Origin of the sequence: Micromonospora sp. NPDC005305, from assembly GCF_040607315.1 — a bacterium.
GTDB lineage: Bacteria > Actinomycetota > Actinomycetes > Mycobacteriales > Micromonosporaceae > Micromonospora.
On sequence record NZ_JBEXGL010000006.1, the window covers coordinates 1 to 225191 of the forward strand.

The 225191-nt window shown below is 73.7% G+C and carries 215 protein-coding genes, 6 tRNA genes and 1 pseudogene (1 of these 222 running past the window's edge); 115 read left to right on the top strand and 107 right to left on the bottom strand.

The genetic code is table 11. From position 1 onward, the window contains the following. Positions 1–100: 100 nt before the first annotated feature. A complete protein-coding gene (locus ABZS80_RS12100) occupies positions 101–1573 on the bottom strand; it encodes an NAD-dependent malic enzyme (RefSeq protein ID WP_355055748.1) in 1473 nt (490 codons plus the stop codon). A gap of 139 nt (positions 1574–1712) precedes the next feature. On the opposite strand from ABZS80_RS12100, the gene hflX reads away from it, so the two are divergent. Together hflX and ABZS80_RS12110 are read left to right on the top strand one after the other, a co-directional pair. Beyond that, complete coding sequence (gene hflX / locus ABZS80_RS12105) at positions 1713–3236, top strand: GTPase HflX (protein ID WP_355055749.1); 1524 nt, start codon at positions 1713–1715, stop codon at positions 3234–3236. Positions 3237–3286: 50 nt separating this feature from the next. Beyond that, entirely contained in the window at positions 3287–4906 is a 1620-nt protein-coding gene (locus ABZS80_RS12110; protein WP_355055750.1) for a hypothetical protein, read from the top strand. A 50-nt stretch (positions 4907–4956) separates the two neighbouring features. Here ABZS80_RS12110 and lexA read toward each other — a convergent pair whose 3' ends face one another. Beyond that, positions 4957–5739 (bottom strand): transcriptional repressor LexA, encoded by a 783-nt coding sequence (gene lexA, locus ABZS80_RS12115; RefSeq protein ID WP_355055751.1) that lies wholly within the window; start codon positions 5737–5739, stop codon positions 4957–4959. A 55-nt stretch (positions 5740–5794) separates the two neighbouring features. Here lexA and ABZS80_RS12120 point away from each other — a divergent pair, with 55 nt between their 5' ends. The 5 genes from ABZS80_RS12120 (at position 5795) to ABZS80_RS12140 (ending at position 11607) form a co-directional block, all read left to right on the top strand. Continuing rightward, entirely contained in the window at positions 5795–5986 is a 192-nt protein-coding gene (locus ABZS80_RS12120) for a hypothetical protein (protein WP_355055752.1), read from the top strand. Between the two features lie 296 nt (positions 5987–6282). Then, positions 6283–6777: a transcriptional regulator NrdR gene (gene nrdR, locus ABZS80_RS12125; protein ID WP_151461356.1), complete on the top strand. Its 495-nt coding sequence runs from the start codon at positions 6283–6285 to the stop codon at positions 6775–6777. A 34-nt stretch (positions 6778–6811) separates the two neighbouring features. Then, complete coding sequence (locus ABZS80_RS12130; protein WP_355055753.1) at positions 6812–9703, top strand: vitamin B12-dependent ribonucleotide reductase; 2892 nt, start codon at positions 6812–6814, stop codon at positions 9701–9703. A 133-nt stretch (positions 9704–9836) separates the two neighbouring features. Beyond that, positions 9837–10769 carry a DUF2332 domain-containing protein gene (locus tag ABZS80_RS12135; protein WP_355055754.1) on the top strand — a complete coding sequence of 311 codons (933 nt, stop codon included), beginning with the start codon at positions 9837–9839 and terminating at the stop codon, positions 10767–10769. Between the two features lie 112 nt (positions 10770–10881). Then, positions 10882–11607 carry a nucleotidyltransferase domain-containing protein gene (locus ABZS80_RS12140; RefSeq protein ID WP_355055755.1) on the top strand — a complete coding sequence of 242 codons (726 nt, stop codon included), beginning with the start codon at positions 10882–10884 and terminating at the stop codon, positions 11605–11607. A gap of 56 nt (positions 11608–11663) precedes the next feature. Here the strand turns inward: ABZS80_RS12140 and ABZS80_RS12145 are convergent, their stop codons facing one another. From ABZS80_RS12145 to ABZS80_RS12155, 3 genes are all read right to left on the bottom strand, one after another. Beyond that, positions 11664–12857 carry a DUF6596 domain-containing protein gene (locus ABZS80_RS12145; RefSeq protein ID WP_355056026.1) on the bottom strand — a complete coding sequence of 398 codons (1194 nt, stop codon included), beginning with the start codon at positions 12855–12857 and terminating at the stop codon, positions 11664–11666. A gap of 65 nt (positions 12858–12922) precedes the next feature. After that, entirely contained in the window at positions 12923–13264 is a 342-nt protein-coding gene (locus ABZS80_RS12150) for a YciI family protein (protein ID WP_355055756.1), read from the bottom strand. 96 nt (positions 13265–13360) lie between these two features. Next, positions 13361–14617: an MFS transporter gene (locus ABZS80_RS12155; RefSeq protein ID WP_355055757.1), complete on the bottom strand. Its 1257-nt coding sequence runs from the start codon at positions 14615–14617 to the stop codon at positions 13361–13363. Positions 14618–14796: 179 nt separating this feature from the next. On the opposite strand from ABZS80_RS12155, the gene ABZS80_RS12160 reads away from it, so the two are divergent. From ABZS80_RS12160 to ABZS80_RS12175, 4 genes are all read left to right on the top strand, one after another. Then, on the top strand, positions 14797–15438 hold the full coding sequence (locus tag ABZS80_RS12160) for a methyltransferase domain-containing protein (RefSeq protein WP_355055758.1): 642 nt from the start codon (positions 14797–14799) through the stop codon (positions 15436–15438). A gap of 35 nt (positions 15439–15473) precedes the next feature. Beyond that, positions 15474–16412, top strand: coding sequence for an asparaginase (locus ABZS80_RS12165; protein ID WP_355056027.1), 939 nt, complete (start codon positions 15474–15476; stop codon positions 16410–16412). A gap of 77 nt (positions 16413–16489) precedes the next feature. Next, positions 16490–16732 carry a DUF5522 domain-containing protein gene (locus ABZS80_RS12170; protein WP_355055759.1) on the top strand — a complete coding sequence of 81 codons (243 nt, stop codon included), beginning with the start codon at positions 16490–16492 and terminating at the stop codon, positions 16730–16732. An 86-nt stretch (positions 16733–16818) separates the two neighbouring features. Continuing rightward, positions 16819–17367, top strand: coding sequence for a hypothetical protein (locus ABZS80_RS12175; protein ID WP_355055760.1), 549 nt, complete (start codon positions 16819–16821; stop codon positions 17365–17367). Between the two features lie 16 nt (positions 17368–17383). On the opposite strand, the gene ABZS80_RS12180 is transcribed toward ABZS80_RS12175, so the two are convergent. After that, positions 17384–18070: a metal-dependent transcriptional regulator gene (locus ABZS80_RS12180; RefSeq protein WP_355055761.1), complete on the bottom strand. Its 687-nt coding sequence runs from the start codon at positions 18068–18070 to the stop codon at positions 17384–17386. Positions 18071–18168: 98 nt separating this feature from the next. Here ABZS80_RS12180 and ABZS80_RS12185 point away from each other — a divergent pair, with 98 nt between their 5' ends. From ABZS80_RS12185 to ABZS80_RS12195, 3 genes are all read left to right on the top strand, one after another. Then, the gene (locus ABZS80_RS12185; RefSeq protein ID WP_355055762.1) at positions 18169–19011 is read left to right on the top strand and encodes a sulfurtransferase; all 843 of its coding nucleotides are present in this window, start codon (positions 18169–18171) and stop codon (positions 19009–19011) included. A 64-nt stretch (positions 19012–19075) separates the two neighbouring features. Beyond that, positions 19076–20257 (top strand): acetoin utilization protein AcuC, encoded by a 1182-nt coding sequence (locus tag ABZS80_RS12190; protein WP_355055763.1) that lies wholly within the window; start codon positions 19076–19078, stop codon positions 20255–20257. A gap of 3 nt (positions 20258–20260) precedes the next feature. Further along, positions 20261–22816, top strand: a complete 2556-nt coding sequence (locus tag ABZS80_RS12195; protein ID WP_355055764.1) for a GNAT family N-acetyltransferase — start codon at positions 20261–20263, stop codon at positions 22814–22816. 3 nt (positions 22817–22819) lie between these two features. Here ABZS80_RS12195 and ABZS80_RS12200 read toward each other — a convergent pair whose 3' ends face one another. After that, on the bottom strand, positions 22820–23227 hold the full coding sequence (locus ABZS80_RS12200; RefSeq protein WP_355055765.1) for a VOC family protein: 408 nt from the start codon (positions 23225–23227) through the stop codon (positions 22820–22822). 83 nt (positions 23228–23310) lie between these two features. Then, the gene (gene sigB, locus ABZS80_RS12205) at positions 23311–24297 is read right to left on the bottom strand and encodes an RNA polymerase sigma factor SigB (RefSeq protein WP_355055766.1); all 987 of its coding nucleotides are present in this window, start codon (positions 24295–24297) and stop codon (positions 23311–23313) included. 225 nt (positions 24298–24522) lie between these two features. Between sigB and ABZS80_RS12210 the strand changes: the two genes are divergently transcribed. After that, on the top strand, positions 24523–25311 hold the full coding sequence (locus ABZS80_RS12210; RefSeq protein WP_355056028.1) for a sporulation protein: 789 nt from the start codon (positions 24523–24525) through the stop codon (positions 25309–25311). A gap of 84 nt (positions 25312–25395) precedes the next feature. Here the strand turns inward: ABZS80_RS12210 and dtd are convergent, their stop codons facing one another. Beyond that, positions 25396–25818 carry a D-aminoacyl-tRNA deacylase gene (gene dtd, locus ABZS80_RS12215; protein ID WP_355055767.1) on the bottom strand — a complete coding sequence of 141 codons (423 nt, stop codon included), beginning with the start codon at positions 25816–25818 and terminating at the stop codon, positions 25396–25398. Beyond that, positions 25818–27302 carry a methyltransferase gene (locus tag ABZS80_RS12220; protein WP_355055768.1) on the bottom strand — a complete coding sequence of 495 codons (1485 nt, stop codon included), beginning with the start codon at positions 27300–27302 and terminating at the stop codon, positions 25818–25820. The genes dtd and ABZS80_RS12220 overlap by 1 nt, the downstream gene beginning before the upstream one ends. A 185-nt stretch (positions 27303–27487) precedes the next feature. On the opposite strand from ABZS80_RS12220, the gene ABZS80_RS12225 reads away from it, so the two are divergent. The 3 genes from ABZS80_RS12225 (at position 27488) to ABZS80_RS12235 (ending at position 30662) form a co-directional block, all read left to right on the top strand. Continuing rightward, on the top strand, positions 27488–28711 hold the full coding sequence (locus ABZS80_RS12225) for a S8 family peptidase (protein ID WP_355055769.1): 1224 nt from the start codon (positions 27488–27490) through the stop codon (positions 28709–28711). 104 nt (positions 28712–28815) lie between these two features. Further along, a complete protein-coding gene (locus tag ABZS80_RS12230; protein ID WP_355056029.1) occupies positions 28816–29400 on the top strand; it encodes an HhH-GPD-type base excision DNA repair protein in 585 nt (194 codons plus the stop codon). A gap of 62 nt (positions 29401–29462) precedes the next feature. Beyond that, positions 29463–30662 carry a low temperature requirement protein A gene (locus tag ABZS80_RS12235; protein WP_355055770.1) on the top strand — a complete coding sequence of 400 codons (1200 nt, stop codon included), beginning with the start codon at positions 29463–29465 and terminating at the stop codon, positions 30660–30662. 174 nt (positions 30663–30836) lie between these two features. On the opposite strand, the gene ABZS80_RS12240 is transcribed toward ABZS80_RS12235, so the two are convergent. Then, positions 30837–31148 carry a hypothetical protein gene (locus ABZS80_RS12240; protein ID WP_355055771.1) on the bottom strand — a complete coding sequence of 104 codons (312 nt, stop codon included), beginning with the start codon at positions 31146–31148 and terminating at the stop codon, positions 30837–30839. Beyond that, a complete protein-coding gene (locus tag ABZS80_RS12245) occupies positions 31138–31449 on the bottom strand; it encodes a hypothetical protein (RefSeq protein ID WP_212837393.1) in 312 nt (103 codons plus the stop codon). Before ABZS80_RS12245 ends, ABZS80_RS12240 begins: the two co-directional genes overlap by 11 nt. 106 nt (positions 31450–31555) lie before the next feature. On the opposite strand from ABZS80_RS12245, the gene ABZS80_RS12250 reads away from it, so the two are divergent. After that, positions 31556–31912, top strand: a complete 357-nt coding sequence (locus tag ABZS80_RS12250; RefSeq protein WP_355056030.1) for a DUF3099 domain-containing protein — start codon at positions 31556–31558, stop codon at positions 31910–31912. Positions 31913–31948: 36 nt separating this feature from the next. Here the strand turns inward: ABZS80_RS12250 and ABZS80_RS12255 are convergent, their stop codons facing one another. Both ABZS80_RS12255 and ABZS80_RS12260 read right to left on the bottom strand, forming a co-directional pair. After that, complete coding sequence (locus tag ABZS80_RS12255; protein ID WP_151461378.1) at positions 31949–32845, bottom strand: sugar kinase; 897 nt, start codon at positions 32843–32845, stop codon at positions 31949–31951. Continuing rightward, complete coding sequence (locus ABZS80_RS12260) at positions 32842–33771, bottom strand: pseudouridine-5'-phosphate glycosidase (RefSeq protein WP_355055772.1); 930 nt, start codon at positions 33769–33771, stop codon at positions 32842–32844. The genes ABZS80_RS12255 and ABZS80_RS12260 overlap by 4 nt, the downstream gene beginning before the upstream one ends. Before the next feature lie 88 nt (positions 33772–33859). Here ABZS80_RS12260 and ABZS80_RS12265 point away from each other — a divergent pair, with 88 nt between their 5' ends. The 3 genes from ABZS80_RS12265 (at position 33860) to ABZS80_RS12275 (ending at position 36682) form a co-directional block, all read left to right on the top strand. After that, a complete protein-coding gene (locus ABZS80_RS12265; RefSeq protein ID WP_088946800.1) occupies positions 33860–34078 on the top strand; it encodes a DUF3039 domain-containing protein in 219 nt (72 codons plus the stop codon). A gap of 40 nt (positions 34079–34118) precedes the next feature. Then, positions 34119–34769, top strand: a complete 651-nt coding sequence (locus ABZS80_RS12270) for a trimeric intracellular cation channel family protein (protein ID WP_355055773.1) — start codon at positions 34119–34121, stop codon at positions 34767–34769. Positions 34770–34948: 179 nt separating this feature from the next. Further along, positions 34949–36682, top strand: coding sequence for a DEAD/DEAH box helicase (locus ABZS80_RS12275; RefSeq protein WP_355055774.1), 1734 nt, complete (start codon positions 34949–34951; stop codon positions 36680–36682). A gap of 105 nt (positions 36683–36787) precedes the next feature. Here ABZS80_RS12275 and ABZS80_RS12280 read toward each other — a convergent pair whose 3' ends face one another. Together ABZS80_RS12280 and ABZS80_RS12285 are read right to left on the bottom strand one after the other, a co-directional pair. Then, positions 36788–37021, bottom strand: coding sequence for a hypothetical protein (locus ABZS80_RS12280; protein WP_013284786.1), 234 nt, complete (start codon positions 37019–37021; stop codon positions 36788–36790). Positions 37022–37266: 245 nt separating this feature from the next. Next, a complete protein-coding gene (locus ABZS80_RS12285) occupies positions 37267–38898 on the bottom strand; it encodes an RNA polymerase sigma factor (RefSeq protein WP_355055775.1) in 1632 nt (543 codons plus the stop codon). A gap of 286 nt (positions 38899–39184) precedes the next feature. On the opposite strand from ABZS80_RS12285, the gene ABZS80_RS12290 reads away from it, so the two are divergent. Further along, on the top strand, positions 39185–40006 hold the full coding sequence (locus ABZS80_RS12290) for an inositol monophosphatase family protein (RefSeq protein ID WP_355055776.1): 822 nt from the start codon (positions 39185–39187) through the stop codon (positions 40004–40006). Between the two features lie 85 nt (positions 40007–40091). On the opposite strand, the gene ABZS80_RS12295 is transcribed toward ABZS80_RS12290, so the two are convergent. Next, the gene (locus ABZS80_RS12295; RefSeq protein ID WP_355056031.1) at positions 40092–40604 is read right to left on the bottom strand and encodes a LytR C-terminal domain-containing protein; all 513 of its coding nucleotides are present in this window, start codon (positions 40602–40604) and stop codon (positions 40092–40094) included. Between the two features lie 436 nt (positions 40605–41040). Between ABZS80_RS12295 and ABZS80_RS12300 the strand changes: the two genes are divergently transcribed. Then, positions 41041–41337 carry a DUF4193 domain-containing protein gene (locus ABZS80_RS12300; protein ID WP_091269374.1) on the top strand — a complete coding sequence of 99 codons (297 nt, stop codon included), beginning with the start codon at positions 41041–41043 and terminating at the stop codon, positions 41335–41337. A gap of 133 nt (positions 41338–41470) precedes the next feature. Then, positions 41471–42325, top strand: coding sequence for a hypothetical protein (locus ABZS80_RS12305; RefSeq protein WP_355055777.1), 855 nt, complete (start codon positions 41471–41473; stop codon positions 42323–42325). Positions 42326–42346: 21 nt separating this feature from the next. Here the strand turns inward: ABZS80_RS12305 and ABZS80_RS12310 are convergent, their stop codons facing one another. Continuing rightward, a complete protein-coding gene (locus ABZS80_RS12310; protein WP_355055778.1) occupies positions 42347–42838 on the bottom strand; it encodes a DUF3093 domain-containing protein in 492 nt (163 codons plus the stop codon). An 86-nt stretch (positions 42839–42924) separates the two neighbouring features. Between ABZS80_RS12310 and dut the strand changes: the two genes are divergently transcribed. The 4 genes from dut to ABZS80_RS12330 all read left to right on the top strand — a co-directional run bounded on the left by dut (position 42925) and on the right by ABZS80_RS12330 (position 45370). Beyond that, positions 42925–43422: a dUTP diphosphatase gene (gene dut / locus ABZS80_RS12315; RefSeq protein WP_355055779.1), complete on the top strand. Its 498-nt coding sequence runs from the start codon at positions 42925–42927 to the stop codon at positions 43420–43422. 25 nt (positions 43423–43447) lie between these two features. Beyond that, a complete protein-coding gene (locus ABZS80_RS12320; RefSeq protein WP_355055780.1) occupies positions 43448–44080 on the top strand; it encodes a DUF3710 domain-containing protein in 633 nt (210 codons plus the stop codon). Between the two features lie 238 nt (positions 44081–44318). Further along, positions 44319–44699 (top strand): OB-fold nucleic acid binding domain-containing protein, encoded by a 381-nt coding sequence (locus ABZS80_RS12325; RefSeq protein WP_355055781.1) that lies wholly within the window; start codon positions 44319–44321, stop codon positions 44697–44699. After that, positions 44696–45370, top strand: a complete 675-nt coding sequence (locus tag ABZS80_RS12330) for a DUF3159 domain-containing protein (RefSeq protein WP_355055782.1) — start codon at positions 44696–44698, stop codon at positions 45368–45370. The genes ABZS80_RS12325 and ABZS80_RS12330 overlap by 4 nt, the downstream gene beginning before the upstream one ends. A 19-nt stretch (positions 45371–45389) precedes the next feature. On the opposite strand, the gene ABZS80_RS12335 is transcribed toward ABZS80_RS12330, so the two are convergent. After that, a complete protein-coding gene (locus ABZS80_RS12335) occupies positions 45390–46079 on the bottom strand; it encodes a TrkA family potassium uptake protein (protein WP_355055783.1) in 690 nt (229 codons plus the stop codon). Positions 46080–46081: 2 nt separating this feature from the next. Continuing rightward, the gene (locus tag ABZS80_RS12340; RefSeq protein WP_355055784.1) at positions 46082–46747 is read right to left on the bottom strand and encodes a TrkA family potassium uptake protein; all 666 of its coding nucleotides are present in this window, start codon (positions 46745–46747) and stop codon (positions 46082–46084) included. A gap of 146 nt (positions 46748–46893) precedes the next feature. Between ABZS80_RS12340 and ABZS80_RS12345 the strand changes: the two genes are divergently transcribed. The 5 genes from ABZS80_RS12345 (at position 46894) to ABZS80_RS12365 (ending at position 54129) form a co-directional block, all read left to right on the top strand. After that, positions 46894–48957 carry an APC family permease gene (locus ABZS80_RS12345; protein WP_355055785.1) on the top strand — a complete coding sequence of 688 codons (2064 nt, stop codon included), beginning with the start codon at positions 46894–46896 and terminating at the stop codon, positions 48955–48957. Beyond that, on the top strand, positions 48954–50192 hold the full coding sequence (locus tag ABZS80_RS12350) for a TRAM domain-containing protein (RefSeq protein ID WP_355055786.1): 1239 nt from the start codon (positions 48954–48956) through the stop codon (positions 50190–50192). Before ABZS80_RS12345 ends, ABZS80_RS12350 begins: the two co-directional genes overlap by 4 nt. Before the next feature lie 13 nt (positions 50193–50205). After that, on the top strand, positions 50206–51363 hold the full coding sequence (locus ABZS80_RS12355) for an anhydro-N-acetylmuramic acid kinase (protein WP_355055787.1): 1158 nt from the start codon (positions 50206–50208) through the stop codon (positions 51361–51363). A 70-nt stretch (positions 51364–51433) separates the two neighbouring features. Then, on the top strand, positions 51434–53380 hold the full coding sequence (gene dxs, locus ABZS80_RS12360; protein ID WP_355055788.1) for a 1-deoxy-D-xylulose-5-phosphate synthase: 1947 nt from the start codon (positions 51434–51436) through the stop codon (positions 53378–53380). A 203-nt stretch (positions 53381–53583) separates the two neighbouring features. After that, positions 53584–54129: a GNAT family N-acetyltransferase gene (locus ABZS80_RS12365; RefSeq protein ID WP_355055789.1), complete on the top strand. Its 546-nt coding sequence runs from the start codon at positions 53584–53586 to the stop codon at positions 54127–54129. Between the two features lie 172 nt (positions 54130–54301). Here ABZS80_RS12365 and ABZS80_RS12370 read toward each other — a convergent pair whose 3' ends face one another. Further along, positions 54302–55486: a hypothetical protein gene (locus ABZS80_RS12370; protein ID WP_355055790.1), complete on the bottom strand. Its 1185-nt coding sequence runs from the start codon at positions 55484–55486 to the stop codon at positions 54302–54304. Positions 55487–55723: 237 nt separating this feature from the next. On the opposite strand from ABZS80_RS12370, the gene ABZS80_RS12375 reads away from it, so the two are divergent. Together ABZS80_RS12375 and ABZS80_RS12380 are read left to right on the top strand one after the other, a co-directional pair. Continuing rightward, on the top strand, positions 55724–57532 hold the full coding sequence (locus ABZS80_RS12375) for a hypothetical protein (protein WP_355056032.1): 1809 nt from the start codon (positions 55724–55726) through the stop codon (positions 57530–57532). Further along, positions 57490–59289, top strand: coding sequence for a hypothetical protein (locus ABZS80_RS12380; protein WP_355055791.1), 1800 nt, complete (start codon positions 57490–57492; stop codon positions 59287–59289). Before ABZS80_RS12375 ends, ABZS80_RS12380 begins: the two co-directional genes overlap by 43 nt. A gap of 45 nt (positions 59290–59334) precedes the next feature. Here ABZS80_RS12380 and ABZS80_RS12385 read toward each other — a convergent pair whose 3' ends face one another. Then, positions 59335–61125, bottom strand: coding sequence for a hypothetical protein (locus ABZS80_RS12385; protein WP_355056033.1), 1791 nt, complete (start codon positions 61123–61125; stop codon positions 59335–59337). A gap of 140 nt (positions 61126–61265) precedes the next feature. Between ABZS80_RS12385 and ABZS80_RS12390 the strand changes: the two genes are divergently transcribed. After that, positions 61266–62549, top strand: coding sequence for a PQQ-binding-like beta-propeller repeat protein (locus tag ABZS80_RS12390; RefSeq protein ID WP_355055792.1), 1284 nt, complete (start codon positions 61266–61268; stop codon positions 62547–62549). Beyond that, positions 62534–63835 (top strand): PQQ-binding-like beta-propeller repeat protein, encoded by a 1302-nt coding sequence (locus ABZS80_RS12395; RefSeq protein WP_355055793.1) that lies wholly within the window; start codon positions 62534–62536, stop codon positions 63833–63835. The genes ABZS80_RS12390 and ABZS80_RS12395 overlap by 16 nt, the downstream gene beginning before the upstream one ends. Before the next feature lies 1 nt (position 63836). On the opposite strand, the gene ABZS80_RS12400 is transcribed toward ABZS80_RS12395, so the two are convergent. Next, a complete protein-coding gene (locus tag ABZS80_RS12400) occupies positions 63837–65084 on the bottom strand; it encodes a C39 family peptidase (RefSeq protein WP_355055794.1) in 1248 nt (415 codons plus the stop codon). Between the two features lie 159 nt (positions 65085–65243). Between ABZS80_RS12400 and ABZS80_RS12405 the strand changes: the two genes are divergently transcribed. The 4 genes from ABZS80_RS12405 to ABZS80_RS12420 all read left to right on the top strand — a co-directional run bounded on the left by ABZS80_RS12405 (position 65244) and on the right by ABZS80_RS12420 (position 70375). Next, positions 65244–65912, top strand: coding sequence for a response regulator transcription factor (locus tag ABZS80_RS12405; RefSeq protein ID WP_151465018.1), 669 nt, complete (start codon positions 65244–65246; stop codon positions 65910–65912). Then, entirely contained in the window at positions 65909–66982 is a 1074-nt protein-coding gene (locus ABZS80_RS12410; RefSeq protein WP_355055795.1) for a HAMP domain-containing sensor histidine kinase, read from the top strand. The genes ABZS80_RS12405 and ABZS80_RS12410 overlap by 4 nt, the downstream gene beginning before the upstream one ends. 293 nt (positions 66983–67275) lie before the next feature. Then, a complete protein-coding gene (locus ABZS80_RS12415) occupies positions 67276–69780 on the top strand; it encodes a malectin domain-containing carbohydrate-binding protein (RefSeq protein WP_355055796.1) in 2505 nt (834 codons plus the stop codon). 208 nt (positions 69781–69988) lie between these two features. After that, a complete protein-coding gene (locus ABZS80_RS12420; RefSeq protein ID WP_355055797.1) occupies positions 69989–70375 on the top strand; it encodes a VOC family protein in 387 nt (128 codons plus the stop codon). 64 nt (positions 70376–70439) lie between these two features. On the opposite strand, the gene ABZS80_RS12425 is transcribed toward ABZS80_RS12420, so the two are convergent. The 4 genes from ABZS80_RS12425 to ABZS80_RS12440 all read right to left on the bottom strand — a co-directional run bounded on the left by ABZS80_RS12425 (position 70440) and on the right by ABZS80_RS12440 (position 76349). Beyond that, positions 70440–71351, bottom strand: a complete 912-nt coding sequence (locus tag ABZS80_RS12425) for a hypothetical protein (protein ID WP_355055798.1) — start codon at positions 71349–71351, stop codon at positions 70440–70442. A 236-nt stretch (positions 71352–71587) separates the two neighbouring features. Then, the gene (locus tag ABZS80_RS12430) at positions 71588–73654 is read right to left on the bottom strand and encodes a 3-hydroxyacyl-CoA dehydrogenase NAD-binding domain-containing protein (RefSeq protein WP_355055799.1); all 2067 of its coding nucleotides are present in this window, start codon (positions 73652–73654) and stop codon (positions 71588–71590) included. Further along, positions 73651–74847: a thiolase family protein gene (locus ABZS80_RS12435; RefSeq protein WP_355055800.1), complete on the bottom strand. Its 1197-nt coding sequence runs from the start codon at positions 74845–74847 to the stop codon at positions 73651–73653. The genes ABZS80_RS12430 and ABZS80_RS12435 overlap by 4 nt, the downstream gene beginning before the upstream one ends. 179 nt (positions 74848–75026) lie before the next feature. Then, positions 75027–76349, bottom strand: a complete 1323-nt coding sequence (locus ABZS80_RS12440; RefSeq protein WP_355055801.1) for a ribonuclease D — start codon at positions 76347–76349, stop codon at positions 75027–75029. Positions 76350–77571: 1222 nt separating this feature from the next. Between ABZS80_RS12440 and ABZS80_RS12445 the strand changes: the two are divergent. Both ABZS80_RS12445 and ABZS80_RS12450 read left to right on the top strand, forming a co-directional pair. Next, positions 77572–78327, top strand: a pseudogene (locus ABZS80_RS12445) (trypsin-like peptidase domain-containing protein); the annotation flags it as partial. A 125-nt stretch (positions 78328–78452) separates the two neighbouring features. Then, positions 78453–79310, top strand: a complete 858-nt coding sequence (locus ABZS80_RS12450; RefSeq protein WP_355055802.1) for a hypothetical protein — start codon at positions 78453–78455, stop codon at positions 79308–79310. A gap of 124 nt (positions 79311–79434) precedes the next feature. On the opposite strand, the gene ABZS80_RS12455 is transcribed toward ABZS80_RS12450, so the two are convergent. After that, the gene (locus tag ABZS80_RS12455) at positions 79435–80007 is read right to left on the bottom strand and encodes a DUF3000 domain-containing protein (RefSeq protein ID WP_355055803.1); all 573 of its coding nucleotides are present in this window, start codon (positions 80005–80007) and stop codon (positions 79435–79437) included. A 191-nt stretch (positions 80008–80198) separates the two neighbouring features. Between ABZS80_RS12455 and hemE the strand changes: the two genes are divergently transcribed. Genes hemE through hemQ form a run of 3 tightly spaced genes read left to right on the top strand, consistent with a single transcriptional unit; the run spans position 80199 to position 83411 of the window. Continuing rightward, on the top strand, positions 80199–81290 hold the full coding sequence (hemE, locus tag ABZS80_RS12460; protein ID WP_355055804.1) for a uroporphyrinogen decarboxylase: 1092 nt from the start codon (positions 80199–80201) through the stop codon (positions 81288–81290). A 13-nt stretch (positions 81291–81303) separates the two neighbouring features. Continuing rightward, positions 81304–82713, top strand: a complete 1410-nt coding sequence (hemG, locus tag ABZS80_RS12465) for a protoporphyrinogen oxidase (RefSeq protein ID WP_355055805.1) — start codon at positions 81304–81306, stop codon at positions 82711–82713. Further along, on the top strand, positions 82710–83411 hold the full coding sequence (gene hemQ, locus ABZS80_RS12470; RefSeq protein ID WP_355055806.1) for a hydrogen peroxide-dependent heme synthase: 702 nt from the start codon (positions 82710–82712) through the stop codon (positions 83409–83411). The genes hemG and hemQ overlap by 4 nt, the downstream gene beginning before the upstream one ends. A gap of 46 nt (positions 83412–83457) precedes the next feature. Here the strand turns inward: hemQ and ABZS80_RS12475 are convergent, their stop codons facing one another. The 3 genes from ABZS80_RS12475 to ABZS80_RS12485 form a co-directional block, all read right to left on the bottom strand. After that, positions 83458–84567 carry a lytic polysaccharide monooxygenase gene (locus ABZS80_RS12475; protein WP_355055807.1) on the bottom strand — a complete coding sequence of 370 codons (1110 nt, stop codon included), beginning with the start codon at positions 84565–84567 and terminating at the stop codon, positions 83458–83460. A gap of 129 nt (positions 84568–84696) precedes the next feature. Continuing rightward, a complete protein-coding gene (locus ABZS80_RS12480) occupies positions 84697–85146 on the bottom strand; it encodes a GNAT family N-acetyltransferase (protein ID WP_151464150.1) in 450 nt (149 codons plus the stop codon). A 30-nt stretch (positions 85147–85176) separates the two neighbouring features. After that, positions 85177–85437, bottom strand: coding sequence for a Prokaryotic metallothionein (locus ABZS80_RS12485; RefSeq protein WP_091269340.1), 261 nt, complete (start codon positions 85435–85437; stop codon positions 85177–85179). A gap of 155 nt (positions 85438–85592) precedes the next feature. On the opposite strand from ABZS80_RS12485, the gene ABZS80_RS12490 reads away from it, so the two are divergent. Further along, the gene (locus ABZS80_RS12490) at positions 85593–85868 is read left to right on the top strand and encodes an isoamylase early set domain-containing protein (RefSeq protein ID WP_355055808.1); all 276 of its coding nucleotides are present in this window, start codon (positions 85593–85595) and stop codon (positions 85866–85868) included. A 21-nt stretch (positions 85869–85889) separates the two neighbouring features. Here the strand turns inward: ABZS80_RS12490 and msrB are convergent, their stop codons facing one another. Continuing rightward, positions 85890–86297: a peptide-methionine (R)-S-oxide reductase MsrB gene (gene msrB, locus ABZS80_RS12495; protein ID WP_355055809.1), complete on the bottom strand. Its 408-nt coding sequence runs from the start codon at positions 86295–86297 to the stop codon at positions 85890–85892. A gap of 47 nt (positions 86298–86344) precedes the next feature. On the opposite strand from msrB, the gene ligD reads away from it, so the two are divergent. From ligD to ABZS80_RS12520, 5 genes are all read left to right on the top strand, one after another. Next, positions 86345–87373 carry a non-homologous end-joining DNA ligase gene (gene ligD, locus ABZS80_RS12500; RefSeq protein ID WP_151464152.1) on the top strand — a complete coding sequence of 343 codons (1029 nt, stop codon included), beginning with the start codon at positions 86345–86347 and terminating at the stop codon, positions 87371–87373. 145 nt (positions 87374–87518) lie between these two features. Further along, positions 87519–90710, top strand: coding sequence for an FtsX-like permease family protein (locus ABZS80_RS12505; RefSeq protein ID WP_355055810.1), 3192 nt, complete (start codon positions 87519–87521; stop codon positions 90708–90710). Then, on the top strand, positions 90707–93439 hold the full coding sequence (locus ABZS80_RS12510) for an FtsX-like permease family protein (RefSeq protein WP_355055811.1): 2733 nt from the start codon (positions 90707–90709) through the stop codon (positions 93437–93439). Before ABZS80_RS12505 ends, ABZS80_RS12510 begins: the two co-directional genes overlap by 4 nt. 1 nt (position 93440) lies before the next feature. Next, complete coding sequence (locus tag ABZS80_RS12515; RefSeq protein WP_151464154.1) at positions 93441–94430, top strand: ABC transporter ATP-binding protein; 990 nt, start codon at positions 93441–93443, stop codon at positions 94428–94430. Beyond that, the gene (locus ABZS80_RS12520) at positions 94430–95146 is read left to right on the top strand and encodes an ABC transporter ATP-binding protein (RefSeq protein WP_355055812.1); all 717 of its coding nucleotides are present in this window, start codon (positions 94430–94432) and stop codon (positions 95144–95146) included. The genes ABZS80_RS12515 and ABZS80_RS12520 overlap by 1 nt, the downstream gene beginning before the upstream one ends. A 77-nt stretch (positions 95147–95223) precedes the next feature. Here the strand turns inward: ABZS80_RS12520 and ABZS80_RS12525 are convergent, their stop codons facing one another. The 3 genes from ABZS80_RS12525 to ABZS80_RS12535 all read right to left on the bottom strand — a co-directional run bounded on the left by ABZS80_RS12525 (position 95224) and on the right by ABZS80_RS12535 (position 96752). Next, positions 95224–95745: a hypothetical protein gene (locus ABZS80_RS12525; protein ID WP_355055813.1), complete on the bottom strand. Its 522-nt coding sequence runs from the start codon at positions 95743–95745 to the stop codon at positions 95224–95226. Between the two features lie 77 nt (positions 95746–95822). Further along, positions 95823–96281, bottom strand: coding sequence for a hypothetical protein (locus ABZS80_RS12530; RefSeq protein ID WP_355055814.1), 459 nt, complete (start codon positions 96279–96281; stop codon positions 95823–95825). A gap of 18 nt (positions 96282–96299) precedes the next feature. Beyond that, positions 96300–96752: a GNAT family N-acetyltransferase gene (locus ABZS80_RS12535; protein ID WP_151464158.1), complete on the bottom strand. Its 453-nt coding sequence runs from the start codon at positions 96750–96752 to the stop codon at positions 96300–96302. 73 nt (positions 96753–96825) lie between these two features. Here ABZS80_RS12535 and ABZS80_RS12540 point away from each other — a divergent pair, with 73 nt between their 5' ends. Beyond that, positions 96826–97317 carry a potassium channel family protein gene (locus ABZS80_RS12540; protein ID WP_355055815.1) on the top strand — a complete coding sequence of 164 codons (492 nt, stop codon included), beginning with the start codon at positions 96826–96828 and terminating at the stop codon, positions 97315–97317. A 13-nt stretch (positions 97318–97330) separates the two neighbouring features. On the opposite strand, the gene ABZS80_RS12545 is transcribed toward ABZS80_RS12540, so the two are convergent. After that, positions 97331–98479 (bottom strand): helix-turn-helix domain-containing protein, encoded by a 1149-nt coding sequence (locus ABZS80_RS12545; RefSeq protein WP_355055816.1) that lies wholly within the window; start codon positions 98477–98479, stop codon positions 97331–97333. Between the two features lie 172 nt (positions 98480–98651). On the opposite strand from ABZS80_RS12545, the gene ABZS80_RS12550 reads away from it, so the two are divergent. Continuing rightward, positions 98652–99929 (top strand): YncE family protein, encoded by a 1278-nt coding sequence (locus ABZS80_RS12550; protein WP_355055817.1) that lies wholly within the window; start codon positions 98652–98654, stop codon positions 99927–99929. A 15-nt stretch (positions 99930–99944) separates the two neighbouring features. Here ABZS80_RS12550 and ABZS80_RS12555 read toward each other — a convergent pair whose 3' ends face one another. Further along, positions 99945–101531, bottom strand: coding sequence for an alpha/beta hydrolase (locus ABZS80_RS12555; RefSeq protein ID WP_355055818.1), 1587 nt, complete (start codon positions 101529–101531; stop codon positions 99945–99947). Positions 101532–101565: 34 nt separating this feature from the next. Next, positions 101566–102678: an ATP-dependent DNA ligase gene (locus ABZS80_RS12560; RefSeq protein ID WP_355055819.1), complete on the bottom strand. Its 1113-nt coding sequence runs from the start codon at positions 102676–102678 to the stop codon at positions 101566–101568. 135 nt (positions 102679–102813) lie between these two features. Here ABZS80_RS12560 and ABZS80_RS12565 point away from each other — a divergent pair, with 135 nt between their 5' ends. Both ABZS80_RS12565 and ABZS80_RS12570 read left to right on the top strand, forming a co-directional pair. After that, complete coding sequence (locus ABZS80_RS12565) at positions 102814–103026, top strand: hypothetical protein (RefSeq protein ID WP_091311643.1); 213 nt, start codon at positions 102814–102816, stop codon at positions 103024–103026. 65 nt (positions 103027–103091) lie between these two features. Then, positions 103092–103514: an SRPBCC family protein gene (locus ABZS80_RS12570; protein WP_355055820.1), complete on the top strand. Its 423-nt coding sequence runs from the start codon at positions 103092–103094 to the stop codon at positions 103512–103514. Here the strand turns inward: ABZS80_RS12570 and ABZS80_RS12575 are convergent. After that, complete coding sequence (locus ABZS80_RS12575) at positions 103489–104001, bottom strand: GNAT family N-acetyltransferase (RefSeq protein ID WP_355055821.1); 513 nt, start codon at positions 103999–104001, stop codon at positions 103489–103491. The genes ABZS80_RS12570 and ABZS80_RS12575 overlap by 26 nt on opposite strands. 93 nt (positions 104002–104094) lie before the next feature. Here ABZS80_RS12575 and ABZS80_RS12580 point away from each other — a divergent pair, with 93 nt between their 5' ends. Continuing rightward, positions 104095–104616 carry a DUF1990 domain-containing protein gene (locus tag ABZS80_RS12580; protein ID WP_355055822.1) on the top strand — a complete coding sequence of 174 codons (522 nt, stop codon included), beginning with the start codon at positions 104095–104097 and terminating at the stop codon, positions 104614–104616. Here ABZS80_RS12580 and ABZS80_RS12585 read toward each other — a convergent pair. The 9 genes from ABZS80_RS12585 to ABZS80_RS12625 form a co-directional block, all read right to left on the bottom strand. Beyond that, positions 104610–105524, bottom strand: coding sequence for a DNA-3-methyladenine glycosylase 2 family protein (locus ABZS80_RS12585; RefSeq protein WP_355055823.1), 915 nt, complete (start codon positions 105522–105524; stop codon positions 104610–104612). The two genes, ABZS80_RS12580 and ABZS80_RS12585, sit on opposite strands and share 7 nt — an antisense overlap. Before the next feature lie 191 nt (positions 105525–105715). After that, entirely contained in the window at positions 105716–106360 is a 645-nt protein-coding gene (locus tag ABZS80_RS12590) for a hypothetical protein (protein WP_151465191.1), read from the bottom strand. A 205-nt stretch (positions 106361–106565) separates the two neighbouring features. Further along, entirely contained in the window at positions 106566–107354 is a 789-nt protein-coding gene (locus tag ABZS80_RS12595; protein ID WP_151465192.1) for a zf-HC2 domain-containing protein, read from the bottom strand. Continuing rightward, entirely contained in the window at positions 107351–108049 is a 699-nt protein-coding gene (locus tag ABZS80_RS12600; RefSeq protein ID WP_355055824.1) for a sigma-70 family RNA polymerase sigma factor, read from the bottom strand. Before ABZS80_RS12600 ends, ABZS80_RS12595 begins: the two co-directional genes overlap by 4 nt. Before the next feature lie 82 nt (positions 108050–108131). Continuing rightward, entirely contained in the window at positions 108132–108989 is an 858-nt protein-coding gene (locus ABZS80_RS12605; RefSeq protein ID WP_355055825.1) for a fused MFS/spermidine synthase, read from the bottom strand. Beyond that, positions 108989–109966 carry a hypothetical protein gene (locus ABZS80_RS12610; RefSeq protein ID WP_355055826.1) on the bottom strand — a complete coding sequence of 326 codons (978 nt, stop codon included), beginning with the start codon at positions 109964–109966 and terminating at the stop codon, positions 108989–108991. The genes ABZS80_RS12605 and ABZS80_RS12610 overlap by 1 nt, the downstream gene beginning before the upstream one ends. A 10-nt stretch (positions 109967–109976) precedes the next feature. Continuing rightward, positions 109977–112451 (bottom strand): SMC family ATPase, encoded by a 2475-nt coding sequence (locus ABZS80_RS12615; protein ID WP_355055827.1) that lies wholly within the window; start codon positions 112449–112451, stop codon positions 109977–109979. Next, positions 112451–113599, bottom strand: coding sequence for an exonuclease SbcCD subunit D (locus ABZS80_RS12620; RefSeq protein WP_355055828.1), 1149 nt, complete (start codon positions 113597–113599; stop codon positions 112451–112453). Before ABZS80_RS12620 ends, ABZS80_RS12615 begins: the two co-directional genes overlap by 1 nt. Positions 113600–113609: 10 nt before the next feature. Then, on the bottom strand, positions 113610–115358 hold the full coding sequence (locus tag ABZS80_RS12625) for an ATP-binding protein (protein WP_355055829.1): 1749 nt from the start codon (positions 115356–115358) through the stop codon (positions 113610–113612). A gap of 236 nt (positions 115359–115594) precedes the next feature. On the opposite strand from ABZS80_RS12625, the gene ABZS80_RS12630 reads away from it, so the two are divergent. Next, on the top strand, positions 115595–117229 hold the full coding sequence (locus tag ABZS80_RS12630; protein WP_355055830.1) for a hypothetical protein: 1635 nt from the start codon (positions 115595–115597) through the stop codon (positions 117227–117229). Between the two features lie 9 nt (positions 117230–117238). On the opposite strand, the gene ABZS80_RS12635 is transcribed toward ABZS80_RS12630, so the two are convergent. Both ABZS80_RS12635 and ABZS80_RS12640 read right to left on the bottom strand, forming a co-directional pair. Next, a complete protein-coding gene (locus ABZS80_RS12635) occupies positions 117239–117649 on the bottom strand; it encodes a hypothetical protein (RefSeq protein WP_355055831.1) in 411 nt (136 codons plus the stop codon). Positions 117650–117772: 123 nt separating this feature from the next. Continuing rightward, positions 117773–118606, bottom strand: a complete 834-nt coding sequence (locus tag ABZS80_RS12640) for an alpha/beta hydrolase (RefSeq protein WP_355055832.1) — start codon at positions 118604–118606, stop codon at positions 117773–117775. A 72-nt stretch (positions 118607–118678) separates the two neighbouring features. Here ABZS80_RS12640 and ABZS80_RS12645 point away from each other — a divergent pair, with 72 nt between their 5' ends. Continuing rightward, positions 118679–119710 (top strand): sigma-70 family RNA polymerase sigma factor, encoded by a 1032-nt coding sequence (locus tag ABZS80_RS12645; protein ID WP_355055833.1) that lies wholly within the window; start codon positions 118679–118681, stop codon positions 119708–119710. 97 nt (positions 119711–119807) lie between these two features. Here the strand turns inward: ABZS80_RS12645 and ABZS80_RS12650 are convergent, their stop codons facing one another. Next, positions 119808–120593 (bottom strand): pyrimidine reductase family protein, encoded by a 786-nt coding sequence (locus ABZS80_RS12650; protein WP_355055834.1) that lies wholly within the window; start codon positions 120591–120593, stop codon positions 119808–119810. A 150-nt stretch (positions 120594–120743) separates the two neighbouring features. Between ABZS80_RS12650 and ABZS80_RS12655 the strand changes: the two genes are divergently transcribed. From ABZS80_RS12655 to ABZS80_RS12680, 6 genes are all read left to right on the top strand, one after another. After that, on the top strand, positions 120744–121289 hold the full coding sequence (locus ABZS80_RS12655; RefSeq protein WP_355055835.1) for a plasmid pRiA4b ORF-3 family protein: 546 nt from the start codon (positions 120744–120746) through the stop codon (positions 121287–121289). A 258-nt stretch (positions 121290–121547) separates the two neighbouring features. After that, entirely contained in the window at positions 121548–122852 is a 1305-nt protein-coding gene (locus tag ABZS80_RS12660) for an extracellular solute-binding protein (protein ID WP_355055836.1), read from the top strand. Positions 122853–122980: 128 nt separating this feature from the next. Next, positions 122981–123964, top strand: coding sequence for a sugar ABC transporter permease (locus ABZS80_RS12665; protein ID WP_151464026.1), 984 nt, complete (start codon positions 122981–122983; stop codon positions 123962–123964). Between the two features lie 71 nt (positions 123965–124035). After that, positions 124036–124869, top strand: coding sequence for a carbohydrate ABC transporter permease (locus tag ABZS80_RS12670; RefSeq protein ID WP_355056034.1), 834 nt, complete (start codon positions 124036–124038; stop codon positions 124867–124869). Beyond that, on the top strand, positions 124866–126299 hold the full coding sequence (locus tag ABZS80_RS12675) for a GH1 family beta-glucosidase (protein ID WP_355055837.1): 1434 nt from the start codon (positions 124866–124868) through the stop codon (positions 126297–126299). The genes ABZS80_RS12670 and ABZS80_RS12675 overlap by 4 nt, the downstream gene beginning before the upstream one ends. Positions 126300–126381: 82 nt before the next feature. Continuing rightward, positions 126382–127428 carry a LacI family DNA-binding transcriptional regulator gene (locus ABZS80_RS12680; RefSeq protein ID WP_355055838.1) on the top strand — a complete coding sequence of 349 codons (1047 nt, stop codon included), beginning with the start codon at positions 126382–126384 and terminating at the stop codon, positions 127426–127428. Positions 127429–127431: 3 nt separating this feature from the next. On the opposite strand, the gene ABZS80_RS12685 is transcribed toward ABZS80_RS12680, so the two are convergent. After that, a complete protein-coding gene (locus ABZS80_RS12685; protein ID WP_355055839.1) occupies positions 127432–128643 on the bottom strand; it encodes an acyl-CoA dehydrogenase family protein in 1212 nt (403 codons plus the stop codon). Then, the gene (locus ABZS80_RS12690; protein ID WP_355055840.1) at positions 128643–129716 is read right to left on the bottom strand and encodes a phosphotransferase family protein; all 1074 of its coding nucleotides are present in this window, start codon (positions 129714–129716) and stop codon (positions 128643–128645) included. Before ABZS80_RS12690 ends, ABZS80_RS12685 begins: the two co-directional genes overlap by 1 nt. Before the next feature lie 149 nt (positions 129717–129865). Here ABZS80_RS12690 and ABZS80_RS12695 point away from each other — a divergent pair, with 149 nt between their 5' ends. Both ABZS80_RS12695 and ABZS80_RS12700 read left to right on the top strand, forming a co-directional pair. Beyond that, positions 129866–130570: an amino acid-binding protein gene (locus ABZS80_RS12695; protein WP_355055841.1), complete on the top strand. Its 705-nt coding sequence runs from the start codon at positions 129866–129868 to the stop codon at positions 130568–130570. A gap of 80 nt (positions 130571–130650) precedes the next feature. Continuing rightward, positions 130651–131736 (top strand): GNAT family N-acetyltransferase, encoded by a 1086-nt coding sequence (locus ABZS80_RS12700; protein WP_355055842.1) that lies wholly within the window; start codon positions 130651–130653, stop codon positions 131734–131736. A 183-nt stretch (positions 131737–131919) separates the two neighbouring features. On the opposite strand, the gene ABZS80_RS12705 is transcribed toward ABZS80_RS12700, so the two are convergent. The 3 genes from ABZS80_RS12705 to ABZS80_RS12715 all read right to left on the bottom strand — a co-directional run bounded on the left by ABZS80_RS12705 (position 131920) and on the right by ABZS80_RS12715 (position 135138). Continuing rightward, a complete protein-coding gene (locus tag ABZS80_RS12705; protein ID WP_355055843.1) occupies positions 131920–133485 on the bottom strand; it encodes an aldehyde dehydrogenase family protein in 1566 nt (521 codons plus the stop codon). A gap of 267 nt (positions 133486–133752) precedes the next feature. After that, a complete protein-coding gene (locus ABZS80_RS12710; protein ID WP_355055844.1) occupies positions 133753–134277 on the bottom strand; it encodes an isochorismatase family protein in 525 nt (174 codons plus the stop codon). 93 nt (positions 134278–134370) lie between these two features. Then, a complete protein-coding gene (locus tag ABZS80_RS12715) occupies positions 134371–135138 on the bottom strand; it encodes an LPXTG cell wall anchor domain-containing protein (protein ID WP_355055845.1) in 768 nt (255 codons plus the stop codon). A 98-nt stretch (positions 135139–135236) separates the two neighbouring features. Between ABZS80_RS12715 and ABZS80_RS12720 the strand changes: the two genes are divergently transcribed. Continuing rightward, positions 135237–135947 carry a cellulose binding domain-containing protein gene (locus tag ABZS80_RS12720; protein WP_355055846.1) on the top strand — a complete coding sequence of 237 codons (711 nt, stop codon included), beginning with the start codon at positions 135237–135239 and terminating at the stop codon, positions 135945–135947. Between the two features lie 84 nt (positions 135948–136031). After that, the gene (locus ABZS80_RS12725; protein WP_355055847.1) at positions 136032–136547 is read left to right on the top strand and encodes a DUF488 domain-containing protein; all 516 of its coding nucleotides are present in this window, start codon (positions 136032–136034) and stop codon (positions 136545–136547) included. Between the two features lie 34 nt (positions 136548–136581). On the opposite strand, the gene ABZS80_RS12730 is transcribed toward ABZS80_RS12725, so the two are convergent. From ABZS80_RS12730 to bioB, 3 genes are read right to left on the bottom strand one after another with little or no spacing between them, the layout of a single operon-like run. Continuing rightward, positions 136582–137088 (bottom strand): GNAT family protein, encoded by a 507-nt coding sequence (locus ABZS80_RS12730; protein WP_355055848.1) that lies wholly within the window; start codon positions 137086–137088, stop codon positions 136582–136584. A 2-nt stretch (positions 137089–137090) separates the two neighbouring features. Beyond that, positions 137091–137375, bottom strand: a complete 285-nt coding sequence (locus tag ABZS80_RS12735; protein ID WP_355056046.1) for a hypothetical protein — start codon at positions 137373–137375, stop codon at positions 137091–137093. Positions 137376–137382: 7 nt separating this feature from the next. Beyond that, positions 137383–138378 carry a biotin synthase BioB gene (gene bioB, locus ABZS80_RS12740; RefSeq protein ID WP_151462977.1) on the bottom strand — a complete coding sequence of 332 codons (996 nt, stop codon included), beginning with the start codon at positions 138376–138378 and terminating at the stop codon, positions 137383–137385. A gap of 167 nt (positions 138379–138545) precedes the next feature. On the opposite strand from bioB, the gene ABZS80_RS12745 reads away from it, so the two are divergent. The 4 genes from ABZS80_RS12745 to ABZS80_RS12760 are packed head-to-tail and all read left to right on the top strand — an operon-like array spanning position 138546 to position 142877. Beyond that, complete coding sequence (locus tag ABZS80_RS12745; RefSeq protein ID WP_355055849.1) at positions 138546–139682, top strand: 8-amino-7-oxononanoate synthase; 1137 nt, start codon at positions 138546–138548, stop codon at positions 139680–139682. 55 nt (positions 139683–139737) lie between these two features. Then, positions 139738–140472 (top strand): dethiobiotin synthase, encoded by a 735-nt coding sequence (bioD, locus tag ABZS80_RS12750; RefSeq protein ID WP_355055850.1) that lies wholly within the window; start codon positions 139738–139740, stop codon positions 140470–140472. A 54-nt stretch (positions 140473–140526) separates the two neighbouring features. Beyond that, on the top strand, positions 140527–142203 hold the full coding sequence (locus ABZS80_RS12755; protein ID WP_355055851.1) for a histidine kinase: 1677 nt from the start codon (positions 140527–140529) through the stop codon (positions 142201–142203). Further along, the gene (locus tag ABZS80_RS12760) at positions 142200–142877 is read left to right on the top strand and encodes a response regulator transcription factor (protein ID WP_355055852.1); all 678 of its coding nucleotides are present in this window, start codon (positions 142200–142202) and stop codon (positions 142875–142877) included. Before ABZS80_RS12755 ends, ABZS80_RS12760 begins: the two co-directional genes overlap by 4 nt. Before the next feature lie 15 nt (positions 142878–142892). On the opposite strand, the gene ABZS80_RS12765 is transcribed toward ABZS80_RS12760, so the two are convergent. From ABZS80_RS12765 to ABZS80_RS12780, 4 genes are all read right to left on the bottom strand, one after another. Continuing rightward, positions 142893–143714 (bottom strand): ABC transporter permease, encoded by an 822-nt coding sequence (locus ABZS80_RS12765; RefSeq protein ID WP_355055853.1) that lies wholly within the window; start codon positions 143712–143714, stop codon positions 142893–142895. After that, a complete protein-coding gene (locus ABZS80_RS12770) occupies positions 143711–144643 on the bottom strand; it encodes an ATP-binding cassette domain-containing protein (protein ID WP_355055854.1) in 933 nt (310 codons plus the stop codon). Before ABZS80_RS12770 ends, ABZS80_RS12765 begins: the two co-directional genes overlap by 4 nt. A gap of 69 nt (positions 144644–144712) precedes the next feature. After that, positions 144713–145876 (bottom strand): cytochrome P450, encoded by a 1164-nt coding sequence (locus tag ABZS80_RS12775; RefSeq protein WP_355055855.1) that lies wholly within the window; start codon positions 145874–145876, stop codon positions 144713–144715. A gap of 9 nt (positions 145877–145885) precedes the next feature. Further along, entirely contained in the window at positions 145886–146554 is a 669-nt protein-coding gene (locus tag ABZS80_RS12780; protein ID WP_151462962.1) for a 50S ribosomal protein L11 methyltransferase, read from the bottom strand. 196 nt (positions 146555–146750) lie between these two features. Here ABZS80_RS12780 and ABZS80_RS12785 point away from each other — a divergent pair, with 196 nt between their 5' ends. Next, complete coding sequence (locus ABZS80_RS12785; RefSeq protein ID WP_355055856.1) at positions 146751–147566, top strand: hypothetical protein; 816 nt, start codon at positions 146751–146753, stop codon at positions 147564–147566. An 85-nt stretch (positions 147567–147651) separates the two neighbouring features. After that, complete coding sequence (locus ABZS80_RS12790; protein WP_355055857.1) at positions 147652–148821, top strand: alkane 1-monooxygenase; 1170 nt, start codon at positions 147652–147654, stop codon at positions 148819–148821. On the opposite strand, the gene ABZS80_RS12795 is transcribed toward ABZS80_RS12790, so the two are convergent. Beyond that, positions 148809–149411 (bottom strand): TetR/AcrR family transcriptional regulator, encoded by a 603-nt coding sequence (locus tag ABZS80_RS12795; protein WP_151462959.1) that lies wholly within the window; start codon positions 149409–149411, stop codon positions 148809–148811. The genes ABZS80_RS12790 and ABZS80_RS12795 overlap by 13 nt on opposite strands. Before the next feature lie 273 nt (positions 149412–149684). Here ABZS80_RS12795 and ABZS80_RS12800 point away from each other — a divergent pair. The 3 genes from ABZS80_RS12800 (at position 149685) to ABZS80_RS12810 (ending at position 149950) form a co-directional block, all read left to right on the top strand. Then, positions 149685–149757 (top strand) — tRNA-Gly (locus ABZS80_RS12800). A 34-nt stretch (positions 149758–149791) separates the two neighbouring features. Then, positions 149792–149862 (top strand) — tRNA-Cys (locus tag ABZS80_RS12805). Positions 149863–149875: 13 nt separating this feature from the next. Beyond that, positions 149876–149950: transfer RNA gene (locus ABZS80_RS12810), tRNA-Val, on the top strand. Between the two features lie 51 nt (positions 149951–150001). Here the strand turns inward: ABZS80_RS12810 and ABZS80_RS12815 are convergent. Then, positions 150002–150973 carry a DUF5937 family protein gene (locus ABZS80_RS12815; RefSeq protein WP_355055858.1) on the bottom strand — a complete coding sequence of 324 codons (972 nt, stop codon included), beginning with the start codon at positions 150971–150973 and terminating at the stop codon, positions 150002–150004. A 70-nt stretch (positions 150974–151043) separates the two neighbouring features. On the opposite strand from ABZS80_RS12815, the gene ABZS80_RS12820 reads away from it, so the two are divergent. Further along, entirely contained in the window at positions 151044–151859 is an 816-nt protein-coding gene (locus ABZS80_RS12820) for an isocitrate lyase/phosphoenolpyruvate mutase family protein (protein WP_355055859.1), read from the top strand. A gap of 72 nt (positions 151860–151931) precedes the next feature. Here ABZS80_RS12820 and ABZS80_RS12825 read toward each other — a convergent pair whose 3' ends face one another. Beyond that, positions 151932–152171, bottom strand: a complete 240-nt coding sequence (locus tag ABZS80_RS12825; RefSeq protein WP_355055860.1) for a DUF6458 family protein — start codon at positions 152169–152171, stop codon at positions 151932–151934. 185 nt (positions 152172–152356) lie between these two features. Between ABZS80_RS12825 and ABZS80_RS12830 the strand changes: the two genes are divergently transcribed. From ABZS80_RS12830 to ABZS80_RS12840, 3 genes are all read left to right on the top strand, one after another. Beyond that, positions 152357–152429: transfer RNA gene (locus tag ABZS80_RS12830), tRNA-Gly, on the top strand. A 33-nt stretch (positions 152430–152462) separates the two neighbouring features. Continuing rightward, a tRNA-Val gene (locus ABZS80_RS12835) sits at positions 152463–152537 on the top strand. A gap of 231 nt (positions 152538–152768) precedes the next feature. Beyond that, positions 152769–154415, top strand: coding sequence for a PKD domain-containing protein (locus ABZS80_RS12840; RefSeq protein ID WP_355055861.1), 1647 nt, complete (start codon positions 152769–152771; stop codon positions 154413–154415). Between the two features lie 63 nt (positions 154416–154478). On the opposite strand, the gene ABZS80_RS12845 is transcribed toward ABZS80_RS12840, so the two are convergent. Next, positions 154479–155021, bottom strand: coding sequence for a hypothetical protein (locus ABZS80_RS12845; RefSeq protein ID WP_355055862.1), 543 nt, complete (start codon positions 155019–155021; stop codon positions 154479–154481). A gap of 846 nt (positions 155022–155867) precedes the next feature. On the opposite strand from ABZS80_RS12845, the gene ABZS80_RS12850 reads away from it, so the two are divergent. Further along, entirely contained in the window at positions 155868–156869 is a 1002-nt protein-coding gene (locus tag ABZS80_RS12850) for an NAD-dependent epimerase/dehydratase family protein (RefSeq protein WP_355055863.1), read from the top strand. 61 nt (positions 156870–156930) lie between these two features. Here the strand turns inward: ABZS80_RS12850 and ABZS80_RS12855 are convergent, their stop codons facing one another. Further along, positions 156931–157902 carry a nitroreductase gene (locus ABZS80_RS12855; RefSeq protein WP_355055864.1) on the bottom strand — a complete coding sequence of 324 codons (972 nt, stop codon included), beginning with the start codon at positions 157900–157902 and terminating at the stop codon, positions 156931–156933. A 183-nt stretch (positions 157903–158085) separates the two neighbouring features. Between ABZS80_RS12855 and ABZS80_RS12860 the strand changes: the two genes are divergently transcribed. Then, positions 158086–158724 carry a response regulator transcription factor gene (locus tag ABZS80_RS12860; protein WP_355055865.1) on the top strand — a complete coding sequence of 213 codons (639 nt, stop codon included), beginning with the start codon at positions 158086–158088 and terminating at the stop codon, positions 158722–158724. Between the two features lie 42 nt (positions 158725–158766). On the opposite strand, the gene ABZS80_RS12865 is transcribed toward ABZS80_RS12860, so the two are convergent. The 6 genes from ABZS80_RS12865 to ABZS80_RS12890 form a co-directional block, all read right to left on the bottom strand. Then, on the bottom strand, positions 158767–160440 hold the full coding sequence (locus ABZS80_RS12865; protein ID WP_355056035.1) for a GAF domain-containing sensor histidine kinase: 1674 nt from the start codon (positions 160438–160440) through the stop codon (positions 158767–158769). A gap of 89 nt (positions 160441–160529) precedes the next feature. Beyond that, positions 160530–161609 carry a nitroreductase family protein gene (locus tag ABZS80_RS12870; RefSeq protein ID WP_355055866.1) on the bottom strand — a complete coding sequence of 360 codons (1080 nt, stop codon included), beginning with the start codon at positions 161607–161609 and terminating at the stop codon, positions 160530–160532. 86 nt (positions 161610–161695) lie between these two features. Continuing rightward, positions 161696–162562, bottom strand: coding sequence for a universal stress protein (locus ABZS80_RS12875; RefSeq protein ID WP_355055867.1), 867 nt, complete (start codon positions 162560–162562; stop codon positions 161696–161698). Further along, complete coding sequence (locus tag ABZS80_RS12880) at positions 162559–164961, bottom strand: phosphoketolase family protein (protein WP_355055868.1); 2403 nt, start codon at positions 164959–164961, stop codon at positions 162559–162561. The genes ABZS80_RS12875 and ABZS80_RS12880 overlap by 4 nt, the downstream gene beginning before the upstream one ends. 128 nt (positions 164962–165089) lie before the next feature. After that, positions 165090–165923, bottom strand: a complete 834-nt coding sequence (locus ABZS80_RS12885) for a universal stress protein (RefSeq protein ID WP_355055869.1) — start codon at positions 165921–165923, stop codon at positions 165090–165092. A 95-nt stretch (positions 165924–166018) separates the two neighbouring features. Beyond that, positions 166019–166819, bottom strand: a complete 801-nt coding sequence (locus ABZS80_RS12890) for a PP2C family serine/threonine-protein phosphatase (protein WP_355055870.1) — start codon at positions 166817–166819, stop codon at positions 166019–166021. 107 nt (positions 166820–166926) lie between these two features. On the opposite strand from ABZS80_RS12890, the gene ABZS80_RS12895 reads away from it, so the two are divergent. The 6 genes from ABZS80_RS12895 (at position 166927) to ABZS80_RS12920 (ending at position 172228) form a co-directional block, all read left to right on the top strand. Next, positions 166927–167163, top strand: a complete 237-nt coding sequence (locus ABZS80_RS12895) for an HTH domain-containing protein (RefSeq protein WP_089010418.1) — start codon at positions 166927–166929, stop codon at positions 167161–167163. Continuing rightward, positions 167163–167738: a Clp protease N-terminal domain-containing protein gene (locus ABZS80_RS12900; protein WP_355056036.1), complete on the top strand. Its 576-nt coding sequence runs from the start codon at positions 167163–167165 to the stop codon at positions 167736–167738. The genes ABZS80_RS12895 and ABZS80_RS12900 overlap by 1 nt, the downstream gene beginning before the upstream one ends. Positions 167739–167841: 103 nt before the next feature. Continuing rightward, positions 167842–168849, top strand: a complete 1008-nt coding sequence (locus ABZS80_RS12905) for a diacylglycerol kinase family protein (RefSeq protein WP_355055871.1) — start codon at positions 167842–167844, stop codon at positions 168847–168849. Next, the gene (locus tag ABZS80_RS12910) at positions 168842–169843 is read left to right on the top strand and encodes a YihY/virulence factor BrkB family protein (protein ID WP_355055872.1); all 1002 of its coding nucleotides are present in this window, start codon (positions 168842–168844) and stop codon (positions 169841–169843) included. Before ABZS80_RS12905 ends, ABZS80_RS12910 begins: the two co-directional genes overlap by 8 nt. An 80-nt stretch (positions 169844–169923) precedes the next feature. Then, entirely contained in the window at positions 169924–171414 is a 1491-nt protein-coding gene (locus tag ABZS80_RS12915; protein ID WP_355055873.1) for a phosphatase PAP2 family protein, read from the top strand. A gap of 10 nt (positions 171415–171424) precedes the next feature. Further along, entirely contained in the window at positions 171425–172228 is an 804-nt protein-coding gene (locus tag ABZS80_RS12920; RefSeq protein ID WP_355055874.1) for an endonuclease/exonuclease/phosphatase family protein, read from the top strand. A gap of 10 nt (positions 172229–172238) precedes the next feature. On the opposite strand, the gene ABZS80_RS12925 is transcribed toward ABZS80_RS12920, so the two are convergent. The 3 genes from ABZS80_RS12925 to ABZS80_RS12935 form a co-directional block, all read right to left on the bottom strand. Beyond that, positions 172239–172499 (bottom strand): GAP family protein, encoded by a 261-nt coding sequence (locus ABZS80_RS12925; RefSeq protein WP_355055875.1) that lies wholly within the window; start codon positions 172497–172499, stop codon positions 172239–172241. Between the two features lie 147 nt (positions 172500–172646). Beyond that, entirely contained in the window at positions 172647–173492 is an 846-nt protein-coding gene (locus ABZS80_RS12930; RefSeq protein WP_355055876.1) for an alpha/beta hydrolase, read from the bottom strand. Further along, positions 173489–174451, bottom strand: coding sequence for a TIGR03557 family F420-dependent LLM class oxidoreductase (locus tag ABZS80_RS12935; protein WP_355055877.1), 963 nt, complete (start codon positions 174449–174451; stop codon positions 173489–173491). The genes ABZS80_RS12930 and ABZS80_RS12935 overlap by 4 nt, the downstream gene beginning before the upstream one ends. Before the next feature lie 379 nt (positions 174452–174830). On the opposite strand from ABZS80_RS12935, the gene ABZS80_RS12940 reads away from it, so the two are divergent. Both ABZS80_RS12940 and ABZS80_RS12945 read left to right on the top strand, forming a co-directional pair. After that, positions 174831–176204, top strand: a complete 1374-nt coding sequence (locus ABZS80_RS12940) for a cellulase family glycosylhydrolase (RefSeq protein ID WP_355055878.1) — start codon at positions 174831–174833, stop codon at positions 176202–176204. Positions 176205–176796: 592 nt separating this feature from the next. After that, positions 176797–177096 carry a MerR family transcriptional regulator gene (locus tag ABZS80_RS12945; protein ID WP_313722280.1) on the top strand — a complete coding sequence of 100 codons (300 nt, stop codon included), beginning with the start codon at positions 176797–176799 and terminating at the stop codon, positions 177094–177096. Between the two features lie 32 nt (positions 177097–177128). Here the strand turns inward: ABZS80_RS12945 and ABZS80_RS12950 are convergent, their stop codons facing one another. From ABZS80_RS12950 to ABZS80_RS12980, 7 genes are all read right to left on the bottom strand, one after another. Further along, positions 177129–178478 carry a sigma-70 family RNA polymerase sigma factor gene (locus ABZS80_RS12950; protein WP_355056037.1) on the bottom strand — a complete coding sequence of 450 codons (1350 nt, stop codon included), beginning with the start codon at positions 178476–178478 and terminating at the stop codon, positions 177129–177131. Positions 178479–178481: 3 nt separating this feature from the next. Beyond that, positions 178482–178874 carry a YciI family protein gene (locus tag ABZS80_RS12955; protein ID WP_355056038.1) on the bottom strand — a complete coding sequence of 131 codons (393 nt, stop codon included), beginning with the start codon at positions 178872–178874 and terminating at the stop codon, positions 178482–178484. 110 nt (positions 178875–178984) lie between these two features. After that, positions 178985–179983 carry a polysaccharide deacetylase family protein gene (locus tag ABZS80_RS12960; protein WP_355055879.1) on the bottom strand — a complete coding sequence of 333 codons (999 nt, stop codon included), beginning with the start codon at positions 179981–179983 and terminating at the stop codon, positions 178985–178987. A gap of 225 nt (positions 179984–180208) precedes the next feature. Further along, the gene (locus tag ABZS80_RS12965) at positions 180209–182404 is read right to left on the bottom strand and encodes an alpha-galactosidase (RefSeq protein WP_355055880.1); all 2196 of its coding nucleotides are present in this window, start codon (positions 182402–182404) and stop codon (positions 180209–180211) included. Further along, entirely contained in the window at positions 182401–183312 is a 912-nt protein-coding gene (locus ABZS80_RS12970) for a carbohydrate ABC transporter permease (protein WP_355055881.1), read from the bottom strand. The genes ABZS80_RS12965 and ABZS80_RS12970 overlap by 4 nt, the downstream gene beginning before the upstream one ends. After that, positions 183309–184265 (bottom strand): sugar ABC transporter permease, encoded by a 957-nt coding sequence (locus tag ABZS80_RS12975; protein ID WP_151462003.1) that lies wholly within the window; start codon positions 184263–184265, stop codon positions 183309–183311. The genes ABZS80_RS12970 and ABZS80_RS12975 overlap by 4 nt, the downstream gene beginning before the upstream one ends. A 23-nt stretch (positions 184266–184288) precedes the next feature. Further along, the gene (locus tag ABZS80_RS12980; RefSeq protein WP_355055882.1) at positions 184289–185617 is read right to left on the bottom strand and encodes an ABC transporter substrate-binding protein; all 1329 of its coding nucleotides are present in this window, start codon (positions 185615–185617) and stop codon (positions 184289–184291) included. Positions 185618–185896: 279 nt separating this feature from the next. On the opposite strand from ABZS80_RS12980, the gene ABZS80_RS12985 reads away from it, so the two are divergent. The 3 genes from ABZS80_RS12985 (at position 185897) to ABZS80_RS12995 (ending at position 189772) form a co-directional block, all read left to right on the top strand. Then, positions 185897–187906 carry a beta-galactosidase gene (locus tag ABZS80_RS12985; RefSeq protein ID WP_355055883.1) on the top strand — a complete coding sequence of 670 codons (2010 nt, stop codon included), beginning with the start codon at positions 185897–185899 and terminating at the stop codon, positions 187904–187906. Between the two features lie 37 nt (positions 187907–187943). Next, positions 187944–188720, top strand: coding sequence for a DeoR/GlpR family DNA-binding transcription regulator (locus tag ABZS80_RS12990; protein ID WP_355055884.1), 777 nt, complete (start codon positions 187944–187946; stop codon positions 188718–188720). Positions 188721–188824: 104 nt separating this feature from the next. After that, positions 188825–189772: a sporulation protein gene (locus ABZS80_RS12995; protein WP_355056039.1), complete on the top strand. Its 948-nt coding sequence runs from the start codon at positions 188825–188827 to the stop codon at positions 189770–189772. Between the two features lie 64 nt (positions 189773–189836). Here ABZS80_RS12995 and ABZS80_RS13000 read toward each other — a convergent pair whose 3' ends face one another. Further along, positions 189837–190214, bottom strand: a complete 378-nt coding sequence (locus ABZS80_RS13000; RefSeq protein WP_355055885.1) for a hypothetical protein — start codon at positions 190212–190214, stop codon at positions 189837–189839. 301 nt (positions 190215–190515) lie between these two features. Between ABZS80_RS13000 and ABZS80_RS13005 the strand changes: the two genes are divergently transcribed. Beyond that, positions 190516–190938 (top strand): hypothetical protein, encoded by a 423-nt coding sequence (locus ABZS80_RS13005; protein WP_151462011.1) that lies wholly within the window; start codon positions 190516–190518, stop codon positions 190936–190938. Between the two features lie 49 nt (positions 190939–190987). Here the strand turns inward: ABZS80_RS13005 and ABZS80_RS13010 are convergent, their stop codons facing one another. Together ABZS80_RS13010 and ABZS80_RS13015 are read right to left on the bottom strand one after the other, a co-directional pair. Continuing rightward, on the bottom strand, positions 190988–193207 hold the full coding sequence (locus tag ABZS80_RS13010; RefSeq protein ID WP_355056040.1) for an AAA family ATPase: 2220 nt from the start codon (positions 193205–193207) through the stop codon (positions 190988–190990). Positions 193208–193489: 282 nt separating this feature from the next. Beyond that, positions 193490–194632, bottom strand: a complete 1143-nt coding sequence (locus ABZS80_RS13015) for a sigma-E factor regulatory protein RseB domain-containing protein (protein WP_355055886.1) — start codon at positions 194630–194632, stop codon at positions 193490–193492. A 96-nt stretch (positions 194633–194728) separates the two neighbouring features. Between ABZS80_RS13015 and ABZS80_RS13020 the strand changes: the two genes are divergently transcribed. Together ABZS80_RS13020 and ABZS80_RS13025 are read left to right on the top strand one after the other, a co-directional pair. Further along, the gene (locus ABZS80_RS13020; protein ID WP_151462014.1) at positions 194729–195385 is read left to right on the top strand and encodes a response regulator transcription factor; all 657 of its coding nucleotides are present in this window, start codon (positions 194729–194731) and stop codon (positions 195383–195385) included. Continuing rightward, positions 195382–196830 (top strand): HAMP domain-containing sensor histidine kinase, encoded by a 1449-nt coding sequence (locus ABZS80_RS13025; protein WP_355055887.1) that lies wholly within the window; start codon positions 195382–195384, stop codon positions 196828–196830. Before ABZS80_RS13020 ends, ABZS80_RS13025 begins: the two co-directional genes overlap by 4 nt. A 12-nt stretch (positions 196831–196842) precedes the next feature. On the opposite strand, the gene ABZS80_RS13030 is transcribed toward ABZS80_RS13025, so the two are convergent. From ABZS80_RS13030 to ABZS80_RS13040, 3 genes are all read right to left on the bottom strand, one after another. After that, on the bottom strand, positions 196843–197427 hold the full coding sequence (locus tag ABZS80_RS13030) for a hypothetical protein (protein ID WP_355055888.1): 585 nt from the start codon (positions 197425–197427) through the stop codon (positions 196843–196845). Between the two features lie 67 nt (positions 197428–197494). Continuing rightward, positions 197495–199057 (bottom strand): tetratricopeptide repeat protein, encoded by a 1563-nt coding sequence (locus ABZS80_RS13035; RefSeq protein ID WP_355055889.1) that lies wholly within the window; start codon positions 199055–199057, stop codon positions 197495–197497. 48 nt (positions 199058–199105) lie between these two features. Next, complete coding sequence (locus ABZS80_RS13040; protein WP_355055890.1) at positions 199106–199576, bottom strand: MarR family transcriptional regulator; 471 nt, start codon at positions 199574–199576, stop codon at positions 199106–199108. Between the two features lie 50 nt (positions 199577–199626). On the opposite strand from ABZS80_RS13040, the gene ABZS80_RS13045 reads away from it, so the two are divergent. Together ABZS80_RS13045 and ABZS80_RS13050 are read left to right on the top strand one after the other, a co-directional pair. Beyond that, positions 199627–200148, top strand: a complete 522-nt coding sequence (locus ABZS80_RS13045; protein ID WP_355055891.1) for a VOC family protein — start codon at positions 199627–199629, stop codon at positions 200146–200148. Between the two features lie 24 nt (positions 200149–200172). Then, positions 200173–201075 (top strand): hypothetical protein, encoded by a 903-nt coding sequence (locus ABZS80_RS13050; protein WP_355055892.1) that lies wholly within the window; start codon positions 200173–200175, stop codon positions 201073–201075. Here the strand turns inward: ABZS80_RS13050 and ABZS80_RS13055 are convergent. Further along, entirely contained in the window at positions 201041–201559 is a 519-nt protein-coding gene (locus tag ABZS80_RS13055; protein ID WP_151462020.1) for a potassium channel family protein, read from the bottom strand. The two genes, ABZS80_RS13050 and ABZS80_RS13055, sit on opposite strands and share 35 nt — an antisense overlap. A 109-nt stretch (positions 201560–201668) precedes the next feature. Beyond that, positions 201669–201848: a DUF4236 domain-containing protein gene (locus ABZS80_RS13060; protein WP_151462021.1), complete on the bottom strand. Its 180-nt coding sequence runs from the start codon at positions 201846–201848 to the stop codon at positions 201669–201671. Between the two features lie 246 nt (positions 201849–202094). Here ABZS80_RS13060 and ABZS80_RS13065 point away from each other — a divergent pair, with 246 nt between their 5' ends. The 7 genes from ABZS80_RS13065 (at position 202095) to ABZS80_RS13095 (ending at position 207555) form a co-directional block, all read left to right on the top strand. Beyond that, positions 202095–202172, top strand: coding sequence for a putative leader peptide (locus ABZS80_RS13065; protein ID WP_349881247.1), 78 nt, complete (start codon positions 202095–202097; stop codon positions 202170–202172). Positions 202173–202313: 141 nt separating this feature from the next. Next, entirely contained in the window at positions 202314–203342 is a 1029-nt protein-coding gene (locus tag ABZS80_RS13070) for an ABC transporter substrate-binding protein (protein WP_355055893.1), read from the top strand. Next, positions 203339–204157 carry an ABC transporter ATP-binding protein gene (locus ABZS80_RS13075; RefSeq protein WP_355055894.1) on the top strand — a complete coding sequence of 273 codons (819 nt, stop codon included), beginning with the start codon at positions 203339–203341 and terminating at the stop codon, positions 204155–204157. Before ABZS80_RS13070 ends, ABZS80_RS13075 begins: the two co-directional genes overlap by 4 nt. Beyond that, positions 204150–205040 (top strand): ABC transporter permease, encoded by an 891-nt coding sequence (locus ABZS80_RS13080; protein WP_355055895.1) that lies wholly within the window; start codon positions 204150–204152, stop codon positions 205038–205040. Before ABZS80_RS13075 ends, ABZS80_RS13080 begins: the two co-directional genes overlap by 8 nt. Before the next feature lie 12 nt (positions 205041–205052). Then, entirely contained in the window at positions 205053–206387 is a 1335-nt protein-coding gene (locus ABZS80_RS13085; protein ID WP_355055896.1) for an LLM class flavin-dependent oxidoreductase, read from the top strand. Further along, positions 206384–206947 carry a flavin reductase family protein gene (locus ABZS80_RS13090; protein WP_355055897.1) on the top strand — a complete coding sequence of 188 codons (564 nt, stop codon included), beginning with the start codon at positions 206384–206386 and terminating at the stop codon, positions 206945–206947. Before ABZS80_RS13085 ends, ABZS80_RS13090 begins: the two co-directional genes overlap by 4 nt. Then, entirely contained in the window at positions 206944–207555 is a 612-nt protein-coding gene (locus ABZS80_RS13095) for a malonic semialdehyde reductase (RefSeq protein WP_355055898.1), read from the top strand. Before ABZS80_RS13090 ends, ABZS80_RS13095 begins: the two co-directional genes overlap by 4 nt. A gap of 4 nt (positions 207556–207559) precedes the next feature. On the opposite strand, the gene ABZS80_RS13100 is transcribed toward ABZS80_RS13095, so the two are convergent. Together ABZS80_RS13100 and ABZS80_RS13105 are read right to left on the bottom strand one after the other, a co-directional pair. Then, complete coding sequence (locus ABZS80_RS13100; RefSeq protein WP_355055899.1) at positions 207560–208015, bottom strand: Rrf2 family transcriptional regulator; 456 nt, start codon at positions 208013–208015, stop codon at positions 207560–207562. Positions 208016–208022: 7 nt separating this feature from the next. Beyond that, positions 208023–208940, bottom strand: a complete 918-nt coding sequence (locus ABZS80_RS13105) for an AraC family transcriptional regulator (RefSeq protein ID WP_355055900.1) — start codon at positions 208938–208940, stop codon at positions 208023–208025. Between the two features lie 151 nt (positions 208941–209091). On the opposite strand from ABZS80_RS13105, the gene ABZS80_RS13110 reads away from it, so the two are divergent. After that, positions 209092–209868, top strand: coding sequence for an SDR family oxidoreductase (locus ABZS80_RS13110; RefSeq protein ID WP_355055901.1), 777 nt, complete (start codon positions 209092–209094; stop codon positions 209866–209868). A 72-nt stretch (positions 209869–209940) separates the two neighbouring features. Here the strand turns inward: ABZS80_RS13110 and ABZS80_RS13115 are convergent, their stop codons facing one another. Then, on the bottom strand, positions 209941–210372 hold the full coding sequence (locus ABZS80_RS13115) for an SsgA family sporulation/cell division regulator (RefSeq protein ID WP_007457244.1): 432 nt from the start codon (positions 210370–210372) through the stop codon (positions 209941–209943). Between the two features lie 273 nt (positions 210373–210645). On the opposite strand from ABZS80_RS13115, the gene ABZS80_RS13120 reads away from it, so the two are divergent. Then, positions 210646–211179 carry a TIGR02611 family protein gene (locus ABZS80_RS13120; RefSeq protein ID WP_355055902.1) on the top strand — a complete coding sequence of 178 codons (534 nt, stop codon included), beginning with the start codon at positions 210646–210648 and terminating at the stop codon, positions 211177–211179. Positions 211180–211229: 50 nt separating this feature from the next. Then, a tRNA-Val gene (locus tag ABZS80_RS13125) sits at positions 211230–211301 on the top strand. Positions 211302–211378: 77 nt separating this feature from the next. On the opposite strand, the gene ABZS80_RS13130 is transcribed toward ABZS80_RS13125, so the two are convergent. The 4 genes from ABZS80_RS13130 to ABZS80_RS13145 all read right to left on the bottom strand — a co-directional run bounded on the left by ABZS80_RS13130 (position 211379) and on the right by ABZS80_RS13145 (position 215230). Further along, positions 211379–212599: a site-specific integrase gene (locus ABZS80_RS13130; RefSeq protein ID WP_355055903.1), complete on the bottom strand. Its 1221-nt coding sequence runs from the start codon at positions 212597–212599 to the stop codon at positions 211379–211381. Continuing rightward, positions 212599–212796, bottom strand: a complete 198-nt coding sequence (locus tag ABZS80_RS13135) for an excisionase family DNA-binding protein (protein ID WP_355055904.1) — start codon at positions 212794–212796, stop codon at positions 212599–212601. The genes ABZS80_RS13130 and ABZS80_RS13135 overlap by 1 nt, the downstream gene beginning before the upstream one ends. Further along, complete coding sequence (locus ABZS80_RS13140) at positions 212793–214364, bottom strand: replication initiator (protein WP_355055905.1); 1572 nt, start codon at positions 214362–214364, stop codon at positions 212793–212795. Before ABZS80_RS13140 ends, ABZS80_RS13135 begins: the two co-directional genes overlap by 4 nt. Before the next feature lie 602 nt (positions 214365–214966). Then, positions 214967–215230, bottom strand: a complete 264-nt coding sequence (locus ABZS80_RS13145; RefSeq protein WP_355055906.1) for a DUF2283 domain-containing protein — start codon at positions 215228–215230, stop codon at positions 214967–214969. Between the two features lie 611 nt (positions 215231–215841). On the opposite strand from ABZS80_RS13145, the gene ABZS80_RS13150 reads away from it, so the two are divergent. Continuing rightward, the gene (locus tag ABZS80_RS13150; protein WP_355055907.1) at positions 215842–216720 is read left to right on the top strand and encodes a DUF4393 domain-containing protein; all 879 of its coding nucleotides are present in this window, start codon (positions 215842–215844) and stop codon (positions 216718–216720) included. Positions 216721–216986: 266 nt separating this feature from the next. Here ABZS80_RS13150 and ABZS80_RS13155 read toward each other — a convergent pair whose 3' ends face one another. Then, positions 216987–218183 carry a hypothetical protein gene (locus ABZS80_RS13155; protein WP_355055908.1) on the bottom strand — a complete coding sequence of 399 codons (1197 nt, stop codon included), beginning with the start codon at positions 218181–218183 and terminating at the stop codon, positions 216987–216989. Further along, a complete protein-coding gene (locus ABZS80_RS13160; RefSeq protein ID WP_355055909.1) occupies positions 218180–218683 on the bottom strand; it encodes a DUF4365 domain-containing protein in 504 nt (167 codons plus the stop codon). Before ABZS80_RS13160 ends, ABZS80_RS13155 begins: the two co-directional genes overlap by 4 nt. 607 nt (positions 218684–219290) lie before the next feature. Here ABZS80_RS13160 and ABZS80_RS13165 point away from each other — a divergent pair. After that, positions 219291–219989 (top strand): hypothetical protein, encoded by a 699-nt coding sequence (locus tag ABZS80_RS13165; RefSeq protein ID WP_355055910.1) that lies wholly within the window; start codon positions 219291–219293, stop codon positions 219987–219989. A 177-nt stretch (positions 219990–220166) separates the two neighbouring features. Here the strand turns inward: ABZS80_RS13165 and ABZS80_RS13170 are convergent, their stop codons facing one another. After that, complete coding sequence (locus tag ABZS80_RS13170) at positions 220167–220391, bottom strand: winged helix-turn-helix domain-containing protein (protein WP_355055911.1); 225 nt, start codon at positions 220389–220391, stop codon at positions 220167–220169. A gap of 484 nt (positions 220392–220875) precedes the next feature. Here ABZS80_RS13170 and ABZS80_RS13175 point away from each other — a divergent pair, with 484 nt between their 5' ends. Together ABZS80_RS13175 and ABZS80_RS13180 are read left to right on the top strand one after the other, a co-directional pair. Then, positions 220876–221094 carry a flavin reductase gene (locus ABZS80_RS13175; RefSeq protein WP_355055912.1) on the top strand — a complete coding sequence of 73 codons (219 nt, stop codon included), beginning with the start codon at positions 220876–220878 and terminating at the stop codon, positions 221092–221094. Then, positions 221091–221264, top strand: a complete 174-nt coding sequence (locus tag ABZS80_RS13180; RefSeq protein ID WP_355055913.1) for a hypothetical protein — start codon at positions 221091–221093, stop codon at positions 221262–221264. Before ABZS80_RS13175 ends, ABZS80_RS13180 begins: the two co-directional genes overlap by 4 nt. A gap of 271 nt (positions 221265–221535) precedes the next feature. Here ABZS80_RS13180 and ABZS80_RS13185 read toward each other — a convergent pair whose 3' ends face one another. From ABZS80_RS13185 to ABZS80_RS13205, 5 genes are all read right to left on the bottom strand, one after another. After that, positions 221536–222591 carry a CapA family protein gene (locus ABZS80_RS13185; RefSeq protein ID WP_355055914.1) on the bottom strand — a complete coding sequence of 352 codons (1056 nt, stop codon included), beginning with the start codon at positions 222589–222591 and terminating at the stop codon, positions 221536–221538. A gap of 230 nt (positions 222592–222821) precedes the next feature. Then, the gene (locus ABZS80_RS13190; protein WP_355055915.1) at positions 222822–223439 is read right to left on the bottom strand and encodes a hypothetical protein; all 618 of its coding nucleotides are present in this window, start codon (positions 223437–223439) and stop codon (positions 222822–222824) included. Positions 223440–223959: 520 nt separating this feature from the next. Next, on the bottom strand, positions 223960–224310 hold the full coding sequence (locus ABZS80_RS13195) for a hypothetical protein (protein ID WP_355055916.1): 351 nt from the start codon (positions 224308–224310) through the stop codon (positions 223960–223962). Positions 224311–224457: 147 nt separating this feature from the next. Further along, positions 224458–224757: a hypothetical protein gene (locus ABZS80_RS13200; RefSeq protein ID WP_355055917.1), complete on the bottom strand. Its 300-nt coding sequence runs from the start codon at positions 224755–224757 to the stop codon at positions 224458–224460. A gap of 433 nt (positions 224758–225190) precedes the next feature. Continuing rightward, position 225191, bottom strand: partial view of an ABC transporter permease gene (locus tag ABZS80_RS13205; protein ID WP_355055918.1) — a 1-nt sliver only. 2729 nt of this gene lie beyond the right edge of the window; a 1-nt sliver of its 2730-nt coding sequence is all that appears in the window; the start codon falls outside the window, past its right edge — the gene reads right to left on this strand; the stop codon is cut by the window's right edge — 1 of its three bases falls inside, at position 225191.

Sequence of the window (225191 nt, forward strand, 5' to 3'; positions counted from 1 at the left end):
GTCGGCTTGATCTTCCCGGAGTTGCGTCGGGAACGGGCACGTTCCCGACGCAAACCTCTTGATCAACGCGGCAAGGGGGGCGCGGAGTGGGGCGGAGTGCTCAGGGGGTGGCGCTGGCGTTGGCGGCGATTTCCGGGAGGTCGGCCGGGCCCGGGTCGGCGGCCGGTGGGGGCGTCGCGGCCGGGTTCTGGGCGGCGGCGCGGACGGCGGCGGCGACGGCCGGGGCCACCCGCGAGTCGAAGACGCTCGGCACGATCACCGTCGGGTTGATCTTGTCCTCACCGACCACGTCGGCGATGGCCCGGGCCGCCGCGATCGCCATCTCCTCGGTGAACTCCTCGGCGTGCGCGTCGAGCATGCCGCGGAAGACGCCCGGGAAGGCGAGCACGTTGTTGATCTGGTTCGGCTGGTCGGACCGGCCGGTGGCGACCACGGCGGCGTGCTTGCGGGCCTCCCGCGGGTCCACCTCCGGGTCGGGGTTGGCCAGCGCGAAGACGATCGCGTCCTTCGCCATGGCGGCGATGTCGTCGCCGGTGAGCAGGTTCGGCGCGCTCACCCCGATGAACACGTCGGCGCCGCGGATCGCGCCGGGCAGGTCGCCGGAGTAGTTCTCCTTGTTGGTGTGCTCGGCCAGCCACTGCCACGCCGGGTTGAGGTCGGGCAGGTCGCGGTGCAGGGCGCCCTGCCGGTCGTACGCGATGATGTCGCCCACGCCCTGCCGCAGCAGCAGCTTCATGATCGCGGTGCCGGCCGCGCCGGCGCCGGAGACGACGACGCGGACGTCCGAGAGGTGCTTGCCCACCACCCGCAGCGCGTTGGTCAGCGCGGCCAGCACGCAGATCGCGGTGCCGTGCTGGTCGTCGTGGAAGACCGGGATGTCCAGCGCCTCGCGCAGCCGGGCCTCGATCTCGAAGCAGCGCGGCGCGGCGATGTCCTCCAGGTTGATGCCCCCGTAGGCCGGGGCGATCGCCTTGACGATCTGCACGATCTCGTCGGTGTCCTGGGTGTCCAGCACCACCGGCCAGGCGTCCACCCCGCCGAAGCGCTTGAACAGCGCGGCCTTGCCCTCCATCACGGGCAGCGAGGCGGCCGGCCCGAGGTTGCCGAGGCCGAGCACGGCGGAGCCGTCGCTGACCACGGCGACGGTGTTGCGCTTGATGGTGAGCCGGCGGGCGTCGGCCGGGTTCTCGGCGATCGCCATGCAGACCCGGGCCACCCCGGGGGTGTACGCGCGGGACAACTCGTCACGGGTGCGCAGCGCGACCTTCGAGTTGACCTCGATCTTGCCGCCCAGGTGCAGCAGGAACGTCCGGTCGGAGACCTTGCGGACGTCCACCCCGTCGAGCGCGGTCAGCGCGTCGACCACCTGGTCGGCGTGGTTCGAGTCGGCGGTGTCGCAGGTGAGGTCGACGACCACGTGGGCCGGGTCGGAGTCGACCACGTCCAGCGCGGTGACGATGGCGCCGGCCTCGCCCGCCGCGGTGGTCAGCCGCCCGATGGAGGAGGCGTCCGCGGGTACCGCGATCCGGATCGTGATCGAGAATCCGGCACTCGGCAGTCGGGTGTTGGCCACGAATAACTCCTCCGTCGACGCTGAGCGGCTCGCCTGGCATTTCTACTCGCCCGCCCAGGTCGACCGGCATCCGACCCCGCTACCGGTTAGTAACGCCACGGGCATATAGCGGGTGCATCCTGCGTTGGTACATGTCAGGATGCTCATGCAAACGGGAAATGCCCCGGCAAAAGACATAACGGACAGGAGTCGCGGTTTGCGAGACCAGGAGACCTTCCTCCCCTACGAGGACGACGAGCTCGACGCCACCACGACCGGCGAGTTCGAGCTGTCGGAGCGGCAGGCGCTGCGGCGGGTCCCCGGCCTCTCCACCGAGCTCAGTGACATCACCGAGGTCGAATACCGCCAGCTGCGGCTGGAGCGGGTCGTCCTGGTGGGCGTGTGGACCGAGGGGACCCAGGTCGACGCCGACAACAGCCTCACCGAGCTGGCGGCGCTGGCCGAGACGGCCGGCTCGCAGGTGCTCGAAGGGCTGATCCAGCGGCGCAACCGGCCGGACCCGGCCACCTACATCGGCCGGGGCAAGGTCGACGACCTGAGCGCCGTGGTGCTCGCCACCGGCGCCGACACGGTCATCTGCGACGGCGAGCTGTCCCCGTCGCAGCTGCGCAACCTGGAGCAGCGCACCAAGGTCAAGGTGGTCGACCGGACCGCCCTGATCCTCGACATCTTCGCCCAGCACGCCAAGAGCCGCGAGGGCAAGGCGCAGGTCGAGCTGGCCCAGCTCGAATACCTGCTGCCGCGACTGCGCGGTTGGGGCGAGACCCTCTCCCGGCAGACCGGTGGTAGCGGCCGCGGCGGTGGCGCCGGCGGCGGCGTGGGCCTGCGTGGTCCGGGTGAGACCAAGCTCGAGACCGACCGGCGCCGGATCCGGCACCGCATCGCGCGGCTGCGCCGCGAGATCAAGAGCATGACGACGGTACGCCAGACCAAGCGTGCCCGCCGCACCCGCAACGCGGTGCCCGCGGTGGCCATCGCCGGCTACACCAACGCCGGCAAGTCCAGCCTGCTCAACCGCCTCACCGGGGCGGGCGTGCTGGTGGAGAACGCGCTGTTCGCCACCCTGGACCCGACCACCCGCCGAGCCACCGCCTCCGACGGGCGGCTCTACACCCTCTCCGACACGGTCGGGTTCGTCCGGCACCTGCCGCACCAGATCGTCGAGGCGTTCCGCTCGACGCTGGAGGAGGTCGCCGACGCCGACCTGGTGGTGCACGTGGTCGACGGCACCCACCCGGACCCGGAGGAGCAGGTCCGAGCGGTCCGCGAGGTGCTCGCCGAGGTGGGCGCCGACCGGCTGCCCGAACTGCTGGTGGTCAACAAGATCGACGCCGCCGACGAGGAGACGCTGCTGCGGCTCAAGCGGCTCTGGCCCGAGGCGGTCCTCGTCTCCGCGCACAGCGGGCGCGGAATCGACGGGCTGCGCGAGGCCGTCGAGCAGCGCCTCCCGCGGCCGGCCGTCGAGGTCCGGGCGGTGCTCCCGTACGACCGGGGCGACCTGGTGGCCCGGGTGCACCGGCAGGGCGAGGTGCTGAGCACCGCGCACCTGCCCGAGGGCACGCTGCTGCACGTCCGGGTGGGCCAGGCGCTGGCCGCCGAACTCGTGCCGTACCGGGCGGGGGACCGGCTCACCAGCGAGGAACGGGTGGGCGCCGGGCGGTGAGCCGTCCGGCGTCACCCGCCCGAAACCTGGGTCGTGCGACACTTGGCGCCATGCGGCACGCTGTCTCCTCGGTCACGATCGCGCTGAGCCTCGTCGGCGCGGTCGTGGCGCCGGCCGGGCTCGCCCTGGCGGCTCCCGCTGCGGCCCCCGTGCTGGCCGCGGCTCCCAAGAAGAAGTGCACCGTCGACGACAACCGACTCCGGGAGCTGTCCGGCATCGTCGCCACCAGCACCGGCTACGTCGTGATCAACGACGGCACCGAGGACGAGAGCCGCAAACGGATCTTCTTCCTCGACACGAAGTGCGAGATCTCCAAGGACCCGGTCCGCTACACGGGCTCCGGTCCCTACGACACCGAGGACCTGGCCGTCGGGCCGGACAAGAAGACGCTCTTCGTCGCGGACACGGGCGACAACGTCGAGGCCAAGACCCGGCGGGAGCGGGTTGCGGTCTGGACCATGCCGTTGAGCGGGTCGAAGCAGCCGGTGCTGCACCGGCTGTCCTACCCCGGCAAGGAGCCGCACGACGCCGAGGCGCTGCTCGTCGGCGACGACAACCTGCCGCTGGTCATCACCAAGGACCTGTCCGGCAAGTCGGAGATCTTCACGCCGACGGCCAAGTTCAAGAGCAGCGGCGACCTCGAGGCCATCCCGATGAAGAAGGTCGGCCAGGTCACGCTCCCCGAGACCGACACCGATAACAAGCTGGGCGGCCCCGGCCGGCTGCTGGTCACCGGCGCGGCCCGCTCGCCCGACGGCGCCCGGGTGGTGCTGCGCACCTACGCCGACGCCTTCGAGTTCGACGTGACCGGCGGCGACATCGTCGGCGCGCTGACCACCGGCAAGCCCCGGGTCACCCCCCTGGCCGACCCGTTCGGCGAGGCCATCTCCTACACGCCGGACGGCAAATCCTTCCTCACCGTCTCCGACGGCGGCCTCCTGGACGCCGCGGACCCGATCGACGTCCTCAGCTACACCCCGGCCACCACCGGCGTGGAGGCACTGCCCAACGGCGGCAAGTCGGCCACGAAGCCGGCCGCCGAGAAGTCGTGGATCGAGGGCCTCAGCCTCGACGAGATCACGTACCTGATCGCGGCGGTCGGCGTGGTCGGCGCGCTGATGGTCGGCGCGGGCATCTTCGGCATCCTGCGGGCCCGGCGCAAGCCGGCGCCGCGCGCCGAGCCGACCGACGAGCGCGGCGACGAGTTCCCGGCCAACCCCGCCTATCCGCCGCCGGGCAACCGGCCCGACGCCCCGCCGCGGGGCGGGGTCTACGGCGGCGGTGGCGGTCCGGGCGGGGTCTACGGCGGCGCCCCGGCGAACGGCGGTCGCCCGGGCGGCGGGGTCTACGGCGGTGGCCGTCCGCAGGGCGGCGGTCGCGGGGGCGCGGTCTACGGTGGCGGCCCCCAGGGTGGCGGCGGCGGCCAGGGCGGTGGCCGCCCGCCGGGTGGTGGTGTCTACGGCGGCTCGCCGGGCGGCGGTGGCGGCTACGGCGGCGGCCGGCCGGGTGGCGGCGGAGGCTACGGCCCGGCCCGGGCCGAACCACCGCGCCGGGAGCCCGACCGCCGGGACCCGCGTGACGGCCGCCGCGACGGCGGCTACGGCGGCGGGGGCCAGCAGTACGGCCAGGTCTCCGGCGGCGGCCGGGACTACCGGGGCGACCGCTACTAGCGCAGGAAAAAGGGGGGTGACCGCCGGTCACCCCCCCGGTTCTCGTCGTCTCAGATGCGGCGGAGCACGGCGACCACGCGGCCCATGATGGTGGCGTCGTCGCCGGGAATCGGGTCGAAGGCCGGGCTCTGCGGCATCAGCCAGACGTGCCCGTCGCGCCGCCGGTAGGTCTTCACGGTCGCCTCGCCGTCGAGCATGGCCGCCACGATGTCGCCGACCTCGGCGGTCGGCTGCTGCCGGACCACCACCCAGTCGCCGTCGCAGATCGCCGCGTCGAGCATCGAGTCGCCCTTGACCTGCAGCATGAAGACCTCGCCCTCACCGACCAGCTCACGGGGGAGGGGGAAGATGTCCTCCACCGCCTGCTCGGCGAGGATCGGACCACCGGCGGCGATCCGGCCCAGCATCGGCACGTACGCCGGGGCGGGGCGCTGGGCGCGGGCCGCCTCGTCGTCGACGTCGGCGGGGGCCCGGACGTCCACGGCGCGGGGCCGGTTGGGGTCGCGGCGCAGGAAGCCCTTCTTCTCCAGCTCCTTGAGCTGGTAGGCGACGCTCGACGGGGACACCAGGCCGACGGCCTCGCCGATCTCGCGCACGCTCGGCGGGTAGCCGTGGCGCTCCACCCAGGTGCGGATGAACTCCAGGATGCGGCGCTGCCGGGCGGTGAGGTCGACGGTCGCCGGGTCGGGGAAGCTGCTGACCACCGGGGTGACCGCACGCACGGCGGGCTGTGCCGCCCGGCTGCGCGCGGTGCGGGGTCGACGGGTCGCCGGCGGACCCGCCCCGTCGATCGGCTGCGGGTTCTTCTGCCGGCTGGCCCGGTCCTCGGTCACGTCCGTCCTCCCTGGTCGGCGCTGGGTGCCTCGTCGGCTCGTGGTGCGTGCTCCGGTGGTGCTGTCGACCGGTCCGCGGCGATCCGCCGCGCCGGTCGTTGTTGACCGTATAGGTGAGATCGGCCATTTTCAAACATCTGTACGACCTGTTGTCGGCGTGTCGCCGCAGAATCCTGGATTTCCGAACGCCTGTTCTGATAAATGGTACGTCGATCTCGAACGAATGTTCTATCCCGGCGTCCCGTGACCCCGGCGGCCGCCGGCCGTTGGGTTCCTCGGTACGCCGGGGACGGGGTGGCACGGGTGAGTGATTCTGATGACGCGCCGGACACGCCGGCCAACTTGACCTCGCTAGTGCGACGGCATACGGTCGACCCCTAGATGTTGTGGTTACATGGGCGTAAGTCGCCTACAGGTTGGGTCCGGTTACCGACCGCACTCCCGTACGCCGACCCCGGCGGCGGCCGTCGAGAGACGGTGCCGCCGTGGTGACGCGTGCCCGGAGGCGGCCGGCGGGCCGCGGTCGATGAAGGAGGTCAGGCGATGCGGTGTCCGTACTGCCGACACGCCGACTCCCGGGTGGTCGACTCGCGGGAGGCCGACGACGGCCAGCTCATCCGGCGGCGGCGATCCTGCCCGGAGTGCGGCAAGCGGTTCACCACCGTCGAGGAGGCGGTGCTCGCGGTGGTCAAGCGCAGCGGGGTGACCGAGCCGTTCAGCCGCACCAAGATCATCGGCGGGGTGCGCAAGGCGTGCCAGGGCCGGCCGGTCGACGACGACTCCATCGCGCTGCTCGCGCAGAAGGTCGAGGAGACCGTCCGGGCCAAGGGGGCCGCCGAGATCCCCAGCCACGAGGTCGGGCTGGCCATCCTCGGGCCGCTGCGCGACCTCGACGAGGTGGCCTACCTGAGGTTCGCGAGCGTCTACCGCTCCTTCGACTCGCTCGCCGACTTCGAGCGCGAGATCGAGACGCTGCGGGCCGCCGCGCGGGCGCGGGAGGGTGCCGGGGCCGTCGAGGCCGCCGGCGCGACCAGTTGAGTTTCACGGATTTCTGACAGTTTGACGACGCGCGGTGGGTGACCGCGCTGACGAGGGGGGCGAGGGCGTGACGACCAGCAGGTCACGGAACAAGGCCGGGACAGGGCTGAAGATCGAGCGCGTCTGGACGACCGAGGGGGTGCATCCCTACGACGAGGTCACCTGGGAGCGCCGCGACGTCGTGATGACGAACTGGCGGGACGGTTCGATCAACTTCGAGCAGCGCGGGGTGGAGTTCCCCGAGTCCTGGTCGGTCAACGCGGCCAACATCGTGACCACCAAGTACTTCCGGGGCGCGGTGGGGACCCCGGAGCGGGAGTGGTCGCTCAAGCAGCTGATCGACCGGGTGGTCGGCACCTACCGCACCGCCGGTGAGGAGTACGGCTACTTCGCCACCCCGGCCGACGCCGAGGTGTTCGCGCACGAGCTGACCTGGATGCTGCTGCACCAGGTGTTCAGCTTCAACTCGCCGGTCTGGTTCAACGTCGGCACGCCGTCGCCGCAGCAGGTCAGCGCCTGCTTCATCCTGGCCGTCGACGACTCGATGGACTCGATCCTCGACTGGTACAAGGAGGAGGGGCTGATCTTCAAGGGCGGCTCCGGCTCCGGCGTCAACCTGTCCCGGATCCGCTCCTCCCGCGAACTGCTGTCCTCCGGCGGCAACGCCTCCGGCCCGGTCAGCTTCATGCGCGGCGCGGACGCCTCCGCCGGCACCATCAAGTCCGGCGGCGCCACCCGGCGGGCGGCCAAGATGGTCATCCTCGACGTGGACCACCCGGACATCCAGGAGTTCGTGGTCACCAAGGCGCGCGAGGAGGACAAGATCCGCGCGCTGCGGGACGCCGGCTTCGACATGGACCTGGGCGGCGCCGACATCGTCAGCGTGCAGTACCAGAACGCCAACAACTCGGTCCGGGTCTCCGACGAGTTCATGACCGCGGTGGAGAACGGCGGCGGCTTCGACCTGCGCGGCCGGCTCGACGGCCAGGTCATCGAGACGATCGACGCCAAGAAGCTGTTCCGCGGCATCTCCCAGGCGGCCTGGGAGTGCGCCGACCCCGGCCTGCAGTACGACGACACCATCAACGACTGGCACACCTGCCCGGAGACCGGTCGGATCACCGCGTCGAACCCCTGCTCGGAATACCTGCACCTGGACAACTCCTCGTGCAACCTGGCGTCGCTGAACCTCATGAAGTTCATGCGCGCCGACGGCGGCTTCGAGGTGGAGAAGTTCGTCAAGTCGGTCGAGTTCGTCATCACGGCGATGGACATCTCGATCTGCTTCGCCGACTTCCCGACCGAGAAGATCGGTGAGACCAGCCGCGCCTACCGGCAGCTCGGCATCGGCTACGCCAACCTCGGCGCGCTGCTGATGGCCTCCGGCCTGCCGTACGACTCGGAGCAGGGCCGGGGGGTCGCCGCGGCGATCACCTCGCTGATGACCGGCACCGCCTACCGCCGCTCCGCCGAGCTGGCCGGCGTCGTCGGCCCGTACGACGGCTACGCCCGCAACGCGGAGCCGCACAAGCGGGTCATGCGCAAGCACGCCGCCGCCAACGACGCGATCAAGCCGACCGGCACCGTGGCGACCGCCGTCCAGCGCGAGGCCACCAGGCAGTGGACGCTCGGCAACAAGATCGGCGACAAGAACGGCTGGCGCAACTCGCAGGCCAGCGTCCTCGCGCCGACCGGCACCATCGGCTTCATGATGGACTGCGACACGACCGGCGTGGAGCCGGACCTGGCGCTGGTCAAGTTCAAGAAGCTGGTCGGCGGCGGCTCGATGCAGATCGTCAACCAGACCGTGCCGCGTGCCCTGCGCAGCCTCGGCTACCCGGAGGAGCAGGTCGAGGCGATCGTCGAGCACATCGCCGACCACGGCCACGTGGTGGACGCCCCCGGCCTCAAGCCGGAGCACTACCCGGTCTTCGACTGCGCCATGGGTGAGCGGTCGATCGCCCCGATGGGCCACGTGCGGATGATGGCGGCGATCCAGCCGTTCGTCTCCGGCGCGATCTCCAAGACGGTCAACATGCCGGAGCAGGCGACCGTCGAGGACGTCGAGAAGATCTACTTCGAGGGCTGGAAGCTCGGCCTCAAGGCGCTGGCGATCTACCGGGACAACTGCAAGGTCGGCCAGCCGCTCTCGGTGGCCAAGTCGAACAAGGCCACCGCCGAGACCCAGGCCCCGGCCGCCGAGGTCGAGAAGGTCGTGGAGAAGGTCGTGGAATACCGGCCGGTGCGCAAGCGCCTGCCGAAGAAGCGCCCTTCGGAGACCATCTCGTTCTCGGTCGGCGGCGCGGAGGGCTACCTCACCGCCTCGTCGTACCCGGACGACGGCCTCGGCGAGGTCTTCCTCAAGATGTCGAAGCAGGGCTCGACCCTGGCCGGCGTGATGGACGCCTTCTCGGTGGCCATCTCCATCGGTCTCCAGTACGGCGTCCCGCTGGAGACGTTCGTCAGCAAGTTCACCAACATGCGCTTCGAGCCGGCCGGCATGACCGACGACCCGGACGTGCGCATGGCGGCCTCGGTGATGGACTACATCTTCCGTCGCCTGGCCCTGGACTTCCTGCCGTACGAGCGCCGCGCCGAGCTGGGCATCTTCACCGCCAAGGAGCGGGCCGCCCAGCTCGCGGCCGAGGCGGAGGCGGAGGCGAGCGGTGCGGACCTCACCGCGATGGCCGCCTCCGCCCCGGTCGAAGCGCCCGAGCCGAAGGCGGTCGCCCAGCCGAAGCAGGAGGTCGCGGACGTCGCGGCCGTCAAGCCGGCGCCGTCGGTGGGTTCCAGCACCGAACTGCTGGAGGCCGTGATCGGCAAGGCCGCGGACGCGCCGCTCTGCTTCACCTGCGGCACGAAGATGCGGCCGGCCGGCAGCTGCTACGTCTGCGAGGGCTGCGGCTCCACCAGCGGCTGCAGCTGACGCACGACCGCTCGCGAGCGCGGCAGGGATTTCCCTGCCGCGCTCGCGGCTTTCAGGACGCGGCCCGCTGAAGCGACGCAGCTCACGCCGTCGGCGCCACCCCGGCACGGCGTCCGGCTGGAATGCTCGCGCCATGACCACTAAGGACCGCTACACCGCCTTCGCCCGGGAGGTGCGCGGGATGTCGCCGGCGTACGAGCGGCTGTCGGAGGCGGTCGCCCGCGACGACGAGCTGCTGGCCCGGCTCGACACCCTCCCGCCGGCCAAGCGCCAGCCGAACCTGCTCTTCGCCGCCGTCCGGCTGCTCGGCGGCCCGGTCACCGATCCGGCCACCTTTCGCGGGTATGCGCTGGCGAACTGGCCGGTGATCGCGGCGGAGATGCGGGTCCGGGCCACGCAGACGAACGAGCCGGGCCGGTGTGCCGTACTCCTGCCGGTGCTGGCGTCGCTGCCCCAGCCGCTCGCCCTGCTGGAGGTCGGCGCCTCCGCGGGCCTGTGTCTCTACCCCGACCGGTACGCCTACCGCTACGGCGACCATCAGCTCGGCGACGGTGAGCCGGTCCTCGACTGCGCGATCAGCGGCACGGCGCCGCCGACCCGCCGGCCCGAGGTGGTGTGGCGAGCCGGCCTGGACCTCAACCCGCTGGACGTGACCGACCCGGCCGACGTGGCGTGGCTGGACGCGCTCATCTGGCCGGAGCACGGGCACCGCCGCGAGCGGCTGCGGGCCGCGGCGGCCGTCGCCCGGGCCGAGCCGCCGCAGCTCGTGCGGGGCGACCTGGTGGACGACCTGCCGGCGCTGGCCGCGCGGGCACCCCGGGACGCGACTCTGGTGGTCTTCCACACCTCGGTGCTGTACCAGGTGCCGCCGGCGCGGAGGGACGCGTTCGCCGAGCTGGTCCGGGAGCTGCCCGGGCACTGGATCGCCAACGAGGACCCGGACGTGCTGCGGTACCCCGCGTTGCCCGAGCCGCCGGCCGACGGGTTCCACAACGTGCTGGCCCTCGACGGGAAGCCACTGGCCTGGACCCGAGGCCACGGCCAGGCGATCACCTGGTTCGGGTAGGCCCGCACGCCGCGGACACGGCCGTCGCGGTCGCAGCGCCAGATCTTGGAGACTTATCGTTCGTCAGGAGCGGACAGTGTCCAATCTTCACCGCGCAGGCGAGACTGGGGCCATGGTGACGCTGCCGGCCGTTGAGGAGTTTGCGAGCGAGCTCGCGGCGCTCGGCTGGGTCACCGACCTGCTCGTGGCGGGATCGCTGGCGACCGGCGACCACCGCCCCGGCGTGAGCGATCTTGACCTGGTGGCCCTGACGGATGGGTCGGTCGACGCCGCGCGGGAGGCCGCGCTCGTCGCCGTGCACCGCCGCCTCGACGCGGGCAGCGCCGCCGGGCTGCACCTGGGCTGCGTCTACGTCGACAGCGCCACCATCGTCGAGGTCCACCGGAAGCATCCCACGTGGACGCACGGGCAGCTCGTCCAGCGCATCCTGTCCGGCGTCACCCGCGCCGAGCTGGTCCGTCACGGGTACGCCGTCCTCGGCCGCCCGCCCGGCGAGGTGTTCCCACCGATGAGCGACGACGACGTTCGGGCCGCCGCGCGGGCGGAACTCGCCGGCTACTGGGCCTGGGCGGCCCGGCGTCCGTGGCTGTGGCTGAATCCCGCCCTCGCCGACCTCGGCCTCACCTCGATGGCCCGCGGCCGGCACGCGCTCCACCACGGCGACCTGCTCACCAAGACCGCAGCGGTGGAGGCGGCCCACGCCCCGGCCTGGCTGATCGGTCAGTTGGCGGCTCGGCGCCGGGGCGAGCCGGTCACCTCGCCCCGGCTCCGCACGGCCCTGATCGCCTGGCGGGACGCCCGCCGCACCGTCCGCCAGGCCCACCGCGCGACGATCTGAGACGACGTTGATCATAAAGTTATTGCCCCGACACGCCGAAGCGGCGGGCGATAACTTCATGATCGACCGGGCGGGGTGACCTCCGTGAGGCGGGCGGTGAGGAAGGCGTGTTCTGCCTCGTTGTCGACCAGGTCCAGCGCCGCCCGGTAGGCGTCCGCCGCTTCCGCGCGGCGATCCAGGCGGCGGAGCAGGTCGGCGCGGATCGCTGGCAGGTAGTGGTAACCGGCCAGGTGCGGATCGGCGGCCAGGGCGTCGACCTCGGCGAGGGCCGCGGCCGGTCCGTCGACCATGGACACCGCGACCGCCCGGTTCAGCGCCACCACCGGCGACGACCAGCGCTTGAGCAGCTCGTCGTAGAGGCGGACGACCTGGGGCCAGTCGGTGGCGGCATAGCTGGGGGCGACGGCGTGCAGCGAGGCGATGGCGGCCTGGAGGGCGTACCGGCCGACCCGGCCCGTGCGGAACGCGCCCAGGACCAGGTGGTTGCCCTCGGCGATGGCCGCCCGGTCCCAGCGGGACCGGTCCTGCTCCTCCAGCACCAGCAGCCGCCCGGAATCGTCGGTGCGGGTGGCCCGGCGGGCGTCGGTGAGCAGCAGCAGGGCGAGCAGGCCGCGGACCTCCGGTTCGTCGGGCATCAGGGCCAGCAGCATCCGGGTCAGGTGCACCGCCCGGTCGACCAGGTCGGCGCGGACCAGGTCGCCGCCGGTCGGCGCGGTGTGCCCGGCGGTGAAGAGCAGATGGATCACGGTGAGCACCGCGTCGAGCCGTTCGGGCAGCTCGGCGGCCTCCGGCACCCGGTAGGGGATCCGGGCGGCGGCGATCTTCTTCTTGGCCCGGGTCACCCGGGCCGCCATGGTCGTCTCGGTGACCAGGAACGCGCGGGCGATGTCGCCGGTGGCCACCCCGCAGACCAGGCGCAGGGTCAGCGCCACCTGGGCCTCCCGGGCCAGCGCCGGGTGGCAGCAGGTGAAGACCAGCCGCAGCCGGTCGTCGGGGACCGGGTCCCCACCGGCCTCCTCCACCATCTCGGCCTCCGCCGGCTCGACGAGCAGGGGCATCTTCGACCGGAACACCTTGTCCCGGCGCAGCACGTCGAGCGCCTTGCGCTTCGCCGTGGCGGTCAGCCAGGCGCCCGGCTTGTCAGGTACGCCGTCGCGCGCCCAGGCGGCCAGCGCGGCCAGGTAGGCGTCCTGCACGCACTCCTCGGCCACGTCGAGGTCGCCGGCGACGCGCGCCGTCGCGGCGAGCACGAAGGCCCACTCGCGACGGTGCGCGTCCGCCACCGCGCGTTCGGCGGCGACCGTGGCGGCGTCGCTCACTCGGCCGGCGGCTGGAAGAGGGGCCGGACCTCGACGCCGCCGTCGATGGTGGCCGGGTTCAGCTTGGCGATCTTCAGGGCCACGTCCAGGTCGGGCGCCTCCAGGATGAAGAACCCGGCGACGACCTCCTTGGCCTCGATGAACGGGCCGTCGGTCACCACGTCGCCGCGGATCGCCGTGGCCGTGGTGCTCGGCTGGAGCGCGAACCCGGTGAGGATCTGCCCGCCCAGCTCGGTGACCTGGTCGCCGTATCGCTCCAGCAGGGCCACGTAGTCCGGGGTCAGGTCCATCGGGTCGGCCGGCGCGGGCGAGTAGACGAGGACTGCGTACTGGGCCATGGGTCTCTCCTTGAGGTTGTCGTTTCCCTCTTCCGACTCACCGACGGACGGGCGTGGCCGGATTCGACAGCGGTCCGGGAAAAATCCTGCCTCTTTTCAGGACGCCGGGAAGTCCCGCATGCGGCGCAGCGGCGAAAAGACCACGAACAGCGCCGCGCTCCACATGCCGAGCACGCAGACCAGCAGCGCCGGCCGCAGCCCGAGCCGGGTGCCGAGGGCGCCGCCGAGCAGGGCGCCGAGCGGGATCGCGCCGTAGCAGATCCACAGGAACGCGGCGTTGACCCGGCCGAGCAGCCGGCCCGGGGTGACCCGCTGCCGGTACGACATGGCGGCCACGTTGAACAGCACCGCGTTGGCCGCGAACGCGGCCGTGCCGACCGCGTAGAGCAGGGCGCCCCAGCCCGGCCGGGCCAGCGGCATGAGCAGGTAGAGCGGGCCGGGCACGGCCATCGACACCCAGATGGTCCGGGCGCCGCCGAGCAGCGCGGTCACCCGCCCGGCCAGCACGCCGGCCAGCAGCCCGCCCACCGAGCCGAGGCTGAACAGGAGGCCGATGGTGGCCGGGCTGGCGTGCAGCACCCGCAGCAGGTAGGGCACCTCGATGGCGCGGGTGGCCATGACGAAGAAGTTCGAGGTGGCGGTGCAGGCCAGGACCAGGGCGAGGATCCGCTGCCGGCGGATGAAACCGAGGCCCTCGGTGAGCGCCGCCCGGACCGGCACCCGGCCCTCGGCGCGGGGCGTCGGGCGGTGCCGCACCAGCAGCAGCGTGACCGCGCTGGCCAGGAAGCTCGCCGCGTCGGCGACGAAGGTGCGGGCCGCGCCGAGCAGGCCGACGAGCACGCCGCCCGCGCTCGGCCCGGCCAGGTGGGCGACGTTCTCGCTCACTTCGAGGCGCGCGTTGGCCGAGGTCAACTGCTCCGGCGCGACGAGGGCGGGCAGCAGGCTCCGGTAGGCCACCGTGAACGCCACGGTCAGCACGCCGGAGAGCCCGACCACCGCGTACAGGAAGGCCAGCGTGAGGTGGCCGACCAGGGCGACCGCCGGCACCGACAGCAGCAGCGCCGCGCGACCCAGGTCGCACGCGACCATCAGCCGCCGCTGGTCGACCCGGTCGGCCAGCATCCCGGCCGGCAGCGAGAAGATCAGGTACGGCAGCCAGGCCAGGACGGTGAGCAGGGAGACCTGGAGGACGGTGGCGTCGAGCACGTCCGCGGCGAGCAGCGGCACCGCCACCCCGGAGACCCGGGTGCCCACCTCGCTGACCGTCTGGCCGCTCCACAGCAGCAGGAAGTCCCGGCTCCGCCACAGCGAGGTGCGGGTTCCGGGCATCGGGGGCGTCAGTTGCTGGGTCACCGGTCGGGCCTGTCCGTCGAGGTCATGCGTGTGCGACCCGGCACGGTATCCCGCCGGCCGCCGCCGGGCGCGGCCTTTTCCGGGCGTGGGCGGGCACGTTCGCGGTACGAGCGGTCGGAGGGCGCTCCCCGGGCGGGGCGGGCGGACGCGGGGCCGGCCGGCGACTAGGGTCGGCTTCCATGATCGAACCGACCTGGCTCACCGAGACGCGCGCCGCCTACGACACGGTGGCCGTGGACTACGCACGGTTGATTCCCGACGTGCTGGAGGGCCCGCTCGACCGGGGGATGCTGGCCGCGTTCGCGGAGCTGGTGGGCCCCGGCCGGCCGGTGCTGGAGGCGGGCTGCGGGACCGGCCGGATCACCGCCCACCTGCGCGGTCTCGGGCTCGACATCTCCGGGGTCGACCTCTCCCCGGGCATGCTCGAGGTGGCCCGCCGGAACTATCCGGAGCTGCGCTTCGAGGTCGGCTCGATGACCGCGCTGGACATCCGCGACGCGGCGCTGGCCGGCCTCGTGGCCTGGTACTCGATCATCCACCTGCCGCCGGACCTGCTGCCCGGGGTGTTCGCCGAGTTCCACCGGGTGCTCGCCCCGGGTGGCCACCTCCTGATCGCCGTGAAGGCCGGCGACCAGCGGATCCGGCTGGAGCAGGCGTACGGCCACACGGTCTCGTACGACGTGTACTGGCTGCCGGCGGACCGGCTCGCCGAGCAGCTCACGGCGGCCGGGTTCGCCGTGCACGCCACGCTGGTCCGCGAAGCGGAGGAGCTGGACCGGGGGCCGCAGGCGTTCCTGCTCGCCCGGAAGGCTGACCGGTGACCGTCGCGCTCTTCACCCTGGGCGGCACGATCGCCATGGCGGGCACCGGTTCCGGGGGAGTGGTCAGCCGGCTCACCGGCGCCGACCTCACCGCCGCCGTACCGGGACTCGCTGACATCCCGCTCGACGTGCGGGACGTCGAGGCGGTGCCCAGCGCCGCCCTGGCGTACCGGCAGATCCTCGACCTGGTGGACGCGGCCGGCGCGGCGGTCGCGGACGGCGCGACCGGCGTGGTGGTGACCCAGGGCACCGACACCCTGGAGGAGAGCGCCTTCCTGGCCGACCTGGTCTGGCCGCACCCGGCGCCGCTGGTGTTCACCGGCGCCATGCGCAACCCCACCCTGGCCGGCCCGGACGGTCCGGCGAACCTGCTCGCCGCCGCCCGGGTCGCCGCCGCGCCGGCCGCGCGGGACCTCGGGGGGCTGGTGGCGTTCAACGACGAGATCCACGCGGCCCGCTTCGCCCGCAAGACCCACAGCACCAGCACGGCCACGTTCGCCTCACCCAACGCCGGCCCGCTCGGGCACGTCATCGAGGGCGAGGTACGCCTGCTCACCCGCCCGCCCCGGCACGCCCCGCTGCCGCCGGTGGACCGTGACCGGCTGGCCGCCACCCGGGTGGCGCTGCACACCGTCACCCTCGACGACGACCCGGCGCTGCTCGACGCGCTCACCCCGGGCCTGGACGGCCTCGTGGTGGCCGGCTTCGGGGTGGGGCACGTGCCGCCGGACTTCGCCCCGGCGCTGGGCGAGCTGGCCGCGCGGATGCCGGTGGTCCTCGCCTCCCGGACCGGGGCCGGGTCGGTGCTGCGGAACACGTACGGCGCGGTCGGCTCGGAGACCGACCTGCGGCGGCGCGGGCTGGTCCGCGGTGGGCTGCTCGACCCGTACAAGGCGAAGGTGCTGCTGAGGCTGCTCCTGGCCTCCGGCGCGGACCGCCCAGCGGTGACCGAGGCGTTCGCCCGGCACGGCTGAGCCCCGTTCGGCCCGTTAACAGGGGGCCACTGCTATGCAGAAGGCGTTAACAAGGGGCCCTTCCTTACACTCGCCGGGTGACCGGAGAGCGACGACCCCTGGCGGACCGGCCGTTGACCGAGCCGCACCCGTCGCGGCTGTCGCCCGACCACCCGGACCGGGCGCGGATCCTGGCCGCGCACGCCGCCGCCCTGGCCGCCGGTGAGGCCGGCTACCTCGACCCGGCTACCGGACTGTTCGTGCTCAGCGCCGGTTTCCTGGCCCGCCGCGGCACGTGCTGCGGGCGAGGATGCCGGCACTGTCCGTACGTGGTCGATTGAGGACTTCCGTCCCGGCGGGGTTGCCCGTACGGTGGCCGACGGACATCCGGCGGGCGGTGCCCGCCGACGACTGCGGAGGTCTCCACGTGCGCGCCCGGACCTGGCTGGCCGCTTCGGCCGTACTGCTGACCACCGGCTGCGCGAAGGAGGCCACGCCGGTGGCGGTGCCGGCGGCGGAGCCGAAGGCCGTCGAGGTGTCCGCCGCCTCGTCCGGCGGGGCGTGCCGGCTGCTCGACTTCGCGGTGATCGCCAAGCACACCGGCGGCACGTTCGACGTGGCCGCCGCCATGGACAAGGGCGACACGCACACCTGCGTGGTCCGGGCCGAGCAGGCGGTGCTGCCGGAGCTGACGCTCACGGTGACCGACACGTCGATCGACACGTCGACCTTCACCCTCGACGTGCTGCCCCGGGGCGCGAAGAAGGTGACCAAGCTCGGGAAGATCGCCTACCGGCACACGCTGCCGAAGACCGCGAAGAACGGCCCAATGGCGGAGGTGGGCTGGCTGGCCGGCGAGGGGCGGCTGGTCACGCTGCGCTGGACCACCCCGCGCGGCACCGCCACGGCCGAGGCGGACAAGGCGGCCGGCAAGCTGGTCGACCTCGCCAAGGTGACCGACACCCGGCAGCTCTGACCGCCGGGCGGCCCGGTCAGCGGGCCGCGACGAACACCCGGGAGGCCACCTCGCGGGGCAGCCGGACCCGGTCGCCGGAGCGGTCGATGGAGACGCCGTCGCGTTCCTGGGCCACGGTCACCGTGGCGCCCGGGTCGACGCCCGCCGCGTGCAGCTGCCGGAGCACGTCGGCGTCGGTCTGCACGCTCTCGCAGATCCGCCGCACCACGACCGGCCCGGACAGGCCCGGGAAGGCCAGGTTCCGCTCGCTCTCCGCGGTCTCGACCTCGCGCAGGCCCGGCTCGCCCAGCTCCTCGAGGCCCGGGATCGGGTTGCCGTAGGGGGAGCGGGTCGGGCGGTTGAGCAGGTCGTAGACCCGCTTCTCGACCGCGTCGCTCATCACGTGCTCCCAGCGGCAGGCCTCGTCGTGGGCCTCCTCGTAGGGCATCCCGATCACGTTGACGAGCAGCAGCTCGGCGAGCCGGTGCTTGCGCATGACCGAAACGGCCGAGGTGCGGCCCAGCGCGGTGAGCATCAGGTGGCGGTCGCCCTCGACGGTGAGCAGGCCGTCCCGTTCCATGCGGGCCACGGTCTGGCTGACGGTGGGACCGCTCTGCTTCAGCCGCTCCGCGATCCGCGCACGCAGCGGCGGCACCCCCTCCTCTTCCAGCTCGAGGATGGTGCGCAGGTACATCTCGGTCGTGTCGACCAGGTCATGCTTCACGTCAGCGTCCCTCCGGCGTTCGATGCTACCCCGGACCCCCGACGATCCACGCCCGCCGAACCGGGAGGTCGCTGCCCGGATGGTGTTGACTGGACCGCATGTCCGGAACCGAAGACCTGCTCGTCGAGCCCGACGGGCTCGCCGCCGAGCTCGACCGCGCCGATCCGCCCACCCTCCTGGACGTCCGCTGGCGGCTCGCCGGGCCGCCCGGCCGGGAGGACTACCAGGCCGGTCACCTGCCCGGCGCGGTCTTCGTCGACCTGGACACCGAGCTCTGTGGCCGGCCGGGCGCCGCCGGCCGGCACCCGCTGCCCGACCCCGCCGCGCTCCAGGCCGCGCTGCGGGCCGCCGGCGTCCGCGCCGGGCACCCCGTGGTGGTGTACGACGGCGGCGACGGCATGTCGGCCGCCCGCGCCTGGTGGACGCTGCGCTGGGCCGGTCACCGGGCGGTCCGGGTGCTGCACGGCGGCTTCCCGGCCTGGGTCGCGGCCGGCGGACCCGTCTCCACCGACGCGCCGGCGCCCGCGCCCGGGGACGTCACGGTCAGCCCCGGCGAGCTGCCGGTGCTGGACGCGGGGGAGGCCGCCCGGCTGGCCGCCGCCGACGCCGGGGTACTGCTCGACGTGCGGGCCGCCCCCCGCTACCGGGGCGAGACCGAGCCGATCGACCCGGTCGCCGGGCACGTCCCGGGCGCGGTCAACCTGCCGGCTCCGGAGTACGTCACCGAGGGGCGCTTCCCCGCCGCCGAGGCGCTGCGCGAGCGGTTCGCCGCCGCCGGGGTGGCCGAGGGCACGCCGGTCGGCGCGTACTGCGGCTCGGGGGTGACCGCCGCCCAGGCGGTCCTGGCGCTGCACCTGGCCGGCCGCCCGGACGCCGCCCTGTACGTCGGCTCGTGGAGCAACTGGGTGGCCGACCCGGACCGTCCGGTCGCCACCGGGTAGACACCCGGGCGGCCGGGGTGCGCGTGCGGTGGGCCGGCCCCGGACCACGTGCGACGATGAGCCCATGGCCGACGACACGGTGGTGGTGTGGGACGAGGCCCTGCTCGGGTACGACATGGGCGACCATCCCCTGGACCCGGTGCGGGTCGAGTTGACCATGGCGCTCGCCCGCGAGCTGGGGGTGCTGGACCGGCCCGGGGTCCGGCTCGTGAAGCCGGAACCGGCCGACGACGTGCTGCTCACCCGGGTGCACGACCCGCGCTACCTGGAGGCCGTGCGGGCCGCGCCCCGCGACCCGCTCTTCGCCGGCTTCGGTCTCGGCACCTCGGACAACCCCGTCTTCGACGGCATGCACGAGTCGAGCGCGCTGATCGCCGGGGCGAGCGTGGCCGCGGCCGAGGCGGTCTGGCGCGGCGAGGCCCGGCGGGCGGTCAACGTGGCCGGCGGGCTGCACCACGCCATGCCGGCCCAGGCCTCCGGCTTCTGCGTCTACAACGACCCGGCGGTGGCCATCGCCCGCCTGCTCGACCTGGGCGCGGAGCGCATCGCGTACGTGGACGTGGACGTGCACCACGGCGACGGGGTGCAGGAGATCTTCTACCGGGACCCGCGGGTGCTCACGGTCAGCCTGCACGAGACCCCGCTCGCGCTCTTCCCCGGCACCGGGTTCCCCGACGAGACCGGCGGCCCGGGCGCGGAGGGGTCGGCGGTCAACCTGCCGCTGCCGCCGGGCGCCGGCGACCCGGGCTGGCAGCGCGCGTTCCACGCCGTCGTGCCGTCGGTGCTGCGGGCGTTCCGGCCGCAGGTGCTGGTCACCCAGTGCGGGGCGGACGGGCACCGGCTGGACCCCCTGGCCGACCTGCACCTCTCCGTCGACGGGCAGCGGGCCACCTACCTGGCGCTGCGCGCGCTCGCCGACGAGCTCTGCGACGGCCGCTGGGTGGCCTTCGGCGGCGGCGGGTACGCGCTGGTCGAGGTGGTGCCGCGGGCCTGGACGCACCTGCTCGCGGTGGCCACCGGGGAGCCGCTCGACCCGGCCACCCTCACCCCGCCGGGCTGGCGGGAGCTGGCGGCGCGACGGCGGCCCGGGCACGAGATCCCGCTGCGGATGACCGACGACGTCGACCCGTCGTACCAGCCGTGGCAGCCGAGCGGCGAGCCGACCGCGGTGGACCGCGCGATCACGGCGACCCGCAAGGCGGTCTTCCCGCTGCACGGGCTCGACCCGCACGATCCCCGCGACTGACCGGTGACCACCGTCGAGCAACCGGTGGACGTGCTGCTGAGCGACGGCACGACCGTCCAGCTGCGGCAGATCCGCCCGGACGACGCCGCGGCCGTCGTGGCCATGCACTCGCGCTTCTCCGAGCGCACCCGCTACCTGCGCTACTTCTCGCCGTACCCGCGCATCCCGGAGCGGGACCTGCAGCGGTTCGTCACCGTCGACCACCGCGACCGGGAGGCGTTCGTGGTGCTGGCCGGCGACCGGATCGTCGCCGTGGGCCGGTACGAGCGGCTCGGCCCCGGCTCCCCGGAGGCCGAGGTGGCCTTCGTGGTGGAGGACGCGTACCAGGGCCGGGGCATCGGGTCGGTGCTGCTGGAGCACCTGGCCGACGCGGCCCGGCGCTGGGGCATCGTGCACTTCGTCGCCGAGGTGCTGCCGGCCAACGGGACGATGCTGCGGGTCTTCTCCGACTTCGGCTACCAGGTCCAGCGCCAGTACGCCGACGGCGTGGTGCACCTGGACTTCCCGATCGCCCCCACCGAGGCGACGCTGGAGGTGCAGCGCGGCCGGGAGCACCGCACCGAGGCCCGCTCGATCGCCCGGCTGCTCGCCCCGCGCGGCATCGCCGTCTACGGCGCCAGCACCACCGGCCAGGGCGTCGGCGCGGCCCTCCTGGGGCACCTGCGCGACGGCGGGTTCACCGGGGCGATCGTCCCCGTGCACCCGACCGCGGCGACCGTGGCCGGGCTGCCCGCGTACCCGTCGGCGGTCGACGCCGGCGCGGACGTGGACCTGGCCGTGGTGGCCGTCGCCCCGGAGGCGGTGACCGAGGTGGTCGCCGACGCCGCGCGGGCCGGCGCGCACGGGCTGGTGGTGATCTCCGCCGGGTTCGCCGAGTCCGGCCCGGCGGGGGCGGCGGCCCAGCGCGCCCTGGTCCGCGCCGCCCACCTGGCCGGCATGCGCGTGGTCGGCCCGAACTGCCTGGGCGTCGCCAACACCGACCGTGCGGTACGCCTCAACGCCACCCTCGCCCCGGTGCTGCCGGCCCCCGGCCGGGTCGGCGTGTTCAGCCAGTCCGGCGCGTTCGGGGTGGCCCTGCTCGCCGAGGCGTCCCGGCGCGGCCTCGGCCTGTCCAGCTTCGTCTCGGCGGGCAACCGGGCCGACGTCTCCGGCAACGACCTGCTCCAGTACTGGCAGGACGATCCGGGCACCGACGTCATCACGCTCTACCTGGAGACGTTCGGCAACCCGCGCAAGTTCGCCCGGTTGGCCCGGCGGATCGGCCGGAGCAAGCCCGTCGTGGCGCTCGCCTCGCTGGCCCGCCCGCCGGGGGTCGGCGACGCGCCGGCCCTGGACGCCGCCGCGGTGAGCGCGCTGTTCGCCCAGTCCGGGGTGATCCGGGTGGACACCGTCGCCGAACTGCTCGACGTCGGTGTGCTCCTGGCCCACCAGCCGCTGCCGGCCGGCCGCCGGGTGGCTGTGGTCGGCAACTCCTCGGCGCTGACCGGGCTGGCCGCCACGGCCTGCGCCGCCCAGGGCCTCACCGTGGCCGACGGCTACCCGGACGACGTGGGCCCCCGGGCCACCGCCGCCCAGTACGCCGCCGCGCTCGCCGCGTCCGCCGCCGACGAGCGGGTGGACGCCGTCGTGGCGGTGTTCGCCCCGCCGCTGCCCGGCCAGCTCACCGACCCGGAGGCCGACTTCACCACCGCCCTGCCCGACGCGCGGACCACCGGCAAGCCCGTGGTGGCCACCTTCCTCGCCGGCCGGGTGCCCGCCGGGGTGCCCGCGTACCCGAGTGTGGAGGAGGCCGTCCGGGCCCTGGCCCGGGTCACCACGTACGCGGACTGGCTGCGCCGCCCGCCCGGCATGGTGCCCGAACTGGACCGGGTGGACCGGGCGGCCGGTCAGGCCGCGCTGCGCCCGGACGGCGCCGACCCGGCGGCGCTGCTGGGGGCGTACGGGATCGACGTGGTCGAGTCGGCGCCGGCGCAGTCGGCCGGGGAGGCGGTGGCGGCGGCGGAACGGCTCGGCTGGCCCGTCGCGCTCAAGGCGGCCGCCCCCGGGCTGCGGCACCGTCTCGACCTGGGTGCGGTCCGGCTCGACCTGCCCGACGCCGCCGCGCTGCGCCGCGCCTACGCCGACATGGCTGCGGTCTTCGGCGCGGACGTGCTGGTCCAGCCGATGGTCCCGCCGGGGGTGGCCTGCGTGGTGGAGCTGGTGGAGGATCCGGCGTTCGGGCCGGTGGTCGGTTTCGGCCTGGGCGGCGTGGCCACCGAGCTGCTCGGCGACCGGGCGTGGCGGGCGGTGCCGCTCACCGACCGGGACGCTGCCGAGCTGGTCGACGAACCGCGGGCCGCGCCGCTGCTGCGCGGCCACCGGGGCGCCGCGCCGGTGGACCGGGCCGCCCTGGTCGACCTGCTGCTGCGGGTGGGGCGGCTCGCCGACGAGCAGCCCCGGGTCCGGTCGCTCACCCTGAACCCGGTGCTGGCCCGGCCGGACGGCATCTCGGTGCTGCACGCCACCGTCCGCACCGGCGCCGAGGCGCCCCGCCCGGACACCGGCCCGCGCCGGCTGTGAAGCTCAGCCCCGGCTGGAGATCTGCTGCACCGCCCAGGCGTTGCCGTCCGGGTCGGTGAGGAAGACGAAGCCCACGTTGTCCAGCGGGTGCGGGGCCGGGCGCGGGTTCTGCCCGATCACCTGGATCTCGCTGACCTCGACGCCCCGCTCGACCAGCTCCGCGCGGGCCTTCTCCAGGTCGGGCACGACCAGTTGCAGCCCCTTGAGCGAGCCCGGCGGCATCTCGGGCACGACGCCCCGGCCGAGGACGATCGAGCACCCTGAGCCCGGGGGCGTGAGTTGGACGATTCGCCCGACGCCCCCCAGGTCGGTGTCGTGGTCGACGGCGAAGCCGAGCCGCTCGGCGTAGAACTCCTTGGCCCGGTCCACGTCGGAGACCGGCACCACCACCACTTCCAGTGTCCAGTTCATCGCCCCAGGGTGACGGCCGCCGGCCGCCGGTTCAAGCGCGACAGGCCCCGGCGCACCGCCGGGGCCTGTCGCGTCGGTCAGGATCAGCAGGCGTACGCCTCCAGCCGGGTGGCCCGCTCCGGGTCGCGCAGCTTCAGCAGCGTCACCTTCTCGATCTGCCGGATCCGCTCCCGGGACAGCCCGAACTCGCGACCCACCTCGTCGAGGGTGCGCTGCCGGCCGTCGTCCAGGCCGAACCGCAGCCGGATGACCGCCTGCTCCCGCTGGGAGAGGGTGGCGAGCACGATGCGGACCTCGTTGCGCAGTTCGCCGTCGCCGGCGGCCTCGCCCGGCTCGGCGTTGGGGTCCACGGCGGCAACGAAGTCGCCCAGCGCGCTCTCGCCGTCCTCGCCGACGGTCTGGTCCAGGCTCACCGGCTCCCGGTCGTACGAGATCAGCTCGATCACCTGGTACTCCGGGATCTCCAGCGCGGTGGCCACCTCGGCGACCGTGGGCTCGCGGCCCAGCGTGACCGACAGCTCGCGGCGGACCCGGACCATCCGGTTGACCTGCTCGACCATGTGCACCGGGATGCGGATGGTGCGGGCCTGGTCGGCCATGGCGCGGGTGATGGCCTGGCGGATCCACCAGGTGGCGTAGGTGGAGAACTTGTAGCCCTTGGTGTAGTCGAACTTCTCGACGGCGCGGATCAGGCCGAGGTTGCCCTCCTGGATGAGGTCGAGGAAGGCCATGCCGCGACCGGTGTAGCGCTTGGCGATGCTCACCACGAGCCTCAGGTTCGCCTCCAGCAGGTGGTCCTTGGCGGCGCGGCCCTCGGCCGCGATCAGCTCCAGGTCGGCGCGCAGCTCGCCGGAGACCGGGGTGCAGGTGGAGAGCTTCTCCTCGGCGAACAGGCCGGCCTCGATCCGCTTGCTCAGCTCGACCTCCTGCGCCGCGGTGAGCAGCTTGGTGCGGCCGATGCCGTTCAGGTACGCCCGGACCAGGTCCGTGGAGACGCCGCGCTCGTCGGTCGCGTCCAGGTCGGTCAGGGTGACGTCCATGTCCTGGTGCTCGATCATCTGCTGAGCCATCTCTGTCTCTCCCCGTGTCCGTCGTGCCGTACCGGTCCGTGCCGTCCGCCGGCGCGGTGGTGCCGGTGAGGAACAGCTTGGCGGGCGGGGCGTGAAACGGGAGTGAGGCGATCGGGGACCCGACAGCAATCCGGGCGGAACAGCGGCTGTGTCTTGCCGGGCCCGGATACCGTGCCAGCGGCCGGCCAGCGAGGTTCGGCGACGCACAGGCGATCGGAGGACGTGGTGGTCTTCAAGCGGCTCATGCAGGCGATGGGTGTGGGTGGACCGTCGGTGGAGACGGTGCTGGCCAACCCGAACTGCCGCCCCGGCGGGCAGGTGGAGGGCCGCATCCAGGTGGTCGGCGGGGACCACCCGGTGGATGTGAGCTACGTCGCGCTCGGCCTGGTCACCCGGGTCGAGGTGGAGAGCGGCGACTCGGAGTACGACACCACGCAGGAGTTCGGCCGCGCCCAGGTGACCGGCGCGTTCCGGCTGGACCCGGGTCAGCGGTACGAGGTGCCGTTCCGTTTCCAGGTGCCCTGGGAGACCCCGCTCACCGACCTGTACGGCCAGCACCTGCACGGGATGACGATGGGGCTGCGGACCGAGCTGGAGGTGGCCCGGGCCGTCGACAAGGGCGACCTGGACGCGGTGGCGGTGCATCCGCTGCCCGCGCAGGAGCGGCTGCTGGAGGCGTTGCTCCGGTTGGGTTTCCGGTTCGCCCGGGCCGACGTCGAGCGCGGCCACCTCTACGGCGTACGGCAGAGCCTGCCGTTCTACCAGGAGATCGAGTTCCACCCGGCGCCGCAGTACGCGCGCGCCATGAACCAGCTCGAACTGACCTTCGTCACCGACCCGCAGCAGGTGCACGTGGTGCTGGAGCTGGACAAGCGCGGCGGCGTGTTCACCGAGGGCCGCGACGCGTTCGGCCGCTTCACGGTCGACCACGCGACGGCGGACCGCACCGACTGGGCCGCCCAGCTCGACGGCTGGCTGCACCAGTCCCTGTCCCGCCGCGGCCTCTTCTTCTGACCGGTCCCTTCCTCGTTGATCAAGAGATTTGCGTCTCGGCAGGGCCGATTCCTGACGCAAACCTCTTGATCCATAGAGCGGGGGTTACAGGTCCAGGAGGAGGGTGCGGGGGCCTACATTGACGCTTTCCACCAGCATGTGGGTGCGGAAGCGGCCGGTCTCTACCTTGGCGCCGCGGGCGCGGAGGGTTTCCACCACGGCGTTCACCAGGGGTTCCGCCACCTCGGCGGGGGCGGCGGCGGTCCAGCTCGGTCTTCTGCCCTTGCGGGCGTCGCCGTAGAGGGTGAACTGGCTGACCACGAGGACGGGGGCGCCGGTGTCGGCGGCGCTGCGCTCGTCGTCCAGGATGCGCAGTTCGTGGATCTTGCGGGCCATGGTGGCGGCCACCTGCGGGGTGTCCGTGTGGGTCACGCCCAGCAGCACCAGCAGGCCCTCGGCGATCTCGCCGACCACCTCCCCGTCGACCGTCACGGCGGCCCGCCCGACGGTCTGCACCACGGCCCGCATCAGTCCGCCACCGGCTCGACGATGCCCCGCTCGACGAGGTGCGCCACGATCGGCCCGGCCGCCTCGGCCAGCTCGTCCGGTGCGACGTCGTGCGCGGCGGCGAGCAGGGCAAGCTGGTCGCGCAGCGGCAGCCGGCCGTCCGCGCCGCCGACCAGGGCGAGCACCAGCGGATCGATCTCCTCGGACCAGCGCAGCCCGCGCGGCATGGCGAGGACCTGGCGGTCCACCGCCCAGCCCTCCTCACCCATGGTGGCCTCCTGGCGCAGCTGGAGCCCGTCGGCGGCCCGGTAGCGGGCGGCGAGGAGGCCGTCGACGCCCCGGGCGCGCAGCCAGTCCTGCCGACCGAACCACTCGTCCACGCGGTCGCCCAGCGGCGGCTCCACCCGCTGCCGCAGGTCCTCCACCCGGACGATCGGCTCGTCGTGGCCGCCCCGGCGCAGCGAGACGATGCCGAACCCGATCGCCTCCACCTTGTGCGCGTCGAACCAGTCCAGCCAGGCCGCCATCCGCTGCGGGTCGGCCGTCTCGCCGACGTCGGTGAGCCACAGGTTGACGTACGCCATCGGGTCGGCCACCTCGCGCTGGATCACCCAGGCGTCCAGCCCGGTGCCGGCGAACCAGCCGGTCACCCGCTCGGCCCAGTCCTCGCCGGTGACGTGCACCCAGTTGGCCAGGTACTGCATCGTCCCGCCCTCGGTGAGCAGGTGCGGGGCGGCGGCGGCCAGCTCGGCGCCGATGGCGTCGCCCACCCGGCCGGAGTCCCGGTAGACGTGCGTGGTGGTGCCCGGCCCCACCACGAACGGCGGGTTGCTGACCACCAGGTCGAACCGGCGGCCGGCCACCGGTTCGACCAGGTCGCCGCGGAGCAGCTCCCAGTCCTGCCCGTTGAGGGCGGCGGTGGTGGCGGCGAAGCGCAGCGCCCGTTCGGAGACGTCGGTGACGGTGATCCGGCGGGCGTGGGTCGACAGGTGCAGGGCCTGGACGCCCGAGCCGGTGCCCAGGTCCAGGGCGGTCTCCACGGGCCCGCGCACGGTCGCGCCGATCAGCGTCTGGGTGGCCCCGCCGATGCCCAGCACGTGCTCGGCGTGCAGCGGGCGGCCGGGGCGGGCGCTGGCCGGCACGTCGGCGAGCACGAACCAGTCGTCCCCGTACGGCTCCAGGTCGACCCCGGCGCGCAGGCCGTCGCCGTGCCGCTCGACCAGGCCCCCGGCCAGCGCCTCCTCGACGGTCAGCGGGGTGAGCGCGGCGGCCACCGCCGGCTCCGGCTCGGTCTGGTCGCAGATGTAGACCCGGATCAGCGTGGCGAGCGGGTCGCGGTCCTCGGTGGCGCGCAGCGCGGCGCGGAAGTCGTTGCGGGCCACGGCGCCGGTGGCCTGCGGGCCGAGCCGGTCGGCGATGCCGTTGGCGGTGAAGCCCGCCCGGGTGAGCGCGGTGCGCAGCGCGTCGACGCCGGCGGGGGAGAGCAGCATGTCGTGACGGTCCACGTCGTCATCCTGCCTCCCCGTGCGGTTCTCCCGGCCGGCACCCGGCAGATCCATACCGCCAGCTCAGGGTATCGGCCGTTATCTCTTTCATGCTCATCGATGTATGGCTACCATCTGCCCCAACATCCGCCGATGGGCGTCCCCGGTGGCCGAGAGCCCGGGCGCGCCCGGTAGGGAGCCAGACGATGTCCGACGTGTCCGTTCCCCGGCGGCGTGCGCTGCGCGCGCTCGCCGTCACGGCCGCCGCCGCGGCCCTCGCCGCCGCCGCCTCCACCCCCGCCCTTGCCGCACCGACCGGCGACGTCCGCTACGCCTCCGCCCCCGACGCCATCAGCGGCAGCTACCTGGTGGTGCTGAAGGGCGACGCGGTCGGCGCCGCGAACAGCCTCGCCGCCCGCACCGCCGTGCCGGACCGGGCCGCCGGCCTGGCCAGGCGCTACGGCGGCAGCGTCGGCACGGTGTGGAGCGCCGCCCTCACCGGCTACAGCGCGACGATGAGCCCCGCGCAGGCCCGCCGGCTGGCCGCCGACCCGGCCGTCGCGTACGTCGAGCAGGACCGGGTCGTCACCACGCAGGCCACCCAGGCCAACCCGCCGTCCTGGGGCCTGGACCGGATCGACCAGCGCAACCTGCCGTTGAACTCCAGCTACACCTACCCGAACACGGCCTCGAACGTCCGGGCGTACATCATCGACACCGGCATCCGGACCACCCACACCGACTTCGGTGGGCGGGCCACCTGGGGCACCAACACGGTCGACAGCAACAACACCGACTGCAACGGCCACGGCACCCACGTCGCCGGCACCGTGGGCGGCACCCGGTACGGCGTGGCCAAGGGCGTCCGCCTCGTCGCGGTCAAGGTGCTCAACTGCTCCGGCAGCGGCAGCACCACCGGCGTGGTGAGCGGCATCAACTGGGTCACCTCGAACGCCGTGAAGCCGGCCGTGGCCAACATGAGCCTCGGCGGCGGCGTCAGCAGCTCGATCGACAACGCGGTGACCAGCTCGGTCAACTCCGGCGTCACGTACGCGGTGGCGGCCGGCAACTCCAGCGCCAACGCCTGCAACTACTCGCCGGCGCGGGCCGCCGCCGCGATCACCGTCGGCTCCACCACCAGCAGCGACGCGCGCTCGTCCTTCTCCAACTACGGCTCCTGCGTGGACATCTTCGCCCCCGGGTCGAGCATCGTCTCCGCGTACCGGACCAGCGACACCGCCAGCAGCACGCTGAGCGGCACCTCGATGGCGTCGCCGCACGTGGCCGGCGCGGCGGCGCTGGTGCTCGGCGCCAACCCGTCGTACACCCCGGCGCAGGTGGCCAGCTACCTGACCACCAACGCCACCACCGGCAAGGTGACCAACCCCGGCTCCGGCTCGCCGAACCGGCTGCTCTTCGTCGTCAACTGACGATCCCGCGGCCGCGCGGCCCGGTGGACCCCACCCCTGTCCACCGGGCCGTGCCGCGCGTGCCGCGGGGAGTCGGCGTGGCGGGCGGCGGCGGCCGGGGCAGGATGGAGGGCATGACGCTCTCGCTGCCCATCGACCCGCAGGCCAACGAGCTGCTGGCACGCAGCCCGCTGGCGCTGCTCCTCGGCATGGTGCTGGACCAGCAGGTGCCGATGGAGAAGGCGTTCTCCTCCCCGTACGTGCTGGCGCAGCGGCTCGGCCACGAGCCCGACGCCCGGGAGCTGGCCGAATACTCCCCGGAGGCCCTGGTCGAGCTGTTCGCCACGCCGCCGGCCCTGCACCGGTTCCCCAAGGCCATGGCGGCCCGGGTGCAGGAGGTCTGCCGGGCCCTGGTCGAGCGCTACGACGGCGACCCGGCCCGGCTCTGGTCAGAGGCGGCCGACGGCACGGACCTGCTGCGCCGGGTCGGCGAGCTGCCCGGTTTCGGCCGGCAGAAGGCGCAGATCTTCGTGGCCCTGCTCGGCAAGCGGTTCGGGATCACCCCGGACGGCTGGCGCGAGGCGGCCGGCGGCTACGGCGACGCGGACGCGTACCGGTCGGTGGCCGACGTGACCGACCCCGAGTCGCTGCGCCGGGTCCGCGAGTACAAGCAGCGGATGAAGGCGGAGGCGAAGGCCGCCAAGGGCTGACGCAACCTGCGCCCACCCTGGCTCGTTGTCATGATCGTCAAGGCGGTGACGGCGGGCGGGTGATGACGGACGAGCGGGGGGCGGAACTCCTGCGCGGCGGCGGGGGCAGTCACCGTGCGACCTTCCTGGAGCTCTTCCTCGACGTCGTCTTCGTCTTCGCCTTCACCCGGGTCTCGCAGCGCCTGATCACCGACGTGGCGGCAGGCGGCGGACGCCTCCCGCTGGAACTGGCGCAGACGCTGTTCCTGCTGCTCGCGCTCTGGATGGTCTGGTCGCTGACCGCCTGGGCCACCAGCCACTACGACCCGGAGCAACCGCCCATCCAGGCGGTGATGATCGGGTCCATGTTCGGCAGCCTGGTGATGGCGGTGTCGGTGCCGGACGCGTACGGCGCGCACGGGTTGAGCTTCGCCGCCGGCTACGTCTCCATCCAGTTGGGCCGCTCGATCTACCTGACGGTGGCACTGCGCCGGCACTTCCAGCGGCACCTGTCCAGCCGGATCCTGGTCTGGTCGGCCGTCTCCGCCGTGTTCTGGCTGGGCGGTGGCCTGGTCGGGGACGACGCACGGCTGCTCTGCTGGGCGGTGGCCCTGATGATCGACTACGTGGGCGTGGTCATCGGATGGCCGGTGCCCCGGCTGGGCCGGGCGCCGGCCACGGCGTGGACGGTGACCGGCGAGCACCTGGCCGAGCGGTACCAGCAGTTCACGATCATCGCGCTCGGCGAGATGATCTTCGTGGCCGGCGTCGGGTTCAGCGGCAGCGACTTCACGCTGCTGCGCTGGATCGCCCTCGTGGACGCCTTCGCCACCACCGTGCTGCTCTGGCGGATCTACTTCCACCGGGCGGGCTCGGTGCTGGCCCAGGCGGTGGCCCGCGCCCGGCAGCCGGCCCGGCTCGGCCAGTCGGCCACCTGGACCCACCTCACGATGATCGCCGGCATCGTCACCACGGCGGTCGGTTACGAGGTGGCCATCTCCGAGCCCGGGGGGCACGCCGACGTGGTCCGGGTGGCGGCCATCGTCGGGGGTCCGGCGCTCTTCGTGGTCGGCCGGGCCCGCTTCGAGTACGAGGTGTTCGGCCGGGTCTCCCCGTCCCGCGTGGTCGGCCTGCTGCTCCTGGTCCTCGGCGTGCCGCTGCTGAGCCGGCTGCCGCTGATCGGCATCGCCGTCGGGGTCACGGCGGTGCTGACCGGGATGGCCGTGGCCGACGCGCTGCGGGCCCGGGGCCGCCCGCCGGAACAGCCCGCCTCGCCAATGTGAGCCGCTGCCCCCGACGTGCAACAGGTGCGGCGGCCCGGTCGTTGGGAGCCCAGGGCGGCGGACGGGGGTGGCACGGTGGAGGAACGCGGTGCCGCGCTGCTGCGCCCGCCGGAGATGTCGGCCTCCCCGTTCGGCCGGACGGGGCCGGAGAGCAGCGGCCCGGAGGCCTGACGCTCAGGCGGCGGTGGGGCGCGACAGCGCGGCCAGGGCCCGGCGCACGTCGGCCAGGGAGACCGTGGCGGACTCGTCGAGGTCGGCCAGGCCGGCCTCGATCCACTGCCGCATGAGCGTGGTCACCCCGATGCCGCGTGCCTCGGCGGCCAACCGGACCCGCTCGTACGTCTCCAGCGGGAGGCGCACCGAGCGGCTGACCATCGGCACGTCGGTGTCGGGGATGGGCAGCTCCGCGGGCTGGGTCTCGTCGATCAGGTCGGCGAGCGCGTCGCCGGCGTCGTGGAACCGCTTGGTCGCCTCGTTACGGTGCATCGTGACCGCCTCCTCGTCGGCGTGACCTCCGCACCGCGTCGTCGTAGCGCTTGGCCTCGACGTCGCTCAGTTCGCGGGCGGAGAGGATGTCCCAGTCGTTGTCGCTGCCGTCGGCCTCGGCCAGCAGCACCGCGAGGCGTCGACCCCGGTGGTCGGTCGCGTAGACCACCATGACGTCGTCCCCGAGGTGCCGGATGACCCGCCGCGTGCTGTGCAGGGCCTCCCAGACTTCCCCGGGCGTGACGTCGTAGACCCGCAGGTTGGCCAACGCCTCGTCGGTGAAGCTGAACCGGTTCCCCACGGACGCAGCGTACCACGCACGTAACACGCGCCGCCCTTGTCACGATTTTCGCCGATCAACCGTCGAGGGTGACAGGATGAGCAGTAATCCCTTGAGGAGGTCCGTGGTGAAGCGTCAGGCGTACCAGCCGATCCTGATCACCGACGCCTCGCGCAGCCAGGACGACCAGCTCACCAGCCGGCAGAAGCGCTACGTGCTGATGATGGGAATCCGGGTCGCGTGCCTGGTGCTCGGTGCGGTCCTGGCCGGCGTCAAGGCACCGCTGCTCTGGCTGTGGCTGCCGCTCTGCGCCCTCGGGATGGTGCTCATCCCCTGGCTGGCGGTGCTGCTGGCCAACGACCGCCCGCCCAAGGAGGAGCACCGGCTGGCCGGGAAGCTCCAGGCCCGCCACCGCGACGAGACCCCGCCCATGTCGCTCACCGCCGAGGAGCGCCCGCACAAGGTCATCGACGCCGAGCCCTGACCGGCCCGGGCGGCAGCCGCCCGGACCGGTCCGCCGTCAGGGCTGGGGCCGCGCGCCGACGGTGGTGACCGCCAGCGCGCCGAGATCGCCGGCCCGGGCCAGCGCCGCGCGCGGGTCCGCGCCGGCCAGCCAGGCGGTGAGCAGGCCGGCGGCGAAGGCGTCGCCCGCCCCGGTCACGTCCACCACGGCCACCCCGGGCGCCGGGGCCGTCTCGACCAGCCCGGTCCGGTCCACCCAGACCGCGCCGGCCGCGCCCCGCTTCACCACCACCCGGTGGGCCACCGAGGTCAGGGCCCGGGCCTGCGCCGCCGGGTCCAGCCCGCCGGCCAGCACGGTCGCCTCGTCCGTGTTGACCAGCAGCAGGTCCACGTCGCGTACCCAGGTCAGGAAGGCCGTGCCGACCCGCCGCAGCGGGGCCGCGGAGGCCGCGTCGACGCTGGTGGTGAGCCCGCGCTCGCGGGCGGCGGCCAGCGCGCGCAGGCCCGCGCCGCGCGACCCCACGTCCAGCAGGGTGTACGCGGACAGGTGCAGGTGCCCGGCGTCGGGCGCCGCCGCGACGGTCCGGTCGACGTGCCCGGTGGTCAGCCGCAGGTTCGCCCCGCGCTGGCTGACCATGGTCCGCTCCCCGTCGTGGGTGAGCACGATCACCGTGCCGGTCGGGTAGCCCTCGTGGCGCTCCACGGCACAGGTCACCCCGACCCGCTCCAGTTCGGCGACCCGCTCGCGGCCCGTCTCGTCGTCGCCGACCGCGGCGACCAGGGTGACGTCCGCCCCCTGGCCGGCGAGCCAGGCCGCGGTGTTGGCCGCCTGGCCGCCGCCGCTGAACCGGATCCCGGCCGCGGTGTCCGAGCCGGTGGCCAGAGGACCGGAGAGCACCGCGAGCACGTCGGTGATGACGTCGCCGACGACGACGATGCGGGGTGCCGGGCTCATGCCGGGGTGTGGCGGGTCGCCGCGGCAACCGCGATCCGCGCCGCCAGGTCGGCGTTGCGCAGGATGATCCGCACGTTCACCGCCAGGCTGGCGCCCTCGGTGGCGGAGTGGAAGTGGGCCAGCAGGAACGGGGTCACCGCCTTGCCGGTCACCCCGTCGCGCGCCAGCATGGCCAGCCCCGTGGCCAGGGTGCGGTCGTGCAGCGCCGGGTCGAGCTGCTCGTCCACCGGCAGCGGGTTCGCCACGATCAGCCCGCCGGAGTGCACGCCCTGCTCCCGGCGGGCGGCCAGCACGTCGGCCGCCTGCTCCGGCGACTCCACCGACCAGTCCAGGTCGAAGCCGGCGTCGGTGAGGTAGAAGCCGGGGAAGCGGCGGGTGCGGTAGCCGACCACGCTCACGCCGAGGGTCTCCAGCCGCTCCAGGGTGGCGCCCACGTCGAGGATCGACTTCACCCCGGCGCAGACCACCGCGATCGGGGTCCGGGCCAGGGTGACCAGGTCGGCGGACTCGTCGAACGTCTGCGCGGCCTCCCGGTGCACCCCGCCCAGGCCACCGGTGGCGAAGACGCCGATCCCGGCCGCCGCGGCCACCGCGCTGGTCGCCGCCACGGTGGTGGCGCCGTCCGCGCCGGTGGCGGCCGCCACGGCCAGGTCGCGCACCGAGAGCTTGCTCACCCCGTCGACCGTGGCGAGCCGGGTGAGCTGGGCGTCGTCCAGCCCCACGATCAGCTCACCGGCGACCATGCCGATGGTGGCCGGAACGGCCCCCGCGTCCCGGACCGCCTGCTCGATCTGACGCGCGACGCGAAGATTGTCCGGTCGGGGCAGGCCGTGCGAGACGATGGTGCTCTCCAGGGCGACGACCGGACGCCCGTCGCGCAGGGCGTCGGCCACCTCGGTGCCGAGACTGATGTGAAAGTTGGTCACTTCGGCTACGGTACGGGCCGCCTCCGGCGCGGGCCCAGGTGGACCGGGCCGGATCGACCTGCAAAACTGGACCGTTGGAGGTGTAGTCGTGAGTACAGAGGTTCTCGAGCGTCCCGAGCTGAAGGACGCCGACACCGGCCCGGAGATGTTCCACTACGTCCGCAAGGAGAAGATCGCGGAGAGTGCCGTCATGGGCACCTACGTGGTGGCGCTCTGCGGCGAGACCTTTCCGGTGACCAAGGCCGCCAAGCCCGGTTCCCCGGTCTGCCCGAAGTGCAAGGAGATCTACGACTCGTACCGCGAGTGATCCGGGGCGGCCGCCCCGGCCGCCCGCGTAACCTGCGGCGGTGACCACCTCCACCGCCCTGCTCTTCGCCGACCTCACCGGCGTGGCGGTCTTCGCGGCCTCCGGCGCCTCCGCGGCGGTGGCCAAGCGGCTCGACCTCTTCGGGGTGATCTTCGTCGGCGTCGTCGCCGCCCTCGGCGGCGGGATCTTCCGCGACCTGGTCATCGACGAGGTGCCCCCGCTCGCCTTCGCCGACTGGCGGTACGCGGTCACCGCGGCGGTCACCGCCGCCGCCATCTTCTGGCTGCATCCCCAGTTCGCCCGGCTGCGCACCACCGTGCTGGTGCTCGACGCGGCCGGTCTCGCCCTGTTCACCGTCACCGGCACGCTCAAGGCGCTCGACGCCCACGTGCCGGCCGTCGGCGCCTGCATGATCGGCATGCTCACGGCGATCGGCGGCGGGCTGGGCCGCGACCTGCTCACCGGCGAGATCCCGGTGGTGCTGCGCCGGGAGATCTACGCCGTGGCCGCGCTGGCCGGGTCGATCGCCGTGGCGCTGCTGTCGGCGTACGACGCGGCGACCGCGGTGCCGCTGACCGTCGCCGCCGTCTTCGTCTTCGCGCTGCGCCTGGTGTCGCTGCGCCGCCGCTGGTCCGCCCCGGTGCCCGCGATGCGACCGCCGCGCACCGGCGCCCGGGGACCGCAGGTCTGAGCCCCGCGCGCCGGGGTGGGCGGATGTGACCAGCGTGGCGTCGAGTGGGGCGGACGGCCCCCGCTGGTTATGCTGAGCCGGCCTTCGCGGCACCGGATGCGCGAGGGCCTTTTCATGGGCGGCCGCACCCGTGGCCCTCGGCCCGGGTCCGCCGTCGTGCGGTCGGAGAGGAGCTACGCGTGGCACCGCGGTTGCCGGCGCTCGACACGTTCCCGCCCCTGCGTGCCTGGCAGCGCAAGGCGATGGTGGAGTACCTGCGCCGCCGCACCGACGACTTCACGGCGGTCGCCACGCCCGGCGCCGGCAAGACCACGTTCGCCCTGCGGATCGCCGCCGAGCTGCTGAACGACGGCACCGTCGAGGCGGTCACCGTGGTCGCGCCGACCGAGCACCTGAAGACCCAGTGGGCCGAGTCCGCCGCCCGGGTCGGCATCCAGCTCGACGCCGCCTTCCGCAACGCCGACCTGCACTCCGCGGCCGACTTCCACGGCGCGGTCGTCACGTACGCCCAGGTCGGCATGGCGCCGCAGGTGCACCGGCGGCGCACCATGACGCGGCGCACCCTGGTGATCCTCGACGAGATCCACCACGCCGGCGATTCACGCACCTGGGGCGACGGCGTCAAGGCGGCCTTCGAGCCCGCGGTACGGCGGCTGATGCTCACCGGCACGCCGTTCCGCTCCGACGACAACCCGATCCCGTTCGTCAGCTACGAGCGGGGCGGGGACGGGCTGCTCCGCTCCCGCGCCGACTCGGTCTACGGCTACTCCGACGCGCTGCGCGAGGGCGTGGTCCGGCCGGTGCTCTTCCTGGCGTACTCGGGGGAGACCCGGTGGCGCACCAACGCGGGGGAGGAGCTGGCCGCCCGGCTGGGCGAGCCGATGACCCAGGACCTCATCGCGCAGGCCTGGCGGACCGCGCTGGACCCGGCCGGCGACTGGATGCCGCAGGTGCTGCGTGCCGCCGACGCCCGGCTGACCGTGCTGCGCAGCAACGGCATGCCCGACGCCGGCGGTCTGGTGATCGCCAGCGACCAGCAGGTGGCCCGCTCGTACGCCAAGCTGCTGGAGCAGGTGACCGGTGAGAAGGCCGCCGTGGTGCTCTCCGACGACCAGGGCGCCTCCGCGCGGATCGCGACGTTCGCGGCCTCCCAACAGCGCTGGCTCGTCGCGGTGCGGATGGTGTCCGAGGGCGTCGACATCCCCCGGCTGGCCGTCGGCGTCTACGCGACCAGCGCCAGCACCCCGCTCTACTTCGCGCAGGCCATCGGCCGGTTCGTCCGGGCCCGCCGCCCCGGCGAGACCGCCTCGGTCTTCCTGCCCAGCGTGCCGCACCTGCTCGGCCTGGCCAGCGAGATGGAGGCCGAGCGGGACCATGTGCTCGGCAAGCCGAAGGACTCCGACGGCCTCGACGACGACCTGCTGGAGCGTGCCCAGCGGGACGACCAGGCCAGCGGCGAGCTGGAGAAGCGGTTCGCCGCGCTTTCCGCGACCGCCGAGCTGGACCAGGTGATCTTCGACGGGGCCTCGTTCGGCACGGCCGCCCAGGCGGGCACCCCGGAGGAGGAGGAATACCTCGGCCTGCCCGGGCTGCTCACCGCCGACCAGGTCTCCATGCTGCTCACCAAGCGGCAGGCCGAGCAGCTTGCCGCGCAGCGGCGCCGGGCCACCCAGCGGGCCGCTGAGCCGGCCGCTGCGGCCCCGCCGGCGGCCCCGCCACCGATGAGTGCCGCCCAGCGCCGGGTGGCCCTACGGCGGCAGCTGAACGCCCTGGTGGCCGCCCGCCACCACCGCACCGGCCAGCCCCACGGCAAGATCCACGCCGAACTCCGCCGCCTCTGCGGCGGCCCGCCCAGCGCCCAGGCAACGATCGAGCAGCTCGAAGAACGCATCGCCACGGTCCAGACCCTCTGACCGGTCTGGCCCCCGGCCGGACGGTTGGGGTGGGTGCGCAAAAGCCGGCCGGAGGTCCCCAGGGACCTCCGGCCGGCTTTATGTCGAGTTGCGGATTCTTCGTACTCAGTTCGCCATCAGATCGGCGCCACGCCAGCTGAACTCGGGGTCCGACGCGTAGCGCACGGTGATCTTCACGAGATCCTCCGCGTACTTGTTCGCGTGGTGCCCACAGAACACCAGCTCGCTCCCACCCGCCAGAGTGATCCGGAGCTTGCCGGCAGCATTGCAGCGGTCGCACCGTTCATCGGCGGCCGGGGGGCTCACCGTCTCGGGCGGCGGCGTGAGGGTCGGGGTCATCGCCTTCCTCCTCTGGTCGTCACCGATGAACACTCTCTTCGGTTGCTCACCTATCGTGCAACACCCTTCTCGGGCCCTGCCTTCCCTGTGTGCCCGTCGGGGACGGAGGTCACACCTGGCGTGGGAGACAGTGTGCCGTGCACCAAGGGTGCCACGTCAACGATCACAAACGGGCAACCGTCAGGTCACCGGTGAGTGTTCTACGGCTGGTGATCAAACCGACACGTCTGGTTGACGCGTGCCGGTCAGTCCAGGTAGTCGCGGAGCACCTGGGAACGCGAGGGGTGCCGCAACTTGGACATGGTCTTGGATTCGATCTGCCGGATGCGCTCCCGGGTCACGCCGTACACCTGGCCGATCTCGTCCAGGGTGCGCGGCTGGCCGTCGGTGAGGCCGAAGCGCAGGCGTACCACGCCCGCCTCGCGCTCGGACAGCGTCTGGAGGACCTGCTGGAGCTGGTCCTGCAGCAGCGAGAACGACACCGCGTCGACCGCGACGACGGCCTCGGAGTCCTCGATGAAGTCGCCGAGCTGGCTGTCACCCTCGTCACCGATGGTCTGGTCGAGCGAGATGGGCTCCCGGGCGTACTGCTGGATCTCCAGCACCTTCTCCGGTGTGATGTCCATCTCCTTCGCCAGCTCCTCCGGCGTGGGCTCGCGGCCCAGGTCCTGGAGCAGCTCGCGCTGGATCCGGCCAAGCTTGTTGATCACCTCGACCATGTGCACCGGGATGCGGATGGTGCGGGCCTGGTCGGCCATGGCGCGGGTGATGGCCTGGCGGATCCACCAGGTGGCGTAGGTGGAGAACTTGTAGCCCTTGGTGTAGTCGAACTTCTCGACGGCGCGGATCAGGCCGAGGTTGCCCTCCTGGATGAGGTCGAGGAAGGCCATGCCGCGACCGGTGTAGCGCTTGGCCAGCGAGACGACCAGCCGGAGGTTGGCCTCCAGCAGGTGGTTCTTGGCCCGCTCGCCGTCCCGGGAGATCCACATCAGGTCGCGCTGCATGTCGCGGGTGAGCTTCTCCTCGCCCTCGTCGGCGGCGCGCAGCCGCTCGGCGGCGTAGAGGCCGGCCTCGATCCGCTTGGCGAGCTCGACCTCCTGCTCGGCGTTGAGCAGCGGCACCTTGCCGATCTGCTTCAGGTACGCCCGCACGGAGTCGGCGGAGGCGGTCAGCTCGGCGTCCCGGCGCGCCTGCTTGAGCGCCTCGGACTCCTCGTCGTCCCACTCGAAGTCGTTGTCGGTGGCGGAGCTGGCCGCGTCGGCCTCGGCGGCCTGGGTCAGCTCGGCCGGCTCCTCGACCACCACGTCCTCGATCTCGGCGGCCAGTTCCTCCGGGGAGATCTCGCCCTCGGCGCCCTCGCCCTTCGCGCCGTCCTTGGCCGGCTTCGCCGCCGCGTTCTTGGCGGCCACGGTGGCCTTGGTGGCGCGGGTGGTCTTGGTGGCCTTCGCCGGGGCGGCGGCCTTGGCGGCCACCTCGGCGGTGGTGCCGGTGGCGGAGCCGATGGTGCCGGCGGCCTTGCGCGCCGTCGCCTTCCGCGGGGCGGGGGCCGGGGACTCCTCGGCGGCCGGGGCCTGCTTCGGGGCGGGCGCGGCGGCCTTCTTGGTGGTCTTGGCGGTGGTGGCCCGGGAGGCCGGGGTGGCGGACCGGGCGGCGGCCACCCGGCGGCGGGTGCTCGCGGAGCCGTCCACGACCACCGTCACGCCCGCCTCGGAGAGCGCACGGAGGATCTTCTTGGCCTGGGCCGGGGTCACCTCAGCGGACTCGACGGTGCGCGCGAGCTGAGCCGACGTCAGCTGGCCGCCGGCGCTCTGCGCGTGGGCGATCAGGGTGTCGGTGAGCGAGCGAACGTCGGCGCCGGGCTGGCGGGGTTCTGTCACGAATGACCTTCCGGAGGCGAAGAGCGAGCACGGCCGGGTCGTCCGGCACGGCAAGGAACGCGGTGTCGGGCGATGTCGTTGAGGGACCCCCGTGTCCCGGGCCGGCCGGTCGCTGGCGGTCCGTGGCGCGTGGGCAGGGTGAATTGTAACGCCGTCTGCCGCGATCATCCTGCGCCGCACGGCGGACCGGCCGTACGGACCACCGATCAGGCGCAGTTGTGGACTTTGTAAGGATGATACCCGCGCACGAACCGGCAGGTCCGCGTCGTGCCGGAAGGGGACGAACATGATCGCCTCGGCACCTACGCCGCAGGAACTGCTCACGATCGCCGTCGAGGTGGCGCGGGACGCCGCGGCCACCGCGCACCGGATGCGGGCCGAGGGGGTTTCGGTCGCCGCGACCAAGAGCACCGTCACCGACGTGGTCACCGCCGCCGACCGGGCGGTGGAGCGGCAGGTGCTGGAGGCGCTGCGGACGCTGCGCCCCGGCGACGCCGTGCTGGGCGAGGAGTACGGCGCGGGGGAGACCGGCCCGGCCGCCGAGGACGGGGTGCGCTGGATCGTCGACCCGATCGACGGGACCGTCAACTATCTCTACGGGCTGCCGTACTGCGCGGTGTCCCTGGCGGCAGAGGTGGCCGGCGAGGTCGTCGCCGGGGTGGTGCGCAACGTGGCCACCGGCGAGGAGTGGACCGCCACGGCGGGCGGCGGCGCGTGGCGGGACGGGCGGCGGCTGAGCTGCTCCGCCGAGACCGACCTCGGGCAGGCGCTGGTCGCGACCGGGTTCGGCTACGACGCCGGGCGCCGGGCGCACCAGGCCCGGGTGGTCGCCGAGCTGATCCCGCAGGTGCGGGACATCCGCCGGATGGGCGCCGCCGCGCTCGACCTCTGCCTGGCCGCCGAGGGCCGGGTGGACGCCTACTACGAGAAGGGGCTGGCCGCCTGGGACCTCGCCGCGGGCGGGCTGGTCGCCCGGGAGGCCGGGCTGCTGGTGACCGGGCTGTCGGGCCGGCCGCCCGGTCCGGACCTGGTGCTCGCCGCGCCGCCGGCGCTGCACGAGCCGCTGCACAGCCGGCTCGCCGCCCTGGACGCCTCCGGCGGCCCGTGACCGGTCCGCCCGGACGTACGGAAAGAGTGGCCGCCCCGCCGGGGGAGGCCACTCTTTCGCGCTGGCGGGTCGGCCGAACGGCCGGCTACTTCACCGGGCCCGCGCAGGTGCCGGTCGGCGCCTGCGGCGAGCCGAGGTCGCCCAGGGACTGGTTGACCTCGGTGGTGGTGGCCAACTGCTGGAAGCGGTCGCCCAGGATCACGTCGACCGTGTCGTCCTTGCGCTTCAGGTCGGGTTCCAGCTTGGCCTCGTTGAGGAAGTAGGCCCGCAGCAGGTGCGCGGAGCCGACACCCTTGGGGCCGTAGCGCAGCACCGCCACACCCACCACGGCCTTGGGGGCGTTGGCCTCCTTCTTGACCTGGAACTTGCGGTTGCGGAAGTCGTCCGCGATGCTGCCGGCCAGCCCGGCCTCTTCGGTGCCGTTGTAGACGTTGATCTTGACGTCCTTCTGCTCGCGCAGGCGAACGTCGGCGATCGGCCAGCCCTCGGGGCAGTCCGCGGCGGTGCCGGCCTTGCTCTGGGTGTCGCGGACCACCGCGACGACGACGATGACCAGGGCGATGACCGCCAGCAGTCCGACGACAACGAGTGCCCGCACTCGTGCAAAACTCATTCTGGGCGCTCCCCGGACGTGATTGGGTGGCGGCGGCCGCCGGCGGTCGGTCCGCCCCGCCGGCCGTCGAGTACGCCGCTGAGGTTAACGGTTGTCCGGCCGTCGCGTGGAAACAGTCCGACATGCCGGCGCGCCACCGGGGGAACGGGTACTACTACCCCTATCTTCGTGTCGCCTGAGTCACATTGGGAACAACTTCGGGCGCAGGGGCGTACATCTCTGCCGCGAGGGCGGTATACATGCCTCGCCCAAAGGGGGGGTAAGGTTCCGCGCTCGCTGGGGAGTTCCTTCCTGGCGGTCCCGGCCCACGAGGGGTCGGGTCGGGTGACCGACACTTCTGGTGGCCGGCCAGCGGAACCGAAACAGCGTCGTCCGGCGTTACAACCGGAAGCGACCATATCGATATGGGAGAGTGAAACCGATGGCCACCGACTACGACGCCCCGCGTCGCGACGAGGTCGACCTCGGCGAGGACAGCCTGGAAGAGCTCAAGGCCCGGCGCGTCGACACACAGTCGGGCGCCGTGGACGTCGACGAGGCCGAGGTGGCCGAGAGCTTCGAGCTGCCCGGCGCCGACCTGGCCGACGAGGAGCTCACGGTCAAGGTGCTACCGATGCAGCAGGACGAGTTCCGGTGCGCCCGCTGCTTCCTGGTCCACCACCGCAGCCAGCTGGCGGTCGAGCGCAACGGCGAGCTGATCTGCCGCGAGTGCGTCTGACCCCGACCCGAGACACCGGCGGCGGCCTCCTCGACGGGGCCGCCGCTTATCGACCCGCCGTGCGGTGGTGGCCGGAAGCTGCTTGACTCGTACCGGCGGGGATGACGCCCGCGCGGAGCAGGAGGGCGGACGGGTGAGCGAGCGCAGCGAGCGGGCCGACGGGCCGGGCGCCGACGACAGCGGCACCGACCGGCCGACCGACGCGACGCCTCCCGCGGGCGCCGGCGAGTCCGCGCCGCCCGGCGCGGACGCCGACCAGCTCGGCGCGACCGTCGCCGCGCTGACCGCCGACGATCTCCCCCCGGCCCGCCGTCGACAGCTGCTCACCCGGCTGGTCGGCCAGGCCCGCGCCCGCGGCCTCACCGATCTGTACAAGCCGAAGGCCGCGGTCCGCTGGATGGCCGACACCGTCGCCGAGATCGCCCCGCGCGTGCCGATCCGCGACCTGGCCACGCTCCGGAAGCACTTCCCCGGCCTGGACGACGAGGCCCTCGCCGACCGGCTGATCCGCAACGCGTCCCGGGCCACCGCCGGCGTCGGCGCGGCCGGCGGAGGCGTGGCCGCGGTCGAGTGGGCCGTCACTCCGACCCTGCTGTCCGCCCCGGTGCTGCTGGCCGCCGAGACGGTCGCCGTCGTGGCGATCGAGCTGAAGCTGATCGGCGAGCTGCACGAGGTGCACCGGTTGCCGCTGCCCGCCGGCGGCTCGCAGCGGGCCGTGTCGCTGGTGCAGTCCTGGGCCACCCAGCGCGGGGTCAACCCGATGATGCCGGGCGTCGGGGTCAGCGCGGTGCTCGGCACGGCGGCCCGCCGCGAGCTGCGCGACAGCCTGCTGCGCCGCTTCGGCCGCAACCTCACCACGCTCGGCCCGTTCCTGACCGGCGCCGCGGTGGCCGGCTACCTCAACCGGCGGGCCACCCGCACCCTCGGCGACCAGCTCCGCAAGGACCTCCGACACCAGGCCCGCGCCCTGCCCGGCACGCACCCCTGACCAGGGGACGACGCGGGCGGGTCAGGCGGCGTCGCGAGCGGCGATCAGGGCCGCGGCCAGCTCGACCGGGCGGCGCGAGCTGACCACCCAGAACGGGGTGGGGTCGTTGGGGTCGTCCAGCACCACCTGCACGGCGCCGCCGACCCAGGGGCGCTGCACCACGAAGGCGAGCGGGTCGGCGCCGACGCCGAGCACCTCGCGCCGGCCGGCCGCGTCCAGCGGCACCGCGTCCGCGACGTGGCGCACCGGCAGGTGCGCGTCGTCGACCCGCAGCTCACCGGCCCGCACCTCGACCCGGATCCGCCCCAGCCACCACAGCGTGGCCGCCGCCGCCGGGAGCAGCAGCACGAACGGCAGCCAGGCCCGGACGCCGGTCGCGCCCATCCACAGCTCGGCGGCGAGCAGCCCGGCGAGGGCCAGGCCGACCGGCCAGGCCCACCAGGGCAGCCCGAGGCGCTCCGAGTAGTCGGGAGCGGCGGCCACCGGGGCGGCCGAGGATGACGACTGACGCACATCACGAGGGTACGGCGCGCGGCCGGCCGCCGAACCGGCAGGATGGCAGGGGCACCCCCGCAAGGACCGGACGGAAGAGGATGACCGTGACAGACGTCGTACCCGTGCCCGTGCGGCAGCTCGACCCGGAACTGCCGCTGCCGGCGTACGCCCATCCCGGCGACGCGGGCGCGGACCTGGTGGCCGCCGCGGACGTGGAGCTGCCGCCCGGCGGGCGGGCCCTGGTGCCGACCGGCGTGGCCATCGCGCTGCCGGAGGGCTACGTCGGCCTGGTGCACCCCCGATCGGGGCTGGCGGCCAGGCTCGGCGTGACGGTGCTCAACGCGCCCGGTACGGTCGACGCCGGCTACCGGGGTGAGATCCTGGTCAACCTGATCAATCATGATCGGGACACGCCGGCGAAGATCAGCCGGGGCGATCGGATCGCGCAGCTCGTGGTCCAGCGCGTCGCCCGGGCCGAGTTCCAGCCGGTGGTCGAGCTGCCCGCGTCCCGGCGCGGGACCGGCGGGCACGGCTCCACCGGCGGGCACGCCGGGCTGGTCCCGGCTCCGGCGGGCGGGCGGACGGAAGAGGTGGCAGGGTGAGTGCGAACAGCGGAGGGTGGGCGCAGTGATCTTCTCCCGTAAGCGGGCCGAGGGCGCGCGGCACGCGCGTGACGAGCGGGACACCGGGGTCCTCGACACCGAGGAGACCCCGCAGCCGTCGGCCCGCGGCCCCTACGACCTGGCCGAGGCGCCCGACGCGCCCCGGCTCGACCTGGGCAGCCTGCAGATCCCGGCGGTCCCGGAGGTCGAGGTGCGGGTGCAGGCCGACCCGCAGGGCGTGATCCAGCAGGTGGTGCTGGTGCACGGCGAGAACGCCCTCCAGCTCGGCGTCTTCGCGGCCCCCCGCTCCGAGGGCATCTGGGACGAGGTGCGCGAGGAGATCCGGCAGTCGCTGTTCAACGACGGCGCGGCCGCCCAGGAGGTCGAGGGGGAGTACGGCACGGAGCTGCGGGCCCGGGTCCGCACCCCGGACGGCATCACCGACCTGCGCTTCGTCGGCATCGACGGGCCGCGCTGGATGGTGCGCGGGGTCTACCAGGGCGCGGCCGCCACCAGCCCCGACGCCGCCGGCCCTCTCGCGGCCTGCCTGGACGGCCTGGTCGTCGACCGCGGCCCGGAGGCCAAGCCGGTCCGCGAGCCGCTGCCGCTGCGGCTGCCCCGCGAAATGGCCGAGCAGGCCGAGCAGGGCGCGCCGTAACAGCGCGAGGTCTGAGCACCGCGATCCGGGCCCGGTCGAGTCGGCGTGACGCCGGCGACGCCGGGCCCGTCGCGCGTCCGACCCCGGCGGCGGTACGCCCCGACGCCGGTCCCGCCGGCGTGCCGGATCGGCGTACGCTGGCGGGACGGTTCCGCCATCTGCGGGGCCGCGCCGGCGCGGCCGGCCGATCCAGGGAGCCGGCGCGGGCCGGCCGGGGTGGAGAGGTGACGCGGAGGTCATGACGACCGACGAGAGCCGGGTGTCGCTGCGGCGGTTCCTGCAACGGCTCACCGCGAGCGAGGCCGAGATCGAGGCGCAGGAGCTGCAACGGGAGAGCGCCGAGTGTGGCGGCATGCCGGCCCGCCAGTGCATGCGCGGCCAGGTGGTCTCGGTCAGCGGGCGGCTGCGCACGGTGGTCTACACGCCCCGGACCAACCTGCCCACGCTGGAGGCTGACCTCTACGACGGCAGCGACGTGGTGACCCTGGTCTGGCTGGGCCGGCGGCACATCGCCGGCATCGAGCCGGGCCGGCACCTGACCGCCCGCGGCCGGGTGGCCGTACGGGACGACCGCAAGGTGATCTACAACCCGTACTACGAGCTGGAGTCGCCGAAGTGACGACCGGACAGCACACCGAGCCGGAGCTCGGGCCGGAGGACGCGCCGCTGCCCAGCATCGCGGAGCAGATGGCCGACCAGCTCGGCGGCTGGCGGGGTCTGGTCGAGTCGAGCATCCCCGTGGTGGTCTTCGTGATCGCCAACGTGGTGGGCGACCTGCGTCCCGCGGTGATCGCCTCGGTGGCGGTGACCCTGCTGATCGCCGGGCTGCGGCTGGCCCAGCGCCGGCCGGTGCGGCACGCGGTCAACGGCCTGTTCGGCATCGCCATCGGTGCGGCCATCGCCTGGCGCACCGGCGACGAGCGCGACTTCTACCTGCCCGGCATCCTCTACGGCATCGGGTACGGCCTGGCCCTGCTGCTCTCGGCGGCGATCCGGCAGCCGCTGGTCGGCTGGATCTGGTCGGTGCTGGTGGCCAAGGGCCGCTCCGAGTGGCGGGACGACCCGCGGCTGGTGCGCACCTTCACCCAGCTCACCGTGCTCTGGGGCGTGGTGTGGCTGGCCAAGGTGGGCGTGCAGGCCGGGCTCTACCTGGCCCACCAGGACACCGCGCTGGGCGTGGCCCGGCTCGCCCTGGGCTACCCGCCGTACGCGCTGCTGCTGCTGATCACCGTCTGGGTGGTGCGCCGGGTGACCCGGGAGCCCGCGCCGGAGCCGCTGCCGGGGGCCTGAGCCCCCGGGCGGCGGTCGCTCAGGACCGGTTCCGCTTGCGCTCGACGCTGGGCGGGCCGAGGATCACCGCCCGGACCTCGTCCTCCACGGCGGCCGTGCACACGAAGATCAGCTCGTCGCCGGCCTCGATGGGGTCGTCCGGGCTGGGCACCAGCACCCGCTTGCCGCGCAGGATCGCCACCAGCGCCGCGTCCCGGGGGAGCGGCACCGCGTGGATGGGCTGCCCGACGTAGGGCGCGGTGGGCGGCAGGGTGATCTCGACGAGGTTCGCCTCGCCCTGGCGGAAGGTCATCAGCCGGACCAGGTCGCCGACGGTGACCGCCTCCTCGACCAGCGCGGCCATCACCCGCGGCTTGCTCACCGCGACGTCGACGCCCCACTGCTCGGTGAAGAGCCACTCGTTCTCGGCCCGGTTGACCCGGGCCACCACGCGGGGCACCGCGAACTCGGTCTTGGCCAGCAGCGACACCACGAGGTTCACCTTGTCGTCGCCGGTGGCGGCCACGACCACCTCGCAGCCGGCCAGGTTGGCCTCCTCCAGGCTGGCCAGCTCGCAGGCGTCGGCGAGCACCCAGTCGGCGGCCGGCACCCGGTCGGGGCGGAGCATCTTGGGCTGCCGCTCGATCAGCATCACCTGGTGGCCGTTGTCGATCAGCTCCTGGGCGATCGACCGGCCCACGTTGCCCGCGCCGGCGATGGCGATGCGCATGCTCACTGCCCCCCTTCGGGCGGCGCCGCCGCCACCGACGTGACCGAGCCGGTGATGTCGTCGGTCACCAGCATGAAGACCTGGTCGCCCTCCTGCACCACCGTGGAGGCGGTGGGCAGCGTGCCGATCCCGAACCGGATCAGGTAGGCCACCCGGGCTCCGGTGGCCTCCTCGAGGTGCCGCAGGGACCGGCCGATCCAGTCCTTGTGCACCGGCACCTCGATGATCGACACCGTGCTGGTCGGGTCGCGGAACATCTCCACGTTGCCCTCGGGGACCAGGTGGCGCAGCATGCGTTCGGCCGTCCATCGCACGGTGGCCACGGTGGGGATGCCGAGGCGCTCGTAGACCTGGGCGCGGCGCTGGTCGTAGATGCGCGCGGCCACCCGGGACACGCCGAAGGTCTCCCGGGCGAGCCGGGCCGAGATGATGTTGGAGTTGTCGCCGCTGGAGACCGCGGCGAACGCGTCGGCGCGCTCGATGCCGGCCTGCCGCAGCACCTCGCCGTCGAAACCGGCGCCGGTGACCGTGATGCCGGCGAAGTCCGGCCCGAGACGGCGGAACGCGTCCGCGTCCTGGTCGATCACCGCCACCGAGTGCCCCCGGGACTCCAGGCTCTGGGCCAGGGTCGACCCGACCCGGCCACAGCCCATGATCACGACATGCACGGTGTCCGCTCCTCCCACGGTGCCGCACGCTGGCCCGTCGACTGCGAGCCTGCCACGTCCCCGCGCCCGGCGGGGGACCGACCGTACCGCGCGGGCCGTCAGCCACCCCCACCACCCGGCGCGGTGTGGTCGTACTCTTGGCGCTTGTGGCCAGACCCACCTCGCTGCTGAAGCGACTCCTCCTCGGTCGACCGTTCCGGTCCGACCGACTCCAGCACACCCTCCTGCCGAAGCGCATCGCGCTGCCGGTCTTCGCCTCCGACGCGCTCTCCAGCGTCGCCTACGCCCCCGACGAGATCCTCCTGACGCTCTCCATCGCGGGCGCGTCGGCCTTCATCTTCTCCCCGTGGATCGCGCTCGCGGTCGTCGTGGTGATGCTCACCGTGGTGGCCAGCTACCGGCAGAACGTGCACGCCTACCCCTCGGGCGGCGGGGACTACGAGGTGGCGACGGTCAACCTCGGGCCGCGGGCCGGGCTCGCGGTGGCCAGCGCGCTGCTGGTCGACTACGTGCTGACCGTGGCGGTGTCGGTCTCCTCGGGCGTCGCGAACCTCGGCTCGGTGGTGCCGTTCGTGGCCACCCACAAGGTCCTCATCGCGGTCAGCGCGGTGGTGCTGCTGACCGCCATGAACCTGCGCGGCCTGCGCGAGTCCGGCACCGCGTTCGCCATCCCCACCTACGGCTTCGTGATCGTCATCGGCGGCATGCTGCTGACCGGGCTGGTCCGGATCTTCATCCTCGGCCACGACCTGCGCGCGCCGAGCGCCGGGCTGGAGATCCACGCCGAGCACAGCGTGACCGGCTTCGCGTTGATCTTCCTGTTGCTGCGCACCTTCTCCTCCGGCTGCGCGGCGCTCACCGGCGTCGAGGCGATCTCCAACGGCGTACCCGCGTTCAAGACCCCCAAGTCGAAGAACGCGGCGACCACCCTGCTGCTGCTCGGCACCATCGCGGTCAGCATGCTGGTCGGGATCATCTGGCTGGCCAAGCTGACCGGTCTCCAGTTCGTCGAGGACCCGGCGCAGATCGTCTCCGGGCCGGACGGCTACGTGCAGAAGACCGTCACCACCCAGCTCGGCCAGACCGTCTTCGGCGACGGCTCGGTGCTGCTCTACGTGGTGGCCGGGATGACCGCGCTGATCCTGTTCCTGGCCGCGAACACCGCCTTCAACGGCTTCCCGGTGCTCGGCTCGATCCTGGCGCAGGACCGCTACCTGCCCCGCCAGCTGCACACCCGGGGCGACCGGCTGGCCTTCTCCAACGGCATCGTGTTCCTGGCCGTCTTCGCGGTGGTGCTGATCATCGGCTTCCAGGCCGAGGTGACCCGGCTCATCCAGCTCTACATCGTCGGGGTGTTCGTCTCGTTCACCCTCTCCCAGGCCGGCATGATCCGGCACTGGAACCGGCACCTGCGCACCGAGCGGGACCCGGAGGCGCGCGCCCGGATGATCCGCTCCCGGGCGATCAACGCGTTCGGCATGGCCATGACCGGCGTGGTGCTGATCATCGTCCTGCTCACCAAGTTCCTGCTCGGCGCCTGGATCGCGATCGCCGCCATGGCGATGATCTACCTGGTGATGCTGGCCATCCGCCGGCACTACGACCGGATCGCCGCCGAGCTGGAGCCGACCGAGCAGCGCGCCGTGCTGCCCGCCCGCAACCACGCCATCGTGCTGGTCAGCAAGCTGCACCAGCCCACCCTGCGGGCCGTCGCGTACGCGCGGGCGACCCGGCCGGACACGCTCACCGCCGTGACGGTGAACGTGGACGACAAGGACACCCGGGACCTCCAGGCCGACTGGGAGCGGCGTGAGCTGCCGGTGCCGCTGACCGTTATCGACTCCCCGTACCGGGAGATCACCCGGCCGATCCTCAACTTCGTCGCGTCGACCCGCCGGGAGTCGCCCCGCGACGTGGTCACCGTCTTCATCCCGGAGTACGTGGTGGGCCGCTGGTGGGAGAACCTGCTGCACAACCAGAGCGCGCTGCGGCTCAAGGGCCGGCTGCTCTTCGAGCCGGGCGTGATGGTCACCAGCGTGCCCTGGCAGCTCGCCTCGACCGCCAGCAAGAACCTGGACCGGCTGGACGCCACGCTCACCCGTGGCCCGGCGCGCGGCCCCCGGGTGGCCCCGCGCAGCACTCTGCCGCCCAGCGTGCCGCCGGTGGTGTCCGCCCCGCCCGGCGAGAGCGGTGCGGGGGAGCGCCCGTGACCGCGCCGGCCCGGACCGGGCTGGAGGAGGCGCAGCGGGTCGAGCTGACCGTGGACGCGGTCGCCCCGGGCGGGCACTGCGTCGCCCGGGTCGACGGCCAGGTCGTCTTCGTCCGGCACGCGCTGCCCGGCGAGCGGGTGGTGGCCGAGGTGACCGAGCTGCACCGGGGCTTCGCCCGCGCCGACGCCGTCGAGATCCTGACCGCCTCCCCGGACCGGGTCGAACAACCCTGCCCGTACGCGAAGCCGGGCCGCTGCGGCGGCTGCGACCTCCAGCACGTCACCCCGGCCGCCCAGCTCGACTGGAAGCTCGCCGTGGTGCGCGAGCAGCTCACCCGGCTGGGCGGGCTCACCGACGACCAGGTCGACGCGCTGGGCGTCCGGGTCGAGGCGCTGCCGGGCGGGCAACTCGGCTGGCGCTCGCGGGTCCGCTACGCGGTCGACGCGGCCGGCCGGGCCGGGCTGCTCAAGCACCGCTCGCACGAGGTGGTGCCGATCGACCGCTGCCTGATCGCCCACCCGGCCATCCAGGAGCTGCCGGTGCTCACCCCGAGCGGGGCGAGCTGGCCGGACGCCGACGCCGTCGAGACGGTCGCCTCCACCGGCGGCGACGTCAGCGTCGTCGCGTACGCCGAGGGGGCTCCCACCCCGGTCAGCGGCCCGGCCGACGTGCGCGAGGTGGCCGCCGGGCGGGACTGGACGCTGCCCGCGTCCGGCTTCTGGCAGGTGCACCCGGCCGCCGCGGACACCCTGGTCGGCGCGGTGCTCGACCTGCTCGACCCGCGCCCCGGCGAGACCGCCTGGGACCTCTACGGCGGCGCCGGGCTGTTCGCCGCGGCCCTTGCCGGCCGGGTCGGCGACGCCCGGGTCACCCTGGTCGAGTCGAGCCAGAGCGGGGTGGACGCCGCCCGGGCCAACCTGGCCGACCTGCCCCGGGTCGAGGTGGTCGCCGCCCGGGTGGAGACCGCGCTGGCCCGCCGCCGGGTCACCGGCCCGGTCGACCTCGTGGTGCTCGACCCGCCGCGCTCCGGCGCGGGCGCCCCGGTGGTGCGGGACATCGTCGCCGCCGGCCCGCGCGCGGTCGCGTACGTGGCCTGCGACCCGGCGGCCTTCGCCCGGGACGTGCGCACCTTCACCGGGGCCGGCTGGCGGCTCGCCGCGCTGCGCGGCTTCGACCTGTTCCCGATGACCCAGCACGTCGAGCTGGTCGGCCTGTTCCTGCCACCCGACCAGTGACTAGCCTGGCCCGATGAAGATCGTCGGGCTGATGTCGGGGACCTCCTACGACGGGGTGGACGTGGTGGCGGCCGAGTTCACCCGGGACGGGGAGACACTGACCCTGCGCCCGCTCGGGCACCGCAGCCTGGACTACCCCGACGACCTGCGGGCCGAGATCGGCGCGCTGCTGCCCCCGGCGGCCACCACCATCGAGGCGGTCTGCCGGCTGGACAACCGCCTCGGCGAGGTCTTCGCCGAGGCGGCGGCGGCCGGCGTCGAGCTGGCCGGTGGCGCGGTCGACGCGGTGGTCTCGCCCGGGCAGACCGTCTTCCACTGGGTCGAGGCGGGCCGGGTGCGGGGCACCCTCCAGCTCGGCGCGCCGGCCCGGGTGGCCGCCCGGGTGGGCGTACCCGTGTTGCACGACCTGCGGTCGGCGGACGTGGCGGCCGGCGGCCAGGGCGCGCCGCTGGTCCCGGCCTTCGACGCGCTGCTGCTCGACGCGGCCGGCGGGCCGCGGGCGGCGCTCAATCTGGGCGGGATCGCCAACCTCACCGTGGTCGCCCCCGGGGCGCCGGTCCTCGGGTACGACGTGGGTCCCGCGAACGCCCTCCTGGACGCCGCGGCCCGGCGCTTCCTGGACCGCCCCTGCGACCTCGACGGGGCGCGGGCGGCGGCCGGCCGGGTGCACGACGGGCTGCTGGCGCGGCTGCTCGCCGAGCCCTACTACGCCGCGCCCCCGCCCAAGTCGACCGGCAAGGAGCTGTTCCACGCCGGCTACCTGGACGACCGGCTGGCCGCCCTGGGCGAGCCGGTGGCCGACGACGTGCTCGCCACGCTCACCGAGCTGACCGCCCGAACTGTCGCCGACGCCTGCGACCGGCACGGGGTGACCGAGGTCATCGCCGCCGGCGGGGGAGTGCGCAATCCCACACTCCGGGCCCGGCTCGCCGCCCTCGGGGCGGGGCGCTGGCGGCTGCGCACCACCGACGAGCTGGGGGTGCCGGCCCAGGCCAAGGAGGCGTACGCGTTCGCCCTGCTCGGGTGGCTCTCCTGGCACGGGCTGCCCGGGGCCATCCCCTCGGTCACCGGGGCCTCCCGGGCCGCCGTGCTGGGCTCCTGGGCCCCCTCCGGCCCGCCGTCCGCCACGACCCCGCCGGCGCCGCCGCTCCGATTGGTCGTCAACCCCTGATCGGGGGCCTGACCTGGGAAGATCCACGGCCGGGCTGCGGGCTGTCGGGTGGCCGATAGACTCTTCGGTCATGAGCGTTGAAGAGGGCACGGCCAACCACGGCCGGCTGCTGGGCACCGTCCGCGGTCCGCAGGACGTGAAGCGGATGACGGCCGAGCAGCTGGACATCCTCGCCGCCGAGATCCGGGACTTCCTGATCGCCAAGGTTTCCCGCACCGGCGGGCACGTCGGCCCCAACCTGGGCGTGGTCGAGCTGACCCTGGCCATGCACCGGGTCTTCGACTCGCCGCGCGACCGGCTCCTGTTCGACACCGGCCACCAGTCCTACGTACACAAGATCGTGACCGGCCGGCAGGAGGGCTTCGACAAGCTCCGCCAGCGCGGTGGCCTCTCCGGCTACCCGAGCCAGGCCGAGAGCGAGCACGACCTCGTGGAGAACTCGCACGCCTCCACCGCCCTGTCCTACGCCGACGGGCTCGCCAAGGCGTACGCGCTGCGCGGCGAGAGGCGCAGCGTCGTCGCCGTGGTCGGCGACGGCGCCCTCACCGGCGGCATGTGCTGGGAGGCGCTGAACAACATCGCCACCGCCGGCAACCCGCTGGTGATCGTCGTCAACGACAACGGCCGGTCCTACTCGCCGACCATCGGCGGCCTCGCCGACCACCTGTCGTCGCTGCGGCTCAACCCGAGCTACGAGAAGGTGCTCGACACCGTCAAGGACGCCCTCGGCTCGACCCCGCTGGTCGGCAAGCCCATGTACGAGGTGCTGCACGCCGTCAAGAAGGGCATCAAGGACGCCGTCGCGCCGCAGGCCATGTTCGAGGACCTGGGCATCAAGTACGTCGGCCCGGTCGACGGCCACGACGTCCCCGCGATCGAGTCGGCGCTGCGCGCCGCCAAGAACTTCGGCGGCCCGGTGATAGTCCACGCGGTCACCCGCAAGGGCTACGGCTATCGCGCCGCCGAGGAGGACGAGGCGGACCGCCTGCACGGCCCAGGCGGCGCGTTCGACATCGAGACCGGCAAGCTGCTCGCCGCGCCGTCGGTGAAGTGGACCCACGTCTTCGCCGACGAGCTGGTCACCATCGCCGACGAGCGCCCCGACGTCGTCGGCATCACCGCCGCCATGGCCGAGCCCACCGGCATCGCCACCCTGGCCCGCAAGTACCCCAACCGGGTCTACGACGTGGGCATCGCCGAGCAGCACGCCGCCACCTCGGCGGCCGGCCTGGCCATGGGCGGCCTGCACCCGGTGGTCGCCGTCTACGCCACCTTCCTCAACCGCGCCTTCGACCAGGTCCTGCTCGACGTGGCCATGCACAAGCTGCCGGTCACCTTCGTGCTCGACCGGGCCGGCATCACCGGCCCCGACGGGCCCAGCCACTACGGCATCTGGGACATGTCCGTGTTCGGCGTGGTGCCCGGCCTGCGCGTCGCCGCGCCCCGCGACTCGGCCACCCTCCGCGAGGAGCTGCGCGAGGCGGTCGCCGTGGACGACGGCCCGACCATCCTGCGCTTCCCGACCGGCACCGTGGCCGCCGACCTGCCGGCCCTGCGCCGGGTCGGCCCCGTGGACGTGCTGGCCGAGTCGGCGCGCAAGGACGTGCTGCTGGTCGCGGTGGGCTCCTTCGCCGCACTCGGCATGGAGGTCGCCACCCGGGTCGCCGAGCAGGGGTACGGGGTGACCGTGGTCGACCCGCGCTGGGTGCGTCCGGTGCCGGCCGAGCTGGTCGAGCTGGCCGCCGGACACCGGCTCGTCGTCACCGTCGAGGACGGCGTCCGGGTCGGTGGCGTGGGGTCCGCCCTCGCGCAGGCCATGCGGGACGCTGACGTTCTGGTGCCGGTGAAGGACCTCGGTGTGCCGGCGGACTGGCACCCGCACGGGACCCGGGCGCAGATCCTTGCTGATCTGGGGCTGACGGCGCAGGACGTGGCGCGGAACGTCACCGGGTGGATCTCGGGGCTGGACGCGGAGTCCGTCGAGCCGGCCGCCGACGAGGCCACCGCCAAGAACTGATCCCAGCTACGTCGAACGGGCGGTCCTGCTGTGCGCAGGGCCGCCCGTTCGGCATCTGGATGAGTAAGTCGACCTGCGTCTCGGCCACCGCTGGCGACGTCCGCACCTGGCCCGACCGGATCGGCACCTTCCCGGCCGGCTGACCGGCAGTTCCCGGCCGGACAGTCCATCGCCCCGTGGACGCCGAAATGCTACGAAGGGGAGTGCCTGACCTGACAAGCTCCCTTGATGCCACGTCCCTGGAGACTCCGCGGCTGCTGCTGCGCCGCTGGCAAAGCGATGATCTGGACGGGTTGGCCGCAGTCAACGCGCAGCCCGAGGTGATGCGCTACATCCACGACGGCCGCACCCTGGACCGGGCCGCGACCGCGGAGCGTCTGGCCAACTATCAGCGGCACTGGGACGAGCACGGCTTCGGCCTGTACGCGGTGGAGATCAAAGAGACCGGCGAGCTGGCCGGTTTCACCGGACTCGCGGTGCCGACCTTCCTGCCCGAGATCATGCCGGCCGTGGAGATCGGCTGGCGGCTCGGCCGCGCGTACTGGGGCCGGGGCCTGGCCACCGAGGCGGCCCAGGCCGTTGTCGCCCACACTCGTGCCGAGCTCGGCCTGCGGCGGCTGGTCAGCATCCACGTCGTCGGCAACGAGGCGTCCGCGCGGGTGATGGTCAAGCTGGGCATGTCGCTGGAGCGCGAGACCGTGCAGCCGGACACCGGCCGCCCGGTCCGGGTCTACGCGATGGACCTGTAAACAGATCTCCGCAGCCAGGACCTAGATCTTGGACGAAACGGCCCCTATAGGGGCCATTTCGTACCAAGATCGCCCAGCGGCGAACGAAGCCGCAACCCAATACGGTGCGCGTATGGCGGCGGGTCGGCCCTTCGGTTGGCGTCGAACGCCGACGACGAGCCACGTCGAAGGCTCAGCGCCCGCCCACGGACCGGTACCAGGTCTTCTCGGTGCCCGCCAGGCTGAACGTCTGCTTCCGGTCCGGCTGCGCCACCACCACGAGCCCCGGCCGGTCCACCAGCCGGGTCGTCCCCGGCGGCGCCGCGAACGAGGCGTCCCGCGTCCGCCAGCTCAGCACGGCCAGAGGCTGCCCCGGCACCGGCAGGTAGTAGGCCTGCAACGTCGTGGACCGGTCGGCCGGGGAGACCACGGGAGCGCCGCCGCCCGCCGGTCGGTAGACCACGGCCGTCATCGTCCCGGTGGCGCTCTCCCAGGTGAGCTGCTCCAGCTCGCCCGGCTCGCCGCCGCCGAGCGTCACCGACCCCAGCGACCGCACCGCGATCTTCGCCATCGGCCAGGACTCCGGCGCCGACCGCGGCGCCTGCCGGTCCCCGAGCCGCCGCGGCACGCTCCCGAACGGCCCGCGCTCCCCGCCGAGCAGGCACGTGTCCAGCCCGGTCAGCGCCCGCTTCCCCGAACCCGTCTCGTCGCGCACCAGGGGATAGCGAGGCGCCGGAGTCGCCGTACCCAGGTCGAGGACGCGGTCCGCGGCCCGGCCGCGCGGCAGTGAGCGGGTGGGCCGCAGCGTCGCGGTCACCGCCACGGCCTGGCAGGCGGGCACGGCGACCGGCTCGGTGATGCCGTCGGCCGCGGGGAGCGCCTTCCCGTCGGGGCCGAGCAGCCGCTCCACCCGGGCGGAGGTGAGATAGCGGCGGCCGGTGGGCTGCTGGACGGGCAGCACGTCGGAGTAGACGAGGTAGCCGGGCTCGGTGTACTCGGTGGCGTGGGCGACGCGCCAGCGCTGTCCGTCGCGGTCGAGTTGCAGCAGCCAGGAGGCGGCCTCGCCGGGCACATCGGCGGCGACCAGGGCGAGCGGTGACCCGGCGACCTCCCCGGAGTAGAGGATGCCCGAGGAGGAGAGGTGGGCGCGGTCGTCGACGGGGGAGCGCCAGTCGCGGACGGCGGCGGTGATGCCGGCGGTCGCAGCGGCGTCGCGGGTCAGGCTGCCCCGCGCCGGCCAGACCTTGAGGGTGCCGTCCAGGCTGTCGTAGCCGACCGGCAGCGTCGCGGGCTGCCGCCCGGCGACCGGGCCGCAGCCGGTCAGCAGCAGGGCAAGCAGCGCGGTGGCCGTCGTGCCGCGTCGGCGGGCTGAAGCCACCCTGTACGCCCCCTGTTATCCCATCGCGGTCGTGTCCGGAAGCCCACATGGTACGAGACGACCCGTCGCCCGGCCGCGCCCGGCTCACCCTTTCGGCCGATGACCATTGAGGACGGTGGGACGTGCGATTCGTACGCCATTCTCCCGCTCCGGTAGACTCCGCCGACTGTGACGCCTGCCGAGCCCCGTGGCGACTCGACGCCCGACGCCGACGCCCCCGGCGGACCGCTCTCCGTCATGGTGGACGAACCCCCGGTCACCGCACCCGACCCGGAGCCGGCCGCGCCGGCCGCGCGGCGGCGGTGGCGGTGGACGCCGCGCCGGCTGGACCTGGCCGTGTACGGGGTGTTCCTGCTCGCCGCGCTCTGGGTGACGAGTGGGATCTGGGCCGACCCGGCCGGCCGGGTGGCCGCCCTCTACAGCAGCGACCCGGCGCAGGTGCAGTTCTTCCTGGCCCACTCGGTGCGGGTCGTGCTGCACGGTGAGTACCCGTTCTACACCGACCAGTTCAACTATCCGGACGGGGTCAACCTGATGGCGAACACCGCCATCCTGGCCCTCGGCATCCCCATGGTGCCGGTGACCCTCCTGTTCGGGCCGGCGGCTTCCTTCGTCACCCTGGTCACGCTGGGTCTCGCCGGCACGGCCGCCGCCTGGTACCGGGTGCTCTCCCGGCACCTGGTCCGCAACCGGCTGGCCGCCGCCGTGGGCGCCTGGTTCTGCGGGTTCTCGCCGGCCATGCTGTCGCACGCCAACTGGCATCCGAACATCATCAGCCAGTTCCTGCTGCCGTTCATCGTGTGGCGGGTGCTGGTGCTGACCCGCTCCAACCGGCCGGTCCGCGACGGCGCGCTGCTCGCCCTGTTGGTCACCGCGCAGGCGTTCGTCAACGAGGAGATCCTGCTCTTCACGGCGCTGGCCTGCGGGGTGTTCCTGCTGGCCGTGGTGGTGCAGCGGCGCGAGCGGTGGGCCGCCGCCTGGCGGCCGCTCGCCGCCGGGCTGGCCGTCTGCGCGGTGCTCGCCGGGGCGCTGCTGGCGTACCCGCTCTGGGTGCAGTTCGCGGGGCCCATGGCGTACCACGGGCTGAGCGACACGGTCCGCGACTACGGCAACGACATCGCCGCGTTCTTCACCCCCGGCTCGCCCACGCTGGGCGGCAACGAGCGGGCCAACGTCAACCTGGCCCCGAACTACTCGGAGGAGAACGCCTTCTTCGGCTGGAGCCTGTCGCTGCTGGCCGTCGGCATCGTGGTCTGGCTGCGCCGGGACGTGGTGGTCCGGGCGCTCGCCGCGACCGGGCTGTTCTTCGCCGTGCTCTCCCTGGGTGAGCGGGTCTCCTGGTGGGACCGGGACCTGGTCACCGGCCCGTGGGAGCTGCTGGTGAAGCTGCCGCTGCTGGACGCCGTGGTGCCCACCCGGTTCGGCCTCATCACCACCGTGGTCGTCGGGGTGCTGCTCGCCCTCGCCGTCCAGCGGGCCGCGACGCTGCGGGTCGTGGAGCGGCGCACCATGCGTACCCTGACCGCCGCCGGTCTGGTCTTCGCGCTGCTGCCCATCGCGCCCATGCCGTTGCGGGTCACCACCCGCCCGGCCGTGCCGGCGTTCATCACGGCCGACCGGTGGCGGCAGTACGTGGGCCCGGACCAGACGCTGGTCTCCGTCCCGGTGCCGGCCATGGGCAACACCGACCCGATGCGCTGGGCGGCCAGCACCGACCTGGCCTTCAAGATCCCCGGGGGCTACTTCCTGGCCCCGCGCAACGGGGTCACCGGCGACCCGGGCCGCTTCGGCGGCCGGCCCAGCGGCATCGGCGAGCTGCTCGCCGAGGTCGAGGCCACCGGGCGTACGCCGAAGCTCGACGAGCGGCAGCGCCGCCGCTTCCTCGACGAGCTGCGGCACTGGCGGGCCGCCATCGTGGTGCTGCCGCTGAACGAGCAGAACGCCGAACCGCTGCGCCGCACCGTGGAGCAGCTGGTCGGGCCCGCCCGGCAGGAGCTGGACGTGTGGTTGTGGGACGTCCGGACACTGACCAGCCAGTCCGCCTGACCGGCCCGGACCGCCCCGACCCGGCGCCCCGGCGCCGGTGGCGGCCGCGCCCGGTCGACGCGCTCGTGGTCGCCGGCTACCTCGGGCTGGCCGTGCTGCTCACCGCCGGCCAGTGGGGCCGGCCCGACCGGCTGTTCCACCAGGCCGGCGACCAGATGCTGTTCGAGTGGATGCTGGCCCGCGCCGCCCGGGCGGTGACCGGCGGCGAGAACCCGCTGCACAGCGCCGCGTTGAACGTGCCGGACGGGGTCAACCTGATGGCCAACACCTCGGTGCTGGGGCTGGGCGTGCCGCTCACCCCGGTCACCGCGCTGTTCGGCTCGCAGGCGGCCTTCCTCGTCGCCGTGGTGCTCTGCCTCGCCGGCACGGCCACCGCCTGGTACGCGCTGCTCGCCCGCCGGCTGATCCGCTCCCGGGCCGCCGCGGCGGTGGGCGGGCTGTTCTGCGGCTTCGCCCCGGGCCTCGTGTCCCAGGCCGGCGCGCACCTGCACATGGCCGCCCAGTTCCTGGTCCCGGTGATTCTCGGGCTGGTGTTCCGGCCGGCCGCAGACCGGGTCCGCCGGGACGGGATCCTGCTCGGGCTGGCCGTCGCGTACCAGGTCTTCCTCGGCGAGGAGGTGCTGGTCTTCCTGGCCCTCGCGGCCGGGGTGTTCGCCGGGGCGTACGCCCTCGCGGACCGGGCCGGGGCGCGCCGGCTGGCGCCCGTGGTGGCGCGCCGGCTCGGCGTCGGCGTGCTGGTCGCCGGGGTGCTGCTGGCGTACCCGCTCTGGGTCCAGTTCCGCGGCCCCGGCCACTACGACGGGATGCCCTTCTACGCGCGGGGCTACCGGCTGGACCTGGCCTCTTACGCGTCCGCCGCCCGGCAGACCGTCGCCGGGGACGGCTACCATGCCGGGCTGCTCTCCCCGAACCCCACCGAGGAGAACTCCTTCTTCGGGCCGTTCCTGCCGCTGCTGGCCGTGCTCATCGTGGTTCGGCTGTGGCGGCGGCCCCTGGTCCGGGCCCTCGCCGCCTGCGGGCTGCTCTTCGCGCTGCTCTCCCTCGGCACCACGATCGTGGTGAACCGGCACGACACCGGGCTGCCCGGGCCGTACCGGTTGCTCGCCGGGGTGCCGCTGCTCGACCTCGTGGTGCCGGCCCGGTTCGCGCTGGTGTGCGTACCGGTGCTCGGGGTTCTGCTGGCCCTCGCCCTGGACCGGGTCCGGCGCCGCGCGGCCCGCACCTGGGCGCCGTGGGCGGGGGCGGTCGCCGCCGCGCTCCTGCCGCTCACCCCGACCCCGATCCGCACCGTGCCGGCCATGCCGGTGCCGGCCTTCGTGGCCGGCGGCGACTGGCGGGCGTACGTGCCGCCGGGGCGGACGCTGGTGCCGGTGCCGCCCGTCACCGGCTCCGGGGTCAGCCCCGCCACCTTCTGGTCGGCGCGCACCGGGCTGGCCTTCGACGCGCCGGGCGGCTACTTCATCGGCCCCCGCTCCGCCGACAGTCCCACCGCGCACTGGGGTGCGCCAGATCTGCCCACCTCGCTGCTGCTGCGCCGGGCCGCCGAGACCGGCCAGGTGCCGCCGATCGGCGACGCGGAACGCCGCCAGGCCGTCGCGGACCTGCGGCACTGGCGGGCGGCCGTGCTCGTGCAGGCCGGCTCGACGCCGGGCGACCCGGTCCGTGCCACGGTGGACGCCCTGGTCGGCCCCGGCCGCGACGTCCCCGGCGCGCACCTGTGGGACGTCCGCCCCCTGCTCGTTGCCCCAGGCGGTTAGGAGGGGCCCCCTCCTATACCGGAGGCGTTAACAGGGGGCCCTTCCTTACACGCGGTCGCGGACGTCCCAGAGCCAGACGTCGTCCATGCGCTGCGGCTGCCCGAGCAGCGCCGTCATCAGCTCGCGGAGCACGTCCTCGCGGGGATTCGCGCCGAGCACCACCACCGACGCCTTCCAGAAGCGCAGGTCGTCGAGGGCCTGGCGGCGGTTCTCCTCGGTCAGCGGCGGAACCTTGTTGGCGTCCATCGTGGAGTAGATGAGGGTGCTGGTCGGCCGGTTCGGCGCGCCGAAGACCCCCTCGCCCACCTCGTTCGGCCCGATGAAGTAGCCGCCGGGAATGGGGAACGCCTGCTCGGTGAGCGCGCTCCAGCGCAGCGTGGGCAGGCCGTGCACGTTGCTCGGGATCGGCACCGGCACCAGGGTGCGGCCGTCCGGCACGTAGGGCCGCCAGCCGCCCGCCGTGATGAAGCGCGGCGGCGGGTCGATCTGCTGGGCCGGCAGCGGGCGGGGGAACAGCGGGAGCAGGGCGGCCACGATGGCCGCGTACCCGACGAGGCGCAGCCGGCGCCGGAGCGACCCGGGAGCGGCGGAGCCGGTGCGCTGGGCGGGCACCGGCGGGCGGCCGCGCCCGGACAGGGCGTCCCAGGCCAGCGCGAGCAGCACGCCGACCGCGGCGGCCACCACGAGGCTGAGCCGGGTCGGCATCATCATCTCGACCAGCGGCAGGTCGTCCGGCACGTACGCCCAGGGGCCGTCGACGGTGGTCTCCACCCCGTCGAAACGCACCTTCGGGCCGATCGCGGCGACCGAGAAGACCACCACGAGCACGGCCAGGATCCGGGCCGGCAGCGAGCGGCGCACCAGCAGCACCAGGGCGGCCAGCGCCACGAGCACCAGCGGCCAGCCGAACCAGGTGTTCTGCTCGGTCAGCCCGATGGTCTGCTCCACCGCCTCGTTGCCGGCGACCGTGTCGCGGGCGAAGGTGACGAAGGCCATCAGGTCCTCGCCCCAGTTGTGGAAGACCCCGCCCTGCAGGCCCCGGTAGGACTGCGGCCCGTTGAACTGGAACCAGATCGGGTACGCGGTCAGCAGCAGGGCCAGCCCGCCGCCCACCCCGGCGGCGGCGAAGAACGCGCCGGCCCGCTCGCGCGCCGCGCGCGGCCGCTGCACCACCCAGGCCACCACGACCACCAGGCAGGCCAGCGCGGTGAGCAGCAGCATCTCCTCGTTGATGAAGATCTGGTACGCCACCAGCAGGCCCAGCGCGAGCCCGTTGCGCCGCCAGCGACCCGGTTCGCCCAGCCGCAGCACCCGGGCCACGATCAGCGGGAGCAGGAAGTTGGAGACGAAGTTCGGCTGCCCGTTGGCGTGGTGCACGATGCCCGGGGCGAAACCGAGGAAGGCGCCGCCGACGAAGGCCGCCCCGCGCGAGCGCACCAGGTGCCGCGACAGCACCCAGTAGGAGGTGGCCGCGGTGGCCGACAGCGCCGCGCCGAGGTAGAGCGCGTACATCACCTGCGGGCCGAGCAGCAGGGTGAGCGGCGCCAGCGGCAGGGTGACCCCGAGCAGCGAGGTGTTCGCCATCATGTTCACCCCGTCCGGCGCGTTCTGCCGGGCGGTGAAGAGCGGGTTCTCCAGGTGACGCACCGAGTACGCGCCGTGCGCGAAGAGCCATTCGAACCAGCTGTGGTCGGTCGGCAGGTGCGAGGAGACCCGGTGCTCCACGTCCCCCCAGTAGTTGAGGCAGACGAGAACCCCGAGCACCGCATAGGCTCCGATGGCCAGCACGTCGGCGCGCGCCGGCCGGCGTCGGGGCCGACGCGGCGGGTCCGCCACGACGGCCTCGGCCTCGACGGGCGAGGAGTTCAGCGAGGGATCCACCACCGGCACAGCCACGACGGGCCATCGTACAGGCGGCACGTCGCCGCGCCGGTCACGGCCGGCCGCCGGTGCGGCGGCGCGGAGAGGGGGTGGTCGTGACCGTCATCGATCTGGGTGAGCTGCGCGACGACACCGCGCCCGGTCCGGCGGCACGGCGGCCGCGGGCCGTCGGCCGTCCGTTCCGGAGCGTCGTGGTGCTGCTGGTGGCGTTGGTCACGCTGGGCGCCGCGGCCCCGCCGTCGCGGCCCGCCGCGCGCACCCTGGCCGGCGGTCCCGGTGCCACCGCGTTCGTCTCCGGCGACCGGGTGTACGTGGTGCAGCCGCCCGACCCGCAGCGCGGCGTGGGCCGGCAACTCGTCGCCTACCACGTCGGTCTGGGTCCACTCCGGACGATCTGGCGGACCCTGGTGCCGGGGGAGGGAGCCGGCAGCACGGTGTGGGAGCAGGACGGCACCGTGCTGCTCGTCGGGCGGGCCGCCAACGACTCCGGGTGGGAGACGATCGGCTTCGACGCCCGCACCGGCCGGGTGAGCTGGCTTCAGCCCGGGGTGGCCTTCCCGGCCGGTGGGGCGCTGCTCATGCAGGTCCCCGAGGTGACGGGCCGGCAGCCGTTCCGCCGGGTGGCGGTGAGCGACGGCCGGACCCTCTGGTCGGCCCCCGGCACCCCGGACAACCTCGAGCTCAGCTTCGGCCCGTCCGGGGAGGTGGACCGGCTGGTGCACCTGCCGGCCGACGGCGAGACCGCCGTTTACGACCCGGCCAGCGGCGCGAGGCTGGCGGCCCGCGACCTGGCTACGGGTGACCGGCCCACCCGGGAGCGGACTCTGCTCGCCGCCGGGCTGCTGCTGGTGATCGGGGTCGACGGCGGCAGCGTCACCGCCTACGACCTGGACACCCTGCAGCAGCGCTGGACGGCGGTGCTCCCGCTGCTGGGCTACGCCGAGCGGTGCGGCCGGCTGCTCTGCGCCACCCGGCTGACCGGCGGGATGTGGGCGCTCGACCCCGCCACCGGCGCCGTCCGGTGGACCGGCGACCGGTGGACGGGCACGTTCGGGGCCGCGGGCGGCCGGCTCCTGGTCGCCGCGGGCGACGCCACGGCCACCGGAATCCCCCTGGCGGTGGTCGACGAGGCCACCGGCCGGCTGGTGGCCGACCTCGGCGTCTGGGAGGTGGTCCCCCAGGACGAGTTCGACGGCCGGCTGTTCGGCATCCGGCGGATAAGAAACAGCCGCCAGCTCCTTGTCGAGCTGGACCCGGCAGGCGGCCGCCCCGTGGCGCGGGACGTCCTGGTCGGCGCGATCGGGGACTGCCGGATGGGCGCGAAGCTGGTCGTCTGCCGCCACACGAACGGCGGGTTCGCGCTGTGGCGGCTGCCGTGAGCCCGGTCATCGAGCTGGGGGAGATGCGGCGCGGCGACGAGGCCGACGAGCCGGCGCCCGCGCCGGTCCGGCCGCCGGGCCGGGTGGCCCGGGTGGTGGCGCTCTGCTGCCTCGCGGTGCTCACCCTGGCCGGCGCGGCCCCGCCGGCCCGGCCGCCGGCGGGGATCCGGGTGGCCGCCCCGCAGGGCGCCGTCTTCCTGGTCCTGGCGGACCGGCTCGTGGTGGCCGACGGGCCGGGCACCGTCGGCCGGGGTGGCCGGGTGGTCACCGGGCATCGCCTGCCCGGCGGCGAGCCGCTGTGGCGGTTCACCCTGCCGGCCGGCGACCACGTCCTCGGGCTGGGCAGGGTGGCCGGCGGGCTGCTGGTGACGAGCAGCCCGGCCGGGGCCGGCGACACGCTCTCCACCCTGCTGGATCCCCGGACCGGCGTGGTGCGCTGGCGGCAGTCCGGCTACCCGGTGTCGACCGCGTCCGGCGGGGTGCTGTTCGAGACGCCACGTGCCGCCGGGACGGGCACGGTCCTGGCCGTCGACCCGGCCTCCGGCGCGGTGCGCTGGTCGCTGCCGCTGCCCAGCAACGGGGTGGCCTACCGGACGGAGGACCGGGGGCCGACCCAGATCGTGCTGGTCACCCCGGACGGCCGGGTGGAGGTGCACGACGCGGACTCCGGCGCGCTGGTGCACGCCGGCCGGGTGCCGCCGGCCGCGGACCGGGTCTCCTACCGGTTCACCCAGGTGGTGGCCGACCTGCTGCTGGTCGACGGCGCGCCGGGCACGGTCACCGCGTACGGGCTGGACCGGCTGGACCGGCGCTGGAACGTGCCGGTGGAGCCCCGCGCCGGGGTGTGGTTCGTCGAGTGCGCCGGGATGGTGTGCATCCGCGACCAGGTCGGCGGCGTACGCGCCCTCGACCCGGCCACCGGCCGGCCGGGCTGGGTGGACGACCAGTGGGTCGGAATGGCGCCGGTCGGCGGCCGGCTGCTCGGGGCCGAGCCCGGTGTCGGGCTGGAGCTGGAGCTGTCGGTGCTCGACCCGGCCACCGGGCGCGCTCTCGCCCGACTCGGCCGCTGGCGGATGACGGGTGTCGAGAGCGACCCGACCCGGCTGCTCGGGCTGCGCCGGCTGACCGGCGACCGGACGTTGGTCGGCGTGCTGGACGTCGCGGCCGGTGAGGCCCGGATCCGGGCGGTGCTGCCCGGCTCCTGGGACGAGTGCGCCGACTCGGGCACCGCGCTGGTCTGCCTGCGCCCGTCGGGCGGGCTGATGATCTGGCCGGTGGGCCGCTGACCTACCAGTTGGCCTGGACGGGCGCCGGCGGCAGCGGCACCGACCCGGGCCGCACCACGTAGACGACGCCGCCGCTGCCGCCCTGCCAGGCCGCCTCGAACGCCGCCCGGGGCACGGTCCGGCGCACCCCCTCGTCGTCGGGGGCGTACGGGTCGTTGAGCACCGGGTCGCCGTCGGCCGTGAAGCCGACCAGCACGATCAGGTGCCCCCGGGTGTCGTAGTCCAGCCCGGGAACCTGCCCCCGGGTGAAGGCCGCCGAGACGATCAGCGGGATGCCGGCGGCCACGAACCGTTCCGCCTCGGCCAGCGAGCGCAGCCGGGTGACGAACGCGTCCACCCCGTGCAGTCCCGCGTACGCGGTGTTGAACGCCCAGTTCCCGGCCCCCGCGTACGCGTGGTCGTAGCAGTGCCGGGCGGCGTGCACCACCACGGGGCGGGGGCCGGGCGGGGCGACCCAGGCGTACCGGTCGGGGGTGGGGCCGGCGCCCCAGAAGTCGAGCACCATCGAGACGCAGGTGGGGCTGCACCAGGAGTCCCCGCCGCCGCCCCAGCGGGTCTCCCCGCCGGCGTGCAGCCGCTGCGCGTAGCGGGGCACGTCGAGCACCCGGCCCCGCGCGTCGCCGGCTTCCGTGCCGCCCCGGGCGGGCGCCGGGACCGGGCCGGTCTCCGGTGCGCCACCCGCGCGGGTGGCGGGCGTGCCGGTGCCGGTCGGCGCACCGGCGGAGGCGACCACGCCGACCGTGCGCAGCACCGGGCCGGCCGGGGCGTCGGGGTGCCGGAGCAGGGTGACCCGGACCTGCCAGCCGGTGACGGTCGCGCCGGTCACGCGCAGGGTGTCGGCCGCGACCGAGGCGGCGTCGTCCGCCTGGCCCGGCACCGAGGAGCGGTGGATGGCCGTGTCGTCGGCGGCCCACCGGCCCAGCTCGTACCACCCTGTGGTGGCGGCGTCCCCGGCGCAGCCGCGCAGCTCCACCCGCAGCCAGCAGCCGGGCGGGGCGTCGGCGGTCCAGGAGGGCACCAGTTCGGCGGCGGCGAAGCCGACCGGGACCACCGGGGACGTCCAGGTCGCCGCGTCGTACCCGGCCGTCTCGCCCGAGTGCGGGTCGGTGTGGTGCAGGCGGTCGGCCGGCGTGGCCAGCACCAGCCCGTCCGGTCCGGCGGCCACCCCGTCGGCGGTGCCGAGGCGCAGGTCCGCCGGGAAGCGGAAGCGGTGGTACGTCACGTCCCGGCCGGGGTCGACAGCGGTCATGCGGGCTCCCGTCGGGCTCGGACCCGGGCCGGTGGCCGGGTGCTTGTCGCTCGCTGCCGGGCAGCATCGCGTACCCGAAGATTTTTTGCAACGACGGTGCGCGGGGGACGCTTGGCGGCCCGCACTAGGTTGTGGGAGGTCACGAGGTGGGAGGCCGGGATGCGGGTACTGGTGGTCGAGGACGAGCGGAACCTCGCCGACGCGATCGCGCGCGGGCTGCGCAAGCGCGGGATGGCCGTGGACGTCGCCTACGACGGCGACGCCGGGCACGAGGCCGCCTTCGTGACCCGCTACGACGTGGTGATCCTGGACCGGGACCTGCCCGGGGTGCACGGCGACCGGATCTGCGCCGACCTGGCCGCCTCCGGCGCGCTCACCCGGGTGCTGATGCTGACCGCGAGCGTCACGGTCGCCGACCGGGTGGAGGGCTTGCGGCTCGGCGCCGACGACTACCTGCCCAAGCCGTTCGCCTTCGACGAGCTGGTCGCCCGGGTGCAGGCGCTGGGCCGGCGGGCCACCCCGGCCGCCCCGCCGGTGCTGGAGGTGGCCGACCTGGTGCTCGACCCGGCCCGCCGGGTGGTCACCCGCGGCGGCGAGCCGGTCGACCTGACCAACAAGGAGTTCGGCGTGCTGGCCGAGCTGCTCAAGGCGCGCGGCGCGGTGGTCTCCAGCGAGGAGTTGCTGGAGCGGGTCTGGGACGCGAACACCGACCCGTTCACCACCATCGTCCGGGTCACCGTGATGACACTGCGCAAGAAGCTCGGCGACCCGCCGCTCATCGACACGGTGGTGGGCGCGGGCTACCGGATCGGCGAGGTGCCCGCATGAGCGGGCGTACCCGGTTGCGGCCCACCCTGCGGCTGCGGCTCACCCTGCTCAACGGGGTGCTGCTGGTCGGGGCCGGCGCGGTCCTGGTGCTGCTGGCCTGGCTGCTGGTCCGCGACGCGCTGCGCCCCGCCGACGAGCGGGAGCTGCTGGTCAAGGCCCTGGTGGCGCTGGTGGCCATCGGCATGGTCGGGATCGCCGGGGGGTATGCGGTGGCCGGCCGGGCCCTGCGCCCGCTGCACCAGGTCACCGCCACCGCGCGCCGGCTCGGCGAGACCACCCTCGACGAGCGGATCGGCTGGTCCGGCGCGAACGACGAGGTGGCCGAGCTGGCCGAGACCTTCGACGCCATGCTGGACCGGATCAGCGCCGCGTTCGAGGCGCAGAAGCGGTTCGTGGCCAACGCCTCCCACGAGCTGCGGACCCCGCTCGCGGTGATGCGCACCGAGATCGACGTGACCCTCAGCGACGACGAGGCGGACCTCGCCGAGTACCGCCGGATGGCCAGCGTGGTCCGGGACGCCTCGGAACGCGCCAACGGGCTGGTCGACGCGCTGCTGGTGCTGGCCCGCAGCGAGGCGCAGACGGGTGGCCGGCTGGCCCGGCGCACCGAGTTCGACCTGGCCGTGGGCACCGCCAACGCGCTCTCCGCAATGGCCCACGAGGTGGAGCGCATCGGCCTCAGGGTGCACACCTCGCTGCGGGCCGCACCGGTGGTCGGCGACCCGGGCCTGCTCGACCGGCTCGCCGGCAACCTGGTGGAGAACGCCGTCCGTTACAACCACCTGCACGGCCGGCTCTGGGTGCGGACCGGCACCGACGGGCACCGGTCCTGGCTCGTGGTCGGGAACACCGGCTTCGAGGTCGCCCCCGCCGACGTGCCGGGGCTGTTCGAGCCGTTCCGGCGCGGCGGGCAGGAACGCACCGGCGCCCGCGGCTCCGGCCTCGGACTGTCCATCGTGCGCGCGGTCTGCGACGCGCACGGAGGCACGGTGAAGGCGGTCGCCCAGCCGGGCGGCGGCCTGGAGGTGACCGTCACCCTGCCGTCGGCCGACGCCCCCGCGGCCACCTAGGAGCCGATCGGCGTCCGCGCGGCCGGCCGACGGTACGCGCCGGACCGCCGACCTGACGGCCGCCGCCCGCCGAACCACCATCCGCGGCCACCTGTTCGTGCGGGCGGCCCGGCTGTCCCGTCCGGTCGCGCCGGGTGGTCGGGCGGGAGCGGCGCGGTGGTCGGGCAGAAAGCGTGGCCGGTGCTGGACGGCGCGTGACGGGTGGCTCAGGGTGAGTGCTGCCTCACACCTGTCCACACCAGTCTCCGGAGCTGCCAGTGACCCCACCCTCGGCTCTCACGCGCCGTGTCCTCGTGGCCCTCGCCGCCGTCGCGCTCACCGCCGCCGGGCTGGCCCCGGCCGATCCCGCCGCCGCCACGCCCGGCCACACCGCGCTGGTCAAAGCGACGCCCTCCACCGCCTCGCCGGACATCATGGACGGCACGGTCAACGCGATCCACGACGCCGGCACGAAGATCATCGTGGCCGGCTCGTTCACCCGCGTGCAGAACCGCGGGTCCGACGTCGACATCACCCGCAACTACCTGCTCGCCTTCGACAAGGCCACCGGCGCCGTGGACACCGCCTTCGCGCCGGCCGTCGACAACGAGGTGTACGCGGTGGTCGCCGGACCCAGCGCCGGGACGGTCTTCGTGGCCGGCAAGTTCAACACCGTCAACGGGGTGACCCGGCGCAAGGTGGCCCTGCTCACCGTCGCCACCGGCGCGGTGGTCACCGGCTTCGCCGGCCCGGCGTTCAACGGGCTGGTCAACGACGTCGCCCTGGTCGGCGGGCGGCTGCTGGTCGGCGGCATCTTCACCACGGCCGGCAACCCCAACCCGCGCGGCGGCCTCGCCTCCCTGAACGCCAGCACCGGCGCGGTGGACGGCTACCTCACCACGGCCCTCACCGAGCACCACAACTACGACGGGGTCAGCGGCTCCAACGCCGGCGTCGGTGCCGAGAAGCTGGCCGTCTCACCGGACGGCACGAAGCTCGTGGTGATCGGCAACTTCAAGAAGGCCGACGGGGTCCTGCACGACCAGATCGTCAAGCTGGACCTGGGCGGGACGACGGCCACCGTGGCCGACTGGAACACCAGCCGGTACACCCCGCGCTGCGCCTGGTGGGCCTTCGACTCGTACATGCGGGACCTCGCGTTCGCCCCGGACGGCAGCTACTTCGTGGTGGTGACCACCGGCGCGCCCAACGGCGGCACGCTCTGCGACGCCGCCGCCCGCTGGGAGGCCGGCGCCACCGGCACCGACCTCCAGCCCACCTGGGTCGACTACACCGGCGGCGACACCTACCTCTCCGTCGGCATCAGCGAGCAGGCCGTCTACGTCGGCGGCCACTTCCGCTGGTTGAACAACAGCTTCGGCGGCGACTCCGCCCAGGCCGGCGCCGTGGGCCGGGCCAGCATCGCGGCTCTCGACCCGCGCACCGGCCTGCCCCTGTCCTGGAACCCGGGCCGGCACCCGCGCGGCATCGGCGCCTCCGAGATGCTGGTCACCCCGGCCGGCCTCTGGGTCGGCTCGGACACCTCGTGGATCGGCAACTTCCAGTACCGGCGGGAGCGGATCGCGTTCTTCCCGCTGACCGGCGGCGCGGCGCCGCACCCGACCACCACGGCCGCCCTTCCCGGGAACGTGTACCAGGCCGGGGTCCCGGCGCCGACGAACGTGCTGTACCGGGTCAACGCGGGCGGCCCCCTGGTCGCCTCGACGGACACCGGGCCGGACTGGGCGGCCGACGACGGCGGCAACCCCAGCCCGTACCACAACGCCGGCAGCAGCACGGCCGGCTTCGCGCCGGTCGGCGGCGTCGACGGCACCGTGCCGGCCGGCACCCCGGCCGCGCTCTACGCCGACGAGCGCTGGGACCCGGCCGGCGACGCGGAGATGAGCTGGCAGTTCCCGGTACCCACGGGCACCGAGGTGCAGGTCCGCCTCTACCTGGCCAACCGGTACGACGGCACCGCCGGCCCCGGCTCCCGCGTCTTCGACGTGGCGGTGGAGGGAACCACCGTCCTGGACGACCTCGACCTCTCCGCGAGCGTCGGGCACAACGTGGGCACCATGCGGGCGTTCACGGTGGTCAGCGACGGCTCGATCGGCGTCGACTTTCGGCACGTCGTGGAGAACCCGCTGGTCGACGGCATCGAGATCGTCAAGACCGGCGCCCCGCCCGCCGGCACCGGCAACGAGGTGCAGGTCCGGTCATACGACGGGGCTACCACGGTCGGCGCGGCGGCCCCGGTGGCCGTGCCGGACGGCACCGCGTGGTCCACCGCGCGGGGCGCGTTCTGGGTCGGCGGCACGCTCTTCTACGGGATGAACGGGTCGCTGTGGCGGCGCACCTTCGACGGGTCCACCTTCGGCGCCGCGTCGGCGGTCGACCCGTACCACGACGCCTACTGGGACGCGGTGGAGACGGACTCGGGCCCGGCCGGCCAGACGTACGCCGGGGTGACCACCAACTTCTATCCCGAGATCCCGAACGTCACCGGCATGTTCTTCGGCGGCGGCCGGCTCTACTACACCCTCGCCGGCCAGAGCGGCCTGTTCTGGCGCTGGTTCACCCCGGACAGCGGCGTGGTCGGCGCGGAGAAGTTCACCGTCGCCGGGGCGAGCGGCTTCGCCGACGCCGGCTCGGTCTTCCTGGCCGGCAGCACCCTCTACAAGGTCAACCGCAGCACCGGCGAGCTGTCGGCCACCGACTGGGCGGGCGGTGCGCCGGCCGCGGCGTTCACCGTGCGCAGCGGTCCGGCGGTGGACGGCGTCGACTGGCGGGCGAAGGCGGTCTTCGTCGGCCCCTGACCCCCAGGTCTCCCGTCCGGCCCGGTCCCGCCCACGCGGGGCCGGGCCGGCCTTGTCCCCGCCGCCGGGTGGTGACATGATCGACAGCGTCAGCCCGACGTGTGGAAGGGGGTGTGGTCGATGTCCACCGTGAACAGTCCCGCGCCCCGCAGTCCTCGCTGACCGTCCTCACTCCGGCGGGGCGCACTCCGATCCAGGAGGAAGCACCGTGAGTGCACAGATCCACTGCGTCACCGTCGAGAGCGACGACCCGTACGTCCTGGCCAGATGGTGGGCCCGGGCTCTCGACCGGAAGCTGAACGACGACGACCACCCGGGCGACCCGGAGGCGGTCCTCGCCGCCCCCGACGGCCACGGCCCCGACCTCCTCTTCGTCTCGGTGGGGGAGCGGCACGGCAAGGGCGCTTTCCACCTCGACGTGCACGCGGCCGAGGGGACCCGGGACGAGGAGGTGGCGCGGCTGCGTGACCTCGGCGCCACCCTGGTCGACGACCGGCGCCGGCCGGACGGCACCGGCTGGGTGGTCCTCGCCGACCCGGAGGGCAACGAGTTCTGCGTCTGCCGCAGCCCCGCGGAGCGGGCCGCGTCGGCCTGACCGGTGAAACGGAAACCGGGCCCCCGCCGTCCGGCGGGGGCCCGGTTCACCGGGTCGGCGGGAACTAGTCCCGCTTCTCGATCTCACCGCGCATGGTCACGAACTCCTGCTGGATCTCGGCGGCGGACTTGAAGTAGACCACCACCATGCCCAGGCTGCCCTTGTCGGCCCACAGGCAGACGGCCACCGGGACGTCCTGGGCCTTGCCGTCGCCGCACTTGGCGTCGCCGCCCAGCGGGCCGGCGTCGACCGTCTTGAACTCCTTGGCGCCCAGCTCAGGGGTGATCTCCGTGACGGCGTCCGCCATCTCCTTCTGCGGGTCGGCGATGACGCCGGACGCGCCGGCGATCATGACCAGGTCCTTCTTCGCCGGATCGCCGTAGAAGGCGCCCACCGTGCTGGTGGCGTTGGGGACGTCCTTGGCCATCTCGGACTTCATCTGCGTGGCGGCCGTCTGGAGGTCCGGCTCGCTCACCCTGGGCCGCCCGGCCAGCGTGGTGGGCTCGACCAGGCGGGTCTTGGTCGCCTGGACGACCTCACCGACCTCGTCCTTCGCGGCGAACCAGACGGCGACGCCACCACCCACGCACAGCACCAGCACGACGGCCAGCACGATGAGCAGGATCTTGCCGACGCTCGACTTCTTCTTCGGCGGCAGCGGGGCCGGCGCGCCGTAGCCGGGCTGGCCGGTCTCCGGGTAGCCGCCGTACTGCTGGCCGGGCTGGCCGGGCTGCCCGCTCTCCGGGTAGCCGCCGTACTGCTGGCCGGGCTGGCCGGGCTGCCCGCTCTCCGGGTAGCCGCCGTACTGCTGGCCGGGCTGGCCGCTCTCCGGGTAGCCGCCGTACTGCGGCTGCTGCTGGGGAGCCGGCGGGTAGCCGCCGCCGTGCTGGGGCTGCTGCGGCGGCTGGTAGCCGCCGGGCTGCTGCTGGGGCGGGGGGTAGGAACCGGGGTAAGGATTGGACGGCGGCTGGGACATGTTTGGCAGCTCCTGCTGAGAAGTCCGGACGCGTGATCGTAGCCATCCGCACCGACACCGCACTGTCCGGCCTCCGACCACGTGACGAAACCGGAACCGGGTCGTGACCGGGGCCGGCCCTGCGGTGTCCGCAGGGTGACCGGCGGGTGGCCGGTGCCCGGCCCGGAAACGGCCGATCGCGGTGGCCGGACCGTCCCGAGGGGACGGCCGACCACCGCGATCGGTGGCGCGTCGTGTCAGCCGTGCAGGCTGGCGACCCCGCGCGGCAGGAACCGCCGGCCGGTGACCCGCTCGGCGGTGCCGGTCCGGTCCAGGTACGGCGTGACGCCGCCCAGGTGGAACGGCCAGCCGGCGCCCAGGATCATGCACAGGTCGATGTCCTGCGCCTCGGCGACGACGCCCTCGTCGAGCATGAGCCGGATCTCCTCGGCGAGCGCGTCCAGCGCGTTCTGCCGGACCTGCTCGGCGGTGAGCGGCTGGTCGCCGACCACGAGCAGCTTGGCGACCTCCTCGTTGACCTGGTCGTCGACCACGATCGGCTGGCCCGAGTCGGCGATCCGCTTGAGGTTCTCGCTGACGCCGAACCGCTCCGGGAACGCGGTGTGCAGGGTCCCGCCCACGTGGTACGCCACGGCCGGGCCGACGAGCTGGAGCAGGGCGAGCGGGCGCATCGGCAGGCCCAGCGGGTCCAGCGCGCTGTTCGCCACGTCCAGCGGGGTGCCCTGGTCGACGGCGGCGAAGACGGTGCCGAGGAAGCGGGTCAGCAGCCGGTTGACCACGAACGCCGGGGCGTCCTTGACCAGCACGCTCGACTTCCTCAGCTGCTTGCCGACCGCGAACGCGGTGGCCAGCGTCGCGTCGTCGGTCCGCTCGCCGCGGACGATCTCCAGCAGTGGCAGCACGGCGACCGGGTTGAAGAAGTGGAAGCCGACCACCCGCTCCGGGTGCTCCAGGTCGGCGGCCATCTCGGTGATCGACAGGCTGGAGGTGTTGGTGGCGAGCACCGCCTCCGGCTTGACGATCTTCTCCAGCTCGGCCCAGACCTGCTTCTTGACGCCGAGGTCCTCGAAGACCGCCTCGATGACGAAGTCGGCGTCGGCGAAGACGGACTTGTCGACCGAGCCGCTCACCAGCCCGTACAGCTTGGCCGCCGTGCCCTTGTCCATCCGGCCCTTGCTGACGGCCTTCTCGATCTGGGTGTGCACGTAGCCGACGCCCTTGTCCACCCGGGACTGGTCCAGGTCGGTCATGACGACCGGCACCTGGAGGCGGCGGGCGAAGAGCAGGGCGAGCTGGCTGGCCATGAGGCCGGCGCCCACGATGCCCACCTTGGTGACCGGGCGGGCCAGGCCCTTGTCCGGCGCGCCGGCCGGCCGCTTGGCCCGCCGCTGCACCAGATCGAAGGCGTACAGGCCGCTGCGCAGCTCCTCGGAGAAGACCAGGTCCGCCAGGGCCTCGTCCTCGGCCGCGGTGCCGGCCGCGAAGTCGCCGTCCTTCGCCGTCTCCAGGAGGTCCAGCGCCTTGTACGCGGCCGGGACCGCGCCGTGCAGCCGCTGGTCGAGGGTCTGCCGGGCGAAGTAGAGCACGCCCGCCCACATGTCCTTGTCGACCTCGGGCCGGGTCACGGTGACCTCGCCCCGGACGACACCGGCGGCCCACTCCAGCGACCGCTCCAGGAAGTCGGCCGGCTCCAGCAGCACGTCGGCGATGCCCATCTCGGCCGCCTGCTTCGGCTTGAGCATCTTGTTCTGCATCAGCGGGTTCTGCAGGATCACCTGCGTCGCGGCCGGGATGCCGATCAGGTTCGGCAGCAGCTGGGTGCCGCCCCAGCCGGGGACCAGCCCGAGCGAGACCTCGGGCAGCGCCAGGGCCGCCGCGCCCGCCGACAGGGTCCGGTAGTGGCAGTGCAGGGCCAGCTCCAGGCCGCCGCCCATCGCCGCGCCGTTGACGAAGGCGAACGTGGGGACGGCGCTGTCCTTCAGCCGGGCGAAGACCCGGTGGCCGAGCCGGCCGATCTCCAGCGCCTGCTCGCGGTTCTCCAGCTGCGGCAGGCTCGTGATGTCCGCGCCGACGCAGAAGATGTACGGCTTGCCGGTGACCGCGATGAACGCGGGGTCCGCCGCCAGGGCGGCGGTGATCGCCTCGTCCAGGCTGGTCAGGCCGCCGGGGCCGAAGCTGTTCGGCTTGGTGTGGTCGAAGCCGTTGTCCAGGGTGATGAGGGCGGCCGGACGGTCCAGCCCCGGTACGGCCACCTGGCGCAGGAGCGCCCTGGTGACGACCTCGTTCGCTGCGGCGAGGCTCACTTGTCTCCACCCTCCCAGTGCGGGTTCTCCCAGATCACGGTGCCGCCCATGCCGATGCCGATGCACATGGCGGTGAGGCCGTAGCGGACCTCGGGGTGCTCGGCGAACTGCCGGGCGAGCTGGGTCATCAGCCGGACGCCGGAGGAGGCGAGCGGGTGACCGATGGCGATCGCGCCGCCCCACGGGTTGACCCGGGGGTCGTCATCGGCGATGCCGAAGTGGTCGAGGAAGGCGAGCACCTGCACCGCGAAGGCCTCGTTCAGCTCGAACAGGCCGATGTCGTCGATGCTCAGGCCGGCGATCCGCAGCGCCTTCTCGGTCGACGGGATCGGGCCGACACCCATGACCTCGGGCTCGACGCCGACGAAGCCGAACGACACCAGCCGCATGCCGATCGGCAGGCCCAGCTCGCGGGCGGTCTCCTCGGCGACGAGCAGGGCGGCCGTGGCGCCGTCGTTCAGGCCGGCCGCGTTGCCCGCGGTGACCTTGCCGTGCGGGCGGAACGGGGTCTTGAGGGTGGCGAGCTTCTCCAGCGAGGTCTCCCGCGGAGCCTCGTCGGTGGTGGCCAGGCCCCAGCCGGCCTCCGGGTCGCGGATCGCCACCGGCACCAGGTCGCCCTGGAGCTTGCCGTTGGCGTACGCCTTGGCGGTCTTCTGCTGCGAGGCGAGCGCGAACGCGTCGGTGCGCTCCTTGGTGATCTGCGGGACCCGGTCGTGCAGGTTCTCCGCGGTGGCGCCCATGACCAGCGCCGACGGGTCGACCAGCTTCTCCGCGATGATCCGCGGGTTGGGGTCGACGCCCTCACCCATCGGGTGGCGGCCCATGTGCTCGACGCCACCGGCGATGGCCACGTCGTAGGCGCCCACGGCGATGCCGCTGGCGACGGTGGTGACGGCGGTCATCGCGCCGGCGCACATCCGGTCGATGGCGAAGCCGGGCACCGTCTTGGGCAGGCCGGCCAGCAGGGCGGCGGTGCGGCCGATGGTCAGGCCCTGGTCGCCGATCTGGGTGGTGGCCGCGATGGCGACCTCCTCCACCTTCTCCGGCGGCAGCTGCGGGTTGCGCCGCATCAGCTCGCGGATGCAGCGGATCACCAGGTCGTCGGCGCGGGTGTTGGCGTACATGCCACCCGCCTTGCCGAACGGGGTGCGGACGCCGTCGACGAAGACGACATCCCGAACTTCACGGGGCACTGAGAGCCTCCCTAGCCGGCACTGGCGGTTTCCCCCGGATGCTACTCGCCAGTAACCATCGCCGACACCACCCCCCGTGTGGCCAACCCCACACCGCTCCCCGCCGCGTTGATCAAGAAGTTTGCGTCGGGAAACGCCGTGCGGCCGACGCAAACCTCTTGATCAACGAGGAGTGGGGGTCAGGACGTCGGGAGGTGGAGGGCCTCGGTCAGGGCGGGGAGGAGGAGGGTGATCTGCCACTCCCTCGCGCCGAACGTGCGCAGGGTCTCCGCGACCGTGTCGTCGGTGATCTCCTCCGGCGGCTGCCAGGCCAGGCGGCGGATGAAGTCCGGGGCGATCAGGTTCTCCGGCGGCAGGTGGTGGGCGCCGGCGGTGCCGACCACCACCTCCCGGCAGCGGGCCAGCCGGCCGGCCGCCACCGGGTCCCGCTCCGCCCACCGGTGCGGCGGGGGCGGACCCTCCACCACCGGGCTCACCGGCAGGGCGTCGTCCGGCAGCTGGCGCGCGTCGTCCAGGGCCGCCAGCCAGGTACGCGCCAGCCGGCGCACCGAACGGCCACCGAAACCGGGGAGCGTCAGCAGGGTCTTCTCGTCCTTCGGGTCCAGCTCGGCGGCCGCCACGATGGCCGAGTCCGGCAGCACCCGACCCGGTGCGGCGTCCCGCCGCGCGGCGATCTGGTCCCGCGCGTACCACAGCGAGCGCACCCGGGCCTGGGCCCGCGCGCCGCGCACCCGGTGGATGCCCGAGGTACGGCGCCACGGCTCGGCCCGCACCCGGGGCGGCCGGGCGCCGTTGCGCACCAGCGCGGCGAACTCCTCCGCCGCCCAGGCGGACTTGCCCTGCTTGGTCAACTCCTCGTCGAGCGCGTCGCGCAGGTCGACCAGCAGCTCCACGTCCAGCGCCGCGTACGTCAGCCAGGACTCCGGCAGCGGCCGGCTCGACCAGTCCGCCGCGGAGTGGTGCTTCTCCAGGCTGTAGCCGAGCACCTGCTCGGTCAGCGCGGCCAGACCCACCCGCTCGAACCCGGCCAGCCGGGCGGCCAGCTCGGTGTCGAAAAGCCGGCGCGGGCGCAGGCCCAGCTCGGCGAGGCAGGCCAGATCCTGGCTGGCGGCGTGCAGCACCCACTCGGCCTCGGCGATCACGCCGTCGAGGCCGGTCAGGTCGGGCAGCGGCAGCGGGTCGATCAGCGCCGTGCCCGAGCCGGCCCGGCGCAGCTGCACCAGGTAGGCGCGCTGGCTGTAGCGATAGCCGGAGGCACGCTCGGCGTCCAGGGCCACCGGGCCGCTGCCGGCCGCGAAGCGGGCCACGACCTCATCGAGCTCGCTCGGAGTGGCCACCGGCGCGGGCGTGCCCTCGCGCGGGGCGGTCAGCGGGACGGGCCCGCCGACGGTGGGTTCGGTCCCCGCGTCCGCCGGCTCCGGCGTGGCCGAGGACGGATGCGGCGATGCCTCTTCCGTACGGCTTTCGGCGGCCCGACGGCGCAGGGGTGGTTCGTCGGTCACCTGACAACCCTAGTGCGCCGGGCGATCCGGTGTGCGCAGCCGGTCGGGCGCGTGTCGGCGGGATGTCCCACCGGTGTCGTGGCCGGGTCGTGTTGCGCCGGGATGGCAGGGTCGGACACCGGGGGCGACAAAGCCCGTTCACGCAGGTACGGTCCATCGAGCCGCGGGGCCGCGAGGGCGTTGCCGGGGTGGCGGTGCGGTCACGGGGGAGGACAAGGCGATCATGACGGGCGCGTACGGGGCCGGGGACGGCGTGCCGGGGCCGGGCGACGACGAGACTGCCGCCCCGGAGCGGGCCGGGACCGACCGGCCGGGGCCGCTGCCGCCGCGCATCGTCCCACCGACCGGCCACGCCACCGTTCCCGGCCAGCCGACCGCACCGACCGCGGGCCTCCCGGGTGCGCCCGCCTACGGCTTTCCGCCGGGCAACGCCCCGACCGGCCCCGGTGCGGGCTACGGCTCCGCGCCCGCCGCGCCCGGTACCGGCTTCGCTTCCGGCTCCGCATCCGTCGCCCCCGGCGCCGGCTTCGCTTCCCCGCCCGCCGCTCCCGGTTCCGGGCCCGCCGCGCCCGGTGCCGCCTTCGGCTCTGCGTCCGCCGACCCCGGTACCGGCTTCGGCTTCGGCTCTGCGTCCGCCGACCCCGGTGCCGCCTTCGGCGCGACCCCCGGTGCGCCGAGCGCCAACCAGCCGGGTGCCGGGGCCACGTGGTCGGCGGCGCCGAACAGTGGCCAGTGGGGCGGCCCGGCCGCCCCGGCTCCGCGCACGCCTGGCGGCTGGCCGCCCGCACAGCCGGGCGCCGTTCCGGGGCAGTTCGCCGGCCAGCCCGGCGCCGCCGCCCATCCGGCCGCACCGGACGCGAGCCCCGCTGCCGCACCGGCACCCCAGGGCCAGCCGTCCGCCCACCCGACCCAGCCGGCCTCCGGCCCGGCCTACCCGGCTCCGGCCTCCGGCCCGGCCTTTCCGGGTCAGCCCACGTCGGGCCCGGCCTACCCGGCTCCGACCTCGGGCCCGGCCTACCCGGGTCAGCCGACCTCGGGCCCGGCCTACCCGGGTCAGGCGACCTCGGGCCCGGCCTACCCCGGTCAGCCCGGATCCGGCCCGGCCTACCCCGGTCAGCCGACATCCCGTCCGGCCTACCCAGGGCAGGCTGGCGCCGGGCCGCTGTCGGTGCCGCCCGCCGGTCAGCCCGAGCGGTCCGGGCGGGGGCGTCGGCTACCGGTGGTGGGGCTCGTCCTGGCCGGGATCCTGGCGCTGGTCGCGGGCCTGCAGGCGTACCAGATCCACCGGCTGGACGACCGGCTCGCCGCCACCGACCGGCGGCTGGCCGAGGCGCAGGGCGCGGCCGCCGGCCGGCTCGACGGCCTGGAGGAACGCGCGGGCGTCCTGGAGAAGCAGGCCGGGGCCGCGTTCAACCCGGAGGCGGTGGCGAGCGCGGTGCTGCCCAGCGTGTTCCGGGTACGGGCCGGCCAGTTCACCGGCACGGCCTTCGCCATCGGCAAGGCCCCGTCCGGGGGCGGCACCACCCTGCTCACCAACTTCCACGTGGTGGAGGCGGTCTTCACCGCGGGCGACCGCAAGGTCTTCCTGGAGCGCACCGACCAGCGGTTCGAGGCCACCATCGTCGAGGTCGACAAGGACAAGGACCTCGCCCACCTGCGCACCACCGCGAAGTTCACCGGGCTGGTCGCGGCGCGTACGCCGGTCAAGTCCGGGCAGCAGATCGTGGTGGTCGGCGCGCCGCTCGGCCTCCAGGACAGTGTCACCACCGGCGTGGTGAGCGCGTTCCGCAAGGACGAGGGCGGCTCCGGTCCGGTGATCCAGTTCGATGCGCCGATCAACCCCGGCAACTCCGGCGGGCCGGTGATCAACGGCTTGAAGGAGGTCGTGGGCATCGCCACGGCCAAGGCCCGGGACGCCGAAGGCATCGGCCTGGCGGTGCCGATCAAGACCGCGTGCGACCGGTTCAAGCTCTGCTGACCGGCGCGCCGCCGGCGGCTTGACCGCGTACCGCACCGTCGAGGCGTGGGCCCCGACCCCGCCGACCGCAGACCCCGGCCCTACGGGCCACCCCGCGGGGGACCAGCCAACCTGGAGGAAGAAGCATGTCCCAGCCACCGACCGGAGCGGGCGGCTACCCGCCCCAGCCGCCGGGGGGCACCGTCTACGGCAGCCCGTACGAGGCCCAGCCCGAGCCCCCGCAGCACGGGGCGGCTCAGCCCGACCCCACCCTGCCGCAGCCCACCGCCCCAATTCCCGGGCAGTACACGCCGGGCGCCGGGCCGGTCCCGCCGCCGGCCCCCGCGAGCCCCGCGCCGAGCTACCCCCAGCCCATGTCGGCCCCGCCGATCTCCGGCGCGGCGTCCGGCTACCCGCAGCCGATGTCGGCTCCGCCGATCTCCGGCGCTGGGTCCGGCTACCCGCAGCCCATGTCGGCCCCGCCGACCTCCGGCGCCGGCCCGGTACCCGGCTACCCGCAGCCGATGTCGGCCCCGCCGGGCTACCCCATGTCGGCTCCGCCCGGCCCGGTGCCGCCCTACGGGGCGCCCGCGGCCGGTGGCGGGAAGGGGCGGGCCGCCCTGATCCTGGGCCTCGTCGCCGGGCTGCTCCTGGTCCTCGGCGGCGTGATGACCGGCCTCTACGTCACCACCAACGGCAAGCTGCACAAGGCCGAGCAGCAGGTCAGCCAGCGGGACGGCACGATCACCGCGAACCGGCAGGAGATCGACAAGCTGAAGGGTGACCTCCAGACGGTCCGTGACAAGCTCGCCGACACCGAGCAGGACCTGACGGGCACCAAGAACGACCGGGACGAGCAGGCCCGCCAGAAGAAGGTCATCGGGAGCTGCCTGGACAAGCTGACCGCGGCCATCGCGGCGGCGTCCCGGGACGACAAGGCGGCCTTCGACGCCGCCAACAAGGGGCTGGACAAGGTCTGCGACGAGGCCGAGAACTACCTCTGACCCGGCGTCACCACGGGCCGCTCCGACCACTCGGGGCGGCCCTCGCCGTGTCCGGACAGGCGGATCTTGGCAAGTTGTCGTTCACCGCGGACGGCAACTCGCCACGATCGCAGAGGGTGCGGGGTCAGGCGGCGCCGGCGGGGCGGCGGGTGTGGAGCGCCGTGACGCCGGGTGGGGGGAGGCCGGCGGTCGAGGCCAGCAGGGTGCACCAGCCGAGCAGGTGCGGGGCCAGGTCGGTGCTGAGCGGCGTCCAGGAGGCGCGGATCTCGATGTCGCCCGCGGCGGGCGGCCCGGCCAGCTCGCCGAAGCGGGTGGAGAGCGTCTGGGTGACCGTGCCGCCGATGGCCCGGTAGCGGGCCTCCTGCGCGTCGAGGGCGTCGGTCAGCCAGGTCCAGCCCACCCCGGGCAGCAGCGGGTCGCTGGCCAGGTCCACCTCCAGCTCGGCGGTCACGTAGGTGACCAGCCGCAGGGTGCCCTGCCACGCCTCGTGCCCGGCCGGATCGTGCAGGAGGATGAGCCGCCCGGTGGCCACCTCGTCGTCCTCGCGGAGCACGCCGGCGGAGAGCGCGAAGGCGTAGGGGGCCAGGCGCTGCGGTGCGCCGACCTCCTCCAGCACGATCTCGGGGCGGCAGGTCACCGATCGCAGCCCCGCGACCGCGCGGGCGAAGGTTTCCGGGAGCGCGATCGGGGGGGCCATGACGGCAGCCTATGCCGCCCCGCTCCGCCCGGTGTGACGGCACGCCGGGCGATCATGCCGATCATGTCGCCGGATCGCGTGAGAAGGGGACCCTTCTCTACCGCAGGCGTTAACAAGGGGCCCTTCCTTTCACGTCACAAAAGGTGGCGGTGGCGGCGGGGGGCGTCCGGGCGCGTGGCACGATTGCCGCGATGACCACCGACACCACGGGCACTGCCGCCCGAGACGGAGAACCCCGCCGCGGCGGGCCGGCCGACTCGCCCTTCGTGCGCGCCTGCCGGCGCGAGCCGGGCCCGCACACCCCGGTCTGGTTCATGCGCCAGGCCGGCCGGTCACTGCCGGAGTACCGCGACATCCGGGCCAACGTGCCGATGCTGGACTCGTGCCGCCGCCCCGAGCTGGTCCGGGAGATCACCCTCCAGCCGGTCCGCCGGCACGGCGTCGACGCGGCCATCCTGTTCAGCGACATCGTGGTGCCGGTGGCCGCCGCCGGGGTCGACCTGGACATCGTGCCCGGCACCGGCCCGGTGGTGGCCGAACCGGTCCGCACGGCCGCCGACGTCGAGCGGATCAACCCGATCGGCCGCGACGAGGTGTCCTACGTGGACGAGGCCGTGCGCCTGCTCGTCGCCGATCTGGGCGACACCCCGCTGATCGGCTTCGCGGGCGCGCCGTTCACCCTGGCCAGCTACCTGGTCGAGGGCGGGCCGTCGCGGACCCACGCCAAGACCAAGGCGCTGATGTACGGCGACCCGGACCTGTGGCACGCGCTCTGCACCCGGCTCGCCGAGGTGACGCTGGCGTTCCTGCGGGTGCAGGTCGACGCCGGGGTCTCGGCCGTGCAGCTCTTCGACTCCTGGGCCGGGGCGCTCTCCGAGGCGGACTACCGCCGCTACGTGCTGCCGCACTCGGCGTACGTGCTCGCCGGCCTGGCGGACGCGGGCGTGCCCCGCATCCACTTCGGGGTGGGCACCGCGGAGCTGCTCGGCGCGATGGGCGAGGCCGGCGCCGACGTGGTCGGCGTGGACTGGCGCACGCCGCTGGACGTCGCGACCCGCCGCATCGGCCCGGACCGGGCGGTGCAGGGCAACCTCGACCCGGCCGTGCTGCTCGCCCCCTGGCCGGTCGTGGAGGCCGAGGTGCGCCGCATCCTCGACGAGGGGCGGGCCGCCCCCGGTCACGTGTTCAACCTGGGACACGGCGTGCTGCCGGAGACCGACCCCGAGGCGCTGACCCGGGTGGTGGCGCTGGTGCACGAGCTGTCCGCGCGGCCGGCCGCGTAGGGGAGGGACGACCATGGCGCGACCGTGGCGGGCGGCGATCGTCGGTGGCGGGATCACCGGGCTGGCCGCCGCCGTCCGCTTGCGCGACCGCGCCCCCGCCGGCACCGAGATCACCGTGTACGAGCAGTCCGGCCGCCTCGGCGGCAAGCTGCGCACCGGTGAGCTGGCCGGCGGGCCGGTCGAGTTCGGCGCCGAGTCGTTCCTGATGCGCGACCCGGCCGGCGGGGAGTCGGCCGTGGTGACCCTGGTCCGCCGGCTGGGGCTGGCCGACGCGATCGTGCACCCGAGCGTCGGGCAGGCGGCCCTGCTGGTCGACGGCGGGCTGCGCCCCGTCCCGGGCGGCACCCTGGTGGGCGTACCCGGGGATCTGGACCGGGTGGCGGCCGTGGCGCAGCCGGCCGCGGCGGCCGACCGGGACGGCGGCGCGCCGCTGCTCCCGCCGGACGCCGACGTGTCGGTCGGCGCGCTGGTCCGTGACCGGCTGGGCGACGAGGTGGTGGACCGGCTGGTCGACCCGATGCTCGGCGGCGTCTACGCCGGCCGCGCCGACGACCTCTCGCTGGTGACCACCATGCCGGCCCTGGCCCGGGCGGCCCGGGTCGAGCACACCCTCGTCGGTGCGGTCCGCGCCGCGCAGGCCGCCGCGCCCCGCGCCCCCGGCGCCCCGGTCTTCGGCACCCTGGCCGGCGGGCTGAGCACGCTGGTCGACGCGGCGGCGCGGGAGAGCGGCGCGACCATCCGCCGGGACGCCGCGGTCCGCGAGCTGCACCGCACCCCGACCGGCTGGCGCCTCACCGTCGGCCCCACCCGCGATCCGGAGTTCCTGGAGGCCGACGCCGTGCTGCTCGCCGTGCCGGCCCGCCCGGCCGCCCGGCTGCTCGCCGGCCCGGCCGCCGAGGTGGCGGCGACCGTCGGCGGGCTGGACTACGCCAGCGTCGCGCTGGTCACCATGGCCCTGCCCGAGCCGGAGCTGCCGGAGCTGTCCGGCTTCCTGGTGCCGGCCACCGAGGGGCTGCTCATCAAGGCGTCCACCTTCTTCACGACGAAGTGGGGGCACCTGCGGCGGCCCGACGGGCTCGCCCTGGTGCGCGCCTCGGTGGGCCGGTACGGCGAGGAGGCCTCGCTCCAGCTCACCGACGACGACCTGGTCGCCACCGTGCATCGGGAGCTGTCGAAGGTGCTCGGCACGCCGCTGCCGGCCCCGGTGGCCCAGCACGTGCAACGGTGGGGCGGGGCCCTGCCGCAGTACACGCCCGGCCACCTCGGCCGGGTCGCGGCGGCCCGGGCGGCCCTGCGTGCCGCCCACCCGACGCTGGCCCTGGCCGGTGCCGGCTACGACGGCGTCGGCATCCCGGTCTGCGTCCGCTCCGGCGAGACGGCGGCCGAAGAGATCATCACTGCACTGGGAGGATCGGCAGCATGACGGAGCAGACCAACGCGGCCCGGCTGCGGGAGCTCAACGACACCATCCGCTACACCATGTGGTCGGTCTACCGGGCCACCAGCCCCCTCCCGTCGCTGCGCGAGAACGTCGTCGCCGAGGTCGAGTCGCTCTTCGAGGAGCTGGCCGGCAAGGACGTCACCGTCCGCGGCACGTACGACGTGGCGGGCCTGCGCGCCGACGCGGATCTGATGATCTGGTGGCACTCGTCGTCCAGCGACGCGCTCCAGGACGCCTACCTGCGGTTCCGGCGCACCACGCTGGGCCGTGCGCTGACCCCCGTCTGGTCGCAGATGGCGCTGCACCGGCCGGCCGAGTTCAACAAGAGCCACATCCCGGCGTTCCTGGCCAACGAGGAGCCGCGCGCCTACCTGTGCGTCTACCCGTTCGTCCGGTCGTACGAGTGGTACCTGCTGCCCGACGCGGAGCGGCGCGAGATGCTCGCCGAGCACGGCAAGATGGCCCGGGGCTACCCGGACGTGCGGGCCAACACGGTCGCCTCGTTCGCCCTCGGCGACTACGAGTGGATGCTCGCCTTCGAGGCCGACGAGCTGCACCGGATCGTCGACCTGATGCGCGACCTGCGGGCCTCCGACGCCCGCCGGCACGTGCGCGAGGAGGTCCCCTTCTACACGGGCCGCCGCCGCTCGATCGCCGACTTCGTGACCTGCCTGGTCTGACCGGCGCCGAGGCCGGGGCCGCCGGCGCGACCCCGGCCGGCGGCGGTCAGGCGACCGTCGTGCAGGAGAGGATCCCGGGCACCGGGTTGCTTCCGCTCGACGAGCCGACGAAGCCGAACGAGGTGCTCGCCCCGGCGGCGAGGGCGCCGTTGTAGGCGACGTTGCGCGCCGTGACCAGCGTCCCGTTGGTGCTGACCGTGGCGTTCCACGCCGAGCTGACCTGCTGGCCGTTGGCGTAGTTCCAGCTCACCGACCAGCCCCGGATCGGCGACCCGCCGTTGGTCACCTGCACCTCGGCCTGGAAGCCGCCGCCCCACTGCCCGGTGATCCGGTAGGTCGCCGTGCAGGCCCCGGCCGGGTTCGGCGTCGTCGGCGGAGTGGTCGTCGGCGGGGTCGTGGTCGGGGGCGGGGTCGTCGGCGGGGTGGTGGTCGGCGGCGGCGTGGTCGGCGGGGTGGTCGAGCCGCCGCCGAAGTCCACGTCACTGCACAGGTAGTAGGACTGGTCCAGGTGGCTGGCCTGCCAGATGGTGTAGACCACGTGCCGGCCGGACCGGCCCGGCGCGTTCGCCGGGACCTGGATCGACACGCCCTGGCTCTCCGGCGTCCACTGGCTGGCCGGGGTGTTGCCGATCTGGCCGACCAGCTCCAGGTCGCTCCAGCGCAGCGGCGCGGTCAGCGCGTTGTAGCCCTGCTTCGTCACGTACACCCGGATGTAGTCGGCGCCGTGGCTGGCCTGGTCGTACAGCTTGATCCGGAAGTTGGTGGTCACCGGCGAGGTCTTCCAGGCGCCGACCGTGTCGAGGGCGTTGTAGCGCCCGCTGGAGGTGCGCCCGCCGCTGCAGAGCTGGCCGTCCGGGATGGCCGCCTGGTGGTTGCCGGCGACGCCCTCCCGGAACAGGCCGTTCCAGTTCCACATGGCGTTCGGGTCGGCCTGCCAGGCCTGCCAGCACATCGGGTCCTGCGTGGCCATGGCGGGGTTCTGGAAGTCGCTGCCCCAGCGCTGCCAGCAGCCGTAGTTGCGGGACGCCGGGTCGACCACCGACCCGTGCGCCGAGGCCGGGCCGGACAGGGCGGTGGTGAGCAGCGCCGCGACGACCGCGCAGACGCTCAGGATCGCCGCCACGATCGGGACGCGGCGGCGGTGCGGAGTGGACATGGTGAGCCTCCGGGGTGGGGATGTCGGTGCACGACGCCCGGACGGTGCGGGAGTTGCCCCCTCCCGCGGCTCGTGTGGCGGCTCCGCCTGGCACGCTGCCACAGGAAAGCGGTATCCGTCAATGTCTCCTCACGCGGCGGCGCGGCCCTCCCGCCGCATCGGGGTGTGCGGGATGCCGTCCTCGACGTAGCCGGGGCCGCTGACCGCGAAGCCGTGGCCGGCGTAGAAGCCGACCAGGTGGGTCTGCGCGTCCAGCACGCACGGGCCGTCGCCCACCGCGGCCAGGGCCTCGGTCATGAGCGCGCCGGCCAGGCCCGCGCCGCGGGCCGCCGGCGCCACCACCACCCGCCCGATCCGCGCCACCCCGCCCGGGTCGGCCAGGATCCGCAGGTACGCCACCACGTCGCCGTCCCGGGTCAGCCAGAGGTGCCGGGTGCCGGGTTCGACGTCCCGGCCGTCCAGCTCCGGGTACGGGCAGGACTGCTCCACCACGAACACGTCGATGCGCAGCCGCAGCAGGTCGTGGAAGGTGCGCGCGTCCAGCTCGGCGAAGCCGGCCAGGTGGGACTCGGTAGGCATTCGGCGATGGTAGGCCCGCCCCGGGAGTGCTCAGGCGGGGCGGGCGCCGACCGCGTCGCGCACCTCGGCGCCCTGCGAGCCCTCGACCGCGCGGGCGCAGTGTGCGCAGCAGAAGAAGCGGCCGGAGACCTCGACGCCGTGGCCGACGATCTTCGTCTGGCAGTGCTCGCAGATCGGCGCCATCTTCTGGATGGCGCACTCGAAGGAGTCGAAGGTGTGCGTGGCCCCGTTGACCGTGCGCACCTCGAACGCCATCCAGTAGTCGTTGCCGCAGACCTCACAGGTAGCCATACGAAACCCCCCGAAAACGGACCCGTCATCCCAGGGTCGGCGAGCGGACACGTCCCGGCAACCGAAACGGGCGAACCTGATGCGGCTCGACGGCGAGTCGCCCCCGGCGTGTCGCGCGTTAGGCCTGGTGACCGCCCTCGAACCCCGGAGGATCCGTGATCAAGCGCAACAAACTCTTCGGCAGCCAGACCCGGGTCACCTTCTGCCTGCCCCGGGACACCCCGCCCGGCACGGTCAGCGTCGTCGGCTGCTTCAACGACTGGCAGCCCGGCCGGCACGAGCTGGTCGCCCGCCGCGACGGCACCCGCACCGTGACGGTGCGGCTCGGCCCGGGCGAGCACCGGTTCCGCTACCTGGCCACCGGCGGCGTGTGGCTGGACGACGAGGCCGCCGACGCGGTCGACGAGCAGGGCAGCCGCCTGCTGCTCTGACCGGCCGGCGGCCGCGCGCCGTCAGCCCTTCGGCTCCAGCCGGACCGAGATCGAGTTCACGCAGTGCCGGGTGTCCTTCGGGGTGAAGCCCTCACCCTCGAAGACGTGCCCCAGGTGACTGTCGCAACGGGCGCAGCGGATCTCGACCCGCCGCATGCCGAGGGTGTTGTCGGGGATCTCCTTGACCGCCCCGGGGATGGCGTCGTCGAAGCTCGGCCAGCCGCAGTGCGAGTCGAACTTGTCGTCGCTGCGGAACAGCTCGGCCCCGCAGGCCCGGCAGTGGTAGACGCCGGGGGTCTTGGTGTCGACGTACTCGCCGGTCCACGGCCGTTCGGTCCCGGCCTCGCGGAGCACCCGGAACTCCTCCGGGCTTAGCCGGACCCGCCACTCGTCCTCGGTGCGGGGCAGTTCATTGTCGGAAAGACTCACCGCTCAACGGTACGTCGGCTGTCGGTGGCATCGCATAGTGTCGCCCAATGGCTGGCAGCAAGGCCGCAGTCGAGGAGATCGAGGTCGCCGGGCATACCGTCCGGCTGAGCAGCCCCGACCGGGTGATCTTCCCGCAGCGCGGTTTCACCAAGGCGGACGTCTTCCACTACTACCTGTCGGTCGGCGAGGGGATCATGCGGGCCCTGCGCGACCGGCCCACCACCCTGCAGCGCTTCCCGGAGGGCATCGAGGGGGAGGCGTTCTTCCAGAAGCGGGTGCCGGCCCGGGGCGTACCTCCGTGGGTGGCGACCGCGGAGATCAGCTTCCCCAGCGGCCGGAAGGCGGCCGAGCTGTGCCCGGCCGACCTGGCCCACGTGGCCTGGGCCGCGCAGATGGGCACCGTGGTGTTCCACCCGTGGCCGGTCCGTGCCGCCGACGTAGACCGCCCCGACGAGCTGCGCATCGACCTGGACCCGCAGCCCGGCACCGACTTCACCCACGCCGTCACCGCCGCCGGTGAGCTGCGCGGGCTGCTCGACGAGCTGGGCGTGACCGGCTGGCCGAAGACCTCCGGCGGCCGGGGCGTGCACGTCTACCTGCGCATCGAGCCGCGCTGGACGTTCGTCGAGGTGCGCCGGGCCACCATCGCGCTGGCCCGCGAGCTGGAACGGCGCCGCCCCGAGCTGGTCACCACCGCCTGGTGGAAGGAGGAGCGCGGCAGCCGGGTCTTCGTGGACTTCAACCAGATGGCCCGCGACCGCACCATCGCCTGCGCGTACTCGCTGCGGGCCAACGGGCGCGCCACCGTCTCCACCCCGGTCGACTGGGCGGAGCTGCCCGACGTCGACCCGGACGACTTCCACCTGGGCACCGTGCCGGCCCGCTTCGCCGAGCGGGGCGACCCGCACGCCGGCATCGACGACGCCCCGTGGGACATCACCCCGCTGCTGGAGTGGGCCGAGCGGGACGCCGCCGCCGGTCAGGGCGACATGCCCTACCCGCCGGAATACCCGAAGATGCCCGGCGAGCCGAAGCGGGTGCAGCCCTCCAAGGACCGCGACCGGCCGCGCGCCTGACCCGTCGGCAAGCCTCCGCCTCGGCCTGGCGCGTGCGCCGGTCGGCGCCGACGGATAACGATCACGTAACGTGCGCGAACCTTTCCTGCCCCCCGACGGGTCTACCTGGTCGTCGGCCCGCCGGGGCCAGGGGAGGACACGTCGGATGAAGCTGGTGTGGAGGCGGGCAGTCGAGGCTCGTGGACTGCTGCTCGCCGCCGCTGTCGCGGCCCTTGTCGCGGTGGCGTTGGTCACCGGGCTCTCCGACTACAACCGCCGGGCGGTCGACGCCGGCGCCCGGGCGGTGCTGGACGCCGCCCCGGCCGAGGAGCGCAGCCTGCTGGTCAGCGGCTCCGGCGGGCAGGACGCCGCCGCGTACGCCGACCGGGACCGGGCGGTCCGCGCCCAGTTCGCCGACGGGCTCGGCGGTGTCCCGGTCTCCGTGGCCGCGGCCCGCTACGGCACCGGGCGGGAGCTGACCGGGGATCTCGGGCCGGCCCGCACCGACGACGACCCGATGTTCGCCAGTCTCGCCACGCTGGCCGACCTGCCGGCACACGCCGAGCTGACCGGCGGGTCGTGGCCGGCGCCCGGCGCGTCGCCGTTGCAGGTCACCCTCCCCGAGAAGATCGCCGGCCAGCTCGGCCTGCGGGTCGGTGAGCGGGTGCCGCTCTACGACCGCAGCGCCGAGCGGGCCGGGGCCGTGGTGCTGGCCGGCACCTGGCGGCCCCGCGATCCGGCCGACGCGTACTGGCGTCTCGCCCCGGGCGTGGGCGACAGCCAGGGCGACGCGACGAGCGACTCGTACGGGCCGTTCGCGCTGGACCCGGCGGACTTCGCGCGCACCTTTCCGGGTTCGACCTCGGGCTCCTGGCTGGTCGCCCCCGACCTCGCCGTCGTCGAGCCGAGCCGGCTGACCGGGGTCACGGCGGCCCTCGCCACCGTCGTCGAGAAGATCCCCGACGCGACCGGCCTCGGCTCCTCCACGCAGACCGTGAGCCACCTGGACCGGCTGGTCGACCGGCTCGGCCGGGCGGACCTGGTGGGCCGGTCCGCCCTGCTCACCCCGCTGCTGCTGATCGTGGTGCTCGGCGGGTACGCGCTGGTGCTGGTCGCCGCGCTGCTGAACGAGGACCGTCGCGGGCAGACCGCGCTGCTGCGCGCCCGTGGCGCCGCCCGCGGCCAGCTCGCCGGCCTCGCCGTACGGGAGGCGGCCCTGGTGGTGGCCCCGGCCGCCCTGCTCGCCCCGCCGCTGACCGGGGAGGCGGTGCGGTGGTTCGGTGCCGACCTGCGGCTGGCCGACGGCGCGCTCGGCCAGGTCTGGGCGGTCGCGGTCGCCGCCGCGACCGGCTGCCTGCTCGCCATGGTGATGCCCGCGCTGCGGCAGGCCGGCACCTACGTCGCCGACATGGCGGCCCGGTCCCGCCCCACCCGGGGCGCGGCCGTGCAGCGGGCCAGCGCCGACCTGGCCCTGGTCGCGCTGGCCGTGCTCGCCTGGGCCCAGCTGCGGCAGTACTCCTCGCCCCTCGCCGGGGCCGGCGGGCGGCTCGGCATCGATCCGCTGCTGGCCGCCGCGCCGACCCTCGGCGTGCTGGCCGGGGCGGTCGTCGCGCTGCGGCTGCTGCCACCGGCGACCCGGTTCGCCGAGCGCTTCGTCGACCGGAGGCCGTGGACGGCGACGATGTTCGGCATGTGGCAGGCGGGCCGCCGCCCGCACGCCGGACCGGTGCTGCTGCTCGCTCTCGCCGTTGGCGGTAGCACCCTGGCATGGTCGCTGGTCACCACCTGGGAGCGGTCGCAGGCCGATCAGGCCGCGCACCGCGTCGGGGCCGACCTGCGGGTGATCGAGCGCCAGGGTGCGGCACCGGCGGACCGGAGGTCGCGGCTCGCCTCGGTGCCGGGCACCGACCGGGTGCTGCCGGTCTGGCGGGACGAGATGCGGGTCGGTCGAATGGACTTGCCGACCACCGCGGTGGCGCTGGACGCCGCCGCCGCTCGCGGCGTGGTCCGGCTCGCCGACCGGCTGGCCGACGAACCGCCCGGCAAGCTGCTCGACCGGATGGTCGGCGGGCGTGCCGCACCGGCCGGTGTCGCATTGCCGAGCGAGGCCCGGCAACTCGCCGGCACCGTGCGTACCCCCGTCGAAGGGGCGCTGCGACCGCACCAGATCGAGGTCTCCGTGCTCGTCACCACGGCCGGAGGGCTGGCCTGGCGGCTGCCGCTGGCCACCGCCGGCAGCGACGGCCGGGCCGTGCCCTTCACCCTGGACCTGCCCGACACCAACGGCGACCCGCTTCGGCTCGCCGGTTTCGAGGCCGACGGTGGCGATGTCGCGGGCACCGGCTACCGGCTGCGGATCGACGGGCTGCGGGTGACTGGCTCCGCGGGCGCTCCGCAGCCGCTGAAGCTGATCGGTGCCTGGTCGATGGTGGACGCCATCCACGACGGTCCGGTGGAGACGTCGGACGTGACCGCCTCCGGCGTCAACGTCGTTCACCCGTCCGTCGTGCAGGAGGGTGGACGGTTCGCGGACCAGTTCTCCTCCCGGTTCGCCGTCGTGCCCGGCGGGGAGAGCCGGCCCGTGCCCGCCCTGATCACACCGGCAGTACGGGACGCGCTCCGGGTGAAGGTGGGGGACATCGTCCCGCTCTCGCTCTTCGGGGTGTCCCTGCCGGCCCGAGTGGTCGGCGAGCTCAAGGCGGTGCCCGGCACCGCCGGCACCGGCGGTGGGGTGCTGCTCGACCTGCCCGCCGCGATGGACTGGCTGATCCGCCAGGAGGGCGCGGTCCGACCGATCCCCGAGTGGTGGCTGAGTACGGACACCACGGCCCACACCACGGCCGCCGACGAGATCGCGGCACTGCCCGGGGTGGAGGTCCTCGACCGGCGGGCCGCAGTCGAGGCCGCGGCTCGGGACCCGTACTGGCAGGGCGCCCGGACCGGGCTGCTCGCCGCCGCGTTGGGCTGCGTGCTGCTCGCCCTCGTCGGCCTGGCGGTGGACGTGTGGGCCACCGCCCGGCACCGACTCGGGGAGTTCGCCGTGCTGCACACCCTGGGCGCTGCGCCCCGGCTGCTCGCCCGGGCGCTGCTCGCCGAGCAGTTCTTCCTGGCAGGCATCGGCGTGACGGTGGGACTGCTGGTCGGCGCCGGGGTCGGCGCCACCATGGCGCCCCTGGTGATCCTTACCCCGGACGCCGGGCGACCCGTGCCCGACCCGGTCTTCTCCGTGCCGTGGGGGCCGGTCGGAATCACCGCGTGCGGCCTGCTGCTGGCCGCGTTGGCCGCCGGCGCCGCCATCACCACCGGCATCCGTCAGCGGGTGGCCGCCGTGCAGCTGCGGATCGGGGGAGAACGATGAGTCTGTTCGGGGCGGCCCGGCGGGTGCGGGCGTACGGAGGCCACTTCCTCCTTCTCGCGGTGCTGACCCTGGTCACCGCCCTGCTGATCACGGGGGTGCCACGGGTCGCCGACCGGCTCACCGGGCAGGGGCTGCGGGAGTACGTGGCGGCCCAGCCGGTGGCGCGCCGGGATCTGACCTACACGATGGGGACGGTGCAGATCCGCTCGGGGGGCCGGGAGGTCCTCGCCGGCCGCGCGGCTGAGCTGGACAGCTTCCAGGAGCGGATGCCACCCGTCGTGCGGCAGGCGGTCGGCGAGCGTTGGTTCGCCGCGCAGACCTCGTTCACCCGACTGACCGGGCCGGAGTTGACCTCCGACAAGGGGCTGATCGATCTCAGCCTGCGGACGGTGAGCGGAATCCGGGACGCGGCGACCCTGGTCGAGGGCCGGTGGCCCGACGCGGGCACCGCTTCCGACGGCTCGGTCGAGATGGCCCTCGCCGACACGCTCGCCGGCCGGCTCGGACTGCGTGCCGGTAACCGGCTCACGCTCTCCATCCTGGACATCAACGGGAAGCCGACGAAGAGCAGAAAGATTATCCTGGTCGGCCTGTTCCGACCGGCCGATCCCGGCGACGGGATCTGGGACGCCCTCCCCTCGCTGCTGCGGCTCGGTGAGCCAGAGGGGGACGGAAAACCGTTCCTGCTGGTCGGGGTGACCGCCGACGGCGGCCTAACCGCGTTGGCCCAGGCCGGCTGGCCGGTCAGCTTCGGCTGGCGCTACCGGATCTCTCCGGACCGGGTCACTCCGGCCGAGCTCGATGCGCTGATCGACGGGCTGAGCCGCCTCGACCGAAGCCCCAAGCCGTCCGGGCTCCGCTTCAGGCAGGGGGTCGACATTCCGTTGCGGCGGTTCGCCGAGTCGCTCGCCGCCGCCCGTACGCTGCTCGCCGTCATCGCCGCCGGGCTGCTCGCCACCCTGGCCGGCCTGACCCTGCTCGCCGCCCGGCTGGCGGCGCGCCGGCGCCGGTCCGAGTACGTGCTGCTGCGCGCTCGGGGCGGCTCGACCGGCGCGGTGCTGCGCCGCGGATTCGCCGAGTCGCTGCTGGTGCTGCCAGCCGCAGCGGGCGGCGGCTGGCTGCTCGGCGGCCTGCTGCCCGGGGAGGGCACGGAGCTGCGCTGGGTGCTGCTCGCCGCAGTGCTGATCACCCTGGTCCCACCGGTCGCCGCGCTCACCGCGGCACGGGGTGGCGCCGGCCGGGCCGACCTGATCGGCGCCCGCTCCGCGGCCGTCCGGCTCACCGTCGAGGTGACCGTGCTCGGGGTGGCCGTGCTCGGGGCGTTCCTGCTGCGTCGCCGGGGACTGGTCCTCGGCGGGGCGGTGGATCCGCTGCTGGTCTCCGTGCCGGTGTTGCTGGCGGTGGCCGCGGCGCTGGTCGCGCTGCGCGCGTACCCGTGGCCGTTGCGGCTGCTCAGCCGGGCCGCCGCCCGGGCCCGGGGCAGCGTCGCGTTCCTCGGCACCGCCCGTGCCGGCCGGGCCGCCACCACCGGCCCCCTCGTCGTGGTCGTCCTCGCCGTCGCCACCGCCGCCTTCTGCGGGGTGGTCGCGGCCGGCATCGAGAACGGCCGGGACCTGGCCGCCGTCCGGGCCGTCCCCGGGGACGTCCTGGTCAGCGGGGAGCGGTTCGCCCCGGACACGACCGAGGCGCTGGCCGCGCTGCCCGGCGTCCGGGCGGTCACCCCGCTGCTGGTCGAGCCGGGCCAGCGCCCGTACGCCGACCAGGCCGGCCGGTTCGGCGGCGTCGGGGACACCCGGGTGGTGCTGGTCGACGGCGCCCGGTTCGCCGAGGTGGCCCGCCGCGCGGGCGTCCCGGTGACCGTCCCCGACCCGCTGCGCGGCACCGGCGCCGGCACCGCCCCGCTGCCGGCGCTCGTCTCCCCGGCGCTCGCCGACGAGTTCACCGACGCCGGGCTGGCCGACCCGGCCGGCCGGCGCCCCGCCTGGCTGGACGTGCAGGGCAACCGGTTCCCCGTGCGCACCGCCGCGACCGTCGACGAGTTCCCGCTGGTCGACCGGGGCGTGACCCGGTTCGTGGTGTTGCCCTGGCCGGCGCTGCCGGCGGACGCCCTGCACCCGCTCGTCCCCACCGGCTTCCTGCTCGCCGGGGACCGGGTCGACCCGGCCGCGGTGGCCCGGGTGGTCGGCGAGGGGCAGCAGCGCTACCAGCGCACCGGGACGGTGACCGGCGGGGAGCGACCCCGCCAGCCCACGGTGACCGTCCGGTCGGCGGTCCGCGCCGAGCTCGGCGGCAGCGGGGTGAACGGGCTGCTGGTCTTCGGCTTCACCATTGGCGCGATCGGCGGGGCCGCGCTGGGCCTGCTCGCGCTCGCGTTCGCGGTGCTCGCCGAGGCGCGCAGCCGGGGACAGGTGCTGTCCCGGCTGCGCACCATGGGGCTGTCCCGCCGCCAGTGGCGGGGCCTGCTGCTGGTGGAGCTGACCCCGCTGGTGCTGGTGTCGGTGCTCACCGGCGCGGTGGTCGGCGCGCTGCTGCCGGTGCTGCTCACCCCGGTGCTCGGCCTGCCCGCGTTCACCGGCGGGGTGGCCGTGCGGGCACGTTTCGAACCCGGTCTGGTGGCCGGGGTGCTGGGCCTCGCCGTGCTGGCCCTCGGCTTCGCCGTCGCCGTCGAGGCCCTGAACAACCGTCGGATGCGCCTCGGCGAGGTGCTCCGGCTCGGAGAGGAGAGCTGAGATGACCGCGATCGCCGAGGCGTCCGCCGTACCCGATCTGGCCGCCCTTCAGCAGCGTGCCGCGGAGCGTGCCGCCGAACGGGCCGGCGGCCGGGACCGGCTGCGCGGGCACATCGTCTGCGACGGGCTGGTCCGCATCTTCAAGACCGAAGGGGTGGAGGTCGTCGCCCTCCAGGGCCTCGACCTGGTCATCGACCGGGGTGAGCTGGTGGCGATCGTCGGCGCCTCCGGGTCCGGCAAGTCCACCCTGCTGAACATCCTCTCCGGGCTGGACACCCCGACCGCCGGCATCGCCCGGGTCGCCGAGTACGACCTGCTCGCCCTGTCGAACCGGCGCCGGCTCGCCTACCGCCGCCAGATGGTCGGCTTCGTCTGGCAGCAGACCGGCCGGAACCTGCTGCCGTACCTGACCGCGCTGGAGAACGTCGAGCTGCCGATGAAGCTGGCCGGTGGCCGCTCCCGGCGGGCGCGGCGGGAACGGGCCCGCGAGCTGCTCGACATGGTCGGGGTCGGCTACTGCGCGGACCGCCGGCCGGGCCAGCTCAGCGGCGGCGAGCAGCAGCGCTGCGCGGTGGCCGTGGCGGTGGCCAACGACCCGGAGGTGCTCTTCGCCGACGAGCCGACCGGTGAGCTGGACGAGGCCACGGGGGCCGAGGTCTTCGCCGCGCTGCGCACCATCAACGCGGAGCTGGGCGTCACCATCGTGGTGGTCACCCACGACCAGGCCGTGGCCGGCCAGGTCCGCCGCACGGTCGCCATCCGCGACGGGCGGACCTCCTCCGAGGTACGCCGCACCGCCCGCGTCGCCGCCGACGGCAGCACCGAACTGGTCAGCGAGGAGTACGCGGTGCTCGACCGGACCGGCCGCATGCAGCTGCCGGCGTCCTTCGTGGACAGCCTGTCCCTGCGCGACCGGGTCCGGCTCAACCTGGAACCCGACCACGTCGAGGTGCGGCCGGGCGACCGGGCGCACGCCGAGGAGAGTGAGTGATGACCGAGCAGCTGACCGTGGCGCCGGCCCGCGTCGCCGTCGACGAGGTGGTCCGGGTCGAGGGGGTGAGCCGCACCTTCGGGCGGGGCGAGCACGCGGTCCACGCCGTGCGGGACGTCTCCTTCGTGGCCGGCCGGGGTGAGCTCGTCGCGGTCCAGGGCCGCTCGGGTGCCGGCAAGACCACCCTGCTGAACCTGGTCGGCGGGCTGGACCGGCCGGACAGCGGGCGGGTGCGCGTGGCCGGGCACGAGGTCACGAGCGCGAGCGAGCGGGAGCTGCTGGAGCTGCGCCGGGGCACCGTCGGGTTCATCTTCCAGACCTTCGGCCTGGTGCCGATCCTGTCGGCGGCGGAGAACGTCGGGGTGCCGCTGCGGCTGGCGAAGGTGCCGGCCGCCGAGCGGGAGCAGCGGGTGGCCGTGCTGCTGGAGCTGGTCGGTCTGGGCGGGCACGCCGCGCAGCGCCCGTACGAGCTGTCCGGTGGCCAGCAGCAGCGGGTGGCGGTGGCCCGGGCGCTGGCCAACGAGCCGGACCTGCTCATCGCCGACGAGCCGACGGGCCAGCTCGACTCGGAGACCGGCCGGTCCATCATGGACCTGCTCCGCGCCGTGGTGCACGCCCGCGGCATGACCGCCCTGGTCGCCACCCACGACCCGGCCCTGATCGACATGGCCGACCGCACCCTGACCCTCCGCGACGGCCGCCTCCTCCCGGACTGACCCGCCAGGCCCCCCCGCTCCGGTGATCATGAAGTTGTTGTCGCGACACGCCGCGCCGGCTGGCGACAACTTCATGATCACCGCGTGGGGGAGTGGCGGCGGTGGTAGGACCAGGCCAGCGCCAGGAGGAGGGGGCCCCACAGGAGCAGGGGGGCGTAGCAGGCCAGCAGGAGGGCGAAGCCGGCCGGGGTGAAGTTGAGGTCGTTGCCGTTGGCGGGGAGGCCCCAGGCGGCGTACCCCCAGATGAGGGTGAGCGCGACGGCGCCGGTGGTGGCGACGGTGACCGCGAACGGCGGCGGCACCCGCCGGCCGCCGACCAGCGGCAGCCACCCCGGGAACACCTCGCCCCACGGGCGGACCAGGCCGAGCGCCAGCAAGGCCAGCCCCTCGGAGACCAGGCTCAGCGAGACGATGTAGACGCTCTCGCCGGGGCCCGGGTCGACCGGGGTGCCGATCGGCAGGCCGGCGACCAGGGCGATCCGCCACAGCCCGGAGGGCAGGACGAGCAGCGGGATCAGGTGGGCGGCGCGGACCGCCCAGCCCGGCGCGCGACGGGCGTCGCGGAGGTGGGCGGTGCGGGACGCGGTGTCGCTGGTCATGGGGCCTCCCCGGTGGTGGAAACTGCCCCTTCAGCCTGCCGGCCGGTCCGGCGACGGAACTCCCCGCGACCGGGGAGTCAGCTCCCCCGGCCGGGGGAGGGATCGTCCGGCAGCGCTCCCGCCAGCGGGATGAGCAGGCAGCCGAGGAGGACCAGCAGCGTTCCGGCGGCGGGGCGGGTCGACATCATGTCGTCCTCGAGCCGGTACGGGTCGGTGGCGGAGAGGTACCACCACGCGGCGGTGAGGGCGCCGCCGACGAGCACGGTCGAGATCAGCAGCCCGCGACTGACATCGCGCCACAGCGAGCGGGACGGGTCGACCCGGACCAGTGCGACCACGGCGACCAGCCCGCACACCAGTGCCCACGGCAGCGCGAGCCACAGCAGCTGCGAGCCGGGGTCCAGCGCGACCCGGTCCGGGTAGACGGTGCGCCAGGCGGGCAGCGCCCCCGCGGTGAGGACCGCGAGGAGGCCGGCGCCGAGCAGGGCGGCGCCGACCCGCCGTCGGCGGGACCGGGGAGCACCGGATGCGGCCATCGCCGCCAAGCTACCCCGTCAGAGGGCCAGCTTCATGCCCTCGTGGCTGGCCACGAAGCCGAGGTGGCGGTAGAAGCGGTGGGCGTCGGCACGGCTCTTGTCGGTGGTGAGCTGCACCAGCGCGCAGCCCCGCTCCCGGGCCCGGTCGATGGCCCACACCATCATGTCCCGGCCCAGCCCCCGGCCGCGCAGGTCGGAGCGGACCCGGACCGACTCGATGAGGGACCGCTCGGCGCCGTGCCGGCCCAGCCCCGGGATGTAGGTGATCTGCATGCAGCCGACCAGTTCGCCGCCGGTCTCCGCGACGACCAGGTGATTGCGCGGGTCGGCGTCGATGGCGGCGAACGCCCGCTCGTACGCCTCGTCCACCTCGGTGAAGTCACGGGCCTTGCCCAGCACGTCGTCGGCGAGCAGGGCGATGACGGCGGGCAGATCGGCCCGGACGGCCTCCCGGAAGATCACGTCGGTCATGCCGGGCAGCCTCGCACAGTCACGCCCGACGATGCGGTCGCCTCGGTTGCCGGCACCGGGCAGCATGTGCGCCATGGACGCCCTGCTGTTGCCGTTCCGGTGGATCTACCGGGGTCTGGTCTGGTTCGCCAACTCGCCGCGCACGCTGATCACCTCGTACCTGCTCATGATCATGGTGGCCGGCGTGCTCTACAGCCAGGCCGAGCACAAGAACGCGGCCGACTCGATCTGGTGGGCCGTGGTGACCGCCTCCACGGTCGGCTACGGCGACATCTCCCCGACCTCGCTCGCCGGGCGCTTCCTTGCCGCGCTGCTCATCTCCACCATGGTGCTGCTGGTCATCCCGCTGATCACCGCACACTTCGCCAGCCGGCTGATCGTGGACGACGACGCCTTCGAGCACGCCGAGCAGGAGGAGCTGAAGGCCGACGTGCGGCGGCTGCGGGCCCTCGTGGAGGAGATGGCCGCCCGGCAGGGCATCGAGGTGCCCGAGCTGGAGCGACCCGAGCCGGTCAACCCGGCCCCGCCCTGGGAACGGCGGCGCCGGCGCCGCCGGACCCGGTGACCACGGCCGGAGGTCAGGGCCGGTCGAGCCAGGTACGCAGCGCCCACCACCAGCGGACGGTGTCCGGCACCGGGCACCGCGCGCCCTCCTCGACCGGCGGCCCGCCGGTGAGCTCCCGCAGCCGGCGCAGCCGGTAGCGCACGGTGTTCGGGTGGACGTGCAGCGCGGCGGCGGTCTGGTCCAGCCGCTGGCCGTGGTCCAGCCAGGCCAGCGCGGTCGTGGCCAGCTCCCGGTGGAACTCGTCGGCCGGGTCGAGGCCGCCGAGCAGGGCGCCCCGGAGCAGCTCGGCGAGGGCCGGCTGGGCGGCCAGCGCGGTCGGGACGGCGAGGTCCGTCACCAGGTGCAGGCCGTGCAGCCGCCGGTGCGCCGCCGTGCGCAGGGCGGCCAGGCAGAGCGCGTACATGGCCGGGGTCCGGTCCAGCGGCCGGACCGGGGCGACCACCAGCAGCAGGTCGACCGGGCCGGCGGCCGGCAGCCGGGGGGTGAGACCGGCCAGCCGGTCCTCGACGGTGCCGAGCACGCCGCCGCACCCGGAGAACTGCCGGTGCAGCGCGTGTGCCCGGACCGGGTCGGGCTGCTCGGCGACGAGGCAGTGGTAACGCCCGTCGGCGCGTAGCCCGAACCGGGCCAGCTCCGCCGGCGGCACGCCCGCCGGCCCGCCGAGCAGCAGCCGGCGCAGCAGCCGGGCGCGGGCCGGCGCGCCCGTGGAGGCCAGCTCCCGCTCGGCCGCCCGGTGACCGTCGACCACGGCGCGTTCCACGGCCGCCGCGTACCGGCCGATGGTGAGCAGCCCCTCCAGCAACACCTCGTCGAGGATCCCCGCCGCCCGCCCGTGCCGGACCACCAGCTCCACCGCCCGGTCCCGGCCGGCCTGCACGCCGCACAGCAGCCCGGCCACGGAGACGCCCTGCGCCGCCCGGTCGGCGCCCAGCCGGCGCGCCTCGGTGAAATCGCGCTCACCCGGGTCCTCCCGCCGCTCCATCGCGCCGAGCCCGCTGGTGAGCAGGAGGACGACCTGGCGGTGGACCTCCCCCGTGGGGAGCCGGGCCACCTCGGGCGAGTGCGCGCGGGCGGCCCGGACCACCTCCTCGACGGCGACCGGGTCCGCGGCCAGGTCGCGCAGCAGCGCCCCGAAGGAGGGTGCGCTTCCGGTCCGGGTCATCGGCGTCCGCCGCCTCCCGTTGTCGTCGCGGCACAACCGGGCCGGCCGGGTGTTGGCGTCCGGTCCCTATCGGGGGCGGCCGGCGGGTTGCTCTCCTGATTGTTACCGCAAGGTAACACCGCCCGGCGCACAGAGGAATGTCGATGCCGCAACCGGCCACCAGGAGGCGTCCATGACCCCCGACCCGTCCCGCCCGCCCCGTCCGCGCGGCCGCCGCCCCGCCCTCGCCGCCCTGGCCGCCCTCGCCCTGGCCGTGCCGGCCCCGGTGGCGGCGGCCCCCCGCCCCGCAGCGGCCGCCGTGGACCTGCAGGAGGTGCTGTTCGTCGGCAACAACTGGGAGGGGACGGCCGACGTCATCCGGTCCCGCGGCGACTACGCGCGGCTCGGCCGGATCAACGTGGTCCCGGACCGGACCGAGCGGCTGCGCGAGATCTACCTCAACCCGATCCGGCTGGCGTTCTTCCTCGGCATCCGGCAGGGCCCGGGCGAGGGACACGACCAGCTCGTCGACGACATGTACACCACCCCGGACGGCACCGCCCTGGTGGTGTCCCGGCCCAGCTTCGCCGACGTGGTCTCCGTCGACCTGGCCACCGGGCAGATCCGCTGGCGCTTCGCGGTCTCCGGCTACCGCGCCGACCACATGGCCGTGTCACCGGACGGCAGCCGGGTGGCCGTCTCCGCCTCCACCGGCAACACCGTGCACGTGCTCGACATCCGCACCGGCCAGCAGCTCGGCTCGTTTCCCACCGGGGACAAGCCGCACGAGAACATCTTCACCGACGGCGGCCGGCGGCTGTGGAACATGTCCATCGGCGAGGTCAACACCGACCTGGACGCCCCCTGGCTGGACTGGACCAAGGGGGACCGGCGGATCACCGTCGCCGACACCACCACCTTCGGCGTGGTCAAGGTCATCGACATGCGGTCGCGGCTGGACGCCGCCGGCCGCCGGGACCTCTCCGACGCGGTCCGCCCGGCCGTCTTCACCCCGGACGGGAGCAGGCTCTACTTCCAGGTCTCGTTCTTCAACGGCCTGGTCGAGTACGACGTCGCCACCGACCGCATCACCCGGGTCGCCACCCTGCCGAAGAACCCCGCCACCAGCGAGGACCGCACCACCTGGGTGAACGACTCGCGGCACCACGGCCTGTCGGTCAGCCCGGACGGCGCCCGGCTCTGCGTCGCCGGCACCATGGACGACTACGCCACCCTCGTCGACCGGGCCACCCTGCGGGAGGGGACCCTCGTGCCGGCCAGCAAGCCGTACTGGGCCACGGTCAGCGGGGACGGCCGGGACTGCGTCATCTCCGAGGCCGGAGCCGACCGGGTCACCGCGATCAGCTTCGCCACCGGGCAGAAGGTGGCCAGCGTGCCGGTCGGCGACCACCCGCAGCGGGTCCGCATCGGGCACCTGCCGCTCGGCTGGACGCCCCCGGCGGCCGGCTGACCGGCCCGCGCGCCGTCACCGGGCGGGGCAGCGCAGCCCCTCCCGGGGGACGGTGAGCGAGACCAGGTAGGCGTCGACGGCCGCCGTCACGCAGGCGGTCTGCGGGTAGGCCGTGTGCCCCTCGCCCTCCCAGGTGAGCACCCGGCCGACGCCCAGCATCGAGGCCAGCGCGGCGGTCTGCTCGTAAGGTGTGGCCGGGTCGCCGGTCGTGCCGACCACCAGGATCGGCGGGGCGCCGGCCGCCTTGCCGGTCGGATACGGGTCCCGCCCACCGGGCCACTCCACGCAGCCGAGCATCCCGACCGCCAGCGCCGGGCCGAACAGCGGGTACTTCTGCCGCCACTGCGACTGGACCGACCGGATCCGCTCCCGGGTCGGCTTCTCGGTCTCGTCGGCGCAGTTCACCGCCATGTTCGCGTCGAACATGTTGGAGTAGTGCCCGTCGTCCTCGCGCCCCGCGTACGCGTCGGCCAGCTTGAACACGCCGCTCGGGTCGCCGCCCTGCAAGTCGTCGACCGCCCGGGCCAGCTCCTGCCAGCCCTGCTCGGTGTAGAGGGAGGAGATGACCGCGTAGAACACCCAGCCGGCGGTGGCCTCCCGGCCGTCCCGGCCGCGCACCGGCGAGACCCTGGCCTTGTCGATGGCCGTGGTCACCGCGGCCCGCGCGTCGGGCGCGACCGGGCAGCGGCCGGCGTTCGCCGCGCACCAGCGGGCGAAGTTGTCGAACGCCCGCTCGAAGCCCTTCGCCTGGCTCTCCGAGCCGGCCAGGAGCTGCTGCCGCGGGTCCACCGCCCCGTCGAGCACCAGCGCCCGCACCCGCTGCGGGTAGAGCTGGGCGTAGGTCGCCCCGAGCAGGGTGCCGTAGGAGTAGCCGAGGTAGGTCAGCTTGTCGTCGCCGACGGCCGCGCGCACCGCGTCCATGTCCCGCGCGGCCTGCTCGGTGCCGTAGAGCGGGAGCTGGGCGCCGTACTTCCCGCCGCACCGCTGGCCGATCCGCCGGTTGAGGTCGACGAAGCCGTCGAAGGACGCCTGGCTCTCCGGGTCGGGGTCGTAGCCGAAGCTGGCGTCCAGGTCGGCGTCGGAGATGCACTTCACCGGGCTGGACCGGGCCACCCCGCGCGGGTCGAAGCCCACGATGTCGAACCGGTCGGTCACCGCGGCCGGCAGCCCGCCGAACCCCGGCCCGAAGGACAGGTAGACCGCCGTGTCCACGCCGGACGCGCCCGGCCCGCCCGGGTTCACCACCAGCGACCCGATCCGGTCGCGCTGCTTCTCCGACCGGATGCGGATCAGCGCGATCTCGAAGGTCTCCCCGGCGCCCGGCCCGGCGGTCGCGCCGGTCGCCGCCCCGGTGCCCCAGTCGCGGGGTACGGCGATCCGGGCGCAGTCGTAGCGCATGCCCGCCGCGCCCCGCCCGACCAGCTCGTCCGGCACCTCGGGGCAGGGTCGCCAGGTCGGCGCGGTGCCCGGTGCGGCCGCCTCGCCCTGGCTCTCGGCCCGCGGGGCGAACGCCGGCAGCGTGCAGCCGGCCGTGAGCACCAGCGCCGCGAGGAACCCGGCCAGGGCGGGCCGGCGGCGGAGCCGGACGGGGAAGCGGGTCACGTGGGAGCCCTCCATGATCGTGTGGACCGCCAGGCTACGCCCGGCCGGGCCCGTCGCCGACGGTCGCCGCCGGGTCTCCCCGGAGCACCTCGTCGACGTCGTAGCGGATCGGGCGCTCCAGCTGGTCGTAGGTGCAGGAGCGGGGATCGCGGTCGGGACGCCAGCGGACGAACTGGGCGGTGTGCCGCAGCCGGTCGCCCTCCATGGCGTCGTAGCCCACCTCGACCACCAGCTCCGGGCGCAGCGGCTCCCACTCCAGGTTCTTGCCACCGGTCCACCGGCTCACCCCGCCCGGGATGCGCTGCCCCCGCTCGTGGTCGCCGTGCACCCACGGGTGGTCGCCGCCGACCTCCCGGTAGGGCTCCAGCTCCTCCAGCAGCTCCTTGCGGCGCGCGGCGCTGAACGAGGAGCTCACCCCGATGTGGTGCAGCACTCCGGCGTCGTCGTAGAGGCCGAGCAGCAGCGAGCCGACGACCGGGCCGGACTTGTGCCAGCGGAAGCCGGCCACCACCGCGTCGGCCGTGCGCGCGTGCTTGACCTTGAACATCAGCCGCTTGCCCGGCTCGTAGGGCAGGTCGGCCGGCTTGACGATGAGCCCGTCCAGCCCCGCCCCCTCGAACACGTCGAACCAGCGCCGGGCCGTCTCCGGGTCGGTGGTCACCTGGGTGACGTGCACCGGCGGCCGGACCTTGGCCAGCGCCTTCTCCAGGCGGCCCCGGCGCTCCGGGTAGGGCCGGTCGGTCAGCAGCTCGTCGTCGAGGGCCAGCAGGTCGAAGGCGACGAAGTCGGCCGGGGTGGTCTCGGCGAGCAGCTTCACCCGGGAGGCGGCCGGGTGGATCCGCTGGGCCAGCAGCTCGAAGTCGAGCCGCGGCTGGCCGCCGGGGCCGTCCCGGCGGATCACGATCAGCTCGCCGTCGACCGCGCAGCGCTCCGGGAGCTGGCGGCGCGCCTGCTCCACCACCTCCGGGAAGTAGCGGGTCATCGTCTTGCCGCCGCGGCTGGCCAGCTCGACCTCGTCGCCGTCGCGGAAGATGATGCAGCGGAAGCCGTCCCACTTGGGTTCGTAGGTCAGGCCGGGATCGGTGGGCAGTTGGGGCACGCTCTTCGCCAGCATCGGCTCGACCGGCGGATTGATCGGCAGGTCCACGGCGACCAGTCAATCAGACCCCACCGACGGTGGTGAGGCAGATCACCGGCGGCACGCGGCGGCGTGTCCCGTCCCGGGCCCGTTCGTCACCCGCGACCGGATGGTGGAACCGCAGGTCAGCGCTACGGTCGCGGCGTGCCGGAGTGGAGCTGCGGATGCTGCGGTCGCTGGCGGGTCAGCGTGGAACTGATCCGCGGGCGCTACCGCTACCGGCTCGTGCACCGCTACCCGGCGGAGCACGGCGGCGGCGCGAACGTCGTCGGCGAGGTGGCCTCCGTGGCCGAGCTGGAGCTGCTGCTCCGGCGGTACGCCCCGGTCGGCCTGGCCGACCTCCGCGAGGCGGCCTGACCGGGATCACCCGCCGTCGATCCCCGGCGTAGCCTGACCCTGACCACGCCTGGGAGGGGAGCGGCATGCGGTTCGTCGAGTCCGTCGAGATCGCCGCCGACGCCGACCGGGTCTGGGCGGTGCAGACCGACGTGGAGCGCTGGCCGGAGTGGACGCCCTCGGTGACCGCCGCCCGGCGGCTGGAGCCCGGCCCGCTCACGCTCGGCGCGACGGCCCGGCTGGCGCAGCCCCGGCTGCGCCCGGCGGTCTGGCGGGTCACCGAGTTCGACCCGCCGCGCCTCTTCGTCTGGGAGTCCGACAGCCCGGGCGTGCGCAGCCGCGGCGAGCACCGGCTCGTCCCGCTGGCCGGGGGGCGGGTCCGCGCCGAGCTGGTGATGGCCCAGACCGGCCCGCTGGCCGGGCTCGTCGGTCTGCTGGCCGGCCGGACCATCCGCCGCTACCTGCGGCAGGAGGCCGACGGGCTCAGGCGCCGCTGCGAGCGGGCCTGACCGCGCCCGGCTCACCCGCGACGACCTTCTCCAGCACCGCCAGGCGGTTGCCGTTCTCGTCCGGCCGGTGCGCCACGACCCGGTAGCCGCGCCGCGCGTACAGGCCCAGGTTCTCCGCGCTCTCCGCGCCGGTGAACAGGGCGAACCGGGCCACCCGGCCGGCGCAGGCGCCCTCCACCGCGGTCAGCAGCCGGCCACCGACGCCGCGCCCCTGCTGGTCCGGGGCGACCGCGAGCCGGCCCACATGGGCGGTGTCGCCGTCGACGCGGGCGCGTACCGAACCGACGAGGCGGGGCCCCAGCCGGGCGGCCAGCACCACGGTCGGGCCGGCCAGGGCGGCGCGGACCTCGTCCAGGGTCTCGGTCAGCGGGGGCAGGAACACGTCCCGGTAGCGCTGCGCCTCCACCAGGTACGCGGCGCGCTGCACGGTGAGGATCTCGCCGGCGTCCGCGACACCGGCCGGGGCGACGGTCAGCTGCTCGGTCACCCCGCAAGCCCACCACAGCCGGCCGGACCGGTGCCGGGCGGGCCACCCCGCCCGGCCGTACGCTGGCGGGGTTTCCGCGCGGAGGAGGCCGACGTGCCCGAGCTGACGTACCCCGAGGTGGGGGCGACCCGCGACGGACGCCTGCCGGCCGGCTACGACCACCTGCGCCACCGGGTCCGGCTGCCGGACGGCGCCTTCGCGACCGCGGCGGACGCGGTGCTCGGCTGGCGGCTGCACCGGGCCGCCGGCGTCGTCATGCGCACCGACGCGCCGCGCGCCGCCGCCGGCGCGCGGGTCACCCCGGGGCTGGGCGTCGGCCCGCTGCGGATCTGGGGCCCGACCGAGGTGGTCTGGACGGCCGACGAGCCGGACCGGGCCGGATTCGGCTACGGCACCCTGCCCGGGCACCCGGAGGTCGGCGAGGAGGCGTTCCTGGTCACCCGGACCGCCGACGAGGTCTGGTTCGAGGTGACGGCGTTCAGCCGCCCGGCCCACTGGTACGTGCGCGCCGCCGGGCCGCTCAGCCGGGCGGTCCAGCAGGCGTACGCCCGGTGGCTCGGCCGGACCCTGCGCCGGCTCTGCGCCGGGCACCGGCCGGCGTCGCCGCCTCAGTAGCCGGCGAAGGAGCGGATCGGGGCGCGCGGCCCGTACTTCGGCGCCTGGATGCCGGCGGCCTCCAGCAGCACGCAGACCCGGCCGCGGTGGCCCCGGAACGGTTCGAGCAGGGCCAGCATCCGGGCGTCGTCGCCGCGCGGCTCCCCGGCCAGCGCCCAGGCCACCGTGTTCGGGACGTGGTAGTCGCCGACGCTGACCGCGTCCGGGTCCCCGTAGGCGATCCGGACCACCTCGGCGGCGGTCCACGGCCCGATGCCAGCGATCGCGGTGAGCCGGCGGGTGGCCTCGGCGGCGTCGGCGCAGCGTTCCAGCCGGTCCGCGACGGCGGCCGCGCGGCGCAGCGTGTCGGCCCGCCGCTGCTCCACCCCGAACGGGTGGAAGACCCAGTACGGCGTGGCCGCCACCGCGGCGGCCTCGGGCGGCAGCAGCAGCGGTTGCAGCGGCCCCGGCGCCGGCTCCCGGAAGTGCCGCACCGTCGCCGAGTACGCCCGGTACGCCTCCTTGCCGGTGACCTTCTGCTCGAAGACGGCGCGCAGCAGCCGGGGGAAGACCTGGCCGGTGGCGGGCATCCGCAGCCCCTGGTGCTCGCGGGCCAACCGGGCCACCAGCGGGTGCGCGCCGGCCAGCGCCGCGAACCCGGTCAGGTCGTCGCGGAGCCCGGCCACCGCGTCGGCCCGCTCGACCACCCAGTCCGCCCCGGGGCCGTAGCCCTCGGCGACCAGCTCGCCCGCCTCGGGACGCAGCGCGAGGGTGGCCGGCCCGGCCGGGGTGCGGGTGGCCCACCAGAAGCTGCCGGCGGCGACCCGGGCGCACGGGTCGTACGGGCTGAAGGTGAGGGCGCGGACCGAGGCGGCCAGTCGGTAGCCGGCCGGTGGGCGCAGCGTCCGGCGGGCGGCGGGGGAGGTCACCCCGCCACTCTGCCATGACGTCCTCCGGTGACAGCGGACACGGGGCAGCCGGCATGGGTGTGCGGCGCCGGCCCGCATCGGGCCGGCGCCGCGCCGGGACGCGGGGCTGCCGGAAAGCCCTCGTCCCGGAACCACGACGGTGGCCGGCCGCGCCCTCCCCGGCTGCGACCGGCCACCGTGTCCGGGGTCCGTCAGTACGAGTAGCCCGAGTCACCGCCCGAGTCGCCCGACGCCGGCGGCGCGACCGCCTTGGGGGTGCCGGTGGGCAGGCAGGTCAGGTTCTTCTTGCCGTTCGGGTCGACGACGAACCAGGTCCCGCCGACGCCCTGGCCCTTCCACTGGCCGGGCTTCTTGTCCCCGATGTAGCGGTAGACCGGCCAGCCCCCGATGGTGATCTGCCGGGTACCGTCCTGCCGGGTGACCGTGCCGACCTTGTCGTCGGAGACGCCCTCGAGCTGCGGGTTGCCGTCGGTCAGCGCGGGCGGCCAGACCTCGGCGCACTTGTCCACGCAGTTGGACTGCGCCGGGTCGGCCGAGTCCTTGTCGAACCGGTACAGCACCCAGCCGTCCTGGTCGGTGACGACCTTGCCCATCCGGGGCAGCTTCTTGCCGACCAGTTCGTCGGTGAGTTGCACGTCGGACGGGGGCGCCTTGTCGGCCGGCGCGTCCGGGGACGCGGAGGCCTCCGGTTCGGCCGACGCGGTGGGTTCGGCCGCGGCGACGGCGACCGGCTCGGCCGCGCTCGAGTTCGCCCCGTCGTAGCCCGCGGGGGCGCAGGCCGTTAGTGCGACCATCGCGCTCGCGACGATGACGGTCGTCCGCTTCAGGTGTGCCACGTGCCCTCCTCGTTCTCAGTAGTTCGCCGAGTAGTACGGGCGGCACCCTGTCAAGGTTGAAGAGAAAAGGGTGCTCAATTTCACAGTGGATCCGTTGAACCGATCCGCCCGGCGGCGCGTGGGGAGCACATCGGGGTCGGCAACCCCGGCAACGACGGAACGGCGCCGGGCGGTGTCGCTGCCCGGCGCCGGCGTTCCGGCGGAATCAGAGGTCGCTGACCGTCACCAGCGGGCTGGCGATGCCGTTGACGTCGACCGACTGCACCTGGATCTTCTCGATGTCCTTGAGCGGGGCCGACGTGGACGCGCTCAGCTCCAGCGGGAGCTGGTTGGTGTTCGTGCCGTAGCCGCCGCCCGGCACCGACCAGGTCGAGACCACCTCGCTCGTGGCGTTCTTGCGGACCACGACCAGCCGGCAGGTGCGCGGCCCGGGCAGGCGGGTGAGCTGGAGGTCGATCTGGGTGCCGTACTCCTTCGACGCCAGCCACATCGTGGTCTTCACGCCGGTGCCCGGGTCGACCGCGTTGTGCTGGTCGCCCTCCTGCTCGTTGCCGCCGACGTTCGGGTCGTTGGGATCGGACGCCGCGGTGTTCGGCGGGGCGGTGACGGGCGCCGTGAGGGTCGGCTGGGCCTGCGGGAGAGGCTTGTCGTCGCCGCCCCCGAACACCCCGGCCATGCCGACGCCGCTCAGGCCGCCGAACACCACGACCGCGGCCGCGGCGGCGAAGACCTGCCGCATCCGGGTGCGCCGCCGGTCGCGGCGGACCGCCACCAGCGTGCGGTCCAGCAGCGCAGGATCCGTGTGTGTCTGCTCCAGCGCGGCCATCGCCTCGCCGTCGATGCCGGAGAGCAACCCCACCACCGGGACCATCGTCTCCAGTTCCGCCGCGCACGCCCAGCAGGTGGCGAGGTGCTCCTCGAACCGCTCCGTGTCCTGCGGGTCCAGCACGCCGAGCGCGTACGCGGCGACGTCCATGTGGTCCGCGCGGCTCATTCCGTCACCCCCCTCTCCTGCAGAGCCGTGCGCAGCGCGCGCAGCGCGTAGTAGACCCGCGACTTGGCGGTGCCGAGCGGAAGGCCCAGCTCCTCGGCCGCCTCGGGCACGGTACGCCCCCGGAAGTACGTCGCCACCAGGATCTCCCGGTGCGACTGGCTGAGCGTACGCAGCGCGTCCGCCACGGTCATCGTGCGCAGCACCCGGTCGGTGCTGTCCGCCTCGGCGAACGCGGTCAGGTCCCGGTCGTACGTCTCCGCCGGGCGGGCCTGTTCGCTGCGGTGCTCGTCGATGGCGATCCGCCGGGCCACCGTGACCAGCCACGGCCGCAGCGACCCCTGACCGTGGGTGCCCAGCCGGTGCGCGTTGCGCCAGGCCCGCAGCAACGTCTCCTGCACGATGTCCTCGGCCCGCTGCCGGTCGCCGCCGGTCAGCCGCATCACGAACATCAGCAGGGGCCCGGCGTGCTCGGCGTAGAGCAGCCGGATCAGCTGGTCGGAGTGGCTTGCCTCGGTGGACGTGGCCTGGTGGCGTCCGGGCGCCGGTCGCGGCGTCACCGGATCATTCTGGCGATCCGAGGGGCAGGCGTCGACCCCCCGGCCCGACCTCGACGCGCGCGACCGGGGCTGTGCCCGGGCGAACATCCATTCGGGCCGCGCCATCTCGCCGTGCCAGCCGGCCGCCACCGCATGCATGCAAGACCTCCGGTGTCCAATGACTCAGCCGACCCCCCACGGGCATGGCCGCCCGGTGATACGCAGCCGCCCGCCCAGCGGATCAACGCCGGACGGAAAAAATTCCGGGCGGGGGTGGGGTGGAGTCGGTGGCGTCCGCGTCGTGGACCACCGGAACGCCCCCGACGAAGCGGTCCAGCTCGGCGCCGGACAGCACCCGGCCGGGGAACCAGTCGCCGGCGGCCCGCCGGGTCAGCTCCGGCACCGGCGGCTCCACCCGGGACGCCACGAGCACGAGATTGCCGTAGCGCCGGCCGCGCAGCACCGCCGCGTCGCCGACCACGCAGGCGCGGGGCAGCACGGTGCGCACCGTGGCGACCTGCCCGCGGGCGTGCCGCAGCGGCGGGCCGTCGGCGATGTTCGCCAGGTAGCAGCCGTCGGGCCGGAGCACCCGGGCCACCTCGGCGGCGTACTCGGCCGAGGTCAGGTGGGCGGGGGTGCGGGCGCCGGCGAAGACGTCCGCGACCACCACGTCGTAGCTGCCGTCCCGGCTCGACGTCAGGGTGGCCCGGGCGTCGGCGACCCGGACCCGCAGCCGCGGGTCGGCCGGCCAGGGCAGCTCCCGGCGCACCAGCTCCACGAGCGCGCCGTCCACCTCGGACACCCGTTGGGTCGAGCCGGGGCGGGTGACCTGGACGTAGCGGGGCAGGGTGAGCGCGCCGCCGCCCAGGTGCAGCACCCGCAGCGGCGCGCCGGCCGGTGCGACCAGGTCGATGGCGGCGGCCAGCCGCCGGACGTACTCGAACTCCAGGTGGGTGGGGTCGGTGAGGTCCACATGGGACTGCGGGGCGCCGTCGAGCAGCAACGTCCAGGAGCCCGGCCGGTCCGGGTCGGGCACCAGCTCGGCCTGCCCGGTGTCGACCTGCGTGACCGCCCGGTCCGCGCCGCGCCGCCGGCCCATCAGCGCCGGATCCCGCGGGCCGCCGCGGTGAGCACCCGGTGCAGCAGGCGGGCGTCGCCGAGCATCCCGCGCAGCCGCCGCTCCAGGCCGGCGATGGGGATGAGGTTCTGCGGGGCGCGCGGATCCTTGTACGGGGTGGAGGCGAACCGGGGCAGCGTGACCAGGGACAGGTCGGCCAGCGCGATGGCCTCGGTCTCGGTCAGCTCGGCGGAGCACTCGACCCGCACGATGCCGGCCCACGGGGCGCCGCCGGCCACCGGCAGCCGCAGGTACCACGAGTAGCCGCCCCACGCGGTGCCCAGCCGGAACACCGGGCAGCGCTGCCCCGGGGCCAGCCCGGTGACCACCGCGGTGAGCCGGCCGTCCAGGTACTGGCTGTGCTGCGTCTTGATGTAGCCGAGGGTGCGGGGCAGGTTCCGCCGGCTGCGCAGCGGCCCGTCCACTACCAGCAGGTCGCCGTCGGCCCGCACGGCGTCGGAGACCGCCACCTCCAGGGCGGTCAGCGGGCCCTGCACGGCGGCCGGGAGCTTGCTCAGCTCGCCCGTGCCGCTCACCCGGTGCACCGGGTAGCGGATCGCGCCGGCCACCACGTCCTGCGCCGACGGGCTGGCGGTGAACAGGCCCCGGCCCACCCGCGAACCGGCCAGCTCCGCCGCGCCCCGCTCCAGGTCACAGCGGACCACCCCCGCCGCGTACGACGCGGCGATGCCCGGGAACGAGCCGCCGTCGTCCTCCGCCGTCCAGACGCTGGCGTCGATCCGGCGCACCCCGTCGACCAGCAGCACCACGTCGGGAGCGGCGACGTCGCGCCGCACGTCGACGGCCCGCCAGTCGGCGGCGGGCAGCTCGACGTCGGCGTCGACCTGGGCGCTGCTCGGCGCCGCCGGCCCGCCCCCGCCCGCCTCGAACGACGCCCCGTAGGCCGGGTCCCACGCGTCGACGAAGAACCGGGCCCCCGCCCTCGACGGTCCCGTCACGCCGCGCTCCTCACAGGCCCGTCCGTTCGACGCGGGCCGTGCGGGCATCCTTGCGGACCTCGAAGCGGACCGGGATCCGCTCGGCGAGCGCCGGCACGTGGGTGACCACGCCGACCATCCGGTCGCCCCGGGCGGCCAGGTTCTCCAGGGTGGCCGCGACCGTGTCGAGGGTGGCCGCGTCCAGCGTGCCGAAGCCCTCGTCGAGGACGATCGACTCCAGGCTGGCCGCGCTCGTGGACATCCCGGCGAGCTGCTCGGAGAGGGCCAGCGCCAGGGCCAGCGACGCCTGGAACGTCTCCCCACCGGAGAGGGTCCGCACCCCCCGCCGCAGCCCGGCGTCGTGGTGGTCGACCACGAAGAACTCGCCCTTGTCGTGCACCAGGTCGTACTGGCCGCCGGAGAGTTCGCGCAGGATCCGCGAGGCGCCCTCGACCAGCAGGTCCAGCGCCTCGGCCAGCAGCCAGCGCTCGAAGTTGTTGGCCCGCAGGTGCCCGGCGAGGGCGCGCGCCACCCGGGCCTCCCGCTCGTGGCCGGCCCGCTGCCCGCGCAGCTCGGCGGCCTGCTCGCGGCGCTCCTCCAGCCGGCGCAGCTCCGCCTCGGCCCGCTCCACCGCCACGGCGGCGTCGCGCTGCGCGTCCTGCGGCACGGGCAGCCCGGCGGCGTCGAAGAGCCCGCCGATCCGCTCCGCGACCGCGCCCGCCGCCGCCTCGGCCGCGTCGACGGCGGCGGCCAGCCCGGCCCGGTCGGCGCGGCGCCGCCCGGCCTGCTCACCGGCCCAGCCGGCGAGGGCCGTCCAGGCGGCGGCCACGTCGTCACGGTCGGCGGCCGGCGGGCCGAACCGGGCCAGCCCGTCGCGGACCGTGTCGAAGTCCCGCCAGGCCCGGCGCAGCCGCTCCTGCGCCGCGTCGAGGGAGCCGCGGGCCCGGCGTGCGGCGTCGCGCCCGGCGCGGACCGCGCCCGCCGCCTCCTCCAGCGCCCGGCGCAGCCGGGCGTGCTCGGTCAGGGACCCGCGCAGCGCCTCCGGCGTGGCGGCGCCGGCGAGCTGCCCGTCCAGCTCGGCCAGCCGCGCCCCGAGCTGGTCGTGCTCGGCCCGGGCGCGCAGCAGCACCCGGTCCAGCTCGCGGGCGGCCGCGTCGCGCTCCTGCACCACCCGCTTGGCGGCCTCGCTGGCCGCCCGGGCCGCCTTGCCCGCCGCGAGGGCCCGGGTGACCGCCGAGCCCTTCGGCACGGCCGGCACCCGGGAGACCTGCTGCTCGCAGACCGGGCAGGGGGCGCCGTCGACCAGGTGCGCCCGCAGCGCCACCGCCTGGTCGACGGCCTTCGCCTCCTCGTGCGCCCGGAACGCCGCCTCCAGCTCCGCCTCGGCCCGCTCGGCCCCGGCCCGGGCCGCGGCGAGCGCACCGGCCGCCGCGTCGTGCTCGGCCTGCGCGGCGTCGACCGCCGCGCGGACCGTCGCCGCCTCGCCGGTCAGCCGCTCCCGGTCGGCGTAGGCCTTGAGCTGGAGGCGCAGCGTGCTCTCGTCACCGGCCGCGGCCAGCTCGCCGCGCAGCTTCTCCTCGCGCTCCTCGGCCAGCCCGACGGCCGCGGTCGCCTCGTCGGCGGCGGTCCGCGCGGCGGACACCGCCCGGGCCAGCTCCGCGATCCCGTCCGGCGGCCGGACCCCGGCCAGCACGGTCAGCTCGGCGTCGAGCGCCGCGAGCGCCGCCGCCTGCTCGCGCGCCGTCGCCCGCACCCGCTCCAGCTCCGGTACGGCCGCCGCGACCGCCCCGGCCAGCTCCCGCATGCGGTCGACCCGCTCCCGGGCGGCGGCCAGGCTCCCGTCGTCGACGTCGGCGAGACCGCCGAGCACCTTGTCGACCGCCTCCAGCCTCGCCTCGGCCTGCCCGGCGCGCTCGGTGGCCTTCTTCTGCACCTCCTCGTAGATGCCCAGCCCGAGGAGGTTGACGAGGATCTGCTGCCGGGTGGCCGGCTTGGCGTGCAGGAAGTCGGCGAACTGCCCCTGCGGCAGCACCACGCAACTGGTGAACTGCTCGTACGGCAGGCCGACGGCGTCCAGCACCGCCTGCTCCATCTCGGCGGGGGTGCCGGCCACCACCTCGCCCAGATCCTCCGGGCTGAGCCCGGTGTCGAGCTTGGTGACGTCGAACCCGGGCGGCATGAGCTGGAGCCCGGCGTTGGCCGTCTTCACGGTGCCCCGGCCGTCCCGGCGGACCACCCGGGTGGCCACGTAGCGGTCGCCGGCGGACTCGAAGACCAGCCGTACCCGGGCCTCGGTGGCGGACGGGGCGAGGGCGTTGGCCAGGCCCCGCGTGCCGCCCCAGCGCGGCACGGTGCCGTAGAGGGCGAAGCAGATCGCGTCGAGCACCGTCGACTTGCCCGAGCCGGTCGGCCCGACCAGCGCGAAGAAGTCCGCGTCGGTGAAGTCGACGGTGGTCTCCTCGCGGAAGACCGTGAAGCCCGCCATGTCCAGCCGCATGGGCCGCATCAGTGCTCGACCTCCTCGAGCAGCTCGTCGAAGAGCTCCCGGACGTCCTCGTCGGCGTGGCCCCGGCTGCCCAGGTAGTCGGCGAACAGCTCGCGCGGCGAGCGCCCGGCCCGCTGGGCGGTGCGGGTGCCGCTGCCCGGCGCGGGCACCAGCTCCGGGTCGATCCGGATCTCCAGCGCCCGGGGGAGCAGCTCCTGCACCTCCTCCCGCAGCCCGGCGCGGGGCTGCTCGCGGACGTAGACCCGCAGCCAGCCGTCGGGCACGTCGATCTCGGCGAGCTGGGCCAGGGTGCCGCGGACCGTGTGCAGCGGGACGGCACCGGGCACCGGCACCTCCCGGATCTGCGCGGCGGTCGTCGCGGTCACCTCGACGATCGTCACCGACCCGACGTTCTCCTGCTCGCCGAAGTCGACGGCGAGCGGGCTGCCGCTGTAGCGGACCGGGCAGGGGCCGATCACCCGCTGGGAGCGGTGCAGGTGGCCCAGCGCCACGTAGTGCGCGTTGCCCGGGAACACGGTCGCCGGCACGGCGTAGCCGAGCACGGTGTGCGCGTCCCGCTCGCCGCCGCCGGTGCTCGCCCCGACCACGGTCAGGTGGGCGGTGACCAGGTGCACCCGGTCCGGCTCGGTGAACCCCTCGGCCAGCCGGGCGAGCACCCGCCCGAGGTGGTCGGCGTAGGTCTGGTTGGCCTCGGCGGGGGTCAGCTCGTACATCTCCACGGCGCGCACGGCGTAGCGCTGGGAGAGGAAGGGCAGCGCGGCGACCTGCCAGCGCTCGCCGTCGCGGGTGGTGCCGTCGATGACGTGCTCGGCCGGATTGTCCCGGACGCTGCCCCGCAGCGTGATCCCGGCGGCCTCGGCCCAGGGGCGCAGCGCGTCGAGCGCCGCGCCGTTGTCGTGGTTGCCGCCGATCGCCACCACGTCCGCCCCGGTGCGGCGCAGCGCGGTCAGCGCCCGGGTGACCAGCCGGGTCGCCTCCGGGGTGGGCGCGGCTGTGTCGTAGAGATCGCCGGCCACGATCACCAGGTCGGGCCGCTCGACCCGGGCGATCTCGATCACCTGGGCGAGCACCTGCTTGTGCTCGTCGGCCCGGGACTGCCCCTTGAGGACCTTGCCGACGTGCCAGTCGGAGGTGTGCAGGATCTTCATGGTCAGCCCTCTAGAACGGGATGTCGTCGTCGGAGGTGCCCGAGCCGACCACCGCGAACGGGTCGGCCGCCTGGGTGATCGAGCGCAGCGTCTCCGAGGGCGCCCGGCCGGCCTCGGAGACCCGGGTGGCCCAGGCCGGGAAGGGGAACTCCAGGCAGAGCGGGACCGGGATGTCGGGCTGGTTGACGAACATGGTGCCCGGCTTGGCCAGCAGGGCGCGCTGCCGCTGGGCGGGCGGCAGGAAGCCGTATTCCGGGCGGGACGCCTCGGCCGGGTCGAGCCGGCCGACCACCCGGATCGCCGAGTTGGTGACGATCCGCCGCTCCACCTCGCTGGCGGTCTGCTGGGCGCCCACCAGGATCACCCCGAGCGAGCGGCCCCGCTCGGCGATGTCGAGCAGCACCTCCTTGATGGGGGAGGAGCCCTCCCGGGGCGCGTACTTGTTGAGCTCGTCGAGGACGACGAAGAGCAGCGGCTTCGCGGTGCCCGCCTTCTCCTTGCGCTCGAACTCGCTCTTGAGCGTCACGCCGACCACGAAGCGCTGCGCCCGGTCCGGCAGGTTGTGCAGGTCGACCACCGTGACCTGGGCGGACTCGGCCGTGTTGATCGAGTGCGGGCGGCGGGTGGCCAGGTCGCCCCGGATGAGCCGGCCCAGGTCCTTCTTGCTGCCGATCAGCCGGCGGGCGAACGCGTTGACCGTGCCGAGACCGACCGCGCTGCCCGCCCAGTCGCCCCGGGTCTCGTCGTCGTTGAGCTGCTCGACGACGTGATCGACCAGGTCGGCGTAGGACCCCAGCCGCACCCCGTCGATGCTCACCCCGCCGTCGGCGGGCTGGGCGTATCTCGCCAGGTGGGCGGCGACCGAGTGGACCACCATCGTGTACTGCTGCCGCTCGTCGTCGGCGTCGGCGAAGACGTAGGGCAGCAGGCGGTCGGCGCAGAACTCGCTCAGCGTCCAGTAGAAGCTGTCCACCCCGGTGAGCCGGCTGCTCACATCCGGCGTGCCGGAGGAGTCGCCGACCCGGGGCGGGGCGTGGACCCGGACGTCGGGGAAGGCGCCCGCGTCGAGCCCGAGCTTGGCGTAGCCGGCCCGGGTGGCGTCGTCGAGCCGGGTGTTGGGATGGTCGAGGAACAGCAGGTCCTCGCCCTTGACGTTGAAGATGAGCGCCTTGGCGTTGACCGCGTCGCCGCCCAGCACCCCGGAGCGGAACACCGAGTAGAGCAGGAAGGTGGCGAAGCTGGTCTTGGTGGCCACGCCGGAGATGCCGGAGATGGAGACGTGCGCGCCCCGGGTGCCGTCGAGGAAGTCGGCGTTGAGGTAGACCGGGACGCCGTCGCGACCCATGCCCATCGGGATGCGCCGCTCCATCCGGTCGAAGTGCAGCGCTCGGGCCCGGGCGTCGCCCTCGGCCCGGTGCACCACGGCGCCCGGGGTGGGCGGCACGTAGAACTCCGGGTCGACGCGGGTGGTGGTGATCTCCGCGGCCTCCTGCACCTGGGCCGGCAGGGTGCCGTCGGCGATGGCGAACACGTCGGAGTCGAACTGCGCGCCCTCGTGCCGGGCGCGGACCTGGGTGACCACGCCGGCGATGGTGACCGGCTCCCGGTCGGGCAGCTCGCGGCGGGTCACCACGACATCGTCGAGCTGGAGGTAGCTGCCGGGGGCGACGGCCGTCCAGAAGGTGAGCGGGGTGGCGTCGGCGGTGCCGAGCACCCGGCCGACCCCGTCGCCGGGGCCGTCGAGCAGGTCGTCGGTCATCGGCAGTCTCCGGTCGGCTGGTCGTCCCGTTCGCGGCGCACGTCGTGCATCCTGCCCGAGGTGTGCGACAGGTTGCCACGCGACGCGGCGGACGCCACCTCGCCGGTCCACCGACCGTGCGCAGCGGCGCCACCCGCTGACTCTCCGTACGCCCTGGTCGGCCATTCCGGCACCGCCGGGCGGGCTCCCGGGGGATCCTGCAAGGGGCCGGAGATCGGAAGGCACGAGGAGCGGCGGTGGAAGCAGTCCGAAACCGGACGGCGTTGCTGCTGGCGCTCGCCGTGCTGCCGCCGGTGCTGCAGGAGGCCGTGCTGGTGGGCATCGGTTTCCACGGCGCCCGGGGGCTGGCGCCGCAGGTGACCGCGGTCTGGCCCTACGACTCGTTCCACGACCTGCGGTGGCTGCTGGTCTACCACGACTCCTGGTGGAACTTCGGCCTCGGGCTGGTGGTGCTCACCGTGTTCCGCGGGCTGCTCTCCGCCGGGCTCACCGCGCTGGCCTGGCCGGCGGGGTCGGCGCGTCCCACGTTCGGCTGGCTGGTCCGGCGGAACCTGGAGGTGGCCGCCCTCGCCCTCGTCATCATCTCCCCGTGGGCCGCGATCTCGGTGGCCTTCGCCGCGGTCGCGCTCTCGCTCTACCTGTTCGCCTCGCTCGCCCCGATGCTGGTGCTCGCCCCGTTCCTCCAGCGCGCCGGCGTGGTCGCGCACTGGTGGCGCGGCCTGCCCACCATCGAGCTGCTCGGCTGGTCGGTGCTCAATTTCGTGGTGCTCACCGTCGCGGGCGCGGTCATCTCCAGCACGTCGGGCTGGTGGGGCGTCCCCGTGGCCGCGCTCGCCGGCCTGGCCAACGGTTTGCTCTGGCAGCGCACCGTGTCGGCGGCCGTGCAGCCGGCCCGGATCCGCCTGGCCCGGACCCCGGTCGCGCCGGTGGCCATCGCCCTCACCATGGCCGCCGCGGTCGGGTCGCAGTCGCTCGTCGGCCTGGCGACAGGTCCACCGGCGGAGTGGCGGCCCCCGCTGCTCACCGAGCGGCTACCCGACCGGGTGCCGCACGCGGTGATCGCCATCGCCGGGCACGACTCGCGGTGGAACGGCCGGCAACCGGCGGACCCCCGGGTCGAGCGCTTCTCCTATCGGGGTCTCGACGGGCAGCGGCGGCCGTTGCCGTACACGCCGGAGGACACCCACCAGCCCCTCGACTCCAGCGCGGTGCTGCTCGCCGCGCAGGTCGACCAGCTGCACCGCCGGACCGGCCGGCCGGTCGCCCTGCTCGGGTTCAGCGAGGGGGCCATGGTGGCGCGGACCTACCTGGACCGGTGGGCACAGCCCCTGCCGGTGGAGGCGGTGCTGCTGTTCAGCCCGCTCATCCAGCCCGGCCGGGCCTACTACCCGCCCCCGGGTTACAGCGGGTGGGGCGTGGCGGCCGGCTGGGAGCTGCGCGGGATCTTCTGGCTGGCCAACCTGGGTCGCAGCGTGAAGAGCCGTCCGGACGAGCCGTTCGTGCGGTCGGTGCTGGTCAACGCCCCGTTCTACCGCAACCGCACGCTCTGCCCGGTGGCCGGGGTCCGCATGATCGCCTTCCTGCCCACGGTCAGCGCGGCCGAGGCGCCGCCCGGCGAGTACAGCCGCATCCCGGTGTTCCAGTTGCCCGCCCTGCACGGCGGGCTGATCGGCCAGCGGCTCGCCCAGAAACGGGTGGTCGACTTCCTGGCCGGCGGCCGGGTGGACGAACCCCGCCGGGAGTACCGCCTGCTCCAGCGGCTGGGCGCCGCCTGGCAGGCGCCGCCGCTCGCGCTGGCCGTCAACCCGGTGTGGGCGGCCGCCCGGGAGGGCGACCCCGCCTTCTCCGGGCGGATCTGCGAGCCGCGCTGACCGGCGGCCTCACCCCGCCCGGCCGGCGACCGGGCGGTGCCGGAGCAGCAGCCGGATCGCCGCCGCGTCGACGGCGGCCACGATGAGCAACCGGATCGGCGCGTACGGCAGCATGAGCAGGTCCACGGCGATCGCCAGCCCGGCGCAGCCGATCGCGACGGTGCCGGCGCCCCGCCGGCCGGTGACCGCCCCCAGCCCGGCGAGCGCGACCGCGGCCCCGATCGCCATCTGCAGCCACGCCCAGAAGGTCAGGTCGACCTGGTGCATGCCGCCCTCGCTGAGCACCACGAAGACCCCGGACCGGAGCATGCCGAACGCGGCCAGCACGTCGGCCAGGCCGGTGGCGACCAGCAGCCCACCGGCGAGGACCGGGCGATCGGTCCGCACCGGCGCCGTCCCGGTCGCCTGCGGTGTCCGCATTCCCCGAGGTTACGGCGCTGATCAACGGCGGGTTCCCGAGACGGCACAGCCCGACCCGGCGGGGCGCGGGATCCGGTGCCGGAGCACCACACCCCGCGTCCCCGCGTGGCGTCGCGTGGTGCCTCAGCCGGCGGCGAGCACCTCGCGCAGCCGGGCGGCGAAGGCCGGCGGGTCCTCGGCGAAACCGAGGTGCCCGCCCGGGAACATCGCCGGCGAGGTGCCCAGCGCCGCCGCGAGCGCCCGGGAGGTGCGGTCGCAGACCTCACCGGTCGACTGCTCCCCGAGACCGACGACGACCCGGGTCGGGCCGTCGCGCAGCGCGTCGACGTCGGGCCGGAAGCGGGTGGTTCCCCGGATCATGTGCAGGTACTGGAAGTGCTCGTCGGCCGCCGCCTGCGGATCGGGCTCGCCGCCGAACATGCCGAGCACCACCTCCTCCGGCAGGTGGATGTTCGCGCTGGCGAGGAACTTGCGCCCGGCGCCGAGCCGGTCCCCGGCACGGTAGGTGGCGATCATGTCGTCCTCGCGGGCCAGCAGGTCCGCCCGGTCCGGCAGCAGGCCGAGCAGCGGCGGTTCGTGCGCGACGACCGTGTGCACCAGGGTGGTACCCGCCTGGGCCAGGGCCAGGACGGTCACCGCGCCGCCGCTGGACCCGAGCACGGCGGCCGGACCCGCGTCGACGTGGGCGAGGAGCCGGGCGACGTCGTCGGCCCGCAGTTCGGGAGTCGAGTCCTGGTGCGGGTCGTGCAGGACGCTGCGGCGGATTCCGCGCGGGTCGGTGGTCAGCACGGTGTGCTCCGCGGCCAGCAGGTCGGCCAGTGGCGCGAAGGCGTCGGCGTCCATCGGGGCGGCGACCAGGGCCACGAGCGGGCCCCGCCCGCGCACCTCGTAGTGGAGCCGCCCGTCGGGCACCGCCAGGGTGCCGGTGGTGACGGGCGCGGTGGACATGCTGCTCATCGGGTCCTCCAGGGTCGTGGCGGGCGAGCCGTTCACTGTCCTGACTCCGGTGCTGCGGCAGAATCGTCGGTTGTGAGCGTCAGTTCCCCGACCGCCGCCGGGTCACCCGACCGCGCCCCGGTCGACGAGGCCGCCTTCACGGCGCTCGTCGCGCCGCTGCGCCGGGACCTGCACGCCCACTGCTACCGGATGCTCGGCTCGGTCCACGACGCCGACGACGCCCTCCAGGACGCGCTGCTGCGGGCGTGGCGGGGGCTGCCGACCTTCGCCGGGCGCGGCTCGCTGCGCTCGTGGCTCTACACCGTGACGACCCGGGTCTGCCTCGACGCCATCGCCGGCCGTGCCCGGCGGGCCCTGCCGGTCGACCTCGGCCCGGCCAGTGACAGCGCCGTGCCCGACAACCGCCCGGCCCACGACGTCGCCTGGCTCGGCCCGTACCCGGACGCCGGCCTCGCGCCCGGCCCGGTCGCCCCGGGCGCGCGGTACGAGCAGCGCGAGGCGGTCGAGCTGGCCTTCGTGGCCGCGGTGCAGCACCTGCCGGGCAACCAGCGGGCGGCGCTGCTGCTCTTCGACGTGCTCGGCTACTCGGCCGCGGAGATCGGCGCCATGCTGGGCACGTCGACCACGTCGGTCAACTCGGCCCTGGCGCGCGCCCGCCGCGTGCTGGCCGAGCGGGCTCCCGCCGCGACCCAGCAGCGCACCCTGCGGATGCTCGACGACGTCCGGCTGCGCGAGGTCGTCACCGGCTACACGACCGCGCTGGAGAACGGCGACGCGGACGCCCTCGTCGCCCTGCTCAGCGAGGACGTCACCTGGTCCATGCCGCCCATGCCGCACTGGTACCGGGGCGTCGCGGCCGTGCTGGACTTCGCCCGGTCGGCGCCGCTCGGCCCGTGCGGCAGCTGGCGGCACCTGCCGGCCAACGCGAACGGCCAGCCCGCGGTCGCCGGCTACCTGCGCCCGGGCGGGACCGGCCCGTACCTGCCGTGGTCGGTCGACGTGCTGACGTTGCGGGGTGACCGGATCGCCGGGATCACCTCGTTCGTGGGCGGGGCGCACTTCGCGGCGTTCGGGCTGCCGGACTCCCTGCCGCCGGCCCGCTGACCCGTGCCGGCACGGCGTGGGCCCGTCCGCTCCGCCGCGGCCGGGGCGGGCTGCCCGCGTACCCCTTCCGGGTGCCGGCCCCCGCGGCGGCCCTGGGTCAGGCGGCCGGGGCGGCGCCGGCGGGCGGCGCGCTGCCCGGGTCGCGGGCGTAGCGGAGCATGAGCACGCCGTCGGCGGCGGCCAGCACGTGGCGCAGCGGCAGGTGCCGCGGCGCGCTGCCGGGTCCGGCGGTGATCCGGCCCGGGCCGGCCCCGGCGAGCAGCGGCGCGACGGTCAGGCACAGCTCGTCCACCAGGTCGGCCGCGGTGAGCGCGCCGAACAGCTGCGGCCCGCCCTCGCAGAGCACCTGGCCCAGCCCGCGCCGGCGCAGCTCGGCGAGGCCGGCGGCCAGGTCGACCCGCTCCGCGCCGCAGCGGACGAGGTCGGCCACCTCGGTCAGGCCGGGCGGCGGGTCGGCGGCCGCGTGGGTGAGCACGAGCGGCCGGACCGGCGCGTCGGCGAAGCACGCCTGGGCCGGGTCGAGGTCCAGCGAGCCGGAGACCACCACGAGGGTGGGGTATTCGGTCAGGCCCTGCTCGCGGCGCCAGGCGCGGCGCGCCTCGCCGAGCCGGACCGCCCGGTAGCCCTCGTGGCGCAGCGTGCCGGCGGCCACCAGGAGCCCGTCGCAGAGCATCCGGAGCAGGCCGAAGACGCGCTTGTCCGGCTCGCCGGACAGGCCGGCGGAGTAGCCGTCCAGGGTGACCGCGCCGTCGGCGCTGGCCACGAAGTTCACCCGCAGGTGGGGACGGGTCGCGCGGCCGTAGAGCGCGGCCAGCTCCGGATCGGTCAGCGGCCCGGTGACGGGCGTCGGCCAGATCCGTTCGATCGGGGTTCCGACGCTCATTCGCCGGCCGGACCGGTGACCGGAGGGGTGGGTTCGGGGGTACGGTGCTGGCAGTCGCACCACTTCCGGCCTGGACAGTCGTCGTGCCGCCGCTCCCGGCACGCTCGGCAGATCATGTGGGCAGCCTATGCCGAGGAAGGATGGGACAGCATGTCGCGTCAGATCTTCCAACTGAAGGTCTCCCTCGCCGGGGTCCGTCCGCCGGTGTGGCGGCGGGTGCTGGTGCCCGGCGGCTACACCCTGGACCGGCTGCACCGGGTGGTCCAGCACGCGATGGGCTGGCGCGACTGCCACCTGCACTCGTTCGACGTCGGCGGCCGCCAGTACGGCGAGCCCGACCCGGACGGCGAGCTGGCGCTGCGCGACGAGCTGGACGTCCGGCTGGACGCGGTGGTGGGCAAGGGCGACCGGTTCCGCTACACCTACGACTTCGGCGACTGGTGGGAGCACGACGTGGTGGTCGAGGACGTGTGCACGGCCGACCCCGACGAGCGCTACCCGGCCTGCGTCGAGGGGGAGCGCGCCTGCCCGCCCGAGGACGTCGGCGGCCCGGCCGGGTACGCCGTCCTGCTGGCCGCGCTGGCCGACCCGGGGCACGCCGAGCACCGGATGATGCGGGAGTGGGCCGGCGCCGGCTTCGAGCCGGAGTTCTTCGCCGCCGATCGGGCCACCACCCTGCTGCGCCGCTTCTGCTGATCGTCCCTCCGCGAGTGCGCCCGGGAGCCACGCGGTAACGATCTGGGAACGCTCCCATCGGTCTATTGACACCCCTGATACCTGCCGGCAATCTCATGGGAGCGCTCCCGGACGTGTGTCTCAAGCCACATCGCTCGTCGCGGCGGCGCCCCAGAACCAGAGCCTCACCATGCGACCCGCCCGGCCGACGGGCGGGCGGGCGCGAGTCAGAACCCACCACACGAGTTACCCACCTGAGAGGGGTCAGGGATGAGCGTCATGAGGCGCCGGCTCCGAATTGCTGCGGCCGCCGTGCTGGCCGCGGGCGTTGCTCTCGGCAGCGCCGGGTGCAGCAAGAAGAACGACGACGAGGGGTCCACCGGCGAGGGCGGCCAGGTCAAGCTGGTCCTGCAGACCTTCCAGAACTTCGGCTACGACCAGGCCATCAAGGACTTCGAGGCGGCGCACCCGAACATCAAGGTCGAGCACCAGAAGATGGGCGAGCTGCGCGACTTCCAGCCGAAGCTGGTGCAGTGGCTCGCCGCCGGCAGCGGTGCCGGTGACGTGGTTGGTCTGGAGGAGGGCGTCCTGCTCGGGTACGTCCAGAACCCCGACAAGTTCGCCAACCTGCTCGACCTGGGCGCCGGTGAGGTGAAGGCCAACTTCCCCGAGTGGAAGTGGAACAACGCCCTCACACCGGATGGCAAGAAGCTGATCGGGCTCGGCACCGACGTCGGTGGACTCGCCATGTGCTACCGCAAGGACCTGTTCCAGCAGGCCGGTCTGCCCACCGACCGGGACGAGGTCTCGAAGCGGATGACCACCTGGCAGGACTACATCGCGCTGGGCAAGGAGTTCAAGGCCAGCGGCAAGGTCAAGGCCGCCTGGCTGGACAGCGCGACCAGCCTGATGCAGCCGTACGTCATGCAGAACTCGCAGACCTTCTTCTTCGACAAGGACAACAAGTTCATCGGCGACACCAACCCGGTCATCAAGCAGACCTGGGACCTGGGCCTGCAGATGGCCAAGGATGGGCTGACCGCCAAGACGCAGCGGTGGAGCGCCGACTGGGACGGGGCCTTCAAGAACTCCGCGTTCGCGACCCTGCCCTGCCCGGCCTGGATGACCGAGGGTGTCATCGCCCCGAAGTCCGGCCCGGCGAACTCCGGCAAGTGGGACATCGCCACCATCCCCGGCGGCGGCGGCAACTGGGGTGGTTCCTACCTGGCCGTGCCGGCGCAGACCAAGCACCCGAAGGAGGCGTACGAGCTGGCCAAGTACCTGACCAGCAAGGAGGGCCACCTGGCGGCGTTCAAGGAGGCGGGCGCGATGCCGTCCGACATCGCCGGCCTCGACGACCCGGCGTTCAAGGACAAGACGAGCGAGTACTTCAGCGGTGCGCCCACCGGCAAGATCTTTGGGGAGAGCGTCAAGAACATGAAGCCGGTCTTCCTCGGTGCCAAGCACCAGCAGGTCTGGGAGACCATCTTCGAGCCGCAGATGCAGGCGGCCGAGCGTGGCCGGCTCAGTGCGGATGCCGCCTGGACGAAGGCGGTGGACGAGGCCAAGAAGGCGACCAGCTGAGTCGCCGGTGACCGGCCGAGCCCACGGTGATCCGCTGCCCGTGGGCTCGGCGGCGGCGCCCACACCCGCCCCAGGGTGTGGGCGTCGCGGCGAGGTCGCCGCCGCCCCACCTCCCGGAAGGACCCGCAATGAGTTCTACTGTCGGCGCGGTACCACCATCGCGCGCCGCTTCGCCGCCCCCGTCCGCCCCGCTGCACCGCCGCCGGTCGTACCGGCTCGGCCGCTGGGACCTCAAGTACTCCCCGTACCTGTATGTCGCGCCGTTCTTCGTCCTCTTCGGGGTCTTCGGCCTCTTCCCGGTCCTCTACACGGTCTACGTTTCGCTCTTCGACTACGAGCTGCTGAGCGGAACCAAGGAGTACGCGGGGCTGGAGAACTACCGCCTCCTGATGCAGGACGCCCAGTTCTGGAACGCCGCCTACAACACCCTTGGCATCTTCCTGCTCAGCACCGTGCCGCAGCTCATCGTGGCGCTGATGCTCGCCAACCTGCTGAACCGGCAGATGAAGGCCCGCACGCTGCTGCGGATGGGTGTGGTCATCCCCAACATCACCTCGGTGGCCGCGGTCGGCATCATCTTCGCGCTGATCTTCGCGGACCGGTACGGCCTCATCAACTGGTTGCTCGGCACGGTGGGATTCGACCCGATCGCCTGGCGGGACAACCGCTTCGCCTCCTGGTTCGCCATCGCCTTCATGGTCGACTGGCGGTGGACCGGCTACAACGCGCTCATCTACCTCGGTGCCATGCAGGCCATCCCCAAGGACCTGTACGAGTCGGCGTCGCTGGACGGCGCCTCGACCTGGCGGCAGTTCTGGTCGATCACGGTGCCGCTGATCCGGCCGACGATCCTCTTCACGATCATCATCTCCACCATCGGTGGCTTCCAGATCTTCACCGAGCCCCTGATGTACGGGAACGGGCTGGTCCGCGGCGGGGTGGACCACCAGTTCCAGACCCTGGCCATGTACATCTACGAGAAGACCTTCACCGGGAACGCCGAGTACGGGTACGGCTCCGCGATGTCCTGGTTGCTCTTCATGATGATCATCGTCTTCGCGCTGATCAACTTCGTGCTGGTACGCCGGTCGGTGAAGGGAGACAAGAAGTGACCACGACGCAGACCCTGCCCCGTTCGGTCACCCCGCCTCCGGTGCCGTCCCGCCGCCACGGCCGCGGTCGGCTGCCCGGCGCCCAGCTCTGGCAGGCCAGTCCGCTGACCTACCTCGCGCTCATCCTCGGCGGCGTACTGTCGATCTTCCCGATCATCTGGTCGTTCATCATCGCCTCGCGGGACAACAGCGCGGTCTACGAGATGCCGCCGACCCCCGGCGACCAGCTGTTCACCAACATCGACCGGATGCTCGCCAACGAGGACGCCGCGTTCATCTACGGTCTGGTCAACTCGGCCGTCGTGTCGACCGTCGTCACCATCTCGGTGATCTTCTTCTCCAGCCTGGCCGGCTTCGCTTTCGCCAAGCTCAAGTTCCGGGGCAGCAACGCGCTGCTGCTGATCATCATCATGACCATGATGGTGCCGACCCAACTCGGTGTCATCCCGCTCTACCTGATGATGGTGGAACTCGGCTGGACGGGCACCCTGCAGGCGGTCATCGTGCCGTTCCTGGTGCAGGGCTTCGGCGTGTTCATGATGCGCCAGTACGCGATGTCCGCGATCAGCGACGAGCTGATCGAAGCCGCCCGGCTCGACGGCTGCTCCACCTGGCGGATCTACTGGAACGTCGTGCTGCCCGCGCTGCGGCCGGCGGCGGCGGTGCTCGGCCTGCTGACCTTCATGCAGACCTGGAACGAGTTCCTCTGGCCGTTCATCGTGCTCACCCCGGACACCCCGACGGTGCAGTACTCCCTGAAGATCCTCTCGTCCGGGCTGTACCAGACGGACTACGTGGCGCTCTTCGCTGGCACCGCACTGGCGACCCTGCCACTGTTGATCGTGTTCATCATCTTCGGCCGCCAGATCATCGGCGGAATCATGGAAGGCGCCGTCAAGTCGTGAGCAACCCAGCCAGCCCGCCCGCCGTCGGCGTTCTCGACCAGGGTGCGGCAGCCACCTTCCCGCCCGGCTTCCTCTGGGGCGCGGCGACCGCCGCGTACCAGATCGAGGGCGCGGCGACCGAGGGCGGCCGCGGCCCGTCGATCTGGGACACCTTCAGCCACACCGAGGGGCGGACGGTGGCCGGGCACACCGGCGACGTGGCCTGCGACCACTACCACCGGATGCCCGACGACGTACGGCTGATGGCCGACCTCGGGCTGAAGTCCTACCGCTTCTCCGTCTCCTGGCCGCGCGTGCAGCCGGGCGGCGCCGGGGCGGTCAACCCCGAGGGGATGGACTTCTACCGGCGCCTGGTGGACGAGCTGCTGGGCCACGGCATCCAGCCCTGGCTGACCCTCTACCACTGGGACCTGCCCCAGCCGTTGGAGGACGCGGGCGGCTGGCCGGCCCGGGACACGGCCGCCCGGTTCGCCGACTACGCCCAGCTGGTCGCCGACGCCCTCGGCGACCGGGTGAAGTACTTCACCACGTTCAACGAGCCGTGGTGCTCGGCCTTCCTCGGCTACGGCTCCGGGGTGCACGCCCCCGGCCGGTCGGACGGGGCGGACGCGGTCCGGGCCGGGCACCACCTCATGCTCGGGCACGGGCTGGCCGTGCAGGCGCTGCGGGCGTCCCGCCCGGACGCGCAGCTCGGCATCACGGTCAACCTCTACCCGGTCACCCCCGCCACCGGGTCCCCGGCGGACGCCGACGCCGCCCGCCGGATCGACGCGCTGGCCAACCGGTTCTTCCTCGACCCGGTGCTGCGCGGGGCGTACCCGGCGGACCTCCTCGCCGACCTGCGCGAGGTCACCGACTTCGGGCACGTCCGGGACGGCGACCTGGCGGTCATCTCGACCCCGTTGGACATGGTGGGCGTCAACTACTACAGCCGGTACGTCGTCGCCGCGCCCGCGGAGACCGGGCCGGCGGAGGCCTACTGGCGGGCGCCCTCGTGCTGGCCGGGCAGCCAGGACGTCCAGTTCGTCACCCGGGGCGTCCCGGTGACCGACATGGGCTGGGAGATCGACGCCCCGGGCCTGGTGGAGACGCTGGAGCGGGTGCACAAGGAGTACACCGACCTGCCGCTCTACGTCACCGAGAACGGCTCCGCGTTCGTCGACGCGGTGGTCGACGGCCGGGTCGACGACCCGGACCGGCTGGCGTACTTCGACGCGCACCTGCGCGCCGCGCACGCCGCGATCGGCGCCGGGGTGCCGCTGAAGGGATACTTCGCCTGGTCGCTCATGGACAACTTCGAGTGGGCGTGGGGCTACACGAAGCGCTTCGGCATGGTCCACGTCGACTACGACAGCCAGGTGCGGACCCCGAAGTCCAGCGCCAGGTGGTACGCCGATGTGATCCGACGCAACGGCCTGGCCGCACAATAGGCTGGGCCAGCCAGTGACGGGCGGCCCGGCGCCGGCGCCTCGACAGGTGCCGGGCCCGCCCGATGTCGGAGGAGCACAGACGATGACAACGCAGCGCACACGGTCGCTCGGGCGCCCGACCCTCGACGCGGTCGCGGCCCGCGCCGGCGTGGGGCGCGGCACGGTCTCCCGGGTGGTCAACGGCTCGCCGCAGGTCAGCCCGGAGGCCCGGGCCGCCGTCCAGGCGGCCATCGCCGAGCTGGGGTACGTGCCCAACCGCGCGGCCCGGGCGCTGGTCACCCAGCGGACCGACTCGGTGGCGCTGGTCGTCTCCGAGTCGGGGGAGCGCGTCTTCACCGAGCCGTTCTTCGCCGGGATCGTCCGGGGCGTCAGCTCCGCGTTGCTGGAGACCCCCATGCAGCTCTGGCTGGCCATGGCCCAGTCGCAGATCGAGCGGGAACGGGTCGAGCACCACCTGACCAACCAGCACGTCGACGGGGTGCTGCTGCTCTCGCTGCACGACGCCGACCCGCTGCCCACCCTGCTGGAGGAGCGCGGCCTGCCCACCGTGCTCGGTGGCCGGCCGGCCCGGATGCTGCACCCGAACGCCCAGCCGGCCTGGTTCGTCGACGTGGACAACGTGGGCGGCGCCCGGCAGGCGGTGGAGCACCTCTTCGCCCGCGGCCGGCGGCGGGTCGCCACGATCGCCGGCCCCCAGGACATGGGCGCCGGCCTGGCCCGGCTGTCCGGCTACAAGGAGGCGGTCCGGGCCGCGGGCGGCGACCTCAACCCGGACCTCATCGCGTACGGGGACTTCAGCGAGGGCAGCGGCACGGCCTGCATGCGCCGGCTGCTGGAGGTGTGCCCGGACCTGGACGCCGTCTTCGTGGCCTCCGACCTGATGGCCTTCGGCGCCCTGCGCGCGCTGCGCGAGGCCGGCCGCCGGGTGCCCGAGGACGTGGCGGTGATCGGCTTCGACGACGCCCCGATCGCCCGGCAGGCCGAGCCGCCGCTCACCACGGTCTTCCAGCCGGTCGAGGAGATGGGCCGGCAGATGGCCCGGCTGCTGGTCTCCCGGATCCGCGGCGAGGAGCTGCCCAGCCCGCACGTGCTGCTGGACACCAAGCTCATCCACCGCGCCTCCGCCTGAGGCTCAGGCCCAGCGGCGCAGCTCCCGCTTCGCCAGGGACGCCCGGTGCACCTCGTCGGGCCCGTCGGCCAGGCGGAGGGTGCGGGCCTGCGCCCAGAGGGCCGCGAGCGGCGTGTCCTGGCTGACGCCGGCCCCGCCGTGCGCCTGGATGGCCTTGTCGATGACCCACTCGGCCATCGCCGGCGTGGCGATCTTGATGGCCTGGATCTCGGTGTGCGCGCCCCGGTTGCCGACGGTGTCCATGAGCCAGGCGGTCTTGAGCACCAGCAGCCGGGCCTGCTCGATGCGCACCCGGGACTCGGCGATCCACTCCCGGACCACGCCCTGCTCGGCGAGAGGGCGGCCGAACGCGACCCGGGTGAGGGCCCGCCCGCAGAGCAGCTCCAGGGCCCGCTCGGCCATGCCGATCAGCCGCATGCAGTGGTGGATCCGCCCCGGGCCGAGCCGGGCCTGGGCGATGGCGAAGCCGGCGCCCTCGGCGCCGACCAGGTTCTCCGCCGGCACCCGTACGTCGGTGAAGTCGATCTCGGCGTGCCCGCCGTGCGGGGCGTCGCTGTAGCCGAAGACCGTCATGCCCCGGCGCACCGTCACACCGGGGGTGTCCCGGGGGACCAGGATCATGCTCTGCTGCCGGTGCCGGTCGGCGTCCGGGTCGGTCTTGCCCATCACGATGAAGATCTCGCAGCGCGGGTCCATGGCACCGGACGACCACCACTTGCGGCCGTTTACCACGTACGCGTCGCCGTCCCGGACGATGCGGGTGCCGATGTTGGTGGCGTCGGAGGAGGCCACCTCCGGCTCGGTCATGCAGAACGCCGAGCGGATCTCCCCGGCCAGCAGCGGCGCCAGCCAGCGGTCGCGCTGCGCGTCGGAGCCGAACTCGGCCAGCAGTTCCATGTTGCCGGTGTCCGGGGCGGCGCAGTTCAGCGCCTCCGGCGCCAGGTGCGGGCTGCGCCCGGTCAGCTCGGCCAGCGGGGCGTACTGCAGGTTGGTGAGCCCGGCGCCGTACCGCGGGTCGGGCAGGAAGAGGTTCCACAGGCCGCGTGCCCGGGCCTCGGCCTTCAGCTCCTCCAGCACCGGCGGGCGCGCCCACGGGTCACCGGCCGCGAGCACCTGCTCGTGGTGCACCGGCTCGGCCGGCAGGACGCACTCGGTGAGGAACGCCTCGACCTTCCCGCGCAGCTCGACCGTCCGGGCGTCGTACTCGAAGTCCACTACTTCTCCCTCACCGCGTGCAGACCGTGCGCGACCAGCGGCGCCACCATGTCGCCGATCCGGTCGAAGCCCCCGCCGAGCGTCTGCCCGAGCGTGTGCCGGTAGTGGATCCCCTCGCAGATCACCGCGAGCTTGAAGCAGCCGAGCGCCACGTGCCAGTGCAGCGGCCCCACGTCGACGTCGCTGCGGCCGGCGTACCGGTCGATCAGCTCGGCGCCGGTGGGGAAGCCGGCGCGCGGGCCGATGCCGTCGGCGACCGGATTGCCCTCGGCGCTGTCGCTGTCGCCCAGCACGTCCCAGTAGGTCAGCAGCAGCCCCAGGTCGGCGAGGGGGTCGCCGAGGGTGGCCATCTCCCAGTCGAGCACGGCCCGCACCGCCACCGGCTCGACGGTCGCGAGCAGGTTGTCCAGCCGGTAGTCGCCGTGCACGATCCGCCCGGCGTTCGCGCCCTCCGGCACGCTGCCGGCGAGCGCGTCGCGCAGCTCGTCGATGCCGGGCAGCGGGCGGCTGCGGGAGCGGTCGAGCTGGCCGGCCCAGCGGCGGACCTGCCGGGCCAGGTAGCCCTCAGGGTGGCCGAAGTCGGCCAGCCCGGCCGCGGCCGGCTCGACCATGTGCAGCCCGGCGAGGGTGTCCATCATGGCCATGGCCAGGTCGCGCCGCTGGCCGGCGGTGAGCGCGTCGGTCTGCTCCCGCCGCCGGTAGACCTCGCCGTCGACCCGCTCCATGAGGTAGAACGGCGCGCCGAGCACGTCGGGGTCGGTGCAGAGCAGCAGCACCTCGGGGACCGGCACCGCGGTGGGGGCCAGTGCGGAGATCACCCGGTGCTCGCGGGCCATGTCGTGGGCGGTGGCCAGCACGTGCCCGAGCGGCGGCCGGCGCAGCACCACCTCACGGTCGCCGGCGCGCAGCAGGTAGGTCAGGTTGGACTTGCCCCCGGCGATGAGCCGCGCCGAGAGCGGCCCGGACAGCTCGGGCCGGTGCGCGGCCAGATATGCGGCCAGCCGGTCGAGGTCGAGCCCGCGCGGGGCCGAACCGGTCGGGGTCTGCGGTGCGTCGACGGCCGGATCGGTCATCGGGTTAGTTGATGGCAGCTCAGCTTTGTTGTCAAGGTGGGATGTTCCCGGCGGGACATGCCGCTGCAACGGGGGCGAAATGGTCAACCGGCAGGCTGGGGCCCAGCCTGCCGGCCGCCACGGCCGGCCCGCCGAGCGGAGGACCAGACATGCTGCTGAGAGTTCGGGTGACCCTGCCGGACCGACCGGGCACGCTCGGCCAGGTGGCCCGCACGCTCGGCGTCTCCGGCGCCGACATCGTCCAGGTGGTGGTGCTGGAACGGCTCGGCGGCCGGGCGGTCGACGACTTCACCGTGGTCTGGCCGGGTGCGGCGCGGGTGGAGCGCCTGCTCGCCGGCCTGGCCGCGATCCCCGGTGTCCGGGTGGACGGGGTGTGGCGGGCGATCGGCGCGCCGACCACCACGGGCCAGGACGCCGAACTGCTCGCCCAGGTCGCGGCGAACCCGACCGACGGGGTGGCCAACCTGGTCGACGCGGTGCCCGGGCTGCTCGCCGCGGACTGGGCGGTCGCCGCCGTGGTCCCGCTGGACTGGGCCGCCCGCGGTGGCGGGGCCGGCGGGGCGGCGGTCGGGCACGCGAGCTGGCGCGCCCCCGTCCCGCCCCGGCTGCCGGAGGTGACCCCGCTGCGCGCCCGCGCCATGACCACCCCGGACGGGCACCACTACGCCGTCGCGCCCTTCGGCCGGGCCGGCCTGGTGCTGGTGGTGGCGCGCGACCGCAGCGAACCGCTCGTCGCGGCCGCGTTCCACTCGACCGAGGTGGACCGGCTCGCCCAGCTGGTCCGGGCCGGCGCGGTGATCCTCGGCGACCGGCTCGACCTGGTCGGCGCCCCGCCCGTGACCACCATCACCTGACCGGTCCCACCGTTTCACCCCAGGGCAACGGGGGCGCAACAGGCGGCCGGCAAGGTCGGTGGTGAGGAAGGGAGCGAACCATGGCGCTGTGGCGGATCCGTGCCACCGTGGACGACCGGCCGGGCTACCTGTCGGTGCTCACGGCGAGCCTCGCGTTGCGTGGGGTCAACATCCTCACCGTGCAGGTGCACACCACCGAGCTGGGGGCGGTCGACGACTTCCTGGTCGACGCGCCCGACCGGCTCACCGAGGCCGACCTGCGGGCGGCCGTCGAACGGGGGCGGGGCCGGAACTGCTGGGTCGCGCGCAGCGAGGCGCGCGGCCTGGCCGACCAGCCCACCCGGGTGCTCGGCCTGGCCGGCCGGCTGGTCCGGGACCCGGACGCGGCCGGCGAGACACTGCGCGTCCTGCTCGGCGCGGACGCGGTGACCTGGCGCCCGGCGGCGGCCGCCGCACCGGGCGGGGTGGACGACACCACCATGCTGCTGGCCGACCCGGCCGGCGGCTCCTACGAGCTGCGGCGGCGGGAGCCGAGCTTCACCCCGGCCGAGTACGCCCGCGCCCAGGCCCTGGTCGAGCTGGCCGCCACGGTGGCCCGCCGGGACGCCGACCGGGTCACCCTCGTGCTGCCCGACGCGGCCGAGGTGCCGGTCCGGCCGGCCACCGCCGAGGACCTCCCGGGCGTGCTTGAGCTGCACGCCGGGTGCTCGCACCGGAGCCGCCAGCGGCGCTACCTGAGCGGGGCGGGGCACCCGGCGCCCGCCCGGCTGCGCCGGCTGCTCGAACCGGCGCGGGGGCTGACGCTGGTCGCCACGCCCGGCTCCGGCGGGGCGGCCGCACCGGTGGTGGCCATGGCCAACCTGCTCGGCGAGGGCGACGAGGCGGAGGCGGCGCTGCTCGTGCGCGACGACTGGCAGCGCCGGGGCCTCGGCTCGGCCCTGCTGCGGCGCCTGCTCGGGCACGCCGACCGGGCCGGCTACGCGGCCGTCCTGCTGCACGTGCAGGCCGAGAACACCCCGATGCTGCGCACCGTGCACGGGCTGGACCGGCCCACGTCGGTGCAGCGGGACGGCAGCGTGCTGACCGTGACGGTTCCGCTGGCCCCCCGGCCGGTCGTGCCGCCCCGGCGGGCCGGCGCGACCGCGCGGGGGCGCCGGTCGTCCTGACCCCACGGTCGCGCGCCGCGACGCCTCCCGGGCCGCAACGGCGCGGTGCGGGACGCCGGCCGGCGGGCGACCGCACACCGGCGCCGGATCACCGGCGCCACCAGGGCCGACCTCCGGTGCGGGGGACGGTGACACGGCAGGGCCCCCGGTGCGGGGGCTCTGCCGTGTCCGGGCCCGCCCCGGTCAGGTCGCCGGGTAGCTGCTGTAGTCCGGGAAGTTGCCGTAGAGTCGCCCGTCGCCGCCCACGGTGACCGCCTGCACCAGCAGGTCGCCGCCGACGAACGCGCCCTTCCAGGACGCGCCCCGGCCGCCGAACGGCTCCTCCCGGTCGCCGCGGGAGCGGGGCTTGTTGATGCCCACCTTGAACGCCTGCAGGTCGACCGCGAGCTTGCCGGCCAGCTCCTCGTCGTCGCAGGCCAGGGAGGCGACCAGCGCGCCGTTGGACGCGTTCATCTGGGCCAGCAGCTCGTCGGTGGTGTCCACCACGACGATGGTGTCCACCGGGCCGAACGGCTCGGCGTGCATGAGCCGGGACCGGCCGGGCGGGGCGAGCAGCACGGCCGGCGCCACGTACGCCGAGGTGTCCTGCCCGTCGAGGAACGGCGCGCCGTCGAGCTTGCCCCGGTGCAGCGGCACCGCGCCACCACGGACCGCCTCGTCGACCTTGCGGCGCAGCTCCTCGGCCTTGGCCCCGCTGATCAGCGGACCGAAGTCCAGCTCGGGCAGCGGGTCGCCGGCCGACCAGTCGTCACCCACGGCGAGCGGGTGTCCGAACCGGACCGACCGCACGACCGGCAGGTACATGTCGAGGAACTCGTCGACCAGGTCGCGCTGGACCACGAACCGCGGGTACGCGGTGCAGCGCTGCTTGCCGTACTCGAAGCCCTTCTTCAGGTGCGCGGCGAGCAGGTCCCACTGGGAGAAGTTCCAGATGCCCCAGGCGTTGAGGCCCTCCTGCTCGATGAAGTGCCGCTTGTCGGAGTCGAGCAGCGCCGCGGCCACCTTGCCGCCGTTGGAGCGGCCGCCGACGAACGCCACCGCGCCGATCTCCGGGGCGCGGACCAGCACCTCGGAGAGCTCCTCGCCGCTGCCGGAGAGCAGGGTGGCGGGCAGCCCGGCGCGGCGCATCAGCGCGTGCGCCACGGTGAGGCAGACCGCCCCACCCTGGGACGGGGTCTTGGCGATCACCGCGTTGCCGGCGAGCAACTGCACCAGTTCGGCGTGCACGAGCACGCTCATCGGGTAGTTCCAGGACGCGATGTTGCTGACCGGGCCGGGCAGCGCCTCGCGACCGTCGGCGAGCATCCGGTCGATCTCCTGCACGTACCAGCGGACGCCGTCGAGCGCGCGGTCGACGTCGGCGCAGGCCAGCCGCCACGGCTTGCCGATCTCCCAGACCAGCAGCAGGGCGAGCAGGTCGCGGTGGGCGGTGAGCGCGTCCAGGGCGTCGTCGACCCGCGCCTTGCGCTCGGCCAGCGGGGTCTGCGCCCACTCGCGGTGCGCGGCGGCGGCGTGCGCCACTGCGGATCGTGCCGCCTCGGCGTCGAGGCGGGCCAGGTTGACCAGCACGGTGTTGTCGACCGGGGTGCGCACCGGGGTCGGCGCGCCGACCGCCCGCCACCCGCCCTCGACCAGGTTGTGCAGGGTGGCGATGCCGTCGGGCGCGGTGCCGAACGCCTCCGGCGTGGCGGCCACCGCGCGGGCGAGGGTGTCGGACCAGGAGGTGCCGTCGGCGAGTCTGAGAGCCATCGCGTTCTCCTCAGGGTTGTCCGGGGGAGCGGCGGCGTCGATGGCACCGCTGGTGTCGCGTACTGTCCCGCGCCGCCGAGCGGGCGGGCAACCGTACGCTCGTATGCCAGGACGCCCGGCCGGGCACCGCGACACGTCGCGGCCCGACCACCAGCGGCGTGACCTGGGGGTACGCGGGAAACGCATAGAAGTTAGTCGATTATGTGATCCAGCTCCGGGCGGCGTCGACCGGGTTACCCGTCAGTACGGATCTTTCCCTCGACCGGTTCAACCGCCCAGCGCCGCGATCGCCTCCTCGGTCGTGCAGACGGTGCCGAGCCGGCGGAAGACATAGTCGACCGCGAACTCGTGGGCGTACGCGTCCAGCCCGGACATCGCGTCGTGCGGCAGCACCACCCGGTAGCCGATCTCGTCGCCGATCCGGGCGGTCTGCTCCACGCCGAAGTTGGTGGCGATCCCGCCGATCACGAGGGTGTCCACCCCGCGCGCCCGCAGCGCCTCGTCCAGCCCGGTCTCGTGGAAGGCGCCCCAGCTGTGCTTGACGATCGCCAGGTCGCCCTCGCGGGGCGCCACCTCGGGGAGCAGTTCGCTCCCCGGCGGCTGCGGATCGGGGCCGGGCCGGTCGACGCGGACCACCACCACGGTTGCCCCGGTGGCGCGGGCGGCCCCGGCGAGGGCGAGGCAGCGCGCGACCACGTCGAAGCCGGTGTGCGGGGCGGTCGGCAGGTCCACGATGCGACGCTGGAGGTCGATCAGGACGACGGCGGTGCGGGTCGGGTCGAGAGGGTCCACTTCAAGATCATATCGGCGCGAGGCCGCCGCGGCGGTCCCGAACGACGGAACCGGCCGCCGGACCGGGGTCCGACGGCCGGTTCCCGAGTCGGCTCAGCTCGTGAAGGTGATCCGGTCCCGGCGGCGCCGCAGCACCATCAGGAGGACGCCGCCGCCGATCAGGGCGAGGCCGGTGAGCGAGATGCTGGTCGCGGCGACGCCGGTGAGCGGCAGGCCGCCCTCGGTGCCGCTGCCGCCGCCCTGGCCGCCGCCGGCCGAGGTGCCGGGTGCCGGGGTGCCCGACGACGGGTTCTCCGAGCCGCCCGGCGCCGGGGTCTCCTCGCCCGGGGTGGACGGGATCGGCGTGGGGCTTCCTGCCGACTCGCACGGCGTCAGCCAGAACACCTTGTGCTTGTCGTCGAACGCCTTGCCGTCGGTCAGGTCCACGTCGAGCTTGAGGTGGTAGCCCTGCTTCGGGTGCAGCTTCAGCCCGGTCAGGTCGAGGTCGTTCGCGGAGAGCTTGATGACCTCGTCGTGGTCGTTCTCCGCGCCGGAGGCCGGGTCGGTGCTGATCACGACGTTGCTCTTCGACCAGACGACCGTGTCCTTGGGGCTGGCTGACGGCGGCTGCGCCCAGAGGGTGATGGTCGCCTTCTGATCCTGGTCGAAGTTGAAGAACTCCAGCTCGAACTCGCAGGTGACGTGCGGCTGGTTGTCGACCTTGTCGGAGAAGGGGGTGCCGTCGATCTTGACGGTGCCGTTGTCGCCCTTGGGGTTGTGCGGCTTGCCGGTGGCCCACGCCGGGGCGGCCACCAGTCCGAGCATGGCCGTGGCGGCGGCTGCGGTGAGGGCAGCGCGCGCCACGTGCCGACGCTGTGGCATGAGGAATCCTCCGAGATCGGGAGAGGGGACGCCACATGATCACACGTCGATCCGCCTTCGTCGAGATCGGACGAGTGACCTGAGCTGCGAAGACATTCGTGTCGAGGCCGAAATCGGGGCCACTTTCCAGGCGTGTCGGCGTAACGCCGAACGGCCTCCCGGCGCTCCGCGTCGTCGATGCCCCGGCCGCCCCGGCGCCGGACAGCACCCCGCCCACCGCCCCGGGCACGCCCACCGCCTCGGCCGTCGGCCCGACCGGACTCACCCTCGCCTGGGGCCCGGCCACCGACAACGTGGGCGTCACCGGCTACCGCGTCCACCGCTCCGCGAACGTGCTCGTCGGCTCGACCACCGGGACCACGCTGGCCGTCACCGGCCTGACCGCCGCCACCGCGTACACCTTCACCGTGGTCGCGGTGGACGCGGCCGGCAACGTCTCGCCGGCCTCGCCGCCGCTCACCGTCACCACCGCGGACCCGCCGGCCGCGGGTGGCTGCGCGGTGACCTGGACGAGCAGCAGCTGGGACACCGGGTTCACCGCGAACATCACGCTCACCAACACCGGCACCAGCACCGTCAACGGTTGGACGCTCGCCTTCACCTTCCCGAGCAGCGGGCAGAAGGTGGGCCAGGGCTGGTCGGCGAACCTCACCCAGAGCGGCACGGCGGTGACCGCGACGAACGTCTCCTACAACGGCGCGCTGGCGCCGGGCGCGTCGACCAGCTTCGGCTTCAACGGCACCCACACCGGCACCAACCCGAAGCCCACCACGTTCACCCTGAACGGCGCCCCCTGCACCGCCTCCTGAGGTTCCGCTAACGCGATCTTGGCGACTTACCGTTCGCCACGAACGGTAAGTCGCCAAGATTCGGGGGAACCTGGGGAAGTGTTGGTGACGGTGGGGCACGGGGCCGCCGACCGGGAGCGGTTGGGGGAGTTGCTGGCCGGTGGCGGGGTGGCGCTCGTCGTGGACGTGCGCCGGTATCCGGCCAGCCGGACCAACCCGGACGTGCGCCGCGAGGAACTGGAACGCTGGCTTCCCGAGCGCGGGATCGACTACCGGTGGGAGCCCCGCCTCGGCGGCCGCCGGCACGTCCGCGCCGGGGAACCGGAGCCGGACACCTGGTGGACCGTCGCTGCCTTCCGGGCCTACGCCGGGTACACCCGCACGCCCGAGTTCGACGCGGCGCTGGACGAGGTGCTCGCCGACGCGGAGCACCGGACCACCGCCGTGATGTGCAGCGAGAGCGTGTGGTGGCGCTGCCACCGGCGGCTGATCGCCGACGTGGCGGTGCTCGGTCGCGGGGTGCCGGTCGCGCATCTCATGCCCGACGGCCGGCTCAGCCCGCACCGCCCCGCCGAGGGCGCCTGCCGTCTCCCCGACGGCCACCTGCTCTGGAACGGCTGACGCACCGGCGCCGGACGCCGGCCGGGAGCCGGGCTCAGTCGGCGAGTTCGTCGGCGAGGAGGTCCATGAGCAGGGCGTCGTGCCAGCGGCCGTCCGCGCCCCGCTCGTAGCGGCGCATGATCCCGACCGGCCGGAACCCCACCTTCGCGTACGCCCGGATGGCCGCCGTGTTCGCCGCCGCCGGGTCGATGGTGAACCGGTGGTGGCCGTACTCGTCGACGAGGTGCCGGACCAGGACGCGGATGGCGTCCCCGCCGAGGCCGGTGCCGCGGGCGGCCGAGTCGAGGAAGATGTCCAGGCTGGCGTGGCGGTAGTCGGGGTCGGTCTCCGCGTACCACTGGATGGCGCCGACCAGCCGGCCGTCGTGCTCGATCGCGTAGACGGTGACGTCGTCGTCGGCCAGGTCGGCGCGGACCGACTCGGCGAGGTCGTCCCCGCCCCGCCACCAGCGGCGCACCTCCGGGGTGGCCCGGATGGCCGCGAGGGCCGGGACGTCGGCGTCGGTCGCCGGCCGTAGCGTCACCGCCCGCCCCCGCAGCACGGTCAGCCCCGGATCTCGCCGTGCTCGACGCAGACCGCCGACCAGCCGGTCGGCGCGACCTGCACCTTCATCCGCCGCCGGCAGTGCGCGCACCAGCGCGGCGGCTCCAGCGCCCGGGCCGTGGCGCACGCCTCGTGCGGGCCGGCCGCCACGGACTCGCCGCAGCGGTCGCACCAGCGCGGGGCCGTGGCGGGCTCGCCCCGGTCGTCCGGTTGTCCCGCCCCGCGCGGGCGGAGCGGGCCGGCGGCGGGTTCGGCCGGCGGTGCGGGCTCGACAAGCTCGGTCACGTCGTCCTCACAGGGTGGCGGAGAGCGCCTTCACCGGCATCTTCAGATCGTCCAGCAGCTGCAGGTCGGCGGTCGCCGGCCGACCGAGCGTGGTCAGGTAGTTGCCGACGATGACCGCGTTGATGCCGCCGAGCAGGCCGTCGCGGGTGCCCAGGTCGCCGAGGGTCAGCTCCCGGCCGCCCGCGTAGCGGAGGATGGTGCGCGGCATGGCCAGCCGGAACGCGGCGATGGCGCGCAGCGCGTCCTTGCCCTCCACGACCGGGCGGTCCGCCAGGGGGGTGCCCGGGCGGGGGTTGAGGAAGTTCAGCGGCACCTCGTGCGGGTCCAGCTCGGCGAGCTGCGCGGCGAACTCGGCGCGCTGCTCCACCGTCTCGCCCAGGCCCAGGATGCCGCCGCAGCAGACCTCCATGCCGGACTCGCGCACCATCGTCAAGGTCTCCCAGCGCTCCTCGAAGGAGTGCGTGGTGACCACGTTCGGGAAGTAGGAGCGGCAGGTCTCCAGGTTGTGGTTGTAGCGGTGCACGCCCATCTCGACCAGCTCGTCGACCTGCTCCTGGGTGAGCATGCCGAGCGAGGCGGCGACCTGGATGTCGACCTCCGCCTTGATGGCGGCCACGCCCTCGCGCATCTGCTTCATGAGCCGCGCGTCGGGGCCGCGCACGGCGGCCACGATGCAGAACTCGGTCGCCCCGGTCGCCGCGGTCTGCTTCGCCGCCTCGACCAGCGCCGGGATGTCCAGCCAGACCGAGCGGACCGGGGAGGTGAACAGGCCGGACTGCGAGCAGAAGTGGCAGTCCTCCGGGCAGCCGCCGGTCTTCAGCGAGATGATGCCCTCGACCTCGACCTCCGGGCCGCACCAACGCATCCGCACCTCGTGGGCGAGCTGGAGGGCGGCGGGCAGGTGCTCGTCGGGCAGGTTCAGCACGGCGAGGACACCGGCCTCGTCGAGGCCGACGCCGTTCTCCAGCACCTGGGTCCGGGCCTGGTCGAGGATCTCTGGCATGGCTCGTACCCTACAAGGCCGCTCCGAGCCCGGGAAACGGCCGCGTCGGGCCCCCGCGAGCAGGCCCGGCGAGCCGGGCAGCGCCACGCCGGGGCTCTCCGGCCGGGTGGTAACTTCGCCCCGCGGAAGCGCCCGGTGGGCGACGGGTCTGGGGAAGGAACGTGACGGTGGCGGACTGGCTGGCGGCCCTGGACCGCCGCGCCGAGCTGCGGGCCAAGGCGGGGCTCACCCGCACGCTGCGCCCGCGCGCCGCCGGCGACGCCGTGGTCGACCTGGCCGGCAACGACTACCTCGGCCTGGCCGCCCACCCGGAGGTCACCGCCGCCGCCGGTCGGGCGCTGTCGGCGTACGGGCTGGGCGCCACCGGGTCGCGGCTGGTGCGGGGTTCCACCGACCTGCACCACGCGCTCGAGGACGACCTGGCCGGCTGGCTGGGCGTCGACCGGGCGCTGGTCTTCTCCTCCGGCTACCTGGCCAACCTCGCCGCCGTCCGGGGCCTCGTGCAGCCGCGTACGCTGCTCGTCTCCGACGCCCACAACCACGCCTCGCTGATCGACGGCTGCCGGATCTCCGGCGCCGAGACGGTCGTCACCCCGCACGCCGACGTCGACGCGGTGGCCGCCGCGTTGGCCGCCGCCCCGGGCCGCCCGGCGGTGGTGGTGACCGAGTCGGTGTTCTCCGTCGACGGCGACCTCGCCCCCCTCGCGGCGCTGCACGCCGTGGCCCGCCGGCACGGCGCGCTGCTGCTGGTCGACGACGCGCACGCGCTCGGCGTCACCGGGCCGGCCGGGGCCGGCGGGGTGGCCGCGGCCGGGCTGGCCGGCGAGCCCGATGTGGTGGTGACGGCGACCCTGTCCAAGGCGCTCGGCGGCGCCGGCGGGGTGGTGGCCGGGCCGGCCGAGTTCGTCCGGCACCTGGTGGAGACCGGCCGCACCTTCATCTTCGACACCGCGCCGCCGCCCGCCGTGGTGGCCGGGGTACGCGCCGCGGTGCGGCTGGCCCGCTCCGGCGACGGCCTGCGCGCCGAGCTGGCCGAGCGGGCCGCTCTCGTGGTGCGCCGGCTGGGCGTGGCGGGCCTGGAGGTGTCCGCACCCGACGGGGCGGTGGTCTCGGTGACCGCCCCCGGCCCGGAGGCGGCGACCGCCTGGGCGGCCGACTGCCGGGACGGGGGCGTCGCGGTGGGCTGTTTCCGGCCCCCGTCCACCCCGGACAGCCGGTCCCGGCTCCGGCTGACCATCAGCGCGGGGGTCGACCGGGCCGACTTCGCACGGGCGCTGGACGTGATCGTGGACTGTGCGCCGTGAGCGCGAGGAGTGAGCCGGGTTTGCGAGCACCGCAGTCGCGAACGAAGGAGGGCTCATGAGCAACGGCAACGGCTGGACCGGGCCCGTGCTGGTGACCGGCACGGACACCGAGGTGGGCAAGACCGTGGTGACCGCGGCGATCGCCGCCGCCGCGCAGGCCGCCGGGCTGCGGGTCGCGGTCGTCAAGCCCGGCCAGACGGGTACGGCCACCGGCGAGCCCGGCGACGTCGACTCGGTGACCCGGCTGGCCGCCCCGCTCACCGGCCGCACCCTGGCCAGCTACCCGGACCCGCTCGCCCCGCTCGCCGCGGCCCGGGTCGCCGAGCTGGAGCCGCTGGAGCTCTACGCCGCGGTCGACGCCATCCGCGAGGAGGCCGACAAGCACGACCTGGTGCTCGTCGAGGGGGCCGGCGGGCTGCTCGTACCCATGGGGCTGCGCCCGTCGGGCGAGCCCTGGACGGTGGCCGACCTGGCGGTGTCGCTGGGTGCCCCGGCCGTGGTGGTGGCCCGCGCCGGGCTGGGCACGCTCAACCACACGGCGCTGACCCTGGAGGCGCTGGAACGCCGGGCCATCCCGGCCGGCGTGGTGATCGGCGCGTGGCCGGGCGAACCGGAGCTGGTGCACTGGCTGAACCTGTCCGACCTGGTGCCGAACCTGCTGGGCGCGGTGCCGATGGGCGCCGGCGGGATGGACCCGGGCGTGTTCCGCCGGTCCGCGCCGGGCTGGCTCACCCCGGCTCTCTACGGGGTGCTCGACGACTGGCGCGCCTGGGCCGAGGAGATCAGCTGAGGACCTGACTTTCGTCAGTGCCCCCTCCGGCCGCCCGTGGGTAGCCTGGCCGCCGTGGAACCGCCGCGAACCCCGCCGCCCGTCCGGCGCCGGGCCGGTGACCTGCTGCTCTGGGCCGTGGTCGCCGCCCCGGTGGCGTACGCCGGGCTCACCCCGCCGTGGCCGCGCCACGCCGTGCCGCTGCTGGTCGGCTCGCTGGCGCTGCTCGGCCTCGCGGTGGCGTTCGGCCGCCGGTGGCCCCTCGCGGCGCTGCTGGCCGTGGTGCTCGGCTCGCTGGTCGACGGCAACTTCGTCTTCGGCATCCCGGTGTTCAGCTACCTGGCCGGCCGGCGCAGCGCCCGCGCGGGCCGGGTGGCGGCCGTCTTCGGCGCCATCGCGGTCGCCGGCACCGCGGTCAACCTCGGGCTGCTCGGCACCAACCCGGAGACCTGGTTCCTGCTCGCCTCGGTGCTGCTGTTCGCCGGGGTGTTCCCCTGGCTGCTCGGCCGGCTGCGCCGGCAGCAGCGGGCGCTCGCCGAGGCGGGGGAGCGGCACGCCGAGGCCGAGGAGCGGGAGCGGCGGGACGCCGTGGAGCGGGTACGCCTGCGCGAGCGGGCCCGGATCGCCCAGGACATGCACGACTCGCTGGGGCACGACCTGAGCCTCATCGCGCTGCGCGCCGCCGCGCTGGAACTGGCCGCCGACCTGCCGCCCGCCCACCGGGACGCGGCCGGGGAGCTGCGGGCCAGCGTGTCCGCCGCCACCGAGCGGCTGCACGACATCATCGGCGTGCTCCGGGAGGAGCGCTCCGGCTCGCTGCGGCCGGCCGGCGAGACGGTGGCCGAGCTGGTGAACGGCGCCCGCGACGCCGGCATGGCGGTCGAGCTGGTGGACGGCGCCCGCGACGCCGGCATGGCGGTCGAGCTGAGCGCCGACCCGGACGGCGCGGCCCTGCCGCCGCTCGTCGCGCACGCCGTGCATCGGGTGGTGCGCGAGGCGCTGACCAACGCCGCCCGCTACGCCCCCGGCGCCCCGGTGACCGTCACCGTCGAGCGGACGGGCGGGGAGGTGGCGGTATCGGTCGTCAACGGACGGGCGCCGGCCGGGCCGCTGCCGGGCCCGGCGTCGCACGGTTCGGGGCTGCTCGCCCTGCGCGAGCGGGTCCGCCTGGCCGGGGGCGTGCTCGACGCGGGCCCGCGCAACGGCGGCTTCGCGGTGACGGCGCACGTGCCGCTGACGGCTGCGCCCGCCGTCGCCGCTGCCGAGGCCGGCCGGCCCGATGACCGCGCCGCACCGACCGCGGCGGGCCCGGGCATCGATCGCTCCGGCGGCCTCGCCGGGTCGGCGGATCAGCCGGACGACGGCCGCCGGGAGGACGGCGGGACGGATCGGGCGCCGGACGACCCGGCCGGTGACGCGGCGCGGCGGCTGCGGGAGGCCCGGCGGCGGGCCCGGCGCAGCCTGCTCGTGGCGTTCGGCGCCCCGGCCGGCTTCGCCCTGGTGCTCGCGCTGGTCTACTACCCGCTCGCCACGGCGGGCGCGGTCCTCGACCGGTCCGGCTTCGAGCGGCTGCGTCTCGGCGAGGAGCGGGCCACCCTCGGGCTGCCCCGCCGGCAGGCCGACCCGCCGGCCGAGGCCGCCACCGCGGGCTGTGAGTTCTACACCGACGGCAACTTCCCGTTCGCGGAGCCGACCTGGCGGCTCTGCTTCACCGACGGCCGGCTGGTCAGCAAGGAGCGGATCGCAGGGTGAGTGACGACAACGGGCGGCCCCTGCGGGTGGTGCTCGCCGACGACGAGGCGATGGTGCGTGCCGGGGTGCGGGCCATCCTGGCCGCCGACCCGGGCATCGAGGTGGTCGGCGAGGCGGGCGACGGCCACGCGGCCGTGGAACTGGTGCGGGCGCACCGGCCCCGGGTGGCGCTGCTGGACATCCGGATGCCCCGGCAGGACGGGCTGGCCGCGGCGGCGGAGATCCGGCGGCTGGTGCCGGAGACCGCCGCGGTCATGCTCACCACGTTCGGCGACGACGACCTGATCGCCCGGGCGCTCGGTCACGGTGCGAGCGGGTTCCTGCTCAAGTCCGGCGACCCCCGGGAACTGCTCGCCGGCCTGCGGGCGGTGGCCGACGGCGGGGCGTACCTGTCGCCGCGGGTGGCGCGCCGGGTCATCGCGCTCAGCGGTGGCCGGCTGGCCCGCGGCCCGTACGCGCGGGACCGGCTGGCCGGGCTCACCGACCGGGAGCGGGACGTGCTCGCCCTGGTCGGGGCGGGGCTGTCCAACGCCGAGATCGCCCGCCGGCTGCACCTCGTCGAGGGCACCGTGAAGAGCTACCTGACCAGCATCTTCACCCGGCTGGACGTGCGCAACCGGGTGCAGGCGGCGATCCTCGCGTACGAGGCGGGGCTGGTCCCGCCGGCCGGCTGACCAGCCCCGCCCCGCTCAGGCGTCCCGGCGGCGCAGCGCCCAGCGGCCGAGCGCCAGCCCGGTGACGGCCCAGCCGGCGAGCACCAGCAGGCCGACCGCCGGCGGGTAGGGCTCGGTGTCCCCGGCGAGGAAGTGGTTGCCGGCCACCCCGGGGAACGCGTCGGCGATCCGGGTGAGCACGGCGATCCCCGGCTCCTGGAGCGACAGCGGCACGATCATCAGCAGCGCGAACAGCACGGTCAGGGTGAGCACCGCGCCACGCAGCGCCGCCGCCAGCCCGAGCGCCAGCACGCCCAGGAGCGCGAGGTACGCGGCCGAGGCGACCACGTCGGCCACGGTCCCGCCGAGCGGGGCCCGGCCCCACTCACCGAGCACCGGCCGGGCGACCGCCGCGCCGACCGCGCCGACGAGCAGCCCGGTCAGGAACGTCACGGCGCCGACGACCGCCGCCTTGGCCGCCAGCACCCGCCCCCGGGACGGGGTGCAGCGCAGGGTCGTCCGGATGGTGCCGGTGGCGTACTCGCTGGTGATCGCGAAGAGGCCGAGGGCCAGCACGACGTACTGGGTGAGTTCGAGCGCGCCCGCGACGATCTCGCCGACGTCGACGATCCCGGGGTTCACGGTCGGGTCGTCGTCAGTGTTCGCGTTCACCGCGTAGATGGCGAGCTGGCCGGCGGTGGCCGACATGGTCACCACGGCGGCCAGCAGCGACCACCAGGTGGAGCGGACCGACCAGAGCTTGGTCCACTCGGCGGCCACCGCCCCGGTGAACGGGCCGCTGGTCGGGGCGGGCCGGGACACCGCCCGGGTCGGGGTGACGGTGGGCAGGGCGGTCATCGGGTCTCGCCTCCGGTCGGGCCGGCCGCGTACTCCACGCTGCCGGCGGTCAGTTCCAGGAACGCCTCCTCCAGCGAGGCGGCCACCGGGGTCAGCTCGTGCAGCCGCACCCCCAGCTCGTACGCGAGGTCACCGACCCGGCCGGCCGTGACGCCGGTGACGGTCAGCCCGCCCTCGTCCGGGCTGACCGCCGCCCCGTCGGCGGCCAGCCGCGCCCCCAGCGTCGCGAGGCCGGCCGGCTCGGGTCCGCGTACCCGGACCGAGCTGGCCGGGCGGGCGCCGATCAGGTCGGCGAGCGGCGCGTCGGCGACGAGCCGGCCCCGGCCGAGCACCACCACCCGGTCGGCGGTCTGCTGCATCTCGCTCATGAGGTGGCTGGAGATGAGGACGGTCCGTCCCTCGTCGGCGAGGCCCCGGGTGAACCGGCGGATCCACCGCACCCCGTCCGGGTCGAGCCCGTTCACCGGCTCGTCGAGCAGCAGCACCGGCGGGTCGCCGAGCAGCGCCCCGGCGATGCCGAGCCGCTGGCCCATGCCCAGCGACAGCGCGCGTCCCGGCTTGCCGGCGGCCCGCTCGTCCAGCCCGACCAGGTCGAGCACCTCGTCCACCCGGCGGGCCGGGATGCCGTTGCTGCGGGCCATCGCCCGCAGGTGCGCCCGCCCGGAGCGGGCCGGGTGCACGCCGGTGGCGTCGAGCAGCGCGCCGACCTCGTGGAGCGGGTACCGCAACTGCCGGTACGGCCGGCCGTTCACCAGGGCCTGCCCGGCGGTTGGCCGGTCCAGCCCGAGCACCATCCGCATGGTGGTGGACTTGCCCGCGCCGTTCGGGCCGAGGAAGCCGGTCACCTGCCCCGGTCCGATGTCGACGGTCAGGTCGTCGACCGCGGTGGCCGCGCCGAACCGTTTCGTCAACGCACGAATTGTGATCATGCGTTGACGGTAGGCAGCGGGGTGGGTGGCGCGCCGCCACCGAACGGCAGCGCTCCACCCTGACTTTCGTCAGGTCCGGCGGACCACGAACGCGTCGGGCATCCGGAAGGTGAGGTTGTCCGGGCACCACGGCGGCCGGACCACCGTCACGCCGTCGAGCAGCGGCGCGGCCTCGGCCACCACCACGGCCGCCTCCATCCGGGCCAGCTGCGCCCCGACGCACCGGTGCGGGCCGGCCCCGAAGGCCAGGTGCCGGCGGGAGCCGCGCTGCCCCGGCCGGAACTCGTCGGGCGCGGCCACCACGGCCGGGTCCCGGCCGGCCCGGGCCAGCCAGGCGACGATGCTGGTGCCCGCCGCCGCGGCCACCTCGCCCAGGCTGGTGTCCACGGCGGCCACCCGCCGCCAGGTCACGATCGGCGGTTCCAGCCGCAGCCCCTCCTCGACCACGTCGGCCACCGTGACCTCGCCCGCGCGCAGGCCGGCCCGCACCGCCGGTTCGCCGGCCAGCCGGTGCAGCAGCAGGGTGAGGAACTGGGAGGTGGTCTCCTGGCCGGCGACCAGCAGGAAGAAGAGCGCGCCGACCACCACGTCGGGGGAGTGCCCGGCGGCGCGCAGCCGGGCGGCCAGCCCGCCCCCGGTGGCGGCGAACGCGCGCAGCACGGTGTGGAACCGGCCCACCTCGGCGGCGAGGGCGAGCTGACGCGCGGAGTCGAGCGGCGCCCAGAACAGCTCCAGGGCGGCCCGCGCGAAGTCCTTGACCGCGCCCACCGGGGCGTCCGGCAGCTCGACCAGCCGGGCCAGCACCAGCAGCGGCAGGTCGGCGGCGAGTTCGGTGTACAGGTCGACGGGCTCGCCCGCGGCGAGGGTGGCGGCGAGGCGGGTCACCCGCTCCCGCACGAGGTTGGTCAGCCAGGGCTGCTGCGCGGCCACCCGGTCCGGGTGCAGGGCGTCGGCGACGATCGCGCGGATCTCCGGGTGGCTGGCCGCCGCGTTGTTCGCGAGCGTCGGCGGCAGCCGGAACCGGTGCCCGGCGAGCACCCGCAGCGCGGCCACCGGGATCGGGGTCACCGCGTCGAGGGCGTTGTCCGGCCGGAACGTCGCCGGGTCGGTGAGCAGCCGCCGGACCAGCGCGTGCCGGGTCACCACGAGGTGCGGCACGCCGACGTGGTCGACCACGGTGGCCGCGTCGGGCCACGGCCCGTCGACGGACTCGCCCCAGCCCCGGAACAGCACGGCGTCACGCTAGCGGGCGGCTCCCGGCGGAGCCGGGTCCAGCTCCCACACGGTGGTGTTCTTCACCCGTACGCTCTCCAGCGCCTCCGGCACCGGCACCTCGTAGGCGGCCAGCTCGTGGAAGCGCTCGCGGGGCAGGAAGGCCCGGCCGGGGTCGCCGACCAGCACCCGGGCCCCGGACCGGGCCGCCCGGAGCAGGAAGCGCAGCACCCGGCGGGCCATCGCCTCGCTGTAGAACACGTCCCCGGCCAGCACCACCTCGGCGTCGCCGGCGTCGCCGTCCAGGATGTCGCCGAGTTCGGCGTCGACGCGTACCCCGTTGGCCTCGGCGTTGAGCGCGACGGCCGCGACGGCCCGCTCGTCCACCTCGACGGCCCGGACGGCGGCCGCGCCGCACCGGGCGGCGGCGATGGCGACCAGGCCGGAGCCGGAGGCCAGGTCGAGGACCCGGCGGCCGGCGACCAGCTCGGGGTGGTCGGTGACGTAGCGGGCGAGGGCCTGGCCACCGGCCCAGGCGAACGCCCAGAACGGCGGCGGTTGGGCGCTGTGGAACTCGCCCTCGGTCAGCTCCCAGAGACCGATCGGCTCGTCGGCCTGGTGCAGCCGCACCTCGGGGACGAAGGCGACCGGGGTGAGCCGGGCGTGCAGCCGGACGAAGGCCGCGGACAGATCGGACACCGGGTGATTCTGTCGTACGCCCGGAGGCGGCCGGCGGGCGATCCCGGGCGTGTCGCGGCGGGGGCGTGACCGGTTCACCACGCTCGGTGAGAAGAGGCCCCGGTCTTGGCGGTCCGTGCGAACACGCCCGTCTACCGGCGCCCCGTCCGCGCTCATAGCGTTTCCGGGTGGACGCGGCCGACGGGAGGAGACGGTGGTGAGCGGGTGGCGGTACGCGCTGCGGATCGGGGTGGTGCTGACCTGCCTGGCCGGGGCCGGGCTCGGCGGGGCCGTGCCGGCCGGGGCGGCGGCAGTCTTCTCGACCGAGCTGAGCGGGCTGCCGGACCAGTTCACCGCCGGCGACCGGGTGGAGACCCTCTCCGCCGTGGTGTCCCGCACGGACGGGGGCGGTTGCGTCAAGGTGCGCTGGTCGATGCTGCTGCGGGTCCAGGGCCTGCGGTTGGACCAGGTCAAGGTGGACCGGGTGGAGGACGACGGATCCTTCCCGCTGGAGGTCCGGACCGAGGGGGACACCGCCCGGCTGACCGACCGCGACCTGGACCCGGGCGTGCTCTGCCCGGGCCGCACGGTCACGGCCCGCTACCGGGTGGCCTTCGCGGAGGACGTGGCCCGGGGGCGGGTGAGCTTCGCCGCCGAGGCGTACGACCAGGGGTTGCGCCTGCTGGCCCGGCAGACCGCCGACCGCCGGGTGGTGGGGGAGGAGGCGGCGGCCGCGCCGACCGAGGCGACGCCGGAGCCCACGGAGCGCAGCGCCGAGCCGACGGACCCGGCCACCGAGGAGCCGGTGGCGGAGGAGCCGTCGAGTGAGGCGGGGGTGGTCGAGCCCCCGCCGCCGGGCGCGGCGGGCCGGCCGGTCGCCACCTCGGGCGGCTTCGGCGTGGTCCAGGTGGCCTTCGTCCTCGGCGGGCTGCTGGTGTTCCTCGGCGCGGGGCTGCTGCTGCGGATGCGGCGCCTGCTGCGCCCCGCCCGCCAGGTGCGGGAGTTCGAACGGCCCGCCCGCGGGGGCTGGTGACCGCACTTTACAAAAATCAGCCTCTTGTAAACCGCCGTGCCGGCTGCCACAGTCTGGGCAGGAGTTCACGGATCGGAGGCTGACGATGGGCACCGACACCGTCCCCTGGCGGGACACCCGCAAGCCGCTCTGGCCGCTCGCCCTGCTCGTCCCCGCGCTGCCCTTCCTCGGCTGGTCGCTCTGGCACGCGACCGGCGCCGGCTGGGCCTGGTGGCTCACCCCGGCGGTCGTCTTCGGCGTCATCCCGGTGATCGACCTGCTCATCGGCGACGACCGGGAGAACCCGCCGGAGGAGCTGGTGCCGGCGCTCCAGGCCGACGGCTACTACCGCTGGCTCACCTACCTCTACCTGCCGGCCCAGTACGCCGCCCTCGTGCTCTGCTGTGCCGTGTGGACCCACGGCGGGCTCTCCTGGCCGGCCGCGGCCGGCCTGGTCGCCACCATCGGGGTGGTCGACGGCATCGCCATCAACACGGCCCACGAGCTGGGCCACAAGCGGGAGGCGGCGGAACGCTGGCTGTCCCGGATCGCCCTCGCGCCCGCCGGGTACGGGCACTTCCACGTCGAGCACAACCGGGGGCACCACACCCGGGTGGCCACCCCCGAGGACCCGGCCAGCTCCCGCCTGGGCGAGACGTTCTGGGCGTTCTGGCCGCGTACGGTCTGGGGCAGCCTGCGCTCGGCCTGGCGGCTGGAGAGCAGCCGCCTGCGCCTCCGGGGCCGCAGCCCGTGGACCTGGCGCAACGACGTGCTGAACGCCTGGGCCATGACGGTGCTGCTCTACGCCGTGCTGGCCGTCGCCTTCGGTCCCGGGGTGCTGGTCTTCCTGGCGCTCCAGGCGGTGGTCGGCTTCTCGCTGCTGGAGGTGGTCAACTACCTGGAGCACTACGGGCTGGCCCGGCAGCGGACGGCCGCCGGCCGCTACGAGAAGGTCGACCCACGCCACAGCTGGAACAGCGACCGGACGGTCACCAACGTCTTCCTCTTCCAGCTCCAGCGGCACAGCGACCACCACGCCAACCCGCTGCGCCGCTACCAGACGCTGCGCAGCTTCGACGCCTCACCGCAGCTGCCCGCGGGCTACGCCACCATGGTGGTCGCCGCGCTGCTGCCGCCGGTCTGGCGGCGGGTGATGGACCACCGGGTGCTCGCCCACTACGGCGGTGACCTGGAGCTGGCCAACGTGCACCCGCCGGCCCGGGCCGGGCTGCGGCGGCGCGGTGCCGCCCGCGCCCGGCAGGTTCAATCCAGTTGAGCCGGTTCCAGGCCCAGCTCGCGGGCGGCGACGAGGCGGACCCACTCGGCGATCTGCCGGCGGGTGATCACCCGCTCGTGCACCGCGAGCTGCACGGCGAGGCCGTCCATGACCGCGCTGATCCGCCACGCCGCGCCGGCCGGGTCGGGGCAGTCGAAGGTGCCGTCGGCCACCCCGTCGGCGATCACCGCGGCGAGGTCCCGCCGCCACCGCAGGTCCAGCCGGCGGGACAGTTTCTCCAGCTCCGGGGTGCGCAGCGACTCGGCCCACCCGTCGATCCACATCGACCAGGAGGTCGACCGGCCGGTCGGGGCGTAGAGGCGGAGCATCCGGCGCAGCTTGGCCAGCGGCGGGGCGCTGGAGCGGATCACCGTGTCGAGCCGGTTCAGATCCTGCTCGACGGCGTAGGCGAACGCCTGCGCGAGCAGCCGGTCCTTGGTGGCGAAGTGGTAGAAGACCAGGGCCTGGCTCACCCCGGCGGCCTCGGCCACGTCGGCCGTGCGGGTGTTGGCGAGTCCCCGTTCCGCGATCACCTCACAGGCCGTGCGCAGCAGCGCGTCCAGGCGGATCTCGGCGGCACGTCTCGTCACGCCGTTACCGTAGCCCATCCGAGTGACCACGAGGAGTTACCGAAGCGGCCGGTCGAGCGCACGACAGTCGGATCCCGGACAGTGCGTCCGGGGTGACAATCCGCAGGTCCCCGCCCTGCCCGGACCGTTGATCGATTTCCGCCCAGGCTCCTAGGAAGCTTCAGGCGCCGCAAACCCCGTCACCCGGACGCGCCCGGAAACGGGACCCGATTTGGCAACCGTTCCCGGGCTCGGCTAAAGTTCTCATCCGTCACCGGATAACACCGGGGGCACGCGGACGTAGCGCAGCTGGTAGCGCATCACCTTGCCAAGGTGAGGGTCGCGGGTTCGAATCCCGTCGTCCGCTCGGAGATGCCGCCACGCATGTCGGGGGCAACCTCGGTGGAGTGGCCGAGAGGCGAGGCAACGGCCTGCAAAGCCGTGTACACGGGTTCAAATCCCGTCTCCACCTCGGCAGTTGACGAGGGCGATTGGCGCAGTGGGAGCGCGCTTCCTTGACACGGAAGAGGTCACTGGTTCAAACCCAGTATCGCCCACCAGCACAGAGGCCGTGTCGATCATCGACACGGCCTCTTGCGTTACCCATCCCGTCACGCCGACGCGCCGAGCAGCGCCTCGGCCACGACCGTCCGGCTGCTCAGCTGCGACCGGCCCTGCCGGTGCGTCACCACCAGGCCGGCCGCCCGCAGCGCGGTGAGATGCTGCGACACCCCGGCCGGGGACAGCCCGGTGCGCCGGGCCAGCTCGGTGGTCGAGCGCGGCGCGTCCAGCGCGGCGAGCAGCCGCGCCCGACCCCGCCCGAGCACCGCGCCCAGCGCGTCCGGGGCCTCCGCCGGGCACTCCCACAGCCCGCCGATCCCCCGCGCCGGGTAGGCCAGCTGCGGGACGTCGCCGGCCGCGATGCTGAGCACCGACGGCCAGACGAACACCGAGGGCACCAGCACCAGCCCGCGGCCGTCCGGCACGTCCGGGGCGGCGCAGTGGCGCTGGCTGATCAGCAGGGCGTCGCCCTCCCAGCGGACCCGCTCGTGCAGGTCGTTGAGGAGCCCCGCCGCGCCGTCCTCGGCCAGCCGGCGGGCCCGGTGGAACACCTCGGCGTCGAGCACCGCCCGGATCCGGGGCCAGTCGCGGGCCACGGCCACCCGCCAGTACGCCGCGATCTCGTCGGCGAGCCGGCGCAGCCCGGCCTCCGGGTCGGCGTACAGGGCGGCCACCGCCGCCGGCCGCGGCCCGGGGCACAGGTCGAGCTGGACGCGGACCGTGTCGGCCGGGGTGGCGCGGAGCGCGGCCAGCTCCTGGTCCAGGTCCGGCGTGAGGCCGGCCGGCGGCGGGGTGAGGAAGTCGGGCAGGTAGCCCGGCGCGGGCGGGACCAGGTGCCCGAGCAGGCCGTCGAGCAGCCCCGCCTCGGCCAGCCGCGGCCGGACCCGGTTGACCCAGGGCAGGTGGAGCGCGTGCCGGCCCGGGTCGCGGAGCACCCGGACGCCGGCCATCACCTCCCAGAGACAGGACAGCGCGAAGCGGACCCGTGCCACGCCGCCCGCCGACAGCCCGATCGCGACCACGCCGTCCCCCGTCGTTTCAGCCAGGGCTGAAACATTACGGCCGCCGGCGCCACCCCCGGAGATTGGGCGGGTGAACGAACAGCACACCCGAGCCCTGCACCTCCGATCCCTGCACGTCCCCGGCGAGCCGCTGGTCCTGGTCAACGCCTGGGACGCGGCGAGCGCCCGGATCGTCGCCGCGGCCGGCGCCCGCGCCGTGGCCACCACGAGCGCGGGCGTCGCGTGGAGCCGCGGCGTACCGGACGGCGACGCGCTCGGCCGCGACACCGCCGTCGACGTCGTCCGCCGCGTCGCCGCCGTGGTGCCGCTGCCGGTCACCGCCGACATCGAATCCGGGTACGGCGACAGCGCCGACGAGGTCGCCGGGACGCTAGCCGCGGTGCTGGCCGCCGGTGCCGTCGGGGTGAACGTCGAGGACGCCCGCCACGACGGCGGCGCGCCGCTGCGCCCGATCGGGGAGCAGTCCGCCCGGCTGGCCGCCGTGCGGTCCGCCGCCGACCGGGCCGGGATCCCGCTGTACGTCAACGCCCGCGTCGACACCTTCCTCCGCGGGGTCGGCGGGATCGAGGAGACCGTGGCGCGGGCCGGGGCGTACCTGGCCGCCGGGGCCGACGGGATCTTCGTGCCCGGGGTGGTCGACCCGGACACCGTGGCCGCCCTGGTTGCCGCCATCCCGGCGCCGCTGAACGTGCTGGCCGGACCGGGCGCGCCGCCGGTGTCGGCGCTGGCGAAGCTCGGGGTGGCCCGGGTCAGCCTCGGCTCCGCGGTCGCCGAGGCCGCGTACGCGGTGGCCCGGCGCGCCGCCGAGGAGGCGTTCACCACCGGGACGTACGGCGCGCTGGCCGGCGCCCTCGACTACGGCACGCTGAACGAGCTGATGCGCTGAACGGGGGCGCCCGGCGGCGCCCCCGTCACACGCGATTGGGGCCGATCAGCTCCGTCGACCCCGGCAATCCGGTCACAGCGGCGGGGTGACGTCCCGGCGCTCCTCGACCCGGCGGTACTCGACCGGCTCGGCGGTGGTGACCACCTCGCGGCGGCGGCCCCAGACCAGGGTCGTCATGATCAGACCGAGGACGCCGGCCGCCATCAGGATCCAGCCGACGACGTCCAGGTCGACCCCGCCGACGCTGGCGTTCAGCGCGAAGGTGAGGATCGCGCCGACCGCGATCAGGAAAATGCTCGTTCCGATACCCACGACAGCCTCCTTCGGGGGATTGTTGTGCTGTCGCAGCAGTCAGTACCCCCGCGACGAGCAGCGCAATCGCCCGGCTGTGACGGCGGTCACCCGATCGCCGCCCCGGGGCGCGCCGGGGCCCTGCCGCGCGGCGATCTTGTCATCGGGTACAGTTGCAGCCGTCGCCGGCGCGAGCCGGTGGCAACGCGGACGTAGCGCAGCTGGTAGCGCATCACCTTGCCAAGGTGAGGGTCGCGGGTTCGAATCCCGTCGTCCGCTCGCGATCCGCCCCCTCGTGGGCCGACCGTTCCCGGGCGATTGGCGCAGTGGGAGCGCGCTTCCTTGACACGGAAGAGGTCACTGGTTCAAACCCAGTATCGCCCACCAGCTTTTTGAGCAACACGAAGGCTCGTCACCGCACGCGGTGGCGGGCCTTCTCCCTTACGGATGGCCGCGGCGGACGGATCGGACAGTCCGGCCGCCGCCTCGCCGCCGGCCACTGGCCACATCGGTCGTTCGGCCACACGGAGGACCTGGTACGGATCCGCCCAACGGGTTATGGAGCCGCTGGCCCGCAGCGTGACAGGGTGATGGCCCGTGGAGCTGGGAGGCAATCGTATGCGGTCAGTCAGGCAGGGACGGTGGCGGCGGACAGCCGCCCGGCTGGGCGTGGCCGCCCTCTTCGTGGCCACGGGGGTGGCGCTCGGTGCCTCGCCCGCGCAGGCGACCGCCACCCGGACGGTCGCGTTCTGGAGCATGGACGAGCCGGCCGGGTCGACCGTGCTCAAGGACAGCAGCGGCAACGGCCGCAACGGCGCCATCGGCGCCGAGGTCGTCACCGGCGCCCTCTACGCCGGGGCCACCGGGCACCGGTTCGCCACCCACCTGCCCACCGACCAGGAGTACGTCCCGGGCCATGTGAACGTGGTGCCGCACAGCACCGACTTCAACCCGGACGCCGGGGACTTCTCGTTCAGCATCCGCTACCGCACCACGTACTCCTTCGGGAACATCCTCCAGAAGGGACAGGGCGCGACCGTCGGCGGCTACTGGAAGTTCGAGGCCCCGGGCGGCAAGCCGAAGTGCCTGTTCCGCGGTGGCGACGGCACCTCCCGCACCGGCTACACCGACGTGCCCATCTCCGACGGGCAGTGGCACACGGTCACCTGCAACCGCACGGCCGCCTACGTGGAGATGTACGTCGACGGGGTGCGGACCAGCCGGCTGAACGGGCCGACCGGCACCATCGCGAACACCAAGCAGCTCTCCATCGGCGGCAAGAGCCAGTGCGACGGCGTCGAGGTCACCTGCGACTACTTCGCCGGTGACATCGACTACGTGAAGATCTTGAAGGGCTCCGGCGGCCCCGCCAACCAGCCGCCGGTGGCGCAGCTCGTCCCGTCCTGCTCCGGGCTGGTCTGCACTTTCTCCGGTGCCGGGTCCACCGACGCGGACGGCGCGATCCAGGACTACCGCTGGGCCTTCGGCGACGGGTCCACCACCGACACCGTCTCCGTGCCGACGACCTCGCACACGTACGCGACGGCCGGCACCTACCCGGTCACCCTCACGGTCACCGACGACCGGGGCGCCACCGGCACGGCGACGGTCGACGTCACCGTCGCGCCGGTGCCCGAGCGGATCTCCTTCGTCGGCCAGGCCACCGCGAACGCCAACTGGACCAGCCACACGGTGACCGTGCCGTCGACCGTGCAGCCGGGCGACACCCTGCTGCTCCTGCTCAGCCAGAACACCCACACCGGCACCGGCGAGCCCACCGGGGTGACCGGCTGGACCCGCCTCGACCGGCTCGACGGCGGCTTCGCCACCACCACCGCGTGGTGGAAGGTCGCCGCCGCCGGGGACGCCGGAACGTCGGTACGCGTCGCCCTCGACAGCCAGGCCAAGGGCAACCTGGTGGTGGCCGCGTACCGGGGCGCCGCCCCGAGCGCGCCGGTCTTCGCCCGGGCCACCGACCCGGCCAGCACCGCCACGCGCACCACCCCGTACGCCCCGGTGACCGCCGAGCAGAGCTGGGCCGTGTCGTACTGGCTGCACGGCGACGGGGCGTCCACCGCGCTCACCCCGCCGGCCGGCGTCGAGGTCCGCAGCAACAGCTCCCAGACCGGCGGCGGACGGGTGACCGCCCTCCTCGCCGACTCCGGCAGCAGCGTGCCGGCGGGCACCTACGGCGGCCTGGCCGCGGTGGGCGCGGCGGCCAGCACGACCACCACAACCTGGACGTTGGTCCTGCCTCCGGCCTGACCCTGGATACGCCGCTGGCCGGCACCCCGTGTTCGGGGTGCCGGCCAGCGGTCGTTGTTTGGGTCAGCTGTTCCAGTGCTGGGCGACGATGTCGGTGGCCTGCTGCTCCCACTGGGCGTAGGCGTCCGGGTAGGCCGAGACCTGCACGGTCTGCGCGGCCTCGGTCAGCGGCATGCTCTCCCAGCCGTCGACCTGCTTCAGGCCCTTGAGGAAGGCGAGGGTGGAGTACTCGGGGTTGGTGATCTGCTCCGGCGTGCCCCAACCGCTGGTCGGGCGCTGCTGGAACAGGCCCAGCGAGTCGTGGTCATTCTTATCGCCGAGGTGGCCCAGGTTCTCCAGCTTCGACTCCTGCAGGCTCGTGGCGATGGAGATGACCGCGGCCCGCTCGGGCAGGCCGGCCTTCTTCGTCGCCGCGATGATCGCCTTGGCGTTGGCGGTCTGCTCGTCGTTCAGGTCGATCTGCGACTGGGCGCCCTGCACACTCACCGCCACCGGCTTGGTGTCCACCGGCTCAGCAGCGTGGGCGGCGATCGGACCGGCGAAGACACCACCGGTGAAAGCCAGACCAGCAATACCCAGCACACTCTTACGCAGCATCGTGTTCATCAGGGATGGCTCCATTCGGGGGTTGGCGCACACCCGCACGCCGACGGGGGTCGGCTGAGGGTGGTGTGCGCAAGCACCGTCAGGCGCTCAAGAAAGTCTTGGGGGGATCATCCGGCGCGCGGGGCGGGGCCTCTACGTCGCGCCGGGACCATGTACAACGACCGACGGCCCACCGTCATTCCCGGCCAGGCAGTCCCGCCTCGGCGGGCGGTCGCAGTGGCCGGGCACCCCGGGGGGCGGGGCGTGGTCCTCGGCCGTTCACCCGGATACAACGACACCGGCCCGCGGGCCATTCCGCCGCGGGGATGCCGCCGGTCACCCCCGCAACCGGACACCGCGCCCACTTCCGCACCGTCGGTGGAACGGTATGGATGTATCCGGACCCGGGAGACACACATAGCGTTCCACTCAACGCCCACGCAGGGCACGAACCGGACACTCACCCCACACCGAGCCTGCCTGCGTGGGCGGCTACGAACGTGATGACGTTAACCGGATCGGCGCGGCGGCCCGCCCAACCGTCGCCTCGTCGGCGCCTGTCGAGCTGATGTCGACAGCGACTCGACGGCCAGGCGCACCGCGGCCCCAGCCCCGAGCGCCCAGCCGCAGGCCCACCCCAGCCGCAGGCCCACCCCAGCCACCGGCCCAAAACCAGCCCCGCGCCCACCCAGCACCGGCCCACCGGCCCGGCCCTCTTGCTCTGCAGCCACGGACGCAGCATGTCCGGACCACGGCCGCTGCGTGGATGGCTGCAGAGCAAAGGCGGCGGCGGCTTCTGCCCTCGGCAGATCCGCTCACCGTGAACACCGTTCACTGGAGCGGCCCGTGGGCGGCAGGGTGGAACGCATGAGACTTCTGATGCTGGGCGGTACGGGCTTCGTCGGCGGGGCTGTGGTGTCCGAGGCGGTACGCCGCGGCTGGTCGGTGACGGTGTTCAACCGGGGGCTGCACGGCAACGTGCCCGAGGGCGTACACCGGTTGCGGGGTGACCGCACCGCGCCGGACGGGCTGGCGGCCCTCGCGGGCGGCGAGTGGGACCTGGTGGTGGACACCTGGGACGGTGCGCCCCGGGCGGTCCGGGACGCGGCGCGCGCGCTGAGCGGGGCCGTGCCGCACTACGTGTATGTGTCCAGCGGCTCGGTCTACGCCCCGCCGGTCGGTCTGGGCACGGCGGAGGACGCGCCGGTGTTCGCGGCCGAGGCCGACGCGGGCGACGGGGACTACCCGCACAACAAGGCGGGCGGGGAGCGGGCCGCCGTGGAGGTGTTCGGCGACCGGGCGCTGCTGGTGCGGGCCGGGCTGATCCTCGGGCCGGGCGAGGACATCGGGCGGCTGCCCTGGTGGTTGCACCGCGTGGCGCGCGGCGGGGAGGTGCTGGCTCCCGGCCCGCGTGACCTGCCGGTGCAGTACGTCGACGCGCGGGACCTGGCGATCTGGCTCCTGGACCGGGGGATCGAGGGCGCGGGTGGGGCGTACAACGTGGTCAGTCGGAGCGGGCACACGACGATGGGCGAGCTGCTCGACGCGGCCGTGGCGGTGACCGGCGCGGACGCGACGCTGCGCTGGACGGAGCCGGACGGGCTCCTGGCGGCGGGCGTCGAGCCGTGGAACGACCTGCCGATCTGGATCCCGCTCGGGCACGAGTACCGGTGGTTGCAGGAGCGGGACGTCGAGCGGGCGCACGCGGCGGGCCTGGTCTGCCGGCCGGCGGCCGAGACGGTCGCCGACACCTGGCGCTGGCTGCGCGAGGTCGGCGAGGTGCCGGCCCGGGCGGGTCGCCCCGCGCGGGCGGCGGTCGGTCTGGCCCCGGAGCGCGAGGCCGCCCTCCTGGCCGCCCTACCGGCCTGACCACGGAGCCGACCAACCGGGGCCGACCATCCGGGCCGGCCGCGGGGTCGGTCGCCGGCGGTCAGCGCACCGCGGGCAGGTCGAGCACCTCGTCGACCGGGCGGCGCGGGGTGGTGCGGCCGGGCTGGCCGAACCCGATCCGCATCACCATCTGCGGCGTGCCGAACCGGCCCAGGGACAGTCGCAGGGCCTCCCGGGCTCCGGGCACCTCGATCGGCTGGGAGAGCATCGACACGGCCAGCCCGGCGTCGGTGGCGGTGAGCAGCACCCGTTGCAGGGCCTGCCCGGCGACGACCTGGTCGGCGGCGGTGTTGCCGGTCGAGCCGAGCACGGCGACCAGCGGTTCCGGTTCGTAGTCGCGGCCGGGGGCGCGGTCGCGGCCGCCGAAGCCGCGCTGCGGCAGCAGGTCCTGCGGCTCACTTCGCGGCCCGCCGGCGGCGGCCGGCACACCGTCGGGGGACGGCTCGGAGCGGATCCATCGGGTGCGCTCGCTGACGTACGCGGGGTCGCGCTCCAGCACCCGGTGGGCGCTGCGGGCGATCTCGGCGAAGGCGTTGACGGCGCTGGCGCCGATGACCAGTTCCAGCCAGCACTGCTCGGCGCGCGCGGCCTCGCCCAGGCGCCAGCGCGCGTCGGCGGGTACCGGGTCGGGCCAGAAGGGCGCCCGGTTGCTGAACCGGCGGGCGACGGCGCCGTGCAGGCTCTGCTCGGTCGGGGTGGGGCGGCGCGGCACGTCGGGGACGAGCCGGGCCACCACGTCCGGGTCACCGGGGTACGGGCGGAGCCGGACGGTGGCCGGCGTGCCCGCCACGGCGAGGGCCAGCCGCAGGTGGAACAGGGCCGCCCCGCACGCGATCCGGGCGCCCCAGCCGCTCGGGTCGGTGGCCGGCAGCCGGCGCAGCGGGTCGACGGCGAGGTCGATCCCGCCGTCGACGAGCCGGAACCGCCACGGCTGGGTGTTGTGCAGCGACGGTGCGCGTACCGCGTCCGCGGCGGCGGCCCGCAGCTGTGCGGCGGTGTAACCCGTGGTCATGGCGTTGCTCCCTTCGTGCGGGCCGCCCGGCCGGCCGGTCCATCCCCACGGTCCGTCCGCGGGCGGGGTGGTGAGCAGGGCCGGAGGTCCCCACCTGGGCGGGTCCGTCTGCCCGCCGCGGCGCGTGACGGTCGGGACCTTCGGCCCGTGCGGGGCGTCCGGGCGGAAGGGTAGAAAGGACGGATGATCCGGGTGTTCCTGCTCGACGACCACGAGGTCGTCCGTCGTGGCCTGGCCGACCTGCTGCAGAGCAGCGGCGACATCGAGGTGGTCGGCGAGTCCGGCTCCGCGCAGGAGGCGTCCCGCCGCATCCCGGCGCTCCGCCCCGACGTGGCGATCCTCGACGCGCGGCTGCCCGACGGCAACGGCATCGACGTGTGCCGGGACATCCGCGCCGTGGACTCGTCGATCAAGGGGTTGATCCTCACCTCGTACGAGGACGACGAGGCGCTCTTCGCGGCGATCATGGCGGGCGCCGCCGGCTACGTGCTCAAGCAGATCCGCGGCACCGACCTGGTGGACGCGGTCCGGCGGGTGGCGGCCGGGCAGTCCCTGCTCGACCCGGCGATCACCACGCGGGTGCTGGAGCGGATCCGCAGCGGCGTCGAGCAGCCGCGCGAGCTGAAGTCCCTCACCGAGCAGGAGCGGCGGATCCTGGAGTACGTGGCGGAGGGGCTCACCAACCGGGAGATCGCCGGCAGGATGTTCCTCGCCGAGAAGACGGTGAAGAACTACGTGTCCAGCGTGCTGGCCAAGCTCGGCCTGGAACGGCGCACGCAGGCCGCGGTGCTGGCCACCCGGCTCCTCGGCAAGAACCACTGAGCCACCGGCAAGAATTACTGAGGCGCCCGACGCCCCGCCCGCTCAGTCGCGCAGCGGGACGCTCCACCGCAGCTCGGTGCCGTGTGGCGTGACCCGGCCGAGCCGGAAGTCGCCGCCCAGCCGCTCGGCCCGCTCGCGCAGGTTCACCAGGCCGCTGCGGGCCGCCTCCGGGTCGCAGCCCACCCCGTCGTCGGTGACCGTGACGCTCACCCACCCGGCGTCGACGCGCACCCGCACCGACACCCGGTCGGCGTGCGCGTGGCGTACCGCGTTGGAGAGCGCCTCGCGGAGCACGGCGGTGAGTTCGGGGCGGAGCTGGTCGGGGACGGCGCTGTCGATCGGGCCGATCAGCTCCAGGTCGGGCCGGTGGCCCAGCGACTCGGCGGCCACCTCGATGGCCTCGCGGATCTCGGTGCGCAGCGCCGCGCTCATCGGGGTGCGCAGCTCGAAGATGGTGCGGCGGATGTCGCGGATGGTGGCGTCCAGGTCGTCGACCGCCTGGTTGATCCGCTTGGCCACCTCGGGGCGGGCGTTCATGGCCCCGCTCTGCAACTGCAGGCCGGTGGCGAACAGCCGCTGGATCACCACGTCGTGCAGGTCGCGGGCGATCCGCTCGCGGTCCTCCAGGACCACGAGCAGCTCCCGCTCCTCCTGGCCCCGGGCCCGTTCCATGGCCAGCGCGGCCTGACCGGCGAAGCTGCCCAGGAGGGCCAGGTCGTCCTCGGCGGCCGGACCGCGGTCGGGCCGGTGCGCGATGACCAGCACGCCGTGCAGGGTGTCCGCCGCGGCGAGGGGGGAGACCACCGCCGGTCCGGCGACGACCGGGTGTGACCAGGGGGCGGCCTCGGCGAGGTTCTCCAGCAGCTCGTGACGGCGCTCGGTGACCGAGCCGACGAAGGTGGTGTCGTCGGCCGGGAGCACCGCGCCGACCAGCTTCCGGGCGGCGGTGTCGTCGGCGCCGTCGACCACCTCGACGGTGAACTGGCGCTCGTCCTCGTCGTAGAGCAGCACGAGGGCCAGCTCGGCCCCGGCGACCTCCCGGGCCCGCCGGGCGACCAGGGCCAGCGCGTCGGTGCGGCGGACCTCGCCGAGCAGCACCGAGGTGATCTCGGCGGTCGCGGCGAGCCAGCGTTCCCGCCGGTGCGCCAGCGCGTAGAGGCGGGCGTTCTCGATGGCCACGCCGGCCGCCGCGGCGAGCGCGACCACGATCTCCTCGTCGTCCTCGGTGAACTCGGCGGCGCCCTGTTTCTCGGCGAGGTAGAGGTTGCCGAAGACGTGGTCGCGGATCCGCACCGGGACGCCGAGGAAGCTGTGCATCGGCGGGTGGTGCGGCGGGAAGCCGTAGGACCGGGGGTGGCGGGTGATGTCCGGCATGCGCAACGGGCGGGGGTCGTCGATGAGCAGGCCGAGCACGCCCCGCCCGTGCGGCAGCTCACCGATCTCGGCGTGCAGCTCGGCGCTGATGCCGTGGACGATGAAGTCGTGCAGCAGCCGGTCGGCGCCGATCACGCCGAGCGCGCCGTAGCGGGCGCCGACCAGCTCACAGGCCGACTCCACGATCCGCTGCAGGGTGCTGCGCAGGTCCAGGTCGGAGCCGATGCCGACGACCGCGTCGAGCAGGGCGCGGAGCCGCTCCCGGTTGGTGACCACCTCACCGACCCGGTCCAGCATCTCCTGGAGCAGCTCGTCGAGCCGCACCCGGGACAGCGGGGTCAACCCCAGCGACGGCGTGACGTGCTCGTTGCGGCGGTTCGGTGCGTTGGCCACCGGGCGATGCTATCGCCCGGTGGCCGGGCGGAGATCCGTCAGGAGAGCTGGCCGCGGACCGCCGAGGTGTCGACGGTCTGCGCGGTCTCCAGCCGCGGGGTGTGCGGGGGGCCGGCCTGCGTCGGGTCGGCCAGGCCGAGGCGCATCGAGATGTACGGGAAGCCCAGGCCGGACAGCATCTGCCGGAGCGTCTGGCGGGTGCTGTCGACCTCCACCACGCCGGACAGCGGCACCAGCGACACGCCGTGCCGGGTGGCGGTGAGCCAGGCGGCGGAGATGGCCTCGCCGGCGTGCAGCCAGCTGTCCGGTTCGTCGTCGGTGCCCCAGAGGATCGCGTAGCGGGCGGCCCGGTCGTGCCCCTCGCCCACGGGCAGGGTGCCGGGGCCGAAGTCGCGGGCCGGGACGGTGGTCTCGGGGGCGCGCTCCGGCAGCACCTCCGGCGGCAGCCCGGTGCCGGCGGCGGCCCGGCTGGTCCAGTACGCCAGCTCCTCCAGCAGGTCCGGGCTGCCCTTCTCGACCTCTGCCGCCCGCTGGGCGGCGGCGGCCAGCTCGATCTTCTGGTCGTCGTCCAGCACCTGGAGGTTGACACCCTCCCGGGTGGCCGCCCGGTCGATCTCGCTCAGCACGGCGGTGGGGATCGGCTCGTCGCTGACCGGCCGGCGGTCGGTGTGGCGGACCTGCATGCACTGGACCGTCCGCATGGCGTCCGCGTCCGCGCCGGTGGGCTTGAATCCGGTCAGCCGGGCGAGCAGGTCGGGCTGGCTGGGGTCGGGCAGGCGCTCCACCACCGGCGTCCAGCCCTCGGCGGCCAGCGCCACCCGGGCGTGGTGCAGCGCGGCCCCGCAGCTCACCACGAGCAGCCGGCCCTCCGGGTCCATGACGCTGAGGTGACGCTCCCGGACCAGGCGCAGCTCCAGCGCGTCCGGCAACACCGCCCAGTGCCACGGCTGCGTGTTGTGCACCGAGGGCGCGTGGCCGGCCATTCCGGCGGCCTCCGCGAGCGCGGTGGTCAGCGGGCGGTCCGAAGCCGGCGTCTCGTGGCTCATCGTCACGACCTTTCCTGTTTCCCCCATCGTGCCCCCACGCCCGGGTCGCCGGGGTGGGGTTGCCCGCTCCATCCTCGGCCATGTCCGCGGTGGCCGCACGCATCCCACGTCCCGCACCACCGGGCCGTTCGACCCGTGCTCCACCGCCGTCGGGTGGCTCAGCGTTCGCGGACCACGGCGACCGGGCACTGGGCGTGGTGGATGAGCTGCTGGCTGACCGAGCCGAGCAGCATCCCGCGCAGCCCGCCGCGGCCCCGGCTGCCCACCACCACGAGCTGCGCCGTCCGGCTCTCCTCGACGAGCAGCGCCGCGGGGCTGCCCGGGTTCGCCACCACCTCGACCGGCACGTCCGGGAACGATTCCCGCCAGGGGGTCAGGTCGGCCTCGGCGGCCGCCCGCTCGGTGGCGGCGGCCTCCTCCGGGTCGAAGCCCGGCGGCACCCGCCCCTCGGCGGGCGGCTCCCACACGCGCAGCGCGCGCACGGGCACGTCCCGCTGCGCGGCCCGTTCGACGGCGAAGCCGAGCGCCTGCACCGACGACGGCGAGCCGTCCGCGCCGACCACCACGGGCCCGGAGGTGACGGGCCGGCCGTCCCGGACCACGATCACGGGGCAGTGCGCGTGGGCGCTGACGGAGACGGCCGTGGAGCCGGTGAGCAGCCCGCCGAACCCGCCGTGACCCCGGCTGCCCAGCACCAGCATGGCCGCCTCCGCGGAGCGCTCCTGGAGGACCAGCGCGGGCGGGCCGTCGAAGACCTCGCCCTGCACGGTCAGCCCGGGCCGATCGGCGGCGGCGTCCGCCGCCGCCCGGCGGACCAGGTCCTCGACCTGTCGCCGGGCGGTCTCGTCGGGCCAGACGCCGGGGGCCACCCCGGGACCGATCCAGCCGGCCACCGTCAGCCATTCGAAGACGTACGCGAGCCGCACCGGCCGGCCCGAGCGGCCCGCCTCGTCCAGCGCCCAGTCCAGGGCCACCGACGCGTCGGCGGAGCCGTCGTAGCCGACCAGGATCTCGTCGCCGTTCATGCCCCACTCCGCACGGCCGGGTCGGTCTCCCGGATCCAGCGCCACTCGGCGACCCGGGGGTCGTCCTCGCCGTGCTGGCGGGTGTAGTCGCGGCAGGACTGCCGGAGGTCCACCATCTCCTGGCGCAGGTGGGCGGCGCGCGAGCGCAGCCCGGGCAGCCGGTCGATGACGTCGATGACCAGGTGGAAGCGGTCCAGGTCGTTGAGCATCACCATGTCGAACGGCGTGGTGGTGGTGCCCTCCTCCTTGTAGCCGCGGACGTGCAGGTTGTCGTGGTTGGTGCGGCGGTAGGTGAGCCGGTGGATCAGCCACGGGTAGCCGTGGTAGGCGAAGATGACCGGCTTGTCGCGGGTGAAGATGGTGTCGAACTCGCTGTCCGGCAGGCCGTGCGGGTGCTCTGACGGCGGCTGCAGCCGCATCAGGTCGACCACGTTGACGACCCGGACCTTCAGGTCGGGCAGGTGCTGGCGGAGCAGGTCGGCCGCCGCGAGCGTCTCCAGGGTCGGCACGTCGCCGGCGCAGGCGAGCACCACGTCGGGCTCGCTGCCGTCGTCGGTGCTGGCCCAGTCCCAGATGCCCAGGCCGCGGCGGGTGTGCTGGATGGCCTCGTCCATGGTCAGCCAGTTGGGAGCCGGCTGCTTCCCGGCCACCACGACGTTGATGTAGTGGCGGCTGCGCAGGCAGTGGTCCATGGTGGAGAGCAGGGTGTTGCCGTCCGGCGGCAGGTAGACCCGCACGACCTCGGCCTTCTTGTTGACCACGTGGTCGATGAAGCCCGGGTCCTGGTGGGAGAAGCCGTTGTGGTCCTGCCGCCAGACGTGGCTGGAGAGCAGGTAGTTCAGCGAGGCCACCGGCGCCCGCCACGGGATCTGCCGGGTCACCTTGAGCCACTTGGCGTGCTGGTTGACCATCGAGTCGACGATGTGGATGAACGCCTCGTAGCTGGTGAAGATGCCGTGCCGCCCGGTCAGCAGGTAGCCCTCCAGCCAGCCCTGGCACAGGTGCTCGGAGAGCACCTCCATGACCCGGCCGTCGGGGGAGAGGTGGTCGTCGCCGGGGAGCCGGCTGCCGACGAACGCGCGGTCGGTGACCTCGAACGCGGCGCCCAGCCGGTTCGAGGCGACCTCGTCGGGGCCGAACAGGCGGAAGGTCTGCGGATTGTGGGTGATCACGTCCCGGATCCAGGGGCCGAGCGCGCCGGTGGCGCCGGTCATCGGCGAGCCCGGCTCCTTCACGTCGACGGCGTAGTCGCGGAAGTCCGGCAGCTCCAGGTCGCGCAGCAGGAGCCCGCCGTTGGCCACCGGGTTGGCGCTCATCCGCCGATCACCCGTCGGCGGCAGGTCGACCAGCTCGGCGACCGGCGCGCCGGTGGCGTCGAACAGCTCCTCCGGCTGGTAGCTGCGCAGCCACCGCTCCAGCTCGGCCAGGTGCGCCGGGTTGTCGCGGACCCCGTCGATCGGCACCTGGTGGGCGCGGAACGTGCCCTCGACCTGCTTGCCGTCGACGTCCGCCGGCCCGGTCCAGCCCTTCGGCGTACGGAGGATGATCATGGGCCAGCGGGGGCGCTCGATCTCGCCGCCGGTGCGGGCCAGGCGCTGGATCTCGGCGATCTCGTCGACCGCCCGGTCGAGGGTGGCGGCGAGGGTCTGGTGCACCCGGGCCGGGTCGTCGCCCGCCACGACGTACGGCTGGTAGCCGAAACCGCGCATCTGGTCGAGCAGGTCCTCGGCGGGAATCCGGTCGAGCACGGTCGGGTTGGCGATCTTGTAGCCGTTGAGGTGCAGGATCGGCAGCACCGCCCCGTCCCGGGCCGGGTTGAGGAAGACGTTGGACAGCCAGCTTCCGGCCAGCGGCCCGGTCTCCGCCTCGCCGTCGCCGATCACGCAGGCGACCAGCAGGTCCGGGTTGTCGAACGCGGCTCCGTACGCGTGGCTCAGCGCGTACCCCAGCTCGCCGCCCTCGTGGATCGAACCCGGCACCTCCGGCGCCACGTGGCTGGGGACTCCGCCGGGGAAGGAGAACTGCCGGAACAGCCGCTGCATGCCGGTCTCGTCCCGCGCGATGTGGTGGTAGAGCTCGCTGTAGGTGCCCTCCAGCCAGGTGTTGGCCACCAGCGCGGGGCCGCCGTGGCCGGGGCCGGTGATGAAGATGGCGGACAGGTCACGGTCGACGATGACCCGGTTGAGGTGCGCATAGAGGAGGTTGAGGCCAGGGCTCGTGCCCCAGTGCCCCAGCAGCCGGGGCTTGATGTGCTCGGGTTTCAGCGGCTCACGCAGCAGCGGGTTGTCGAGCAGGTAGATCTGCCCGACGCTGAGGTAGTTCGCCGCCCGCCAGTAGGCGTCGAGCCGGCGCAGCTCGTCCTCGGTCAGGGGGCCGTGCAGGTCCAGAGCGGTGTCCATGCTGCGTCAGCCTCTCGCGGCTCGGGGTCTTCTGCCACCCGGGAGCGGACCGGCCGCCCCCGGCACGTCCAGCCTCGTCCTCCGGCCGGCGGGTCGGGCAGGGCCGTAGGTCCCGGGCCGGGCGGGTGTCATGACCCGTCCTCGTCGTCCGGGTCGAGTCCACGGACGACGATCACCGGAGCCGGCGAGTGGTAGAGCAGCGTCTGGCTGACGGCGCCCAGCATGCCCCGCAGCGGCTCGTCGCCGCGCGCCCCCACCAGCGCCACCTGCGCCGAACGGGACTGTTCCACCAGGACGGCGCCGGGGTCGCCGCGGATGGTGTGGCACTCGACGGCCACCCGGGGATGCCGGGCGCCGTACCGTGCGACGGCCTCGTCGAGCAGGCCGTCGTCGCCGTCGGCGTCGTGGCCGGGTTCCGTCACCCGGATGGCGAGCAGCCGGGAGCCGCGGCCCTCGGCGCAGTCGAAGGCGTACGCCAGGGTGGCGCGGGAGCTCTCCGACCCGTCGAAACCGACCAGCAGCGGCCCCTGCGGGGGCGGCTCGGCCCGGGCGACCAGCACCGGGCAACCGGCCCGGGCGGCGAGCTGCACGGACGGCGCGTCGGCCGGCACGCATTCCGGGCAGCCGGCCATGCCGCCGTCGCCGACCGCCAGCAGGAACGCCGAGTCGGAGGCGCGGACCAGTGCCTCGATCGGGTCGCCCTCGACGATCTCGTCGGTGACGGGCAGCGTCGGCGCGGTCTCGGCGGCCACCCGCCCGGCCTGCTCCAGCAGTTCCTCGGCGGCGGCGCGCGGGCCGCTCACGGAGAACGACTCCAGGGCCGCCGCCCAGTTGAAGGCGTGCAGCAGGTGCAGCGGCCGGTCGTGCGCGGCGGCCTCCCCGGCGGCCGTCCGGACCAGCTGGAGGTCCTCCGCCGAGCTGCCCACGCCGACCACCACCGCGCCGTGGGTGGGTGCGGGCATCCCGGCTCACCTCCCGACCGCGATCTCCTCACCCACGGTAGTCGTGGAGGTGTCCGCTCGGACCGGGTCGGCGGAACTGGGACCGACGGAAGGGGTCAGCGGGGGCTGGGCAGGGCGGGGTGGACGCGGACGACCACGGCGGTGGCGTTGTCCTCGCCGCCCTCGGCCAGGCTGGCGGCGAGCACGGCCTGCGCGGTCCGCGCCGGGTCGCGCCGCGCCGCCAGGAGGTCGCGTAGCTGGTGGTACCCGAGCTGGTCGCTCACCCCGTCGGTGCAGAGCAGCCAGGTGTCCCCGCTGCGCAGCGGCACGGCGAGCAGGTCCGGCTCGGGCTTGTCCGGGTGGCCGACGTAGCGCAGCAGCTGGTAGCGGGCCCGGGCCGCCTCCGGCGAGTCGGGTGGCCACCACCCGTGCAGCAGGCCGAGCCAGGCCATGGTGTGGTCGACGGTCACCAGCTCCAGCAGGCCGTCGCGCAGCCGGTACGCCCGCGAGTCGCCGAGCTGGACCAGCCAGCCCTGCCCGCCGTCGGGCTCGGCGATCAGGGCGGTGAGCGTGCAGCCGGTCAGCCCGGCTAGTCCCGCCCCGGCCCGGCGTACCCGGAGCTGGGTCTCGGCCGTGGCGGCGCGCAGCCGGGCGGCGTCGAGGGCCGGCCAGCCGGCGCGGACCTGCGCCACGAAGGTGGTCATGGCGGTGGCGCCGGCGATCCGGCTGCCCTCGCCGTCGCCCATGCCGTCGGCGATCGCGGCCAGCGGCAGCTCCGGGTCGACGTGCAGGACGTCGAAGTTCTCCGCGTAGCGGTGCCCGACCACGCTGCCGCCGGCGATCTCCAGGGTGAGCCGGCCGACGGTCAGCCGGCGGGTGGCCTGGACCGGCTGGTCCAGCGGGCGGCGGCGGAACACCTGCGGACCGTAGCACCGGTCCGGGCCGTGGATCGGCAGGTCGCGGCGACGTGTCGGTCTGTCAACCGGGGTTGACAAACACCCGTCCGTCAACCTAAGTTGACAGCATGAGTCAGGCGACGGAACTCGCGGCGGCGGCCGGTAGCACCGACCCGAAGGTCGGGCTGCGGGCGGTGCTCGCCCTGCGCCGGCTGCTCGAACGGCTGGAGGTGGTCCAGGTGGACAACGCCCGACGGCAGGGCTGGTCCTGGCAGGAGATCGCCGACGCCCTCGAGGTCAGCCGGCAGGCGGTCCACAAGAAGCACGCCGGGCGACCGGCGGTCCGCGGAAGCTGGGAGGCGTGATGTTCGAACGATTCACCGACCGGGCCCGCGCGGTGGTGCACCACGCGGTCGACGAGGCGCGCACCGAGGGCCGGCGGCCGGTCGGCACCGAGCACCTGCTGCTCGGCGTGCTCGCCGACGGCGACAACCTGGCCGTCCGGGTGCTCTCGGCCGGCGGCATCCGGGCCGAGGACCTGCGCGCCGCCGTGGCCCGGCACACGGCGCACGGGGTCGACGGCCTCGGCGCGGCGGACGCGGCGGCGCTGCGCGAGATCGGCATCGATCTCGCCGCGATCGTCGCCCGGATCGAGGAGTCCTTCGGCCCGGACGCGCTGCGCGAGGCGGCCCCCGCCCCGCGCCGGTGGTGGGGTCGCCGCCCGGGCAACGGGCGGTTCTCGCCCCGGGCCAAGAAGGTGCTGGAGCTGTCCCTGCGGGAGGCGCTGCGGCTGCGCCACCACCACATCGGCACCGAGCACATCCTGCTCGGCCTCCTGCGCGAGGGCAACGGGCTGGCCGCGCTGGTGCTCACCGAGGCCGGTGCGGACCTCGACGACCTGCGCCGGCGGGTCGAGGCGGCCCTGCGCACGGCGGCCTGACCGGCCCGGCCGGCCGCCGGCCGGGTTCAAACCTGATTGCGGTCCTCGCAACGTCCGCCGCCGTCGGGTCGCCCAGCCGCCCCGGTTGCTGCACACTTGCGCCGTGGACGGTGGAGACGAGAAGCGCCCGTTGACCGCGGACAACCCCGCACCACGCTCGGCTGTGGTGGTCAACCCGGTCAAGGTGACCGATCTCGACGAGTTCCGCCGGACGGTGGACGGCGCCCTCGCCGCCGCCGGCTGGCCCGAGCCCGCCTGGTACGAGACCACGGTCGAGGACCCGGGCCGGGGCCAGACCGAGGCGGCCGTCGAGGCCGGCGCCGAGGTGGTCTTCGCCTGCGGCGGGGACGGCACCGTGATGGCCTGCGTGACCGCCCTGGCCGGCACCGACGTCGCGCTCGCCGTACTGCCCCAGGGCACCGGCAACCTGCTCGCCGCCAACCTCGGCCTCTCCGGCGATCTCGCCGCCGGGCTGGAGGTCGCCGTCGAGCGGGGCGTGCGCCGGCTCGACGTGGGCGCGGTCGGCGACCGCTGCTTCGCCGTGATGGCGGGGATGGGCTTCGACGCGCAGATGCTCGACTCCACCTCCGAGACGACCAAGAAGCGGATCGGCTGGCCGGCCTACGTGGTGGGGGCGGCCAAGCACCTGCGGGACCGGCCCATGCGGGTCTCCATCCGGATCGACGGCGGGCCGCCGCTGCGCCGGCGGGCCCGCTCGGTGCTGGTCGGCAACGTCGGCCGGCTCCAGGGCGGGGTACGCCTGCTCACCGACGCCGAGCCGGACGACGGCTGGCTCGACGTGGCGGTGCTGACCCCGCGGACGCTCGGCCACTGGCTCGCCCTCGGCTGGGCGGTGGTGCGGCGGAGGGGCAGCGTGCCCCGGATGGAGGTGTTCCGGGCGCGCAAGGTCGAGATCACCAGCAACCGGGCGCAGCCCCGGCAGCTCGACGGCGACCTCATCGAGCCGGGCCGGTCGCTGAAGGTCGAGATCCGGCGCGGGGCGCTCTGGCTCTGCGTGCCGCGGCCGGCCCAGCACCCGGACCTGTCGGTCGACGCCGACGCCGCCGCCGAGCGCGGCGAACGGCTCGTCGAGGGAACCCGGCATGAGTAGCACCAAGCTCGTCCCCGAGACCCGGTTGATGGCGAAGGAGGAGCTCTCCGCCGACGACGCCTGGCACACCCTGCGCCGCCACGGCGGCTGGTGCCTGCTCCGGGACGCCTTCATCCGGTTCCGCTACGGCGACGGCTTCAGCCACTCCCGTGCCTTCGCGTTGCAGCTCTGCCTGGCCGTGGTGCCGTTCCTCATCGCGCTCACCGGCCTCATCACCGACCTCGGCGTCGACGAGGGCGGCAAGGTCGTCGCCGACACGGTGCTGGCGATCACCCCGGGCCAGAGCGAGTCGATGGTGCAGGAACTGCTGGTCGACAGCGAACGCACCGAGGACGCCGGTGAGCTGGCGTTGACCCTCGGCCTGCTGACCGGCCTGGTCGCGCTCACCACGACCATGGCGCAGATCGAGCGGGGCGCGAACCGGATCTACGGCGTCGAGCGGGACCGCCCGGCCCTGTTCAAGTACCTGCGCGCCGCGGTCCTCGCGCTGGTGGCGGGCGTGCCCGCGCTGGCCGGGTTCCTCATCCTCGTCGGCGGCCGGGCCATGGGCGACTCGGTGCGGCGGCACTACGAGTGGGGCGACGTCGCGCACGGGGCGTGGGACGTCATCCGCTGGCCGCTCAGCCTCGGCCTGACCGTGCTCGCCGTGGCGGTGCTGTTCCGGCACGCGCCCCGGCGCAACCAGCCCGGCCTGTCCTGGCTCTTCTTCGGCGCCGGCATCGCCACCGCGCTCTGGTGGCTGGCCAGCCTGCTGCTCGCCGCCTATGTGAAGTACAGCGGCGGGTTCGGGCAGACGTACGGCGCGCTGACCGGCATGATGGCCCTGCTGCTCTGGGCCAACCTGACCGGGATGGCGCTCTTCGGCGGGCTGGCCTTCGCCGCCCAGTTGGAGGCGATGCGGATCGGCGTGGAGGAGCCCGCCCAGCCCGACCTCTGGCAGCCGGAGGCCGAGCGCGAGGAGCTGCTCGACACCGGCGACATGACCGCGCTCTGACGCCGCGCCGGCCTCGAACGTGTACGCGGGGCGCGAATCGGGTACAGCGCGCCTCGCAGCAGACGAGGGGGAGGTGCGGGGTGACCGCGGTCAAGGAGGCGACGCGCCGTCCGCTCGGCCATTTCGCCGAGCGGAGCCTGGCGGGGCTGCTCGTCGTGGCCGGCGCGGGCGTCGGGTTCGGCGTGCTGCTCATGCTCGTCCGGTTCCACTGGGGCCCGCTCTACCGTGCCGACCACGAGGCGGCCGAATGGTTCAACGGGCTCGTGGCGCCGCACCACCCGCTGGTCACCGTGCTCCAGGCGGTCACCGACCTGGGCGGGCGGCCGGTGCTCATCTGGCTGGTCACCATCGCGGTGGTCGGCCTGCTGATCCGCCGCCAGTCCCGGCTGGCCGTCTACCTGATCATCACCGGGGTGGGCGGGCTGATCCTCGACCCGTCGCTCAAGGCGCTGGTCGGTCGGCTGCGCCCGGTGGTGGACGTGCCGGTGGCCAGCGCCCCCGGCAACAGCTTTCCGAGCGGGCACGCGCTCGGCTCGTTCGTCGCGTACGGGGCGCTGCTGCTGTTGTTCCTGCCGGCCGTGGCGCCCCGCTGGCGCAAGCCGGCCATCGCCGTCGCCGGGCTGCTGGTCGTCCTCATCGGGCTGACCCGGATCGCGCTGGGCGTGCACTTCGTCTCGGACGTGCTCGGCGGCTGGCTGCTCGGCGCGGCCTGGCTGGGCATCACGGCGTACGCCTTCCGGCTGTGGCGGCGTGAGCGCGGCCGGCCGGTGCCGCCGCTGACCGAAGGTCTGGAGCCCGAGGCGGGGGAGGAGATCACGCCCGCCCCGGCCGAGGAGCACGTGCTGGAGCATCCCCGCTCGTCGATGGCCGAGCTGCTGGTCGGTTGGGTGCTCGTCTTCGGCGCCCTCTACGCCTTCGGCATGTACGTCAGCTACCACGCCAAGGGCACCGTGTTCGACACGCTGGACACCGAGGTGCCGCACTGGTTCGCCGACCGGCGCACCGACGCGCTCACCGACCTGAGCTGGTGGTGGAGCAAGTTCGGCGACACGCACGCCATCCTGCTGGTCTCGCTGGTGTTCTGCCCGATCGTGCTGGCGATCTGGAAGCGGTGGCGGCCGGTGCTGTTCGTGGTGCTGGCGATGTTCGGCGAGCTGAGCCTCTTCCTGGCCACGGCCCGGGTGGTCGAGCGGCCGCGCCCGCCGGTGGAGAACCTGGACGGGCAGATGCCCACCTCGTCGTTCCCGTCCGGGCACATCGCGGCGACCATCTGCCTGTGGGCCGCCATGGCGATCATCGTGCTGCCCCGCACCGACCGCTGGTGGCGCTGGCTCTTCGTCGCCATGGCCGTGATCATGCCGGTCGGGGTGGCCACCTCCCGGATGTACCGGGGCATGCACCACCCGACCGACTTCATGGGCGCGATCCTGCTCGGCGCGCTCTGGCTCTCGCTGCTCTGGTGGGTGGTGCGCCCCAACGCCGACGTGCGCGCGGGCAACCGGCCGGCCATCGAGTCGGAACAGGTGCACGAACTCGACGACGAGCTGGCCAAGGCCGGCCGGGAGGACTGATCGGGCGCCGATGCTGCGGGCGATGACCTGGAACATCCGGACCGGCGGGCGGGACCGCGACGGCACCGACCGCCGGGACCGGATCGTCGCGGTGGTCACCGACCAGCGCCCGGACCTGCTGGCCCTGCAGGAGCTGCGCGGCCTGGACTCCGACGGCCGGCTGGCCGAGCTGGCGGAGCGGATGGGCATGGTGCCGCATGTCGCCCGGTCCTGCTTCGGGCAGGCGGTGGCCGTGCTGGTCCGCCCGCCGCTGCGGGTGCTCCGCGCGGGCCGGGTACGCCGCCCGTTCCACCACGCCGCCGCCCGGATCGAGGTGGCCACGGCGGACGGCCCGCTGACCGTGTTCAGCGCCCACCTGAGCCCGTACTCTGGCGGGCGGCGGCGGATGGAGGCCGACTGGCTGGCGGTGGCGGTGCGGCGCACCGGGGGAGAGCTGGCCCTGCTCGCCGGTGACCTGAACACCCTGGAGCCGGCCGTCGACCACACCGCCCGGCTCGCCGGCCTCAACGCCCTGCACCGGCGGCGTCACCTGCGCCGCGACGGCCGTACCGTCGACACCCGCGCGGTGGCGCGGCTGCTCGACGCGGGGCTGGTCGACCTGTGGCCGCGCACCGGCGGCGGCGAGCCGGCCGGGCTGACCGTGCCGACCCGGCACGGCGGGGCGGAGTTCGCCGGGATGCGGCTGGACTACCTGCTCGCCACCCCGGCGCTGGCCGCGACGGCGCGCGCCGTCCGGGTGGTGCGCGGCGGCGACGCGGACCGCGCCTCCGACCACTACCCGGTCGTCGCCGACCTGGCGCTGGCGCCCGGCTGACCGAACGGCCCTAGCTCGCCAGGTCCGCGGCGACGATCGCGACGAAGATGAGCGTGACCAGCTCGCTGACCACCCAGGAGTGCGCGTTGGCCCAGTCGCGCACCCGGGGTAGCGCGGCGGTGGCCCGGTCGCCGAGCAGCAGCAGCGCCAGCAGGGGCAGGGCCAGCAGCAGGACGGTGAGCAGCAGGAACGGCAGCAGGTGCCACCAGGGCCGGTCGTGCCCGGCCAGGCTGCCCGCCACCGACGCCATGATGGCCTCGTCGGTGGGCATGGCCGTCGGGGCGCGGGGCCGGTTCAGACGAGCAGGTTCAGCAGCACGGTCAGCACGACCGAGGCGACGATCGAGAAGAGGATCATCAGCAGGCAACCGAGACCGCCGCCGAGGGGCCGGATCTCCGTGTTTCCGATGCGCATGGACTCACCTTCGCAGGACGGGGGCCAGCAGGTCGCGGATCGCGTCGGCGACCTGGCCGGGGGCGGTGGTGACGACGTTGTGCGCGGCCCCCGGCACGGCGGCGGTCCGGCCGCCCGGCACCAGGCGGGCCGCCTCCACGCGCCAGCCGGCCGGGACGACCGGGTCCCGGGTGCCGGTCAGCACCAGCGTCGGCGCGGTGACCCGGACCAGGTCCGCCTCGATCGGGTTGCGCACCGAGTGGGACAGGGTGGCGAACACCCGCCACGGGCGGGCGTCGAGGACGTCGCGCAGCAGGATCGGCGCCTGCCACTTCGCCTCCCACAGGGTGCCCAGCAGCCACCGCCCGACCTGGCCGCGCCGGGAACGGGCGGCCGGGTCGCTGGTCGGCCCGGCCAGCACCAGCGCGCTCACCAGGTCGGGGCGGCGGGCGGCGAGCGCCGCGACCACCTCCGCGCCGAACGAGTGGCCGAGCAGGCAGACCGGCCCCAGCCGGTACGCGGCCAGCCAGTCCGCCAGGAACGCGGCGTGCCGGGGCACGTCGTACGCCGTGCCGGGGCGCTCGGTCAGCCCGAAGCCGGGCAGGTCCGGCACGTACACGGGATGGGTGGCCGACAGGGCCACCGCCAGCGGGGTGAGGTAGCGGTGCGAGACGGCCAGGCCGTGCACCAGCACGACGGGTGGCCCGTCGCCGCCCGGGCCGGCCGACCGGCGGGTGTGCGTACGCAGGCCGTCGACCAGCCGGAACTCGCTGGTCAGGCCCGCGGCCGGCCGGGGCGCGGCCAGGGCCAGCCGCAGCTCCGCCGGCCCGAAGCGTCCCGGTGGCGAGAGCCGGACCTCCCGGCCGGTCACAGCTCGCGGAGCCGGGGCAGCAGCTCCTCCTGCGCCCAGTCCAGGAACATCGGCTGGCTGTCCCCGCCGACCTGGAGCAGCGCCACGTGGGTGAATCCCGCGTCGACGAACTTCTTGAACGCCTCCACGTGCCGGTCCACGTCCGGCCCGCAGGAGATGCCCTCGGCCACGTCCTCCTCGCGGACGAACTGGGTGGCCGCCGCGAAGGCGTCCGGCCCGGGCAGGTCGGCGTTGACCTTCCAGCCCATGCCGAACCAGCGGAACTGGTCGTGCGCGATCTTGCGGCACTCGGCCTCGTCCGGGCCGTAGCAGATGGCCACCTGCCCGTAGCGGGGGCGGCCCGCGCCGCCGGCCTCCTCGTACATCTCGACCAGGTGCGGCAGCGGGTCGGTGGCGATCATGGCGTCGGCGTAGTCGGCGGCGAGGGTGGCGGACTGCCGGCCCGAGGCGGCCACGGCCATCGGCACCGGGCGTTCCGGCCGGTCCCAGACGTAGGCGTCGGGCACGTCGAAGTGGTTGCCGGAGAAGGTCAGCGTCTCGCCGTTGAGCAGCGGGCGGATGATCTGGAGCGCCTCCTCGAACATCTCGTGCCGCTGCTGCACGTGCGGCCAGCCGCCCACCACGTGCTCGTTGAGGTTCTCCCCGGCGCCGAGGCCGAGGGTGAACCGCCCGTCCGACAGGACCCCGATGGTGCTGGCCTTCTGCGCCACGACCGCCGGGTGGTAGCGCCGGATCGGGCAGGTCACGAAGGACAGCAGCTCGGCCCGGCTGGTGGCGTGGGCGACCGCGCCCAGCACTGACCAGGCGTACGGGGAGTGGCCCTGCGAGTCGAGCCAGGGGTAGTAGTGGTCGGACATGACGAGGTGGTCGAAGCCGGCGGCCTCGGCGCGGACGGCGTGGTCGACCAGCTGCTTGGGTCCGGCCTGTTCGCACATGAGGGTGTAGCCGACCTTGACCATGACACCTCTCCTTCCGGGGCGGATCGTCACCGGATACCCCGCGCAGCGACGGTCAACCCTGGTGTCCGCTTCGTCGGCCGGCCGTCTTGACGCCGGTGAGGACGCTGCCGACAATCCGGCTTAACCGGTTCAGACTCCGGTGGCGCACCATCCTGTGGTGGGGATGACCGCCCCTGCGGTGGCCCGTGGCGACATGGGCCGCCGCAGGCTTCCGGGCCGTACGGCCGATCTGCTTAACCGGTTGCCTTCGCCGTTCCATCGCCCTACGCTGATGCGTGCGTCCGCCGGAGTCGGGCGGCGGCTGCCGGGCTCAGCCGCCACGCCCTCGTTATCGCCGCACCCCCACCTGGGCACGGGGGAGACCTCCCTGAGGACAGCCATGAAGAAGTTGCTCTCCGTCGCGGGCGTCGCCCTGCTGACGGTCCTCGCCGCCGTCTTCGCCTTCGGGCAGCCGGCCCACGCCGCCGCCGGCTTCTCCGTCGCGAACGGCCGGCTCTACGACGCCAACGGCACCGAGTTCGTCATGCGCGGGGTCAACCACGCGCACACCTGGTACCCGCAGCAGACCTCCTCGTTCGCCAACATCAAGGCGCTCGGCGCGAACACCGTGCGGGTCGTGCTGGCCAGCGGCGACCGCTGGCCGAAGAACAGCGCCGCCGACGTCACCAACGTCATCTCGCTCTGCAAGGCGAACCGGCTCATCTGCGTCCTGGAGGTGCACGACACCACCGGGTACGGCGAGCAGAGCGGTGCGATCACGCTGGACCGGGCGGTCGACTACTGGCTCGGCATCGCCGGCGCCCTCCAGGGCCAGGAGAAGTACGTCATCGTCAACATCGGCAACGAGCCGTACGGCAACCAGGGCTATGCCACCTGGGCCACCGACACGGCCAACGCCGTGAAGCGGCTGCGCGCCGGCGGCCTGACCCACACGATCATGGTGGACGCCCCGAACTGGGGCCAGGACTGGTCGTTCACCATGCGCGACAACGCCGCCCCGGTCTTCGCCGCCGACCCACAGAAGAACACGGTCTTCTCGATCCACATGTACGGCGTCTTCGACACCGCCGCCGAGATCACCGACTACCTGGGCCGCTTCCGCACCGCCGGCCTGCCGATCGTGGTCGGCGAGTTCGGCTTCAACCACTCCGACGGCAACCCCGACGAGGACACCATCCTGGCCTACAGCCAGGCCAACGGGATCGGCTACCTCGGCTGGTCGTGGAGCGGCAACGGCGGCGGCGTCGAGTACCTCGACATGGTCACCAACTTCGACCCGAACCAGCTGACCACCTGGGGCCAGCGGATCTTCAACGGGGCGAACGGCATCCGGGCCACCGCCCGGGAGGCCTCGGTCTACGCCGGCAGCTCGCCGAGCCCGACCACGAGCCCCACGACGAGCCCGACCACCAGCCCGAGCCCGACCACCAGCCCGACGACCGCGCCGCCGCCCGGTGGCTGCACCGCCAGCTACACGATCGTCAACTCCTGGCAGGGCGGCTTCCAGGGTGAGGTCAGGGTGACCGCGGGCGCGGCGGCGATCACCGGCTGGACGGCGAAGTGGACGTTCGCCAACGGCCAGACCGTCAGCCAGTCGTGGAACGCCACGGTCAGCGGCAGCGGCTCGGCGTACACCGCCCGCAACGTCGACTGGAACGGCCGGCTCGGCGCCGGGGCCAGCACCTCGTTCGGCTTCATCGGCAGCTGGAACGGCAGCAACCCGATCCCCGCGGTGACCTGCGCCGCGAGCTGAGGCACCACCGGTGGCCGGGTCCGCGCGGACCCGGCCACCACCCTGTCGTGCCAGCCACCGAAAGCAGGGGGCGGTCCAGAAAATCTAGGTTCGAAGCGCTAGACATTCTCGCCGCACCTGGCTAGTGTTCCTGTCGTTGACAGCAGAGATCGTTGAAGACGCGGACGAAGCAGTGAAGACCCTGACGTCATTCCAGGTCAGGGCAGGCAGGTGGGCCGATGCTGGTTCAGGGCTCGCCTGGTAGGACAGTCCGCCGCACGTGCACGGGGCCATGAAGTCGAGTGGGGCTCCGGCGCCGGCGGGCAGCACGACAAGCACCACAGAAATCGGAAGCAGAGGAAAGGGAGGGCCCGAACACCGTTGGATCGCCCGCTCCGGAAGGCAGTTCAACTCTGGAGTCGGACACCGCAGTTTCCATCGAACGAGAGGTGGTCTCCGGTCACGCTTATGCGATCCTCGCACCCCAAGCCGCCGACGGCGGTAGGTGCGGATACGACAACCCGACGAATTTGCCGGTAGATGGTGTTTCGACCCGTAACCCGGGCCCCGGTGCTGAAAAGCGCCGGGGCCCTCGTCATGGAGAGGTGCGTGTATGGCCCAACCCGACGACATGTTCGGTGACGACGACTACCCCGCGTACACGATGGGTCGCGCCGCGGAAATCACCGGCGCATCGCAGGACTTTCTGCGTCGCCTCGACGAGGCAAAGTTGATCACCCCGGTCCGGTCGGCCGGTGGCCATCGCCGATACTCCCGTTACCAGCTCCGCCTTGCCGCGCGGGCCCGGGAGATGGTCGACCAGGGCACCGCTCTGGAAGCCGCCTGCCGGATCATCATTCTCGAGGACCAGCTCGAAGAAGCCCTCCGGCACAACCAGAACAACCAGCGGTAACGGCAAGCGGACGCTGGCCCGATCACATCGTCTTACGGTCCTTCTGCACCAGAGGGACCATTTGTCGTACCCGCGTCCCGCTGGTGTGACGTTGAGCCCTGGAGTGGGCCGGACTGCGCGCCGCCACATGGACGGGTGGTGGCCAGCCGCGCCGCCCGCATCCGGAGGTACTCCTGTTCGGGGCGGCTGGTGGTGCGGCCGGCGGCGGCCCGGTAGTGCGCCACCGCCGCGTCCCGGTCGCCGGCCATCTCGTGCAAGTGGGCCCGGGCCGCGTCGAGCCGGTGGTGCTCGGTGAGCCGGGGGTCGGCGGCCAGCGCCGCGAGGGCCGCCAGCCCGGCGGCCGGGCCGTGCACCATGGCGGTCGCCACCGCCCGGTTGAGCGCCACCACCGGGCTCTCCGCCAGCCGCTCCAGCACCTGGTAGAGGGCGAGGATCTGCGGCCAGTCGGTCCGCACGGCGGTCGGCGCCTCGTCGTGCAGAGCCGCGATGGCCGCCTGGATCTGGTACGGCCCGACCGGTCCCCGGGCCATGGCGCGGGTGACCAGCGCGGTCCCCTCGGCGATCGCGGCGGCGTCCCACCGGGAGCGGTCCTGTTCGGCCAGGGAGATCAGCTCGCCGGACGGGCCGGTGCGGGCGGTGGCCCGGGCCTCGGTGAGCAGCATGAGGGCGAGCAGCCCGGCCACCTCACTGTCGTCGGGCAGCAGCGCGTGCATGGCGCGGGTCAGCCGGATCGCCTCCTCGGAGAGGTCGACCCGGCGCAGGTCGTCGCCGAGGCTCGCGGTGTGCCCCTCGGTGAAGATCAGGTAGAGCACGTGCAGCACGGCGGCGAGCCGGGCCTGCCGTTCCTCCTCCGCCGGCATCCGGAACGGCAGGCCGGAGGATCTGATGCGCTGCTTGGCCCGGCTGATCCGCTGCGCCATCGTGGCCTCGGGGACGAGGAACGCGCGGGCGATCTCGGCGGTGCTGAGCCCGCCGACCGCGCGCAGGGTCAGCGCGATCGCCGACGCCGTGGAGAGCGCCGGGTGGCAGCAGAGGAAGAGCAGCACCAGGGTGTCATCCCGCTCCGCGGTCAGCGGCTCGTCGGCGGCCGGCGCGGTCCGCCGGTCGTCACCGCCGCGCCGGGCGGCCCGGTCCTCCCGGTCCCGGCGGGCCGCCTCACCGCGGACCAGCTCGATCATCCGGCGGTACGCGACCTGCACCAGCCAGCCGCGCGGATGGTCGGGCAGCCCCTCGACGGGCCACTGCGTGGCCGCGGCCAGCAGCGCCTCCTGCACGGCGTCCTCGGCCGTGGCGAAGTCACCGAACCGGCGGGCGAGCACGCCGAGGACCTGCGGCGCCAGCTCGCGCAGCAGGTCCTCGACGGTGTGGTCCGGGACGCCCAGGGGTCACAGCTCCTGCGCTGGCGCCGACATGACGGGGTGCACCTCGACGGGCATGCCGAGGGGACGGCCGCCCGGCCCGGGCGCGGTGGAGATGTGCGCGGCGATCTCGACGGCCCGCTGCGGCGTCTCGCAGTCCACGATCCACCACCCGGCGAGGAACTCCTTGGTCTCGGCGAACGGCCCCTCGGTGACCACCGGCGCGCCGTTCTCGCCGGCCCGGACGATCCGCGCCTGCTGCGGCCCGCCCAGGCCCTCGGCCTGCACGAACTCCCCGTCGGCGACGAGCTTCGCGTTGACGTCGCCCATGAACCCGATGTGCGCCCGGATCTCCTCCGGCGTCCAGGTGTCGATCGAGGGGAAGTCGGTCCCGGCGGCGCTGAACTGCATCAGCAGCATGTACTTCACGATTCGCTCCTCACGCCCGAGCACCGATTGTCGGTGCTTCCACCCTCCGGTAGAAGCTGCCACCCCGCTCCTCGACATCCGTCCAGAAGAAGTTTCCGGCGTCAGCCGGCCGCGCAGGAGACGGTCGGCCAGGTCCGGTTGCCGTTGTGCTGGATGGTGACCCCGAAGGTGTTGCCGCTGCCGTTCGGCCGGCCGACCATCGTCTGGGCGCTGGGCCAGGTGGCGTTGACGTTCCAGGTGGCGATGACCTTCGCGGGGGTGGGGATGGTCATGGTGACCGCCCAGGTGTTGGAGCCGGACACCGAGACGGTGAGGTTGTAGCGGTCGCTCCACTGCTGCCCGGCCGAGAGCGTCGCGGTGCAACTGCCCCCACCGCCACCGCCACCGCCGCCACCGCCGCCGTCGGGCGCCACGGCGCGGCCGGTCTGCGGGGAGATCATGCCGGCGCACAGGCCGCGACTGGCCAGCCCCTGCGCGATACGGGGGATCGCCGCCAGCGTGTTGGCGGACCACTCGTGCATGAGGATGATCTGGCCGTTGGTCAGCCGGGCGTTGGCCTGCACGATCGCGTCGACGCTCGCCCCGTTCCAGTCCTGCGAGTCGACATCCCAGATGATCTGGGTCAGGCCGTACCTCGCCAGGACCGACTGCAGGGTCGAGTTGGTCTCGCCGTACGGTGGACGGAACAGCCGGGGTGTGCCGCCGCCGGCATTGGCGATGGCCTGCTGGGTCCGGGAGACCTCGGAGTCGATCTGCGACTGGCTCTGCTGGATCAGGTGCGGATGCGTGTAGCTGTGGTTACCGACCCACATGCCGGCGCTGACCTGCGCCCGCACCTGGGCGGGGTAGGCGGCCGCGTACTGGCCCTCGTTGAACATCGTGGCCCGCAGCCCGTTCTGTCGCAGCGCGTTGAGCAGGGCGGGGGTGTGGTCGTTGGACGGGCCGTCGTCGAACGTGAGCCCGACGTACCCGTTGCAGGCGGCAGCCCGGGCCGGGGCGGCCGCCACGGTGAGCGTGACGGCCAGGCTGCTCGCCGCGACCAGCGCGGCCGCGGCGAATCCCGCGGCCAGGGATCGTTTCGACGGTGTTCTGCTCCACATGCGGCTGGGCCCCCTCCTCGTGGTGGCGGGTTGCCGGTCCTCGTATCGATGCTTGTCGAGGTCTGTCGGCGGCGCCAGTATTGGCCCGCCGTCGATGCGGAGTCAAGAATTTCCGGAAGTCCCACGCGCCGTCCGAGCCGCGACAGGCGGTGACCGTCCCACGCTCGCACCGGACCGCCAGTCCGGAAGTTTCGAGCCTGTTCCGATCGCTCGCCGGAGCCGTCCTCAGCCGGCCGCGTCGACCTCCAGCAGCAGCGCCTGCTCCGGGTGCAGGGCGGGCAGCTGAAGTCCCACGGAACCCAGCACCGACCCGCTCAGCGTCACCCCGCCGCCCGTGGCCAGCCAGGCCGGCGGGGCCAGTTCCAGCAGTGCCGGCTCCGGCACCCCGGCGGGCGGCCGGACCCGGTAGCGCCGTGCCGGGTCCAGCCCCGGCAGCCGCACCATGCCGGGCACCTGCGCCGCCGAGGTGGCCAACCGGGAGACCGCGTACACCGCGTGGGAGCCGTCGTGGGCGACCACGCCGTGGGCCTGGATGGCCGGGTCCGGGTGGTCGACCCGGACCACGCGGCCGCCGTGCAGCAGGGGGCGGAGCCGCTTGTGCAGCGCCACCCAGGCGGCGAGTTCGGCCCGCTCGGCCGCGCCGATCCCGCTGATGTCCCACTCGATGCCGTGGTGGCCGAAGAGCGCGGTGATCGCCCGGAAGCCCAGGTCGTGCACCCGGTGGGTGGTGTGCGAGCGCTCCGGTCCGATGTGGGTGCCGATCAGCTCGGGCGGCAGCAGCAGGCCGGTCCAGCGCTGGATCGACAGCCGCTCCAGCGCGTCGTTGCAGTCGCTCGCCCAGACCCGGTCGGTGCGGCGCAGGATCTCCAGGTCGACCCGGGCGCCGCCGGAGGAGCAGCTCTCGATCTCCACGCCGGGGTGCCGGGCGCGCAGGTCGTCGAGGAGCCGGTAGACGGCGACGGTCTGCGCGTGCACGCCCGGCCGGCCAGCGTGCCCGGCCTCGGTGAGGTCCCGGTTGTGGTCCCACTTCAGGTACGCGATGCCGTCGTGCTCGCTCAGCACGGCGTCCAGCCGGCCGAGCAGGTGGGCGTACGCGTCCGGGTGCGCCAGGTCGAGCACCTGCTGGTGCCGCCACTGGAGCGGCAGCCGGCCGGGGGCCTGGAGCACCCAGTCCGGGTGGGCCCGGAACAGGTCCGAGTCCGGGTTGACCATCTCCGGCTCGACCCAGAGCCCGAACTGCATGCCGTGCTTGCGGACGTGGTCGACGAGCGGTTGCAGCCCGCCCGGCCAGACCTCGTCGTCCACCCACCAGTCACCGAGCCCGGCCCGGTCGTGCCGCCGGCCGCGGAACCAGCCGTCGTCCAGCACGAAGCGTTCCACGCCCACCTCGGCGGCCCGGTCGGCGAGGCCCTTCAGCCGGTCCAGGTCGTGGTCGAAGTAGACCGCCTCCCACACGTTCAAGGTCACCGGGCGCGGGCCGCGCGGGTGCTCCGGGCGGGCCCGCAGGTGGGTGTGCAGCACGTCGCTGAGCCCGTCCAGCCCGTCGGCGGAGTGCACCGCGTGGAGCAGGGGAGTGGCGTACTCCTCGCCCGGCCCGAGCACGATCTCGCCGGCGGCGAGCAGCTCACCGCCGCCCAGGGTGGCCTCGCCGGTCGGCCGGCGTTCGGCGACCGTGACGTGGTCGCCGCTCCACGCCGTGTGTACCGCCCACACCTCGCCGTGCCCGAAGCCGAACCCGGCGGTGCCGGCGACCAGCAGCAGGGTGGCGTCGTGCCCGGTCCGGCCGTGCCGCCCCTCGCGCACCCAGGCGCCCATCGGCCACGGGTGCCGCTGCGGCGCGCGCTCCCGGCACCAGCGGCCGGTGAGGTCGAGCAGTTCGGTGGCGACCGCCGGGACCGGCAGCACGGGCGTCAGCTCGCGTACCTCGTAGGGCCGGTCGCCGTCGTTGCGCAGCCGGTGCCGCACGGTGAGCAGCCCCGCGGTGGTCAGGGTGATCTCGACGGTCAGCGACAGCCCGGCGCCCGCGTCCGCGGCCCGCACGGTCACCCGCGCGGCCCCGGCTCCGCCGTGCTCCCGCTCCTCCTCGGGTACGCGCACCGCGTCCCCGCCGCCGCCAGGCGGGTCGTCCACGTCGATCGTGTCGAGGCGGAACGCGGTCGACCAGTCCCGGCCGTCCCGGTGCCCGGCCAGGCCGGGCCGGCCGCTCCAGCCGGCGCTCGGCTCGGGCAGCAGCGACAGCACGGTCGGCGCGTCGAAGCTGCTCGGCACCACCGGTGGGATGGTGGCGTCGACCAGCGCGGGCAGGTCGGTGGCGGGCAGCGGACCGAGGTCGGCTCCCCAGTGCACGATCCGGGGCAGGCCGGGGCCGCGCGCGTCGAGCACCAGGCTGGTCCGCGCGCGGCGCAGGTGAACGATGGTCATCCCTTGCTGGCTCCCAAGGTGAGGCCCCGGACGAACTGCTTCTGCAACAGGAAGAAGATCACCAGGGTGGGGATGGCGACCAGCACCGAGCCGGCCGAGACGAGGTTGTTGTCGGTGAAGAACTCGCCGCGCAGGTTGTTCAGCGAGCTGGTCACGGGGAACTTGTCGCCGGTGCGCATGAGCACGGTGGCCCAGAAGAACTCGTTGTAGATCCAGGTCACCTCCAGCGTCGCCAGCGCGGCCAGGGCCGGCCGGCACAGCGGCATGGTCACCTGCCAGTACTGCCGCCAGACGCTGGCGCCGTCCACCATGGCCGCCTCGTACAGCTCGTGTGGCAGGGCCTTCATGTAGTTGCTCAGCACGAAGACGCAGAAGCCGCACTGGAAGGCGACGTTGACCAGGATCAGCCCCCAGTAGCTGTCGTAGAGCAGCTCCGAGTCGCTCATGAAGGCCGGCAGCGGGATCTCGGTGAACATCCGGAACAGCGGGATGAGCAGGGCCTGCTGCGGCAGGAGGTTCGCCGCCGTGAAGAGGCCGAGCAGCGCGATGTTGAACTTCCAGCTGAACCGGGCGATCACGAACGCCACGCAGGAGGCGAGGAACAGGGTCAGCAGCACCGCCGGGACGGTGATGTAGACCGAGTTGAGGAAGTGCTTGCCGAACTCGGCGGTCCGCCACACGGTGACGTAGTTGTCGAGGGTCCAGCCGCCGAGCGAGACGTAGCCGTGGGTGGCGGTGTACTCGTACGAGCGCAGGGACGTCAGCACCGCCCAGAGGATCGGGAAGAGCCAGCCGACCGCCACCGCGGCGAGGAAGACGTGCAGGACCACCCGGGCCGGCCGCAGCGGCCGGCGGCGGGCCGGCGGCGCGGCGGTCTCGGGGTCACGGGTCAGGGTCGCGCTGCTCATCGGCGGTCCTCCCGCATCACGGTGAACAGGTAGAGGGTGATGAAGACCAGGGAGACGACCAGCATGATGGTCGCCAGCGCCGAGCCGAAGCCGATCCGGCTGGCCTCGCCCACCACGTTCTGGGTGACCAGGGCGGAGATCAGCTCCAGGCCGTTGCGGCCCTTGTTGATGACCCAGACCAGGTCGAAGGCGCGCAGTGACTCGATCACCGTCACCACCAGCACGATGATGTTGATGGGTCGCATCACCGGGAACACGACGCGGAAGAAGGTGCTGGCCTCCGAGGAGCCGTCCACGGCGGCGGCCTCGCGCAACGACGGGTCGACGCCCTTCAGGCCGGCCAGGTAGAGCAGCATGATGTAGCCGACGTGCCGCCAGCCGGCGGCGAACAGCACCGCCCAGATGTTGACGTTCGGGTCGCCGTACCAGTCGGTCTGGCTGCCGAGCAGGGCGTTGAGCAGGCCCTGGTCGCGGCTGTAGATGAGCTGCCAGACGAAGCCGATCAGTGCCAGCGAGAGCACCACCGGCAGGTAGAGCGCGGTCTGGTAGAACCGGCTGCCGCGCAGTTCCTTGTCGAGCAGCACGGCGAGGAACATCCCGAACGGGGTGGCCACCACGAACAGCGCGGCCAGCCAGAGCAGGTTGTTCTGCACGGCCGGCACGAACGGCGGGTAGATGTTGACCACGTCGTCGTAGTTCTTCAGACCGACCCAGTCGATCTCGCCCAGCGGGCCGATGCCGTCCCAGTTGGTGCCGGAGAGCAGCACGGTCGCTCCCGCCGGCAGCCAGACCAGGCCGACGACGAGCAGCAGGGGCACCAGCACCATCAGCGTGATCACCACGCGGTCGGTGCCGGACAGGAGCCGTAGCCGGCGGCCGCGACCACGCGTGGTGGTGGTCGCGGCCGGCGGCGGCACGGCGCGATCCGCTTGGATCAGGGGCAGGTCGGACATGGCTGTCCTCCCCCTTTCCGCCGTCAGCTGGTGAAGATCGACTTCTTCTGGTTCTCGATGCTGGTGAGCAGCCCGCTGATGTCCTTCGGGTCCTTGATGAACTGCTGCAACGCCGGGATCATCACGGTCGAGGCGAAGTCCGGCCGGGTGTCCCGGTCGAGGAACTGGGCGATCTCGGTGGCGGAGCCGACCAGTTCGGCGGCCTTCTTCTTCAGCGCGGTGTAGCCGCTGGTGTCCCCGCCGGTGTTGGCGACCAGGGTGCCGGGGTCGCCCTTCACCATGATGTTCGCGGCCTCGGCGCCGCCGATGTACTCCAGCAGCTTCTTGGCGTTGGTCTCGGACTTCGGCTTGCGGGCCATCATGTAGCCGTCGATCGGCGCGTCCAGGGCCTTGGCCCCGATCGTGGAGTCGATCTCCGGGAAGGTGAAGAAGTCGATGTCGTCCTGCTCGTTCTCGTTGAACTGCTGGGCGACGAAGAGGCCGAGCAGGTACATGCCGCTCTTCTTCTGCTGCAGCGACTGGGCCGCCTCCTGCCAGGTCCGGCCCAGGGCGTCCGGCTGGTGCAGCGGCAGCAGCCCCGCCCAGGTGTCGAAGACCTTCTTCACCTTGTCGGAGGTCCACGCCTCCTTGCCGGCCATCAGGTCGACGTGGAACTGGTAGCCGTTGATCCGCAGGTTGAGGATGTCGAAGGTGCCCATCGCCGGCCAGCCGTCCTTGTCGGCGAAGGCGATCGGGTTCAAGCCGTCCTTCTTCATCTGCGCGCCGAGCGTGTTGAACTCGTCGAGCGTCTTCGGCACCTGGTAGCCGCGCTGCTGCCACACCGACTTGCGGTAGAAGACGGCCCACGGGTAGTAGGACGCCGGCACGAAGTACTGCTTGCCGTCGTCGCCGGTGGACGCCTTCTTGAACGCGTCGGAGAACCCGGAGAGCTTGCCCCAGACGTCGCTGACGTCGCCGGCCAGGCCCTTGGCGGCGAAGAACCGCATCCGGTAGCCGGCGAACCAGGTGAACACGTCGTCCGGCTTGCCCTGCAGGTAGTTGTTGATGTTCTCCTGGAACGTGTTGTGGTCGACCGTGTTGATGCTGGCGGTGACCCCGGACTTGCTCTGGAAGCCGGCCGCCAGCTTGGCGAGGACGTCCTTCGGCGTGGGGTCCGAGGCGTTCGAGCCGATCGACACGGTCTTCGAGTCCGCGCCGGAGTCGGAGTCGGAGCCGCAGCCGGCGAGCAGTCCCGTGCCCAGCAGCGTGCCCGCGCCGGCCGCGCCGGCGAGCAGCGAGCGGCGGTTCAGGCCGGCGACGGACGGGGGTACGAGTCGGGCGAGGTACTCGGCTTCGGTACGGGGACGGGACATTGTGCCTCCTGCGTGGAAGAGGTGCGCTGCGCCCAAGGGCCGTGATGGGTGGCGGGGATAGGTGTTCATGCCGGCCGGCGTAGATCCACCGTGAATCCACACGTCCGAACACAAACAGCCGGTGGCGGTTGAAGCTACCCCTTGCTTCGGCGCTGTCAAGAGGCCAGAAGGACAGCGACAACCCAGTTGTGACAACGGCGGGACAAGGTAAACGTTGGAATTTCTGTCGATGTTGGAAAGTGTTGACTTGGGTGACGTTCGGCGGCACTCTCTGCTGTCATGCGGAACTGGCACGGCGAGCAGATCTGGTACGGCGCGGACTACAACCCCGAGCAGTGGCCCGAGGAGACCTGGGCCGAGGACGTCGAGCTGATGCGCCGCGCCAGGGTCAACCTCGTCTCGGTCGGGATCTTCTCCTGGGCCCTGCTGGAACCCGCTCCCGGCCGCTTCGAGTTCGGCTGGCTGGACCGGGCGCTCGACCTGCTGCACGCCGGCGGGATCAGCGTCGACCTGGCCACCGCCACGGCCAGCCCGCCGCCCTGGCTGGCGCACCGGCACCCCGAGACGCTGCCCCGCCGCGCCGACGGCACGATCCTCTGGCCCGGCGGGCGGCAGGCGTACTGCCCCAGCTCGCCGGTGTTCCGGGAGCGCTCGCTCGCCCTGGTCGAGGCCGTCGCCGCCCGGTACGCCGAGCACCCGGCCGTCGTCATGTGGCACGTCTCCAACGAGCTGGGCTGCCACAACGTGCACTGCTACTGCGACGTCAGCGCCGGGGCGTTCCGCACCTGGCTGCGCGAGCGCTACGGCGACCTCGACGCCCTCAACGCCGCCTGGGGCACCGCGTTCTGGAGCCAGCGCTACCACGACTGGGCCGAGGTCAACCCGCCGCGGAGTGCCCCCACCTTCGCCAACCCCACGCAGCAGCTGGACTTCCTGCGCTTCTCCTCGGACGAGCAGCGCGCCCAACTGCGCGCCGAGCGGGAGCTGCTGACCCGGCTCACCACCCAGCCGGTCACCACGAACTTCATGATCGGCGCCGGCATCAAGTACCTGGACTACCACTCCTGGGCCGCCGACGTGGACCTGGTCGCCAACGACCACTACCTCACCGCCGCCGACCCGCAGCCGCAGGTCGACCTCGCGCTGGCCGCCGACCACACCCGGGGCGTCGCCGGCGGCGACCCGTGGCTGCTCATGGAGCACTCCACCAGCGCCGTGAACTGGCAGCCGCGCAACGTCGCCAAGACCCCCGGCCAGCTGCGCCGCAACAGCCTCGCCCACGTGGCGCGCGGCGCCGACGGGGTGCTGTTCTTCCAGTGGCGGGCGTCCCGGGCGGGCGCGGAGAAGTTCCACTCCGCGCTGGTGCCGCACGCCGGCCCGGACACCAAGGTGTTCCGCGAGGTGTGCCGGCTCGGCGCCGACCTGAAGGCGCTCGCCGAGGTACGCGGCAGCCGGGTCGACGCCGAGGTGGCCATCCTCTTCGACTACGAGGCCTGGTGGGGCGCCGAACTCGACTCCCACCCCAGCGTCGACGTCACCTACGCCGACCGGCTCACCGCGCTGCACGGCGCGCTCTGGCGGGCCGGTGTCACCGCCGACGTGGTGCACCCGTCCACCGACCTGTCCCGCTACCGGCTCGTCCTGGTCCCCGCGCTCTACCTGGTCCGCGACGCCGACGCCGACGCGCTGCGCCGCTACGTCGAGGCGGGCGGGACCGCGCTGGTCACCTACTTCAGCGGCATCGTCGACGAGCACGACCACATCCGGCTCGGCGGCTACCCGGGGGCGTTCCGCGACCTGCTCGGCGTCCGCACCGAGGAGTTCTTCCCGCTCCGGGCCGGCGAGTCGGTCCGTCTCGACGACGGCACGACCGCCGACGTGTGGACCGAGTGGCTGCACGCCGAGGGCGCCGAGGTGCTCGCCGCGTACGCCGACGGGCCGCTGTCGGGCGTGCCGGCGCTGACCCGGCACGCGGTCGGCGCGGGCGCGGCCTGGTATCTCGGCACCCGGCTCGACCAGGCGGCCACCGACCGGCTGGTCGCCCGCCTGCTCGCCGAGACCGGCGCCCGCCCCGCGGTGAGCGCGCCGGAGGGGGTGGAGGTGGTCCGCCGCCGATCCGGCGACCGGACCTGGCTGTTCGTCCTCAACCACACCGACGCCGAGGCCCGGCTGGCGGTCACCGGGGTTGAACTGCTCGGCGGCGGCCGGTGCGACGGCGAACTGGCGGTCCCTGCGGGGGAGGTGGCGGTCGTCCGCGAGGAAGCACCGGCCCGCCCCGAGGTCGCCTGATCCCGCGTACCTGTGCCGCGCGCCTGAAGGAGGTCCGATGCTCGCCCAGCAACGGCAGAGCGCCATCCTGGAGCTGATCCGCCAGCGCGGTGGCGTCCGGGTCAGCCACCTGGTCAGCCGCTTCGGGGTGTCGGACATGACCATCCGGCGGGACCTGGAGGTGCTCGCCGAGCGGGGCCTGGTCGACAAGGTCCACGGGGGAGCGACGCTGGCCGGCCCCGGCTCGGCCGAGGAGCCCGGCTTCGCGGCCAAGTCGATCCGGCAGCAGGCCGAGAAGCGGGCCATCGTCGAGCGGGCCGCCGGCCTGGTCGAGCCCGGCATGGCCGTCGCGCTCTCCGCCGGCACCACCACCGCCGCCCTGGCCGCCCGGCTCGCCGACGTCCGGGGGCTGACCGTGGTCACCAACTCGATCCCGGTCGCCGACGCCCTCTACCAGAACCCGCGTGCCGACCAGACCGTCGTGCTCACCGGCGGCATCCGCACCCCCTCGGACGCGCTGACCGGGCCGGTGGCCGAGGCGGCCATCGCCGCGCTCAACGTCGACCTGCTCTTCCTCGGCGTGCACGGGATGAGCCCGCGCACCGGGTTCACCACCCCCAACCTGCTGGAGGCGGCCGTCAACCGGCGGCTGATCGGCGCGGCCCGGCGGCTCGTGGTGCTCGCCGACCACACCAAGTGGGAGACCATCGGCATCGCCACCATCGCCCCGCTGGAGGAGGCCGACCTGCTGATCACCGACGGCGGGCTGCCGCCGGACGGGCGCCGGCAGATCGGCGAGCAGGTCGGTGAGCTCGTCGTGGTCGACGTCGACTGACCGGCCCGGCTTTCAGGCACTTCACAGCCGCCCAGGTTAGGGTCCCCTTCGGTGGCCCCGTGCGCTCCAGGGTGGAGCGCGCCGACGGTGGAAGCGGAGTGGCGATGGTCTTCAAGAAGATGTTGAGCGCGTTCGGCGTGGGCGGTCCGAGCGTCGACACCGTGCTGACCAACCCCAACACCCGGCCCGGCCTGGCCCTGGACGGGCACGTCAACCTGGTCGGCGGCGACGCGCCGGCGAGCATCGAGCAGATCACCGTCGGCCTGGTCACCCGGGTCGAGATCGAGAGCGGCGACACCGAGTACGCCGGCGTCATGGAGTTCCACCGGATGTCGGTGAGCGGCCCGCTGCACCTGGCCCCGAAGCAGCAGCTGTCCATCCCGTTCCAGCTCCCGGTGCCGTGGGAGACCCCGGTCACCGACGTGTACGGCCAGCGGCTGCACGGCATGACCATGGGCCTGCGCACCGAGCTGGCGGTGGCCCGGGCCGTGGACAAGTCCGACCTGGACCAGGTGGCGGTGCACCCGCTGCCCATCCACGAGAGCATCCTCGACGCGTTCCAGGCGCTCGGCTTCCGCTTCAAGCACGCCGACCTGGAGCGCGGCCACATCCGTGGAGTGCAGCAGACGCTCCCCTTCTACCAGGAGATCGAGTTCTTCGCCGCGCCCCAGTACGCCCAGGTGACCAACGAGGTCGAGCTGACCTTCGTCACCAGCCAGCACGGCGTCGAGGTGATCCTGGAGTGCGACAAGCGCGGCGGCTTCCTCACCCCCGGGCACGACGCCTTCGGCCGCTACGCCGTCCCGCACAGCGACGCGGGCCGCTCCGACTGGGTCCAGGTGGTCGACGGCTGGCTGCGGGAGACCACCTCGCGCTACGGCAACCTGCGCGCGCACGGCTTCGGCGCGCCGCGCGGGCACCACGGCCACCGCGGCCCGGGCATGGGCGGCATGGTGGCGGGCGCGGCGCTCGGCGTGGCGGGCGGCCTGGTCGCCGGTGAGCTGATCGAGGACGCCTTCGAGGGGGACTTCGGCGACTTCGGCGGGGAGTGACCACACGCGACGATGCCCCCGGGGGAACTCCCCGGGGGCATCGTCGTCTCAGGAGTGGCTCCGGTCAGTGCCGGGCGGTGCGCTCCTCACTGCTGCGGAAGTTGCTTCCGGCCTTGGCCAGACCGCGGCTACCGAGGTAACCGATGGTCAGCAGCGTGATGAAGAACCAGGCCTGCGGTGCGCGGAAGATGTCCACGCCGACCGAGTTCTTGCCGACCAGGTACGAGGCCACCAGTACGGCCGCGACGGACGCCAGGTAGACCCAGAATTCGGTCGTCCGGAGCGACGGCTTGGTCTCGGTGCCGGGCGCCGTCATCGCCTGCCGATGTCCGTCCTGCATCATCGGCATCGGGCGCGTGGGCGTCTCCTGCATACCGGCCCGGTTGGACATGTCCTGTGCCGGCCGGTTCATCGGCCTGGCGGATGCAGCCTGCGTGCTCATCTGGTCCTCCTCAGGATGCGATGAGTCGTTCTCTGCAACCTCCCGCCCCGCTGCCGCAGGTCGGCCACGGCACGGTTCGCGCACTTGGCGGGGGCACCCTCCGTCTACCCCTGGCCTCGGCGAAGGTAACGCCACCTTGCCATGGAATAGGAGCACCGCGCGGGACCGCCGGCGGCCGGACCGGGAATCGGACATCAGGGCAGGTAACCGGCGTCGCCGAGGGCCGGCCGGGTCGGGCGGTTTCAGCCTCCGGCCCTCGGGCACGCAAGGAGGATCCCGAGAAACCTGCGAGGTGGTTCACGTGCGTGAGGACGACATGCGGCAGCAGGCCGCCCGGCGGGCCGAGGACCGGATCGCCGGCGGCGTCTACGGCGAGGGCGCGCTGGACGAGGTCACCGTGCCGCAGACCGACGTGCTGCGGGTCATCCAGGAGGAGGATCCGGACGACCCGGCGGACGCGCCGATCGACCCGAACGTGTTGCGCGACGGCGGCCCCACCCGGGGCCAGGGCGCGGTCACCACGACCGGCGGCACCGCCGGCCCGGCCAGCGTCCGGCGGGTGGCCCGCCAACCGGAGCAGCACCGGGGCACGGTGGCGCCCACGACCACGGGCGACGCCACCACCGGCGGCCTGAGCACCCCGGCCGGCGGGTCCACGAGCGACGCCTCGTCGTCCGGCAGCCAGGTCGGCAACTTCACGAACGACCAGGCGAACCCCGGCTGACACCGGGCACGCGAACGGAGGGGGCGGCTGAGCCGCCCCCTCCGCCGTCTCACGTGGTGCGGAGGATGCCCAGCCGTTGGGTGGCGCGGGTGAGCGCGACGTAGAGGTCGCTGTGGCCGCGCGGGGACCCGGCGACGATCCTCTCCGGGTCCACCACCAGCACCGAGTCGAACTCCAGGCCCTTGGCCTGCTCGGTGGTGAGCACCACCACCCGGTTCGCCAGCTCCGGCTGCTCGCCGACGGTCGCCTCCGGCAGCGCGGCGACGACCGCCGTCCCCAGCTCGTCCACCCGGCCGGCCGGCACGATCACCCCGAGCCGGCCGTCGGCCAGCCCGGCCGCCTCCCGCGCGGTCGCCTCGACCAGCTCGGCCGCGAGCCGGTCCGCCGGCACCGTGCGGTCCCAGGGCGGCACGCCGCTGGCGCGTACGGAGCGGGGTGGGCGCAGCGCCGGGTCGATCTCGGCCAGCACCTCGGCCGCGACCGCCATGATCTCGGCGGGGGTGCGGTAGCTGACGGTCAGCTCCTCCAGCCGCCACCGGTTCGCCACGTACGGCGCCAGCGCCTCCTGCCACGACGGCGTGCCGGCGAGCGCGCCGGTCTGCGCCACGTCCCCGACGATCGTCATCGACCGGCTCGGGCACCGGCGCATCAGCAGCCGCCAGGCCATCGGCGACAGCTCCTGCGCCTCGTCGATGATCACGTGCCCGAAGGCCCAGGTGCGGTCCGCGGCAGCGCGCTGCGCGGTGGTGAGGTTGTCGGTCTCCTCCTGCCGCTCGGAGAGCCGGTCGGCGTCGATGAGGTCGGTGACGCCCAGGATCTCGCCGCCGTCGGCCTCGTCCTCCACGTCGATGGAACGGGAACCGCGCCAGATCTCCAGCACGCCCTCGGCGTACTCGCGCTCCAGGGCGCGGATCCGTTCCCGGCGGGCGGCGGCGGCGCGCTGGTCCTCGCCGAGCAGCTCGGCCGCCTCGTCCAGCAGCGGCACGTCGGCCGGCGTCCAGTCGCCCGGCTCCCGGTGCAGCGCGGCCCGCTCCTGGTCGGTGAGCATCGGCGCGGCGGCGGCGATCCGCTCCGGCGACTCGAACAGGTCGGCGAGCAGCCGCTGCGGGGTGAGCACCGGCCACAGCTCGTCCACCGCGGCCCGGATCTCCGGCTCGTCGCGCAGCTCCCGGCGGATCTCCGCCCGGTCGGCCTCGGAGAGCAGGTTCTCCCCGCCGAGCGGGTCGGCCCCGATCCGCTCGGCCACCTGGTCGGCGAGCGCGTGCACGATCTCGAGGTCGAACAGCGCCCGGGCCAGGTTGTGCGGGCGCTCGGCGCGGCGGACCCGGTCCCGCGCCTGGCGCACGGTCTCCGGATCGAGGGTGAGGACCTCCCGCTGGGGCAGTTCGATCTCCAGCGGCTCGTCCGGCACCCACTGCCGGTCCCGCACCGCGTTGGCCAGCACCTCCGCGAGCACGGCGCGGCCCTTCAGCGCCGCGGTCGCCGCCGGCTCGGTGCGCCGGGCGTGCACGCCGGGGAAGAGGTCGGCCTGCGTGCGCAGCAGCACCCCCGTCTCGGCGAGCGCCGGCAGCACCTGGGAGATGTAGCGCAGGAAGGTGGGGTTCGGGCCGACGAGCAGCACGCCCCGGGTGGAGAGCTGCTCGCGGTGGGTGTAGAGCAGGTACGCGGCGCGGTGCAGCGCCACCGCGGTCTTGCCGGTGCCCGGCCCGCCCTGCACCACCATGACGCCCGGCAGGTCGGCCCGGATGATCCGGTCCTGCTCGGCCTGGATGGTCTCGACGATGTCGCGCATCCGCCCGGTACGCCCGGCGTTCAGCGCGGCGAGCAGCGACGCCTCGCCCGTCACCTCCTCGTGGGCGGTGGGGGAGGCGGCGGCGATGTCCAGCACCTCGTCGTTGAGCCCGGTGACCTTCCGCTCCCGGGTACGCAGGTGCCGGCGCCGGCGCACCCCCTGCGGATTGGCGGCGGTCGCCAGGTAGAAGGCGCGGGCGGCCGGGGCACGCCAGTCGATCAGCAGCGGGTCGTAGTCGCCCGAGGTGTCGAAGATGCCGATCCGGCCGATGTAGCGGCACGAGTCGTCGTCGCCGTCGAGGCGGCCGAAGCAGAGACCGTTCTCCACTGCGGAGAACTGCTCGACCTGGTCGGCGTACATCCGCACGGTGTGGTCGCGCTGCGACCGGGCCTGCTGCGTGCCGCCGGTGGCGCGCAGCTCCTCGGTGAGCCGCCGGGCGGCCTGGTCCCGCATGCCGTCCAGCCGGTCGTAGAGCATCGTGACGTACTTCTGCTCGTGACCGATCTCGTCGTCCTCGTGCAGCTCACCCGACACGTCGGAGTGCGTTGACAAGCCGGCTCCTCATCGCTTAGAATTGCGGCAGGAATGGCTCAACGAGCCATTCCTTTTTGTGTTTGAACTGAGAAAGATACCGCGCGGCAGGCCGCCGGACCAAGCCTCACCGACCGTCCGTGACCACGTCACACCGCAGGTTCGCACACGACAGCGGGGCCCGGCCGGCACACGCCGACCGGGCCCCGACGGGTCCGCTTGCGGATCTCAGCCCTTCGCCGCCTGGTACAGCCGCTCCGGCCGCACGAGACCGGCCAGCACCCGGCCGTCGTCGGTGAGCAGCACGCTGAACAGCTTCCCGGTGAGCAGCCGGCCGCTGCCCCAGTCGCCGCTCACCCGCTCCAGCCCGCCGAGCACCTTCGCCAGCATGTCGGCGTCCGGTCCGGCCGCCTCGCCCGGCTTCGCGCCGGCCGCCTCGCCGGGCTTGGCGCCGGCCGCTCCCGCGGCACCGGCGGCGTCGAGCTTCGCGACCAGCACGGTGGTCCAGCCGGTCCCGACCGCACTCACGTCCGGCCCGTCCTCGCCGCGCCCGGGGCGCTGCTTGTCGCCCGGCCCACGGGCGTCGCCCGCCTGCTCCTCCTTGACCGTCACGCCGGGCGGCGGGTTGAACCGGAACTGGTCGGCGTCCGGGGTGCGGAAGTCGACCTGGGTGAACGCCACCTCGAAGGCCGGCTCGTCCTTCCCGTCGGCGAGCACCTCGAAGCGCAGCGGCACGTGCTCCTTCGCGTCCAGCGCGATCCGTACCTGGTGCACCAGGGAGTCCCGGTCGCGCGGGGTCAGCACCAGCTCGTACACGCTGCGCCCAGCGACGGTGGCGGAGCGGCCGACGGTGACCGCGGTGCTCGGGTCGATCGCGTCGAGGGCCCGGTCGGCGGCGTCGGCCGGCGTGGCCGGGGCCGTCTCCAGGTTCTTCGCGTCGGCCGGCAGCTTCCGGTGGGACGCGGTGTTGGCCCGGCTGTCCCAGGTCCAGACGTCGCGCCCGTCGCGCAGCACGTCCCGCTCGCCCAGCGTGTCGACCAGGGCGAGCCGCTGCCGCTCGGGGCCGGCATACCAGACGCGCAGCGTGTGCGTGCCGCTGACCAGGGCGGCCAGGTCGTTCCCGGCGGCCTGCCCCACCAGCCCGGCGATCGGCGGCAGCCCGAGGTCGGCGCGCTGCACGACGGTGCCGGAGAGCCCGTCGAGGCGGGACGTCCGCAGGTCCTCCAGGAGCTGGGCGGCGGTACGCGGCGGCAGCGCCGGGTCGGCCCCGGCCGCGAACGTGCCGACGGCCGCGCCGCCCCCGATCACGGCGACCCCCGCGGTCACCGGGACCAGCCAGCGGAGCACGGCGCGGTTCTTCAGTACGGACATGATGTGCACCTCCTGACGGTAGATGCTGCACCAGGGTCGCTGTGAGAGCGCTGAGGAGATTCCCTAGGGGGTGTCACCGGATGGCACCCTTGAGGTGTGCGTGTGCTGGTGGTGGAGGACGAGACGCGGCTGGCCGCGTCGCTGCGGCGGGGCCTGCAGGCGGAGGGCTTCGTCGTGGACGTCGAGGCGACCGGCGCCGGCGGGCTGGACGCCGCCCGGCACGGCGACTACGACGCCATGATCCTCGACGTGATGCTTCCCGGCCTCTCCGGCTACGAGGTGGTGCGCCGGCTGCGCGCCGAGGAGCGCTGGCTGCCGGTGCTCATGCTCTCGGCCAAGGACGGCGAGTACGACCAGGCCGACGGTCTGGACTGCGGGGCCGACGACTACCTCACGAAGCCCTTCTCGTACGTGGTGCTGCTGGCCCGGCTGCGTGCGCTGCTGCGCCGCGGCGCGCCGGAGCGCCCGGCCGTGCTCGCGGTCGGCGACCTGCGGTTGGATCCGGCGCGGCGGCGGGTGACCCGGTCCGACGCCGAGGTGGCCCTGACCGCCCGCGAGTACGCCCTGCTCGCCTACCTGATGCGCCGCCCCGGCGAGGTGGTCTCCAAGACCGAGCTGCTGGACCACGTGTGGGACGCCTCGGTGGAGACCGCCCCGAACGCGGTCGAGGTCTACGTCGGCTACCTGCGCCGCAAGATCGGCCGGGACCGGCTGGAGACGGTCCGCGGCGCCGGCTACCGGCTGGCCACATGAGCCGGCTCAGCGCGCTCCTGCCGGATCTCGGGCTGCGGTCCCGGCTGCTCGCGCTCGGAGTGCTCGGGCTCGTCCTCGGGTTCGCGCTCGGCGGTGCGCTGCTGCTCGGCGCGCTCGGCTGGACGTTGCAGCGCTCCGTCGACGCCGAGACGCTCCGCACCGCGGACGCCGTCGCGCTGCTGGCCGCCGAGGACGCGCTGCCCGACCCGCTGCCGGTGGCCGGCGGGCAGCTCCGCGTCCAGGTGATCGACGGCCAGGGCCGGATCCGGGCCGCCTCCATCGACGCCGACCGCCTGGTGCCGATGCTCGGCGCCGACCAGCTGCGCGCCGGGCAGCGCCAGCGGCTGGTGGTGGACGGGCGGCGGGTCGGCCTGACCGGGCCGGTCCGGGTGGTCACCGTGCCCGCGGGCACCCCGGACGAGCCGCTCACCGTGCTGGTGGCCAAGTCGATGTCCGACGTCCAGCACAGCCTGCACGTGGTCCGGAACCTGCTGCTGGTCGGCTTCCCGCTGCTGGTGGCCGGGCTGGCCGTGGTGGCCTGGCGGGTGGTGGGAGCGACCCTGCGCCCGGTGGAGGCGCTGCGCAGCGGGGCCGCCGAGATCACCGGCCGGGCCGGGGCCGAGCGGCTGCCCGTACCGGCCGGGCGGGACGAGATCCAGCGGCTGGCGGTCACCCTCAACGACATGCTGGACCGGCTGGCCGCGTCCCGGGACCGGCAGCGGGCGTTCGTGGCCGACGCCGCGCACGAGCTGCGCAGCCCGGTCACGAACATGCGCACCGAGCTGGAGGTGGCCCGGCGGCTGGGCGACGGCACCGACTGGCCGGCGGTGGCGGAGAACCTGCTGGCCGACACCGAGCGGCTCAGCCGGCTCGTCGACGACCTGCTGCTGCTGGCCCGCCTCGACGAGCAGGCCGCCCGACCGGACCGTCCCGCGCCGCACGCCGTCGGCCCGGTGGAGCTGGGGGAGCTGCTGCGCGGGGTGGCCGAGCGGTACCCGTCCCCGCCGCTGCGTCACACGCCGCCGCCCGGCCCGCTCTGGACCGAGGGGGACCCGGGGGAGCTGCGCCGGGTGCTGGTCAACCTGGTGGAGAACGCGCTGCGGCACGCGCACGGCGAGGTCCGGCTCGCCGTCACCGGCCCGCACACCGATCCGCCGGTGCCCCGGCAGCGGGGCGGTTCGGCGTACCACCTGGTCACGGTGACCGACGACGGGCCGGGCATCCCGGCGGCGGACCGGGAGCGGGTCTTCGCCCGCTTCACCCGGCTGGACGACGCCCGGGCGCGCGACGCCGGCGGCGCCGGCCTGGGCCTGGCCATCGTGCGGGAGCTGGTCCGCCGGGCCGGTGGCGCCGTCGAGCTGGCCGACGCCGTGCCGGCGGCGGCCGCCCCGGGGCTGCGGGTGACGGTACGGCTGCCGGCGCTGGCCGACCCGGAGGTGGACTGACCGCCCCGGGCGTCAGCCGATCCGGGCGGCGAGGTCGCGTACGCCGCTCTGGTACGCCGTCCGGGTGTGGTACGGCCAGTGCCGTTCGAGCGGCGGTGGCACGGTGTCCTCCGGGCCGACGGTGAGGCTGCTGGGATCGCGGAGCCGGACGTCGACGGACCGGGTCTCCGGCGCGTCGCAGGCCGCAGGCCCGCCCTCCGGCCGGTCGAAGATGGGCCCGCCTACCGGGTCCGTGTCCCGCCACAGGTTGCGCCACCGCCAGTCGAGCCGGTCGCCCAGGTCGCCCAGCGTCTGCCCGCCGAGGTAGGCGGGATAGAGGCGGGTGTAGAGCCGGCTCAACGGGGACCCAAGCAACAGCATGGACGCCGTCCGCACCGCGGTGCCGGCCGTCAGCGCACCCCAGCGGTACGCCTCGACGGCGATCCCGGCGCTGGCCCCGCCCGCCGGCCCGGCCCCCGGCCGGGGCCGGTAGAACCCCGCGTGGCTGTCCCCGGCGACCCGGTCCACGATCGGATGGTCGAGGATCTTCTCCGCGGTCCCGCCGGACACCCCGTGCACCCGCAACTCGACGGTTTCGCCCTCCGGTGTTGTGCCCACGCCGACAGGGTCACAGACCCGCGGCGGGCCCACCGCCGATACGGCCCAAACCGCGGACGGCCGACGGTCAGCGGCGTCGTTTCGTGCAGACCGGGCCGGTCCGGGCGACGCTGTCGGTGGACCAGACCAGCGCGACCGTGAAGCAGTAGTCGGTGGTGCGGTCGAGGCCGTAGGCGATGTAGTCGACGGAGCCGGCGGGCAGGGTCAGGAAGGTGCGCTGGGGCTGCCCGGAGCGGCCGCCGGCGACCACCACGGGCCCCTCGGCCCCGGCCGGGTAGGTCCAGCTCAGCACGATGCTGTCCCGCCGGTCGGCCAGGGTGAGGCGCCCGGGCGGGGTGCCGGGGGAGGCGGCCGGTGCGGCGCTCGGCGTGCCGGCGGTCGGACCGGCCGACGAGGCGCGCCCGGTCGGCGCGGGCGCCGGGGCGTCCCGCCCGTCGTCCACCCGGGACACCCCGGCGATGACCGCGATGGTGCCGAGCAGCAGCGCCACCACCACCCCGGCCACCACGAGCGGCAGCCACGGCGTGTTGCGGCGCTCGGCGGCGGGCGGCCGGGGCACGTGCACCGGCAGGTGGCGCGACGGCGGTTCGGGCTCGGCGGCCCGGGGCACCCGGCGTACGCCCTCCGGCTCCGAGTCGGTCAGCCCGACCACGGTCGGCGGCAGCGCGCTCTCCCCGGGCCGCCAGGGCTCGTCGGCCGGCTCGTCCGGCGGCCACGGGTAGTCGGCGAACGCCTCGTCGTCCGCCTCGGGCGGGGTGCGGGGCGTCGGCACGTGCGGGACCTCGGCCCGGTCCGGCGGCCGGTAGAGCGGCGTCTCGACCGGGTCGTCGAGCGTCGGTGGCTGGTAGGGCGGCAGGTCGGGCGGCCCTTCGGCGGGCGGGGGGACGCGGGCCGCCGGCACCACCGGCGTCTCCCGGGCCGGTGGCTCCGCCGCGCCGCAGACGTGGTCCGGGTCGGCGGCGGCCCGGGCCAGCCCGGCGACCTGGGCGGCGAGGGGGTCGTCGGCGGCCAGGTGCTCCCGGCACAGCTCCTCGGCGAGCGTCAGGTGCTCGTGGGACTCGGCGTAGCGGCCGCAGTCGCGTTCCATGGCGCCGAGCTTGGCCAGCATCTTGATGCCGCTGGGGTGGCCGTCGCCGTAGACCTCGCGGTGCAGCTCCCAGGCGTCCAGCAACCGGTCGCGGGCCACGTCGCACTGGCCGCGGGCGTATTCCACGGTGGCCAGGTCGGCGTGCGCGGCCAGGACCCGCTGCGACTCCGGCCCGTCGCGGGCGGTCAGCTCGATGATGACGTCGGAGTAGAGCCGGGCGGCGCGGGCGTCGCTGCCGACCCGGTGCAGCACCGCGGCCAGGGTCGCGGCGGCGGTGACGGTGCGCTCGTCGGAGCGGCCGAACAGCCGGGTGGTCGCCGCGTACGCGAACGCGGCCCAGCCGCGGGCGGAGTGCGGCTCGCCGAGCGCCACGAGGACCCGGGCCTGGAGGCCGGCGGCCTCGGCCAGCTCGGCGGAGGCGTTGGCGGGACGGGGATCGGCGTCGCTCAGCGCGTCGGCGAGCAGTCGCTGGGCACCGGTGAGGTCGCCTTCGGAGACCAGGTAGTGCGCCTGGACGGTCAGGTCAGCGAAGCCGGAGGACACGCCCCATCGTGCTCATTTGACGACGGTAAGTACAACCCCCGCTGTGGATCAGTTTGGTCGCGATCCGGTCAGGTGGTCGGCGAGGGCCTCGCTGATCCGCCGGAGCTGGTCCACCTGGGCCGGGCTGAGCGCGTCGAACAGGTGCCGGCGTACCCCGGCGACGTGGCCGGGCGCGGCGGCGGCCAGGGTGGCGAAGCCGGCGTCGGTGAGGACGGCGAGCTGGCCGCGCCGGTCGGTGGCGCACTCCTCCCGGCGGATCCACCCGGCGGCCTCCAGGCGGGCCGCGGCGTGCGAGAGGCGGCTGCGGGAGGAGCCGGTGGCGTCGGCCAGGTCGCTCATCCGCAGCCGCCGGTCGGGGGCCTCGGAGAGCCGGACCAGGATCTCGTAGTACGCGTGCGGCATCCCGGCGTCGCGTTGCAGCTCGCGGTCGAGGGTGTCCATCAGCGCGCGGGAGGCGGTGAGGAACGCCCGCCAGGTCCGCTGCTCGTCGGGGTCCAGCCACCGGGTCATGACGGCCATCATAGCGCGGGTTGTTGAACGCTCAACCAAACCGCGCTACCGTGGGTGTCATGGGAATCCACCGGCTCAACCACGCCGTCCTCTACGTCCGTGACCTCGACCGCAGCGTCGCCTTCTACCGCGACGTGCTCGGCTTCCGCCCGGTGCCGATGACGCCGGACGGCTTCCGCGGCGCCGCGTTCCTCCAGGCGCCGGACTCCACCAACGACCACGACCTCGGGCTGTTCGAGATCGGCGCGGCCGCCGGGCCCTCCCCGGCCGGGCGGACCACCGTCGGCCTCTACCACCTCGCCTGGGAGCTCGACACCCTGGACGAGCTGGGCGCCACGGCCGAGCGGCTGGCCGCCGCCGACGCCCTGGTGGGCGCCTCGGACCACGGGACCACCAAGAGCCTCTACGGCCGCGACCCCGACGGGCTGGAGTTCGAGATCGTCTGGATCGTCCCCGCCGCCCTGCTCGACGACGCGGCCCGCGCCGCCCGCACGCGGATCGGCCGGCTCGACCTGGACCGCGAGCGGCAGCGCTACGGCGGCCAGACCCGCGGCGGGGTGGGCATCTCCGTTCCCGTCTGACGGCGCATGAGGTAGAACGGCAGCATGTCGACCGACGCTGTCCTGCGCGAGCTGCTCGTCCGGCAACTCGACCACTGGTTGCCCGCCGCGCTGCACCGTTCGCGGCGGGCCACCCTGGCCCTCGCGTACGCCGGGAGCGACGTCGGTGGCGCGGAGGCCGCGCTGCGGGTGGTGGCCGAGTTCGCCGACCGGCTGCGCGGCCGGCGGCTGACCGTGCTGGTGCTCGCCGAGGGCGGCGCGGAGCTGCCGGCCCGGCTGGGCGCGGCCGAGGCCGCCCTGCCGGCGGACGTCGCCGTGCATGTGGTGCCGGGCCGGCCGGACCGGCTGCCGGTGGCGCTCAAGGCGGCCGGCGCGGCGGGCGCCCCGCTGTTCACCGTGGTGGACGGCGGCGAGCCCGACCCGGCCCTGCTGGCCGCCGCCGCGTCCGGCCGGCCCGCCGAGGTGCTCCTGGTCACCGCGCCCGGCCGGTCGCTGCGCCCGGCGCTGACCGGGGCCGGTTTCCCGCTGGTCACCGAGGTCGAGCTGGTGCCGGCCGACGGCGGGCAGGCCCGCCTGTTCGCCTACGCGACCGGCTCCGACCGCGGCCTGGAGGCGGTCAAGGACGCGCTCTGGGCGGTCGACGAGTTCGCGGGGGTGCGCTACCGGGACCCGGCCGATCCGGCGGGGCGGCTGCTCGACATCAGCCTCGACCCGGAACCCGGCCCGCTGCGCCGGGAGCTGCTGGCCGAGCTCGCCCGCTCCGGCCCGCGTACGGTGACCGAGCTGCGCCGCTTCGCCGCCACCTCGACGGTCTACCGGGCCGCCGACGCCAACCGGGCGCTCGCCTCGCTGCTCGCCGCCGGCACGGTGACCCGCGATCCGGAGCACGGCCGGCTCGGCGGCGACGTGCTGATCAGCGCCGGCCCGGGCGCTGGCTCATCTGCTTGACCACGATGGACGCGCCGGTGGCGATCACCCCGATGCTGAACACCATCTGCGCGCTGACCACCACCCGGGCGATCTGCCCCTCGGCGTTGACGTCGCCGTAGCCGACCGTGGTGAGCGTGGCCAGCGCGAAGTAGAGCGCGTCGATCCGGGTGCGCAGGCCGGTGAACTCGGCCGGACGGCTGTTCGCCACCACGTAGTCGGCCAGGGCGAAGACCAGCAGCCCGGCGATCAGCGCGACGGCGAGCCGGATGAGCGCCCGGGTCTCCGCGTCGCCGGTGGGTTGGGTGGCGGCGAGCTGGCGGCGTACCTGGCCGGTGACCAGGAACGCGACCACGAGCACCAGGGCCAGGGTGCCGGCGGAGCGCAGGGCCAGCCGCAGGCCGTTCGGGTCGGCCTCGACGGGGACCACGAAATAGGCGAGCAGCAGCAGCGCGACGGCCGCCGCGGCCCGCCGCCGCTCCCGCCGGAAGGACTGGTCCGCCACGCCGCGATTCTCCGTCGCGGCGGGGTTCCCGTCGGCCGAACGGGGAAGCCCGCCAACACGCCGAGCGGGGTGCCGGTGAACCACCGGCACCCCGCGCGACCTCGGGACGTCACGCCCGGGTCTTGTCCTGCTTCCAGGAGAGCGGCCCCGGGAGGTCCACGCGGTGGGCGCGGGACCGCGAGTTCCACGACCAACGGCCGATCTTGATGCTCCAGGAGGAGAAGCCGTTCTCGGTGAAGTTCAAGATCAGCGGGCCGTACTTCTGCCGCTTGCGGAACACGATGCCCATCGTGGGCTCCTCTCGTCGTCCTCCCTGCGTCTGCGGCATCGAACATGCCCGAAACGGCGGTTCGCGAAACCCGGTCCGATCCGGTCTGGACGGTGCCCTTCCCACCCGTCAGAATCTCTATCCAACGGGTAGGTGTTAAGGGGCGGTAAATGCTGGTGGCGACGGGTCGTAACAAAGCCAGCGACGCAAGTCTCAATCCGTGGAAGGGCATTGACCGGCGCGGAGAACGGTCGGCAGCATGAGGTCATGTCGCAGCGGGACGAGCTTCTCCTCACCGCTCGCGTGCACGTCGACCTGGTCCGGCACGCGAGCGCGCTCTGTTGAGCTGACCGCTTCCGGTCGTCGCATCCCCTCCGCTCGTCCGCTCCCGTCGCCGGCGCATCGTGGCCCGGCCGGCAGCGGCGTGCTCTCGCGCCCCTCGCGGGCCCTCGCCAGCGCATCGTGGACAGATCAGGAGTCCTCTCCATGCCCTCGACCCGTCAGTCGCCGCGGCGTACCCTCGCCGCCGCCGTCACCCTGCTCGCCCTCACCGCCGCCGCGGGCTGCGGCGCCGACGCCGGCGGCCGGCAGGCCACCCAGCTCCGCTACCAGGGCTCGGTCGGCCAGGTGACCCTCCCCGAACTCGCCGCCGACCTCGGCTACCTCGGCGACGTGAAGCTCAACTGGATCGGCAACGTCACCGGCGGCCCCGCCGACATCCAGGCCACCGCCACCGGGCAGACCGACTTCGGCGGCGCCTTCAACGGCGCCATCGTCAAGCTCCAGGCCGCGAACGCCCCGATCACCGCCGTGGTCGCCTACTACGGCTCCGACGCGCAGACCTTCCAGGGCTACTACGTCCTGCAGGACAGCCCGATCCGCGGCCCCCGCGACCTCATCGGGAAGAAGGTCGGCATGAACACGCTCGGCGCGCACGCCGAGGCGGTGCTCAAGACCTGGCTGGCCCAGGGCGGGCTCACCCCCGCCGAGATCGCCGAGGTCGAACCGGTCGCGCTGCCCCCGGTCAACATCGAGCAGTCGCTGCGGCAGCACCAGATCGACGTGGCGGTGCTCGGCGGCGTCATCCTCGACAAGGCCGTCGCCGCCGGCGGCGTCCGCACCGTCTTCACCGACTACGAGCTGCTCGGCGCGTTCAGCGGGGGCAGCTACGTCTTCCGGGACGACTTCATCACGCGCAACCCGGAGACCGTCCGGGCGTTCGTCAGCGGGGTGGGCAAGGCCATCGAGTGGGCCCGCACCCAGCCCCGGGAGACCGTCGTGGCCCGGCTGGAGGCCATCATCGCCAAGCGCGGCCGCAACGAGGACCCGTCCCTGGTGCGGTACTGGAAGTCCAGCGGCGTCGCCGGCAAGGGCGGCCTGATCAGCGACCGCGAGTTCACCACCTGGATCGACTGGCTGGCCGGCTCCGGCGAGCTGAAGGGCGACCGGCCGAAGCCCGCCGACCTCTACACGAACCGGTTCAACGAGTTCGCCTCCGGTGGGGGTGGCGCGTGAGCACCGACAAGATCCTCTTCGACCGGGTGACGAAGGTCTTCCCGGGCCGGCGGGGCAGCGGCGGCGCGGTCACCGCGCTCGACGACCTCACCCTCGGCGTACGCCCCGGCGAGTTCCTGGTCGTCGTCGGCCCCAGCGGCTGCGGCAAGTCCACCCTGCTCGACCTGCTCGGTGGGCTCTCCGCCCCCTCCGGCGGGCAGGTGCTGGTCGACGGCCGCCCGGTCAGCGGGCCCGGCCTGGACCGGGGCATCGTCTTCCAGCAGTACGCGCTGCTGCCCTGGCGCACCGCCGCGGGCAACGTCGCGTTCGGACTGGAGGCCAAGGGCGTGCCGCGCGCCCGACGCGCCGAGCTCATCGCCCACCACCTCGACCTGGTCGGCCTCACCGGGTTCGCCGACCGCTACCCGCACGAGCTGTCCGGCGGCATGAAGCAGCGGGTGGCCATCGCCCGCAGCCTCGCGTACGACCCCGACGTGCTGCTCATGGACGAGCCGTTCGCGGCCCTCGACGCGCAGACCCGCGACTTGCTCCAGGACGAGCTGGTCCGGATCTGGCAGGCCACCGGCAAGACGATCGTCTTCATCACCCACGGCATCGACGAGGCCGTCCACCTCGGCCAGCGGGTCGCCGTGATGACCTCCCGCCCCGGGCGGATCAAGGAGGTCATCGACATCGAACTGGGCGACCGGGAGGCGGAGGAGGACCTGCGCTCCTCGGACGCCTTCCGGCACCACCGGCACCAGATCTGGACGCTGCTGCGCGACGAGGTGCGCGCCGCCCAGTCCGCCGTACGAGAGGAGGCCCGCGTTGGTTGACGTCGCCGAACGACCCGCAGGCGCGGCGGGCCGACCCGCTGCGCCACCAGCACCGGCGGGCGGGCCCGCCGCGACCCCGGCGGCCCCGACCGTCGCGCCCACCCTGCCCGGGCGGCTGCTCGGGCTCGGCGGTCGGGCCCTGCACCGCAGCGTCGCGCTGCTGGCCCTGGCCGCCGTCTGGGAGACCGCGCCCCGGGCCGGGCTGGTCGACCGGGTCTTCCTGCCCCCGCTGTCCGAGGTGCTCACTGCCTGGTGGGCGCTGCTGCGCACCGGGCAGCTCGCCGACCACGTCGGCGCGAGCCTGACCCGCTCGCTCACCGGGCTCGCCCTGGCCGTGGCCGCCGCCATCCCGCTCGGCCTGCTGATCGGCTGGTACCGGCCGCTCGCCGACCTGCTCAGCCCGCTGCTGGAGGTGTTCCGCAACACCGCGGCGCTGGCCCTGCTGCCGGTCTTCGTGCTCATCCTCGGCCTGGGCGAGACCTCCAAGATCGCCCTGGTGGTCTACGCCTGCTCCTGGCCGATCCTGCTGAACACCATCGCCGGGGTGAAGGGGGTGGACCCGCTGCTGGTCCGCTCGGCCCGCTCGATGGGGCTCAACCACCTGCGGCTGTTCCAGAAGGTGATCCTGCCGGCGGCCGTCCCGACCATCTTCACCGGCGTCCGGCTCGCCGGGGCGTACTCGATCCTCGTCCTGGTCGCGGCCGAGATGGTCGGCGCGAAGGCCGGGCTCGGCTACCTCATCAACTACGCGCAGTACAACTTCGCCATCCCCGACATGTACGCCGGGATCATCACGATCTCCGCCATCGGTCTGGTCGTCAACCAGCTCCTCGTCGCCGGGGAACGCCGCTTCTCCACCTGGCGCGTCGACGTCACCGCCTGAGAGGACCCCCCCATGTCCCGAACCCTGCACCTCAACGCGTTCCTGATGGGCGTCGGCCACCACGAGGCGGCCTGGCGGCACCCGCGCGCCGACCCGCGCCGGATCGCCGACGTCACGCACTTCCAGGAGCTGGCCCGGATCGCCGAGCGCGGCACCCTCGACTCGGTGTTCCTCGCCGACTCACTCGCCGTCGGCCCGGCCGTCCGGCACAACATCCAGGCCGTGTTCGAGCCGCTCACCCTGCTCGCCGCGCTGTCCACCGTCACCGAGCACATCGGCCTGATCGCCACGGCCTCCACCACCTACAACGAGCCGTTCAACCTGGCCCGCACGTTCGCCTCGCTGGACCACCTCAGCGGCGGCCGGGCCGGCTGGAACATCGTCACCTCCGCGCAGGCCCGGGAGGCGCGCAACTTCAACCTCGACGACCATCCGGCGCACGCCGAGCGGTACCGCCGGGCCGCCGAGTTCGTCGACGTGGCGATCAAGCTCTGGGACAGCTGGGAGGACGACGCGCTGGTCCTCGACACCGCGGCCGGCGTCTTCGCCGACACCGAACGGGTGCACGAGATCGCCCACGACGGCGAGCGGTTCCGGGTGCACGGGCCGCTGAACACCCCCCGCCCGCCGCAGGGCCGGCCGCTGCTGGTCCAGGCCGGCTCGTCCGCCGACGGCATCGCGTTCGCCGCCCGCTACGCCGAGGCCGTGTTCACCGCCCAGCAGACCCTCGCCGACGGGCAGGCCTTCCACACCGAGCTGCGGCGGGCGACCGCCGCGGCCGGCCGCGACCCCGACGGGGTGAAGGTGCTGCCCGGTATCGCGCCGGTGATCGGGGGTACCGAGGAAGAGGCCCGTGCCCTCGCCGACGAACTGGAGGCACTGATCGTGCCCGAGCACGCCCTCGCCCAGCTCTCCGGCATGACCGGTCTCGATCTCACCGGCCTGCCGCTGGACGGGCCGCTGCCCGACCTGCCCGACGTCACCGCGGTGCAGTCGCACCAGAGCCGCTACCAGCTCGTCGTCGACCTGGCCCGGCGGGAGAAGCTCACCATCCGGCAGCTCATCGGCCGGCTCGGCGGCGGCCGCGGGCACCGCGTCGTCGCCGGCACCCCCGAGCAGATCGCCGACCAGATCGAGCTCTGGTTCACCCAGGGCGCCGCCGACGGCTTCAACGTCATGCCACCCCTGCTGCCCCACGGACTGGAGGCCTTCGTGGACCACGTCGTACCGCTGCTGCGCCGGCGCGGCCTGTTCCGGCACGAGTACGCCGGCCGGACCCTGCGCGAGCACTACGGCCTGCCCCGCCCGGCCAGCACCTGGGCCGACCGTGAGCTGGTGACCGCGTGACCACCGTGGACCGGCCCGGGGCCGGCACCGTCGAGCTGCGTCCGGTCGACACCGACACGTTCCGCGGCCTGCTGGGCCGGCAGGCGTCCACGGTCACCGTGGTCACCACCCCCGGCCTGCAACCCGGCCGGCGCCTGCCGTCGCTGCCGCCGGCCGGCTTCACCGCCACCTCGTTCACCTCGGTGTCGCTCGACCCGCCGCTGGTCTCGTTCTGCCTCGGTCGCGAGTCGTCGAGCTGGCCGACCGTGGCCCACGCCGAGCACGTGGCCGTGCACCTGCTCGCCTCCGGCCAGCAGGAGGTCGCGAGGATCTTCGCGACCAGCGGCATCGACCGGTTCGCCGCCCACCCCGGCTGGGAGACCGGGCCGTTCGGGGTGCCGCTGATCGGCGATGCCCTGGCCGTGCTGCTGTGCCGGGTGGTCCGCCGGATCGACGCCGGCGACCACACCCTCGTGCTCGCCGAGCCCCTCGCGCTCGGTGCCGGGGAGGACGGCGACCCGCTCGTGCACCATCGCGGCGGATACACCACCACCCTCGGCGCCTGGCCGGAGACGTGGTGAGCGCACCGGCCACCGAGGTGCTCGCGCTCGACCGGGCCGCCCAGGACCTGCTGTTCCGGGCGGCCCGCACGGCCAACGCGTTCACCGACGAACCGGTCGACGAGGAGCAGGTCCGGGCCATCCACGACCTGGTCCGCAACGGCCCGACCGCGATGAACGCCCAGCCGCTGCGGGTGCTGCTGCTGCGCTCGGCGGCGGCCCGGGCCCGGCTGCTGCCGTACCTCAGCTCCGGCAACCGGGACAAGACGGCGGGCGCGCCGCTGACCGTGGTGCTCGCCGCCGACGTGGACTGGCACGACCGGCTGCCCGAGCTGTTCCCGCACCGGCCCGGCGCGCGCGACTGGTTCGCCGGCGACCCGGCCGGCCGGGAGGCCCAGGCCCGGCTCAACGCCGCGCTCCAGATCGGCTACCTGCTCGTCGGGGTACGCGCCGCCGGGCTGGCCGCCGGCCCGATGGCCGGGTTCGACGCCGCCGGGGTGGAGCGGGAGTTCTTCCCGGACGGCCGGCACCGCGTGCTGCTGCTCATGAACATCGGCCGGCCCGCGCCGGGCGCCTGGCGGGAGCGGCTGCCCCGGCTCGGCTACGCCGAGGTGGTCAGCACCCTCTGAGGCGTCAGCGGGGCTCCCAGGCGTCGGGGCGGGCGATCAGCTTGCGGACGTGGCCGGGGAGCTTCCCGCTGGCCATCTCGGCCAGGCTCACCTCGTCGACCACCTGCCGGACGGCGGCCCGGACCGCCACCCAGAGCCGGGGCAGGTTCTCCGCCGCGCCCTCGTACTGCGTCTCCTCGGGGCGCAGGCCGCGTACCCCGGCCAGGGGGCCGTCGACGGCGCGCAGGATCTGCCCGATGGTGATGTCGCGCGGCGGCCGGGCCAGGGTGTAGCCGCCCTCGGCGCCGCGCTGGGCCCGGACGACGCCGGCCCGGCGCAGGTCGGCCAGGACCGCTTCGAGGAACTTGCGGGGCATGTCCTGCTCGGCCGCGATGGCCTGGGTGGACACCAGGGTGGGGTACGCGGTGGCCAGGCTCAGAGCGGCCCGGACCGCGTAGTCGCCGCGCGCGGAGATCTGCACAGTGCCATCATGCCCGGCCGGCCGGGGCGGGGGAGTCGGTGGGCCGGCGAGGGCGCACCATGCGGACGGGCAGAGGTTGCTCCCGGGCGGCCCGGAAGGCGCCCGGACTCACCCCCACCTCCCGGGTGAAGAAGCGACCGAAGTTGGTCGGCTCGGGAAAGCCGAGCCGCCGGCCGATCCGGGCGATCGGCTCGTCGGTGGCGGCGAGCAGCCGGCTGGCCTGCAACGCCACCCGCTCGTCGATCACCTGCTTGGCGCTGCGGCCGGTCACCGCCAGGCAGGCCCGGGTCAGGGTACGCACCGAGCAGCCGAGCTGGGCGGCGTAGTCCTCCACCCGGCGAGTGTGCCGGTAGCCGCGCTCCACCTCCCGGCACAGCCGCCGGAAGGTCTCCGTCTCGGCCCGCGGCGCCGGCCGGTCCTGCCCGGCGCCGGGCAGCAGGCTCAGTCGCAGCAGCAGCACGGCGAGCTGGTGGCGCAGCAGCGCCGCCGCGGCGGGCACACCGGCGTGCCGGTCGGCGTCCACGGCCAGCTGGGTCACCTCACTGATCACCGCGTCCTCGTCCTCGCCGGCGAGCTGCCGGTACGCCGGCACCGCGTCCGGGTCGACCTCCAGGCCGCGCAGCGTCTCCGGACCCCACCGCACCACCGTCGCGTCGAGCTGCGGGCCGAGGCAGCGCAGCACCTGACCGGGGCGGGCGCGCAGCAGCGTGCCCGGCCGGCAGGGCAGCGCGCGGAAGTCCAGCTCGGCGGTGCCGTGACCGTGCGTGACCAGGATCAGCAGGTCGACGTCGAGCAGGACCGGCCGGGACCAGCCGGGCGTGGGCGCCAGGTCGGCGAGCGCACCGGTGACGATCTCGTCGGCCTCGACAGGAGGCACCGACAGGTCGGGGAGGGTGGCCGGGGAGGGCTGACCGGTAGTGACCATCGTCCCGACGGTAACCGCCCGGCGCGCACGTTGCATCTCGACGGTTTCCGCCGGCCTTGTCGGCACTGACCAGGGACGGTTAGGTTACCGATCGGTAGCGCCCGGGTCGCCCGACCGACCCGTGGCCCCGCACACCGGCGATGGGATGGGCATGACGGATCTGTTCTCGGTCGAAGGCAAGACGGTGCTGGTCACCGGCGGCTCGCGGGGGATCGGCCTGATGATCGCCCGGGGCTTCGTGCGGGCCGGCGCCAGGGTCATCATCTCCTCGCGCAAGGCCGACGTCTGCGAGACCGTGGCCAAGGAACTCGCCGCCGAGGGGCACTGCGAGGCCATCCCCGCCGACCTCGGCCACGACGACGGCGCACTCGGGCTGGCGCAGGCCGTGCGGGACCGCACTGACCGGCTCGACGTGCTGGTCAACAACGCCGGCGCCACCTGGGGCGCGCCGCTGGAGGCGTACCCGGAGGCCGCGTTCGACAAGCTGTGGGCGGTCAACGTCAAGGCCGTCTTCCGGCTCACCACCGCGCTGCTGCCCGCGCTGCGCGCGGCGGCGAGCCCCGACGACCCGGCCCGCGTGATCAACATCGGCTCGATCGACGGCATCCGGGTGCCGTGGATGGAGGTGTACGCCTACTCGGCGACCAAGGCGGCCGTCCACATGCTCACCCGCAGCCTCGCCCACCAGCTCGCCGGCGAGCAGATCACCGTCAACGCGATCGCGCCGGGGCCGTTCGAGAGCAAGATGATGGCCTTCGCGCTGGACGACCCGGCCTCCCGGTCGGCCATCGAGCAGCAGGTCCCGCTGGGCCGGATCGGCCGCCCCGACGACATGGCGGGCACGGCCATCTACCTGTCGTCGCGGGCCGGCGCGTACCTGACCGGCGCGGTCATCCCGGTCGACGGTGGGATCACCACGCACGGCTGAGGAGCACCCGTGATTTCGACGGCCCGGGGCCGCACGGACTCGGCAGATCCGCGCGGCCCCGGGTGTGCCGTGTCAGCGGCCGGCGAGCAGCCGGTTCACCGCGGTGTCGACGTCCAGGTGCTCGGCCTCGCGGCCGCGCGGGACGACGACGTAGGTCCGGCGCAGGAAGCGCACGAGCACGCTGCGCGGGACCTCGAAGAGGGCGTTGCCGTCCGGCGACGACAGCGCGAGCGCGACGAAGTCGCCGCGCGGGGTGGCCCACGGCCAGACCCGGACATCGCCGATGCCGGCTGGCTCGTCGAGACCGGTGACCAGCAGTTCGCGCGCGAACGACCAGCTCACCGCCTCGCCGCCGGCGGATTCGGCGTGGAACAGGACATGGACCGCATACGGGTCAGCAGGGTCGTAACGCAGGCTGGCACGCACCGGCAAGGCGGTGGCGTCAGGCGCGACGAGCCTTAGCGACGTCTCGACCTCTACGGTCGTCGGTCGAATGACACTCATGGACGTTCTCCCCCCGGCACCGCTGCGGAACGCGCGTGTCCCGCTTTTCCCATACTCAGGTGCTGCTCCTGGCTACGCTCCGCCATACGCTGACTTCACCCAGTGGTGGGAAGGGGGTCGGAAAGCCTCCGAGAACATGAAAATTCTTGTAGGATTTCCGCTTCCGCCCGATCCGTCATCCCGCCCGGCAACGGGTGCTTCAGTCGTCGACTTACTCCGGTAACGTCCAGTCCTCAGCAGGGGTGACGGTCCCGGGCGACACTGGGGGTGGAAATGGTCACGAGGGGTTCCTCGGTGGAAACGAGGACCACGGCCGGCCCACCGAAAGGTGCGGCCCGAGCAGCCAAAAGTCGGGGGTACGAGGTGCCTGTCGAAGGGCGTCCCGGGACCGCTCTCGCCGAGCGGCGCCGCGGGGGATGGCGGGGCCGCCTGCACACCACCCTCGAACTCATCCGGGCCAACCCCACCGGCCGGGTGGCCCTCAAGATCTTCATCGGCCTGCTCGGCGCCGTCGTCGTCACCATCGGCCTCGCCCTCATCCCGCTGCCCGGACCCGGCTGGCTGCTGGTGATCGCCGGCCTCGGCGTCTGGGCCGTCGAGTTCCACTGGGCGCGACGGCTGCTCGCCTTCACCCGCCGGCACGTCAACGCCTGGACGCGGTGGGCGACCAGCCGGTCACTGCCCGTGCGCTGTGCCCTGGGCGCCGCCGGGCTGGTGTTCGTGTCGGTCGTGGTGTGGCTGTCGCTCAAGTACAGCCTGGGAATCGACCTCGTGGCACGGGCGCTGCACTACCTCGCGACGCACTGAGGCCCGGTTTTTGGTCCGCGGTCTCGATCAGGTAGAGTCATCGGCGCTGAGGGCGATTAGCTCAGCGGGAGAGCGCTTCGTTCACACCGAAGAGGTCACTGGTTCGATCCCAGTATCGCCCACGCAGGTCAAAGGCCATTCCCGGTCATCGGGGATGGCCTTTTTGCTGCCCGTACAGCAGCTAAGTACAGCAGTTCCGTCAGTGGCCGAGTGAGTCACCGAGGCGTTTGAGTGCGTCTCTGGTCGCCTTGGTCGATACCTGCGTGTAGATCTCCATCGTTACCGAGAAGCGGGCGTGCCTCAGCACCCGCATGGCGACTCGCGGATGGACGTCCAGGTCTGCCAGGAGCGTGGCGCAGGTTCTTCTTGCGTCGTGGACGGTGATCGGCTTGACCTTGGCCTTCTCGCATCTCGTTTGCCAGGACCGCTGGAAGTTGCGCGGCTCGATGGGTGTGCCATAGCGGGTGGTGAATACGAGTCCGGTTTCGTGCCACGCCTTGCCGGCGGCTGCTTCAGCCTCGTCGCGTTGTTGCTGTCTGAGCTTGAAGGCGGTCAGGCAGATGTCGGGGAGGGGAAGGGTGGCGTCGGACGCCTGGGTCTTGGTGTCGCGGTGCAGGAGCTGGCCGCGTACGCGTTGCAGTTGGCGGCCGATGGTCAGCTCTCCGGTGTCGAGGTCGACGTCTTCCCAGGTGAGGCCGAGTGCCTCACCCTTGCGGAGGCCGGTGACGAGGACCAGGGCGTAGGCGGCGTAGAGCGGGTCCCCGTCGGCTCTCGCGGACTCCAGGAACTTCCGCGCCTCGTCGCTCGACCACGACTTGCCGCGACGGCGGCGGACCGTGGCCAGGGTGACCGGCACGGCAGGGTTCTTGGTGATGAGGTCTTCGGCCTGGGCGTGGGTGAGGGCGGCCCGCAGCGCGGCCCGGATGTCGCTCACCGTCCGCGTCGACGGGACGGCATGGCAGCAGCGGCCGACTGCGCAGCAGGGCCGTTTGTCCTTCCGGCAGGCGGCGTCCTTGCCCTGGGCGCAGCACTGGCAGGTGCGAGCCACCTGGTTGATCCACGTCTGAACGTCCCGCGACTGGATCCGGTCGAGCCGCTTGGTCCCGAGGCCGGGGGAGATGTAGCGGCGGACGAACGTCTCGTAGGTGGCGTAGGTCAGCGGTGCTCGGTTCGGCTGGATGATCTCGGTCAGCCACCACGTGAGGAAGCTGCCGACCGTCGGGACGCTGGTCGCCACCGGTCCGGCCTTGGCCTGCTGGTGCAGCTTGATCCACTTGTCGTGGACGGCTTCGCGGGTCTTGCCGTAGACGTATTTGCGAGTGCGCTTGCCGTCGGGCTTGGTGACCCAGACGTAGGCGGCGAAACCGTTCCGGTACGGGAAGATGGAGCCTTCGCCGTTGGCTCGTGCGCGTCCGGGCATCAGGCGGCCTCCTGGCGTTCGACCTGCTGGCGGATGTAGTCGTCGACCCATTCGGGGAGGATGCGGCGATACTTGCCGTCCTTGATGGAGCGCAGCTCGCCGGTGGCGATCTTCATCTTGACCTTGGAGATGCCGAAGCCGAGCAGCACGGCGACCTCAGCCGGCGAGTACCAGCGAGGAGTGAGGTCATGGCTCATGCGGCGGCTCCGAGGAGCCAGGCTTCGTGGGCGAGCTCTTCTCGGCCGATGCGTCTGCTTTCGCGTCGCTGTCGGGCGGCGGTGTTGGCGAGCAGCGCGTCTCCCTCCGAGAGCCAGCCGGAGCCGATGTAGGTGAGGGTGCCGACGGTGATCGTGTCTGTCGGTTGGTCGTCCTCTTCGCGGCGGTAGGTGGCGCGGGTGTCGCGGAGCAGGGCGAAGGTGACCGAGTAGCGGCGGGCTTTGGTGAGGAAGTGGCCGCCGAAGCCGAGCATGTGCGCCCAGCGGCGCAGGCCGCCGTAGATGTTGGGTTTGGTGTCAAGGCTGTCTTGACGGTCGCCATGGGTTGCGGCGCCGCTGCTGGTGTCGGCGGGGGTGGGGCTGCCGAGGTGCCAGCAGGCGTCGATGAGGCGGGCGGTGTGATCGCCTTCGGGGTCGGCGTAGTCGTCAATCGTGGCCGGGGTGAGCCGAGTGGAGCAGTGGCCGGTGGCTTCGGTGGCCTTGGTGGCGTACTTGGCCAGGTAGGCGGCGACCTTGTCTTCGGTCAGCTCCCCGTCGGTGCGGTTGATTCGTCGGACGTCGACCTGCGCGCCCCAAGCGATCAGCCAGCCATCCGGCTGGTCAGGGTGCGGAGGTGAGGTGACGGTGATCCGAGAGGCGGCGTAGTGGACGGCGGCGTCCAGGTCGTCGACGGTGATGCCGGCCGGTGGCGGCACGAGGGCGTCCGGGTCGTCGGGGTCGACGCCGTCGAGGCGCAGCAGGACATGGAAGTGCACCGCTGCGCGGCGTTGCATCTCGGCGACCTTGCCGTGGGACACCCGCACGGGCGGCACCCAGCGGACCTTGCCTGAGGCGGTGACGATGCGGACCTTGGGGATACTGCGTTGGCGGCTGAGCGCGGCGAGGTGGCGTTCGATGGCCTGCTTGGTGCGCCGCCACAGCTCGCCGGAGAAGTAGTTCCAGACGACCTGGTGGGCGTGGTCGTAGCAGTCCAGGCACAACGGCTGTCCGAGCCGCGGGTCGTCGGCGTCGTGGCGGGCGAAGCACGCCGCGGGCTGCCCGTGGGAGCAGGTGCCGGCGGTGTTGCGGGCGCGGCAGGGCGCGGGTCGGCAGTCGCAGCGTTGCCGGTTGCGGCAGGTGTGGCGGGGGACGTGGCGGTGGTGGACCGGTCCGAAGGACGGGGCGGTGAAGGTGGCGAAGACGACCGGGTGTCGGCCGACCGAGGCGGGGACGCCCTTGCCGCCGGTCAGGCCGCGACAGACGACTTGGTAGGCGTCGCCCTGGTAGACCCAGGCGCAGTCCGGGCACACCGATTCGCGGCGGTTTCCGCACGCCTTGTAGAGCGTCCGGTCGGGCAGCTCGTCGGTGTGCCGTTGCCCAGTGATGCGGCCGGTGTTGCGGTCGACGGCGGCGATGGTGCCGGTGAGGCGGATCGGCCGCGAGCAGCCGCCGGCGGGGCGGGTGTGCTCCAGCCAGCCGGAGAACTCCGGCGAGGCGGCGCGGTGCAGGACTTGGGCGTTGCGGCCGACGGCGAGACCGAGCGGGTGGATGGTGAGCGGGGCGGTGGACACGACTGTCTCCTCTTGCGGGGGTGGCAGGGACGGGAGACGAAGCACCACCAGCCGTGGACGCATGTCCGCTGGTGGTGTTCGTCGTGTCTCCTGGCACCGCCGAGAGGGCGGCTGACGCCGGAGGGCGGATAGGTGGTCGAGCCACTTCCCGCCGATGGGTCATGTCCTTTCACGGTCGTGAATTTGGTGATTGGGCCGGCACGGGCGGGGAGCCTGGGATATCGGCATCCGGCGGGTTGCCGCAGGCTGCCCCCACCCGTGGAGATGTGCGAATCCGGGCCATCGTGGACGGCAGGGAAGACCGTGCTGAGCGTTCAGCGGATTCGCGGACCGGCATAGCGGCCGGTGCGGTCGAGAGCCGGCGGGACGTGGCCGTATCAGCGGCAGGAAGGCCGCTCAGCATCTCGGAAGTCGAGTCCAGCGATCCGGCAGGAAGGCCGCGCTGGCGTGCTCGACGAGCGCCAGAGTAACACCGGGTACCGACACGTCAACCCGCCGCGATCTCGCAGGCTGAGGGAACGCGTTGGTTCGGTGCCCTGTTGGACCTATTCGACGGGCGCGCACCACGGGTTGTGGGCGGGTATGGCCCGGCTGGGCCAGGCTCAATCGCTCTCTGCCTGGTCCTGGGTCTGGTTGAGGATTGCCCGAAGGAGCGTGGGCGGTAGCCGCTTGCCAGCGTCGAGGATTTCCAGGCCGACGACATGTCCCTCAGGGTTGAGGTCGAGGTTGTACATGCCGTCAGCAGGGTCGAAGGGCACCACTCGCTGCACCCCGGCCGCCGGAAGCGGGTGATCGAGGTAAATGTAGGCAGCATCAGCGTCGCTGTCGTAGGTGCAGACCAAGGCCACCCGTGTCTCCGTGTACATGGCCGTCAGGCTGGCACACGGCTGGCGTGTCGCGCCTCCGATGGTCGGGCCGGCTGCCGGCTTGTGTGGGAGGACTTTCTGTACGTCTATCAAGGCGGCCCTAGACGGGCCGCACGCGCCGCCGCCAGGGCGCGCGCCGGCCGCTGCCGCTGTCGCTCTGCGGCCGTCACACCTGATGCCCCGCGGCTGGCGCGGACAGCGGGGAAGCCCGGAGGGCCGCCGCAGCAGAACAGACTGTTGACCGGTGAGGGGTTGGGCCGGCAGCCGGCCGAGCCGCGCGGCCACGAGCCCGCGCGGCGTAGGGGAGCGCACGCCGGCCGCGTCGGCGAACTGGCGGCGGTCGCGGGGCTGCGGTTACTGCGCCTCCGGCGGGGGCGCTCCGGCTCCAGGATGGCCAGGGCTCCGCCGGCGGGTCCCGGTCCGTGGGTGGTTGCGGTAGACCATCCCGTATGCCCTCAACCCGGGCAAGCCGAGCAGACCACCGCCCGACCCGCCAGCGTCCGAACCTGCGTCAAGGTCCGCTTGACATGGCGGGCCAGGCGGCCGCCCGCTCCCCAGGCGGGCGGGTTGACGGCAGACGGGATGGCGTAGCTCGCTCTAAACTTCCTTGCGTGACCGGACCCGAGATTGCAGCAGTGGGCAAGGCAATTGAAGTAGTGGGCCAAAAAGCCTTGGGCCAAGACGAAAAGACGCGGGATGAGTTGCTGTCAGCCGCTCAAGGAACCCCCGAGTTTCAAGCGGCAGCCCGCACGGCTGCGGCGCGGATAGCGGTAAAGGAGCGAATCAAGCTAAGGCTATATCAGCCTTTTGCGCGCATGATCGGTGTCAGCAAAGCCTACTTCGAGGACGTTTTTCCAGAGGAGATGGCGGCCAGAACTGCCAACATTCCTGATGAGCATATGGTCACGCCCCCAGCGAGCGTGGCAGTACCCGCCATGCAGGGCCTTAGCTACACCTTCGAGGAAGTCAACCTGAGGGAACTGTACCTAAACCTATTAACAACCGCTACGGATGATCGTCGCTCCGACAGTGCGCACCCGGCATTTTCGGAAGTGATCAAGCAGTTAAGCGCTCGTGAAACCGTATTCCTCAATGCTGTGTTATCTAAATCCAATGTGCCGGCTGCCCGTCTCGATGACCAGGCTGATAACGGTGGCTACCGAGTAATGCTGTCGCATCTTCTCAACTTTCGTGACGCAGAGACGGGTGCACCGATCGACACCTCGCACGTTCCGGTCTGGATTGACAACTGGGAGAGGCTTGGCCTCGTCGAGGTCAGCTACCAAGCGCATCTTACCGAAGAACGTCACTACGAGTGGGTTACAAGGCGGCCTGAATACCTAATGTTTAGTAGGGTCTTGGGCGTCAGGACACTTAAACACACGAAGGGCATTGTTTCTCGGACAGCGTTCGGTGAGAGATTCATTCGAGCCGTCTCCCCGCCGGCAGGATTTGTTGGTGTGCCTCAGGATGAGAAGGTGACAATTTAGTAGGCATTCGGAATGCTCCTATTGGCAATGTTGTGATTGGCTGCGGGGTGTTATTGCCCGCTTGATGGCGTGCCTATGCCGCGTCTCTAGGGATTCCCTGGGCCCTTGGCATGTTCGCCCTACTGCCACCCTGTCGGAGGACAGCGCTGCTGAGGCGCAGCCACAGCCGATAGGGCGGCAGGTAAGCAGGCCCGTAATGTTTACCTGGGGGTCAAGCCGTCTGGCCTGGCGGTCCGTAGGAGCACCGGGATGGAGAGAGCCTTGGCCTAGCCCTCTACTCGACGCCGCTTGGCGGTTGGCTTTTGGCGAGGTGTCACAATAGGCTGTGGAAGCATCATTTCATCTACAGGATGGCATCGTGTTGGGTTATCCACCCGCAAAGGCTTGCCAGGTGCCCGCCTGACGGTTCCCTCTACCAAAACCGCTCGACCCTGATAGTGCCAATTCCACGCTTCCAGGTACTGGTCCATCCGAAGCCTAATCAAGATTTCAGCAGCGTGGCCCTGGCGGACAGTAGCGATAGCGATTTCGCCGAATGGATCGTCATGGCTCTCATGGCGCAACTGCACGATGGTTCCTGAGAATACGCGGCTAGGGTCGACCTTTTGCTGACGGAGCCTCTCGGCCACCAGCTTTACCAGATCGCCCGCCTCTGCCTCGATGGCAATACTCCGAGGCATTGTCTCCGGGGCCGGCACGGCCGGAGCCCAGTCCACGGTTGCCTCGAACTCCCCAATGGCTCGCTGATCTAGGATTCGAGCCAGCGCCGTGCAGAACTCCCGACTTACTCCCCGATAGACTAACTCGTGGACTTGGTTGGCAGTCGGCGTCCGCGCACGGTCTACTACGATCTCCCGCACCGCCTGCATGGACTGCGCGAACGTACGTACGACGCGTCTTTCAAAGGGCTCAGAGGGAGCTCTATGCAGCTCTTCGTGAGCATGATCCAGCGTCGGCTGGTGGAGATCCGGCTCGGACGGTTCAGGTATCGGCACGAGGACCGGAATCACGTACGAGCCCCTCTGCGTATGTCCCATCAGTGCTTGGCGGACAACGTCATCCCCGAGCTTGGAATAGTTTGTGGCAATATGTGCGCGTTCCCATCGTGCGGTGGTGGCGGTGGCGCGAAGCATCGCCCTCGCGGACGCCAGTATCTTTACTCCGGTTTCGAGTGGTATGGCGTCGGCGATTCTTGAGTCGTTCGCCGCACGCAGGTGCGTGACGTCAAAGAGGAGGTACTTAGCTGCTGCGACTACTTCCTTCGGCGTCCTGCGCTCTGCGGCCGCCAGTCTTCCAACGACACCTGAGACTAGGTCTGAGTCTTCCGCAGCCGGCACACCTATTCGTGCACCATCACGGATCCACAGTGAGCCAGCAGGACCAGGAGCTTGCTCAACCCAGCCGTTGAAGCGCAGGTATGAACGCAGTTCGCCGATCGACGGTTGAGCGGCTTCGCTGGTCATCGGTACCCACCCTGCGGTTGGGGCTGGAAGCATGCGTCAACGTCGGAGGACCACTGGCGTAGGGTGTCCGCCGTGAGTCGCTGGCTCTTGGGGACCGTAATACCCGATGCCTGAGACATCTTGTCGACCCGCACCCAGAAGGCCGCCGTCCGGTGCATCGTGCCATCCACTCGATGGTCGAGCCAGTCCGGCTGATCGTCGGGATCCATGACAACCAAGACGAAGTAGACCGGTACGCCGGAGTTATGCCACTTCTTCCACCACTGCTCGTCTGCTGGCCAAGTCGCGGTGTCGCCACCGTTGATGCGGAACTTGCCGGTGCACTTCACCTGCACTCGTGCGTCTGCGACCGCGAACTCGACCTTGCCGTCAATCGCTAGTACATCCTCATCAATCGAGGTCTCGGTGAATCCGACCCCGGCTTGGCTGCAGATCGCCCGAAGATAGGCAACGCCGAACCTTGCCTTGCAGCCGTTCGGACCGAGGGTGGCGATGTCCATCGGTCCTGGCTGATGAGGGACCACCATGACCAACATCATGACGACCTCGGACCACTGACGGTAGACCTGACGTTGCCCAGGGCTACGGATTTGTTGAGTCGACAAGCCGACAGACCTTGAACTTGAACTGCGCTGGGTCCGACGCGGGACACGGACCCACTTGGTTCGAGGAGATCGGATCGAGCTGCGGGCTGGCAGGAAGGGGCGGTTGGAGAGGTCTCCCCTGGCAGTGTGGGAGCCGACCGGGGAGGGTGGACAAAGGGCCGAGCAGCCAACGGAGCAGCCAAGCCGCCGGACGACGACGGACAACACCGAATGCCGCCCGACGAGGACCAGCACCACGGCGACCAGCGGGCCGTACTGTCTCGTAACGAGTAGGTCGGAACCTCTGCCCCCTCGCTCCTGTCGGTGTGGGGCACACAGGGGGCACAAGGCACTGTCAAACGTCGTCAACCAGCCACCAACAATGGCAGTCCGAGAGCCCCGTGAGCAGGTGTCACCGGCCGTCCCCGCTGGTGGCGGGACAGCGGCTCTGAGTTCCGCTTCAACTCCCCTAGCCACCGGGTCACCCGGCAAAGGCTGGCGGGCCGTTGCCATGATGGGCACCGTGAAGATCGACCGAACGACCGCGATCGTCCTCGTGGGGGCTGGGACGGGTAGCGTCGCCGCCTTGGTCCTGTCGTTGGCCGCGATCTCGGCAGCAACGTACGACGTTCCGGTAGGGCAGGAACCTCCGAAGATCACCGACTGGATGCAGGCGTGGGGCAGCATCGGGGGCGTCATTGCCGGCCTGGCCGCTGCAGGCGCCGCAGCGTTCCTGCTGCTACACGAGCGACAGCGAGCCGCAGAGGCCGAGCGGCAACTCGCAGAGGAGCGGGCTGAGGCTGCACTGAACGTGCCCCGCGCAGTGGTCGTGTCCCCGGCTGGCTTCGGCGGTCACGGACATCCCGGCGACCAGTACATCGACGAAGTAGTCCTCACTATCGCCAACTACGGCGGGAACGCGATCCGCAATGTGGCGGCGGTCGCCGCTCTGCCTAATGAGGGACCCCGCATAGTTCTTCGACGCATTCCGGTGATCGGACCAGGTGGAGAACATCGGATCCGTGAGCGTTCTAGGCCGGCGGTTCCGCTCCCCCCAGGCCCATGGACGCTCCCCGAAGTGCCAGCAACCGTCACGGTTTGCTTCATCGACCACACGAACCAGGCGTGGCAGACGTCAAGCGATGGCGAGATATCTCGGACAACAGTGCCCTACCCCGCAGTTGAGGAGGCGCTCAAGTTTGGTGCCGCAGCCTCATCCTGATCCGCTAAGGCCTCGTCATGCGCGCGGCTGGCTGTCGACAGCAACGGGTCAAGACGAGGGCAGCGGCCGGCGGTTCAGCACGGACAGCCGCCCGAGGTCATGGACGGGGACGGACGCCGTCGGACCAAGCGCCCAGAACTTACAAGCGAGGGGTCGAGACTTGGAGACGTCCTCGGCTTACCGAGGAAGCGGGTTGGCGACGTAGACGCCCTTGCCCTGCCGGCCGTCGATCAGGCCCTCTGCTTTGAGCAGGAGCATGGCGGCGCGGATGACGGTGTTGCTGACCTTGTAGTGCTCGCAGAGCGCGGCGAACGAGGGCAGCTTGTCGCCCGGCTTCAACTGGCCGGAGCGGACCTGCTCGCGGATATCCCTGGCGACCTGTAGGTATGCAGCTTCAGACATCGGTGGTGCTCCCAGCTTGGCGGCTGGTGCAAGCAGACCACATCGCGGGCTCGACTTACAACGCTATGTGTCGTAGCTGTTGACCCTGCGCACATTGCGTCCTAAGTTGCTTGTGGGGCTACCCAGCTTGGCGGCCGGGTTGTCCTGCCGTGGGTGCCCTGTCTCCGGACATGGCTGACCGGGTGCCCACGGAACCCAAGCGTCGGCGGGGAGGCGGGATGACCAGACCGAACGATGCAACCGTTCCGAGCGCAGATACCGCGCGAGATAGCGGCTACCACCAGCGTCTGGACAACAGCCGGCGGCGCGTCTCCTACGACGAGTACGTCCTGGCGGCGGCGCTCACTCTTGCCCGCCGGCACCGGCCCCTGTGGTCGTGGCGGCACTGGCGACACGTCTGCCGCTGCGGCGCGACCCTGCCTTGCCGAAGCCGTCACCGCATCCCAATCAACCGCGGGCACTGGCCCAGCCAGGACGGCCGGCGATGACAGCGCATCTCCCGATCAGGCCGGCGTGGACATGCGGCGGCTGCGCGGGGGAGTGGCCCTGCCAGACCCGGCGGCGGGAGCTGCGAGCCGAGTATGACCGCGCGCCGGTCTCGCTGGCCCTCTACCTGGCCGCTCAGCTCGTCGACGCCGCCCAGGACCTAGCCCACGTCCCTGCCGGCCACGTTTACCACCGCTTCCTCGGCTGGACCCGATGAGCATCCTGCGACCCGGCGACGAGAAGTTCCACTACAGCGACGGCTCCCACAAGTGGATCCCAGCCGACCCGGACTACGACCAGGAGGTCTGGGACGAGCAGGTCCGCCAGCACAAGCAAGGCCACCTCAGGAACGAGCGTCCGAGGGTCCGCATTCAGCGCCTCGCGTGATGCCAGCAGTACAGCAGCGAAGTACAGCAACCGTGCCAACCGAACCGGGCCGAGAAGCGCCTCAGCAGGCCGTTTGACCTCGCATCGAGCCCGGTCCGACCAGCTCGCCGAGAGTTCACACCGAAGAGGTCACCCACGTTCGGGAGGTGGCCTTTCTGCTGTCGTACGGTGCTACGGAAGCGGTGGTTCCGTGCAGCTCTAGCTGCGCGTCTCGGCGTCGGTCGAATCTCACGCTCCTGTGCTCCACATTGCCCGGCCATGCTTGGCCCGACTATGGGGCGGGGCTCTCGGCGAGTCCGGTGCAGGCGTGCAGGCCCGCGTACTTTCGGCGGATCCGGGCCGCGTCGTCCCCGCCGGCGGGTTCGGGTCGGCCGGTGCGTCGGGAGATCGTCGCGGGCACCAGTTCCGTCTTCGAGACCGCCGATCCGTCGAGGGTCACCTGTAGCACCCCCGTGTCGTTGCTGTACGCGTCGTCGCGCCACCACACGAAGTTGCCGAGCCCGTACTGGACGAAGGTCCTGCCGAGCCACCCGTCGCCGAGCAGGAGGTGGGCGTGGGTGCCGACCACCATCGTGGCGCCCGCCCGGGCCATCTCGCCGGCGAACGCGCGAGCCTCGTCGGGTGGACACGCGTCGCCCTCCGTACCCCAGTGAACGTAGACGACGACCACGTCGGCCTGCTGTCGGGCGGCCTGAACTGCGGCGACGGCGCGGGGTAGATCTCTGGTCATCGCGATGCCGGCCCGGGTTTCTGTGGCCCTCCACTGCGACCACAGCTCGTCGACCTGGCTGAACCCGAGTACGGCGATTCTGGTGCCGCGCATCTTGGTGATCCACGGCCGGTAGGCCGCCGCAGCGTCGGCGCCCGCCCCGACGGCCGGCACCCCGGCGGCCCTGGCCGCATCCACGGTGTCGGCCAGCCCGGTCCGCCCGTAGTCCAGCGCGTGGTTGTTCGCGATCGACACGACGTCGATGCCGGCGGCCTTCACCGCGTTGTACGCGCTTGCCGGCGCCCGGAAGTGGAACTCCTTCGGCTCAGGAGCGCCCCGCGTGGTGACCGCCGTTTCCAGGTTGACCATCGCCAGGTCCGCGGCCGACAGGGTTGACGAGATCGACCCGAACGCGGTCGCCGGGTCGTCCAGCAGATCACGCGTACGGTCGGTGAAGTGCACGTCGCCTGCGAACGCCAAGGTGATCTTGGCGGGCTGGGACGGGGACGCCGCCGGCGCGGAACGGGTGGGCGCACCGGCCGGTGGGGTCCGGGCGGCCTCGCACGCCGTCGGCGTCAGAGTCGCTGCCAGCGCGACGAAGGAACGTGCCCATTTCACTCAGCGCAGCGTACGGAAGCCCGCCCCACCCTAGGCCTACTTCGCCAGGATTGCCCTCGGCCTGACCTGCGTGTTGTCGGGCCGAGATGGCAAGGTAGGCGAAACCTGGGCGACAGTTGCTGGCCGGCACCCGACATGTCGGGTACCGGCCAGCAGCAGATCCAGTCATGGGCGATAGCTGACCCGGTCCTGCCGGGGCAGAACTCCGTGTACGGACGAACCGGCTCAGGTCAGGCGACGAAGCGACGACGCCGTTGCGCGCGAAGCAGCACGAGGCCGACCATGATGAGACCACCGCCCACGGCAGTGAGCTTGCCGAGCGTCGGTCCGGAGATTGCCGCGCCGGTCACCGGCAGGCTGGGGCTGGGTGTCCCGCCGCTCGCCGGGCAGGTCTGCGCCAGGTCGAATGTTCCGTCGGTGCCCGTGATCACCGCCGTGGCATTGGTGAGGGCGAACGGATTCACGAACTCGCCGGTCGAGGACAGGCCGGCTGGCGTCCTGATCCACGCCCGGTTGCCGACGATCGCGCGGTCATCGGCGGGCATGGTCGTGATGTTCTCCGTGACGGGGCCACCCTCCGTGGCGAACTCGATGGTCAGTGAGGTGAAGTTGCCCTGCTGCGCGGCCGGCAGGGCGAAGACCCAGACGTCCTCGGCCTGGAAGGGGCCACCACCGAGGTTTGGGTCGCACCTGTGAGCGCCGAATGCGGCCGCCGTCGTGCCGGTGTCCGCCGGATCGATCTTGATCGTCGTGCCACCCCCACCCCACGCTGGTGCGGCAGACCCAAGGCCAATCACGGCGGCCAGCATGGCGGCCCCGGCAAAGCGGGCAAATGATGGTCTGGTCACTAAATCCCCCCAGATGGCGTATTGTTTTTGATACCTCGTGAAGTGGGGCGCGACCCGATGCCAGGCAACCACGGCTGGCGGCTGTAGATTGTCAGAATCCAGCTTTTCCCTAGAGGGCCAGAGGGCCGTGATAAGCCATCTGCGAGCTGCGGCTTCCGAAAAAGTTCTCTTGGCCCAACCGAAGTGGCCCCTGCAGGCGCGGGTCTGCGGGACAAGAGACGGTGCCTGCCGATCAGCCGCCGCCGGCGTCGCGTCCTGAGACGACCGGGAGCGGGTTGGGAGCAACCGGGTGCACTGGACGGCGTTGAACAGCGCCCAACAGCACTGAACGGCACTCAAGTTCACCCGCCCCTGACCCGCGCGTTCCGCTTTCGCAGGTCAGAGTCGGTGCAGCGTCATGCTTCACACCGAAGAGGTCACTGGTTCGATCCCAGTATCGCCCACCATTGGAATAGCGCAGATGAGGCACGCTCGGTCGAGGGTGCCTCTTGCTAATTCCATCGTCAGTCGTCGTTGGTCGTCAGCGGATCGTCAGCGAACGCCTCAGTCGCGTACGACTGCCGTGGTCGTGGAAGCGCAGTCCGCCCGGCGCCATCTTCGCCACGTGTGACACCGCTTCTCGCTCGGTGGTGAACTCCGCCGACCACTCGACGCCCTCGGTGTCGACCCAGGCCGCACGCCACTTGAAGTGCCCCAGCCGATTCACGGTCCTGAGCAGTCCGGCGCGGGCCAGGGACGGCCTCCAGACGCGAGCCCGGAACAGCGTCCGGCGCAGCGGACCACCGGACGAGTCGGTGAAGACCTCACCGCGGGTGCCAGCCGGGAACGCCTCGCGGTGGGCGGTCAGCAGGTCGACGGCGAAGTCCGGCATCGGGAGCAAGGCAGTCGGGCCAGCAAAGGCCCGGCTGCCTTTGTGTGCGGGCGAGAGCAGCGAGCGCGGTTTGCGGCGGCCAGGTCGTGTCAGCGCGTTGATCGCGGCGTGAGCGGACGACGTCGACAGAGCCCGGAAACCCCGAACTTACCGATCGAACTCCCAGTCGTCGAGCCGCGCGTGGATCGGGATCATGTTGATGTGCAGGTTAGTGAAGCCCTCGGACTCGAGTCGAGATAGGCACGCCTCCGCAGCATGGAGCGAGAAGAACGCGCCAAGTTGGCGAAGGCCTTCGCCGCGCTCGTCTGTTTCCTCGACCACATAGGTCAACTCAGGGCTGCGGTATCCCTTTGGAAGGATCATCACCAAGGACTGCCAGGTGCGGAGGTGCCACCGTCCAACTCGCAGACGCACGCGACGGATGCCTTGTATCTCGATCGCAAACACAGACAGAGCATATGCGCGCTCATCGGCTACTTGTTTCATTGACCTACGACCGTGGGCCGGCCAGGCTTCGGTCGAGGCGCCCGGGCTGTCGCTCTCTCATCGGCTGCCCACGCTGGGTGTGTGGTTCTCATCTGGCCTGCGCAGTCCCGGGCGCCGGCCAGCGGTGGCACGCTCTTGATGAGCCAACCCGGGGGCGGCAAGGGGTTTGCGAGCCAGTGCCAACCGGCGCCCTGACGCTACGGGCTGCAGACCCTCGCGTCTGACTCCAGTAGACAAGTCAGGGGTTTGCTCTGCTCGAAGTAGCGTTGCCCTCCCGGCTCGACGAACCAGATGGATCGAGCAATTCCGGCGCCGAGCGGCCCCGTCCCCGATCGGGGACGGGGCCGCCGCGTTTCGGTGCCGCCGCGCGTTGCCGCAGTGCCCGGCGAAGCTGT

Bases quoted from the DNA above. Each gene is read 5' to 3' on its own strand.
- hflX (WP_355055749.1), top strand. From the start codon at position 1,713: ATGCTCATGCAAACGGGAAATGCCCCGGCAAAAGACATAACGGACAGG.
- ABZS80_RS12110 (WP_355055750.1), top strand. From the start codon at position 3,287: ATGCGGCACGCTGTCTCCTCGGTCACGATCGCGCTGAGCCTCGTCGGC.
- nrdR (WP_151461356.1), top strand. From the start codon at position 6,283: ATGCGGTGTCCGTACTGCCGACACGCCGACTCCCGGGTGGTCGACTCG.
- ABZS80_RS12135 (WP_355055754.1), top strand. From the start codon at position 9,837: ATGACCACTAAGGACCGCTACACCGCCTTCGCCCGGGAGGTGCGCGGG.
- ABZS80_RS12140 (WP_355055755.1), top strand. From the start codon at position 10,882: ATGGTGACGCTGCCGGCCGTTGAGGAGTTTGCGAGCGAGCTCGCGGCG.
- ABZS80_RS12150 (WP_355055756.1), bottom strand. From the start codon at position 13,264: ATGGCCCAGTACGCAGTCCTCGTCTACTCGCCCGCGCCGGCCGACCCG.
- ABZS80_RS12160 (WP_355055758.1), top strand. From the start codon at position 14,797: ATGATCGAACCGACCTGGCTCACCGAGACGCGCGCCGCCTACGACACG.
- ABZS80_RS12165 (WP_355056027.1), top strand. From the start codon at position 15,474: ATGGCGGGCACCGGTTCCGGGGGAGTGGTCAGCCGGCTCACCGGCGCC.
- ABZS80_RS12185 (WP_355055762.1), top strand. From the start codon at position 18,169: ATGTCCGGAACCGAAGACCTGCTCGTCGAGCCCGACGGGCTCGCCGCC.
- ABZS80_RS12190 (WP_355055763.1), top strand. From the start codon at position 19,076: ATGGCCGACGACACGGTGGTGGTGTGGGACGAGGCCCTGCTCGGGTAC.
- ABZS80_RS12200 (WP_355055765.1), bottom strand. From the start codon at position 23,227: ATGAACTGGACACTGGAAGTGGTGGTGGTGCCGGTCTCCGACGTGGAC.
- sigB (WP_355055766.1), bottom strand. From the start codon at position 24,297: ATGGCTCAGCAGATGATCGAGCACCAGGACATGGACGTCACCCTGACC.
- dtd (WP_355055767.1), bottom strand. From the start codon at position 25,818: ATGCGGGCCGTGGTGCAGACCGTCGGGCGGGCCGCCGTGACGGTCGAC.
- ABZS80_RS12225 (WP_355055769.1), top strand. From the start codon at position 27,488: ATGTCCGACGTGTCCGTTCCCCGGCGGCGTGCGCTGCGCGCGCTCGCC.
- ABZS80_RS12230 (WP_355056029.1), top strand. From the start codon at position 28,816: ATGGAGGGCATGACGCTCTCGCTGCCCATCGACCCGCAGGCCAACGAG.
- ABZS80_RS12235 (WP_355055770.1), top strand. From the start codon at position 29,463: ATGACGGACGAGCGGGGGGCGGAACTCCTGCGCGGCGGCGGGGGCAGT.
- ABZS80_RS12240 (WP_355055771.1), bottom strand. From the start codon at position 31,148: ATGCACCGTAACGAGGCGACCAAGCGGTTCCACGACGCCGGCGACGCG.
- ABZS80_RS12255 (WP_151461378.1), bottom strand. From the start codon at position 32,845: ATGAGCCCGGCACCCCGCATCGTCGTCGTCGGCGACGTCATCACCGAC.
- ABZS80_RS12280 (WP_013284786.1), bottom strand. From the start codon at position 37,021: ATGACCCCGACCCTCACGCCGCCGCCCGAGACGGTGAGCCCCCCGGCC.
- ABZS80_RS12290 (WP_355055776.1), top strand. From the start codon at position 39,185: ATGATCGCCTCGGCACCTACGCCGCAGGAACTGCTCACGATCGCCGTC.
- ABZS80_RS12300 (WP_091269374.1), top strand. From the start codon at position 41,041: ATGGCCACCGACTACGACGCCCCGCGTCGCGACGAGGTCGACCTCGGC.
- ABZS80_RS12325 (WP_355055781.1), top strand. From the start codon at position 44,319: ATGACGACCGACGAGAGCCGGGTGTCGCTGCGGCGGTTCCTGCAACGG.
- ABZS80_RS12335 (WP_355055783.1), bottom strand. From the start codon at position 46,079: ATGCGCATCGCCATCGCCGGCGCGGGCAACGTGGGCCGGTCGATCGCC.
- ABZS80_RS12355 (WP_355055787.1), top strand. From the start codon at position 50,206: ATGAAGATCGTCGGGCTGATGTCGGGGACCTCCTACGACGGGGTGGAC.
- dxs (WP_355055788.1), top strand. From the start codon at position 51,434: ATGAGCGTTGAAGAGGGCACGGCCAACCACGGCCGGCTGCTGGGCACC.
- ABZS80_RS12375 (WP_355056032.1), top strand. From the start codon at position 55,724: ATGGTGGACGAACCCCCGGTCACCGCACCCGACCCGGAGCCGGCCGCG.
- ABZS80_RS12400 (WP_355055794.1), bottom strand. From the start codon at position 65,084: ATGACCGCTGTCGACCCCGGCCGGGACGTGACGTACCACCGCTTCCGC.
- ABZS80_RS12405 (WP_151465018.1), top strand. From the start codon at position 65,244: ATGCGGGTACTGGTGGTCGAGGACGAGCGGAACCTCGCCGACGCGATC.
- ABZS80_RS12410 (WP_355055795.1), top strand. From the start codon at position 65,909: ATGAGCGGGCGTACCCGGTTGCGGCCCACCCTGCGGCTGCGGCTCACC.
- ABZS80_RS12425 (WP_355055798.1), bottom strand. From the start codon at position 71,351: ATGTCCCAGCCGCCGTCCAATCCTTACCCCGGTTCCTACCCCCCGCCC.
- ABZS80_RS12450 (WP_355055802.1), top strand. From the start codon at position 78,453: ATGTCCCAGCCACCGACCGGAGCGGGCGGCTACCCGCCCCAGCCGCCG.
- ABZS80_RS12455 (WP_355055803.1), bottom strand. From the start codon at position 80,007: ATGGCCCCCCCGATCGCGCTCCCGGAAACCTTCGCCCGCGCGGTCGCG.
- hemE (WP_355055804.1), top strand. From the start codon at position 80,199: ATGACCACCGACACCACGGGCACTGCCGCCCGAGACGGAGAACCCCGC.
- hemG (WP_355055805.1), top strand. From the start codon at position 81,304: ATGGCGCGACCGTGGCGGGCGGCGATCGTCGGTGGCGGGATCACCGGG.
- hemQ (WP_355055806.1), top strand. From the start codon at position 82,710: ATGACGGAGCAGACCAACGCGGCCCGGCTGCGGGAGCTCAACGACACC.
- ABZS80_RS12475 (WP_355055807.1), bottom strand. From the start codon at position 84,567: ATGTCCACTCCGCACCGCCGCCGCGTCCCGATCGTGGCGGCGATCCTG.
- ABZS80_RS12480 (WP_151464150.1), bottom strand. From the start codon at position 85,146: ATGCCTACCGAGTCCCACCTGGCCGGCTTCGCCGAGCTGGACGCGCGC.
- ABZS80_RS12485 (WP_091269340.1), bottom strand. From the start codon at position 85,437: ATGGCTACCTGTGAGGTCTGCGGCAACGACTACTGGATGGCGTTCGAG.
- ligD (WP_151464152.1), top strand. From the start codon at position 86,345: ATGGCTGGCAGCAAGGCCGCAGTCGAGGAGATCGAGGTCGCCGGGCAT.
- ABZS80_RS12505 (WP_355055810.1), top strand. From the start codon at position 87,519: ATGAAGCTGGTGTGGAGGCGGGCAGTCGAGGCTCGTGGACTGCTGCTC.
- ABZS80_RS12510 (WP_355055811.1), top strand. From the start codon at position 90,707: ATGAGTCTGTTCGGGGCGGCCCGGCGGGTGCGGGCGTACGGAGGCCAC.
- ABZS80_RS12515 (WP_151464154.1), top strand. From the start codon at position 93,441: ATGACCGCGATCGCCGAGGCGTCCGCCGTACCCGATCTGGCCGCCCTT.
- ABZS80_RS12520 (WP_355055812.1), top strand. From the start codon at position 94,430: ATGACCGAGCAGCTGACCGTGGCGCCGGCCCGCGTCGCCGTCGACGAG.
- ABZS80_RS12525 (WP_355055813.1), bottom strand. From the start codon at position 95,745: ATGACCAGCGACACCGCGTCCCGCACCGCCCACCTCCGCGACGCCCGT.
- ABZS80_RS12530 (WP_355055814.1), bottom strand. From the start codon at position 96,281: ATGGCCGCATCCGGTGCTCCCCGGTCCCGCCGACGGCGGGTCGGCGCC.
- ABZS80_RS12535 (WP_151464158.1), bottom strand. From the start codon at position 96,752: ATGACCGACGTGATCTTCCGGGAGGCCGTCCGGGCCGATCTGCCCGCC.
- ABZS80_RS12540 (WP_355055815.1), top strand. From the start codon at position 96,826: ATGGACGCCCTGCTGTTGCCGTTCCGGTGGATCTACCGGGGTCTGGTC.
- ABZS80_RS12545 (WP_355055816.1), bottom strand. From the start codon at position 98,479: ATGACCCGGACCGGAAGCGCACCCTCCTTCGGGGCGCTGCTGCGCGAC.
- ABZS80_RS12550 (WP_355055817.1), top strand. From the start codon at position 98,652: ATGACCCCCGACCCGTCCCGCCCGCCCCGTCCGCGCGGCCGCCGCCCC.
- ABZS80_RS12570 (WP_355055820.1), top strand. From the start codon at position 103,092: ATGCGGTTCGTCGAGTCCGTCGAGATCGCCGCCGACGCCGACCGGGTC.
- ABZS80_RS12595 (WP_151465192.1), bottom strand. From the start codon at position 107,354: ATGAGCCGCGCGGACCACATGGACGTCGCCGCGTACGCGCTCGGCGTG.
- ABZS80_RS12600 (WP_355055824.1), bottom strand. From the start codon at position 108,049: ATGCATGCGGTGGCGGCCGGCTGGCACGGCGAGATGGCGCGGCCCGAA.
- ABZS80_RS12605 (WP_355055825.1), bottom strand. From the start codon at position 108,989: ATGGGCCGGCGGCGCGGCGCGGACCGGGCGGTCACGCAGGTCGACACC.
- ABZS80_RS12615 (WP_355055827.1), bottom strand. From the start codon at position 112,451: ATGCGGCCCATGCGGCTGGACATGGCGGGCTTCACGGTCTTCCGCGAG.
- ABZS80_RS12620 (WP_355055828.1), bottom strand. From the start codon at position 113,599: ATGAAGATCCTGCACACCTCCGACTGGCACGTCGGCAAGGTCCTCAAG.
- ABZS80_RS12625 (WP_355055829.1), bottom strand. From the start codon at position 115,358: ATGACCGACGACCTGCTCGACGGCCCCGGCGACGGGGTCGGCCGGGTG.
- ABZS80_RS12635 (WP_355055831.1), bottom strand. From the start codon at position 117,649: ATGCGGACACCGCAGGCGACCGGGACGGCGCCGGTGCGGACCGATCGC.
- ABZS80_RS12640 (WP_355055832.1), bottom strand. From the start codon at position 118,606: ATGAGCAGCATGTCCACCGCGCCCGTCACCACCGGCACCCTGGCGGTG.
- ABZS80_RS12650 (WP_355055834.1), bottom strand. From the start codon at position 120,593: ATGAGCGTCGGAACCCCGATCGAACGGATCTGGCCGACGCCCGTCACC.
- ABZS80_RS12655 (WP_355055835.1), top strand. From the start codon at position 120,744: ATGTCGCGTCAGATCTTCCAACTGAAGGTCTCCCTCGCCGGGGTCCGT.
- ABZS80_RS12660 (WP_355055836.1), top strand. From the start codon at position 121,548: ATGAGGCGCCGGCTCCGAATTGCTGCGGCCGCCGTGCTGGCCGCGGGC.
- ABZS80_RS12665 (WP_151464026.1), top strand. From the start codon at position 122,981: ATGAGTTCTACTGTCGGCGCGGTACCACCATCGCGCGCCGCTTCGCCG.
- ABZS80_RS12680 (WP_355055838.1), top strand. From the start codon at position 126,382: ATGACAACGCAGCGCACACGGTCGCTCGGGCGCCCGACCCTCGACGCG.
- ABZS80_RS12690 (WP_355055840.1), bottom strand. From the start codon at position 129,716: ATGACCGATCCGGCCGTCGACGCACCGCAGACCCCGACCGGTTCGGCC.
- ABZS80_RS12695 (WP_355055841.1), top strand. From the start codon at position 129,866: ATGCTGCTGAGAGTTCGGGTGACCCTGCCGGACCGACCGGGCACGCTC.
- ABZS80_RS12700 (WP_355055842.1), top strand. From the start codon at position 130,651: ATGGCGCTGTGGCGGATCCGTGCCACCGTGGACGACCGGCCGGGCTAC.
- ABZS80_RS12705 (WP_355055843.1), bottom strand. From the start codon at position 133,485: ATGGCTCTCAGACTCGCCGACGGCACCTCCTGGTCCGACACCCTCGCC.
- ABZS80_RS12715 (WP_355055845.1), bottom strand. From the start codon at position 135,138: ATGCCACAGCGTCGGCACGTGGCGCGCGCTGCCCTCACCGCAGCCGCC.
- bioB (WP_151462977.1), bottom strand. From the start codon at position 138,378: ATGCCAGAGATCCTCGACCAGGCCCGGACCCAGGTGCTGGAGAACGGC.
- bioD (WP_355055850.1), top strand. From the start codon at position 139,738: ATGAGCAACGGCAACGGCTGGACCGGGCCCGTGCTGGTGACCGGCACG.
- ABZS80_RS12765 (WP_355055853.1), bottom strand. From the start codon at position 143,714: ATGACCGCCCTGCCCACCGTCACCCCGACCCGGGCGGTGTCCCGGCCC.
- ABZS80_RS12770 (WP_355055854.1), bottom strand. From the start codon at position 144,643: ATGATCACAATTCGTGCGTTGACGAAACGGTTCGGCGCGGCCACCGCG.
- ABZS80_RS12790 (WP_355055857.1), top strand. From the start codon at position 147,652: ATGGGCACCGACACCGTCCCCTGGCGGGACACCCGCAAGCCGCTCTGG.
- ABZS80_RS12840 (WP_355055861.1), top strand. From the start codon at position 152,769: ATGCGGTCAGTCAGGCAGGGACGGTGGCGGCGGACAGCCGCCCGGCTG.
- ABZS80_RS12845 (WP_355055862.1), bottom strand. From the start codon at position 155,021: ATGAACACGATGCTGCGTAAGAGTGTGCTGGGTATTGCTGGTCTGGCT.
- ABZS80_RS12850 (WP_355055863.1), top strand. From the start codon at position 155,868: ATGAGACTTCTGATGCTGGGCGGTACGGGCTTCGTCGGCGGGGCTGTG.
- ABZS80_RS12855 (WP_355055864.1), bottom strand. From the start codon at position 157,902: ATGACCACGGGTTACACCGCCGCACAGCTGCGGGCCGCCGCCGCGGAC.
- ABZS80_RS12860 (WP_355055865.1), top strand. From the start codon at position 158,086: ATGATCCGGGTGTTCCTGCTCGACGACCACGAGGTCGTCCGTCGTGGC.
- ABZS80_RS12870 (WP_355055866.1), bottom strand. From the start codon at position 161,609: ATGGAGCGGGCAACCCCACCCCGGCGACCCGGGCGTGGGGGCACGATG.
- ABZS80_RS12875 (WP_355055867.1), bottom strand. From the start codon at position 162,562: ATGAACGGCGACGAGATCCTGGTCGGCTACGACGGCTCCGCCGACGCG.
- ABZS80_RS12880 (WP_355055868.1), bottom strand. From the start codon at position 164,961: ATGGACACCGCTCTGGACCTGCACGGCCCCCTGACCGAGGACGAGCTG.
- ABZS80_RS12885 (WP_355055869.1), bottom strand. From the start codon at position 165,923: ATGCCCGCACCCACCCACGGCGCGGTGGTGGTCGGCGTGGGCAGCTCG.
- ABZS80_RS12895 (WP_089010418.1), top strand. From the start codon at position 166,927: ATGAGTCAGGCGACGGAACTCGCGGCGGCGGCCGGTAGCACCGACCCG.
- ABZS80_RS12900 (WP_355056036.1), top strand. From the start codon at position 167,163: ATGTTCGAACGATTCACCGACCGGGCCCGCGCGGTGGTGCACCACGCG.
- ABZS80_RS12910 (WP_355055872.1), top strand. From the start codon at position 168,842: ATGAGTAGCACCAAGCTCGTCCCCGAGACCCGGTTGATGGCGAAGGAG.
- ABZS80_RS12920 (WP_355055874.1), top strand. From the start codon at position 171,425: ATGCTGCGGGCGATGACCTGGAACATCCGGACCGGCGGGCGGGACCGC.
- ABZS80_RS12925 (WP_355055875.1), bottom strand. From the start codon at position 172,499: ATGCCCACCGACGAGGCCATCATGGCGTCGGTGGCGGGCAGCCTGGCC.
- ABZS80_RS12935 (WP_355055877.1), bottom strand. From the start codon at position 174,451: ATGGTCAAGGTCGGCTACACCCTCATGTGCGAACAGGCCGGACCCAAG.
- ABZS80_RS12940 (WP_355055878.1), top strand. From the start codon at position 174,831: ATGAAGAAGTTGCTCTCCGTCGCGGGCGTCGCCCTGCTGACGGTCCTC.
- ABZS80_RS12945 (WP_313722280.1), top strand. From the start codon at position 176,797: ATGGCCCAACCCGACGACATGTTCGGTGACGACGACTACCCCGCGTAC.
- ABZS80_RS12955 (WP_355056038.1), bottom strand. From the start codon at position 178,874: ATGCTGCTGATGCAGTTCAGCGCCGCCGGGACCGACTTCCCCTCGATC.
- ABZS80_RS12960 (WP_355055879.1), bottom strand. From the start codon at position 179,983: ATGTGGAGCAGAACACCGTCGAAACGATCCCTGGCCGCGGGATTCGCC.
- ABZS80_RS12965 (WP_355055880.1), bottom strand. From the start codon at position 182,404: ATGACCATCGTTCACCTGCGCCGCGCGCGGACCAGCCTGGTGCTCGAC.
- ABZS80_RS12970 (WP_355055881.1), bottom strand. From the start codon at position 183,312: ATGAGCAGCGCGACCCTGACCCGTGACCCCGAGACCGCCGCGCCGCCG.
- ABZS80_RS12975 (WP_151462003.1), bottom strand. From the start codon at position 184,265: ATGTCCGACCTGCCCCTGATCCAAGCGGATCGCGCCGTGCCGCCGCCG.
- ABZS80_RS12980 (WP_355055882.1), bottom strand. From the start codon at position 185,617: ATGTCCCGTCCCCGTACCGAAGCCGAGTACCTCGCCCGACTCGTACCC.
- ABZS80_RS12985 (WP_355055883.1), top strand. From the start codon at position 185,897: ATGCGGAACTGGCACGGCGAGCAGATCTGGTACGGCGCGGACTACAAC.
- ABZS80_RS12990 (WP_355055884.1), top strand. From the start codon at position 187,944: ATGCTCGCCCAGCAACGGCAGAGCGCCATCCTGGAGCTGATCCGCCAG.
- ABZS80_RS12995 (WP_355056039.1), top strand. From the start codon at position 188,825: ATGGTCTTCAAGAAGATGTTGAGCGCGTTCGGCGTGGGCGGTCCGAGC.
- ABZS80_RS13000 (WP_355055885.1), bottom strand. From the start codon at position 190,214: ATGAGCACGCAGGCTGCATCCGCCAGGCCGATGAACCGGCCGGCACAG.
- ABZS80_RS13010 (WP_355056040.1), bottom strand. From the start codon at position 193,207: ATGCTCTACGACCGGCTGGACGGCATGCGGGACCAGGCCGCCCGGCGG.
- ABZS80_RS13015 (WP_355055886.1), bottom strand. From the start codon at position 194,632: ATGTCCGTACTGAAGAACCGCGCCGTGCTCCGCTGGCTGGTCCCGGTG.
- ABZS80_RS13025 (WP_355055887.1), top strand. From the start codon at position 195,382: ATGAGCCGGCTCAGCGCGCTCCTGCCGGATCTCGGGCTGCGGTCCCGG.
- ABZS80_RS13040 (WP_355055890.1), bottom strand. From the start codon at position 199,576: ATGGCCGTCATGACCCGGTGGCTGGACCCCGACGAGCAGCGGACCTGG.
- ABZS80_RS13045 (WP_355055891.1), top strand. From the start codon at position 199,627: ATGGGAATCCACCGGCTCAACCACGCCGTCCTCTACGTCCGTGACCTC.
- ABZS80_RS13050 (WP_355055892.1), top strand. From the start codon at position 200,173: ATGTCGACCGACGCTGTCCTGCGCGAGCTGCTCGTCCGGCAACTCGAC.
- ABZS80_RS13060 (WP_151462021.1), bottom strand. From the start codon at position 201,848: ATGGGCATCGTGTTCCGCAAGCGGCAGAAGTACGGCCCGCTGATCTTG.
- ABZS80_RS13065 (WP_349881247.1), top strand. From the start codon at position 202,095: ATGTCGCAGCGGGACGAGCTTCTCCTCACCGCTCGCGTGCACGTCGAC.
- ABZS80_RS13070 (WP_355055893.1), top strand. From the start codon at position 202,314: ATGCCCTCGACCCGTCAGTCGCCGCGGCGTACCCTCGCCGCCGCCGTC.
- ABZS80_RS13085 (WP_355055896.1), top strand. From the start codon at position 205,053: ATGTCCCGAACCCTGCACCTCAACGCGTTCCTGATGGGCGTCGGCCAC.
- ABZS80_RS13105 (WP_355055900.1), bottom strand. From the start codon at position 208,940: ATGGTCACTACCGGTCAGCCCTCCCCGGCCACCCTCCCCGACCTGTCG.
- ABZS80_RS13110 (WP_355055901.1), top strand. From the start codon at position 209,092: ATGACGGATCTGTTCTCGGTCGAAGGCAAGACGGTGCTGGTCACCGGC.
- ABZS80_RS13115 (WP_007457244.1), bottom strand. From the start codon at position 210,372: ATGAGTGTCATTCGACCGACGACCGTAGAGGTCGAGACGTCGCTAAGG.
- ABZS80_RS13120 (WP_355055902.1), top strand. From the start codon at position 210,646: ATGGTCACGAGGGGTTCCTCGGTGGAAACGAGGACCACGGCCGGCCCA.
- ABZS80_RS13130 (WP_355055903.1), bottom strand. From the start codon at position 212,599: ATGCCCGGACGCGCACGAGCCAACGGCGAAGGCTCCATCTTCCCGTAC.
- ABZS80_RS13135 (WP_355055904.1), bottom strand. From the start codon at position 212,796: ATGAGCCATGACCTCACTCCTCGCTGGTACTCGCCGGCTGAGGTCGCC.
- ABZS80_RS13145 (WP_355055906.1), bottom strand. From the start codon at position 215,230: ATGTACACGGAGACACGGGTGGCCTTGGTCTGCACCTACGACAGCGAC.
- ABZS80_RS13155 (WP_355055908.1), bottom strand. From the start codon at position 218,183: ATGACCAGCGAAGCCGCTCAACCGTCGATCGGCGAACTGCGTTCATAC.
- ABZS80_RS13160 (WP_355055909.1), bottom strand. From the start codon at position 218,683: ATGGACATCGCCACCCTCGGTCCGAACGGCTGCAAGGCAAGGTTCGGC.
- ABZS80_RS13170 (WP_355055911.1), bottom strand. From the start codon at position 220,391: ATGTCTGAAGCTGCATACCTACAGGTCGCCAGGGATATCCGCGAGCAG.
- ABZS80_RS13175 (WP_355055912.1), top strand. From the start codon at position 220,876: ATGACAGCGCATCTCCCGATCAGGCCGGCGTGGACATGCGGCGGCTGC.
- ABZS80_RS13180 (WP_355055913.1), top strand. From the start codon at position 221,091: ATGAGCATCCTGCGACCCGGCGACGAGAAGTTCCACTACAGCGACGGC.
- ABZS80_RS13195 (WP_355055916.1), bottom strand. From the start codon at position 224,310: ATGCCGGACTTCGCCGTCGACCTGCTGACCGCCCACCGCGAGGCGTTC.